Raw genomic sequence first — 230,686 nt, 5'->3', positions numbered from 1 at the left:
AGAGAATAGGTTTATAAATACAATGCTTTGCTAGGGTAAAATGTTGATATGAAAATCACTTCATCACTGATTTACTACGTTAAGAATTTCTATTACTTTAATAAAACCCATGCGTAAAACAAGCTCTACATTTCTCTGTTTACGCATGGGTTTGTTTATTTTATTGCTTTTTCTGCAAAGGAGTTATCCACAATTTTATCAAAAGGAGGTCTAGTTTTTATTAAATCGGACTTATAGTTTTCGATAATGTCCATTAATTTATTTAATTCATCTTCTTTTAATAATGGGTCTTTTGCAAAGGCATCTATTTCCTTATAGCGTTTAATAGAACTTACTAATATTTCTTTATCTGCAGAAGGGAAGAAGGATTTAACGGATTCTATAACTTCTTCATTGGAATGTTCATATATCCACTTTTGACCCTTATATATAGCTCTAGTAAAGGATTCTAAGTTATCAGGATTTTTATCCCTATAGGATTTGGTAGAGAAAAAAGAGGTATATGGGATATTTCCAGCTAGCTCTCCTATAGAAGCTACAACATATCCTGAATTATCTTTTTTTAGCATACTAGCAGTAGGTTCAAATAAGGTTACATAATCTTCAGTTCCACCTTTAAAAGCGCCTGCAGTTGCATGGAATGCTATATTAGTTATAATATCAACATCTTGAAATGGTGTTATACCTTTTTCCTTAAGTACGTATTCAAAGGTCATTTCAGGCATTCCACCAGGTCTACCACCTATTACTTTTTTTCCTTTTAAGTTTTGCCAATCAAAATCTTTTTCATCTTTCCTTCCAACTAGAAAAGAACCGTCTTTTTGAGTTAGTCCAGAAAATATTATAGGATAATCTTCTCTTTTTTGATTATAAATATAAATAACTTGTTCAGGACCACAAAGACCTACATCTACAGCACCACTTAAAACTTGTTGCATGGTTTTATCAGCACCTTATGCAAATACACAAGTAGGTATTTACAAATCTATCTCCTTTTTATAATACCACATGGAAGCAGTGAATTGGTGCCTATAAGATTAATTTCTAATATATTTTTTTCATCTGAGGTAGTCCATACTACGTTTTCAATTAGGCCCTTAACTAATATTCTTTTTTGTGTAATATCAACAAAGTCATAAAGTTTTTTAAAGTTTGATATATTAACCTCCATGTTGTTTAAAAATCTTTCTTCATCATCTTTTTCTTCCATTACAGAGTTTAATTCATGGAGCTTATAGTTTATATCATCATTTTCTTTTTTTAATCTCTCTAGCTCATTTTTAAGCATATCTACTATGTCATTATCATCAATTAGAGCTAGCTTTTTTATTACTCCCTGAATTATTTTTTTATTTTCAGATAAGGTTTTATTTAATTTATTTATTTCATCTGTTACATCATAATTTATTATATTTTTTTTATTCTTCTGATATATTTCTTTAAACATATCTATATTTAATTCCTTAAGGTAAGCAGCTACATAATCTTCTGCTTTATATGCATTCAACATTTTAGTACTACATCTAGTACTTGCTCTATTTTTTAGATTACACCTATAGTATCTTTCCATATACTTTGTTTTTTTATTATATCTACTCCAGGAGCTCATGCCAGAACCACATTCCCCACATATAACCATACCAGATAATAAAAATTTTTCTCCAGTACCAGAGCGAGGGGAAACTTTTGATTTATTATCTTTAATTATATCCTGACATTTTATCCATATATCAGAGGATATAACACCCTTATGTTTTCCTATAGCTACGATCCATTCATTAATAGGATTATCTTTTTTACCACCTTCTCTTTTATTGTATACCATTAATCCGTGGATTCCATCAGGGGTACCGTATACAGTGGCACCTTGTTTCTTAAACCATTCAAATATTTTATCATCACTTATACAATACACTGGATTTACAACTATTTGACGTGTAGTTTCCCTGGAGAATTCTCCACCATTTTTCCCTTTATATTTATTTTTACATAGATATGTGGCAACAGAAGAAAAGCCTTGTTTATTTAAGTACAGTTTATAGACTAATTTTACTATATTCATTTCATCTTTAACTTGAGTTAATTTATACATCTTTTTACCTTTACCATCTTCATTTGCATAGAGTATAGGCTCTGATTTATAACCTAATGGAGCAGTACCACCAAGCCAACGACCTGTTTTAGCTAACTCTAACATATTGTCTTTTATACGTTCTGCTATGGTTTCACGCTCAAGCTGTGCGAATACTGCTGCAATGTTCATCATTGCTCTGCCCATAGGAGAACTTGTGTCAAATTGCTCCTTTATGCTAATAAAATCTATATTATATTTTTGTAATTCTTCTATGGTATTAGAAAAGTCAGCAACATTTCTACTTATACGGTCCAGGCGATAACAAATAAGTACATTAAATTTTTTATTTTTAGCAGCCTTCATCATCTTTTTAAATTCGGGCCTGTTTACATCTTTTCCTGAAAAGCCTTCATCTTCATAAACTTTAATATCTTCTATATTACTAAAATTTCTTTTTAAGTATTCTCTGCACATCTGAACTTGATTTTCAACAGATTCTCCTTTTTCAGAGAATTTAGACTTTCTACTATAGATTGCAGCTATCATAGTTCATCCTCCTAATTTCGCTTTCACAATAAGTATATGCTTTAGAATCAATATTTATAAAATAGAGCTTTAACCTTATAAAGTCCTCAGTTACACAAAAAAACTCAGCAAGGTCATAGATTGTAGAAATATTATCTTGTATAGCTTGTACTAAAAAAGGAGTTGGAATAAGAAGATCTGTGGCCCATTTTAAAGCTAAGTTTTCTTTCTTAGTTATAAGAAGTTTCTCAATGTAAGAAAAACATTCAGCAGTAGTATCACCAAAGGTAGTGAAATGATGACCAATTTCTTCAGCAAGAATTGTTTTAAAAAGGGGAGCATTATTTATTATATTTCTATTAATACCTATTATAGGTGGAAGATTTTCTGCTTTATAATAGATTCCTTGAATATCCTTAGGTAGTTTCACATATTCTATTTGAATATTTTCTTTTTCTACTATATCGAAAAGTACATCAACGTTTACCATAATTATCACTCTTTCGTTAAGAATTTTATGGTATAATAATAACACAAATCGAACCTATGTTCTAGACGTGGATATATAAAATTAAAGATTTGGCTTTCAAAGCTTACTATAAATTTTAAATTTTATATGTTATTATAAAAGTATATATAGTAGAAAAAAAGAGGGGTTAGAATGATTTTACCATCCAAGCACATTAAAATATCTGGGTCATATTTAGGACTAGGAGCATTAATAATTTCTATTTTGAAGATGCCACAGACAGTAGATCAATGTTGGCAAAATTATAATAGTACATATGTTTATTCAAAAGAAATACAAAAAAAACATAGCTTTGATAATTTTATCCTTGCTATAGAATTATTGTATATTTTAGGGGTAGTTGATATAAACAATAAGGGGGAATTATATAATGTACATTACTAAGCTTGATGCGGATGATGATAGGTTTAGAACTATTAAATTTAAGCCTAATAGAATAAATATAATATTGGGAAAAAAAACAACGAATAAAAAAGGAAAAAGTGTTAATGGTGTTGGAAAAAGTCTTTCCTTAAAATTAATAGATTTTTGCTTAGGTTCAACTGTTTCTAAAGATTCTGATGAATCAGAATTACTGAAGTTAAAGGATTGGGAATTCTTTTTATATATTAATATAGATGGACAAGAAAAAAGAATAAAAAGGTCTATAAATGATAAAAATAAAATTTATTTTAATAACATTGAATTTAGAGATAAACAGTTTAATCAGTATATGGAAAATATATTATTTGATGTTTTAATAGATTCAAATCAAATAACGTATAGAAATTTAATATCTAGATTTCTAAGAATACCTAAGAGGGGATATATAGATTGGAATATATGCAAGAAAAAAGAAAATGATGATTCTGCTTTAATGTGTAATTCTTTTCTTATGGGTCTTGATGTTGAATTAGTTTTGAATAAGATACAGAATAAACAAAAAATAAATAAGCTACAAGGTAATAAAAAAATTATTGAGAATGATGAAACAATAAGAGAACTTATAAAGGGAACAGAAATAGGAGTCAATATAGATTCCCTAGAAAGGGATATCAAAAGTTTAGAGTTTAAAATAAGAAATTTTCAAATATCTGAAGAGTATAATTTAATAAAGGAAAGTTTAGAAAAATCTAAGTATCAAAAGCAAGAGATTATTAATGAGATAGTTATGAATAAGAAGATTTTAGAAAACATAGAAGAAAGTATAAAAATTAAAATTGATATAACTGCTGAAAGAGTCTTGAAGTTATATGAAGATGTCAAAGTTGTCTTTGAGGAGAGTATAGTTAAAAGTTTGAAGGAAGTATCTAATTTTCATGTTAAACTAATTGAAAATAGGCAAGATCGTTTAAAAAAGGATAGAAAAAAAATTTTACATACTATTGGAGAGTTGAATAAAGAATTAAGTATTATAAATAATAAGATAAATACTGAAATGGATTATTTAAAGGATAAAGCTAGCTTAGATGAATATGATGCATTGCGAGCTAAATTAACAGATATGAAATTAAGGCTACAGAAAATGAGGGAACATGAGCGTATTGTTAATGGTATAAATACAGAAATTAATTCTATAAAACTTAAAATGGCCAGTGAGGACATAGAAGCTTCTGAATACGTTGAAAAAAAGCCTTTACGAGATATTTCAAACAAGTTTAAAGAATTTATAGACTATATATATGAAGAGGAAAGGGTGTCAGGTGTTTTTTTAGAAAATAATACTGGAAGTAATAAGTTGAGATTTAATATTAAACCTGAAATAACTAGTGAGAAATCTGCAGGCATAAACAATGTTAAAATATTTTGTATGGATATGATAAACTTGTATAATAAAATAAATCATAGAGTAGAATTTATATACCATGATAGTACATTATTCAGTGAAATAGATCCTAGGCAAGTCTATAAGATGTTTAAGTTAGCAGAAAAAATATGTACTGATAAACACGTTCAATATATAGCAAATTTAAATTATGATATGTATGAGAAAGTTTTGGAATTTGCTAAGCTAAATGATGATCTAGAGTTTGTTGATTATATACAACAAGGTGTGGTTAAAGAATTATGTGATGACAATTTAGAAAATAAGCTATTAGGTATAGAAATATAAATGTATATTTTAAATTTAGTAAGACACAGAGTATTTTAACTTGTGTCTTACTTTTTGATTAGAATCTTAATTTATTATGATGGTTCTTCAAAAATATCACATGATTCAAAGTATTTTGACAAAATTATATAACAGTTGCTTATATAAAGCTGTTTATTAGCATTGTCTAGCTGTGAATAATCAAATGAATTATCTAAAATGTATTTAAATTGGCTATCTGAGTTATTTGGAAATTCTATTTTTGCTTTTTCATATAATTTTTGAAATTTTTCACATAATTCATTTTCAATATTATCTGAAAATGAATCCAGATAAGAATTTAATTTATCAACAGAATAATTAGCTACTGATAGATTCAATGTATAATAGGGACATAGACTATTGAAATTTAATTTTTCGTTAAAATCTGGGGCTATAAGCTTTTGAGGAAGTTGACTAGAATCTAAGTTTAGTAAGTGCTCTATAATTTTATACATTATGTTATTATCTAGTAATAGAGGATTTATTTCAGGGACCATGGCACCAGATATAGACATCTTATCATTTTCATCCAAAGAATCAAAGATTTTTAGAAGATCACTCCTATCGAAAGGTTTAAATTTAATATTAGGATACTCAATTTCTAAATTTTTGATAGCTTCAATTAAATCAGGAAAATTACCTCTTTTATTATTAAAAACGAAATTAAATTGTGTTATTGGCTCCCAATAGCCTTCTTTAGTTTTCATATATAAGCCTTCAAAGTCTTCATATAACTTTTTAATTGCATATTTCTGAATTGAAGCATCTGAGGTTCTACTGTCTTTGGGTGAATATGCTTGAAAAAATATTCCTTCACCTTTAATATAACCATCACATTTTCTATCACCGATCCTGCCTTGGCTTTCTATTTTTATAAAATTATCATACTTAGCATACATGACACTATAAAATTTTTGTTCAAATTCATCCCCATATGATTCTAAAAGTTGATTATCAAAAATTGTATGATAGAAATATGTTTCACTCTTCAATATGTAACCTCCGTTCTTATCAAAAAAATGTTAAGTTAATACTATTAATTATTGCTGTTTATTCATGATAACTTGGACATATTTTTAATAAATATATTAATAAAGTTATTTTGTAAAAGATTTAAATAGTCTAATTTATATTATTTAAAAAAAATAATTATGGGTTAACATAAATACTTATAAATATATTATATATAAGTATTTATTACAAATTTTGCACACATAGCTATAAAGAAAACTCAAACCAAATAAATTTGAGTAATTACAAAAAACCTTTTCTTTTATATTTAAATTTCCAACAGGAAAAGACACCTATATAAGTGTCTTAGTATATTTATTTAATTAGTTTAAAATGGTCTTTAATATCAAAAACATCTTCTTCTGTTTCACGAAGTTTATGTTTTATGAATTTAATATCTTTAGAAACTAAACCAAAACTATCTTTAGTTTCTGTACGAAATTCTGTAAGGTCAGCAGTTTGTTCATAAACAGAATTAACTTTACCCTTTATTTCTGTTATATCAGATTGAATCTGAGAAACTGAGGTTGTAAGATTTTCTAGTAAACTTATTATTTTTTCATCATTATTCACCTTAAGCACCTCCATTTTATAATTATAGCCTATTTTAAGATTATTTAATTTAAAATATAAGTTCAGTATTAAATTTTCCAAAGAAATATTTTTTTAATTCATCTAAAGTATCAAATAGTATACTTTTATCTCCATCTCTATAGTTATAAACATCAGTATATTTACATTTTCTTATAGAATAAACTTTTGAAAATGTTTTATTTTCTTCATTTTTATATTTAACTGTGCTCTTTTTTATTAATTCAAATTGAATTTTAGATTGTTCTACATTATCTTTAAGAATAATAAATAAAGAATTATCTTGAATATAGGCAAAATTTAATTCTTCATAGTCATATATTCCTTGAGAAAAGATACAGTTTTCACCTTGAAGATAATAAGAGTATAGTCTTTCAGGAGACATAAAACCAGTTAAATAAATTTTATCATCTTTAATATTAAGTATTCCACTGCCTAATTCTTCTATGTATTCTTGTAAAATCATTATTATTCCCCCTGTAATCTAAATCATATCTAAAAAACAAACTTCACTAAGGAATTTTATATCAAAGCCTTTATCTATAAGTTCAAGGGCCCTTTTTTCTTTTGTACTCATACCACTTTCATCAACTAGTGATAGATCCTGAATACCCACTACTAAGAAATTAGTAGTTCTACTTACACCACTTTTTATTATTCCCCCAAGATCTACAACTTTTTGCATTGCTAATTTTCTATCAATATTCTGTAAGTTGCCAGTAAAAACAAAGTTTTTATTATAGAAGGGATGAGTTTCATCAAAATCACACTTATCAGTTTTAATATCCTCAATTTTAACTCTATTAAATTTACTAACTCCTTTAGCAAAAAAATTCTTTTTAATTTCAAGATCTTTAAAAGAGTGAATTGGTACAGATCTATGAGTAGAAAGAAATGATTCTAAGTTTTTTCTTTTTACAGTTAATAATGAATTTATGACTACTTGAGCACAAGCTTCTGCATCACTTAATGCATTATGATGATTTAATTTAATATTAAATAAATCACATACATTTGATAAGGATTTATAATCTTTTGTAGGATAACCTAATTTACGAACTGCTCTTGCAGATATAGGAATACTACATACATATTCAAAGTTAGGAATAGGTATATTGTATTCTTCTAGACAACATTTTAAAACTGACATATCAAAAACTGCGTTATGTGCAATAACATAATCTGCTGATAATATGTAATCACTTATTTCATTCCATACATCACAAAATTTTGGCTTATCAGCAACTTCATCTGGTGTTATTCCATGTATATTAATATTACCTTGATCAAAGTTTAAGTCTGGTGGTTGTATAAGGTAGTATTTTGATTCTTTTATTGTTTCTTCTTCAACGAGTACTAATCCAAGTGAGCATGCACTATTATAAAATTTATTGGCCGTTTCAAAATCTATACATACAAAACTCATATAATTACCCCCATAATTACATTGGTTTATAATTTAATCTTTTTTCTTCCCATATTTATGTCTAACATACTCTTTAAAATCTTCTATCTCTTTTCTAGCTTCTTCAGGTAAATCATCATCATAACCATCATTTCTATGTAGAGCTATAGTGTCCTGAGATTTTTCTAAGATCTTATCAGCTGGCTCCTTAATATCTGTTTTCCCTAAAAGATAGTCTATAGATACATTAAAATAATTAGAAAGAATTATTAATTTATCATAATCTGGTTGTTTACCTTTAGTTTCATATCCAGCAATAGTTGGTCTTCCTACTTTAAGGATATCAGCTAATTCTTGCTGAGTAATATTTTTTTCATCTCTAAGTTGTTTCAGTTTATCTCCAAAGGTCATTATTACACCTCCTAATACAATTTTACCTATAAAGGTTTCGAAAATAAACTTTAGTGCTTATAATGAACAAAAAACAAAAATACTCTTGACAATGTTTCAATAAGGCACTATACTTAAATTAAGTTCCTAATAGACACAAAAGAGAGGTGATTAAATGAGAAGAATACTAAAAGAAAAAAGAGAGAAAATGAATTATACTCAAAAAGAAATTGCTCATAAGCTCAATATTAGTAGGGCAACTTATACTAATATTGAAAATGGGAATAGAAATCCATCATTTAATTTAGCTATGAGGATAAAAGAGGTTTTAAGTTATCAAAACGACAATATTTTTTTGAATGAATAGTGCCTAAAGGGAACAAAAAAATTTTATTAAGTATGTAAATAGCATATCTTAGTCTAGTCAGACATTAGCAGTATCTTAAACAGTTCTACGTTTAACTGCTACAAGTTGTATTAAATGAAAATATAGATTGAAGGTGCATAAATGAGGATAACAAAAAGACGTATAGAATTTAACTTTATATTTTTTAGAATCTGTATTGAGATTGAGGATGGTTTTCCTAAACAAATACACAGGTATGGGAAAGTTATCTATTTAAACAATAAACCATTTTGAAATTAATATTAAAGGAGCAGATAGAAATGAAAAAAAACGTAATAAAGCCTAAAGATCTACAACAAGGGCAGAAAAAAGTATATAACATTGCACCAGGAGCAGATATTGATCTAGATGGAATTTCTTTTAAAAAGGATCTAATTTCAAGGATAGAAATTACACTTGCAAGTGATGAAGAATACCTTTTTATATCAATTTACATGGGGAATTTATTTATTGCATGTAAATTAACTAAAAATGAAATTTCTATTACAGAGCATGGTGAACGTTTAATATTCATTACAACATCATAGTAACAGAAGCATAGAACCAGGAATATTTTAAATGTAGAAGGGAGGGGAGCTTATGAGTAGAGAAATTGAGGTTATTGTGAATTATCCAACAACCGAAGAAGGTAAACGAAAGCTAGATAAAAGTCAAGCTGAGGCAGTTTTAACTGTATTAAATCAACTTTTAACACCAGAGCAACTAGAAAAGCTAGTTAGTAGGTTGTAACCTTACACAAGATAAAAAAGTGGAGAACCACTTAAACTATTCTAAATTTGAAAACATTTTCTCAATATATGATATTCAATTTTAGAAAATGTGTTACTGGAGGAATTATAAATAAAAAAGATTTTGAGATTGCTAAGGAATGTGTATTTTGTAAGACATTCAACCAAGAAGCAGAGTGTGATCTTTTTAAGGATAGATGTTGGATGTGGCTACTTGGAGAATGTCCTGGATATGTAACTTATGAGGATGTTAGAAAAGAGAAATAGATTAGAAATTGTTTTCTTAATTCTATTATAAAGCATTAAGGATTTTTTACCATGAATTGTTTTTCAGATAGGAAGGTGAAGAAATGTATAAGATTGCAAGAAAAAAGGTTGGACTTAGCATTGAAGAGGCAGCATTTAAACTGAACGTGGCAAATAGAACATTGTCAAACTATGAATCAGGGGAAACAGTACCATCACCAGAGGTTGCTTTAGCAATGAGTAGAGAATATAAACAGCCATTTATAACTCAAATTTACTGTAAAGAATGTTGCGCTATAGGAAAGGCTTACAGTTATGAGGTACTTAATAATGTGAATTTAACAGTAGAAAGTGTTCTTATGAGCCTTCAACAGGAACTAGAAGAAGCTATAGAAGTTTTACCGGATTTGATTAGGCTTGTTAGAAATAAGAGGGTCAGAGAAGATTTTTCAGAAGAAGAATGGGACCAGGTAGTTAAATCACTTCATGAGTGGTTAGATCTAGAGCATAACATTGAGTGTTTAAAAATAGCTTTTAATAATTTTTCAGATGTAAGTCCGTTTATTCAGCAGCATAATTTGAAATGCGTTAATAGGCATTATGTGGATAAAAAAAGAGTGCTATTATAAGCACCCCAAAAAAAATTTAAAAAGTCGTATCTTAATTTTAACATTAAGGAGAGGTAATTTCAATATGAGTATTCAAAATAATAAAGAAAATAATCTTATAACTATAGAGTTTGCACAAAGAATGTACAAGTATGGGATTGCTTTAACCATTAGAAATAAAAAGGTTATTGCAACTTTAAATAAATAAGGGTAGATAAAATCTGCCCTTTTTAAGAACATAAATAAGGTTTATAGAGGAGGGGTATGCATGGCAGTTTTTAGACAAGTGCATATTAAGTTTTGGACTGATGTAATGGTTTTAGAGGAAATGACTCCAGAGGATAAATATTTTTATTTGTATCTTCTTACAAACCCACATACGAATCAAATAGGAGTTTATCAATTACCTAAAAAAATAATAGGTTTTGAACTTGGATATTCAATAGAAAGCGTTAATTCCTTAGTACAAAGGTTTGAGGATCATTACAAAATAATTAAATATAACAAAGAGACCAGGGAAATTGCATTATTAAATTGGGGTAAATATAACCTTAATAGAGGTGGAAAGCCCATGGAAGATCTAATAAAAAAAGAGCTAAAAGAGGTTAAGGATATATCTTTAGTTAAAGAAGTTATAAAGAAAATACAAAATGAAAGTATTAAGGAGTTTATTTATAAACTCTTAGATCATTGTGGTGAGGAAGTAGATGAGGTAGAGCAAGTAGAACCAGTAGATGAAGAAGAAAGTCTAAGTGAAGATGTACAACCAGAAGTATCAAATTCTATTGATAATATAATTGAAAGCTATATACCTGAAGAAGCTATAGGAGAAAGCAAATCTTCTTCAAAAAATATAGATAATACTCCAGTAAAAAATAATGATGAAAACCATATCAAAAATAATAAGCCTACTAAAGATAAGGGCATCTATTTTAGTATAATTCAATATTTAAACCAAATGGCAGGTACTCAGTTTAAACCTAATACTAAAAAAACACAGCAGCTGATTTCAGCACGATTAAAAGAAGGTTTTACACTAGAAGATTTTAAAATTGTTATAAATAAAAAAGTTAAAGAATGGACTAATACAGAGATGGACAAATACTTAAGACCAGAAACTTTATTTGGTACTAAATTTGAGGGATATTTAAATCAAAAAGAGATTATACGTATTAATAATACTAAGAATAAATCTGCTTTTTGTAACTATCCACAAAGAAAATATGATGGTTCAGATGGTGGTAAAACCTTAGCTGAAATAGAAGAAATATTAAATAGAAAACAAAAAATTTAGTGCTCTGTTTAACGATACGTTAACGTTACGTGGTACGTCTTGCCCACAATAAAAAGAATAATAAAAAGAAGAATAATAATAAAAAGAATAATAAAAATATATAGTCCTGCACCTAAATGAAATTTAGGTTAACTAGGGGAGTGAGAAGATGTGTAGTGAAAGCAATAGGGATTTAGTATTAAAAGCTAAGGAAGGAGATCTTGAAGCAAGAAATATGCTTATAGAAAACAATTTAGCTTTAATTACTAAAGTTGCTAAAGAAATAAAGACAAAAACTAATACCTTAATGGATCAAGAGGAATTAGTAGCTGAAGCAGCCTTAAATATAGATGCATGTATAAGAAATTATAATCCTAAGTATGAATTTAGTACTTACTTATGGCATAGCTCAAAGGGATACATGATGAAGGCTATATATAAATTTCAAAAAGAGCTGAATATGAGCTTAAAGAATAGGATTAAAATAGAATCCTTACAAGAGATAATTATAAATTTTGAATCTAAAGATATAACCTATGAAGACATATTAGGCGGTTATGTTGATACTGAAGATAGAGCAATTAAAAATTTAGAGATAAGAGATGTTTGGAGTAAATTAAACTTGCTATATCCAAGAGAGAAACAAGCTATAACCCTAAGATATATATGCGATATGACATATCAAGAAATAGGAGAACGTGAAGGATATTCTAGGGAAACAGCAAGGAAGCTTATAAATGCGGGTTTGGAAAAGGTTCGCAGTTATTTTTAGGAGGTAAACAATGGAATTAGATATAAAAATTAAAAGAATGCGTAAAGAGCTAGATAATTACGTTTTAAAGTATGGATTAAGTGACAATAGGACACTAACTAAAAGTCAAGAGTTAGACAAGCTTATAGCAATAAAACAAGTCCAATTATTCTAGTACAGGGAGGAGTGTTAAATTTGAGTAATAAGCATGAGTTTGAGTATAAGAATATGATTCAAAAGAAACTATTTGAAAGATTTGATAAAGAATATTATTCAAGAGAAGAAATAGCTGAAATTTTAGGAGTAAACATAAATACTGCAGAAGAAATTACAAATAGAATTACTTATCACGAAGGCAAGGGATATGAAAGGCTAGATATAGTTTTAATGTGTATGAATGGAGTTCTTTATGCAAGATAGAAAAATAGAATTTTGGATAGATGAAGCAGTGAGATTGTATTTTGAGGGATATGCTGTAAAAGTAGCTATAGAAAAGGCTAGAAGTATGCAGGTACATAAAGAACAGAAAAAATATAAAATTAAAAGGGGGTAAATGCAAATGGGTAAGAAAAAAGATATTTACCCAGAGTATATTAAGCCATTAGAAGGACAATTATCTGTATGGGATGTTTTAGAAAGAATAACTGAAAGTAATACTAAAATCCCTGAAAATAAAATATCAGAAAAGATATATGCTCCAGCTATAAATTACTACAATGCATCTCAAAAAAAGTGTATTGAAAAGTATGAGAAAATGCCAGAGTTAAACAGAATAATAAAATATTCTTTTGGAGCTATAGGAGCGGAATTAAAAGAAGGACATGAATATAAAACTGTATATATAAATTCCCAAGGTAAAGAGGAATTTATTATTCCAGATAAATCTTCTGTACTACCTAATGACAAAATAATTTTTTATAACAAAAGTTCAGAGTTTAACACAAACTCACTTCAGGAAGAAAGATTAAAAGAGATCAAGGAGAAAGCTGAAGCAGTTATAAGAAGAAAAGGTGATGAAAACATAATAGTGCAGCTTAAAGATAAGACCTTAAGCATAAATAAAAAAGGCTGGGTTCTAAAATTTATTAAAACAGAAATTGAAGATGAATCTAATACAAATATAAAAAAATCACATAAGGAAGGCTCTAATGATGAAATAAGCATTGGAGACGTAATAAGGTTCCAATATGATAAAGATGAGCTCTTAGAGGGGAAAGTAACTCACATTTATGGCCAAAGTAAAGAAAGCCTATGTGTAAGTTTTAATAAAGGAAATATAGCTATATGGAGAGGTTTAGTTAAAGAAATAATTAGCAAAGCTTAATGCTAAGGGAGGCGCCATGGAAAGAGATCTAGTTTTAGAAATAGAAAAACATAAATATAAAATTGCAGAAGAATTGGGCCAAGGGAAAGACATTATGATAAAAAAATCAAAGGACGGAATAAAGGTACAGGCACTTAAAGTTAAGGTTATTAAGTAAAATTGAGGAGGAATTAAATTGGGAACTTATAAAGTATCAATACCATTTACAGGTATAGCTTGCATAGAAGTTGAAGCAGAGAATGAAAAGGAAGCCATAAAAGAAGGATTTGAAAAAGTAGATTTTGATAGAGATTGTGAAGAGATAGAATTTCATACAAAAGTAGTTGAGGGTAATGTATTTTATGGATTATTAGATGAAGCTTATGCTGAAAGGAAGGTTGAATAATGGGTACAATTGAAAGAGGTATAGAGGATACAGGAATAGAAGTTGTTTTAACCAGTGTTATAAAAGATGAAGAACTAGAATTAAAAATATCTTCTTCATCAAATAATCATTGTTGGTTAATACTTGAAGATATAAATAATGAAGATGATTCAGAAGGTTATGTTGCAATACCAAAATCAATTGAGGGTATAGATAAAACTATTAAATTGCTTGAAAAAGCAAAACAAAAGTTCTTTAAATAGGTCACAATTTGTAGATATTGTGTACTATTTGAAAGGAGAAAGTATGGATATAAAGGTTGTTGAGAAAATAAAAAAACTCTTAGCTCTAAGTGAAAGCAATAATGAACATGAAGCTAAAGCTTCATTGCTTAAAGCTCAAGAATTACTTGCCAAGCACAAACTTTCTTTAAAGGAAGTTAAAGAATTTAAGATATACAATAATTCAATTAAAGAGAAAGTAAGTACAGTATCATTTACTAAGGCTAAATGGAAAGCTAAATTAGCCGGGGTAATAGCTGATAATTTTGGGTGCTACTATTATTTTAAAACAAGAAGGTCTCATACAATTGCATTTTTCGGAAGAGAAGAAGACACACTTGTATGCAATATAGTATTAGAGTATGCGGTAGACTGTATCAACAGCTCGGTAAGAAAATTAAGATATCAATATTCCAAAGATGGTCATAGCACTAAAGGGCTTGAAAATGACTATGCATTAGGATTTATTAAAGGTTTAAATTATATGTTTGAACAACAAAAAGCAAACCAGGAATGGGGACTTGTTCTTGTTAAGGATGCAGAAGTGGTTGAAGCACATGAAAATATAAATTTTAAACGTACAATAAGTACACGTACTAAATTTAAAGGGTATGCTGATGTATATTACAAAGGCTGTGAAGATGGTGAAATGTTTAGTATATCAGATAAAATTGCAGAAGGTGAAGTTAAGGAAGAGCCATTATTAGCTTCAGAAAATATAAGTAATTAGGTAATTTAAAATTTATGAGAATTTAAGGAGGCAATATCATGAATAGAATAAATTGGGATACTGTAATAGCAAGTATTGCTTTTTCTACTATTACAGTACAAATAATTATTAAAACAAATATAATATTCTTAAATAAGAAACTTTTAGAATTTAAACACGATATTATTGAAAGCTGCACAGATGGTGTAGCAGAGTTTATAAAAAAATTAAATTAAAATGTTAAGAAACACAAATATTAATGAAGGCTTGACCAAGATCAGTTATAGTTAAAACACCTTCTTTATCATTAACATAGGTGTAATTTGGAGCAATTGGTAATGTTTGATTTAGTTTTGTTACTAAATCACTATTAAGGATATCATTGTAATATGTTTTATCAACAAAGCTTCTATCGTAATCAGCTTTTACTAAATGTAATCTTATTAAATTGTCAATAGAAATAGAATATTGAATATAGTTGTTAATTGATATACCAAAAGAAGGAGAAAGAATGTGATAAACTCGATCAATTCCTGAGGAATCTTCCTTACTTATTTGCGAACGTAATTTTATAATTGGGTAGCTTGGTTTTGTAGATTGACCCATTATAGAAAATAATTTTAATAAATTTGCATCAAATGGAGAAAGTTGTTTGATGATTTCAACGAAGGATGGATGAACATTATCTTTTTCATCAACATTCATTGAATTAGCAAGTAAATTTGCATACATGTTTCTAAGTTCAATATTATTCATTGAATAAGAAATAGCTTGTAAAGCTGGAACTGCAACGTATGGTTCAGGGGGCACTATTTTTTCCGTAGAAACATTTTCTAGTTTTTTAGCAAGAAGTTTTTTAGTTTCTTCAATATTATATTCTTTGTTTAAAATCCAAATATCAAGTGGGGCCAAAACTGCGTTAATTACTCTTGGGATACGTCCTAGAAGTTTTCCACTCTCTTGAGCAGAAGGTTGTATTACATCATCATATAATTTTGGAGCTACTTCAAGAACTTTTTCAGTAGCTTCAGCAAATTTATCAACACTATTAAGCATAGCATCAACACCTTTCATATAAAATCATGAACAATAATTCATGTATTATTATGGTAGTACATGAAAGGGGAGGAAGTCAATAAAAATATGAAAATAGGAGAAATAATCAAAAAAGAAAGAAATAAGTATAATATTTCTAAGAGTCAATTAGCTAAAATTGTGGGCTGTACAACAAGATCAATTGATTATTGGGAAGCTGGTGAAAGAAATATAAGTCTTGAAAATGCAGATAAGATTTTTAGAGCATTAAATATGACAATTAATATAGGACTTAAAAGTAGTTTGAAGTAGTAATTATTCATAATATAAAGATATTGTTAATTGAGCAAATTTCATAATTTTTAATTGTTGATACAGCTAAATTTTTCTCAACACAAAAAGGAGATTCACCCCCAAATGTTGAATATATTAAGTACGACCAAAATAACCAACGAAAGGAGTGAACCTCACTTATGTATATTCAACAACAATGTTTATTATCCTTTGAGGAAATTATAAAATATCAACCAAAAACAAAATTAGAGATGATTCTTGCTCAATTAAATTTTACTAATATCTTAAATTTTTTATCTTCTAAAAGCGCTGTGCGCGGCCCGAAAGGGTGGGATTCTTTAACTTTGTTATATTCATTAATTGCAATGCAATTAGAGCAAATTAAAACAATAAAAAAATTAGTCGATAGACTTGAAACAGATCCTGTTTTTAGATATACCTGCGGTATTAATGTTTTGGATCGTGCACCTTCTGCTTCAACATTTAGCAGATTTTTAGATAAAATTTCTAGCTCTAATGAGCTTGAAAGAGACTTTGAATCTCTTATATTGAAAGCAAAGGAATTAAATATTATTGAAGGTACAAATATTGCCATAGATTCTACTAAGTTAAATGCTTATGAAAAATCCAAACCATCATCTAAACTTAAAAAGGATGGAGTCTCTCCTAACTGGGGAGCTAAAAATGATACAGATGGCAATAAAATAAAGTGGTTTGGATTTAAATTACACATACTTGCTGACTGCAAAAGTGAATTGCCATTAAGTATATTACTTAGCCCTGCTAGTTATAATGATGGAGATATGGCTTTACCACTAATAGCTAAATTCAAAAATACCTATGGTTCAACATTTAAATCAGTAAATTACATTATGGATTCAGGCTATGATTATAAAAAAGTCTATGATTACATCACTCATATTATTAAAGCTCAACCTATAATAGCATTAAATACTAGAGGAGCATATGCTCCTCCAGAAGGCATGAATGAAAATTTTCATCCAATATGTTCTCTTGGATATCCATTAACATATTGGGGAAAGGACGGAAACTATTTAAAGTTTAGATGTCCTCATGCAGTTAGTAAAGTAAACTGTCCGTACGGGATGAGTTGGTGTAGTAATTCTAACTATGGTTTATGCCATAAAGTAAATTATAAAAAAAATAACAGATTTTATAGTTATCCTTTAAGAGATTCAAAGGAATGGCAATATCTGTACAATAAAAGAAGCTCTGTTGAGAGATGTAACTCTCTCTTAAAGGAATATCTGAGTACTGATAATATCCGTTCCGCAGGAATACGTAAGGCTAAAATATTTGCTTTATTAAATTGTATTACATTAGTAGCAGGTACTATTGCAGTCAATCAGCCTCACGACTTAAAGAAAGTAGCATAAAATAACTTTCAAAAAATAATAAGTTATCCACAGGCACGGTAGTGCTTAGCTTTGCTATTATCTTTTTTAGTGTTTTTAGTAACTCATTTTCACAAATATTAAAAATCTAATTGTGCAATTTGCTCAATTAGAAGAATGGAGAAATTTAAAGTATTAAAAATAAAAAATAAGATTTAGAAAAAGCAATGAAGGTAAACTATCAATAGGGATAGTTAAAAGCTAAGAAGAGCTATGTGAAATAATTCATGTAGCTTTTTATTTTTATATAGATAAAAATGAAGTAGAAAGAAGGGTAAGAATATGAATAAAAAAGAAATAGTTATCACAATAATTGTAACAACTATTTATATAGGAATTTCGGAATTAATTGGTTATTTAGAAGCTTTAATACTTTATTTTATATTAGCAATAATTTATATCAAAAGTTTAAATTAGTATTCCATGCTCCTTACCTTTGAATTTAAATAAAGTAAGTAAAAGAAAATTATACCGTTAATAATCATAAATTTTACTAATTTAATTTTGCTAATCGTATTACTAAGAATAACAATAAGAAGGATACTGGAAAACATTTGAATAACACAACACCAGCCAAGTATTTCTTTAAGTTTATCTTTTCTACTCATGCGTTTAAATATTGAAAAGGAAGTTTGAGACGGATATCCTAAAGCTTGTTTTAATAATTCATAGTCAAGATTGACCTGATAACAGATTTTATAAAATAAAGATTGATAATCGCCATTAGAAGTTATTGCTTCTAAAAATGAATCATTTAAAGTATGTAATTATGGGAAAGCTAGTTCAAAGTTATTGGATAATATTATTTTAATTTCATTAGCATACTTTAATGCTGTATCTTTATTAATTCTTTTATTTAGATCATTATACAGAAGCTTATATATTGGGAGATAAACAGTTTTAAATTGTAAGTCTTTTATTTCAAGTTTACGAGGTCTATTAGCAGTGTATTTTGTAACAAAATATGTAGTAATAGCAGTTATTATAATACTTAAAATTTTAATAGCAGTATCGGCATTAATTTTTAAGTAGTCTAGCATCTAATCAGCTCCTTCTAAGAGTATTTTATCATAATATTTAATTGGTAAAAAGAAGGTGAATTTGATGCAAAACAATTAGGTGAACTATCAATAGGGATAGTTTAAAGCTAAGAAGAGCTATGTGAGATAATTCATGTAGCTTTTTATTTTTATATACATATAAGATGTTAGGAGGATGTTGGATGAATAATAAAAAGAGAATAGAAACTTTAGAGGATTGTCAAATAAAAGAGGCAGAGAAAAGAATTAAGTTGTATTATAAACAAAAAAATTGGATAGATAGTAATAAAAACAGGATAAAAAATATAGAAAAACAAATAAGTTCTATAGAAGATGATTTAAAAAATTGTAATATTAGAGTAGATCTTAAGGCTATAGATTATAGAAAAGATAATGTAAATGGTGGATTTTCTTCAGGAGGGATTGAGGAAAAAATTATAGGAGAAATAAATAAGATGGAAAGAGAAGTACTTCAATTATTAGCAGAAAAACTAGAATTACAAAAGCATAATAGGGAACTTCAAAGGGAAATAGATAAAATTGAATATAATCTAGATACATTAAATGAAGAATCTAAAAAGTTTATAGAATATAGATATAAAAATGAGAAAACATTAACCTGGATAGCTGTAGATATGTATCAAGGAACAGAGATAACTGCTAAAAGAGCTAAAAATAAAATATTAAAAAATATATACAAAATGTTAGTTTTTCAAAGGATAATTAACTTATGATACTAAAATGATACGAAAGTGATACTCTTATGATACTAAGTTGATACTTTATTAAAGAATAAATCAGTTATTATAGTATCATGAGTTCTTAAGACAACCTCCTTAAGATAAACTTAGAAAACACTTGGCTTACATTGTATAGGCTAAGTGTTTTTAATTTGGTGGCGGTGTGTAATTAACCCAATAGAATAAAAATTACTAGGAGTGATATAAATGCTTAAGCCACCAATAGCTCGTATGGGCGGAAAAAGTAAATTAAGAAAAACAATAATAGAAATGATACCAGAACATATTTGTTATGTTGAGTTATTCTTTGGAGCAGGATGGGTTTACTTTGGAAAAGAGTCTTCAAAAATAGAGGTTATAAATGATATAGACAAGGAATTAATAAACCTATTTAAAATCATTAAGTATCATGCTCCAGAAATAGAAAGACAACTAGAATATGAATTCTCAGGCAGAGATGTGTTTGAAGAATATAAAAATATTGAGATAGGAAACCTTACTGACATACATAGAGCAGTGAGGTTTTTATATTTAATATCTCAAAGTTTTGCAGGGAAAGGAAATAATTATGGTTATGGTACCACTACTAGACCTTCGCCACAAATATTTTATAAAGGAGTTCTAGGAGATATAAAAGGAAGGCTTAGAAATACTTATGTAGAAAATTTAAGTTTTGAAAAGGTTATTGAAAAGTATGATAGAAAACATAGCTTTTTCTTTGCAGATCCACCGTATTTTGAAACAACAGGGTATGGTAATGAGTTTGGAGAAAAAGAACATCTGTTATTAAGAGATAATCTTATAAATTTAAGAGGAAAGTTTTTATTAACTATAAATGACCATGAAAAGGTTAGAGAATGGTATAAAGGCTTTAAAATAAAAGAAGTTGAAGTTAATTATTCTGTATCTAAAGAACAGAAAGCAAGAGGAAAGTATAAAGAATTAATTATAACTAATTATTAAAAAGGATGTGAGGATATGCTAAGTATTTATACAAGTTATAAGTGCTGCACTTGTGGAAAAGAATTTGTACTATTATCAGAGGATTTAGGAAATATGAAAGGATACTTAGTGTGTCCTTATTGTAGTTCCAGGAAAGTTAAAAGAGAAAATATAGCTGATAATCTTAAGGAATGTATGAATGAGAGAAGCTATAGGAGAATTAATGGAGCTATTAGGCAGAAGTGAGTTTAATGGTTTTAATATTAAAAAATTCCTTTTAATGAGAGTTATATAGAAAAAGAACGAACGAAATATAAAGGGAAATCTTCTAATATGTAGAAATGGTTACATTAAGGAGGATGATATATATGGCTGATTATTATATTTATTCAGTTCATCAAGAAAATGATATAATAAAAACTGTAAAAACATGTACATTTTATATTTCAACTATCTTAACTAATAAAAAAGAAAAGACTAGAGAAGAAGTTGTTTACGATATTGATCAAGGAAATAAGACTATATATACTATTTATAAAAATAGTTCAGGAAAGTATGAACTTGGTGCAAAAGTGATAACAGAAACAATAGAAGGTAAAAAATACATTAAAACTAAGGCAAATGGTAAAAAGTGTGATAACCTTGATAATATTGAACAATACTAATTAATAAAAAAAGAGCTCATAATAGGGCTCTTTTTTAATGAAAACAGGTCAGATCAGATATAAATAAGATATAAAGGTGAGGTAATCTTGTATTATCATTTTAGTAGTTAGAAATATAAAGAAAAGCATATAATCATCGATAAATATATGAGGTGGTTTTATGAGAAAGATTTTTAAGATTTATAAGACTAACTATATTGATATATGTAGATTTAAATATGAATTTGAAAAGTTTGAACCTAGCATGACGCTATTAAGAGAAAATATTTTTAATTGGTTAGATAAAAAGAATGATAAAGAAATAGAGGATATAGAGACAATGATAAAGGTTGAGATAGTTGATATTAATGGGTTAAGTATAGCAATGTCGATATTACCTCTTTTAACTTTCATTTTAGGTATAATAGCAGCTTTATATGAAAAGAGTGGTATAACATATATTTTTTTAGGTGCTTTATTAGTTATACTTATTGTTTTAAGTATAGCTGTGATAAAATCTAATAATTATAATAAATATTATACTTTTTTACAAGAGATGATTAAAAGATATAAAGAAGAAAGAAAAGGCAAAAGCCTATCTTAAAGTTATTTTTATCAAATTAACAATAAAATATAAAAATGAAGGGATTATACTTATGGGGAGGAAATATGTAAATCAATTTATTGTTTATGTTATAGAAGTTATTTTAGTAGCTATTTTATTTGTTATAATTACAAGTTATTTTTGTAGAATTGAAAATTCATATGAAAATATTGAACGTTTTTTTACAGGAATTGTTGTATATCAAGGATTAGTATTTATATTTAATAAAAACTCTCTAGATGTTAAAAAAGATATGATTTTAGCATATAAAACATACTTAAGATATTGCAAATTATATTTAGAAACTAATTCAGATATTGTTTTAATCAATATAAAATCAACATTAGATTCCATGGAGTCAGAAAAAATATTTCTAAGTATAGAGTATAAGAAAGCATTAACAGCTGCTTATGAGTTGATTGTCAATAATAATATCCCTAATTTTGAAAAATTGCTTAAAATAGAGTGTGAAATTATTAAAGTAGAACATTTGAGCGAATTTCAAGACTTAAAATGGCAACAATCATTATTTTTAAAGCTTTTAAAGTAGAGCATAAGCAGAGATGAGATAGTGATATACAAGGTAAAATAAACCTTTTATAGAAATGTGAAGAAAGTGCTTGAAGGAATTTCAGTATTTTTTAGTATTAAATAAAGAGGCTTTCATAAGTAATTAATTTTACTTTAAGAAAGCCTCTTTTATATTAGGTAATGATGATTTATTATAGTTTTTAAAACTTTTCAATTATTATAATTCTTTATTGAATTTATAGGTAGACCTTGTATTAAGGTCTACTAAAACTAATGATTTTTTATATAAATAATCATTAGTTTTAAATTGAATAGTTTTATATCAATATAAATCATCATTACCCCTCCCTCAAAGTTTATATAGTATATTATATGTAATAGTACAGAAATGATGCATAAAACAAAGTAACTAATAGCATAAAAAACTTATTTAATTCAAATAAGGCTTAAATGCTTTATATTGTTTTATTTCTTTATTTAAGAGGATTTTAATTATTTAATTCTTTAATTTAGAAGTACGTATATATATAAATCAACTATATAAGCTATCTTTAGAGTAGTTTTAGAAAGTAAAAAAGTAAAGGTAACTAATAATTTGAAAGAAATTAACTTTAAAAAAGATATATAGTTACATTAATATGGTTTTTAGTAAAAAAATAATGCTAATTATGTAAGAAAGTTAGTGGAGTTATTATATTTCTTTAATCAACCTAATATTACAGCATTATATTTAAATAGCATTAGAAAAATGGAAAGGAGGGTAGCATCAAAGAAATATGAGAAAACAGACTGTTCAACCAATAAGAGATATAGAAACAGTATTAGATATATCTGATTATTTACAAGATAAAAATATAAGGGATTGTGTTTTATTTAATTTTGGAATTTATACAGGGTTTAGGATAAGTGATATATTAAAATTAAAAGTAAGGGATGTTAAAGAATTTTTAGAAACTAATACTATTGATATAGTTGAACAAAAAACCAATAAAGAAAGAATAATTGAATTAAACCCTGCTTTAAGAGAAATCTTAAAAGATTATATAGAGGGAAAGAGTGACTACGAATATCTTTTTCAATCTAGGAAAAAAACCTCAGGAATATATAAACCCATAACAAGGGAGCATGCAGGAAGAATATTAAAAAATGCAGGTAAGAAGTTTGGTATCCGAAGAATCAATACTCATACAATGAGAAAGACCTTTGGATATTTTTTATATAAACAAACAGGAGATATAGTACAGGTAAGGGAGGCACTTAATCATAGTGATATAAGTGTAACAAAAAGGTATATAGGATTAACAGAAAAGATGATTAATGATAGTATTGTAGCTTTGAACTTTGGAAGAAGAAAACGGAAATAAGTTTCTTTATAATCTTCAATGTCACAAATTTAGGTCACATTACATTCAATCATAAGAAAAAAATATCTACATTATATGTGCATAAAAAATTAATATCACAGTTTAATCTATTTGTGACATTCAAATAACCACTAATTGTAAAAACAGGATGGGATTTTTAGAATGTTAAGAGAGAAATTTGGAAGGAGATTTGTTGTGAATTTGGAAGAATTTCTTAATAAAATAAAAAGAGTTTTAAAAAAGATTACACAATCTTTAAATAAACTAATGGGTAGTATAGAGTTAAAGAAAAACAATACAAATGCAAAGGGGATACCAACTCAATGCACTAGATGTAGCTATATATATGTAAAATATAAAAATAATCTTAAATTATTTATTAAAAAAGGAAAAAAGTTGAATTTTATTAGAAATAATTGTTGATTTCTTCGAATTTGAGGAAATTTCAAAAAAATATTAGGTTCTCCCACGGAAGTAGGAGAGTTGCGGGTGCTCCGAACCCCGGGGCTTGTTCAGTTACAAAAAAATTTTTTAGAGCGTTTCCATTTCCATAGGGGGTGAAAATGTGAGTGAAAATACAACTAAAAAAATAGAAAGTATTGATTCTGTTACTATATCGAGTTCTGTACTTGCTGATTTATTTGGATTAACAGATAGAAGAATTAGACAATTAGCAGATGAAAAAATAATAGTTAGAGTTAAACGAGGGAGATATGATCTATCTTCTAGTGTTAGAAATTATATTGTACATTTGAAAACTAATAATGATTTAAAAGAAGATAAAACAGAAAAAGAAATTGATTATGATAAAGAACATGCACTTTTAGAACGAGCAAAACGTGAAAAGGCAGAATTAGAGCTTGCAGCTATGAGGGGGACAATGCATTTTTCAGGGGATGTTGAAAGAGTCATGAATGATATGCTTGCTAACTTTCGAAGTAAGGTTTTATCATTACCTACGAGAGTTGCACCAATACTGGTTGCTAGGGATGATGTAGGAGATATACAGGAATTGCTTCATAAAGAAATGCTAGAAGTACTTCAAGAATTAAGTAATTATGATCCTGAAAAGTTCTATAATGAAAAATATATTGAGATAGAAGAGGATGAAGTGGCAGGTGATACTAATGGCCAAGAAGCAACAGAAAGTGAAGATAAAAAGAAGGACAATTAAATTATTTGAAAATGTTGTTGGGGTATTAGCACCACCACCTGAACTTACAGTGTCTCAATGGGCAGACGAGTATAGAAGGCTAAGTCCTGAAAGCTCTGCAGAACCAGGTCAATGGAACACAGATAGAGCACCTTACCAAAGAGAAATAATGGATGCACTTTCTGATAAAGATACTGAAACTGTAATTGTTATGAGTTCAGCTCAAGTTGGGAAAACAGAATTAATAAATAATATCATAGGTTATTTTATAGATTATGATCCTGCACCTATAATGGTTTTAATGCCAACAATAGAGCTTGCAACTTCATATTCTAAAAAAAGGTTATCAACAATGATAAGAGATACACCAGCTTTAAAAGACAAGGTTAAAGATGCTAAAAGCAGAGATAGTGACAATACACTTCTTGAAAAGGGCTTTCCAGGGGGATATATAGCTATGGTTGGAGCAAATTCACCTACAGGTCTTTCAAGTAGACCAATACGTATTCTATTAGCTGATGAAGTTGATAGGTTTCCTCATAGTGCAGGTACAGAAGGTGATCCACTTAGTTTGGCCGAAAAAAGAACAAAAACCTTTTGGAATAGAAAAAAGTTCTTTGTATCTACACCTACAGAAAAGGGAATATCACGTATAGAAAAAGAGTTTGAAGGTAGTACAAAAGAAGAGTGGTGTGTACCTTGTCCAATGTGTGGAAAATATCAGCCTTATAAATGGAGTAAAATAAGATTTTCAGATATAACTATGGAATGTGAATTTTGCAAAGAAAGATTTACAGAATTTGAATGGAAAACATGTAAGGGAAAATGGATTGCAGAAAATCCAGAAGTAAAAAAAAGAGGGTTTCATCTGAATGCTTTAGCAAGTCCCTGGGAACGTTGGGGAAATATAATTGAAGATTTCAAAGAAGCTAAGAAAAAAGGTGTAGAAACACTTAAAACTTGGGTAAATACAACATTAGGAGAAACTTGGGAAGATAAAGATGGAGAATCCACAGATAAAGAAGTTCTTATAAAACGTAGAGAAAATTACGAATGTGAGGTACCTTCGCCAGTCTTAATTTTAACAGCAGGAGTAGACGTTCAAGATGATAGATTAGAAGTTGAAGTTGTTGGATGGGCAGAAGAAAAAGAATCATGGGGTATTCACTATAAGATATTTTATGGAGATCCTGGACAAAAGATAGTTTGGGATCAACTAGATGAATTTTTAAGTAAGCCTTTTTATTATAGAAATGGTGAAGGATTAGTTATTTCATGTACATGCATAGACTCAGGAGGGCATTATACTACTGAAGTTTATAAGTTCTGTAAAGAAAGAGAACATAGAAGGATATTTGCTATAAAAGGTGTTGGAGGCTATGGGAAAGCATTTATAGGTAAAGTAAGTAGAAACAATAGGGAAAGAGCTGCATTATTTCCTTTAGGAGTAGACACTGGGAAAGAAGCTATAATGTCACGATTAAAAATAGAGTTTCAGGGTCCTGGTTATTGCCATTTTCCGAGAGAACAGGAAAAGGGGTATAACGAGGATTTTTTTAATGGACTTACATCTGAAACCAAAAAAATTAAATATGTTAAAGGTGTTGCAAAGATAGAATGGAAAGTTAAATCAGGAGTTAGAAATGAACCTTTAGATTTGCGAAATTATGCAACAGCAGCAGTTGAAATATTAAATCCTGATTTTGAAACCTTAAGAGAACAAAACAAAAATGGTAATGTATTTGTTCAAAAGGCTAAGGTTATTAAGAATAAGAAGAGGAGAATAATCTCTAAAGGAGTGAAATAATGTATACGTTAGAAATTGCAGAAAAACATTTAAATGCTTGGCTAGAAGCAGAACTTGCTATAACAACAGGTGCACAAAGTTATTCTGTAGGGTCAAGAACAGTTACAAGGGCAGATTTAGGACAAGTAAGACAACAAATTAAATTTTGGAGTAATGAAATTTACAAATTAAAAAATATATCACAAAGAAAAGGAAGAAATAGAGTTTTAAGAGTAGTTCCTAGAGATTTATAGGAGGTCAGAATGAATTTAATAGATAAAACTATAAATATTTTTTCACCTGAAAAAGCTTTAAAAAGAGAATTAGCAAGAAAAAAGATAGATATTATTAATTCAGGTTATTCACATCATGGTGCCAGCAGAGTAAAAAAAAGTTTAATAGGGTGGATTAGTAGTGGAGGATCTACTAAAGAAGATATAGACGAAAATATTGATTTACTTAGGGAACGTTCAAGGGACTTATACATGGGTGCTCCATTAGCAACAGGTGCATTGAAGACTACTAGAACCAATGTAGTTGGTAGTGGGCTTAAGTTAAAATCACAAATTGATGCAGATTTTTTAGGATTAAGTGAAGAAGAGGCAGATAAATGGGAAACTGGTGTTGAAAGAGAGTTTTTATTATGGTCTGAAAGTAAAAATTGTGATATGCAACGTATGAATAATTTTTATGAGCTACAGCAATTGGCTTTTTTAAGTGCTTTAATGAGTGGGGACTGTTTTGCATCATTGCCTATGAATAAAAGACCTAATATGCCCTATGATCTAAGAATTAGCCTTATAGAAGCAGATAGAGTATGTACTCCTAGTAATAATTATAATAATAAGGATATTAGTGGGGGTGTAGAGTTCAATTCAGAAGGAGAATTAGTTGCATATTATATTTTAAATGTCCATCCCCTTTCTAATAACTTAGCAAAACAAAAAGACTGGGCACGAATAGAAGCCTTTGGTAAGGAAACAGGAAGACCTAATATTCTACACATAATGGAAGCTGAAAGACCAGGGCAGAGAAGAGGAGTTCCAATACTTTCACCAGTTATTGAAAGTCTAAAACAATTGTCACGTTATTCCGATGCAGAACTTATGGCTGCAGTTGTTTCAGGAATGTATACAGTATTCATTGAAAGTAAGAGCAATGATACAAGTTCACCTTTTGGAGAAGGGATTTCGGAAGAATTACAAGTAGATACAGAAGACGAAAATTCATATGAACTAGGAAATGGAGCCATCATTGCTTTAGGTGAAGGAGAAGAAATAAAGGAAGCTAATCCAGGAAGACCTAATACTGCTTTTGATGGCTTTGTAACGTCTATTTGTAGGCAAATAGGTGCTGCTTTAGAAATTCCTTATGAGGTACTAATGAAACACTTTACTTCTTCTTATTCAGCATCTAGAGCAGCATTACTTGAATCTTGGAAAATGTTTAAGATGAGAAGAAGTTGGCTTGCTAGTGATTTTTGTCAACCGATTTATGAAGAGTGGTTAGCTGAAGCAGTAGCAAAAGGAAGAATATATGCACCAGGATTCTTTGATGATCCACTTATAAAAAAAGCTTATTGCAGTGCTGAATGGAATGGACCAACACAGGGACAATTGGATCCATTAAAAGAAGTTGCAGCCGCAACTAAGAGAGTTGAAGAAGGCTTTTCAACTAGAGCAAAAGAAACTGTAGAGCTTACAGGTGGAGATTTTTATAAGAATAATAGGCAAAGAATTAAGGAAGAAAAAATGAGAAAAGAATTGTTAAATAAAATACAGTAAGGAGAGGGAGTATGAAAAAAATAAATGTTAAAGGCTTTATCATACCTCAAGAAGACAAATGGATGTATGATTGGTTTGATTACCCCTACACATGTGCAGAAGATGTAAATAATACATTGTTAGAAGCTAATGGAGATGATATAGAAGTACTGATTAATTCATATGGAGGGGCAGTACATGTAGGAAGTGAAATTTATACAAGTTTAAAAGATTATCCAGGTAATGTTACAGTTAAAATTGTAGGTTTGGCAGCTAGTGCTGCATCTGTAGTAGCAATGGGGGGCAACAAATGTTTAATGAGTCCAACAGCTCAAATGATGCTTCATAATGCAGCTACAGGAGCAAGTGGTGATTATAGAGTCATGGATAAAACAAGTAAAGTACTTCAAGTTACAAATAAATCTATTCTTAATGCTTATAAATTAAAAACAGGATTAAGCGAAGAAGATATAACAGCGTTCATGGATGAAGAAACATGGCTAACGGCTGAAAGAGCTAAGGAATTAAATTTTATTGATGAAATAATGTTTGAAAATGAACAAAAAGAAGAGGATATAGCACCAATACTTTATAATAGCTTACCAATTCCTAGTTTGAAAGCACTTGAAGAAATGAAACAGTGTGGAAGTGTAGCTAAATTTAAAGAACAGCTTATTAATAATAAAATGAAAATTGAAACTACTGGAAAAACAGTAGTTGAAAATAAATTAAATAAAATTTCAGAAGGAGGAAAACAAATGGATTTAAACACTTTAAAAAATGAACATAAAGAAATTTATGATGAAATTGTCTTAAATGCAACTAATGCAGAAAGGGAAAGAATTAAGGCTATAGAGGATTTAGCAATCCCAGGTAATGAAGATATAATCAATGCAGCTAAATTTGAAACAGGAATAACAGCAGAGGCATTAGCAATTCAAATAATAAAAAATGAAAAAAATAAAGGTAAAAATTATTTAGAAAATAGAGAAAAGGATATAGAGAACTCCAATGTTAATAAAGTTAGAGCTACAGATACGACTATGAAATCAGAAAAAGAAGAAATAAAAGATACAGCTGAAGGTATGGCTAATTTTATTAATCAAAGAAGGGTGATGTAGTTATGGCAAAAGAAAACTTATATAAAAAAGAAGGAGAGTATACTCCAGATAACCTTATAGCAGGTTTAAATGTACCGTGCTTAATCACTGGAGTAAAACTTAAAGAAGGTCAAGGGGTATTAAAGAGAGGAACTGTAATAGGTATTTTAAAAACAGGTGAAGCAGTTGCAGTTGATAAAAGCAAAGATGATGGAAGTAATATTCCCTATGGAATTTTAACAGATGATGTAGATACTACAGAATCTACAGGAGCAACAGTATATATATCAGGTTTATTCAATAAAAAGGCCTTACATTTTGGCGGTAAGGACGATAAAGCAAGCGATTATGAAAACAAGTTAAGAGAATTAGGTGTTTTCTTAAAAAATGTAATATAGGAGGATTTTAAAATGGCAAACATATATGAAACTAGAACAATGTTAGAGGCTTTAAATTTAATGAAACCAACAAGAACCTTTTTAAAAGATACTTTTTTCGGAGAGAAATCAACGAAATTAACTGAAAAAGTTGAAGTTGACGTTAAAAAAGGGAAGAGAAAAATGGCTCCTTTTGTGGCTCCGAGAGTTGGGGGAATTGTAATGCAGAGGGAAGGATTTAATACTAAATTAATTTCTACTCCTAAAATTGCTCCTGAAAGGATTTTAACTATAGATAATATAACTCAAAGAAGCATGGGAGAAAATATATATTCAGCTAAAACACCTGAAGAAAGGGCAAGAGAAGTGTTAGCAAATGATGTAATAGAATTAGATGGATATATAACAAGAAGAGAAGAATGGATGGCAAGAGAGCTTTTACTTCATGGGAAAATTGATATAAACGAAGAAACTGATAATGAGATTATTGAAAAGGAAATTGATTTCAATTTTACAAATAAAATTACTTTAAGTGGAGAAGATGTATGGAGCAGTGATAAATCAGATCCTATAGCAAAACTAAAAGAGTGGAAAAAGAGTATAGTAAAGAAAACAGGGCAGGCTCCAGATATTCTTATTTTAGCTGATGATGTTGTAGATGTATTTTTAAATCATCCTAAAGTTAAGTCTCAGTTTAATTTATTGAATATGAAATTTGGAGTAATAGAACCTTCTATTAAGATAGATGGGACTACTTTCTATGGTAAGTTACCAGAATTAGGTGTTGAAATTTATAGCTATGATGAATGGTTTTTAAATGATAAGGATGAGGAAGTAGCAATGATTCCTGATGGTAATGTTATTTTGGCATCAAGGAATTTAGGAAAGACTATATATGGTGCAGTAACTCAAATGGAGAAAGGGGAATTCATAACTTATGAAGGAGTTAGAGTTCCTAAGATATATTCTGATGAAAAAAATGAAACAAAGAATTTTAAAATTACATCAAGACCAGTACCTGTTCCAGATGATGTTGATAGCTGGTATGTAGGTAAGGTTTTATAAGATGTCTGTAAGGGCAAAATCCAATATAAACCACAATGGTAGTAAGTACTGTTGTGGTGATATTATTTTTGATATTACAAAAGAAGAAGCTAACAGGCTAGTTTCTTTAGATGTAGCAGAAATAATAGATGATAAATTTAAAACGAGTAAGAAGAAAATAGAACAGAATATAAAGCTATATAAACGTAATAAAAAACTTAAGGAGGAACAGGAATATAGTGTTTAAAGATGAAATAAAAAAAGACTTAAGTTTATTTACAAATTCAAATGAATTTGCTGAAATTCATATTATTAATCGCAGAAAAGTTCCTATAATTATTGATAATGACAGGTTACAGGAAAGGTCTAAAAAAGAGTATGATGGAATTATTATAGGAGATATTTTATATTTTGTAGCCCTAAAAGATTACGGTAATCAAGCTATTAAACCTGGAGAAGTTCAGTTATTTGATGGGAAGCCTTGTAACATAGTAGATGTACGATATGACATGGGAATGTATGAAGTAATTCTAAGTTTAAGAGGAAATTAATATGGCATCAAATGTTTTTATAGAAAATAAGTCTTTAGAAAAAGTTTCAATCAAGTTAGAGAAGTTTCCTAAGCAAATTCCAGGAGCAGCTGCAAGTGCTTTAAATAGAACCTTAACATTTACTGCAAGTCAAACAGATAAAGAAGTAAGAAATATTTATGATATAAAATCAAAAGAAGTTAAAAAAACTTTTAAGAAATATAAAGCAAGTAAGTCAAATTTATATGCTTATTTAGAATCTTCAGGGTGAACTATAGCTTTAAGTAAATTTCCTCATAAACCTAAAAACCCACCTAAAAGGCGAAGGAAAAATAGTGTACAAGTTAAAATTAAAAAAAGTGGTGGGTATAAAAAAATTAGTGTAAGTCCATCTGCTTTTGTTCAGACAATTAACGGTTCAACTAACATTTGGAAAAGAAAAGATAAGAGAAAATTTCCAGTAACAGTTTTAAGGACAATAGCAATTCCACAAATGATTAGAAATGAAGGTATAAAAGAAAAAGTACAAAAGTTAGCAGCGAAAAAATTGGAAGAAAGGACACAGCATGAAATAGAATGGGCTACTAAGAAGAAGGGATAGTATGCATGATGATTTAGTTTTAGAAATTCTTAAAGAATTTTTAATTATAAATGTGGCCACAAATATTAAGTTAAAGAAGCCACAAGATGACTTTAAAGTAGAGGATTATTATGATGATGATTCTACTATGCAAAATTATGAATTAGTAAATCCAGCAGTTTTTATTGGATGGATACCTCCAAAGAATAATTCTATAGGTGATTATGACGTGCCTTCTATTGTTGTTATGATGGATGAAGGGGAAGATGATGGAGAAGAAGCTTCTTTAAAGATTAGGCTTGGAATTACTACTTTTGATCCAGGAGAGCAATCTGATACTGATATAGTAGCAGATTATACAGGTTATAGAGATATATTAAACTTAATAACTAGAATAAGAATGGAGCTATCAAAAAAACTAGTAAGTAATTTAGAGATAGAAAAACCAATTAAGTGGGGAATGTATGAAGAACAACAATATCCTTATTGGTGCGGATGGATTACTTTTGAAGTTAAGATAAGCTCTTTAAATTTTTCAGAGGAACTTAATAAATATTTATAAAGGTGGTGTTTAAATGTCATATAAACATGGTGCATATGGTGAAATAATAGAAGGTACCCAACAAATAGAAAATTTAAATTATGGAACCATACCTTTTTATATTGGAACTGCTCCAGTACAAAGGGTAAGAAAAATTTTAAACTCAATTAATAAACCTATTATAATTGGAGATTTGGAAGAAGCAAAAGAAAAACTAGGATATTCTGACTTTGACGATTGGAAGGAATATAGCTTATCAGAAGTAATTTCAGCACATTTTAAAAATAGAATAAAGGCTATAGGACCTATAGTTGTTGTTAATGTTTTAAATCCGTCAGAACATTTTAAACAAGATAAGGAAAAAGTTATACTAACAAATAAAATAGGATATATCTCCAAAAGTGCTATACTAGAGAGCATAACTATTGAAAATTGTAAGATAAATGAGGATTTTAAAGTAGAGTATACAATTGAGGGAAAAGTTAAAATTACTGCTTTAACTGAAAAAGTTGCATCGCCAGTGGAGTGTAATTTTAATGTAGTTGATGTAAGTAAAATAACTGAAAAAGATATTATTGGAGGGTATGATCCTGATACAGATGAAAGAACTGGATTAAATAATATTCAGATTTGCTATGAAGAATTAGGAATTGTACCTTCTGTTCTATCTGCACCTGGGTGGAATCATATACCGGTTGTAGAAAAGGCATTAATTAATAATTCAACTAATATAGGTGGCCATTGGAGTGCAATTTGTGTTACGGATTTAGATCCTACATGTAAAAATATAGAGGAAGCAAGGGAATGGAAAGTAAAAAATAATTATGTAAATGACAATGAAAAAACTGTATGGCCTAAAGCTGAAATTCAGGGAAAAGAGATGTGGCTTTCTATTATAACCATAGTAAGAATGCAACAAACTGACTATAAAAATAAAGGTATTCCATATGAAAGCCCATCAAATAAAGAAATTGATATAAGTGGGCTTATTATCAATGGTAGTAAGAAAAAATTCAATCAAGTACAAGGAAATAAATTAAATGAAAAAGGAATAACAACAGCTATTTATAATGGTGGTAAGTGGGTATTATGGGGACCGCATATGGCGAATTATGAGTACACAATAACTCAAGATGATTTTTCTAAGATATTTGATGTTAATATAAGAACTAATATTTATTTATTAAATGATTTTCAACTTAGAAATGCAAGGCTAATAGATTCACCAATTGCTAGAAAAGACATAGATAGTATATTAAATACAGAGCAAATAAGATTAGATTCATTAAAAGCAGATGGTAAAATCTTATTTGGTAATATTTCATTTTTAGCAAAAGAAAATTCAATTAATGATTTAGTTCAAGGTGATTTTGTATTTAATACAGAGGTAACTAATACTCCACCAGGAAAATCTTTAATAAATAGAATACAGTATACTACTAAAGGTATAAATTCTTTACTAGGAGAGGATAAGTAATGCCTAAAATAAGCAATAAAACCATTAATTATTCTGTTTATGTGAACAATGATGGCAGAGTAAGTAAAATTGATGACACAACAGAAGTTAAGCTTCCAGAAGTTGAAATGTTAAGTGATACTATAAAGGGGTCTGGAATATTAGGAGAAGTAGATTTTCCAACTTTTCTTCAACCAGGAAGTATGGGACTAGAAATTAGTATGAGAACTTCAAATGAAAAGCTTGGAGACCTCATAGGCGCACACAGCCTTGAAATACGTTGGGTTACTGATGTCTTTGATACAAACAATATTAAAGTAGGAATTAATGCACATAAAGCATTTATTCAATGCATTAATAAGAAATTTGATGAAGGCAAGGTTGCTATGGGAGAAGCTCAAGAAGGTTCTTTAGAGTATGAGGTATTTGCATATAAAAGAACTATAAATGGCAAAGAGATTTTAAATATAGATAAGTTTAATGGCATATTCGCTATAAATGGCAAAAATTTATCTCAGGATATTCAAAATGCATTATAAAAATTATAAAAATTATAAAAATAACTTAAAAAGAGCTTTGAAATAGATTTTCAAGGCTCTTTAATTTTGGGAGGAATAAACATGTCAAAACAAAAATTAATGCTTACTAGGGAAACAGAAATAAACGGAAATAAGGTTAAAGAAATAGAATATGACCTGGATTCTTTAACAGGAGAAGCTATGGAAATTGCAATGAAGGAATTAGCAATTAATTCATATATACCTTCAGTACAAGAAGTAGATCCATTATTGCATGCACATCTTTTTGCACAATCTGCTAACTTAGATTATTTAGATATTAGGAGATTATCAATTAAAGATTATTCTAAAGCAACAACAACAGTAAGAAATTTTTTCGCACAAGACTTGATGGATTCACAGGGCAGGAGTTCATCAGAAGAGTAGTAGCTCAGATAACTATTCATACTTCAAACTCATATAAAGAATGTATGAAAATGAGCTTGGTGGATTTGATTAATTATTATGATGCCTTAGTTGAGGAATTTAGACTTCAACAAGAAGTAGAGGATAAAGGAGGCGGTAATAATAGGAGCTAAAAATATCGTAACTAATATAGTTATAGGTGGTAATATAAGCCCTTCATTACATTCAGCCTTCGGAACAGCTGCTAAGATGGCTCAAAAGACTTCAGGAATAATAAGCAAAGTAAATAGTAAGCTTTCAAAAGATGCTTCTAACATAGCTAGTAAAGTACCCAAAGAAACTTCTACAATTTCAACAGCCTTTTCAGGATTAACAGGTAAGATAGCAGCCTTTGCTTCTGCCATAGGAGCCGCAAAAGTAGGACATTTAATGATAAATCAAGCAGCAGATATGGAAGCCTATAGGAATACATTGAATGTTGTAATGAAGGATAGTAAGAAAGCTGGAAAAATGTTCGCCTGGGCCACTGATTTTGCAAATAAAACTCCTTTTGAAACTGATGATGTAGTTCAAGCTACTGTAAGGCTCCAATCCTATGGATTAGAAGCACAAAAACTTATACCAACTATAGGAGATATGGCATCTGTAATGAACACAGATTTAATGCAAGCAGTAGAAGCTGTTGCAGATGCACAGACTGGGGAGACAGAAAGATTAAAATCCTTTGGTATTACAAAAGACATGATAGCAGATCAGGGAAAGAAAATGGGATTTGAGGTTATAAATAAAAAAGGTCAAATAACTGATTTAAATAAATTTAATGCTGTACTTCAAAATGTAATGAAAACACGTTTTGGGGGAGGGATGGAAAAGCAAGCTAAAACATTTAAAGGGGCAATGTCTACAGTTTCAGGTGTTGCTAAAAATGCTTTAGCACAAATTGCAGGGGTAGCAGCTAATGGAGATATTATAAAAGGAAGTTTATTTGATTATCTTACTAAAGGTGCTATTAAGCTTGGGAATGTACTTCAGGATTTATCCGGAAGTGGAATATTAGCTTCTATAGGTTCTACTATAGGTAAAGGTCTTAATGTTGTAGTTGGAATAGGAGCAAAGGCCTTTTCATCAATTTATAAAATAATTGGTTCTTTAGGTAAAGGATCTTCTTTAATGCAGGCTTTTTTCCCTAATCCTTCTGAAATCAATGGAAAATTAAAAAAAATAATGGGACTTATTCAAATAGGGGTTTCTACTGCAAAAACAATAGGAAATAGTATGTTCTCAGTAATACAATCAATCATTACAAATGGCGGAAAATTAATAGAAAAAATAAGTCCTTATGTTTCACAGTTTGTAGTGAGTATAGGTGATGGATTACAAACAGTTCTACCATATGTATCAACAGCCTTTTCAAGTATTTGTAGTGGTATTGTAAAGCTTCAACCTATTATAGTAGAGCTAGTTGCTTTTATATCAAGCAAAGTATTTCCTATGTTAAGTCAGGTAGTTACGTTTATAAGTACTTATATACTTCCACCTATTTTAAGCTTTATCTCCAATGTTATACCATTTTTAGTACAAGCCATACAAACAATAGCTAGGGTATTTGAAGCTATCTTATTTGTTGTATTATCAAAGTTGGGAGCTAAAATTGCTTATATTGAGCAAATAGTTTTAGTAGCAGTAACTACAATTACTACTGTATTGCAAGGAATAATACAAGCAATAAGTGGGGTACTTCAATTTATAGAAGGAGTATTTACAGCTAACTGGAGTTCTGCATGGGAAGGAGTTGTAAATATCTTTGGAGGTATTTTTGGAGGTATTGTAGGACTTATTAAAGCCCCACTTAATGCTGTTATAGGATTAATTAATTCAGCTATAGGTGGAATTAATGCTATAAGCATAGATGTTCCAGATTGGGTTCCAGGACTTGGTGGTAAACACTTTGGAATGAATATTCCTCAAATTCCTATGCTTGCTAAGGGTGGATTCACTTCTATCCCTAGTATTTGTGGAGAAGCTGGACCAGAAGCAGTGATACCGTTAAAAAGAAATAATCCTAGAAGTATTCAATTATTAGCAGAAACATCTAGAAGGCTTGGACTAGGAAATTTAAAAGCAGACACATTATCTAGTAGAAAAGCTGAAAATCTATCGGGTTTTAAAACTTTAAAGAGTGCTGGTAATGATAAAAATAGTAATAAACATATAACTATAAATTATAGTCCTAAATTTGAGGGAGTGGATAAGCATACAAAAGAAGAAATTCAGGATCAAGAAAAATCAAGCTTTGAAGAATTTAAGGAATATATTAAAAGATTTTTAGATGAGGAGGATAGACTTCAATTTGAATAATAAGTACTTTGAATATACTACAGTAGAGGGTGATACTTTTGATAGTATTGCCCTTAAATTTTTAAATAATGAGTTTAAATCATCTGAAATAATGAAATTAAATCCTAATTATATAGATAAGATTGTTTTTCCAAGCAACATAAATTTAAAGATACCTGTAATTGAAGAAATCAAAAATAGTACATTGCCACCTTGGAAGAGGTGATTTAATTGGATTTTATATATAATGCAGTTAACATAATTAATGACGTACATCTAACTAAGGCAATAATAAATGATACAGCTGGAGGCATGGCTGATTCTATAGAATTAGAATTTTCAGATATAAAAAATGAATGGAGAAATTGGAGTGTTAAGAAAGGGGATACTGTACAACTTATTAAAGGAGAATTTAAGAGTGGCATTATGTTTGTAGATAGTTTTGGCTTAAGTAGTGGTAAATTTAAAATATATGCTAAATCTACACCACTTAAAGCTAAGGAATTAATTTGTAGGACATGGGAGAATATTAGTTTTATACAAATGGCCAGCGAATTAGCTTTAGTATTAGGTTTAAAACTTAAAACATATGGCATACAAGAATTTAGGTATAAAAGATTAGATCTATTAAACAGAACTCCCTTAGGTTATTTAAATGAAAGGTGTATATTAGAAGGATATGCATTAAAAGTTACTGATAACAAATTAGTAATTTTTAATGAAAGGGATATGGAGCAATCACAAACAATAAAAGAGTTTGATAGCACTGAGTTTGAAGGTGGGTATGAATTTAATACAAAGGGTAATAGTTTATATTCTAGTTGTATAGTTAAATGTTATTCCGAAGAAAATCAATTAATAGAGTATGAATTTAAGAGTAATGTCATAGGCCCTAAGTTAATTAAGGATATTAAAGTAGATAGCTTAGGAGAAGCTGAAAGATACTCTAAGAATTTATTAAGATATGAGAATAAGTTTGAAACAATAGGTTCTTTTACCATAAGACTAGATGATAAATTAGCCTCAGGAAATGTTATAAACATAAAATTAAATGATTTCTCAGGGAAGTATTTTATTTATGGAATAAGGCATGATCTTATAAATAATAAGTCTAGTTTAAAAGTTCGTAGAGTATTGGAGGGATATTAGTGAATAAAAAAGGAATTGTATCTTTTGTAAATAATGTAACTAGAAAAGCAAGAGTATTTTTCCCAGAGCTAGATAATAATATGACTTATGAAATCCCTATATCTAGAAATTTAGGTGAACTTAAAGTAGGAAATATAGTTATAGTAGCATTTTGGAAAGATAACTTAACAGATGGTGTAATTATAGGAGTGATATAAGATGGCTATAGCTGTTTTCGGTCCTATGAAATTTTCAGTAAGCTTAAGTAAAATATATACTTTTGATGAATTTTCATATTCATCATCTGTAAATGTAGAAGAACAGGAATTAGAAAATACAAAGCCTGCTATTTATGTAAAAGGATTAAATGCAGACACTTTTAGCTTTGAAATTAAATTACTAAAACAAAAAAATGTAAATGTAAGAGGGGAAATTATTAGTTGGCTTAATTTGCAGAATAGAAGAAAACCATATTTATTCATAGTAAATAACAGACCTTTTACATATTATAAGTTTCTACTTACCAATGTAGAAGTTCAAGATACAATGATAAATAATAAAGGAGAATTTCTAAAAGCCACTGTAAAAGTAACTTTTAAAGAGTATTTTAGAGCAGGTAAAAAACAAAAAGAAGGTTAGATATAATTATGGAATACACTTTTAATACAAAGTCATGTTTAAATTGGAATGCCAAAGGTAAAGAAAGAATAGTACAAAATGTATCTAATATATTAAATACGCATACTCATGAAGTAGCATACAATAGAAATTTGGGACGAGATTCTAGTAATATTGACCTTCCCATAGATATGTATGTGTCAAAGATTATAGAAGAAACTTTTGATTTAATAGAGGAAAATGAACCAAGAGCCTTAATTAAAGATATTGAATATTTAGGATTAGAAAACAATATTCCAATTTTAAAGGTGGTGATTGAAGTTGGAGATTAACTTTATAGAAACAGCTGCAGAAAACATTTATATGGATGTGATTTCTTCTTTTGAAAAAACCTATGGAGAAACATTATATCCAGGTGACGAGCGAAGAATTTTCTTACAACAAATAGTACCTATAATTGTTGCATGTAAAAATAATATAAATGATAGTGCTAAACAAAACCTATTAAGATATGCTAGGGATGAAATTCTAGATTGTATAGGTGAGGATTTCTTTAGTACGAAAAGGTTGCAAGCAACTAGAGCAACTTGCAAGGGGAAAATTAAACTAATTGAAGGACAAAATAAAGATATAATAGTTCCAGAAGGTACAAGAATTACACCTGATGGAACTATATTTTTTAGAGTTACAAAAAATATTATTATATCAGTAAATAAAGGTGAAGCAGAATGCATTTTAGAAGCAGTGGATATCGGAGAAGAATATAATAATTTTTTACCAGGACAAATAAAAAATATTGTAGATCCTATAGCATTTGTTGAAAGCATAGTGAATATAACAACTTCAGAAGGTGGAAGTGATATAGAAACAAATGAACGTTACAGGGAAAGATGTAGGTTAGCACCTGAAAGTTACAGCACAGCAGGACCAAGTGGTGCATATGAGTATTTTGCTAAAACTGCAAACTCTAATATTGTTGATGTAAAAATAATAAGTCCTAGTCCTGGAGTTATTAATATAATTCCATTATTGAAAAATGGAGAGATACCAGGAAAAGAGGTCTTGGATAATGTTTTAGATGTATGTAGTAAAAAAGATAGGAGACCCCTTACAGACAAGGTTGAAGTTAAAGCTCCTGAAATAGTTAAATATGATATTAATATTGAATATTATTTGGATATGCAACATGAAACAGAAGAGTTAAAGTTCAGGAAACTAATAGAAGGAGAAAAATTAGACTGTTCTGAAGGAGCTATAAGAGATTTTATTAATTGGCAACAAGAGCAATTGGGCAAAAGAATAAATCCTGATGAATTAAGATTTAGAATACAAAATGCAGTGGCATACAAGATTGGAGATGGAAAGGTATGTACAGCTATTAGAAGAATAGTTGTGAATACTCCCAATTTTAGAGAATTAAAAGAAACGGAAGTAGCTAAAGTAGGAGATATAACTGTAAAATATGGAGGACTTGAATAATGGATTTAAATAATATAAATTTATTAGATTTACAAACCTCACATATGAAGAATGATCCTACAACAATAGCTATGTGTGAAGCATTACAACCACATTTTAAAGGACTAAATGAAGAGTCTAAATTAGTTTTAATTTATTCTAGAATTGATCATTTAGATGAAAAAGTAATTGATGAATTAGCCTGGCAAATGCACGTAGACTTTTATGACTATAATTTGTCTATATCACAAAAAAGAGACTTAATAAAAAACTCTCTATATTGGCACAAAATAAAAGGTACACCTAAAGCAGTTCTAGATGTAGCTACATCAGTTTTTGGACGTACAACATTAGAAGAATGGTTTGAATATAATGACGAGCCATTCTTTTTTAAATTGAATGTAGAAGTTACAGAACAAGGAGCTTCTAAGGAAAACATAGAGAAGTTAGAAAAACTAGTGAATGCATATAAAAATGCACGTAGTTGGATTAGAAGTATAACTATATTCCTAACTGGTAAAGGAAAAATATACTTAGGTGCATGCATCACTTCTGGTGAAGAAATAACAGTATATCCTTGGAGCCCTAAGGATATAGAAAGTAAAGGAAGGGTAAATATAGCTACTGCACAAAGTTCAGGAGTAGAAAATGTAACTATATATCCGAAGTAAGGAGGGATTAACTTGGCAGAACAATTCTATACACTACTCACAAAAGTGGGAAAAGCTAAAATAGCTAATGCAAGTGCATTAGGGACAAAGTTAAACTTAGCAAAATTTCAGGTAGGAGATAGCAATGGAAGCTATTATAACCCAACAGAAGAACAAACAGATCTTAAGAATAAAGTGTGGGAAGGAGTTATAAGTAGTATAACAGTTGATGAAAATAATCCTAATTGGATAGTCTTACAAACAATTTTACCAGGTAATATAGGTGGCTTCATGATTCGTGAAGCTGGTGTTTTTGATAGTGAGGGAAACTTAATAGCTATAGGCAAATATCCTGAAACATATAAACCACAAAGTGCTGATGGCAGCACTAAAGATCTAGTTATAAAAATGATATTAGAAGTTTCTAATGCTTCTAGTGTAACTCTTAAGGTGGATCCTACAGTTATATTGGCCACTAAAAAAGATATAGAAATATTAGAAAATAAAATAAAGGATATAAAAATCCCTGTTGCTTCTGTAAATAATAAAACTGGTGCAGTAGAGTTGAGTGCTAGTGATGTTGGAGCATACAGTAAAACAGAAGTAGATAATAAATTTAAGGGTATAACTGTTCCAGTAACAAAAGTAAATGGGAAAACAGGAGATGTAGACCTTAAAGCAAGTGATATAAAAACATCTTCAGGAAAAACAATTGAAACATCTTTAGAAGAGAAAATGAATAAAAAAATAGTAGATGATTCTACTACAAAAAAATATGAATTAGGTATTAAAAATGGACTTTTATACTATAGGGAGGTGTTATAATGGCAGGTGAAATTTATATAGCAGATAAACCAACGTTAGACAGTGTAAAATCTAACGTTGACGTAATAAAACAAGATACTAATTTTATTAAAGCTCAATTTCCAATAAGTGGGGGGATTGATTGGAGTCAATATAAAAATGTAGAGGTTAGTAACAACCGTGATTATTATAATAATAACATTGTGTTTGAAATTAGTGGTGAAGGGTATATAAGAAATTTATTTATCGGTGGTAAAAAAGATTATTTTGATGTTGATATTTATATAGATGGAAGTTTGTATTTAAATGTTGCTGAATCAGATATTAGATATTTATTAATACGTGGCGTTTCACATATTGGTGATTTCTCTGATTCAACATGGTCTAAATCTAAGATTGCAGAGGGTAGTGTTCCTACGGTTAACATAGATAAATATATAGCACAACCAATATTTTTTAAAAAAAGCATAAAAGTATTAATAAAAAAAGGTTATCCTTCAATATTTTATTTTTTAGGAGGTATAAAATAATGAAACAATATATAGAAGGTGATTATCTTATAACGGAATACGAAAGTGGTGCAATAATTAAGGTGTTACAAGGTCAAGAACCTAAAGAAGTTATACCAGAACTGCCTAAAAACCCAATATTAGAATTACAAAAACAAGTAGATACATTAGGGCAAGAGTTGGCACAATCTAAAGTAGAAAATGTTAAGAAAGATAATATAATAAACACATTAGGACAGGAATTAGCACAAGTGAAAATACAATTAGCAGGAGGTAGATAATCATGAAATTTTGGAGTTTGGCATGGGAATATAAATGGTGTACTTTAGAACAATTAAAGATGGTAGTAAAGACAGAAGATAATAAATTTGGAGAAATTACAATAGAAGAGTATAAGCAGATAACTGGAATAGAATTTACACAATAGAACCAAATTATGATACAAGGTATTACACCTAAATAGTGAGGTGTAATTTTTATGTTTAAAAAAATATAGAGATATTTATATAAAGTTTGAACATTAAAGATAAAAATGTTAATATGAGATAAATATTTAATAAGGGGGGGGATCATTATAAAAAAATATATAACAGTTACGCATAGGGGGACAAATGAAAGTATTAGAAGAAAACAAGAGAATATGCTTTTAAATGCAGGGGTTATTAGACCTAATAGAATTTTATTAAAAGTGTTTAAAAATAATCAAGATAAATTTATAGAGTATTTAAAAAAAATCGAAGACAGTGAAAAAGTAGTTTGGGTTACCAAGGGAGAACCTAATTTTATTAATAGATATTTTTCAGGAATGAGTGGGAAAAGAGGAGAAGCAAGTGTTACTTTTGAAATAGAAGAAACTAGAGTAAGAAAGGCGAATGGACTTGGAAAGAGAATTTTTGGTGGAAAGTTATTGTTATGCTCTCAATTAGTTATAGAAGGAGATGTACAAATACCTAAAGATGCTAGATTTAAATTCAAAAATGATATTAAGTAAATGCTTGTTATATAATTTAGAAACAATAAAAAAGAAACTTGCCTAAGGCAGGTTCTTTTTTAGTATAATTTTGGAGGTGCAATATGGATGGAAGTATACAGCAAGAAATATTAGAAAGAATAGTACGAATTGAAACTAAAATAGATGGATATAACAGTACAAGGGAAAAAGCAGATATGGCTTGTACTAAAGCTATGCAAAATGAAAAAGATATAGCAGAAATTAAAGATAATCAAAAGTGGCTCTGGCGAACAATCGCTGGAGCTATTATTTTAGGCATTTTGGGTGCTTTAATAAAATTTAATTAGGAGGATTAAAATATGGAAAGAATATTAAGCAAAATAACAAGTGCCAGATGGTTGATAGCGGTCATTATGACTATGGTATTTGCCATATTAGCAATTAAAAACACTTTAAATACAGAGTTTATAACTATCTATACAATGGTTATAGCTTTTTATTTTTCTAAAGATAGAAAAGAGCAGGACAAATAGTTCTGTTCTTTTTTAAATCAAACTTTTAGGAGGTAAATTATTATGAATATTTCAGAATTACATTTAGCTTTAGATGCTGGACACTGCAAAACCGGTGCAGATACTGGTGCACAAGGATGCAATTTAAAAGAAGAAAATTTGACAAGAGAAGTTGCTAATCAAGTAAGTTTAAAAATACAAGCTCGTGGCGGTAAGATTACAATTTGTAATACAGATTATGCGACTGATATAGCTGCATCGTTATCATATAGATCTAGTACAGCTAATAAATCAAACGCTAATATATTTACATCAATTCACTTTAATCATAATGAAGGAAGACCAGGCACAGGAACTGAAATTTATACCACAGATGGAGTTAAGATGCCTGAAGCTGTTAGAGTATTAAATAACTTAATAGCTTTAGGATTTGAGGATAGAGGTATAAAAGATGGCTCTAGATTACATGTCATAAGGCGTACTAAAATGAAAGCAATGCTTATAGAAGTATGTTTTATAAATAATCCTAAGGACATTTCACTGTATAAAGCATTAGGTCCAGGTAAAATAGCAGATGCTATCGTTGCGGGTATATTAGGAGAGCCATTTAATGCAACAAAACCTATCAATTCGAATGAAATTAAAAAAACTCAACCCCGAAAACAGACTATTGATAAAGGTCGTACTTTATTAATTAAAAGATTACAACAAGAGATAAATTCTCAAGGATTCGGTTCATTATCAGTTGATGGTATTCCAGGAGAAAAAACTCTAGCAGCAGTTCCTATGTGTAAGAAAGGTGCTAAGGGAAATATAACAAAAATCATTCAAGAAATGCTAATAAACATGGGGTATATTAATTTTCTTTCTCCATATGGAGCGGATTGTGTATATGGTACAGGTACTGAAAATGCCGTAAAACATTTTCAAAAAACATATGGTTTATCTGTTGATGGTATAATGGGTCAAAAAACATGGCAAATGTTTTTTAAGAAATTAAATTGATAGTAAAAAATAAGATACGTATAAAAGAGGATTAGAGAAGGTTTTTAACTTCTTTAGTCCTTTTATATTACGAAACAAAAAGCATTTAACACAGGCTAAAATACAATATTTTATTAAATTAGAATGGCTATTAAGTTGTTTCGTTTTTATAATTAACAATATTCAACTTCCTATTATGTATATGTTTACAAATTGTTCAACTCTATGTATAATTTAGACATAATATTGTCAAAAGGGGGGAATTTTTATGGAACAATTAAATAGCGGAAATTCTCAATATGGAGATCTTAAATATTGTAAGCATTGTGGGGAGAAGATTCCAGCTGATGCAGTTATATGTACTAAATGTGGTAGGCAAGTGGAAGAACTTAAAACTAATCAACCTAACATAGTAATTAACAATGAGAATTCTAGTAGAAATGTTAATGCTAATGTAAATGCGAATATTAATGGTGGTAGGCATTTTGGTAATCCTAAAAGAAAAAGTACAGCCTTGTTATTATGTTTACTATTTGGCATTTTTGGGGCGCATAAATTTTATGAAGGAAAAATAATTAAAGGAATAATATATTTTTTTACGTTTGGATTATGTCTAGTAGGAGTAATATTAGATCTTCTTGCGTTACTATCTAAACCTTCTACTTATTATGTGTAGATATGCAATAAATGAAGAATATGGTTCTCAAAATATTTTATAAGTTTAGGGAAAATTCTAATAAGGTAGTCGGAGCTTAGGTTGCAGCTACCTTTTTTATTTTGTTTTCGAAAAGTTTTTATAAATTTCTCTTAAAATATACAAAGAGTATCAAATAGAAAGGGGATATTAAATATAGGATAAAGATTAACTTATAGCCTAATAATTAGGTTTAGTACAATACATATAATTATTTAATTGAACCTAAAAATATATAAAAAATTAAATGTAATTGGGGTGCATTATTGTGGAATTTAGTGTTAATGAATTATATGGATACTACACACGAAACCTAGGGATAAAAAGTATTTTAAAAACAAAAGAGAAAATAAAAGCAATGCTTATAAGTACAACTCTTGCAATAAGCTTTATACTTTTAATATTAAGCCTTATTTATACAAATAAAAGGATTGAGTATATTTTTGGGGGGGTAGCTATTTATATATTTGATTTGTATTTTATAGTAAAACTAAAAAATGGATTATTTACGAGAATACAAAAAGATAATCATATAAAAGCGAAGGGAATTGAAATAATTAAGACATACAGAAGAAAAAAGCTTATTAAATATATAGATGTTGAATATGGCATTAAAACATATAGTCAGAAAGTGTTATTAATAGAGATTTTAAAGGAAGAGGCTTCAAAACATAAAGTTGATAAGTTATGGTCTATAGGTATTTTGTTTACACTAGTACTTCCATTTTGGAACAATTTTATTAGGGACATTGAATATACCAAGGATAATATGATATTAGTTTTAATGTTAATTACTTATGTTGTAATGATTTTAACTATGTTCAAATCAACCGTAGGACGTGAGCTTTTGTTGTTATTAAATTTAAAAAGTAGGAGATATGAAGAAATTATATGTTTGATAAGAAAAGATTTAATTTATAATGAAGATAAGCCAAGAACATTTAATGGAACATTAACATTAAAAAAGAAATAACAAATAGATAAGATTATGTTTAGATATAATATATTAGGAGTTAAAAAGACAGATGCTCAAAACCAAGGGTATACACATTGTAAAGTTTGCAATCCATAAAAAAAGCCACCATAATTGGTGGTTTTTTTATCTGTCTTTTTGAATAGGTTGCATCAGCACCTTGTCCCGTAGATAGTTCAATTTTTAATCCTTCATTTTCAAAGAAGCCTTCATTTATGGCAACATACATTGGTGCATAGAAAATTGAACGTGCCACTTCGTTTACCTTTACTTCTTTTACTTTAGTTTTAGAAGAATTGTTTTGTGAACATGCAGTTAGGGAAAAGCTTATAATAAATATTAAAATAGAAGATAAAATCATTTTAAAACTTTTTTTCTTCATAAATAAATCTCCTTATAAAATTATTTTATAGTTTGCATATTTATAATATGAAGAATATGATTTAGATGTTAATTTTCTTTATAATATTGTAGTAATTAAGTAGATTTCGTACAATATGCGCATGAAAAATATTACAGAAAGTAAAAAATATATGTTATAATATGAAATAGAAATATAGATAAGTATGAACATGCTAAAAAGTTATATATATATTGTACTTGGCCTATTGATAAAGAATATGGAGGAGTAATTATAAAAGAAAAAACTTATACCAGGGGGAAATTTATGGGAACAGGTATTGTAATAAAAAAAGAATTAATATTAATGTTAAGCTTTATTATATGGTTATTATGTTTTATAGTAAAAATCATCAAGGAAAATAAAAAAATAGATTTTCAAACAGTTAAGAGTGCACTTTTAAAATTAGCTTTAATTGAGTATTTGACATTACTAATAGGGGTAACTTTGTTTCCTATTAGGATATCTAATATACCTAATGATATTACTCCAGTTATCAACTTGAACATAGTTAGTATATTTGATTATGGTTTTAATAAATATGCTTTTATAAATATTGCAGGCAATATTTTATTATTAGCTCCATTACCAATACTGTTATATTTTAATGGATATAATAAAAAAGTTAACAATCTAAAGCATGTTATACTTTTATGTTTTAGTGTTTCTCTATGTATTGAGATATTACAATATTTTGAATCATATTTTAAAATTTTATCTATCCCAAGAGCTACTGATATATTAGATTTAATTTGTAATACCCTAGGAGGAGTAGTGGGATATTTAGTTTTGAAAGTTTATAAGCATGTTTATAGTAAGTAACAACATAATTAAATATTAAAAATAAAAAAGTCACCAAATCGGTGGCTATTTTTATAATGTGTTTTTGTAAACGTCTTATCAGCACCTTGTCCCGCAGATAGTTCAATTTTTAATCCTTCCTTTTCAAAGAAGCCTTCATTTATGTCAACATACATTGGTGCATAGAAAATTGAACGTGTCACTTCGTTTACATTTACTTCTTTTACTTTAGTTTTAGAAGCATTGTTTTGTGAACATGCAGTTAGGGAAAAGATTATAATAAATATTAAAATAGAAGATAAACAGAGTTCTTAGTTTTAGGGGGGAGTCTTTAGTCCACTAAAGATTAAGAATTTTTTAACAGCAAAAAGACACCTACGTGAGTGTCTTAGTATATTTATTTAATTAGTTTAAAATGATCTTTAATATCAAACACGTCTTCTTCTGTTTCACGAAGTTTATGCTTTATAAATTTAATATCTTTAGAAACTAAACTAAAACTATCTTTAGTTTCTGTACGAAATTCTGTAAGGTCAGCAGTTTGCTCATAAACAGAATTAATTTTACCCTTTATTTCTGTTATATCCGATTGAATTTGAGAAACTGAGGCAGTGAGATTTTCTAGTAAACTTATTATCTTTTCATCAGAATTCATCTTAGCACCTCCATATTATAATTATAGCCTATTCTATCATTTAGTATTTATGCAATAAATTTAATAACTATATTATACAACAAACTCTTAGGAAAATGAATTGAAGAATGCTATCAGGTAAAATAGGTGTATTTATACAAATTAAATGCATGTTTAATATAAATACTGTGATTTAAATGTTAATTTTCTTTATAACATTGTATTAATTACGATTTTTGATAAAATATTATTAAGGGAATGTAGAAATTTATAAAATTATGTTCTAATAAAGGAGAAAAGGATGAGTATAGGGATTTTTTTAGGAACTTCCATAGTTGTAATAAATATATTTCTTGTTTTTGTTTTAATTTTTTTTGAGAGAAAAAATCCTACTACTACTTGGGCATGGCTTTTAGTAATTATGTTTTTGCCTGTTGTAGGATTTATAATCTATTTACTTTTTGGACAAAACTTAACTAGAGAAAAAATGTTTAGTCATAAACTTGTAAATGATAAGATAAAAAAAGAGTATTTTAATAAGGCGAGAAGAGATTATGAATATGATGAAGATACAGCTGAAAATATAGATATAATACAGCTGAATTTTAGAAATACTGGTGCCTTATATACTCAAAAAAATAAGGTGGATTTATTTTTTGAAGGGGCTAGTAAATTTAAAAAGTTATATGAAGAAATAGAAAAGGCAGAAAAGTTTATTCATGTAGAATATTATATCATACAAAAAGATAGTACAGGAAAGGAATTAATAAATAGGCTCACCAAAAAACTTAAAGAAGGTGTAGAGGTAAAGCTATTGTTCGATGGTATGGGATCCTATAAAATAAATAGTAAAAAACTTTTAAAGGAATTTTTAGAGGCTGGGGGAGAATATGCAGTTTTTTTCCCTAATATTCTTCCATATATTAATAAACGTATAAATTATAGAAATCATAGAAAGATAGTGGTTATAGATGGCAAAAAGGCTTTTGTAGGTGGGTTTAATGTAGGAGATGAATATTTAAGCAAAGATAAAAAAATAGGATATTGGAGAGATACTCATATTATGATAGGGGGAGAGGCTGTTAAGGATTTAGAAGAGAGATTCTTACTAGATTGGTCTTATGCCTCTGGGGAAGAAATAGATGATTTTAATAAATATATAAAAGAGAATAATGCTGCTAACAGTATTACTGGAATGCAAATAGTCTCTAGTGGTCCTGACCATAAGGAACCTTATATTAGAAATGTATACCTAAAAGTAATAAATAATGCAAAAAAATATGTATATTTGCAATCACCTTATTTTGTTCCAGATGAAACTATGTTAGACGCTATAAAATTATCAGCTTTATCTGGGGTAGATCTTAGAATAATGATACCAGGAATACCAGACCATAAGTTTATGGCTTGGGCTGCAAATTCATATATAGGAGAATTATTAGAAAGCGGTGTTAGGGTATATTTATATAATAGGGGCTTCCTCCACTGTAAGGTTATAGTATCTGATGATACTGTATGTAGTGTTGGAACAGCAAATATGGATATTAGAAGTTTTAGCTTAAACTTTGAAACTAATGCTGTAATATACAATACCTCCATTAGCGAAAAGATGAAAAATCAGTTTATAGAAGATATGGAGTTTTGTAAAGAGATAAAACTTGAGGATTTTAAAAATAGAAGTAGAACCACTAAAATTGCAGAATCCGTAGTTAGACTTCTTTCCCCAATATTATAAGTTAAGAAAACTTTATCAGGGAGGCACCTGTTCTTTTCTTAGATGAGAGTATTAGATCAGATAGTAATTGGATAAACAGAGGATAAAAATCAAGACATGTAGTTTAATTATCCTACATGTCTTAATTTCACTTCAATATTAAATTTTTATTAAAAAGATTTTATCTGCGTTAATACAAATATTTTCTTTAAAGTGAGAGTAAAAACATGGTCTAAAGCTAATAGACCTGTTTATGAATTCCATGTTTAATCTCTGTTAGGAAACATATAAGATCTACACAATTTATCAAATTTCATATTAATTAATATATTGTATATTAAGCCTCTGATTTCATAAGAAGAAGTATGTCCATCATTATTTCTAAGTTCTTTTAAAGTATTTTCTATATCACCAAGAATTATCTGTATATCTGATTCTGTTAAAATAAAATTAATGTCATTAGCTGAATTTTCTAAGCTTGTTCTAATTTTTTTTATATTAAAATCTTCAATATTCCCATGTTTCTTTTTAATTTTCACCATAGATCCCTCCAATTTATCAAAATATTATGAATATAGGTTTAATTATAACATGAATTATATAAATATTAAATAACCTTAAATTTATATTAATAAACTTTTCAATCTTACTAATATATTAAAGTGAAATTTTCTACAAGAACGATTTTCATATGAACATTTTCTCTAAGACAGTGAAAAGTTATAATCTTTTGTGATCGCATTATAGAGTTTATATTAAGAATTATAATTTATATAATTTTAATATTGACATATTGAAATTATGGTTTATAATTGTAAAGTATAAGTAAATATGAAAAGGCAATGATAAAGAGGAGTAAAAGTGTGAAATATTAAGAGAGGAAGATTCACTGGCTGTAAGGTCTTCTATAGGAAGCATTTTGAAGGTAGCTTTGGAGCTTTTCTGCTGAAATTGTATTAGGCAGAAACGGTATTATCGTTAAAAATTTTAAGAGCTTAAAATATAGATTTTTTGTATTTTAAGAATAAAGGTGGTAACGCGCGCTGTCGTCCTTTTTAGGATTACAGCGCTTTTTATTTTTTGCTAAGTTAGAATAAGATAATATGAGGGTCACTTCATCACTGCCTCACTAGGTTAAGAATTTCTTTTAAAATATATATTAAAAAATATGATAAAGATTAAATTTCAATAATAGTAATACACTTAAAGGAGGAAAAAATATGGATGAAAATAAAAATATAGCTAAAACCTATGATCCGAAAGAGTTTGAAGAGAGATTATATGCATGGTGGGAGGAGGAGAAATTTTTTACTCCAGTAGTGGATAAAAGTAAAAAACCTTATACAATTATAATGCCACCACCAAATATAACAGGTCAATTGCACTTAGGTCATGCTATTGACAATACTCTTCAAGATATTTTAATTAGAACAAAGAGAATGCAAGGATATAGTACTTTATGGTTACCAGGTGAAGACCATGCAAGTATTGCAACAGAGGTTAGGGTAGAAAAAGAGCTAATAAAAGAAGGACTAGACAAGAAAGAAATGGGCAGAGATGCCTTCTTAGATAGAGTTTGGCAATGGACAGATGAATATAGAAATAGAATAAGAGGACAAATTAAAAAAATAGGTTGTTCTGCAGATTTCTCAAGAGAGAGATTTACTATGGACGAAAACCTAAGTAAGGCTGTTAGAAAAGTTTTTGTTAAACTTTATGAAGAAGGATTAATTTATAAAGGTGATAGAATAACTAACTGGTGTCCTAAATGTATGACTGCTATTTCAGACGCAGAAATTGAGCATGAAGAAAAAGAAGGAAACTTCTGGCATATAAAATATCCAGTAGTAGGTTCAGATGAATACTTAGAAATAGCAACTACAAGACCAGAAACTATGCTTGGAGATACTGCTGTAGCTGTAAATCCAGAGGACTCACGATATGCTCATTTAGTTGGAAAGAAATTAATGTTACCACTTGTTAACAGGGAAATTCCTATAGTAGCTGATAGCTATGTAGATATGGAATTTGGAACAGGTGCAGTTAAAATAACACCAGCTCATGACCCTAATGACTATGGTGTAGGACAAAGACATAATCTTCCACAAATAGTTGTTATGAATGAAGATGGAACTATAAAAGAAGGCTATGGAAGATATTCTGGCATGGATAGATATGAAGCAAGAGTAGCCATGGTAGAAGACTTAAAAGAAGCGGGACTTTTAGTTCAAATAAGAAAACATGACCATAATGTTGGAACTCACGATAGATGTGGTACAGTAATTGAACCTATGCTTTCAAAACAATGGTATGTTAAAATGGAGCCACTAGCAGAGCCAGCTATACAGGTTGTTAAAGATAAAAAAATAAAATTTATTCCAGAAAGATTTGAAAAGACCTATTTTAACTGGATGGACAATATACAAGATTGGTGTATATCAAGACAATTATGGTGGGGACATAGAATTCCAGTTTGGTATTGTAAGGACTGCGATGAAATTATGGTATCTATGGAAGATCCGCATTGCTGTTCAAAGTGTGGAAGCAAGAATATAAAGCAAGAGGAAGATGTGCTAGATACTTGGTTTAGTTCTGCATTATGGCCTTTCTCAACTTTAGGATGGCCAGATGATACTGAGGACTTAAAATATTTTTATCCAACAGCAACTTTAGTTACAGGTCATGACATTATATTCTTCTGGGTTGCTAGAATGATATTCTCAGGACTTCATAATATGGGAGAAGTTCCTTTTGAAAATGTATTAATGCATGGACTTGTAAGAGATAGTCAAGGACGTAAGATGTCTAAGTCTTTAGGAAATGGAGTAGATCCTTTAGAGATTGTAGATAAATATGGAGCAGATGCCCTAAGATTCATGTTAGTTACAGGAAATTCCCCAGGAAATGATATAAGATTCTATGAGGAAAGAGTAGAATCAGCTAGAAATTTTGCTAATAAAATTTGGAATGCTTCTAGATTTGTTATGATGAATCTTGATAGTGAATTAATGGAGAAGTATAAAGATAGTAAGAATTATTCTATAGCAGATAAATGGATATTATCAAGAATAAATACTGTAGTTAAAGAGGTTACAGAAAACATAGAGAAGTTTGAAATAGGTATAGCATTACAAAAAATTTACGACTTTATGTGGAATGAATTCTGTGATTGGTACATTGAACTTGTAAAACCAGTATTCTTCTCTGAAGATGAAGAAGCTAAGGGAATTGCATACAATGTATTGTACACAGTTCTAACTACGGGATTACAATTATTACATCCAGTAATGCCATTTATTACTGAGGAAATATATACTCATTTAGATACAGAATATGAATCAATTACTATATCTAAATGGCCAGAATATAAAGAAGAACTAGAAGATTTAAAATCAGAAGAAAACATGAAATATATTATAGAAGCTATAAAAGCAATTAGAAATCTTAAGGCTGAGATGAATGTACCACCTTCTAGAAAAGCAAAACTTATGATATTAGCACATGAAGGGAAAAAAGCTTTTGAAGAGGGTAGAATTTACTTTGAAAAGTTAGCTTCTGCAAGTGAAGTTATCTTCTTAAATAGTAAACAAGAAGCACCTAAGGATGCTGTATCAGCGGTTACTAAGAGTGCGGAGATATATATGCCACTATTAGACCTTATAGATCTAGAACAAGAAATAGATAGATTAAATAAGGAAAAAGAAAAGTTAGAAAAAGAAATAGATAGGGTAGAGAAAAAATTATCTAATGAGAAATTTGTAAGTAAGGCACCAGAAGCTGTAGTACAAGAAGAAAAAGAAAAGGCAGAAAAATATAAGTCTATGTACAATACCGTTTTAGAAAGAATAGAATCTTTAAAAGCTTTATAAGAAGAATTCTACTTCAAAGGGAGTTTTTAAACTCCCTTTGAATAATTTGTCCTTTATTATAAGTTGCCCCGTTTTCTAACTTAAATATGCTTCTAGACCATAACTAATATTTTATTGCTTTGATTTTCTTAATTGTTTTCTCCATTCATATAGCACTGTTTCAGCTGCAGCTATAGTAGCATTTATACTTATATCATGTCTACTACCTCTTCCAAGCTGGTCATTACCTTGAACAATGTACATACTTTCTAAAAGAGATTCTAAACTTTCTATTGAGTAATTAGGATCCTCTTTCATGGTTTTAATAAAATCATTATAAGCGTTTTCAAATATTAAGTCATATTTTTCTTGGTCTAGATCTTTTTCTTTTTCTGTCATAGAAAATCACTCCTAATATAAAGACAAGATTTTATCCATTACTATCTCTTCTAATAAGTTTATCTCTTTTTCAAGGTTAAGAAAAAGAGTAGATAGGTCTCTGGATAAGGATTTCCACTAAAGGATAACTACTTCTAAGGAGTAAAACTCCTAAGAATTCTGTTAATAAGCTTTAATGGAAGTAAAAACTCTCTATAAAGCAAAGAACTCTGTTTATTAATCAATAAACTTTATCAATAACATAATACTACATAGATAAAAATTAATCAATTACTATTATATAAAAATTAATCAACATATCCAATCCACATATCAAATCAACATAGACTTTGAATAAAAAAAACTATTTGATATAATTAGGTAAGAAATATGGCATAAAGTTAGCGAGGGATTAAAATGAATTATAATGAAGCTATGAATTATCTTGAAAATACTGCAAAGTTTGGAATGAAGTTTGGACTTGAGAGAACGGAAAGAATTTTAGAAATCTTAGGTAATCCACATAAAAATATTAAAGCTATACATGTTGCAGGAACTAATGGAAAAGGTTCTACTACAGCTATGTTAAATCAAATTTTAATAGAGGCGGGATATAAGGTTGGTATGTATACATCACCTTATATAGAAGAGTTTGAGGAGAGAATTCAAATATCAAATTCATATATAAAAAAAGAGGAGTTTGCAGAAATTATTACAGAACTATCCACTGTAATAGATAAGGTTATAAAAGAAGGTTATGGTGAGCCAACATATTTTGAAATAGTAACCACATCAGCTTTTTTATATTTTTATAGAAAAAATGTAGATTTTGCTGTAATAGAAGTTGGATTAGGAGGAAGATTAGATTCAACCAATGTACTTTCCCCAATTCTAACTTTAATAACCTCTATAAGTTATGATCATATGGATATTCTAGGAGATACTTTAGAGAAAATAGCCTATGAAAAGGCTGGTATAATAAAAGAAAATATTCCTTTAATTCTTTATCCTCAATTGGAGGAAAGTGAAAGAGTTATAGAAAATAGATGTAAAGAGCTAAAGGCTCCTTTAATAAAAGTAAATAAGGATTCTGCAAGGTTTATAAAAGTTATTGAAGGAGATAATGTAAGACAACTTATATCTATAAAAGGCGAAGAAGAAAATTATGATATAGAATTAAATTTATTAGGTAAACATCAACTTTTAAATTGCTCCTTATGTATACAAGCTATAGAGGTCTTAAAAAAACAAGGAATTAATATAGAAAAGGAGCATATCTTAAAAGGGCTTAAAAAGGTTAAATGGCCAGGAAGACTAGAGATGATGAAAAGAGAGCCACTAGTAGTTATTGATGGAGCGCATAATATTGATGGAATAAAAAGCTTAAAAGAAAGTGTAGAAACGTATTTTAAATACAATAACATTATATTAATATTAGGCATACTAAAAGATAAGGAAGTTGACAATATGGTAGAAACCATAGCTCCTTTAGCTAAGCATGTAATTACAGTGACTCCTCATAGTGATAGGGCAAAATTATCTTTAGAATTAAAAGATATTGTAAAAAAATACAATAAAAATTGTTCTTATGAGGAAGAATATGAAAATGCTTATAAAAAAGCTTTACAACTAGCTTCAAAAGATGATTTAATTTTAATATCAGGCTCCTTATATATGATAGGAGATATGAGAAAAATAATTAAGCATAATAATTAAGCATAATAATAAGGATATTTTTTCTAATGTAGACTTATTTAAAATTAAAGACTTTGTAAGAGAAAAATGTTGATATGAAGTGATTTTCATATCAACATTTTTCTGTAATACAGTCCAATATTAAATTATTGATGTATTTCAGAGTATAATGGCAGATCTAATTACCTTTCCTTAACTCTTTAAGTGCACATGCCAATTGATCTGGGCAAGAAGTTCGTTTATTGCCACAGCGTATTCCTTCTAATTTATTAATTGCATCTTCAACAGTTAAGCCTTCTAAAAGCTTTGAAATACCTTGAAGATTACCGTTACACCCACCAATAAAGTTAACCTTTGCTATTTTATTATTATCTAACTCAAAATGTATCTCCCTTGCACATACTCCCTTTGGATAATAAGTATACATTTTATACTGTCACCCCTTTTTTAAAATTTACATATATTATTTTATATTACTCTATGCAGTATATCAATAAGAATTGAATTTTAAATTAATACTTTAAAAGTAGTATGTCATTACTAAAAATTAAACATAAATTAAAACTAGGGGGTGAAATAGTGAATATATATGTTTGTAACACCTTTTCAGATTATATATCAGAAATAGATATTAAAGAATTTAATGAAAATAAACGAATTAATCTTTCTACTCATAGTAGAATTGGTCCTCACGGTATTTCAAGGTTTAACCAACATATTATTACTGCAAATAATTATAGCAATGATATAACTATAATAAATTTAGAAGATTATTCTATAAGTTCTTTTTATATTGGTTCTAGATGTAATGATGTTAAAGTTTATGAAGATAAGGCTTATATAGTTTGTGGTGACTCTAATGATATGAAGATTTTCAATATTAAAGAAAAAATTATAGAACGGACAATCTTTTGTGGTAATTTTCCTCATAGTGTTGATATAGAACATAACTATAATATGATTTTAGTTTGTAACATGGGTGATGGTGTTTTAAATTTAATTGACTTAAAAGAAGAAAAGAGCATAAAGCATAGATCTATCGGTAGCTATCCCACAAAAGCAGTGTTTTCTAGTTGTGGAGAGAAAATTTTTGTTTGTGAGAGTTGTCTAGGTAGTAATAAAAATGGAAATATAAGAATATTAGATAAAAATCTTTGTGAGGTAAAAATTTTAAAGGTAGGAATAAATCCTGTAGATATATTCTGTGGGAAAGAGAATATATATGTTTCAAATATGGGGGAAGGAACTATAAGTATAATAGATGAGAAAGATTTTAAAGAGGTAGAAAGAATAAAAGTAGGAGGAATGCCAAGAGGAGTTATAGAGAAGGATAATTTTTTATATATAGGAGATTATTTTAATAGTAAATTAATTAGAATTTCACTAAAAGACTTAGAAAGTAAACATATATACATTGGGAAAGAGCCCAATAGTATGATATTAGTTTAAACATCACTGATTAGTGTTTTAATGACATTATCATATAATTGGGCAGAGTTTTCTTTCCATTTTGTGCAGAGGTCTCTTGCTTGTTTATTGTTAGGAACACTTAACTTTACTTCAATTAAAATGGACTCATTTTCATATGCTCCTAAAGTAACTATGAAATTATCTTTTCCTTCTATAGTATAATCTGATGTTATAGTTATTTGTTTTTTTATATTCTCCATGTGTTTATCTAAATATAGGGATACTTTATCTACTTTATCCTCAGAAATCCTACTGAAGAACATAGTTAAAACTTTTTCACCTTTGTCCGTAATACAAAGCCTTATTTTTTCGTCTTTTTCAATAGATTTAATAAATCCTGAAGAATTTAATTCCAATAAATATTGTTGCAAATTAAAATAATTTAAAAAATTATTTTCAAGAACAATTTCTGTTAGCTGAAGATTTGATATAGGAAGTTTAATCTCATTAATAATATATAAGAGTAATAACTTATTTTCAGCAAGTTCTAGTGTATCTTCCTTCATTATATCCCTCCCTTAATAGGAATTAATAAAAAAGATATTCTAATAAGTTTATATAATATACTTTTTCACTAATATTCTATCATACTAATTAAAAATATTGAATATAAATTTATTAATAATTAAAATGAGGAGGGGAAAATTACTTGATTAAATTGAAAAAAAAACATACTATATTTATAGGCATAGGTATTTGTGCAGCTTTAATTTTTTTAATATTTGTAAAATTTAACACTAAGGACATTACTTCAGTGTTCTCAAGTAATAAGAAGATACCTGTATACTGTGTAGATACAAAGAATAAGAAGGTAGCAATTTCCTTTGATATTAATTGGGGACCAGATAATACAGAAAAAATACTTGATACTTTAGATAAATATAAGATTAAGTCAAGTTTTTTTGTACTAGGGGGATGGGTGGAAAAATTTCCTGATAAGATAAAGCTTATACATGAAAGAGGACATGAAATAGGAAACCATTCAAATACACATGCAGATATGACCAAAATTTCTAAAGACAAGATAATAAATGAAATTGCTATAACTGATGCAAAGATAATGGGTATTACTGGTGAAAGAACAAAATTATTTAGATTTCCTTCAGGTGCCTATAATAATGATGCAGTAGAAGCTGTTGAAAGCACAAAACATATACCAATTCAATGGGATGTGGACAGTATTGATTGGAAGGAACATGGGGCAGATATTGAATATGATAGGGTAATAAAAAAAGTAAAACCAGGTTCTATAATATTATTTCATAATAATGCAAAGTATACACCAGAAAATTTAGATAGAATTATAAAAAAGTTAAAAGAAGATGGATATGAGATTGTACCAATATCTGAACTAATATATAAAGATAATTATTATATAGATAATACAGGGAAGCAGATTAAGAAGTAATTATGAAATTTATGTTAAACTAGTTTAATTATTATAAAATATAATAAGAAATAGGTTGAAAGTACAAGGTGATTTGTATTATAATGGAAACGTGCTTTAAAATATAGGTATAGATAACAAATATTATGAATTATGGTAAGGATATAATTCATAATAAGGTTATAAATTATAAAAAAACATAATATAAATAATTATAAGAAGTTAAAAAAACAAAGGGAAGAGGGGTTACAATGGATAATTTAATGAACAATAATAATATTTACTTAGAGGGGACAGTAATAACAGACTTAGAGTTTAGTCATGAAATGTATGGGGAAGGCTTCTATTCATTTTACATAGAAGTTTCAAGATTAAGTGATGCTAAAGACAAAATTAACATTACTATTTCAGAACGTCTTTTAACAACTTTTGATGTTAAAGTAGGAAGAGACATAATTGTAGAGGGGCAATTAAGATCTTATAATAAATATGTAGATGGGGCAAATAGATTAATACTTACCGTATTTGCTAGAGATATATATGAGTGTAAAGAAAAGAGTAAAAACCCTAACCAAATCTTCTTAAATGGATTTATATGTAAAAGTCCTATATATAGGAAAACACCATTTGGAAGAGAAATTGCAGATATGCTACTTGCTGTTAATAGAGCATATAATAAATCAGATTATATACCTACCATTGCTTGGGGAAGAAACTCAAGATTCTGTAAAGCCCTTGAAGTGGGAGATAACATAAGAATTTGGGGTAGACTACAGAGTAGGGAATATCAAAAGAAGTTAGGTGAAGATGTAATTGAAAAGGTAGCTTATGAAGTTTCAATATCTAAAATGGAATTAGTAGATAAGGAACTTGACTTAAGTGAAGAAGAGGAAACTTTAAACGATTCAGATAAAACTTCAGAAAAGGATGCTATATAATAAAAAAAGGGGAAATTCCCCTTTTTTTTATCTTAAGTCCTCTAGTAATTCAGTTTTGCCTTTTGTTTTATCGTCTACTGATTTAATTATTTTTGCAGGTGCACCAGCAACTACTACATTTTCAGGTACATCTGAAGTAACAATAGAGCCTGCAGCTACTACAGAATTCTTACCAACTTTTACACCTTCTAAAATAACAGCATTTGCTCCAATTACTACATTATCTCCAATTTCACACGGGGATTTGCTTGGTGGTTCTAAAACTCCAGCTATAACAGCTCCTGCACCTACATGGCATCTCTTACCGATTTTTGCTCTGGCACCTAATACAGCATTCATATCTATCATGGATTCGTCACCGATTTCAGAGCCTATGTTTATAACAGCTCCCATCATAACTACAACCTTTTTACCTATAGATACTTTATCACGAATTAGAGCACCAGGTTCTATACGAGCCTCTAATTTGCTTAAATCTAACAGTGGAATTGCTGAGTTTCTCCTGTCTATTTCTAATCTGTACTTTTCAATTTTTTCTTTATTATCTTCTATAAATTTCTCTATATCTTCATTTTCACCAAATAAAAGAAAAAAATTGTTTCCTCCAAAGGATTCTATATTTTCAAATGTACATCCTTCTAGGTTTCCTTGAATATAAGCCTTGCAAGGAGTAGATTTCTTAGCTTCTTTTATGTATCTTGCGATCTCATATGGGTCAGTTAAATTATAATTCATGGTAATACTCCCTTCCATAGATTTATTTACTTATTATTATTTTGACACAATAATAAAAAAATAAACAAAATAAACTATATATTATTTTACATCATTGTTAGTGGAGAGGGCAACATAAATATAAAAATTATTGAAAGAGATTAATTTTAAAGATACAATACATAGTATGAGAGTTATAATAAAGGGCAGAAATTAATAAAGGAAATATTTTAATATATAATACATGGTATGAGTGATTTTAAAAGGATTAAGGTGATATTATGGAAAGATTAGTTTGTAATAAGATAAAAGACATTGAGATTTCAGGAATAAGAAAATTTTATAATGAAGTTGTAAAGGTACCAGGGGCTATCTCTTTAACTTTAGGTGAACCAGATTTTAAGGTTCCAGAGGAAGTAAAATTAGCCATGATAAGAGCCATAGAGGAAGATAAAACAACATATACTCCTAATGCTGGTATATTAGAATTGAGAAGAGAAATTAAAAGTTATTTAAATAAAATGGATATATCCTATAATGAGGATGAAATATGTGTAACTGTTGGAGGAAGTGAAGGACTAAGCTCAACATTTTTATCTCTAGTAGAGGAAGGAGATAAGGTTTTAATTCCAAACCCAGCTTATCCAGCTTATGAAAGCTGTGTTAAGATTGCAGGAGGGGAAGTTGTCAATTATTATCTTAAAGAAGATTTTACTATAGATATAGAAGGATTAAAAACTATTATTGAAAAGGAAAACCCAAAAATATTAGTACTTTCCTTTCCTACAAATCCAACAGGAGCTATATTAGATAAAGAGAGCAGAAATGAACTTTATAATATAATTAAGGAAAGAGAAATTTTAGTTATATCAGATGAAATATATGCCTCTATATGCTATGAAAATCAGTATTTTTCATTGGCTCAGTATAAGGATATAAAGGAGAAAATAATATTAATTGGCGGGTTTTCTAAGATGTTTTCCATGACTGGTCTCAGGGTTGGATTTATTTGTACCCATAGCTCTTTGCTTAAGCATATAATGAAAGTTCATCAATACAATGTATCTTCAGCTAGCTCCGTATCTCAATGGGGAGCTTATGCAGGACTAAAGTATTCCCTTCATAGTTTAGAGTTAATGAGAGGTGAGTTTGAAAAAAGAAGAGATTTCCTATGCGATAAATTGAAAAGTATGGGCTTTGATGTGATTAAGCCTAAAGGGGCTTTTTATGTTTTTCCATCTATAAAGAATTATAGTAACAATAGCTTTGAATTTTGCAAATCCTTATTAAAGGAAGAAAAGGTAGCCATTATTCCAGGAAGTGCCTTTGGTAGTAAGGGAGAGGGGCATGTTAGAATATCTTATTCTTATTCTATACAGGAACTTAATGAAGCTCTTATTAGAATTGAAAGGTTTATAAACAAATAAGGTTTTTAGCTTTAGATAGAGTTTTCACTCTTATTTTGAATATAACAGCAATGTTGGATGGAATACTAATTGGTTAAAATAAATATATAATCATTTTCTATTAGACATGTAGTATTAATAGTATTAATATTATATATAGAGAATTATTTAAATCTTAGTTGTGTTAGATGAAAATTTGTAACACAGCCAAATCTTAATAATTTCAGATTATACGAGAGTGAGTGTGATCTTGGGTGTACAATTTTGATGAAATAGTAAAAAGAAAAGGAACTAATAGTGTAAAATGGGACACTATTAAGGAAACATTTAATAGAGAGGACTTAATACCTTTATGGGTTGCTGATATGGATTTTAGGTGTGGGTATTTTATTCAAGATGCAATAGAAAAGAAATTAAAAGAAGGTGTATTTGGGTATAGTTTTATACCAGAATCTTATTATGAAGCTATAATTGCATGGAACAAAAAACGACATAATATTGAATTAAAAAAGGAATGGATTTTATTTGCACCTACTGTGGTACAAGGTATACTTTTTTCCTTAAAGGCTATAACAGAAGAAGGTGATGAGGTTATATTACAAACTCCTGTCTATCATCGCTTTTTTGACATAGTTGAAAATTCAGGATGTAGATTAGTGGAAAATCCTCTTACATATAAAGAAGGGAAATATTATATGGATTTTGAGGACTTGGAAAATAAAATAACAGATAAGACAAAGGCTATTATATTATGTAGCCCACATAATCCAGTGGGAAGAGTATGGAGTAGTGACGAATTAAATAAACTGCATGAGATTTGCTTAAGACACAATGTAAATATAATTTCTGATGAAATTCATAGCGATCTTATTTTTAGAAAAAAAGAATATGTTTCCCTACTTAATATAAGTAAGGATATAAAGGAAAACTTTATAGTAGCTACAGCACCGACAAAGACCTTTAATTTAGCTGGATTTCAAGTTTCAAACTTAATTATACCTAATGATGAATTAAGGGAAAAAGTAAGTAGTGAACTAGAAAAACATTTTGTGTCTAAGCCTAATATATTTGCAACAACAGCCTTAGAATCAGCTTATAATGAGGGAGAAGAGTATTTAGAAGAGATGCTAGTTTATCTTGAGGATAATAAAGACTATGCCATAGAGTTTTTCAAAAAACATATTCCTGAAATAAAAGCTATAGAAAGTGAAGGAACTTATCTTTTATGGCTTGATTGTAGTAGCTTAAATTTAAGTCATAAGGAATTAGAAGAATTTTTTATAAAAGAATGTAGAATTGTTTTGAATTCTGGCACAATCTTTGGAAAATCAGGAAGTGGATTTATGAGAATGAACATAGGATGTTCTCGTGATTTGTTATCAAAGGCATTAAATAATATATATAGAGCTCTTAATAATATTTAACAAAAACCATGCAAGAATTGAGGAACAGAGTTCTTGCATGGTTTTATTGATAGTAAATTAATTAATATTTATTTTGTATTATTGAGATTATATTGAGATTATAATGTTAATAAATCATCCATATTATAAAGACCAGGATTTTTATTAGCTATAAACTCTGCAGCTTTAATAGCTCCTACAGCAAATACTTCTCTTGAAATAGCTTTATGTGTAAGCTCTATACATTCTCCGCTTCCTGCAAATATTACGGTGTGATCACCTACAATATTTCCACCTCTTATAGCGTGTATTCCAATGTCATTTTTTTCTCTTTTTTTATTACCTTCTCTTCCAAATACAAACTCTGTTTCTTGGTCTATAGAATTTTTTATAGTATTTGCAAGTAGTAATGCTGTTCCACTAGGGGAATCAACCTTTTGGTTATGGTGTTTTTCTATAATTTCTATATCGTAGTCATTAAATAGTTTTCCACTAATTTGCTTTAGAACATTATTAACTAAATTAACACCTATAGACATATTAGCAGATTGAAAAACTGCTACTTTAGAACTTAAGTCTAATATTTTTGCTTTTTCATCTTCAGAATATCCAGTAGTGCAAATTACAATAGGTATATTTTTAGATGAAGAATAGCTAATTAAACTAGGAAGAGTTGCAGGTCTTGAAAAGTCAATTATAACATCTGCATCTACATTACATTCCTCTATATTACTAAAGATAGGGTAATTGCAGTTGGTGATTTTATTTAAATCTATGCCTGCTACTATAGAGATATTTGGGGCTTTATCTGCACATTCACTTACCATTTTACCCATTTTTCCAGTACAGCCACTTAAAATAATTCTAACCATATGAGCCTCCTAAATTAAATTACAATTTTTTAGTTCTTTTTTTAGAATTTCTAAATTTTTCTCATCCATATCACATAGAGGAAGTCTTAAAGGGCCTACATTCATATTCATTAAATTTAAGGCAGTTTTAACTGGAATAGGATTAGTTTCTATAAACAATGCATTTGTCAAATCTAAGTAATCTAATTGAAGTTTTAATGCAGCCTCTGTTTTTCCATTAAGGTAGTTATAAACCATATTATGAACTTGCTTTGGGATTACATTAGCTAGTACGGAAATTACACCTATGCCTCCAAGGGATAATACAGGTATAATTTGATCGTCATTTCCAGAGTATATATCAATTTTATCTCCACATAGAGCCTTTATTTTAACAACTTGACTAATATCACCGCTAGCTTCTTTAACTGCAACTATATTTGAGCAGCTATTACTTAATTTAAAAATAGTTTGTGGAAGAATATTCATTCCAGTTCTTCCAGGTACATTATATAGAATTATAGGAATATTAACTTCACTAGCTATAGCTTCAAAGTGGTTTATTAATCCTTTTTGAGTAGTTTTATTATAGTAAGGTGTTATTAAAAGTAAACCATCAACTCCAATACTTTCAGCCCATTTGCTCATTTCTATAGAAGCCTTTGTGTCATTAGTTCCTGTACCTGCAATAACAGGTATTTTTTTATTAACTAAATCTACCACAAACTTTATGGTTTCTTTTCTTTCTTCCTTTGTCATAGTTGAAGCTTCACCAGTAGTACCACATACTATAATGGCATCAGTTGAAGAGCTTAAGTGCATGTTAACTAAATCCTCTAATTTGTTGAAGTCAACTCCATCATTATTAAATGGTGTTATTAGGGCAACCCCTGAACCTTTAAATATTGTCATAATACCTTCTCCTTTTTATTTTATAGTGGGGATTAATATTTCTGCTATTTGAACAGTATTTAAGGCAGCACCTTTTCTTATATTATCAGCAACTACCCACAGGTTAAGACCATTTTCTACACTGAAATCTCTTCTGATTCTTCCAATGTATACGGGATCAGTTCCAGCCGCTTTTATTGGCATTGGATACACTAAATTATCTGGGTCATCTTGAAGTTCTATACCCTTTGCATTTTTAAACAATTCAAAAACTTCATTTAAATCAAAATTAGATTTAAGTTCCACATTAATACTTTCACTATGTCCATGAACTACTGGTACCCTAACAGTTGTTGCAGTAACTTTTAAGCTAGAATCATGAAGGATTTTTTTACTCTCCTCAATCATTTTCATTTCTTCTTTAGTGTATCCATTGTCTAGAAACACATCAATTTGAGGTAACATATTTCCAGCAATGGCATAAGGGAACTTTTTAGGTTCTTCACCTTTATATCCATTTACTAAATCATTATATCCATCAACACCAGCACCGGAAACTGCTTGATATGTGGAGTAAATTACTCTTTTTATACCATATTTATCGTAAAGTGGTTTTAAGGCTACCATGGCTTGTATAGTAGAGCAATTAGGATTAGCTATGATACCCTTATGCCAATTAATATCTTCAGGATTAACCTCTGGAACTATTAGAGGTACTTCAGGATTCATTCTCCAAGCGCTACTATTGTCTACAACTACAGTTCCGTATTTAGTGAAAATAGGTGCGTATTCTAAGGAAGTATCCCCTCCAGCAGAAAATAAAGCCATATGAATTTTTTTGTTTTTAATATTATCTTCATGTAACTCTTCTACAGTGATCTCTTCTCCATTAAAACTTAAGGTTGTTCCAGCTGATTTTTTAGAAGAATAGAAATATATTTTATCTATAGGAAACTTTCTTTCTTCTAATATACTAGTTATTTGCCTTCCAACCATGCCTGTTGCACCAACAACTGCTACATTAAGTTTCATAAAATCCCTCCTAAATTAATTCTTATTTATATTATATAACTTAAGGTAGAAAATTTATATACTTTTTCTATAACAATATTATATGATTAAATCTTAAAATTGACAGACATTAAAATTGAAGTTTTATTATAAAATGAAAGTTTACAAAATAAAACCTTCAAAATTACAAACGAACTACTAAGGAGAAAGTTTAAATTTATATTAATATATATAAGTTTATAAAACAAGACAAAAGAAAGATAGTTGAAAAAATATTCATAAAATAAATGAAATAAGAAAAGGTTTTACAAAAATGATTTCTAAAGTCCTTGAAAAACCTCAAATTAAAACAAAGTGAAGATGAACTTTCAAAAAAACAATGGCATATATATTCATTTTAAGGTAATAATGCTCAAGGAAAAAAATAGTATGTATAGCTTAAAATCTATAAAGGAGAATAAGGAGAAGAGAAAGTAAGAAAATAGCTTATAACTTATATATAAATTAATTATTCAAACTTTAAGATAATTAAATTTTTTTAAATAAAAGTTTGACAATAAAAAAGAAAAGTGATATATTTTTAATAATACTTAATCAGTAAAGTTTTTAGAAAACTAAATATAGTAATATATTAAATTGCAATTTTAATATTAATAAGAGAAATAATTCAAGGTAATATGTATATACTAATAACAATTAAGAATGTTGCAAACACAATAAATCAATATTTTTAATAAGCTGAAAATTATGTTATTTTAAAGTTTAATGTTTTCTAAAAATGTATAATCCATAAATAATCAGTAAACAATATTTATAAGATTACTAAAGGCTTTTTATGTCGAAAGATGTAAAAGAACTAGTAAAAAATATAGTATTTATATAATCATAAAGGGGGAAGAAAGATGAAAAGTAAAAAATTACTATCAGCAGTTATGTCTGTTTCTCTTATAGCATCCACAGTGTTAGCTGGATGTGGTGGTGGAGCTAAATCAAACACAGGAAATACAGCTAGTGGAGATATAGACAAAAATCAATACTTAAATGTCTTTAGTTCAGAACCTAAATCTCTAGATGCATCTAAAGCATCTGATACCTATTCTTCTCAAGTGCTAAATGAAGTTATGGAAGGTTTAACAAGATTAGAACAAGAAAATGGAAAAGATGTTGTTAAAGCTGCAGGTGCAGAAAAGTGGGAGAGCAACGAAGACGGAACTGAATGGACGTTCCATTTAAGAGAGAATAAATGGTCTGATGGTAAACCAGTTACAGCTGAACAATATGTTTATGGAATCACAAGAACATTAAATAAAGACACAGCTTCTCCATATGCATTTTTATTATTCCCTATAAAAAATGCTGAAAAATACAATAGTGGCAAAGCTAAAATGGAAGATGTTGGAGTTAAAGCTGTAGATGAAAAAACTTTAAAAATAACTTTAGAAGGACCTTGTGCATACTTCTTAGATTTAACTTATTTTAAAGTTATGCATCCTCAAAGAAAAGATATAATAGAAAAATATGGTGATGAATATGGAACAAAGGCTGAAACATTAGTTTTCTGTGGACCATTTGTTCTTTCTCAATGGAGTCATAACAGTAAAATAGAGCTTACTAAAAATAAGGACTATTGGGATGCTAAATCAGTAAAACTTGAAAAAGTTACAATGAAAATCATAGATCAAGAACCATCAAGAATGAGTGAGTTATTAAATGGTTCAGTGGATATGGGGGGAGTAACTCATCCAGATTGGGTTAAGAAATTTAATGATACTGGCAAATTTAATGTTGTAAAAACTTATGATGGTTCAACTGTTTATAAGTTCTTTAACCAAAAAGATAAATATTTCAAAAACCCTAAAATAAGAAAAGCGTTTATATTAGCACAAGATAGAGAAGGAACAGCTAAGACATTATTTAGAGGATTAGCTACACCAGCTTATTCTTGGTGTCCACCTCAAGTTCAAATTGGTGGTGAAGAGTTTAGAACAGCAGTTCCTCAAGAACCTTTAAAGAAATTAAAAGATGAAAATAAAGATCCAAAAGCATTATTGATAGAAGGATTAAAAGAAATAGGTGAAAATCCAGATCCAGCAAAGATGTCACTTACAATTCTTCAATCAGGAACAGATGCTAGAGCAAAAGAGTTTGCTGAATTTGACCAACAAATGTTTAAAAATACATTAGGAGTACAAAGTAAAATTGAATATGTTCAATGGCCTGTATTCCAAAAGAGAACAGATGAAAAAGATTACCAAATGGCTGGAATGGCTTGGTCTGGAGACTACAATGATCCAATGACTTTCTTTGATATGTTTACTTCAGGAGCTGGAGTTGTTCCTACAGGATGGTCAAATAAAAAATATGATGAGCTTATAGATAAGGCAGCAGGAACTATGGATAAGAAGACAAGATTAGATGCATTTACAGAAGCGGAAAATATACTTTTATATGAAGATGGAGTAGTTTCTCCTACTATTTATAGAATGAGACAGACTTATACAAGAAAATATGTTAATAATGTAATGGTTCCTTTATTTGGTACTGTTGAATTTAAATACGCTTATACTAAAGGAAGATAATAAACAAAGTTCTTGGCTTTAGAGTGAGTTTTTACTCCAGCTAAAGCTTAGAAATTGTTATCCAGGGACGTAGCTGCTCTTTTCTCCCAATTCGAAGAAGAAGGGAGTATTAGAGCAGATAGTCATCGGATAAAACATAAAACGGCAGTACCTTTGGTGCTGCTTGTTTTATATAAAAATGGAGGGATCAAATTGGGTAAATTTATTCTTAAAAGACTGGGATATATGATTCTAACACTTTATGTAACAATCACTATAACTTTTTTCTTAGTTCATGCTATTCCTGGAGACCCTCTTGCAAATCTTGCAAGAAACTTACCGCCTCAAATAAAAGCTAATTATTATGCTAAGTATGGATTAGATAAGCCTGTTGTAACTCAATATGGTATGTTTATGAAAAACCTGGTATTACATGGGGATCTAGGTGCATCCTTAACATATCCAGGAAGATCTGTAGTTTCTACAATTAAAGAATATGCTCCTGTATCAGGAAGAATAGGTATTCAAGCTATTTTCATGGGATTTACTATAGGAATAATTTTAGGAATAATTGCAGCATTTAATAGAAATAAATTTCCAGACTATCTAGTGATGTTTTTAGCTATATTAGGAGTATCTATACCAAGTTTTGTGTTAGCAGCTAGCCTGCAGTTTGTATTCACAGTTAAGTGGCAAATACTACCTACAACTGGTTGGGGTGAATTTAAGCATACAATATTACCGACTATAGCTATGAGTTTTGGTTCTATTGCAACCTATGCGAGATATATGAGAGCCAACTGTCTTGATGTTTTAGGACAAGACTATATAATAACAGCGGAAGCTAAAGGCGTATCAAAGGTTGCCTTGGTTGTAAAACACGTTATTAGAAATGCTATACTTCCAGCTATAACTATATTAGGACCACAAATTGCTATGATATTTATAGGTTCTTTTATAATTGAAAGTATTTTCTCTGTACCAGGACTTGGACAATATTTTGTTAACTCTGTTACAGATAAAGATTACACTATGGTAATGGGCCAAACCATGTTTATGTCTTCATTATATATAGTAGCTTTAGTTGTTGTTGATATAGTTTATAGTTTAGTTGACCCAAGAATCAGATTATCAGGAGATTCTAAATAGTGATGAGGAGGGTTTGTCATGAGCGAAGTTACTAAAAATAATCCTAATATAACTAAAGATAGATTCAAGTTTGTTGAAAGAGACAAGGAAGGGTCTGAAAAGATACTAAGACCTAGTATGACTTATTGGCAAGATGCCTGGAGAAGGTTAAAACAAAATAAAGTTGCCATAACCGCATTAATTATATTAGCTGTTATATCAATTATGACCATAATAGGTCCTTGGATATCTGGAAAAGATTTTACTCAAAATCATAATGAGCTATTAAATATGAGTCCTTCTAAGGAGTATTGGTTTGGTACAGATAATTTAGGAAGAGATTTGTTTTCAAGGGTATGGATTGGAGGAAGAGTCTCTATAATAATAGGACTTATTGGTGCTTTAATTGATACTGTTCTTGGTTCTATATATGGAGGCATAGCTGGTTATTTTGGTGGTGCCATAGATGATATTATGATGAGAATATTGGAGATATTAATAAGTATTCCGTATTTAATTGTTGTAATTCTTATTTCTTTAATTTTTGGTAAAGGAATGTTTTCATTAATACTAGCTATGACCATTACAGGTTGGTGTGGTATGGCTAGACTTGTAAGAGGGCAAATCTTGCAAGTAAGGGAACAAGAATATGTTTTGGCAGCTAGTGCACTAGGTGCTAGTCCAGCTAGGATAATTAAGAAGCACTTATTACCTAATACCTTAGGAATAATGATTGTATCTATTACATTTGATATTCCTTCATTTATATTTGGAGAAGCATTCTTAAGTTTTATTGGACTTGGAATACAATCCCCAGATACAAGTTGGGGTTCTTTAGCATCAGCAGCACAGCCTAATATGATATTCTATCCCTACCAATTATTTTTCCCAGCAATAATGATAAGTTTAACTATGTTATCATTCCAGTTGCTTGGTGATGGATTAAGAGATGCTTTAGATCCAAAATTACGTCAGTAGAAGGGGTGAAGAATATGGATAAAATATTAGATGTTCAAAATTTAAGTGTGTCTTTCCACACTTATGCTGGAGAAGTTCAATCTGTAAGAGGGGTCAGTTTCCACTTAAATAAAGGAGAGACTTTAGCTATAGTTGGAGAGTCTGGCTGCGGAAAGACTGTAACTTCAAAAGCAATAATGAGGCTTATACCTCATCCACCAGGAGACATAAAAAAGGAATCTAAAATATTATTTGAGGGCAAAGATGTTATTGGTATGAATACTAAGGAATTGCGTGAACTAAGAGGTGCTGAAATATCAATGATATTCCAAGATCCTATGACTTCCTTAAATCCTACTATGACTGTTGGAAAACAAATAGCAGAGAGTTTAGTCATTCATAGAGGAATGAAGAAAAAAGAAGCTTTAGAAGAAGCAATTAAAATGTTAGGCTTGGTAGGAATACCTAATCCGGAAAAAAGAGCATCACAATATCCACATGAATTCTCAGGTGGTATGAGACAGAGAGCAATGATTGCTATAGCCCTTGCTTGTAATCCTAAGATTCTTATAGCAGATGAACCAACTACAGCACTAGATGTTACAATTCAAGCACAAATTATGGACCTTATAGCTGACCTTCAAAAGAAACTCGGTACAGCAGTCATATTAGTAACTCACGATTTAGGAGTAGTTGCTAGTGTTGCACATAGAATTCAAGTTATGTATGCAGGAGAGATTATAGAAAGAGGAACAAAGGAAGAGATATTCTATAATCCACAACATCCTTATACTTGGGCATTACTTCAATCAGTACCAAGATTAGATACTGAAAATAAAGAACACCTATATGCGTTAGGTGGAACTCCACCAGATTTAATAAAACCACCAGTTGGTTGCCCTTTTGCTGATAGATGTGAGTATTGTATGGATATATGTAGAGATGTTATGCCTGAAGTTACAGATATCTCTGAAACTCATAAAGTATCTTGTTGGTTAAAGCATCCATATGCCCCAAAGGTAGAGATTCCAGAAGCTATTAAGGCAGGGAGGGAATAGATATGTCCAAGGATTTAATTGAAGTTAAAAATTTAAAAAAGTATTTTAAAGTAGGCCCTAAAACCTTATTAAAAGCAGTTGATGACGTAAGTTTTACTATTAAAAAAGGTGAAACCTTAGGACTAGTTGGAGAATCAGGTTGTGGTAAAACAACCTGTGGAAGAACTGTAATGGGACTTTACGGTGCTACAGAGGGAGAAGTATTATTTGATGGAGTAAGCGTTCATGGATTAAATAAAAAAGAAAAGAAAGAATTCGCAAGAAGAGCTCAAATAATATTCCAAGACCCTTATGCATCTTTAAATCCAAGAATGACTGTAGGAGATATAATTGGTGAAGGAATTGATATTCACAATTTATATACAGGGCAAGAGAGAACAAATAAAATATATGAACTACTAAATTTAGTAGGATTAAATAAAGAACACGCATCTAGATTTCCACATGAATTCTCTGGAGGGCAAAGACAAAGAATAGGTATAGCAAGAGCACTTGCTATAGAACCAGAGTTTATAGTTTGTGATGAGCCAATATCCGCTCTAGACGTGTCCATACAAGCACAAGTAGTTAACCTACTTATAAAATTACAAAAGGAATTAGGATTAACTTATCTTTTTATAGCACACGATCTTTCCATGGTAAAACATATATCTGATAGAGTTGGTGTTATGTATGTTGGACACCTAGTAGAACTTGCGGGAAGTGAAGAATTGTATGCAGAGCCGATGCATCCATACACTAGAGCTTTACTTTCAGCAATACCAATTCCAGATCCAGAAGTTGAAAAGACTAAGACTAGAATAAAATTAGAAGGTGAAGTGCCAAGTCCGATTAATCCTAAGCCAGGATGTAGATTTGCAGGAAGATGTAAATATGCAAAACAAGAATGTTTTGAAGTTACACCTGAATTTAAAGAGGTAAAAAAAGATCATTTTGTAGCATGTCATTTATATTAAAATGGGGGAAACCCCATTTTTTATTGATTTTTAAAGTTAAAAGTTCATTAAATGCCTTGTAGAGAAAATAAAACATTAATAGTGGGCATAACTCTTATTACCTTTGTTTTAATATGTGACATTACTATATGTGTTTTATAAAAAAGTATGTATAATATTAATAATATCTTAGATTAGTTGTTACCTTTAGAATTTTCGTAAAATTACAATAACTTATTATCTTAATGATTAACTTATTAAATAAGTTAATTTACAATAAAATTAGGTACATAATAAAATAATTCAATCTAAGTTATACATATATTTAATAAAGTGTATTGTATAAATGTTCGTAATTTTAAATTGTAAAAATAAAAACTTGCAAAAAAAATTTTTTATTTTTTAACTTGTATTGAAATTATGTGCTTTTTCATTTAAAATATACATATAATTTAAAAAAGATAAAATTTTTTGTTAATTCAAAGTCTAATTTTAGAAAAGGTTCAAAAAGTAACATTGTTATTATAATCGTTTATATGAAAGGGGGAAATTGGTTTACTAAAAATTAATAATAAAAATAGTAATACATATATTTAATAATATAAACAAGTTTATATTATTTTTTTAAAATAATTAGAATACGTTTTCATTTAATTTAAAGTTATAAAATTATTAATTAAAATTAAAAAGTATTTTAAAAATATTTTAATTAATAATTAATATAAATCTTATTTAATTTATACAAAAATCTAGGGGGGAGTATTTAATGGCTAAATTTATTCTTAAGAGAATTGGATATGGAATTTTTACCACGTTTATAATTATTACGCTAACATTTTTCCTTATCCGATTAAAACCAGGTGACCCACTTGCAGAAGGGGCTAAGAATTTACCAAAAGAAGCTAAAGAGGCTTACAGGAAGAAACTCGGATTAGATCTTCCAGTACATCAACAATATTTTAGGTACATTAAAAAAATTGTTTTTGAATTTGACCTTGGAGAGTCTATGATCTATGAAGGAAGAAGTGTAGTAGATATTATTGCAAAACATGGACCAATTTCTGCATCTTATGGGGGTATTGCTATACTTATAGAAGTTTTATTTGGGGTAACATTAGGTATACTAGCAGCCTTTAATCGTGGCAAATGGATTGACCAGGCTGTGGGAGTTTTAGTTATCTTAGGTATTTGTGTGCCTAGTTTCGTCCTTGCAGCATTATTACAATATGTATTTTCAATTAAACTTAAACTAGTTCCTGTTTTTGGCTGGGGTAAATTTTCTAATATGATTTTACCAGCTATTTCAGTATCCTTTGGAGGTATGGCTAGTTACTGTAAATTCATGAGAAACAGTACCCTAAGTGTTATTGGTGAAGATTACATTGTAACAGCTAAGGCCAAAGGTGTTAGTAAGTTTAGCCTAGTTGTAAAACACGTTATTAGAAATGCTATTATTCCTATAATTACTTTTTTAGCACCTGCAATAATGGGAATATTTATGGGTGGATTTGTTGTTGAAAGAGTATTCTCAATACCAGGCTTAGGAGATAACTATATTTCAGCTATTAGTAGTAATGACTATACTATGATAATGGGATTAACTGTTTTCATATCAGTTACTTATATTATAGCTCTTATATTAGTTGATATTTTCTATGGAATTGCCGACCCAAGAATTAGAGTTGGAGAAAGTAAATAATAGGAGGGAAAACCATGGCAGAGTTAACAACAAATAAAAGTACAAATCTAGAACTTACTCCAGAGAAGTTCCAGATTGTAGGCATAGATAGAGATGAATCAGAAAAAATAATGAGACCTAGTTTAACCTATTTGCAAGATGCTTGGAGAAGACTTAAGAAAAATAAACTTGCTATTTTATCAGCGATTATACTTATAGCTATTATTTTATTTACCATAATTGTACCTATAGTTGGTAAAGATTATACAAAAATAGATACTTCAGTTAAAAATTTAAAACCAAGTGCAAAGTTTCTATTTGGAACAGATAACTTAGGGAGAGATTTATTTGCTAGGGTTGCTCAAGGTGGAAGAGTATCTATACTAATAGCAATAATCTGTACATTCTTAATGACTGTAATGGGATGTGCATATGGTGGAGTTTCAGGATATTATGGTGGATTAGTAGATGATATTATGATGAGATTTATAGAGATACTTGGAAGTTTACCAAACCTTGTTTTAACCATATTACTATCTCTTGTATTGGGTAGAGGAATGTTTTCTTTGGTATTAGCAATTTCATTAACCTCGTGGATAGGTACGGCTAGAATAGTAAGAGGTAAAATACTTCAACTTAAGGAACAAGAATTTGTTCTTGCAGCTCAATCACTAGGAGCTGGAGCTTCAAGAGTTATTGTAAAGCACTTACTTCCAAATACATTTGGACTTGTAATGGTTGATATCACTTTCTCAGTACCATCTTTTATATTCTATGAGGCTTTCTTAAGTTATATAGGACTAGGAATTGCATCACCAAATACAAGCTGGGGAGCATTAGCATCTGCTGCACAATCAAAAATTCAATTTTACCCTTACCAGTTGTTTTTCCCTTGCTTATTTATTAGCTTGGTAATGTTGTGCTTTAACCTATTTGGAGATGGTTTAAATGACGCATTAGATCCAAGATTACGTCAATAATGGGGGGAACAATAAATGGAAAAAATTTTGGAAGTTAAGAATTTAAGAGTATCTTTTCATACTTATGCAGGAGAAGTACAGGCAGTAAGGGGAGTGGATTTTTACTTAAGTAAAGGAGAAACCTTAGCTGTGGTTGGTGAATCAGGATGTGGAAAATCTGTTACATCTAAAGCTATAATGAGGCTTTTACCAACACCACCATCAGAAATAAAGGAAGGTTCAGAAATATTATTTGAAGGTAAAGATCTTTTAAAATTAAAAGAAAAAGAAATGAGACACTATAGAGGTGCTGAAATATCAATGATATTCCAAGATCCTATGACCTCGTTAAATCCAACTATGACTGTTGGAAAGCAAATAGCTGAAAGCTTAATTATTCATAGAGGAATGAACAAAAAACAAGCTCTTGAAGAGGCTGTAAGATTATTAGAACTTGTAAAGTTACCTAATGCAGCTAAGAGAGCAGCTCAATATCCGCATGAATTTTCAGGTGGTATGAGACAAAGGGCTATGATAGCTATAGCACTTGCTTGTAATCCTAAGATTCTTATAGCTGACGAACCCACTACAGCGCTAGACGTTACAATTCAAGCTCAGATTATGGATCTTATAGGCGATCTTCAAAAGAAACTTGGCACGGCAGTTATATTAGTAACTCATGACCTTGGAGTAGTTGCAGATGTTGCCCATAGAATTCAAGTTATGTATGCAGGACAAATTATAGAAAGAGGACTTACAAGTGAAATATTCTATAATCCTCAACATCCATACACATGGGCTTTACTTCAATCAGTACCAAGATTGGAAACTGAAAATAAAGAGACTTTATATGCATTAGGTGGTACTCCACCAGACTTGGTTAAACCACCAGTTGGATGTCCATTTGCAGCTAGATGTGAATATTGTATGCCTATTTGTAAAGAAGCATTACCAGAAGTTACAAGTATATCAGAAACTCACGAAGTTGCATGTTGGTTAAAACATCCAATGGCACCTAAAATAGAAACACCAAAAGTTTTAGTATCAGGAGGTGCAAAATAATGTCAGATAATAAGGTTTTAATTGATGTGAAAAACTTAAAAAAACATTTTAAAGTAGGGCCTAAAGCACTATTAAAAGCTGTTGATGGGGTTAATTTTCAAATAAGAAAAGGTGAAACCTTAGGACTAGTTGGAGAATCAGGTTGTGGTAAAACAACCTGTGGAAGAACTGTAATGGGACTTTACGATGCTACAGAGGGAGAAGTATTATTTGATGGAGTAAGCGTTCATGGATTAAATAAAAAAGAAAAGAAAGAATTCGCAAGAAGAGCTCAAATAATATTCCAAGACCCTTATGCATCTTTAAATCCAAGAATGACTGTAGGAGATATAATTGGTGAAGGAATTGATATTCACAATTTATATACAGGGCAAGAGAGAACAAATAAAATATATGAACTACTAAATTTAGTAGGATTAAATAAAGAACACGCATCTAGATTTCCACATGAATTCTCTGGAGGGCAAAGACAAAGAATAGGTATAGCAAGAGCACTTGCTATAGAACCAGAGTTTATAGTGTGTGATGAGCCAATATCCGCTCTAGACGTGTCGATACAAGCACAAGTAGTTAACCTACTTATAAAATTACAAAAGGAATTAGGATTAACTTATCTTTTTATAGCACACGATCTTTCCATGGTAAAACATATATCTGACAGAGTTGGTGTTATGTATGTTGGACATTTAGTGGAACTTGCAGGAAGTGAAGAGTTATATGCAGAACCAATGCATCCATATACTCAAGCTTTACTTTCAGCAATACCAATTCCAGATCCTGATGCTGTAAAGGCTAAAAAGAGAATCCCATTAGAAGGGGAAGTTCCAAGTCCAATCAATCCTAAACCAGGATGCAGATTTGCAGGAAGATGTAAATATGCAAAGGAAGAGTGTTTTGAAAAGACACCAGAACTAAGAGAAATTAAAAAAGATCACTTTGTAGCTTGTCATATTTTGTAATATATATGATATTATAAATATTGATTAAACTAGATTAAAAGTATAAAGTTCACTATTATTTTATATTAACTTTTATTTAATTTAATTGGGGAATACGTTAAGTTATTATTGATTTATTTTTAACTTTAAGTTATTCTATATTTAGGGGTAAGTTAATGGTTATGTGCCATTAACTTATTCCTATGCAATTAAAGTGGGGGCATACAAAATTTTACTTTCTATCTTAGAAAAGATATAAATTAATCCTATGGAAAACCTTTACTATAAGGTTATATCTATATTTTGAAAGGGGCAAAAAAATGAAAAGTAAAAAGCTTTTAGCTACTTTGTTAGCAGTTTCAATGATTTCTTCTGTTGCATTAGTAGGATGTGGTGGCAAGGAAGAGGGAAAAAATGAGCCAGGAAAAACAGAACAAAATAAGCAAGAAAAATCAGAAGAAAAAGATGCTGAACAATTCTTGAATTCTGCTGGTGGGGAGCCAACTTCATTAGATCCTGCTATGGTAAATGACGATACTTCAATGACACCACAAGGGTTATTATACGAAGGCTTAACAAGATTAACACCTCAAGAGGATGGAACAGGTAAATTAGAACCGGGTGTTGCAGAAAAATGGGATATTAGTAAAGATGGATTAATATATACCTTCCATCTTAGAAAAGATGCTAAATGGTCAGATGGACAACCTGTTACTGCTAAGGATTTTGAGTATTCATGGAAGAGACTATGTAATCCAAAAACAGGAGGAAAGTCTGCATTTATATTAAATAACATAATTAAAAATTCCTCTGAGGTAATAAAGGGTAAAAAACCAGTAGATGAATTGGGAGTTAAGGCAATTGATGATAATACTTTTGAAGTAACTCTTCAAGAACCATGTGGATACTTTATGGATTTAACATACTTCGGGGGGTTAAAACCTGTAAGAAAAGATATAATTGAGAAATACGGAAAACAATATGGGACTGAAGCTCAGTATGTTGTAGGTAATGGAGCATATTCTTTAAAAGAGTGGGTTCATAAGAATAAAATGACCTTTGAAAAAAATAACAACTACTGGGATAAGGATAAGATAAATCTTAAAACTGTAAACTGGAAGATAATTAAAGATTCAAATGCCAAACTTCAAGCATTCCAAAGTGGTGAAATTGATTCTATATTTGTTACTGAACCTGAATGGATAGAAAAGTTTAAACAAGATGAAAACAATGAATTTATAAATTCTCATGGTAACAATGTGGATTATTTACTTATGAATGTTGGAAAAAATAAGTTCTTAAAAAATGAAAAAGTAAGAAAAGCCCTTGCTATTTCCTTTAGCAGAGAAGATTTTGTTAAAGGAGTATGGAATGACCAAGCGGTTCCTATGTATGGGTATGTTACAGAAGGTTTAACTCTAGATGGAACTTCATATAAAAAGTTTGTGGATAATGATTTTATTAAGAAAATTGCTGAAGAAAACAAGGATCCTAAAAAACTATTACAACAAGGACTAAAAGAATTAGGATTACCTGAGGATACGTCAAAAGTAAGCTTTACATTACTTGCAAGAGGAACAGGGGAATCTGAAAAACAAGAAGCAGAATTTTTCCAACAAAAATGGCAGGAAAGTTTAGGGATTGATGTAAAGGTACAGCAAGTGGATTTTAACATAATGTATGATAGGGTTGAAAAAGGTGATTTTGATATGGCATTTAACGGTTGGTTTGCTGATTACAACGACCCAAGTGCCTTCTTAGATGCATTCCATTCAGGAATTGGACAATATAAGGCAGCTGGTTGGAAAAATGAAAAATATGATAAGAATGTAGAAAAGGCAAAGAAAACCTTAGATCCTAAAGAAAGAGCTAAATTATATGGAGAAGCTGAAGAAGAACTTGTTTATAAAGATACACTTATAATACCAGTAATGAGCACTAAGAATCCAAGATTTAGAAAAAAATATGTTAAGAACTTAAATACAACAGAATTTGGACGTGACGATTATAAAGGTGCTTATACAGCAGGTAGAACAAAATAAAATAATATATAATAACCTATAAGGGGTATGTATTAAATAGTGTAAGAAGAGGGGCTATAGATATTTTTATCTGTAGCTCTTTTTAAAAAAGATAAATACAGAATTTTTTAATATTTCTATAGACAGGGGAATATAATAGTCATATAATATATAAAAAGAAGTATAACTAGTAATATATAGAATTATTAAGGCGTATCTATAATTAAAATTTATATTATTTGAAATTTATGAAAACTTTATGTTGATTTATTTTGAAGTTTATTGTATTATATAATAAAACAAAATAAGTGGAATATTAATAATTTTCACAAAATTAAGGGAGTTTATAATTTTTATTATTTTATATATTGAAAGGGGAATACATCAATGAAAAGTAAAAAGCTTATGGCGACTTTATTGGCAGTAACTGTAGTTGCATCTTCTGCTTTAGTTGGATGTGGCGGAGGAAACAAGGAAGACCAAGTAAAAGATAATAACAAGAAACCAGATGTAGCAACAGAAGAAAAGGATGCACCTAAGGATGCAGAACAGTTCTTAAACGAGTATAGTGGTGAGCCTACAACATTAGATCCAGTAAAGGCTACAACTAATACAACTTGGGCTCCACAAGGGATGATTTATGAAGGATTAACAAGATATCAACCTCAACCAGATGGTACAGGAAAAATGGAGCCTGGAGTAGCAGAAAGCTGGGAAGCTAGTAGTGATGGTTTAAAATATACTTTTAAACTAAGAAAGGATTCTAAATGGCATGATGGCAAACCTGTTACAGCAAAGGATTTCGTTTATACTTGGCAAAGAGTAGTAGATCCAAAAACAGGCTCTGGATATGGTACAGTATTTAACGGTATTGTTAAAAATGCAACTGACATTGCAAATGGAAAGAAAAAACCAGAAGAATTAGGGGTAAAAGCTGTAGATGATAATACATTTGAAGTTGAACTTGAAAAACCATGTGCATTCTTCATGGAATTAACTTATTTCCCAGTTTTAAAACCTGTAAGAAAAGATATCGTTGAAAAATATGGTAAAGAGTATGGTTCAGATGCAAAATATATAATGGGAAATGGTGCTTATAAATTAACAGAGTGGGTTCATAAAAACAAATTAGTATTTGAAAAGAACAATGATTTCTGGGATGCAAAAAATAGATTTATAACGAAAGTTACATGGAAAAATATACCAGATGAAAATGCTAAAATGCAAGCATATCAAAATGGAGAAATAGATTCAGTATATACATCAGATGCCAATTGGGTAGAAAAGTTTAAATCAGAGGATACATCAAAGCATATAACTTCTCCTACTAATAGCGTAGAATATTTTATAGTAAATGCTAAAAATGAGTACTTAAAGAATGCTAAAGTTAGACAAGCTATAACTTTAGGGTTTGATAGGGAGGAATTCTGTAAGAATATTATAAATGGTGTTGGAATTCCAGCTTATGGATTAATTCCACCAACAATTTCAGTAGCAGAAGGAAAACCTTACACTTCTTTAGTTAAAAATGACTTTATAAAACAATTACAAGAAGAGCATAAGGACCCTAAAAAGTTATTACAAGAAGGCTTAAAAGAATTAGGAAAACCAGAAGATACATCTAAGGTACAAATTAGATTATATTCAAGAGGAACTAGGGAACAAGATAAAGAGGAAGCTGAATTCTTCCAACAACAATTTAAACAAAAACTTGGTATAGAACTTAAGGTTGAACAAATGGAATACGATATTATGTATGACAGAGTAGATAAAGGAAATTTTGACCTTGCTCTAGGTGGATGGTTTGCAGATTGGGATGACCCAAGTTCTTACTTAGACAACCATAACTCTGTAGATGGTTATTATAGAAAAACTGGTTGGGTGAATAAAGAATATGATGAGTTATCTAAGAAAGCAAAAAACACTAAAGATCCAAAAGAAAGAGCTGAGCTATATGGAAAAGCTGAAAAAATCTTATTACATGATGAATCAGCTATAATTCCAATATATATTGGTAAGAGATCAACATTTAGAAGAAACTATGTTAAGAATTCATTCGCAACGAACTTTGGATTTGGAGACCTTAAAGGTATTTATATTTCAGGAAGAAAAAAATAATATAATTTAATTTAAAAACTGGAGTAGCTAAAGCTATTCCAGTTTTTTTAGAATAAAATTGCCCTCTTTAGTAAAAAATATATATAAATAATATATTTTACGGAGGGATAGACATGGGAAAAACTCCCCTAAAAAAGGTTATTAAGTCTAAAATTAAAGCTAAAAAAGAACTAACGGAAATGGAAATGTTAAGAGAAAGGATTAAATATGAAATAGCTGAGGAACTAGGACTTAAAGATAAAGTAGATAAGTATGGTTGGTCAGGACTTACTGCAGAGGAAACAGGAAGGATTGGAGGAATAATGACAAAGAAAAAAAGAGAGCTGAAGATACCTAAAAATGATGATATAATATAAGGCTATTTACACTAGTAAATAGCCTTATATTAATATATTTCTATAAATACACTTGATAAAGAGGATTTTTATTTTATAATATAAATATAGTATAGACAAAGGGAGAAGGATAGATGGATAGTTATAGGGATTTATCTTCAGTTTATGATGAACTTATAAATCAAGATGTAGATTATAGGCTTTGGGCAGATTTTATATTAGAAAAATGCAGACAATACAATATTAATAAAGAATACTATTTAGACCTTGCTTGTGGAACAGGAAATTTAACTTTAAATTTATGTAAAGATTTTAAACATAGCTGGGCTGTGGATTTATCTCCTTATATGCTAAGTAAGGCAGAAGAAAAGTTAAGGGGAAAGAGGATAAAATTTATATGCCAAGATATATGTGAATTAAAATTAAATAATAAATTTAATCTAGCAACCTGTGCTCTAGATGGTACTAATTATATTTTAGAAGAAGAAGATTTATTAAGATTTTTGAAAAGTGTATATGAGCATTTAGAGCATGGAGGATTATTTATCTTCGATATAAATTCTTATTATAAGCTAACAGAAGTTATGGGTAATAATGTATATAATTATGATAATGAGGAAGTAGTGTACATATGGGAAAATTATCTTGAAGAAGACATATTGAACATGTATCTTACATTCTTTGTGAAAGAGGGAGAGGTATATAGGAGGTTTGATGAGCAGCATAGAGAAAGGGCTTATAAAACTGAGAATATAGAGAAACTTTTAGAAGAAGCAGGATTTACATTAAAAGAAAAACTTAATGGATATAGCAATTGCGAAGTTAAAATAAATAGTGAAAGAATATTATTTGTTGCGCAAAAATAGTTTATTTAGGAGGAAAAACATATGAGTGATAGATTAGTTAGAGGAACAGCAAAGGATGGACAGATTAGGGTAATAGGAGCTATTACTACTGATATAGTAAATGAAGCTGTAGAAATCCAAAATACAACTCCTACAGCTACAGCAGCCTTAGGTAGAATGCTTACTGCTGGTGTGTTAATGGGAGCTATGCAAAAGTCAGAAAAGGATAAACTTACTTTAAAGATGGATGGTGGAGGAGAAGCAAGAGGAATTATAGTTACTTCATATGCAAATGGAAATGTAAAAGGTTACATAGGGAATCCACAAGTAAACTTACCTGCTAATAGTAAAGGGGAATTAGATGTGGGTGGTGCTATAGGAAAGGATGGAGAACTTCTTGTTATAAGGGATATGGGACTTAAAGAACCTTATGTAGGAAGAGTTCCAATATATACAGGGGAAGTAGGAGATGATTTAGCGTACTACTTTACTGTATCTGAGCAAGTTCCATCAGCAGTGGCACTAGGTGTATTAGTAGATACAAATCTAAAGTCAAAGGCTGCAGGAGGATTTATAATTCAAATGATGCCTGGTGCCGATGAAATGTTAGCAGATATATTAATGTATAGATTAGAAGAAATTCCTTCTGTTACAGAGATGATATCCTCAGGTAAAACTATAGAAGAAATACTTCAATATGTTTTTGAAGACATGGATCTAAAATTACTAGACAGTAGTGTACCTAAATACTCTTGCGATTGCAGTAGGGAAAAGGTAGAAGGGGCTTTAATAAGTATAGGAAGAAAAGAACTAGAGGATATATATAAGGATAATAAAGATGAAGAGATAAAATGTCAATTTTGTGGTAAGCAATACTTATTTACATCTCAAGATATAAAGGATATATTAGATAGAGTTTAAAATATAAATAGAGTTTCTAGCCTCATAAGAAAGCCTTATTATTATGAGCTTTAGAACTCCGTATTCACAGGCATAACTGCTATAAAATCTGCTTTAAGAAGGAGTAGGGTTTAGAGTTGTGAGCCATGGGATAAATTGAAGGAATCTAAGGATTAAAAGAAGCTTAAGAGATTTAATAAACTTAAGCTTCTTTTTAAATTTTTTAGTAACAATAAGTTTGTTAGTACATACTATAGAATTATAAGAGTAATAATTAAATGGCGCCATAGCCAAGTGGTAAGGCAGAGGTCTGCAAAACCTTTATCCCCAGTTCAAATCTGGGTGGCGCCTCCAAGACCAGTGATTTTATCACTGGCTTTTTAAATCTCCTTATCCTAAGGTTATGCCCTGTAATACTCCCATCATTTATATAATTAAAATTAAGAGCAATTAATTCCTAGGATAAGGAGTTTCTATAAAGCTAAAACTTTCTTTATATAGAGAGAATGCTACCCCTATCAACTAACTTTCCATCTCTTAAAAATAAAGGTTCTACCTTATGCTCCTTTAAAAAGTTTAATACTTCCTTTCCATAAACATAATGTTCTAAACTCCCATAAAAGGCTAGAACTTTATCTTCAACTAAACCGCAAGTTCCACCTATAAAACCATAGTTTAATCCTTCTAGAATTATATCTCCAGGTGGAAGAAGCAGTACGTTAAAATTTTCTTTGCTCAAAATCTTTGCTATGGAAGTATCACTGGTTATTATGGACCTGCTATCTACTACTGCTATAGAACATTTTGTATATCCCTGTTTTACATGAATTAATTTCTTATGTCTATTTAAATCTAATAGCATTTTATCCGTAAAGTTTAGGTTATGAACAAAAATATTATCCAGGGTAAGTGCATTTAATATAATATCTTCAGGATAGGAACTACATAAAGAATTATTAGAATAAATTACATTAAATCCGTTTTCTTTAATACGACATAAAAAATCATAATTCATGTCCTTATGAACTAAAATATTCTTATAATCTATAATGTTCATTAATATATCAGGATGAGCGCTAATAGCTGTATAGAGGGATTCACAACTAGGAACTTTAAAAATTTTTTTCTTTAAATTTTTTAAATTATCTAGCTCTATGTTGTTAATTCTATTATCTACAAATAAAAAATTCAAAACCAATCACTCCTTATTAGAAAAATTATATCATAAAGCATGATAAAGATATTGTCGATAAATGAAGATATAATTTTGAATATACATAAAAAAAACACACATAATAAACTTAAAGGAGTGAGGTGACAATGTTAATAAGCACAATAGTTTATGACAACAGCTTAAAAGACTTTACAGAAGATATAGGAGCTATTAAAAATTATTTTGATGTCAAAGATATAAAACTAGGAATAAAAGAAGAAATAGTTAATAACAAATATTTTGTAAATATATATTGTAGTAATTATATTGAAAAAGATTTATATATTAAAAATAATTTTTATATATATTTAAGTATGGTATTATATGACTTCATTGTAGATGAGTTTTGTGAAAAAGATTTAGAAGATGAAATTAGGGATAGATATTTCTTTTTAAAAAATACTGAAATCGATTTTTTAATTAATAAGATAAAAAGTGTATTAAAATCCGAAAAAGTATCTATAAAATCTGAAGATGTATATTATATAAATATTAAAAATAGCATACTAAGAAATATCTCCTCTTGTATTGAAGAGAGTAATGAATTTAATATAAATGGATTTTTGAATTTTAGAAGTAGGGGAATAAAAGAAGAATTAACTTCTATTTCAGATTCAGTTATACAAAATTATATAAGTGAAAAAGAGTATAGGGAATTTATTAAGTTATTAAAATACTTTGTTGATGTACAAGAAAGTAAAATAGATGAGGTTAATATTATAGTTACAGATAGGGGTGAATATGTTTTAAAAGATAAAAAAGGAGAAGAAATTTTAAATGAATTTTTAAAAGATCTTGAAGAGGTAAAATTTACTGGAACTATTGGTATGGAGGATATAATAATAAGTGGACTTATTACTAATGTACCTAAAAGAATTGTAATTCACTGCAAGGAACACTTTGAATCTACAGAGTTTATAAATACTATAAAAGATGTGTTTATGGAGAGGGTAGCATTCTGTACAGGGTGTGAATTTTGTAAAATAAACAAGTATAGAGTAAAGTTATAAATTTTACTTGACAAAAAAGAAAAGTTGTAATAAACTTCATATAAAGAAAACTTAATAAGTTAAATGCGATGAAGAGGAAGAGTAAACAAATTGCTGTTCTCAGAGAGGAAAGACCATTGGCTGAAAGTCTTTCTGAATAAGTTTTGTTGAAAACCACCTCCGAGTATAGTATTGAATTTTTAGTAGATATTTACGCAGCCAGCGTTAAAGGTATATTTAAGTGGATAGGAGTTATTCCTATCAATTTGGGTGGAACCGCGAACAACTCGTCCCATGTTTTGGGATGAGTTTTTTTATATAAATTTTTAAATTATAAGAATTATTAATTAAGAAATATACTTATTTAGATAGTTAAGGAGGAGAAAGTATGGTTAAGATAACACTTAAAGATGGAAAAGTATTGGAAGTTCAAAAAGGAACAAAAGTAAGTGAAGTTGCAATGAAAATAAGTCCTGCTCTATATAAAAAATCCTTAGGTGCTTTGGTAAATGGAGAAAAGGCTGAATTAATGACAGAACTTAATGAGGATTGTACATTAGAAATATTGACTTTTGAAGATAAGGGTGGACAAAAGACTTTAAGACATACAGGAGCACATATTTTAGCTCAAGCAGTAAAAAGACTTTATCCAGAAGTTAAGCTTGCTATAGGGCCTGCTATAGACAATGGATTTTATTATGATTTTGATGCTCCATTTTCTTTTACACCTGAAATATTAGAAAAAATAGAAAAGGAAATGGAAAAGATAATTAAAGAAGATTTAAAATTAGAGAAGAGTGTACTTTCAAGAGAAGACGCAATAAAACTAATGAAGGAAAACGGGGAAGATTACAAAGTAGAGTTAATTGAAGATCTTCCAGAAGATGAAGTAATTTCACTTTATACACAAGGAGAATTTACTGATTTATGTGCAGGGCCTCATGTGCCAAGTACAAAAATAGTTAAAGCAGTAAAATTGCTATCTATTGCCGGTGCTTATTGGAGAGGCGATGAAAATAAAAAAATGCTTCAAAGAATTTATGGAACTGCATTTACTAAGAAAAGTGAATTAGAAGAGTATTTGAAGTTATTAGAGGAAGCTAAAAAAAGAGACCATAGAAAATTAGGAAAAGAATTAGATTTGTTTGGATTATTGGAAGAAGGACCAGGATTCCCATTCTTCTATCCAAAAGGAATGATATTAAGAAATGCATTAGAGGAATATTGGAGAGAAATGCATAATAAAGCTGGATATGAAGAAATTAAAACTCCAATTATCTTAAATGAACAATTATGGCATAGATCAGGACATTGGGATCACTATAAAGACAATATGTATTTTACAAAAATCGATAATGAGGACTATGCGGTAAAACCAATGAACTGTCCTGGATCTATTTTAGTTTATAAAAGTCAATTACACTCTTATAAAGAATTCCCTCTAAGACTTGCAGAACTTGGATTAGTTCATAGACATGAATTATCTGGTGCGCTTCATGGACTTATGAGAGTAAGATGTTTTACTCAAGATGATGCTCATATATTTATGACAAAGGAACAAATAAGAGAAGAAATTATAGGGGTTATGAAGCTTGTAGATGAATTCTATAAAGTTTTTGGATTTGATTACTTTGTGGAAGTTTCAACAAGACCTGATGATTCTATGGGAAGCGATGAAGATTGGGAGATCGCAACAAATAGCTTAATAGATGCACTAAAAACTATTAATAAGGATTATACAATTAACGAAGGTGACGGAGCTTTCTATGGTCCTAAAATAGACATACATCTTAAAGATTGCTTAGGAAGAACATGGCAATGTGCTACTATCCAATTAGATTTCCAAATGCCAGAGAGATTTGACTTAACATATATAGGAGCAGATGGAGAAAAGCATAGACCGGTAATGGTTCATAGAGTTATATTCGGAAGCATAGAAAGATTTATAGGCATATTAATTGAACATTTTGCAGGGGCATTCCCATTATGGCTTGCACCAGTACAAGTTAAAATTATGAATATAACAGATGCTCAAGAAAAATATGCACAAGAAGTTTATGAAAAATTAAAATCTCAAGGTATAAGAGCAGAATTAGATTTAAGAAACGAAAAAATAGGCTATAAAATAAGAGAAGCTCAGTTAAAGAAAGTTCCTTATATGCTTGTTCTAGGGAATAAAGAAATGGAAGAAGGAAAAGTTGCAGTAAGGGCTAGAAAAGAAGGGGATTTAGGAGCAATTACTGTAGAAGACTTCTTAAATAAAATTAAAGAAGAAATAAATACTAAAGCTCAATAAAAAAGCTTGACAAACATAATATATTAGATATATAATGTTTATGTTGTTAAAAATTAATACTTAAACAAAGTAGAAATTGTCGTTTCTCACCTAACAGCGGTGCTAGTTAGGTTAATCATTATTAGTTAATTCATTAGTAAAAAAATTACTTTTGTATATAATAGAGACGGCACTTGCCGTCTCTTATTTTATATTAAATTCTTAACCGGAGGTGGCTAATATAAATAAAAAGGAACAATTATTGAATGAAGAGATCAGAGAAAATGAAGTTAGGGTTGTATCTGATGAGGGAGAACAATTAGGCATAATGTCATCAAGAGAAGCTTTAACAATAGCTGAACAGAGGGAAAAAGATTTAGTTTTAATTTCCCCAGGTGCTAATCCACCTGTATGTAAAATAATGGACTATGGCAAATATGTATATGAACAAACTAAAAAATTAAAAGAAGCAAAAAAGAAGCAAAAAATTACTAGTATTAAAGAAGTTAGATTAAGTCCAACAATAGAAGATCATGATATTACAATAAAAGCTAACAATGCTAGAAAGTTTTTACTAGCTGAAGATAAAGTTAAAGTTACAGTTAGATTTAGGGGCAGAGAAGCTGATTATGCGCATATAGGTCAAAGAATATTAGAAGAATTTCATTCTAAGCTTGAAGACGTTTGTGTTATAGAAAAAAAGGCTAAATTAGAAGGAAGAAACATGATTTTAATTTTAGCTCCTAAAAAATAAATACTACGTTTAGTAAGGAGGAAACAAATATGCCAAAAATGAAAACTCATAGAGGGGCAGCAAAAAGATTTAAGAAAACAGGAACTGGAAAGTTAAAAAGAGCTAAAGCTTATAAAGGGCACTTATTAACATCAAAATCTCCAAAAACAAAGAGAAATTTAAGAAAATCTACATTAGTTTCTGATTCACAAGAAAAAGTAATGAAGAAATTATTACCATATCTATAATAGGTGTACTTAAGGAGGTAGTGAAATGGCAAGAGTTAAAAAAGCTGTAAATGCTCGTAAAAAACATAAAAAAGTATTAAAACTTGCAAAAGGGTATTATGGTTCAAGAAGTAAATTATTTACAACAGCTAATGAAACAGTAATTAGAGCGTTAAATAACGCTTTTATAGGTAGAAAATTAAAAAAGAGAGATTATAGAAAACTTTGGATAGCTAGAATAAATGCTGCAACAAGAATGAATGGAATGTCTTATTCAAGATTCATGAATGGTATAAAACTAGCAGAAATAGATATAAACAGAAAAATGCTTTCTGAAATAGCTATAAACGATCCTAAAGCTTTTGCAGAATTAGTAGAAGTTGCAAAAAAACAATTAGAATCTAAATAGTAATGTAAGGTGCAGCTGCGGCTGCATTTTTTGTATTTAAGCTTAGAATTAATAACAGCCATAATTAATAACAGTTATTATGATATCTTAAAACTACATTTAAGAAACCTATAATGTTAAAATAAAAATCATACAATAATGTTAAAATAAAAATTATATAATAAGGGATAATAATTAATACTAAGATTATAATAGCTTCTCTATATTTTCTTTAAAGAAAATAAGTTTTATAATCTATAAAGAGGGGAGTGAAATGTTCTGCGTTAGCTTACGCTATAATAATGTAGAGTTATTATAATGTATATTATAAAGTTGAATATACAACAAAATCTAAAGGGTTTTGTAGAGCTAAAATTATGAAATTAAATAATTTTTTAAATAAACATACAAAGTTGAAACCAGTACAGGTTCTTGCTATAGGATTTGGTTTTGTAATATTTGCAGGTGCACTGCTTTTAATGTTACCTATTTCATCAGCTCAGGGAAACTGGACCAATTTCGTTGATTGTTTGTTTACATCTACATCTGCAGTATGTGTTACTGGCCTTATAACCTTAGACACAGGAATTTATTGGAGTTATTTTGGTAAAACCGTAATTATAAGTTTAATTCAAATTGGTGGTTTAGGATTTATGTCCCTTGCAACTTTAGTGTTTTTATTATTAGGTAAAAAAATTACCCTTAAAGAAAGACTAGTAATGCAGGAGGCTATGAATTCTTTTTCACTTCAAGGGTTAGTAAAAATGTCAAAGTACGTTTTGTATTTTACATTTTCCATTGAAGGTATAGGAGCATTAATTTTATCTACTCAGTTTATTCCTAAGTTTGGTCTTAAAAAGGGAATTTATTATAGTATATTTCATGCTATATCTGCCTTTTGTAATGCAGGCTTTGACTTAATGGGCAATTTTAGTAGTTTAACAGCCTATTCTAATAATGCAGTTGTTATACTTACTATTGCTACCTTAATAGCAACTGGAGGACTAGGATTTTTTGTGTGGAGTGAGATTTATAATAGAAAGATGATTAGAAAGTTTTCTCTGCATACAAAATTAGCTATATATGTAACAGCATTTTTAATTGTAGGTGGATCAATTTTAATGTTTTTATTTGAAATGAACAATCCTGCAACTATAATGAATAAAGGCATTAAAGAAAAGGTTTTATCTTCAATTTTTGCTTCAGTATCCCCTAGAACAGCCGGATTTAACTCAATATCTACTTCAGATATGAGCCTGCCAGGTAGGTTTTTAACCATACTTCTTATGTTTATAGGAGGATCACCAGGTTCTACAGCAGGGGGAATAAAAACAACCACTGCTGGGCTTTTAATATACACTCTTATTTCAGTTATAAGAGGAAGAGAAGATACAGAAATAGGAGATAAGCGAATTTCTAAGGAAATTGTATACAAGGGAATAGTTATATTAACTATAAGTTTTCTATTAGTAGTAACTGTAACTATGATCTTAGCTATTACAGAAACTGGATTCACCTTAGAGGAAATACTCTATGAAACAGTATCTGCTTTTGCTACAGTAGGTCTTACTTTAGGTATAACTACAAAACTTAGTGTAATTGGAAAAATCATAATTGCAATTACCATGTATTTTGGAAGAGTGGGTCCATTAACTATAGTGCTTGCACTTACAAATAGAAATGGAAATAAGGGGAATATAAGATATCCTGAAGAAAAAATCTTAATTGGTTAAAGAGGTGTAGAATTATGGATAAAAAACAATATGTGGTTATAGGTTTGGGGAGATTTGGAACATCTGTGGCAGAGACTTTATATAATTTAGGGAATGATGTTCTTGTTATAGATATTGATGAAGAAAGTGTTCAAAATATATCAAATAATGTTACACATGCTATACAAGCAGATGCTACAGATGAAGTAGCTTTAAGAGAAGTAGGTGTAAGGAATTTTGACGTAGCTATTGTAAGTGTAGGTTCAGACATACAAGCTAGTATAATGGCAACAATTTTATTAAAAGAATTAGGAATTAAACAAGTAGTTGCAAAGGCAACTAATGCTATGCATGCAAAGGTTCTAAAAAAGATTGGGGCTAATAAAGTTGTATTCCCTGAAAAGGATATGGGTGTTAGAGTAGCTCATGGATTAGTATTTTCTAATATATTAGAGTATATAGAACTATCTCCTGATTATAGTATAGCTGAATTTATAAGCCCAGTAGAATGGAACGGTAAAAGTTTACAAGAGTTAAATATAAGAGGCGAGTTTGGAATAAATGTTGTAGCTATAAGAAGAGAATCGGAAGTTGACGTAACACCTTTCCCTACTGAAATAATAAATAAAGATGATGTAATTGTAGCCATTGGAAATGTTGAGGATTTAAAAAAGTTAGAAAATAGGATACAGTAGAAGGAGTTTTCTTGTGGAATTAGAATTTATTCAAAGTAAAAATAACTCTTTAATAAAAGAAATTAAAAAACTTAAAGAAAAAAAATATAGAGAAGAAAAAAACTGTTTTATAATAGAAGGACTTAGATTTACAGAAGAAGCTATAAATTCAACTTTTACCATGGAATATATGTTTTTTAGTGAAGATTTTTTAGAGCGAGAAGAGGGAATACAATTACTTAATAAAGTAAATAAAGAGACGAAAATATATAAGGTCACAAGAGAAATTTTTAAAACCTTATGTAGTACAGAAACACCTCAAGGGGTTCTTGCAGTAATTAAAAATAAAGCTATTAAGGTAGAAGAAAATCATGGTTTCTATGTCCTAGTAGATAAGGTTCAAGATCCAGGGAATTTAGGAACTATAATAAGAACAGCTCATGCTAGTGGTGCACTAGGTGTTATATTAACTAGAGGAACTGTAGATCTACATAATGAAAAAACATTAAGATCTACCATGGGATCTATATTTAAGGTTCCTATAATTAAAGATAATAATTTTGATTTTACTAAAAACTTAAAAGATCATGGATTTAAATTAATAAGCAGTTCCCTAGATACAGAAACAAATTTTTATAGCTTAAATTTAAAAGAGAATGTCATAATAGCAATAGGCAATGAGGGAAATGGAATAAGTAAGGAAGTTTATGAACTAAGCGACTTAAAAGCAAAACTTCCAATGCCAGGAGAATCTGAGTCATTAAATGTAGCAGTTGCAGCAGGTATAATGATTTATGAAATAGTAAGACAAAATGTATTTGAAAAATTTAAATAAAACATATATAATAAGTATTAAATTTAATAAATTAAAAGCTATGAAGGAGAGAGTAGGTATATAAGCCTTACAGGGAGAGTAGATCTTTGACTGAGAATTTACTTAAGATAACTTTTATATTGAAGTTCACTCTAGAGCAGTAATGATGAATTTAGTAGTCATTAACGGATATATATCCGTTATAAATACAGAGTGGGGGATATCACATTAAAAATAAACACTACAATATATTGTGCTAATTTTAAATTTTCAGGTCAATTATTGTATGTAAATTCTTTAGTGTGATAGCCTCAATTAGGGTGGTACCACGATAAAGTCGTCCCTGTTTTGGGGAAGGGCTTTATTTTTTTGCAATTAAGTTTCTTTAAATAAAAAAGGAGGATTAAAATGAAAGAAAAACTGGAATCAATAAAATCTTTAGCATTAGAAGAAATAGAAAAAGTTTGTTCTAAGGAAGAATTAGAAGAGCTTAGAGTAAAATTTCTAGGTAAAAAAGGAGAATTAACGAGCATATTAAGAGCAATGGGAGGACTTTCTAAAGAAGAGAGACCTGTAATAGGTAAGCTTGCCAATGAGGTTAGAGAGGAAATAGAAGGTAAATTATCAAAGGCTATAAAGGATATAAAAGATAAGGAAAAAGAAGAAAGATTAAAATCAGAAATAATTGATATATCTATGCCAGGCATAAAAAAAGAAATAGGAAGAAAGCATCCTTTAGAGTTAACTTTGGAGAAAATAACAGATATATTTTTATCTATGGGATTTTCAATTGAAGAGGGTCCAGAAGTTGAGTATGACTATTATAATTTTGAAGCATTAAATATTCCAAAGGACCATCCTGCAAGAGGAGAGCAAGATACTTTTTATATAAATGATAAATTAGTACTTAGAACTCAAACATCACCAATTCAAGTAAGGACTATGGAAAATCAAAAACCACCAATAAAAATCATAGCACCAGGTAAGGTTTATCGTTCAGATGCTGCTGATGCTACACATTCACCAATTTTCTACCAAATAGAAGGTCTTGTAATAGATAAAGGTATTACCTTTGCTGATTTAAAAGGTACCTTAGAATTATTTACAAAAAGAATGTTTGGAGAAAAAATGCAGACTAAATTTAGACCTCACCATTTCCCATTTACAGAACCTTCAGCAGAGGTTGATGCAACTTGTTTTGTATGTGGTGGAGAAGGTTGTAAGGTATGTAAAGGCAGTGGCTGGATAGAGTTATTAGGCTGCGGAATGGTTCACCCACAAGTGCTAAAAAATTGTGGCATTGATCCTACTATATATAGTGGATTTGCCTTTGGATTTGGTTTAGATAGAATGGTTATGCAAAACTACGAAATAGATGATATAAGACTTTTATACGAAAGTGATATGAGATTTTTAAATCAATTTTAAGAAGTATAAAATATAAATTTTTGCAGGAGGTTTGATTATGAAAGTACCTTTTAAATGGTTAAAAGATTATGTTAATATAGATATTTCTCCAAGAGAATTAGGAGATAGACTAACTTTAAGTGGTTCTCAATTAGAAGAGATAATTATATCAGGAGAAGAAATTCAAAAGGTTGTAACAGGTAAAATAGAAGAGATAACAAAACATCCTGAAGCAGATAGATTATCAATTTGTCAAGTTAATATAGGTGAAAAAGAAAATATTCAAATAGTTACAGCAGCAACTAATATGAAAGAGAAAGATATTATTCCAGTAGCCTTACATGGAGCAACTCTTCATGGAGGAATGAAAATCAAAAAAGGAAAACTTAGAGGAGAAGTTTCAAACGGAATGTTTTGTTCTGAAGAGGAACTTGGAATTGCTGATGGTAAGAAAATTGAAGGTTTAATGATTCTTCCTGAAGATACTGAACTAGGTAAGGATATAAAACAGGTTTTAGGCCTTGAAAGCGCAGTATTAGATTTTGAAATAACATCTAATAGACCAGATTGTCTAAGTATAATAGGTATGGCAAGAGAAACAGCTGCAACTTTAGGCACTATATATACTATGCCAGAGCTTAATTATACAGAGGATAACAGTGCAAAGGTTAGTGATGCAGTTTCAGTAGAAGTAAAGGATGAAGATTGTGCAAGATACATGGCAAAGTATATTAGGGATGTTAAAATAGGGCAATCCCCAGAGTGGATGCAAGAAAGGTTAATCGAAGCAGGCATAAGACCTGTAAATAACATAGTAGATATAACTAATTTTGTAATGGTAGAGCTTGGTCAGCCAATGCATGCTTTTGATAGAAGAGAAATTAAAACAGATAAAATAGTGGTTGAAAAGGCAAGTAACAATACTACACTTAAAACTTTAGATGAAGTAGAAAGAAAACTTGATGATACAATGCTTTGCATAAAAGATAGTGATAGAATAATCGGCATTGCAGGTATAATGGGAGGATTAGATTCAGAAATTAAAGAAGATACTTCTGAAATAATTTTAGAGTGTGCAAGTTTTAATCCTGTATCTATTAGAAAAACTTCTTCCAAGTTAGCCCTTAGAACAGATGCGTCTGGAAAGTTTGAAAAGGAATTAGATCCTAACAATGTAGAAGTTGCAATGGATAGAGCTTGTCACTTAATAGAAAAATTAGGTGTAGGAAAAGTTGTATCAGAAGTTATAGATATCTATGAAAATAAGAAAACAACACATACAGTGCAAGTTAATTCAAAATGGATAAATGAGTTTTTAGGAACTGAAATAAGCATAGAAGAAATGGCAAAAATTTTAAATAGTTTAGAATTAAATACAGAATTAAAGGGGGAGGATTTACTTATAGAAGCTCCTACCTTTAGATGTGATATAAATATAAAAGAGGATATTGCAGAAGAAATAGCAAGAATATATGGATATAATAATATAAAAGCAACAATTCCCCACTGTGAAACTTTAAAAGGTGGAAAAAGCCAAAAACAAAATTTTGATCAAAAGCTTAAAAATACTTTAATTTCTTTAGGATTAAATCAATCTATAAGTTATTCTTTTATAAGTCCTAAGGTATTTGATAAAATATTAATGGATAAAGATAATCCTCTTAGGGAAGCAGTTAAAATTAAAAATCCTTTAGGAGAAGATTTTAGCATAATGAGAACTACTACTATAGGATCTATGATGGATTCTCTAGGAAGAAACTATGCTAAAAACAATGATGTTGTAAGATTGTTTGAAGTAGGAAAGATATATATTAAAAATAGAGATGAAGATAAAATACCAGAAGAAAGAAATATATTAACTATTGGAATGTACGGTGAAACTGAGTACTTATATTTAAAGGGTATTATAGAAGAACTTTTAGGGATACTTTCAGTAGAAAAAGTTTCTTATAGAAGAGAGTCAGAAAACAAAAGTTTCCACCCTGGAAAGACTGCAGCTTTATTTATAAAAAATGAATATGCAGGTGTATTTGGTGAGGTTCATCCTGATGTTTGTGAAAATTATGAAGTGGATGCTAGGGCATATATTGCAGAATTAGATTTAGATGTAATATTTAAAAATCATAAAGAAGATAAGAAATATGTAGAGATACCAAAATATCCAGCAGTAACTAGAGATATAGCTATATTAGTTGATGAAGAAATATTAGTTCAAGAAATAGAGGATACTATAGTTAAAGCAGGTGGAAACATTTTAGAAAGCATAAAATTATTTGATGTTTATAAAGGAAAACAGGTTCCAGAAGGAAAGAAAAGTGTAGCTTATGCCTTAATCTATAGAACTCCAGAGAGAACTTTAAAAGATGAAGAAGTAAATAAAGTTCACGATAAAATAGTAAGAGCCCTAGAACATAAATTAGGTGCAGAATTAAGATAAACATTTAAAAATCAAGCACATCTATGCAAGGTATATAGATGTGCTTAATTTTTTATATTAATTTATAGTTTAACATAATGTATTTTTGTGTTAGAATATATGTTAATAATGCATATATGGGGTGTTTCTATGAACTATGTATCAGTTAAAATTGATGACTTTGAATACTCATTAAAAGGTATTGAAAAACCGGAATATTTATATAAAGTAGCAGGATATGTTGATGAAAAAGTTAAGGCAGTAAAGGAAAACAATCCTAAACTAGGTGCAAGTAATGCAGCTATTCTTGCTGCTATAAATGTGGTGGATGATCTTTTTAAATTTAAAATAGAACAAGAGGATTTAGAGAATAAGTTAAATAAAAAAGAAGAAGAATTTAATAAGATTTTAGAGAAATACAACGAAGTAATAAAAGAAAACTTAAATGTTATGGAAGAAAATTCAGGACTTAAAGAGGAATTAAAACTTATTAAGGAAGAATTAAGACTAATTAAGGAAGAAAATACTTCAATTAAAAAAGATAATACATCACTTAAAGAAGAAAATACAGTAATTAAGGAAGAAAATATAGCACTTAAAGAAGAAAATACAGTAATTAAAAATGAAAACACATCAATTAAAGAAGAAAATAAATCTATTAAAAATGAAACTACACTAATTAAAGAAGAAAATAGGTCAATTAAGGAAGAGAGAAATCAATTAGAAGAAGAACTTAATAAAGTAAAAATAGAAGCAAAAAACATTGAAAAAGAGAAAGAAAATTTAATAGAAAAATTAAATTTTAAAGAAGTTGAGCTAGAAGAACTTAGAGCTAAGTCTTCATTAGAGAGTAAAGAAGAGGTAGAAGCTCTTAAGTTAGAACTTGAAAGTTTAAAAGAGCAAAATCAGATTTTAGAAGACAGTGGAAAGAAATATTTACATCAAGTTAAAATGTTAAAAGAAAATAATAGAGAATTAAGATTTAATATGCAGACATATAAATATAAGGTTTTGGATATGGAAAAGAAATTACAAGAAAATCAAATTTATCTTGCTCGAGAAAAGTTGAAGAAAAATCCATTAAAAAATAATAAAATATAAGTTTAGAAGTACAGTTAAAACTGTGCTTTTATTTTATTGTATTTAAAATTGGTGTATAATAATTAGGAGTTCATTATAACATAAGATGTTTTAGGAGAGAAATATATATGAAAAAGATTGAGTTATTAGCACCAGCTGGAAGCATGGAAAGTTTAAAAGCTGCAGTTCAAAGTGGGGCAGATGCAGTATATTTAGGTGGAAGCAAGTTTTCAGCTAGGGCTTATGCTACAAATTTTAATGAAGAAAATATGAAAGATGCTATAGATTATTGTCATTTATACGGGGTAAAGGTATATGTCACTATAAACACTATTTTAAAAGAAGAGGAGATTTTGGAAGCTTTAGAATATGCCAATTATTTATACAATATAAATGTAGATGCGGTTATAATACAAGATTTGGGTCTTGCTTACTTAATAAAAAAATATGTAAAAGATTTAGAAATACATGCATCAACGCAAATGACTGTACATAATGCTGAGGGAGCTTTATTTTTAAAGGAAAAAGGTTTTAGTAGAATCGTACTTTCGAGGGAATTATCCATTGATGAAATAACTTATATATCTAAAGAAGTTGGAGTTGAGACTGAAGTATTTATTCATGGGGCATTATGCATATCCTATTCAGGTCAATGTCTTATGAGTAGTATAATAGGTGGTAGAAGTGGTAATAGGGGAAGATGTGCTCAGCCATGTAGATTGCCTTATAAGTTAATAAATAAAACTAATGGTATGGAAAAGGAAGGGTATATAATGAGCCCTAAAGACATATGTACCATAGAAAATATAGGCAATCTAATAGAATCAGAGACTTGTTCTTTAAAGATTGAAGGTAGAATGAAGAGACCTGAATATGTGGCAGGAGTAGTAAAAGCCTATAGAAAATCCATAGATAATTATTATAATAAATTAAGTTATGATAAAAAAGATGAGGATAAAAAAGTTCTTTCTCAATTATTTAATAGAGAAGGTTTTTCAAAAGCTTATTTATATGGCAATTGGGGAAAAGATATGATGGCATTTAATTTCCCTAAGAATATGGGACTTTATTTAGGTAAAGTTTTAAAAGATAAAACCATAATGTTAGAAGAGGATATAAGCATAAAAGATGGAATAAGAGTTGAAGAATCAGGATTTATAGTCTCTAATATTATTAAAGATGGCAATGAGGTTGTAAAGGCTAAAGCGGGAGATAGGGTGAAATTAAAACCATCTAAATATAAAACTGGTGATATATTATATAAAACTTCAGATAATGCACTTCTAGAGGATTTAAGCAGTTATTATAAAGAGATTCATAGAAAATATGAACTTAACTTAGAAGTCCTCTTTAAAGTAGGTAGCCCTATTTTATTAAGATGTGAATTTATGGGTAACAATTTTGAAGTTACTGGAGAGGTAGTTGAGGAGGCTTTAAACAAACCACTTAATAAAGAGAGAGTAATTAGTAGTTTAAATAAAACTGGAGACACTCCTTTCACAATAAAAGAGATAAGCTTTGTAGAATTTAATGATGGATTTTTAAGAATATCCAGCATAAATGATTGTAGACGTGAGCTTTTAGAAAAAATTCAACAGGGCATATTTAAAAAGAGTTTAAACTCCAATAAAATAAACTTAGATATAATAAAAGAAGAACATAAAAACAAGGGTGAAAAAGATAAAAATAAGGATGAAAAAGATAAAACTAAGTTGCCTAATGTTATGGTTTCTATAAACACCATGGACCAATATAGAGCATGTAGGGAATTAGGCTCTGAAAATATAGCTATTAGCATATTCAATAAGTTAAATAATTTAGATATTAATAAATTACAGGGGAATATTTACTTAAAGGTTCCTAATATTATTAAAGATAGAGAGTGGAACTATGTAGTTAGCACTATAGAAAAGTATATTTCTAAAATAGAGGGTATAATAACTGGTAATTTAGGAATTATAAATAAGTTTAAGGGAATTACAAAAATTTTAGGCGATTACAAAATAAATATGTTCAATTCTTTTTCCTATGAATTCTTAGAGGATTTAGACTTAATTTATATGAGTACAGAATTAAATAGAAAAGAAATTAGGAGTATAGCAAAAAATATAGGAAAAGATAATAAATTTGCTATGGTTTTATATGGTAGGTATGAGCTTATGGTAAGTGAATACTGTCCTATTGGAGCTTTCTATGGAGGAAAAACTATAAAGACAGCTTGTAATGAAAGTTGCAGGGAAGGTGAATTTTATCTTAAGGATAGAATTGGAGAAGAGTTTTTAATTAAGACAGATAAGTTTTGTAGAAGTTATGTATATAATAATGCTAGAACAAATTTAATAGATGTGAAAAATGAATTATATGATATGGGAATTAAAAGTTATAGAATAGATTTTATAGATGAGGATTATGAAGAAAGTAAAAAGGTTTTAAGTTACTTCTTAGGCAAAGAGGAAGAGCTACCTTCTTTTAATTATACTAAAGGCCATTATAAAAGAGGGGTAGAATAGGTAAAAATTATAAAGGTGGTTTTTATATGAATGAAAAGGGATTAAAGGTTTTAGAATTTAATAAAATAAAAGAAGAATTAAAAAGATATATACACACAGCTGCAGGAAAGGACTTATTAGAGCAGTTAGCACCTTATGATAACATTCATGAGGTAAGAGAACATTTAGAAGAAACAGAAGAGGCTGTAAGGCTAATAATGAAAAAGGGGAATCCTCCTTTTGAAGGATTGTATGATATAAGGGAAGATTTAATTAGAGTTGAAAAAGGAGCAAGTTTAAGAGCAGATGGATTAATAAAAGTAGCTCAAATGCTTAAAAGTTCTAGAAATTTTTTAGAGTATGTGAGCCACAAAGAGGAAGAGGACGGATACAAGGTTTTAGAAGATATATGTAGTGGTATAGTTCCTCTAAAAAGAATAGAAGATAAGATATTTAATGCCATAATAAGTGAAGAGGAAGTAAGTGATAGAGCCAGTGAAAAGCTCTACAATCTTAGAAAGACATTAAAAGAAAAAAATAGCTCCATAAAAGAAAGAGTAAACTCTATGGTTAGACAATACTCAAGTTATCTTCAAGAAAGCTTGTATACCATTAGAGGAGACAGATATGTAATACCTGTTAAATCTGAGAATAAGGGTCAAGTACCAGGAATAGTACACGATCAAAGTGCTTCAGGTTCTACTTTATTTATTGAGCCTATGGGACTTGTAAATTTAAATAATGATATAAGAGAGATAAAATTAAAAGAAAAGGCAGAAGTAGATAGAATTTTAGCAGAACTTTCAAGAGATGTATATAGCAATATAAAAATAGTTAAAAATAATGCTAACATAGTATATGAATTAGATTTTATATTTGGTAAGGCAAAATATGCAAATAGCATAGATGCAGTTAAACCTGTAGTAAATGAAGAGGGCATAATTGATATTATAGAGGGAAGACATCCACTTATACACATAGATGAGGTCGTAGCTAATAGCATATATTTAGGTAAGGATTTTACCTCTCTTATAATTACAGGGCCAAATACTGGAGGTAAGACTGTAACTTTAAAGACCTTAGGAATACTAGAGATTATGGCTTTAAGTGGTATGCTTATACCGGCAAGAGAAAACTCTATTGTAGGGTATTTTAAGGAGATATACGCAGATATAGGAGATGAACAAAGTATAGAGCAGAGCCTATCTACCTTCTCTTCACATATGACTAATATAGTTAAAATCATGGATAGGGCAGATGAACACTCTTTAGTATTGTTTGATGAGCTTGGAGCAGGTACTGATCCAACAGAGGGAGCAGCTTTAGCAGTAAGTATTTTAGAAGAACTTAGAAGTAGAAAATGTAAAATACTAGCTACAACTCACTATAGCGAAATAAAAGCTTATGCCTTAAAAACTGTTAATGTAGAAAATGCCTCCGTAGAATTTGATGTTGAGACCTTAAGACCTACATATAAACTTTTAATAGGGGTTCCTGGAAAATCTAATGCTTTTGAAATATCTAAACGTTTAGGACTTCAAGATTATATAATAACTTCAGCAAGAGAAAATATATCAGAGAGTAGTATGGAGTTTGAAAACTTAATACAAAGCCTTCAAGAAAAAAATATTTTAGCAGAAAAATATGCAAGAGAAGCAGCAGTTTTAAAAGAAGAAGCTAAAAGAATTAAGGAAAAGTATGAAGAAAAAGCATATAAGCTTGAAAATATTAGAGAAAAGGCTTTAGAAGAGGCTAAAATAGAAGCTAAGAGAGTTGTAAAAGAAGCTAAATTAGAAGTTGATGAGGTTTTAAAAGAAGTAAGGAAAATACAAACATCTTCTGACTTTAAAGATGCAAGACAAAGACTTGAAAGTGAAAGATCAAAGGTAAATTCTAGACTAGAAAAACTTGAAAATTTAACTGAAAAAGAAGTTGAAAAAGGAAACCTAAAAGAAGTAGAACTTGGGCAAGAAGTTATGCTAATTAGGTTAAATCAAAAGGTTACAGTTCTTACTAAACCAGATAAAAAGGGAGAGGTAATGGTTCAAGCAGGAATAATGAAAATAAATGTTAAACTAGATGAACTTAAATCCCTAGACAATAGGAGTATTAAAAAAGAAAATAGACAAAATACAAAGAGAGAAGCTAAATTAAGAATGAGTTCAGTATCAAGTTCTGTGGATTTAAGAGGGATGGATTCTGAAGAAGCCTTATTTACAGTAGATAAATATTTAGATGATGCTTATTTAGGTGGATTAGGTGAGGTTACTATAATCCATGGAAAAGGTACAGGAATATTAAGGAAATCAGTTCAAGATATGTTAAAGAGACATCCTCATGTAAAATCCTACAGACTAGGAGAGTATGGTGAAGGAGGAACAGGGGTTACCGTTGCTATACTAAAATAAGTGAAGTTTATACCATGACTATTAGCCCTAATTTCCCCACTTCTCTCAAAGTTGGAGAATTAGGGCAGTTATGTTTCAGCATAAGGATTTCCAATTTCCGCATTGGTGATTGGTACGAGTTTCCTTAAGGTGAGAACCCTGTTCTATGACTAAGGGTTCTAATACTCTCACATTATTAAAAGTGGTAGTAAGGACTGTTATGCCATAGATAAGTATTTCTAAGGAATGGTGATAGAAAATGATATTGGTTAGTGCTTGTTTATATGGTGTAAACTGCAAGTACAATGGAGAAAATAACTATTTAAAAGAACTTAAAGAAATTTTAAAAGAAGAAGAAGTTGTGCTAGTTTGTCCAGAGGAAATTGGTGGTATGAGTACACCAAGAGAACCAAGTGAGATAGTTAGAGGCACTGGAGAAGATGTATTGAAAGGAAGAGCAAAGGTAATATCAAAAAGTGGCAAAGATTGTTCAGAAAATTTTTTAAAAGGTGCCCATAAGACTCTAGAAATTGCTAAGAATAATAATTGTAAATTGGCAATTTTAAAAGCTAAAAGTCCCTCTTGTGGATATGGTGAAATATATGATGGGAATTTTAATGGAAATAAAATACTTGGTAATGGAGTAACAGCAGAATTGCTTATAAAAAATGGCATTAAAGTATTTACAGAGAAAAACATAAAGGAATTTTTAAAAGAATATAAAAAGAATATAAAAATTAATGATATAATATAGAATATATGTGATTATATAAAACCAAAATAGCTTCCGCTAAATGGTACATTATGAAGTAGGAAATAAACAAAACTTTTTAATTTATAGATTTTTATAGATTTTTTGTAACGGGGGTATATTATGAATTATAAAGAAATTTTAAAAGAGGCAAGAGAGAATCTCAATGGTAGTTGCAAGGTATGTAAGGTGTGTAATGGAGTTGCTTGTGAAGGAGAAGTTCCAGGAATGGGTGGCCTTTCTACAGCTTCCTCTTTTAAAGAAAATGTAGAAAGTCTTGCAAAAATTAAATTAAATATGAGAACAATACATGATGCTAAAGATCCTAGTATGGAAATAAAACTTTTTGGAAGGAACATGAGTCTTCCGGTTTTTGCAGCACCTGTATCAGGTACTACTTTAAATATGGGTGGGAAATTTACAGAGGAAGAGTATATATCTTGGATAATAGATGGCTGCCTACAATCAGGGGTTTATCCAATGGTAGGAGACACAGCAGTAGACTCTTTTTTAGTTACTAACTTAGAAGAGTTAAAAAAGAGAGAAGGAAGAGGTATTGCTTTTATAAAGCCTTGGGAAAATAGTAATGTAATAAGTAAAATTAAGCTTGCAGAAAAGGCTGGAGTTTTTGCTGTTGGAATGGATATAGATGCATGCGGACTTATAACCTTAGCATTACATGGAAAACCTGTTATGCCAAAAAATTTAGAGGAAATAAAAGAAATAGTTACTAGCACAAAGCTACCTTTTATTATAAAAGGTATAATGACAGCAGATGAAGCTAAACTAGCTATAAAAGCTGGGGCTAGTGCTATAGTAGTATCAAATCATGGAGGAAGGGTTTTAGATCATACACCAGGGGTAGCTGAGGTTTTACCTGAAATAGCTAAAGTGGCTAAGGGTAAGGTTAAGATTTTGGCTGATGGTGGTATAAGAACAGGGGTAGATGTGCTTAAAATGATAGCTTTAGGGGCCGATGCAGTTCTTATAGGAAGACCTTTTGTTTGGAGTTCTTTTGGTGGAGAAGTAGAGGGAGTAAAGGCATATTTAGATAAAATTAAGGGTGAGTTAAAGTCTGCCATGATTTTAACAGGATGCAATTCTATAAGTGATATAGATGAAAGAATAATTTATAAATCTAAATAAAAGTTTAATTAAATATTTTTAATAGATAAACTCCATTATAACTAATTAAAGGCTACACTTAGTTATAATATAAAATAGAGTTATATTAGGAGGACAAAGGATGGGATTCTATAAATTAGCTTCAAAAGAGGAACAAGAACAGTTAAAAAAGCACTCAAAATTTGGCGAAAAAATAAAAGTTTCATCTACCATAGAAGTAAAAGGAAAATTATACAGGGAAGCTATTTTCTATAAAAGATTCTTAGCCAATATATCAGGAGAGATTTCAGGGAGTATATTTTTTGATTCTAATTATAATAAAGTTGAAGATATAAATACTTTAAGAGAGTTAGTTAAATTATCATATTTTGCAGAGGTTTTATGTGATGATGAGAGTACCATTTGCTTGAATAGGGCACTAAAGGTAGAAGGTGATCTAAGAAAAGATGAACAAGATTTTCAGGATATGAAGAAAGCTTTTATTATTTTAAACAAAGAAAGTATATTAAAAGAGAGAGAAACAGTGGAACTTGAAAAAATAATAAAAGAATTTTACGCTCTTAGAAAAGAAACAAATGAGTCTATGAGAGCATTACTTTCTACTACTTCAGAGCTCCTAGAGTCAAAAGGTAAAATTGATGAGGCTTTTGTGGAAGAAATTTATGAATCTTACATGAGTGTTTTAGTGAATAACTTTATGAAAGTAAGACATCTTTTAACAGGAAAGCATCTTTACAATGAAATATATGATAAGCTAAAAAAATATAAGAAGAAATTAAAAGTAAAATTAAAATCAGATAATATGATATTGTTAAATAAATTAGAATACACAGTTTTGTATTATATTAAAATATTGAATACTTATGAATCTGTAATTTATATGAATAAGTCTCAGTATGAAAGACATCTTAAGAACATAGAGAAAGATAATATAGAAGGAAGACTTCAATCTTTAAGATAGATTAAGTTTCTATAAAATAAATACTTACTAAGTATAGTCCACAAAACCATGCATAAAAGGGAGCTTATCTCATTATTATGCATGGTTTTTATTATTTTTTACAGCAATTCTTAAGCTTCAGTAGAAATAAAATTATTTATGAAGTTTAATTTTCTAATTATTTCTGTCGCTGCCTGATTCCCTTTAGGGAAATATAAATTACCTATGAAGCTTAGCAATATCTTTATTAATCTATAACAACTTTTATATTTTCAACAGTTGGATCTTCCGTACCTTGAACATATAAACCAACTTTTTTAAGATCATCAACATATTTAATGATTTCTGTAGTTATTATTTCACCAGGGCATAAGACAGGTATTCCTGGAGGATAAGCCATTAAAAATTCCCCACTTACTCTATTTATGCTGTCAGCAAGTTTGATAGATTCCTTTATGCTATTAAAAGCTTCACGAGGATTCTTTATTTGTTCAGGAATTGGAGGTATATCTATAAAGTCAGATACAATTTTTCCTTTTCCATGGTATTCGGAACTAATTTCTTTTAATGCACTTATTAATTTATCAATTCCTTCCCTAGTATCTCCAAAAGAACCAACAGCTAATACACTATAGAAATCTGATAACTCCATTTGAATATGATATTTTTCTGATAAAATCATATCTAATTCATAGCCAGTAATTCCAAGATCTCTACAGGTAATTGTTATTTTAGTAGGATCAAAGGCATAGGCACCTGGTTTTCCTAAAACTTCTTCACCAAAACAGTAGAATCCAGGAATATTATTAATTTGGTATCGAGCATAATTTGCAAGATCTATAGTTTTATCTAAAAGTTCTTTTCCATGTATAGCAATTTGTCTTCTTGCACAATCCAAAGAAGCCATAATTATATAGGAAGGGGAAGTAGTTTGAAGTAAGCTTAAGATTTGTTTTACCCTACCTACATTAACTCTTTCAGATCTAACTTGGAGAAGAGAACTTTGAGTAAGAGATCCTATTATCTTATGGGTAGATTGAGCACATATATCAGCACCAGCTTCCATAGCACTTATTGGAAGTTTTTCGTTAAACTTTAGGTGAGGGCCGTGAGCCTCATCTACTATTAGGGGAATATTATACTTATGAACTATTTCAGCTATGGATTTTATATCGGTTGCAACTCCATAATAGGTTGGATTTATTATTAAAACAGCTTTAGCATCCGGATGAGCATCTAAAGTGGTTTTAACAGTTTCAGGAGTAACACCATGAGCAACGCCTAAATTCTTATCTAGCTCTGGTTGCATATAAACAGGAATTGCACCACTTAATATAATGCCCGCTGTAACAGATTTATGTACGTTTCTAGGTATAATTATTTTTTCACCTTCACCTACAACTGACATTATCATTGCTTGTATAGCACCAGAGGTTCCATGAATAGAGAAGAAAGCTGCATCTGAACCATAAGCATCTGCTGCTAATTCCTGGGCTTTTTTTATAGGCCCTGTTGGATGATGCAAGCTATCTACTAATTTAAAAACAGTTACATCTATTTTAAAAGCATTTTCTCCAATAAAATTTTTAAACACATCATCTACACCTACCCCTTTTTTATGACCTGGCACGTGAAAGGGAATAGTATCCCTATTAACATATTCCATTAAGGCATCAAATAAGGGAGTTTCCATTTGATTTAATTTATACACTGACAACACCCACCTTTTACTTTTAATAATACTTAGTATCTTCAATTTATGTTTTTTTATTATAATAATGAATAAAATTCCTTTTAGTTGTTAAGAATTTAAAATAGAAATTAATTCTTTTAGGAGGAATTATTGTGGAAAATTTAGTTATAAGAAAAAGAGAAAAGAAATGTAATAAATATGCAAAGAAAGAAAGAAGAGAAGGTAAAATTCCAGGAATACTTTATGGAAAAGCTATAAATAGTTTTATGTTTGAAGTAGGAGAAATAGAACTTAACAGAAGCATAAGAACACATGGGGAACATGGTATAATAGATGTAGTAGTTGAAGGAAAACCAACAAAGGTTTTAATAAAAGAAATCCAAAGAGAACCTGTTAATAATTCAATATTGCATGTGGATTTTGAAAATGTAAATTTGGATCAAAAAATAACTACAGAGGTTCCAATTAATTTTATAGGCGAAGGTGCAGTTACTAGTAAGGGGGGAATATTACAAAAAGAGAAAAATTCTATAAAAGTAGAGTGTAGAGCAGATGAGATACCTAAGAGTTTTAAAGTAGATTTATCTAAATTTGATACAGGAGACATATTTAGGATATCAGATTTAGAAGTATCAGAGGAACTATCTTTTGTAGAACCGATGGATTCAGTTATTGCTATGGTAACTCATAATAATTTTGCTTTAGACGAAAAAGAAGAAGAAGCAGAGGAAGAAAAATAAAATTCACTTTAAACCATGATTTAATAATTAGTAATAAAACTTAATTATACATTTAAAAGTACACTTTCTAAACTATAGAGGAATAAGGTTTAGAGAAGTGTGCTTTTTATATGAATAATCATATTTTCATATAAAAATATAGGATTTAAAATATTAAAATATGAAATATTATGGATGAATTTTATTCCATTGTATCCACTGGAACACTTCCTTTGAAGTCAAGAACTATGTTTATCATATTATTTAAAGTATCAAAAATCTTAATAATTCATATAAAGTATTATGTAATAATATTTTGGAGGAATTATATGAGTTGGAAAAAGAGGTACAGTGATTGGATGAATTCTAAATATATAGATTATAAGGTAAAGGAGAAATTAAAGAAGGTTAACCATGAAGAATTAGAAGACAGGTTTTCAAAAGAACTTAGTTTTGGCACCGGTGGAGTTAGGGGGCTAATGGGCTATGGAACCAACAGAATAAATGAGTATACTATAAAAATTATAACTCAAGGCTATTGTAATTACTTAAATAAAAATTTTAAAACAAATAGAAAGGTTGCTATAGCCTATGACACTAGAAATAATTCCAAATACTTTGCAGAAATAGCTGCAAAGGTCTTTGAAGGAAATAAAATAGAGGTTTTAACCTTTAAAGAGCCTACTCCTACACCTTTATTATCTTATACAATACCTAAATTAAATCTTATAGGAGGTATTGTTATAACAGCTTCCCATAATCCTAAAGAGTACAATGGATATAAGATATACAATGAATTTGGAGTACAAATAACAGAAGAAAGGGCTAAAGAAATAAAAAATTGCATTGAAGAAGTAAAGGATTTTAACAAAATAAAAGAAGTTAAAAACATAAACCAATATAATTTTATTGATGATGATATAATTAAAGAATATATAGAAGATGTAAAATCCCTAATTATAAATGAATATACTTTAAGATATGCACAAGAATTAAAAATTGTATACTCTCCTCTATATGGTGCTGGAAATAATATTGTTAAAAGAACTTTAGAAGAATGTGGATTTAAAAATTTAATTTTAATACAAAATCAGCCTAATGGAGATTTTCCAGGACTTCCTTATCCAAATCCAGAAGAAAAGGAAGCATATAAAATTCCTATATCAGTAGCTAAAAAAAATAATGCAGACTTAATCTTATTAACAGATCCAGATTGTGATAGAGCTGGTATAGCAGTAAAATGCAATGAGGAGTATAGGATTTTTACAGGAAATGAAATCGGAACTCTATTGCTATACTATATTCTAAATAACAATACTTTAGAGAGTGAAAAGAAGAAATACGTAATTAAAACTATTGTAACAACAGATTTAGTTAAAGAAATAATAGGAGAACATAAAGATATAGAGATAATTGAAACTTTAACTGGATTTAAATATATAGGGGAAAAAATTAAAGAAATTGAAAAAAACAAGGAAGAATTTATACTTGGATTTGAAGAGAGTTTAGGGTATTTAAGAGGGAATTTTGTTAAGGATAAGGATGGAGTAATTGCTGTTTTAAGTATAGCTGAAATGGTTTTATATTACCAAAAAAGAGGAAAAACCTTGATAGATGTGTTAGAAGAGGTTTATAATAAATATGGGTATTTTAGAGAAGAACTTTTATACTTAAATTTTAATGATTTAAAAGAAAATTATAAAATAAAAATTATAATGAAAAATTTCAGGGAAAATAAGCAAGAACTTTTTAAAGAATTTAAAGTAAAGTCACTAGAAGATTATAAAGTAGGTAAAAGGTATGATTATATTAATAATAAGGAAGAAACTTTAAGGTTACCTAAGGCTAATGTATTAAAGTTTATATTAGAAGATTCCTCATCCTTTGTAATACGTCCTTCAGGAACGGAACCGAAGCTAAAGGTGTATTTAGCTGCTAGGGGAAGTGGTACTATGGAGGCTGAGGCTAAATTAAGTCTTATAAAAAATAAAATATTAGAATTAATAGAAGATATGTTGTAAAATAGTATTTAAATTAAAGCTAATCTATAATTTATATAAAAATATAAGGCTGTATTAGATGAAAATGCTCATATGTGATTGTATAACCACCATATGGACAAAAATATCTAACAAAGCTAAATATAAAAGTAATAGATTAGCTTTTAAATAAATTACAATTTTAGAAAGGGATTAATATGGATATAAAATCAAAAGTAAGAGAAGAACTTTCAAAACTTTTATTTTTAGAATTAAAAAAGGGAAATTATTTAGGAGAATATTACATAAATAAAGAGATATATGTACCAATAAAAGCTACTTCAATTATAGGAGATATAAGTAAGGGTGGCAAAATGGACAAAGTTCCAATATCAGCTTTTATAGAAGGAATGACATATGTACTAGGTGCAGATAAAGAATTTAAATATAATGAGGACTATATAGAAATTTTAAATTCTATAGAAAACAGTGCTGATTTCATTAAAAATAGGGTTTTTAATGAGATAAAAGAAAAAAAATATGAAGAAGCTTATATTTTAATAAAAGGGCTTTTAAATATTGAAAAGTCAGAAGAGGTATATGATAAAACTTTTATTCTACTACAGCAATTAATTTCTCTGGATGAAGACTACATAGATGAAGAATTTGAGGTAATAGATGAAGGGAAAAAGCTACCTAATTATGCCAAACCTTATCTTTATGAAGCTATAGCACATAAAGATAAGAAGAATTTTGAAAAGGCACTAGTTTCCATACATACTTATTTAGAAATGGGAGGAAAAGAGACAAAAGAAATAACAGAACTTAAAGAATTCTTACTTAATATCAATCAATTTAATAAAGGAAAAGAGCTTACTATGGAAGAGCCAGAAGAAGCTTTGAAATGTTTACTTCCTTTAATAGATTATTATAGTGATAGCCCTAATATATACTATTATATAGCTGTAGCTTATAGAAATTTAGGGAATTTTGAAAAGGCTATATATTATTTAAATGAAGCATCATCTATAGATGATGCAGTTATAGAAGTTTTAAATGAATATGGAATAAATTATGCCAGTTTAGGAGAATTTAATAAGGCTATAAGTTTTTTTGAAAAGGCCTTTGAAGCAATAAAGAATGTAGAGATATGTACAAATATTGTTATGTGTTATCTTAATATTAAGGATTTAGAAAATGCAGAAAAATTTATGAAAGAAGCAATGAAATTAGATAAGGAAGATGAAGTTGTAAAAGAATTGCTAAATTATTTTCCTAATATAAATGATTAGACTTTGTTTGTATTTTGAAAGGAGAAATCACAATGAAAGTAAAGAAAGCCGTAATACCTGCAGCAGGATTGGGAACAAGGTTTTTGCCTGCAACTAAGGCTCAACCTAAGGAGATGCTTCCTATAGTTGATAAACCTACAATTCAGTACATAATTGAAGAGGCTGTTGCCTCTGGTATCGAACAAATTTTGATTATAACCGGAAGAAATAAGAAATCTATAGAAGATCATTTTGATAAGTCCTTTGAATTAGAGGAACAACTGAAAAGTAGTGGAAAAGAAGAATTATTAGATCTAGTTCAAGATATATCAAACATGGTTGATATTCATTATATAAGACAAAAGGAACCTAAAGGTTTAGGGCATGCAATTAATTGTGCTAGGATTTTTGTTGGAAATGAACCTTTTGCAGTATTGCTCGGAGATGATGTAGTAGATAGTAAAAAGCCATGTTTAAAACAACTTATGGAGTGTTATGAAGAGTTTAATACTAGTATTTTAGGTGTTCAAGAAGTACCAGAAAAAGATGTTTCTAAATATGGTATAATTAAAGGATGTCAGGTTAAAGATAGAGTATATAAAGTGGAAGATATGGTAGAAAAACCTCAAGCTAAAGAAGCACCATCCAATATAGCAATATTAGGAAGATATATTATAACTCCAGATATATTTGATATACTATCAGCTATAGAACCAGGAAAAAACAATGAAATACAATTAACAGATGCATTAAAAGTTTTAATGTCTAAAGAAAACATGTATGCTTATAATTTTGAAGGAAGACGATATGATGTAGGCGATAAATTAGGTTTTTTAGAAGCAACTGTGGAATTTGCTCTAAAAAATGAAAACCTTCAAGAAAATTTCATGAAATATTTACAATCTATAAAAACAAACCCTAAATTTTCGGATTTATATAAAAGTATATTAGAGGAAAAATAAAAATCCCTATATAGGGGTTTTTATTTTTGAAAGAACTTAAAAAAATAAGAACACAAATTGAATTTTATGTAAAAATAATCGTAAATAAAGTGGTTTATAAACAAAAAAAGTTGAATAATTTTTAAAATGATGTAAAATTAATAAGAAGATAAATATATAATATTTTAAAATGATTCAGCAAGGATGTGATAAAGGAATGAAAAAGGATAGATTGTTTATAGTGTATGATTCTATATTGGTTTTAGTTGCATTATACATCTCCTTAGGTTTGAGGTTTGATTTTAGAGTACCAACAGAGTACCTTCAGTTTTTTATATACTCTATAATTCCTGTTATTGGAATTACAGTATTTTTTAATTGGACATTTAAGCTGTATAAAAATATATGGAAATATGCTTCTATAGATGAATTGTTGTCTATTGTTTTTTCTGTATCTTTAGCTAATATTACTTTTATAATATATAGTTATTTAATTACATATAAACTTTTTGAAAGTGCATATAGAAGATTTCCATTAACAGTGTTGTTAATATTCTGGTCTCTAAGTATTGCATTACTTGGAGGGATTAGATTTTTAAATAGAATATTAAGTAGAAATGATAAATCAAGAGAATGTAAGTCTAAACTCATAAATTTACTTATTATAGGTGCTGGAGATGCAGGGGCTATGTTGATGAAAGAAATTCATAAGCATGGTGAACTTAAATATAATCTTATAGGATTTATAGATGATGATTATGATAAAAAGGGAAGGCATATAGGCGGTATAAAGGTTCTTGGAGGTAGAGAGGACATCATAGATATTTGTAATAAATATGATGTAGAAGAGATAATACTTGCAATGCCGTCTACAGATTTTTCTACAAAGACAGAAATAATTAATATATGTAAAAAAACAAATTGTAAGTTAAAAACCATCCCAGGTATATATGAAATTATTGAAGATAAGGTAAGTATTAAGCAAATAAGAGATGTAAATATAGAGGACTTACTTGGAAGAGAAGAGATTAAACTTAACAATGAAAATATAAAAAGATATATAGAAGATAAAACAGTGTTAGTTACTGGTGGTGGCGGTTCTATAGGATCGGAACTATGTAGGCAGATTATACGTTTCAATCCAAAAGAATTAATAATTCTTGATATTTATGAAAATGGTGTTTATGATTTACAAATGGAGCTTATTAGAGATTATCCTAAGTTAAATATTAAGGTGGTAATTGCATCAGTAAGAGAACTAGATAGATTAAGGAGTATATTTAAAGAATATAACCCTTGTGTAGTATTTCATGCAGCAGCCCATAAACATGTGCCTTTAATGGAAGGAAGTCCAGGAGAAGCTATTAAGAACAATATTGTAGGTACTTATAATGTAGCTAAATGCAGTGATGAATTTAATGTTAAAAAGTTCGTTATGATAAGTACAGACAAGGCTGTTAATCCTACAAATATAATGGGAGCTACTAAGAGGTTTTGTGAAATGATAATTCAAGCCTTTGATGGCATAAGTAAAACAGAATATGTTGCTGTTAGATTTGGAAATGTATTGGGAAGTAATGGGTCAGTAATACCACTATTTAAAAAGCAAATAGCAAAAGGTGGTCCAGTTACAGTTACTCATCCTGAAATCAATAGATTTTTCATGACCATACCAGAGGCAAGTCAATTAGTAATACAGGCTGGAGCTATGGCACAGGGTGGAGAAATATTTGTATTAGACATGGGTGAACCAGTTAAAATAGCAGATTTAGCTAAGGACTTAATTCAGCTTTCAGGGCTTAAACCAGATGAAGATATAAAAATAGAATATACAGGACTAAGACCAGGAGAAAAGTTATATGAAGAACTTTTAATGGATGAAAAGGCTCTTACATCTACAGAGCATAAAAAGATTTTTGTAGAAAAACCAAAAGAGTTTAAAATTGATGAAATAGAAAGTTCTATAAAGGATTTACTGCAAGCAGTTAAAACTGGAAATCCTGAAGAAGTATTTTGTAAAATGGAGGAAAAAGTTCCTACCTATAAAAGAAAGAAAAATACATAAAATAATAAATATAGTTTTCAAACTTAACTATTAGTACTATATTTTAGTATTAAATAGTGATAAAATACATGTGCTAATCAAAACATCTTTATATTTTAGGAGGCTAAATAATGTCAGAACTTAGAGAACAATTGTTAAAAAAGATAGAAAATAAGACTGCGAAGTTAGGAGTTGTAGGACTAGGATATGTAGGATTACCTCTTGCAGTAGAAAAATCAAAAGCTGGTTTTGAAGTAATAGGATTCGATGTTCAAGATGAAAAAGTTAAAATGGTTAATGAAGGTAAAAACTATATTGGAGATATAATTGATTCTGATTTAGAGGACTTAGTTAAAAAAGGAAAATTAAGAGCTACAACAGATTTTTCTTTTGTAGAAGAGGTGGATGCAGTTGCTATAGCAGTTCCAACTCCATTAGATAAATTTAAGCAACCAGATGTATCTTATGTTCAAAAATCTGCAGAAGATATTGCTAAATACTTACATAAAGGTATGCTTGTAGTATTAGAAAGTACTACATACCCTGGTACTACAGAAGAAATAGTAAAACCAATACTAGAACAAAGTGGATTAAAATGTGGTGTTGATTTCTTCTTAGCATTTTCACCAGAAAGGGTTGACCCAGGAAATAAACAATTTAAAACTAAAAATACTCCAAAGGTAGTAGGAGGATGTACTGAAGAGTGTACAGAAATTGCTGCAACACTTTATAAGAGTGTATTAGAAGGAGAAGTATTTACAGTATCTTCACCAGCAGTAGCAGAAATGGAGAAAATACTTGAAAATACATTTAGACATATAAATATAGGTTTAGTAAATGAAATGGCTATATTATGTAAAAAAATGGGTATAGATATTTGGGAAGTAATAGAAGCTGCAAAAACAAAACCTTATGGTTTTATGGCTTTTTATCCAGGACCAGGTCTTGGAGGACATTGTATACCACTAGATCCATTCTACTTAACTTATAAAGCAAGAGAATTTGATTATCATACAAGATTAATTGAAACTGCAGGAGAAATAAATGATTTCATGCCAGAATTTGTGGTAGAAAATTCTATGAAACTTTTAAATGAACATAAAAAAGCTCTTAATGGATCTAAGGTATTATTATTAGGTGTGGCTTATAAAAAGGATATCGACGATATGAGAGAATCACCAGCATTAAAAGTAATCGAGATATTAGAAAAAACTGGTGCAGAAGTAATAGTTAATGATCCATATGTGCCACATTTTAAACACTTAGGAAAAGAATATGTATCAGTAGACTATAAAGAAGCTATTAAAGAAGCGGATATAGTTATAGTAACAACAGATCATACAGATTATGATTATGAATTTGTAGTAGAAAATGCAAAAATAATCTATGATACAAGAAATGCTACAAAGGATGTAGTTAATAATAGAGAAAAAATTCATAAATTATAGTATAGAAAATATTAAATATTAAATATAAAGAATATCAGTATTTCTGGTATTCTTTATATTAAAAATGGGGTATAGAAGTGTCTCAATATAAGGAAAACATAATTAATAATTTTGCGGTTCAGGTCTTTAATGTGGTATTAAGTTTTATAATAAGTATCATAGTAAGTAGACAATTAGGACCTACAAACAAAGGAAATTTAACCTTTTTTATGTTGATAGCAGATTTATTTTGCAATTATGGACACCTTGGCGTAATAAATTCAACTACATATTTTCAAACTAGAAAAAATTACAATAGGCAATTTATATATAGGGTAAATCTGACTTATAATCTTTTTATATGGGGTATTACTACTATATGTTTTTTTTGTCTATATAAAAATAAAATTCTATTTGTGAATTATAGTAAATTTCTGTTTTTATGTTTTTTAGCATATACTCTTCTTACTCTATTAAAGGTATTTTTAAATACTATATATGTAGGTGATGAAAGAATAAAAGAAATGAATAGGTATTATGTTATAAGCTCCATAATATCCTCTTCATTAATCATTATAAACATAAAGAATATTAATTTAGAAACATATTTAATTATTAAAATAGTTGAGATGATTATTAATGATTTTCTTCTATTTATAAAATCAGGATATAAATATAAATTCACTTTAAAGATCAATATAATAATTGAGGAGATTAAATACGGAGTAAATCCATTATTAGCTAATCTTTGTATTTATCTTAATTACAAAGTAGACTTATTTCTAATAAAGTTTTTTGTAGGAAATACAGAACTGGGACTATACGCTTTAGCTGTATCTCTAGCAGAGCTTGTTTTAATTATACCTCAAGCTATATCCAATCCTATAACTGCTAGGCTGTATAACTTGCCTAAGGAATCTAAGGAAAGAAAAGAAATAGTTATAAGGACATTAAGATATGGATTTACATCCTGTATTATAATATCTTGTTTAGGCATAATGTGCATACCCTTAATACCTATTGTGTATAGCTTGAAATATAAGGGAAGTATGATAATAACTTTTATTTTATTTTTCAGTATACCCTTTGTTTCCATAGGGAAAATAACTATTCCTTATTTTTATTCAAGTGGAAATGTCAGTGCTATTAATAAGTTTTCATTTATATCTTTATTAATAAATACAGTATTAAATCTAATTTTAATACCTAAGTTTCATGGCATTGGAGCTGCTATAGCGTCGACATTTTCTTATTTAGCTTATGGAATTCAATATATAAATTTCTTTAAAAAAGAATTTAATGTAAGTTCAAAAGAGTTACTGTTAATAAATAGAAAAGATCTTACTTTAATAATAAAAGAGGCAAAAGAATTTTTAAAAATTTCCAGGAAAAAAAGATAATATATTATATATGTTTTAGATATGTGCTTTGTAAAAGTTTAATATAGATTAAATAAATTTTAGAAAGTTTGTAATATATAAATAGAGAAAAGGAAGTGTTTTTTATGTTAAAATTTGCAATAATAGGTTGTGGAAGAATATCATATAAGCATGTAGAGGCAATAGTTAGCAATAAAGAGGAAGCTGTTTTGGTTTCAGTTTGTGATGTTGTGGAAGAAAAAGCTATTGAAAAGAAAAATCAATATATAGAAGAAATGGGAAAAGAATATGAAGTAAGTGTTTATACAGATTATAAGGAAATGTTACAAAAAGAAGATATAGATGTAATTTGTATAGCAACAGAGAGTGGATATCATCCTGACATAGCTATTTACTGCATGGAGCATAAAAAGCATGTTATAGTAGAAAAACCTATGGCTCTTTCTATAGAAGATGCAGATAGAATGATTGCATGTTCAAAAGAAAATGGGGTGAAACTATGTGTAAGTCACCAAAATAGATTTAATAAGCCTATACAACAATTGAGAACTGCTGTAGAAAAAAATAGATTTGGCAGGGTTATTAATGGAACAGCAAGAATACTTTGGAATAGAAATATGGGATACTACACTCAAGCACCATGGAGAGGTACATGGGAACTAGATGGTGGAACTCTAATGAATCAATGTATACATAATATAGACTTACTTCAATGGATGATGGGTGGAGAAATAGATACAGTATACGCGCAATGTGATACTTTCTTAAGAGATATTGAAGCAGAGGATTTTGGAGCTATAATAATAAGATTTAAAAACGGAGCTATTGGTATAATAGAGGGAAGTGCTTGTGTATATCCAAAGAACTTAGAAGAGACTTTAAGTATATTTGGAGAAAGTGGAACAGTATGTATAGGTGGTCTTGCTGTAAATAAAATAGAAACTTGGAGATTTAAAGATGAGACTGAAGGGGAAGAAGCATCTATATTAGCTGCTCAAGAGGGAGATCCTGATACAGTTTATGGCTTTGGACATAATCCACTATTTAAAGATATGATAGATTCTATAAAAGAAAATAAAGAACCACTTGTATCTGGAGAAGAGGGCAAAAAGGGAATGGCTATTATATTAGCTGCATATAAATCAAGATTAACAGGAGAACCAGTTAAATTCCCACTAGAAAAGTTCTCAACTATGGAAATGGTTAATGTTAAAAAGATAAAAAAATAATATAGATGGAGAATTGTATATGGAAATGAATTATATATCAGAAAAAGCCTTGTTGGGTAAAAATGTTAAGATAGGTAAGTTTGCTGTTATAGAAGACTCAGTTACTATAGGTGAAAATTGCATAATAGGAAACAATGTTGTTATTCATAAAGGGACAACTATAGGAAACAATGTAAGAATAGATGATAATACTGTAGTTGGAAAAGAACCTATGAGATCTGTTAATAGTATATTTAAAGATGATAAAAGTTTTGAACCTTGTAATATAGGAGATGAATGCTTAATAGGGGCAGGAACTATAATTTATATAGGCGCTAATATAGGCAATAAAACTTTAATAGCAGATTTGGCAGTGGTGAGAGAAGATGTTGAAATTGGAGAAAAAACCATTATAGGTAAAGGTGCTACTATTGAAAATTTCTGCAAAGTAGGATCTAATTGCAAAATCCAAACTAATGTATATTTAACAGCTTACTCAGAGGTTGAAGATAATGTGTTTATTGCACCTTGCGTAATAACTTCTAATGATAATTATGCTGCAAGAAGTAAAGAAAGATTTAATCATTTTAAAGGAGTTACAATTAAAAAAGGTGGTAGAGTTGGTGCGGGGACAGTAATATTGCCAGGGAAAACTATTGAAGAAGATGGATTTGCAGCTGCAGGGTCTGTAGTAACTAAAGATGTAAAAAAGGGTACAATTGTTTTAGGAGTTCCTGCAAAATACTTTAAAGATGTTCCAGAAGATCAACTTCTTGAAAATCAATAGTTTTTATTGTAGATATTTTAGGAGTGAAGCTGATGAATAATAAGGGGAAAAGACTTTTAGTAGATATGTTACTATATGCACTAGGGGATTTTGGCTCTAAAATTATAAGTTTTCTATTAGTTCCGTTTTATACTAGATACTTATCCACAACTGAATTTGGTTCTATGGACTTAATTGGTACTACATTATCACTTGCAATTCCGATAATATCACTTCAACTTACTAGTGGTGTTTTCAGATATTTATTGGATGATAAATATGAAAAAGGTGAAATTGTATCCACAGGTATAAATTTTACTATTATTTCTTCAGTTATTAGTATGATTGCATTTATTATTATATATAAAGTGTTTAAACTAGAAATACCTTATATATGGGTGATTTTACTATATTTCTTACTTACTATGTTGAATAATATGGTAAAGCAGATTTTGAGAGGCATTGACAAGATAAAAGTCTATTCTATTACTGGAATAATGTCTACTTTAATATTCTGTATTTTAAATATATTTTTCATAGGGTATTTAGGTATGAGTTATGAAGGAATGATTTATGCTAACGTAATAACCTTATTAATAGTAACTTTAGCAATAATTTTCTGGGGAAAATTATTTCATTACTATGATTTAAAAGTTTTTAACAAAGACATTTTTAAGGAACTATTAATCTATTCTCTTCCTCTTATACCTAACACTATAAATTGGTGGGTAATGAATGCTTCTGATAGGTATCTATTGAAAATTTTCATAGGGGGAGGAGCCGTAGGTATATACTCCCTCTCCAATAAGTTTGCTTCCTTTTTATTTATGTTCAATAGCATATTTGATAGGGCGTGGCAAACATCAGCTATAGAGAATTATAACTCAGAAAATAGAGATGTATTTTTCACAAATGTCTTTAGTAGATTAATGAAGTTTCAAATTTTATTAGTATTAGGGTGTGTAATCTTTTTAAAACCATGTATGATGTTTCTAGTTGGGGCAGAATATAGAGATGCTTGGAAGTATGGAAATATTCTTTTTGTAGCAAATATGTTTTTAAGTTTTGGACTATTTTATGGTGTTGGTTATAATTGTGCAAAAAAAACTAAAGAAGCTTTTACTACTACTGTATATAGTGCTATTGTGAATATTGTAGTTAATATTTCCTTGATAAAATTTATTGGAATATATGCAGCAGCTATATCTACTTTAGTTGCATATCTTGCATTATGGATAAATAGGCTTTTTACTATTAAAAAATTCTTTGTGGTAAAGATAGACTATAGAGAATTTTTTAAAGGATTACTACTAATAATAATAGCTAATTTCATATCTTTTACTTTAAATGGAGCAAAATTGTTATTAGCAGATTTAGTGTTAATATTAGCTATAATATATATTTATAGAGATACTATATTGTATGTATTAAAGTCAGGGTTAAAATATGTAACTAAAGTTAAAGCTAACATTAGATAAGATTAAAATAGGATGAAAATAAGATTAAGATGAAATGGAGTGATATGTGTGATAGCAGTTTTAGGAGCAGGCAATGGGGGAATTGCCATTTCTACTTATTTAGAAGAAAAGGGCATAAAGACTACTGTGTGGAACAGGACAGAGGACCGAATAAAAAATATAGAAGATAACAATAACATAGTAGAAGTTACTAAGGTTGAAGAAAATTCAGTAAACAATATAAGAATAACGAAACTTACAAATGACATAGAATCAGCCATATGTAATGCTAAATATATTTTTGTAGTTACTCCAGGAAATGCACATATTGATATAGCTAAAATAGTAGCTCCATTCATAAGAGAAGACCAAGTTTTTATTTTAATGCCAGGTAGAACTTATGGAAGTTTAGTTTTTTCAGAAAAAATTAAAGAACTAAGAGGTTTTTGTCCAACCTGTATAGAAACTCAAACTATTTTACATGCTTGCAGAATAAATAAAAATAAATTATATATTCACGGATTAAAAGCTAAGGTTCTATATTCTCATTTCGATAAGTTAGAAAAAGAACATATAGATTATATTCAGTCTATAATTCCAGAATTCGTTTATGAAGAAGATTACTTTAAGGTAACTTTAAATAATATAGGTGCTTTGCTGCATCCTATTCCTACAATACTTAATTTAGCTAGAATTGAAAGTGGGAGTAAATTTAAATATTACACAGAAGGATTTTCTCCAACTGTAGTTAAATATATAGAGAATGTAGATGCTGAGAGAAAAATTGTTTGTGAGAAAATAGGATGCCAGTATATATCCCTACTAACATGGTTAAATAGAGAGTATGGGTCCAGTGGAGCTTCAGTCTATGAAAGCATAAATGAAATAGAAGCCTATAAGAACATAGCTTCTCCAGACACTATAGAACATAGATATATTTATGATGATATAAGTACGGGGCTTGTACCTATATATTATACGGGTAAAGAGTTTGGAATAGAGCTAAAATATATAAAGGCTGTAATAGATTTTGCTTCCCTATTAATGGACTATGATTTTATTAACTTAGGTAGGAGATTTAACAAGGAGATGCTATGCAAATGAACTTTATTCCAGTAATTTTTGGCGGTTATGTAAATGCCTACAGTATAGTTAGAACTTTTTATAATGAATATAAAATAAAATCTTTGGTTTGTGACCATGTAAAAAATATTTGTTACTATTCAGATCTTTGTGAGCACAAGCTAGTAAAAGATCCTAAGGTTTATGAAGAAGATTTTATAGAAGAAATTATAAAGTTAGGTCAGAATTTAAAGCAAAAAAATATAACTCCAATTATAATAACTACAAAAGATGAATGGTTAATTTCTCTAGTAAAACATAGAAGCGAGTTAGAAAAATATTATAAGTTCTCTTTTCCAGAATGGGATATAATAGAAAAACTAACTATTAAGGATAAGCTTTATAAATATTGTGATGAACTTGGAGTTAAATATCCAAAAACATTCTTATGTAATAAACATAACATAGAAGGAATTAAGAGCCATTTAAAGACTCCAATACTTGTTAAACCTACAGAAGTAGTAGAATTTATATCAGCTTTTCCTTCAGAAAAGAGGAATATGGTTTTTCAGGATTTTGAAGAACTGGAAAGTTACCTTACGGAAAAATTTGAGAATGGATATAAAAGCACTTTTATATTACAAGAATATATACCAGGTGGAATAGAAAATTTATATACCATTACTACTTATAGTAGTAAAAAGGATTGTGATTTAAAAGGGGTTTCTATTGGACATAAATTAACTCAATATCCTAAGGAAGCAGGAACCATAACTTCAGGCATGATATGCTATGAAAATAGATTAATAGAACCTACAAAAAAACTTTTAACAGTATGTAAGTATTATGGTATAACTAATGTAGAGTATAAATATGACCATAGAGATGATACTTTTAAATTAATTGAAGTAAATCCTAGACCAGGTATGTGGAACTATTCTTCATATTTAAGTGGAGTAAATTTATTTAAAATGATGGTGGATGATATGGTTTTAAATAAGGATTTACAGTATGTTGAAGGTAAGCAACAGTTATTGTGGACTGTAATACCTCTTAAAGAAGTAATTAAGAATATAGATAACATAGAAAAGAAAAAAGTTGTTAAAGAACTTATACAACATAATAAGGTTATAGATCCTAGAAAAAATAAAGGGGACTGCTTGAAATTTAAAATACATATAACTGAAAGTGATTTTAAAAGAAGGGTCTCAAAATTTTTAAAGAGGTGAGATAGGTGAAAAAGTTAATATCTGCAGCCATAGGAAGTTGTGTTCACGTAGCAGGAGCTTTTAAATTTACACAAATGGCTGATGCAGAAGGTTATGATACTACCTATATGGGAGCTGCGGTACCTTTAGAAAAGTTAATTAATGCTATAAAAGAAATTCAGCCGCATATAGTTTCTATAGGATATAGATTAAGTAAGGAATCTACAGAAAAGTTATTAAAAGACTTAGAGGGTATGTTAATAGAAAATAACTTATTAGAAGGGATTATTTATTCCTTCGGTGGTACCATAGAAACTGCAGAAGTTGCAAGAAAATTTTCCTTTATAAAGAAGGTTTTTGATGGTTCTGAAGAGCCAGAGGAAAGTATTTTATTTTTAAGAGATACTTACAATAAGGAAAAGTTGGGAGGAATGCCACCTCAAAGACTTAGGGAAAGACTAGAATACAAAAAACCATACCCGCTTTTCAGGCATCATATAGGACTAGGTACTTTGGAAGAAACAGAAGAAGGGATTAAGACTTTAGCAGATTCTAAACTACTAGATATTATTTCCCTAGCTCCAGATCAAAATTGTCAGCAATTTTACTTTAATCCTGAGGGAATGGATATTAGGCAAAATGGTGCAGGTGGAGCACCTATTCGAAAAGAAGAAGATTTAGTTCGTATGTATGAAGCTACAAGAAGAGGTAACTATCCTTTATTAAGATGTTATTCAGGAACTGAGCATCTATTAGAGTTTTCAAAGATATTAAAGAGAACCATAAATAATGCTTGGGCAGCTATTCCTCTAACTTGGTATTCTGAAATAGATAGAAGATCAGATAGAAAGCTTAAAGATGCCATGAGAGAAAATCAAGAGGCTATAAAGTGGAATGCTGAAAATGGTATTCCAGTTGAAATAAATGAGTCACATCAATGGGCTTTAAGGTTTGCACATGATGCCTTAGAAGTAGCTATGTCTTATATAGTAGCTTATAATGCAAAGGAATTAGGAGTTAAAGATTTTATAATGCAATATATGCTTAGTAATCCTCCAACTATATCCCCAGAAATGGATATAGCTAAAATGATGGCTAAGGTGGAACTACTTAAAGACTTAGAATCTGAAGACTTTAAGATTATTAGAATGGTAAGACCAGGCTTATTATCATATCCAGCGGATATGGATGCTGCAAAGGCCCAACTTGCTAATGAGATCTTCTATGGAACATATTTAGATCCAGATATAATACATGTGGTTTCTTATTGTGAAGCTGTGGATAGAGCTACTCCTAAGGAAATAATTGAATCTGTAAAAATAGCTAAACGATCATATTTAATAGCAAAGCAGGGTATTCCAGATTTTATGGCAGATAAGAGGGTTTATGACAGAAAAGAAACTTTAAAAGAAGAGGCTATGGAAATAATAAATAGTATTATTAAGATAGGTCAAGATTATGAAAATCCATTAATCCAACCTGAAGTTATTTCTAATGCAGTAAAATTAGGAATAATTGATGCTCCATGTTTAAAAGGATTTGGAGACTGCAAAGGTGCTGTAAATGTAAGAATTAAAGATGGATATCATGTCCTTGTAGATGATAAAGATAATGTGCTTACAGAAAAAGAAAGAATTAAGGGATTAGTAGGTAAATTATAATTTTATGGTATCTATAGACAAGAGGGTTAAATTATCTATAGATACCCTTTTAAAATATAACATGTATTTGTGAGGAGAATTCTATGATATATCTATATATCCAAAACAAAAATTACATTAATCAGATATCATATGTTTTTGAAACTATATTTTTAAATTTAGGTTTTGATTATAAAATATTAGACAAAACACAAAATATAAATATTAATACAGAAGATATATTAATAAGTTATTTAAAAGATAATGAAAGTAGCTATGATTTGCCTGAATTCAAATATAATATAAAAATAAAAGATAGCAATGGATTATTTAATTCTAATTCCTATATGAAGGAAACAGTGTTTGAAAATATTAAGGTTCAGAAGTTTGATATACATAATTACGGAGAGTTTATTTCTTTGTTTTCTAAAGAAGATACAATATATTTAAAAAGGACTTATGAAAATCATAGTTTGAGTTATGAAACGAATTTTGACTTTATATCAGATTCATTCTTTATACTTACAAGGATGGAAGAAGTAGTAAGCGCCTTAGAAGAAAGAGAAGATCCTCACAATAGATTTTCTGCGTTACAATCTCTTGCATATAAAAATGATTTTTTAGATAGACCTATAGTAAATGAATATGTGGAATTTTTATGGAATATAATAGATGAATTTAAACTGGGGTATCTTAGAAAAAATTGGTGGGGAAATAATAAATTTTCAGTTTGTTTAACTCATGATGTGGACATGGTATTTAAATATACATCTTTTAAAAAAGAAATAAGAAATTCTGCTAGATATTTATTAAAGGAAAAATCTCCTAATAAATTTTTAAGTAATTTAGGCTTATTCGTTAAAAGTAAGGTAAACTATAGTAATGATCCTTATTGGAACATAAAAGATATAATGGATTTAGAGCAGAAAAAAGGGTTTACATCAAGTTTTTATTTCATGAGTGGTGGAACTTCTAAGGTGGACAATTATTATAAGGTTTATGATGAACGAATAAAGAACCTTATAAGGTATGTGGAAGAAAACAATTTTGAAGCAGGATATCATGCAAGCTTCAATAGTTATAATGATATAGATTTGATGAAAGAAGAAAAGGAAATTTTAGATAAAATAATAAGGGAAAAACCCTATGGATGTAGGCAACATTATCTAAGGTTTCAAGCACCATATACATGGAGATTGCAAGAAGCAGTTAAACTAAATTATGATACAACTTTAGGATATGCTGATAGGGAAGGCTTTAGAGCAGGATATTGTTTTCCTTATAAGCCTTATGATTTATTAGAAAATAAAATAATAGATATATGGGAAATCCCTCTTATTGTAATGGATGTAACTTTGGCAGGAAGTAATTATAGTAATTTAAAACCCAAAGAGGGTATACTAAGAGTTAAGGAATTGATGTCTACAGTTGAGAACTATGGTGGGGTATTTACAATCTTATGGCACAATTCTTCCTTTGATGAGCTCAATCCACTTTGGAGACAATGGGCTTATGTATATGGTGAAATTTTAGAGTATATTGAGAAAAAGCCTTGTTCTGTTGCTAGTGGAAGAGGCATAATTAGAAATATAGAAAGTGTTAAAAAGAGAGTATATGAATATGAAGAAGTTATAGCAAAAACATTTTAATTTTTGTAATTGTATTTTATATGGAGGATTTTTTATGAGCGTAAAAATTGAATATATTGTAAATCTTATATTAATTACTGTATTTTTTACTTGGATGGACTTGGTGTTTAATTTCTCTATACCTGTTCATCAAATACTATTAGTGGTTTCATTACTTTTAAGTATAATTTATTTTATACAAAATAGAGAAGTTGCGGTTAAAAAAATTTTTTCTAATAGTAGATTAAATAAATTGATTTTTATCTTAATAAATATATATATACTTGTAGACATAATAAATATAGCTTATTCACCTGTAAAAAAATATGCTTTAATAAAGTATGTAGTAATTGGTCAAATGTATATACTTGCTTTAATTATGTACTTATTTATAGACAATGGAAGAGATTTAAATAAAGTATTTGTAGTTCTAGGTATAGGATCAATTATGATATCAGTATGTTCTATTTTGGCTTATTTTGGCTTAATAAATCTTATTGTACCTTTTTATGGAAGAATAGCTTTGATAAAGGATTATAATTTAGCTGCAACAGCAATTTTAACAGGAACCTTTGCGTTATCAATAGTTATAATTAAAAATATAGAAAGTTTAAGAAAAAGAATCATATTGTTCACTTTAACTTCTTTTCTTACAGTACCTATTATATATAATGGTGGTTCTAGAAGAGGAGTAATTCTATTACTTATAAGTTCTTTAGTTGTTATAGCATATTATTTTTGGAAGCTTTATATGGAAGAAAATTTGAATTTTAAAAGTGTTTTACCTATAATTATTTCAATTTCTGTAGTATTGGGAGTAAGTTTAGGATTAAATAATGTAGTAACAAATCTTTATAAAGATGGTGCTAATTTACCTGAAAATGTACAAAAATACGAGGATATACGTGAAGAGGCAGAACCATATAATGTTAACAATACGTACAAGACCATATATAAAGGAAGTGCCTTAAATAGTAGAAAAGTTATTTGGAATTTGGCATTTACAGAAATAAAGACATTTAAACTAAAAGATTATTTAATAGGAAGAGGTTCAGGATACTCTTCTTACATGTATGTAGATAAGTATAGCAGTAACATAGAAAAACTATATGGTAATAATAAAAAACCAAAATTGGGAGGAAGTCATCCTCATAATTTATTTTTAGTAGACCTTATAGATGGTGGTATAATTAGACTTGTAATTGAACTTTGCATATGGATTATAATATTAATACAATTAATAATTACATTTAAAATAAACAAGGGCTTATTTACCATAGAATTTTTAGCTTGGATGTGTATAGTATCTAATTGTTTAATTTCAGGAAGATATGGTTTTATATATTTTAAAGAGTTTTGGATTTTTGCTATTATAAATATGATAGTATTAAGAAACAGAGAAAGCTTAGAGGAAAATTTATAATAAAAGGAATGATAACAGTGAACTCTAAAAATTGTATTTTTCATGTGCCCTATAAAATAAATCATAAAGTTAAGTCAGGAACCAATATTAGACCAATAAAAATAATAGAAGGACTTAAAAATAATGAGTACAATGTAGAAGTTGTAGAGGGATATGGCAAGGAGAGAAAAAACTCCATAGAGAATATAAAAAGAAATATAAAAAATGGAGTAAAATACGATTTTTTATATAGTGAGAGTTCTACTATGCCAACATTGTTAACAGAAAAAAATCATTTGCCTAAATATCCTTTTTTAGATTTTGGATTTCTAAAATATTGTTCAAAGGAAAACATTCCAATTGGGCTTTTTTATAGAGATATTCATTGGAAATTTCCTCAATATAAAAATCAGGTTAATATTCTTAAACAAGTGATTTCTAAATTATTTTATGAATATGACCTTAAAAGATATAAAGAATTAGTAGATGTTTTATATTTGCCTTCAATGGAAATGTTTAAATATTTAAATTTGGATTTTACGGGTAAAATCGAAAATTTACCTCCAGGAAGCGATGAGAGTGAAGGTTATTGTATAAAGGAAAAAGAAAATAAGGATATAATTAAAATTTTTTATGTAGGTGGAATAAACGAAGAGCTATATAATTTGAAGTTACTTTTTGAAGTTGTAAATGAAAATAAAAATTTATATTTAACTGTTTGTTGTAGAGAAAATGAGTGGAAAGCCAATGAGAAAGAGTATAGTAAGTTCTTGAATAATAGGATAGAAATCATACATAAAGATGGGAAAGAAGTATATAACATAGCTAAGAATTTTGATATAATGAATTTATATATTAAACCCACTGGTTATTGGGAATTTGCTATGCCATTAAAATTGTTCACTTATATAGGATATAGAAAGCCAATATTGTCTGTAGAAGATACTGTGGCAGGAGATTTTGTCTCAAAGAAAAATATAGGATGGCAGTTAGGATATAATAAGGATAAACTATCAGAGTTTTTTTATAATATCTCTAAGAATGAAATAGCTGAAAAGGAACAAAATATAAGTAAAGTATTAGAAGAAAATACTTGGGATTGTCGAGCTCAAAAGATAATAGAGGATTTGAGTAAGTTATAGCATTATCCTTATGGAGGAGATTAAATGAAAATATGTTTTTTATCTGATGCAAATAGTATACACACTAAAAAACTTTGTGCTTTCTTTAAAGATAGAGGACATGAGGTATATGTGATTTCTTTAAATGAAGGGGTTATTCCAAATGTAAAGGTGTATTCTTTTGATGTAAGTTTAGATAAAATTAGAAATAAAAATAACCTTAAAAAGTTAGAATACTTAACCTATAGAAAAAAAGTAAAAAAGCTTATAAGGGAAATAAATCCAGATATAGTTCATGCACATTATGCTACTAGCTATGGATTTCTAGGAGCCCTAAGCAATTTTCATCCTTATGTTTTGTCTGTATGGGGAAGTGATGTCTTTGATTTTCCAAGAAAAACCATAATTAATAAAATACTACTTAAATACAATTTATCTAAAGCTGATAGAATACTATCAACTAGTAGTGTTATGGCGCAGGAAACTAGTTTATATACGGATAAGTCAATTTATGTAACTCCATTTGGGGTTGATATTGATATTTTTAAGCCAGAAAAAGAGGATCAAAAGTATAATAGGGATGAACTAGTAATAGGTACTATAAAAGCTTTAGAACCCAAGTATGGAATTGAATACTTAATAAGGGCTTTTGCTAAAGTTGCGGAAAAAAACTCTAAGGTTAGGTTAGAGATTGCAGGAAAAGGAAGTCAAAAAGAATATTTAGTTAATTTATGTAAAGAACTAAAGATAGAACATAAGGTTAAATTTTTAGGATTCTTAAATAGAGATGAGGTTGTAAAAACTTTCAATAATTTTGATATTGCGGTTTTTCCTTCAACTTTGGATAGTGAAAGTTTTGGAGTAGCAGCAGTAGAAGCACAATCTTGTGGTATTCCTGTTATAGTTTCAAATGTTGGTGGTTTACCAGAGGCTACATGCCCTAATATAAGTAGTTTATTAGTGGAGAAGGAAGATATAGATGATCTTAAAGTAGCCCTAGAAAAATTAGTAAATGATAAAGAGTTAAGAATAACTATGGGAACAGCAGGAAGAGAATTTGTTAAGGCAAATTATAATATAGAAAATAACTTTAATGAAATTAATAAAATTTACAATGACTTATTAAGTTAATAAAGGGAGATGCATTTATGAAGATTATCACTGTAGTTGGTGCTCGTCCACAATTTATTAAGGCAGCAGCAGTATCAAATGTAATAAGAAAAGAACACGAAGAAATACTTATACATACAGGGCAACATTATGATGAAAATATGTCAAAAATATTTTTTGAAGAACTTAAAATACCAAAACCTGATTATAATTTATGTGTTGGTTCTGGAGGTCATGGTGAACAGACAGGTAAAATGCTTATAGAACTTGAAAAGATTTATTTAAAGGAAAAACCTGATTTAATATTGGTTTATGGAGATACAAATTCTACCTTAGCAGGAGCTTTGTGTGCAAGTAAATTATTAATACCTGTAGCTCACGTTGAAGCTGGACTTAGAAGTTTTAATATGAGTATGCCAGAAGAACAAAATAGAATATTAACAGATCATATATCTAAGTTTTTATTTGTACCAACAGAAACAGCTGAGAACAACTTACAAAAAGAGGGCATAGCAAAAGGGGTTTACAATGTTGGGGATGTAATGTTTGATGCTGTATTGCATTTTAAAAAAATAGCTTCTGAAAAGGAATCTATACTAAATAAAATAGGTGTAGAAGAAAATAAATATATTTTAACTACTATTCATAGAGCTGAAAATACCAATGATATAAATAGATTAAAGAATATTATAGAAGCTTTAAATGAAAGTGGTAAAACCGTGGTTCTTCCACTGCATCCTAGAACTAAGAAGTACATGACAGATTACGGTTTAAATTTTAATGAAAATATTAAAATCATTGAACCAGTTGGATACTTGGATATGATAGCTTTAGAAATGCATGCAGAAAAAATTGTAACAGATAGCGGTGGGGTTCAAAAAGAAGCATTTTTTGCAAAGAAACCTTGTATTACTATGAGGGATGAAACAGAATGGGTAGAAACAGTTAAAAATGGTTGGAATGTAATAGTAGGAACTAATAAGGAAAAGATATTAGATTCCATAATTAATTTTATGCCTAAAAAAGAGCAAGAAGATATTTTTGGAGATGGGCATGCTTCTGAAAAAATACTATCTATAATAAATCAAGGTTTTTAGTTAATTGAGGTGAAATTATGAAAATATTATTTTTAACACAATATTGTCCACCAGAGGTTGGTGCACCACAAAATAGAATTTTTGAGTTTGCAAAACAGCTAAAAAAATTTGGACATGAAATAACTATATTAACAGCTATGCCTAACTATCCAAAGGGAGAGATATTTGAAGAATATAGAGGAAAGAAGTTAGTTAAAGAGGAGATAGACGGTATAAAGATTGTACGTACTAGTATTTATGCTACTAAAGAAAAATCCTTTACGAAAAGATTAAAAAATTATTTATCCTTTACGTTTTCTTCAGTATTTACAGGTTTAAAGCATATTGAAGAACAAGATGTCGTAATTACTGAATCACCACCACTGTTTTTAGGTTGGTCAGGGTATGTTATTGCAAAAAGAAAAAAAGCTAAGTTTGTTTTTAATGTTTCAGATTTATGGCCAGAGTCAGCTGTTAAACTAGGGGTTCTAAATAATAAGTTATTAATTAAAGCTTCTACGTGGCTTGAGGAATTTTCCTATAGAAAAGCAGCAGCAGTTACTGGGCAAACAAAAGGTATAGTTGATAATATTGTAAGCAGAGGCTTTGATAAAAATAAAGTTCATTTAATAACTAATGGAGTAGATACAGAATTCTTTAAAAAAGAAAACAGAGATGAGAAATTAAGAGAAGAGTGGGGCATAAAGGATAAGTTTGCAGTATGCTATGCTGGTATACATGGTTTAGCTCAAGGATTAGAAGTCATTATAGATGCAGCAGAATTATTAAAAGAAGAAAAAGATATACAGTTTGTATTTATAGGAGATGGACCAGAAAAGTCTAAGCTTATGGATATGGTAAAGGAAAAGGAATTAAATAATGTTTCCTTTCAACCAGTACAACTTAAACCTAATATGCCTAGAATAATAGCATCTATGGATGCTACTGTAGTTCCTTTAAAAAAATTGGATTTATTTAAAGGAGCATTGCCATCAAAAATGTTTGAAGCATTGTCATCTGAATTGCCTATAGTATTGGCTGTAGAAGGAGAAGCAGAAAAACTTATAAATGATGCTAGGGCTGGAATAACTGTTGAACCTGAAAATGCAAAAGAGATTGCAGATGCAGTTTTAAAACTACATAAGAATAAGGACTTAAAAGAAGAATTGGGACAAAACGGTAGAAAGTATGTTATAGAAAACTATTCAAGAGAGAGTATAACGAGAAAATTAGAAAAAATATTAAAAGAACTTTAATTAATGTTTTTAATGGGAGATAGTATAATGAGTTTATTAGAGTCTATATTAGTATATCTTATATATTTATATATAATCGTATTACCATTAGCTCCTAGCAAATTTAAAATAAAAGAAACAGTACCCTTAAATGGAGATATTATAATTTTATTTATAATATTAACTTATATTATAAATTTATTGGTAAATAAGAGATCAAGAGAGCGTTTTATAAAGGGGATAAAGGACTTTTTTAAGGATAAGTTCAGTATTTCAGTATTTATATGGATAGCTATTATGTTTATTTCCATAATTTATGCTAAAGATAAGAGGCTAGCTTTAAGTGAAAGTGTAAGATTTTTTACTTATGTAATTTTATTTTTTATCATAAAATATGAGGTTCATAGTAAAAACATACTTAATAGGATTTTAAATATAGTGACCCTAAGCTTATTTTTGGTAGATTTAATAGGAGTCTTTGAATACTTAAAAGGTATGGGAACAATTCAAAGTAGTGGTGCAAGCTCCTTTTTAAGAATAGCATCTACTTTAGAAAATTCTAATAACTTAGGTGCATTGTGTGTTCTTCTTATTTTTCCATACATAATGCTATGCATAAAAGAAAAAAACAAAAAAAAGAGAATAATCTATGGAACAGTTTCTTTTTTAACTTTTCTCAATATAATGTTATCTTTTTCTAGAAATGCATGGATAGGATTATTTTTAGGTGCTTTAGTTTTTGTAGTTACATATAATTTAAAGTTAATTTGGGGTGTTGGAGCCTTAGGAGGAATTTCTCTTTTATTCCCTCAAATAAGGAATAGGGTAAAAGATATAGGTAATATATCCCAAAATTTATCAAGGATAACCCTATGGAAAGTGGCTTTTCTTATGATAAAAGATCATCCTATTTTAGGGGTTGGAGCAGGAAATTATAGAACTTACTATGATCAGTATATTAATAAGGTAAAGTTCTTAGGCTATGGAGCCTACAGTAAGTTTCATCCTCATAATATATACATTAAAGCACAAGTTGAATTAGGTATAATAGGATTAGTAGCTCTAATATCTTATTTAATAATTCTTGTATTTAATGTTGCTAAATTTTATAATGAAGTGGAAAATTACCATTATAAGTATTTTTATAAAGGATTTCTGTCATCATTAATTGCATTTACGGCAATGAACTTTATAGATAATTTCTTTTCAGCACCTAAAGTCATAAGTTTTTTTTGGATTATAATTGCAGTAGCTAGTTCATATAAATACAATTCACAAAATATATAATTTGAGGAGGAAACCATGGAGAATAATTTGCCAACTATAGATGTGGAGAGAGACATTAAAGATAAAAAACTTCAGTTTATTATTAAGAGGTTTTTTGATATAATATTATCTTTAATAGGAATTGTAATTTTGTCTCCACTTTATATAATTTTATTTACAGCTATAAAAATAGATTCTAAAGGTCCTGCTCTTTTTAAGCAAGTAAGGGTAGGAAAAGATAAAGAAAATTTTACAATATATAAATTTAGAACTATGATAGTTGATGCTGAAAAAAAATCAGAATTAAAAATAGATCCTAAGAATCTTAATAATTTTGTATTTCAAAGTAGATCAGATAATAGGATTACAAAAGTAGGAGCCTTTTTAAGAAAAACTAGTTTAGATGAACTTCCTCAGTTATTTAATGTTTTAAAGGGAGAAATGAGTCTAGTAGGGCCAAGGCCTGAAATTCCTGATGTAGTTAGGTATTATCCTAAAGAATATGACCAAAGACTACTAGTATTACCAGGTATAACTGGTCTAGCTCAAGTTAGTGGACGAGGAGAAATTGAATTAGGAAAAACTGTTTCATACGATTTAAACTATATTAAGAATTTTTCCATACTCTATGATTTTAAAATATTAATTAGAACAGTAACCTCTGTATTAAAGAAAGAGGGAGCATACTAGTATAGTAAGCTATTAATTAAATATAAACAGAGTTATTAGCTTAAGAGGGAGTTTTTACTCCCTCTTAAGGTTAGAAGTCGTTATCCAGGGACGTAGCCGCTCTTTTCTCCTACTTTGAAAAAATGGGAGTACTAGAGCGGATAGTCATGGGATAAATTCATATGAGAACATTGTTTGTACATTGTTCTCTTTTAATATTATTACAAAAGGTGATTAAAATGTATAGCAAAATACTTTTTTATGATATATTCAAAGGTGATAAAAAAGAACTCTTAGATGAAATAGAAAAAAGAGATAAGGTAAATATAATATCAGGAAATCCTGAAATTTTATATTCTGGTCTCCAGGATAAAATGCTAAGAGATTGTTTTACCGATAAAACAGCTTTAATAATTCCTGATGGTGTAGGCACTGTTCTAGCATCTAAATTACTTAAGAATCCTGTTAAAGAAAAGTTAGCAGGTATAGAAGTAATGGAAACCATAGTAGAACAAGCAAGGGATAAAAATAAGGGTATATATTTAGTTGGAGCTAAAGAAGAAGTAGTTCAAAAGTGTGCAGAGAATTTAAAGGAAAAATATAAAGGATTAAACGTACTAGGATATCATAATGGCTATTTTGATTTAGAGGATTGTAATGAGATTTTACAAGACATTAAAGGTAAAAAACCCTATGCTCTTTTTGTTGCTATGGGATGTCCAAGACAGGAAAGATTTATATGGGATAATATTAATGAGTTTCCTTGTAAGGTTTTTATGGGAGTTGGAGGAAGTTTTGATATATTTTCAGGGAAATTAAATAGAGCACCTAAGATAATTATTAATTTAAAAATGGAATGGCTTTATAGAACTTTTAAGGAGCCATATAGGATTAAGAGATTAGCAGTGATACCTAAATTTATACTAAAGGTTTTATTTTACAAGCGTGGTAAAAAGAAAGGAAGTGTAGAAGATAAATAAAATACTTAGAAATTTATTTTCCTTAGGATTTTCTAATATTTTTGCACAGTTATTTGCTTTTTTATTTATAACTTACTACACTAGAACTTTAAGCAAAGACTTAGTTGGGGTAATAAATTTATCACAAGCTATATTAGTATATTTTACTATGATGACACTTTATGGTCTTCAAACTTATGGGACAAAAGAAGTTGCAAAAAACAAAGATGATAAAGGAAAGATACAATCCTTAGTAGGAAACATTATAGGGCTAAGGCTAATCATAGCTATGATTTCTTTTTTATTAATAATCTTAATAGCTATATTTGCCAATAAAGGAACAGTTTTTACATATGTGCTAATAATCTATGGTATTACTTTGTTTCCTATTGCCTTTAACATAGACTGGTTTTACTCTGGAATTTCAGAAATGCAATATAATGCTAGATACAATATAGTTAAGAGTATAATTCCAGTAATTATATTAGTTTTATTTTTAAATGGAGATGAGAAATTTTATATTATTCCCATAGGTACATTTATGGGGATGCTTATGGCTTCTATATATCATCTTATAGTGTATAGGAAAAAATCCTACGAACTTACTATAAAATTTAAACCACATAGTAATATTTATTATTTAAAAGCAGCATTTCCTTTCTTTCTATCAGGAATGTTGTCTATGATAAATTGTAATGTAGATACTATAATTATAGGATTTTTAAGGTCAGATAGTGAACTTGCACTATATTCTACTGGATATAAGATTATCTTTTTTTTAATAAGTCTTATAAGTATAATCTATATTCCAATTTTCCCTAATTTAATAAGTTATTATAGTAACAAGGAATTTGAAAAGCTTAAAGAATTATTATCATATTTAAGTAAGATAATAGTTATGATAGCTGTACCTATTTTTATTGGTTCTATAATGCTCTCAAAAGAAATAATAGTATTTCTATTTAAAGAGAGATATTTAGATTCTTATGTATCCTTTAATATATTATCTTTTTATATATTAATACTATTTTTCAGAGAAATATATGCTTATAGTTTAAATGCATGGGGAAAAGAAAAAGTATATCTTAAGATAGTTAGTATATCTTCCCTTTTAAATCTTATTTTAAATTTTATACTAATACCTAAGTTTGGAATTAATGCTGCAGCTATAACTACAGTTATATCTGAAATACTTAACTTTATTTTAATGAGGAAGGTTGCATCTAGTGAGATTAAAATAACATATAGCAAGTATTTTATAAAGATAATACCTTCAGTATTAGTAATGATACTTTTTATAAAGGTTTTTTCTCCTTTTCATGTTTTAATAAAAATAATAGGTACTATTATAGTTTATTTTATATCAATTTTAGTATTTAGATATATTTCTATAGAAGAGATCAAAAAAATAATTAGAAACAAGTAAAATAGGAGGAAGTAAAATGAAATATTGTGTATTATATCCTAATACTTGGAATGTGAATCTAGTAAAAGAAATGGGAATGATTCCGTATAAATTACATAAACTTTATGGCTTCGATGCAAAAATTGCATGTTATAAAAATGAAGAAAATTATTCTTATTTAGAAAAGGAAGTAAAGGGACTAAAAATTGATTTTATAAAAAAATACACTGGAAATTATACAATAGATGGTGTTATATATCTTTTAAAACATAGTAAAGAAATAGATATGTTACAAGTTTTTCATATAACTCTTTATTCTATGTGCTATGCCATGATTTATAAACTTTTAAATAAAAGAGGTAAAGTATACCTAAAGTTAGATTGTAGCCATAAGTTAATAGATAAATTAAATTCTTTAGGAAAGTTTAGAATGTTCCTTACTAACCTATATTTAAATAAAGCAGATTATATAAGTGTGGAGCAAAAAAAGCTATATCCTAAATTAAAAGATATATTGAAAAAACAAAGTCATAAAATAATAAATATTCCCAATGGAGTGGATTTTGATTATCTACAGCATGAAAATATAAAATATGATTTCAATCATAAAAAAAATATAATTTTAAATGTAGCAAGGGTAGGGGCAAAAGAAAAAAATACAAAAATGCTTTTAGAAGCTTTTTCAAAGATTAAAGATATAGAAAAGCTAGATTGGAAATTATATTTAGTAGGTCCTATAGAAGAAGAATTTAAACCATACATTAAAGAATTTTATGACAATAATCCTAATTTAAAAGATAAAGTAGTATTTAAAGAAGAGATAAGAGATAGAAGAGAACTATTTAAATTATACGGGGAGTCTAAAATATTTTCTCTTACTTCAGATTTTGAAAGTTTTGGTATTTCTTTTATAGAAGCTGCTGCTCTTGGAAATACTATAATTTCAACAGAGGTAGGTATAGCTGAAGAGATAACCAGTAAAGGTGGGGGAGATGTTGTTAAGCTTAATGATGTAGAAGGCTTAAAACAATGCTTTGAAAACTATATTTTTTTAAAGGATTTAAGTGAAAGTTGTGACCTCTCATATAAGGAGTGTAGGGAAAATTTTGATTGGGATAAGATTATACACAAGTTATATAGCGAGTTAAGTAAAAAGTAATAAATTTGTAAATAATATTAATTTAAAACGTGATATAATATTTTTGCATGGATAGCTTGTACAAAGAAATGATCACGTATGTAACTTTGGAGGAACTGGCATGAATCTTATATATAAAGATAAATTTTCATTAATATTAATTATTATATCAATATTAATGGGAATATTAAGTAGAAACTATGTAAACAATATATTGTTTATTTGTTGCTATGTATTTATGGTGTATAGAACGGATATTAAAGACAATTATGATAAATTATTTTATACCCTTATAATAGCGTCTATATTTGAATATACTTTATTTTTCCCATATATAGACAAGCTGCATTTTTTTCACATTTTATTATTGATGTTTACTGTAATAAATCTCTATAAGTTATATAAAAAAGAAATAAAAATCAATTTAGATAAAAAGATTTTTGGCTTTTATATTTTATGGTTTGTGTACATACTTATTAGTTCTATATGGGCTAATAATAAGTATTTATCAATTAAATTTATAATAATATATGCTATAGTATTTTTATTTATGATTAATATTATTTTATATGTTAACAATTATAAGAGATTAGAGAATTTAATAAGCACTATAGAGATAGTATTTATACTTTCATTAATTTTAGGGCTATTAGCCATAATGTTTAGAATACAACTACCTGTAAAACATTATTACGATGAATTTACACAGTATAAATTGTCTTCAAAGGTTATAGCAGAGGTTTCTAAAAGGCCTATAGCATTTTTCTATAATCCTAATAATTTTGGTAGTTTTATAACTATGTTTTTGCCTTTATTTATTTATAAGGCTATTACAAATTCACGTAGAAAAAGACTTAAGTATATTTTTTATAGTTTTTTTGCAGTAGGTATATTACTTTTAACTACATCTAGATTTAATATTGTTGCTTTAGTTGCTATGGTGGTTTTAGTAGTAGTTTATACTATCTCCAATTCAAAACATAGAAAAAAGGGTCTTATTTATTCATTATGCCTAATTATTATATTAAGTTTTATGCTAATATTGCCTGCAATTACAGGGAAAAATTTAGGATATATAAATAAGATTAAAAGTGTACAAGAATCTATTGTAGATATAAAAAATAATAATGCAATAGGCAAAAAAGGATCAGAAAATATAAGACTTACCCTTTATTATGATGTAATAAAAGGAGTTTTAGAAGAGAAAAATTTATTTGGTTTTGGTGTAGGAAATATCTCTGAGTACATAAAAGGACTAAATAATACCCATAAAACTTATAATCCTCATGGATGGTTTTTTGAAATATTAGGTGATTTCGGTGTGTGTATTTTTATTTTTTATGTAGTGTATCTTATATACATATTTAAAAGATTAAGTAATATAAAGAAATACAAAAACAGGGATATAGTTATGGCAGCTCGCTGCATAATATTGAGCTTGGTTGGTTTTATACTTGGAAGCTTTTCACCTAGTTCTATAACTTATTTTTTACCTCATTGGCTTTTGTTTGGAATAATTGTATCATTTTTAGAAATAAATGAATGTAGAGAGGTAGAGAAATGAAAGCATTAAAAAAAAGTATGATATTGAGTATTAGTTTAATATCAATTTTTACAATTTTAAGTAGGGCATTAGGACTATTAAGAGATATGTTTATAGCTTCAAGCTTTGGTGCTACTAGTGAACTAGATGTTTTTAATGCAGCCTCAAATATACCCATGATTTTATTTATGGCTATAGGAACTGCAATAACTACTACCTTCATTCCACTATATAATGAAAAGAGAAAAATTAGTAAAGAGGAAGGCATAAAGTTTACTAATAATGTGTTAAATGTATTTATAATAGGGTCATCAATTATAACTATAATATTTGTGGTTTTTAGTAAGCCGGCATCATCTTTTTTAAATCCAGGATTCAATGAAAATGAGATAATTAATACAGCTATGCTTACAAAAATATTATTACCAACTTTAATATTTAACTCTATTATATATATTTTTAATGGTCTTTTACAATCAGAAGGAAACTTTGCTGTTCCAGCAATGATTTCTCTTCCTCTTAATATGATTATAATTATATATTTATTGCTCTTTGGAAATAAACATGGCATATTAGGACTTACTCTAATAACTTTTATAGCAACAGCATGTCAAGTTTTACCACAGATTTATGCTATGAGAAAAGAAAATTATAAGTATAAATTTTTTATAGATTTAAAAGATCCTATGCTTATAAAAATGAGCGTAATGATATTACCAGTTATTTTAGGAACCAGTGTTCAACAGATAAATAGTTTTGTGGAAAGAGCTTTTGCAGGAGGATTTTCAGCAGGAAGTCTTTCTACATTAACATATTCTTATAGGGTTTTCATAATTTTTGTAGATATTTTTGCTGTGGCAATATCCACTGTAGTATATCCAATGATGTCAAAACAAAGTGCTAATAATAATATTAAAGAAATGAAAGAAACTTTAGTTAAGTATATATCAATATTAGTTGTATTCATAATACCTGTTACAGTTATGGTTATGATACATAGCAAGAGTATAATATTTATATTATTTGAAAGAGGAAGATTTACTAGGGAGTCTACCACATTAACTGCTGGGCTGCTTACATTTTATATAATAGGACTATTACCTTATGGAATAAGAGACTTTTTATGTAAAGCTTTTTATACTATAAAGGATACTAAAACACCTATGATTAATAGCGGATTTGCAATGTTTATAAATATAGTTTTGATTTTTATTTTACAAAGGCCTCTTGGCATAAATGGTATAGCCCTTGCTAATGCAATTTCAACATGCTTAGCATGTATGCTTCTATTTATAAGTTTAAATAGAAAATTAAAAAATATTAATAATAGGGAAATTATTATTTCTTTTTGTAAAACCATTGTTGCCTCTGTATTTATGGGATTTACAATTTTATTATCAAATAAATTTTTAAATATAGCATTAGATAGTACTTTTATTGTTCTTATTAAAATATCCCTTTCTTCGTTATTAGGAACTATAGTTTTTATAGTATCAGGTTATATATTAAATATTACTCAGATAAGAAATATTATTATGTATATAAATAATCGTAAAATATCAAAGTGAGGTATCATAATGAAAATATGCTACATAACTTCTCAAACTCCATATGGTAAAGGAGAACAATTTATATTACCTGAAATCAGGTTTATTAGGAAAAAAGGACATGGAGTAATAATAATTCCTGTAAGACCAGAAAAAGATTTGGCCTTAGGAAAAGAAGCTGAGGAAATGAAAAATATTACTCTAAGATATGATGTTTTAAACTTAAAAATATTTTTAAAAAGTTTAAAGGTTTTTATTATAAATCCTCTTAAGGTTTTAACTTTAGTTAGGGATATATTTATATATTCTAATGGGTTTAAAAAAATAATAAAGAATTTAGCAGTATTACCGAAAGGCCTATACATATCAGAGCAGTTAAAAGAAAGTGGTGTAGAACATATTCATTGTCACTGGATATCTACATCATCTACTATGGGGTATATAGCTTCAAAAATATCAAATATTCCTTTTAGCATTACTTCTCATAGGTGGGATATAGCAGAAAATAATATGTTAATCCCTAAGGCTAGAAATGCAAAGTTTATTAGAGTTATAGATGAACCTGGATACAGGGAGGTTATAGATTTAATAGGAGAGAAATATGGGCATAAATGTATAAAGGTACATGTAGGGGTAGATATAAAAGATATATGTAGAACAGAAAATCACAATAGAAAAAATAAAGAATTTACTATAGTTACAGCTGCCAATTTTGTGGAGAAAAAAGGGCATATATATTTAATACAGGCTTTAAATGAGGTTCGTAACAATGGGCATGAATTTAAAACCTTTCTTTATGGTGACGGGCCATTAGAAAATGAATTAAAGGAAAAAATAAGTGAATATAATTTAGATGATAAAATTATATTTGGTGGAAAGATAGCTCATGATTCCTTATTGAAGAAGTATTATAGTGGTGATATTGATTGCTTTATTTTACCTAGTATAGTGGCCTCAGATGGAGATAAAGAAGGAATTCCAGTATCTTTAATGGAGGCTATGGCAGCAAGAATTCCAGTTATTTCAACAAATACTGGAGGAATTTCAGAATTAGTAGATGGAACAACTGGTATTAATATAAATCAAAAGAATTATAAAGCTTTAGCAGAAGCTATTGAGAAGATTATAACAGATGATTCTTATAGAGCTACATTAATAGAAAATGGTGAAAAAAGAGTAAGGGATGAGTTTCATATTGATAAGGTTACAGATAAATTAATTGGATTATTTAAAGAGTAAAGTATTTAAGCAATAATAAATTTATTATTTAAGAAAACACTAAAAATGTTATTTAAAGTATAAAAACTAGGAGAGAATATAAATCCTAGTTTTTTTATGTTTTAGATTATTATATGAATTTTAATGAGTATTCTAAATAAATTTCGTTACTATATTGAAAATTTAGATTATAACGATTATTATATATATTGAGCAGGATTGTAAGGGGGCTTTAAAGACCTTAAGTTTTCATATAAAAATTTCCTTTAATGTGTTATATTAAATATGAATAAAAGCTTAAGGAGGTAAGAATATGCTTGAAACTAAAACGGTAAGGGAATATGTAGATCAATTAGGTTCTAGTGAACCAACTCCGGGAGGGGGGAGTGTAGCAGGATTGTGTGCTGCCTTAGGTAGTGCTTTAAATTGTATGGTCTTTAGCTTAACAGTGGACAAAAAAATTTACAAGGAATTACCTGAAGCAGAAAAAAACTTAGTGGATGAACACTACAGTAATAGTATGAAACTAAAAGATGAGTTCATGGAATTAATGAACAAGGATGCAGAAGTCTTTGGGAAGTTTATAGAAATATTTAAATTACCAAAGGATACAGAAGAAGAAAAGAAAATAAGAAATGATAAATTAGAAGAAGGATTTAAAGAGGCGTTACAAATACCTTTAAAAACTTTAGAAAAAAGTGAAGTTTTATACGAATATATTTTAACTGCAGCAAAGTATGGTAGCAAAGGAGTTATATCTGATGCAGCTGCAGCTGTTATTATGTTACATGCAGCCTTAGAGAGCTCAATTATTAATATTAAAATTAATCTTAAAGGCATAAAAGATCAAGAATTTAAAAATTTGATTTTAGAAAAGTGCTCTAAAATAGAAAGTTTAGTTACACCGAAAAAAGCAGAAATAATTAGAATTGTAGAAGAAAGAATGTAATTATATAATTAATAAAATTAACAAAAGAAAGTTAGCAGCACTTTAGAAAAATACAATATGTGGGGGATCCGTAATTATGGAGAATAAAAAATATAAAAAGGCAGTAGGTCTAGAAGGGTTTTTATGTATCATTTTCTTTTTTGGTTTCTTTATTTTTTTAGGCAGTAAAATGGGTGTTGTAAATATGTTTAATACCCTTATGAAAACAGGTCATGACTTAATACTTAATACAGTATTTTTCATAATGGCAATTGCAGTTATAGCAGGGGCGGTTGCATCAATTTTTTCAGAATTCGGAGTAATATCAATCGTTAACAGGATTTTATCACCATTAATGAAACCGCTATTTGATTTACCTGGTGTTGCAGCACTTGGAATTCTTACAACTTATTTATCTGATAATCCTGCAATAATAACCTTGGCCCATAATAAAGTGTTTTTAAGATACTTTAAGAAGTACCAAGTTCCTGCATTAACTAATTTAGGTACAGGCTTTGGAATGGGATTAGTACTTACAACCTTTATGATTGCTCAAAAGAGTCCTAATGGAGAAAACTTTATAGTTGCAGCCTTAATGGGGAATATAGGTGCCATAATTGGTAGTATAGTTAGTGTTAGATTAATGTTAAGAACAACTAAAAAAGAGTTTGGAACCGAAGAACCGGCCTTTGAAAGTGATGATACAGGAATAGATACTATAAAATACAGAGAAGTAAGAGAAGGCAGTGTTGGAGCTAGACTTCTAGAATCTGTATTAGAAGGTGGAAAATCTGGAGTGGAACTTGGTATGTCTATAATACCAGGAGTTGTTATAATCTGTACCTTAGTTTTAATGTTAACAAAAGGACCTTCACCAAGTGGAGAATATACAGGTGCTGCTTATGAAGGAGTAAGATTTTTCCCTTGGATAGGAGATAAGTTACAATTTATAATTAATCCTTTATTTGGATTTAAAAGTTCAGAAGCTATTGCATTTCCTATAACATCTTTAGGTGCTGTAGGTGCTGCAATGAGTCTTGTACCTCAATTTTTAGAGCAAAATTTAATTGGGGGAAATGAAATAGCTGTGTTTACTGCTATGGGAATGTGTTGGAGTGGATATTTAAGTACACACGTTGCTATGATGGACAGTTTAAAGTTTAGAAAACTTACAGGAAAAGCAATCCTAAGTCATACTGTAGGTGGGCTTGCAGCTGGAGTTTCGGCGCATTTACTATACATGTTAGTAACATTGTTTTAATAATTTATCTGATGACTAGCCGTTCCAATACTCCTATCGGACTCTGTGAAAGTTATTTCTACCAAATCGAAGATTTGGACCCTCTGCTTTTCTTCAAAGTGGGAGAAAAGAGCGGCTACGTCCCTGGATAAAGATAAAGGTAAGGTGATATTTGAAAGTAACCTTACTTTTTATGTTTTTTGTTATCTAGTAGAATTAGTTTTATTTTTATAGTATTATTTTAAAATGAATAAGTGTACATAAGGAGTATGAAAAGATATGAACTATTTCATAGAAGCTATAGGAGAGTTAGATGAAATATTAAAATTAGATAAAACGTATAAAGATGTAGCTTTACATAAATTTATGGAGGGTTTTGGTATAAAGAAAGATATAGGAGAGTTTTATTTCAGTAAAATTTTGAATGCAGATAAAAAAATAAAAGGAATAGTATATACACCCGAGGAAATATCAAATTATCTTATAAGAAGAACCGTAGAGGCTAAAGATGTTATAGAAAATCCCTTTATTAAGATATGTGATCCTTCTTGTGGAGTTGGTAACATTTTAGTGCCACTTTTTCATTACTTAAAAGAGATTTACTTAGAAAATATGGAATTTATAAATAAAAAAAATAATATGAATTTAACTATAGATATGATAGAGGATCACATAGTTAAAAACAATATTTTTGGATATGACATAGACAAAACTGCGATTCAAATTACTAAAATAAAACTTTTTAGGGAATCAGGTATTTATAATGAAAACATTATTTTAAAAGATTTTCTAGTTGAACCTTGTGAAAAGGTAGATTGTTATATTGGAAACCCTCCTTACATAGGTCATAAAGATGTAGAAAAAAAATATGTGGAAAACATAAGAACTATGTATAAAGAAGTATATAAAGATAAGAGTGACATACATTTTTGTTTTTTTAAGAAGTCCATAGACACTTTAAATATTAAAGGAAAAATAAGTTTTATAACTTCAAGATACTTCTTAGAAAGTAAAAGTGCCATAAATTTAAGAGAATATATAAGAGGAAATATTAGTATAAGGGAAATTATTGATTTCTATGGTGTAAGACCATTTAAGAATGTTGGTGTAGATCCTTGTATAATATTTTTAACTACTGAAAATATAGAAAATATTAAGGTAGTTAAACCAATGTCTAAAGTTTATAATAAGAGTTTTTTAAAATACTTTCATGATAATAGGTATGGTAAAGTTTTTTTTATTTCTAATGAGGACTTAGGAGGGGATTCTTGGTGTCTTTTAACTAAGGAAGAAAGAAATATAGTAAGAAAAATAGAAAAAAAATCAAGTTTAAGATTAAAAGATATTTGTAATAGTTATCAGGGAGTTATAACAGGATGTGATAAGGCTTTTATTTTAAATACAGAAGAGACTAAAGAGAATTTTATAGAGAGGGATATTATAAGACCATGGATTAAAAGTACTAATATAGATAAATACAATGTTTTAAGAGAAGATAAGTATATTATATACTCTAATCTTATAAGTGAAGAAAAAGAATATCCCAATGCCATAAAATATATAAGTACTGAAAAAGAAAGGCTAAAGAATCGTAGAGAAGTACTAAAGGGGTATAGGAAATGGTATGAATTGCAGTGGGGAAGAGACTGCAGTATATTTGAAAAACATAAAATTGTATTTCCATATAAGTCTAAAAATAATAGGTTTGCCTTGGATAAAGGAAGTTATTTTAGTGCTGATGTATATGCTTTAATCTTAAAAGAAGAATGTGAATATGATTATGATTTTATTTTAAAAGTTTTAAACTCTCCACTATATGAATTCTATTTTAAAACCTTTGCTAAAAAGTTAGGGGAAAATTTATATGAATATTATCCCAATACCCTAATGGAAATATTAATACCACCTAAAGATTTTACTATTATGGATGAAGAAGGGCTTTTTAGATATTTTTCAATTAGTGAAAGTGAAAAGGAAATTATATTTAGTTTTGTTAATATTTAAAAATAATAAAAAGTAGTGGATTTATATGGAAATTAGTGTTATAATTGTAATATAATCTTTAGATAAGGGGGATAAAAATGTTTTTAGAATTCCAAAACATTGATGATAAATTAGTGGTACATATGAGTGGAGAGTTAGATCATCATAGTGCTGAAGAGGTTAGGAATAAAATTGATGACAGACTTGATAGAAATAATATTAAAAAACTTATTTTAGATTTTAATAAGGTTACATTTATGGACAGTTCAGGTATAGGGGTTGTTATAGGAAGATATAAAAGACTTAATATGAAAAAAGGAAGTATAGCAGTAGTAAGGGTAAATAACCCTGTGAACAAAGTTTTTGAATTGTCTGGAATGTACAAGATAATTCAAAGCTACAATAAATTAGAAGATGCTTTAGAACACATGTAGTGGGGGGGATAAAAATGTATAAGAATATGATGAAACTAGAGTTCTTAAGCAAATCACAAAACGAAAGTTTTGCAAGGGTTACTGTTGCCGCTTTTGTATCTCAATTAGACCCTACCATTGAAGAACTTTCTGATGTAAAGACAGCAATATCAGAGGCTGTTACTAATTCTATTATACATGGATATGGTGATGAAGAAGGATTAATTAAAATTGAAGCTTTAATTGAGGGAAATGAACTGACAGTTAGCATTTCAGATAGTGGAAAAGGTATAGAAAATATAGATCTTGCTGTTCAACCTTTATACACTTCAAGACCCGATTTAGAGCGTTCAGGCATGGGATTTACAGTAATGGAAACCTTCATGGACAAGATGGAAGTTGTATCTAATAAAAGTGAAGGAACAACTATTATTCTTAAAAAAATATTTAAATCAGTAAGTTAGGTGGGTGTAATGGATAACAATGGTAACTTAAAAAATCTTAGTTATGAAGATAACCTAGAATTAATTGAAAGAGCTAAAAGTGGTGATAAATTAGCCTTAAATCAAATAAGTGAATTAAACTTTCCATTAGTAGCATCTATATGTAAAAAGTTTTTAAATAGAGGTTATGAATACGAAGATTTATTTCAAATAGGATGTATAGGGTTAGTTAAGGCTGTAAATAACTTTGATTCTAAGTTTAATGTAAAATTTTCAACCTATGCAGTGCCAATGATAATGGGAGAGATTAAAAGGTTTTTAAGAGATGATGGCATAATTAAGGTTAGTAGAAGTGTTAAAAATACGGCAAAACAATTACATTATGATAGAGAGAATTTAATAAGTAAATTGGGAAGAGAGCCTACTATAGAAGAACTTTCTAAGTTTTCTAATATAGAAAAGGAAGATATAATTTTTGCTTTAGAATCTGTTTCAGGCCCACAGTATTTATACGATACTATACATCAAGAAGATGGTGCACCTGTTCTTTTAATAGATAAATTAAGTGATAACTATGAAGAAAGTGATGATTTAATTGATAGAATAGCTTTAAAGGAACTTTTAAGCACCTTAGATTATAAGTCTAGACAAGTAATAATTTTAAGATATTTTAAAGATAAGACTCAAGTACAAGTGGCAAAAGTTTTGGGAATAAGCCAAGTACAAGTATCTAGAATTGAAAAGAAAGTATTGGAGCAAATGCGGGAGAAATTAAGTGGATAATAATTATGACATAAATTTACAGATATCAAAATGAGAACACTTTATGTTTATGATAAAAAACATAAAGTGTTCTTTTATTTTCATAATTTCTATAAAAAATAGAGTAAAAAAAAGTTTTTTGCAAAAACTAAGCTTAGATTTTAGAGAATTTATTAAGGAAGGTAGGTGAAAACCTGATTTATTATCAGGAAGCTATTGAAGAAAAAAGATAATAATAAAAAGGAAGAATTAAGAGATAAAAAGTTAAGAGAAGAGTTTCAGAAAATAAATGAAGAAAATAGACCTAAGCCTCCTATTGTATTACATTGTATAAGAGCATTTTGGGTAGGGGGTTTTATTTGTACCATAGGTGAAATGTTTAATAACATATACCTAGGCTTTGGTTTTAGTAAAGATGATGCAGGTGCTTTTGTTGCAATTACCATGGTGTTTTTAGGAGCTTTTTTAACAGGTATAGGAATATATGATAAAATTGCTGAATATGCTGGCGCAGGAACAGTAGTACCTATAACAGGATTCTCCAATGCTATTGTATCTCCTGCTATGGAGTTTAAGAAAGAAGGTTTTGTATTTGGAGTTGCTGCAAAGATGTTTACTATAGCAGGCCCTGTACTTGTATATGGTGTAGGTAGTTCTGTAATTGTAGGGCTTATCTATTACTTTTTCATTTTATAAAAAGTTAGGCTGTGTTATATGTGATTACGTAATAATAATATGAACAAAAATGTCTAACAAAGCCCGAAATTAAAAAGTTTATGAGGTGATAGCATTGTCTAAGAAAATTGGTAAACAGACCTTACTTATAGAGAGTAAACCTAGGATTATTTCTACTTATAATATAGTAGGTCCCATAGAAGGGCAAGGACCTTTAAAAGATTATTTTGATAGAATAATACAAGATGATTTAAATGGTCAAGATACCTTTGAAAAGGCAGAAAGTAGTCTTCTTTACGTGGCTGTTGAAGAAGCTATAAAAAGAGCAAATTTAAAAGATCCTGATATAGATTTTGTATTGGCAGGAGACCTTTTAAATCAACTTACAGCTTCAAATTTTGCTATAAGGGATATAGATATTCCCTTTATAGGACTATATGGTGCTTGTTCAACTATGGCTCTTTCATTAAGCATGGGAGCTATGCTTATGGATGGAGATTTTGCTAAAAATGTTGTTGCTGCAACTTCCTCTCATTTTTCTAGTGCGGAAAGACAATTTAGAACTCCATTAGAATATGGTTCACAAAAATCCCCAACTTCACAAAGAACAGTTACAGGATCTGGTGCTATGGTACTTGGAAAAAATGGAGATTATCCATATGTAACTCATGTAACCATAGGTAAAGTAAAGGATTATGGTGAAACAGATCCTAATAACATGGGAGCAGCTATGGCACCTGCTGCAGTGGATACAATTAAGCAACATCTTGAAGATACTAGTAGAAAAGCTTCAGATTATGATGTGATTTTAACAGGGGATTTAGGCAGTTTTGGAAAGGAATTAACTGAAAAGTTATTAATGCAGTATGGACATAATATAAGTAAAGTATATAAAGATTGTGGTGTTGAGATTTATGATTGTGAAAAACAAAATGTTCAATGTGGTGGAAGTGGATGTGGATGTTCAGCTGTAGTAACCACAGGATATATTTATAAAAACATGATTATGAGAAAAATAAAAAGGGTATTATTAGTGTCAACAGGGGCATTACTTAGTCCTACATCCTCTCTTCAAGGAGAAAGTATACCTGGAATAGCTCATGCAGTAGCAATTGAGATTGGAGGAGGAAAGTAATGAATTATATTATGGCATTCATAGTAGGAGGAATAATATGTGTAATAGCACAAATTCTAATGGATACAACGAAACTTACACCAGCTAGAATATTAGTAACTTTTGTTACATTAGGTGTAATACTAGGAGCCTTTGGCATATATGATAAAGTTGTAGCTATTGGTGGTGCTGGAGCTACGGTGCCTTTACCGGGCTTTGGAAATAGTTTAGCTAAAGGTGTAATAAAGGAAGTAGAGAAAAATGGACTTTTAGGTGTATTTACTGGTGGAATAAAAGGAACAGCTGGAGGTATTGCAGCAGCTATTGTATTTGGATATTTAATGGCAGTAATTTTTGAACCTAAAACTAAAAATTAAATTAGGGGCATAGGTAGTCTAATTAGACTTAGCTATGCCCCTAATTATAAAATTTATAAGACTAGTAATATTCCTATCACAATGCAAATTATTTTACACTATCTTGTATTTTATTCTTGTCCTACAGGGCTAGTTGTTCCTTGATCTGTAGTTTCTGTGGTATTATTGTTGTTATTGTTATCAATTAAATTATCTTTATCCTTATTTTTATCTTTATTCTTATCCTTATTTTTATCTTTATCTTTATCTTTATTTTTATCCTTGTCTTTATCCTTATCTTTAGTTTGCTCCTCTATAACTTGAAAACTACTATTATCATAATCCTTAGGCAAAACGTAAATTTGATCTGCTAAAGAAACAGAAGGTGAGTAGTCTCTTCGTATAAAGACTCTTTCCTCGACTCTTCTTGGATCACTATTAGGAGATGCCAAAGCATAAGCTCCATTAGCTTGTTTTACAACTTTAGCTATTACATGTATATTATCATAAGTAGTTGGTTCAGTACCTGCAATAAATAATTCATTATAAACTCTAGAACCACGAGGGTCTTTACGAGTAAGTTCTGTAGGAAGGGTACCAGAATCCATAGAAATTTCTACTTCATTAATATTATCAGGCTTAGGTAGAGTTTTATTTTGTAAACCTTTGTGGGCTTCATTCATTATAAGTCCCCAAAGTTTAGCTACATTTGAACTATACATGCCGCCTTCAATTTTAGACTTATCATCATTTCCAACCCATACAGCTGCAGAATAGTAAGGTGTTAATCCTGCAAACCAAAGATCTGTATTATAGGATGAAGTTCCTGTCTTACCTCTTACATCAATATCTCCAAATCTTGCAGCTGAACCTGTTCCACCAGGAGACACTGGACCTTTAAGTAAATCATACATAATATAAGCAGTTTGTGGAGAAACAACATTATTACTTTCTGTTTTGGTTTCCAATAGAATCCTACCAGTTCTATCAAATACTTTTGAGTATATTCTAGGTTTAGCCAGTTTACCGTTATTTCCAAAAACTCCATAGGCTGCAGATATAGTTAATGGATTAGTTCCATTAAATTGACCACTATCTAATTGTCCTAGTGCAAGTGCAGCTATACTTCCTTTGTCTTTTTCGTCTAATTGAAGTCCAAATTTTTCTCCATATAAAGCTGAGGTATTTAATCCTAATTCATGGGTTAATTTTACTGAGACTAAGTTAGAGGATACCTTCAAAGCTTGCCTTAAAGGCATATATCCCGCAAATCTTCTATTAGCATTTTTAGGTTCATATGGAGTGCCATTTGATCCATATGATTTAGCAATTTCCGTAGGCAAAGGAGAATCTTCTATTACAGTTCCAGCAGTAGCTATTTTGCTATCTATGGCCGGAGCAAAAACTGTTATAGGTTTAATTGCAGATCCAGGTGCTTTTAAGAATTTAGAGGAGGCAGCTCTATTATATGAAAGGGGACCTTGATCTCCTCTACCACCTATAATTACCCTAACTTCTCCAGTACGATAATCCATTATGGTTGCAGAAGCTTGTAACTTCGTCTGAATAGGATTTAAGTTGTTATATCTAGGAAATATATACTGCCATGAGCTAGATTTATCTTTACTAATATCATCATTTATTATATTTTGAACTTTATTTTGGAGTTCAGTATCCATTGTGGTGTGGATTTTTAGCCCTCCATAAGCAAAAAGGGAGGTAACTTCATTATCTGAATAATTATACTTTGATTTTAAATCCTTAATTACTTCTTCTATTACAGGTCTTGAAAACCATTCATAGTTCATTTTATTTTTAGTCTTATTATTGAAAGAATATTTTAACTGTGGTTTTATTGCTTCATTATATTCAGTTTTAGATATATAACCATTTTGCAACATTTTACCAAGAACTGCTTTAGTTCTTGGAGAGTTATGAACTTCTTTTTTATCAAAAGTATATTTAGCAGCACTATAAGATACAGATGGACTTTGTGCACAACTTGCAATAAAAGCACATTCTGTTAAGGTTAAATCTTTAAGTTCCTTATTAAAATATTGTTTTGCAGCAGACTTAATTCCATAGGCGGTACCACCAAGCGGAATAGTATTCATATATGTCTCTAAGATTTTTTCTTTTGAGAGTTTCTTTTCAAGTTCTGTAGCTAGATACATTTCTTGTACTTTTCTTTGTATACTTAATCTATTATTCAGTGACTGTTCTAAAAAGTATCTTTGTTTTATTAACTGCTGTGTTATAGTTGAACCACCTTGAAAATTTTTATTTCTAGTAATAACATTTTTAACGTTTGATAAGGTTGCTCCTATCAATCGTTTATAATCAATTCCACTATGTTTGAAGAATCTCTCATCTTCTATAGATACAAAGGCATCTCTTAGATTTTCAGGTATTTCTTTATACTCTGCAGGATCCCTTTTTTCAACTGTTAAATATTCGTCTATAAATTTTCCTTTATAGTCATAAAATTTTGTAGGTTCATTAAGAGAAGTTATCATATTAACATCTATTTCTGGTGCAGTTTTAGCCATTCCAAGCAAAATAGCACTTCCGATTACTCCTACTGTTAGGCATATAAGAAGCAAAGTTAATATGGTTATTTTAAATATTTTTCTTTTATGTTTAGGTTTTGTTTTTTTCATCGTTTTTTTACTTTGACTCATCTACTATCCTCCTTAATATTAAGGTGATTTAAAATCATTAACTTATTATATCATAAAAGGAGATTTTATTAAAAGTTAAATAGAATAATCTTTTATATAACATAATAAAAAATTTAAATAATAAAATATAGGAGAAGATTTTAAATTTTGGGAGGTTTTTATGAAGTTAAGAAAAAAAGATAAATTTATATTGTACATTATATGTATAATAGTTTTCTTTATATTATTTATCTATACTTTTGATAAAACAGTTTCACCTACAGTTTTAGCAGTATCTGAAGCGGAAATAAAACTTAAAGCTATTGAAAGTATAAATAATTGTATATTAGAAGAGATGGAATCAGGGTTTAAATATGACGATATAATTAAAATTGAAAAAGATGATCAAGGAAATATAGTTATGATGAGAGCAGATACTTTAAAGTTAAATAGGATGGCTACAGATATTTCATTAAAAAGTCAAAAAAAATTAAATGAGATTGGAGTTGTAGGAATAAAAATTCCATTAGGATACATAACTAAAAATAATATATTGTCCTATTTAGGACCGGATATTACTGTAAAAATGGAACCTTTAAGTCATGTAGAGACGACCTATTCTTCGCTATTTCAAAGTGCAGGAATAAATCAAACTAGTCATAAAATCTTTGTAAAGTTTAAAACAAAGGTAAGAATTATAATACCCTTAAATTCCATAGACACAGAAATTTACAGTGAGATGCCTATATCAGAGACTATAATAGTAGGAAAGATACCGGATTCTTCAATACAACTAGATTTAAGTGGATCAGGATATAAAAAATAATAAGAGGGATTTTTACCCTCTTGTTATTTTTCCTCCCAATTAAATATATAAGGAATATTTCTATAGTAATCTCCATAATTTAATCCATATCCAACTACAAACACATCAGGTATTTCAAAACAACAGTAATCTGGAGTAAGTTTTACTTTCCTTCTATCTGGCTTATCTAATAGAACGCATGTCTTAACAGATTTAGCACCTAGTTTTTTAATATGATTAACTACAAAATCCATAGTTATACCAGTGTCCATAATATCATCAACTATTAGAACATCCCATCCCTCAATATTATCGGGAACATCGTTTACAATTTTTACATTGCCAGAGGAGGATTCAGAATTTCCATAACTTGAAGTAGTCATGAAGCCTATTTTTGTTTTAAGATCTAAGGCCCTAACAAGGTCTGCTGTAAAAATAAAGCTTCCCCTTAAAAGTGATAAAACATACAAGTTTTTGCCCTTGTAATCTTCAGAAATAGTTTTTCCAACCTCACTTATCTTAATATCAATTTCATCTTTTCCTATGAGTACATTTATTTTTTTATCTTCCAATTGAACCCCACCTTTTATATATATTAAACCTCGTATATAACTTAAATGGACTAAATTTAATTTTTACATTATATATAGTTAAATATACTTCATAAGCCTTGTGATTTCAAGTGAAAATTTCATATTATAAATGAAATTCGGCTCATATGGGATGTGAATTTTGCATTATTTATAATATAAAGCTATCTAATACCTTATATACATAGAATCCAAATTCTATTTACAACAATTGTATTATAGTATAAAATTAAATAATAGTTGTAAATTAGGTATTTTATTAATATTTTTTAGGAATCCTTAAGATAAGGAGATGATTTTATGATTTATGGAAATATTGAAGGGGTAAAGGAGAGTACACTAAAAAACTTAGATGAAATTTATAATTTAACCATATTTAAAGATACTATTTTTACAGAAGAAATGGTAAATATATTAAAGGAAGTTACCTTAAAATTAAATAGAGAGATTAGTGTTGCTATAACTAGAAAAGGAAAGGTTATTTCTGTATCCTTAGGAGATAGTTCTAGTGTAGACCTACCTCTAATAGATATTAAGGAGAATAGGCTTTCAGGTGTTAGGATAATTCACACTCATCCTAATGGTAATCCTAAACTTTCTGCAATTGATATATCTGCATTAATAAAGCTAAAGTTAGATGCCATTGTGGCTATAGGAGTTGCTGAAAATAAAGAAGAAAAGGTTAATATAGGATATTGTGATATAGAGGATGACATCCTATGCCATGAAGAATTTGGACCTATGACAATAAGTGAAGTTATGAGTATAAGATTTTTAGATAAGGTTCAATTTATAGAAAAAGCAATTAAAGAAACAGAAATACAAGAGGAAACAGGAGAAAGAGCTGTATTAGTAGGTATAGAAAGTGAAGAAAGTCTTGAAGAATTAGAGGAATTAGCAAAAGCATGTAATTTAGAGAGTGTATATAAAGTATTCCAAAGACGTTCAAAAGCTGATAATGCTTTTTTTGTTGGTAGTGGAAAAGTTGAAGAAATATCAATGGTTCTTCAAGCATGCAGAGGAAATCTGGTGGTCTTTGATGAGGAACTTTCAGGTGCTCAGGTTAGAAACTTAGAAGACAATTTAGGAGTAAAGGTAATAGATAGAACTACTTTAATTCTAGAGATTTTTGCAAGAAGAGCTAGAAGTAGGGAAGCAAAACTTCAAGTAGAACTTGCCCAATTAAAATATAGAAGCAGTAGGTTAATAGGACTTGGAACGGTTTTATCTAGAACAGGTGGAGGAATAGGTACTAAAGGACCAGGAGAAAAGAAACTTGAAATAGATAGAAGAAGAATACGTGAGAGAATAACAGAACTTTCAAGAGAACTTGAAAAAATTAAAAATATAAGAGTAGTTCAAAGGGAAAAAAGGGTAAGGGGAAATCTGCCTAAAATTTCTCTTGTGGGTTATACCAATACAGGAAAATCTACCCTTAGAAATAAGCTTTGTGAAATTACTCCTGCACAAGAGAATATAAATAAAGAAAAGGTATTTGAAGCTAACATGCTTTTTGCAACCTTAGATACAACTACTAGGGCTATTTTACTACCTGATGGAAGGGTTTCTACCATATCCGATACAGTAGGATTTATAAGAAAACTTCCTCATGATTTGGTGGAATCTTTTAAGTCTACTCTTGAAGAAGTAGTAAATTCAGATTTATTATTACATGTGGTAGATGCATCTTCTCATAAGCTTTATGAGGAGATAGAAGCTGTAGAAGAAGTATTATCTGAATTAGGAGTAAATCCAAAAGAATGTATTTTAGTTTTAAATAAAATTGATAAGTTGGAAGAAGAAAAATTAGAGAGTCTAAAAGAGTTTTTAAATGAATATAAGTCTGTTTCTATATCAGCTAAAAGTGGAGAAAATATAGAATTACTTTTAGGGGTTATTTGTGAATCACTGCCTAATACACTAAAAGAAATAAGTTTTTTAATACCATATACTGAACAATGGTATGTATCTTTTATACACAGAAATGGAAAAGTATTAGAAGAATCTTATGAAGAAAATGGAACAAAGATAAAAGCTCTAATAGACAGTGAAACCTATAATAAATGTAAAGAATATGAACTTTAAAATCAGGAGGGATTTAAATGCCAAAAACTATCTTAGAATATCAAGGGGCCTTTACTAAAGCTACAGAGGAACTAAAGAAAAAAAACTCAGTAGTTGCTATTTTAGTTTTTGGTTCTGTAATAAACGGTGATATATGGGAAAAATCTGATATAGATATGATGGTTATAAGTAGCGAAGAACAAAAGGAAATTAGAAATATATATAGTGATTACAATGATATACCAGTACACATAAGGCTTATAAGTAAAAATGACTTAATAAGACTTTGTAGTGGAGATAATAAAGGACAACATATTCACCGACTGTTTTCTTCTTCAAAATTAATTTATTCAATCGATAAGGATATAGATAAATTATATGATGAAGATAGATTTTATAGTGATTTTCATAGAGAAAAATGGAATATTTCATTTCTAAGTAAACTATTAAAAAGTATATCAGAATGTAAAAAATATTTGTATATGGAATCTATATATAATGCCTATACTCTGTGTAATATTGTACTAAGAGATTATTCTAAGTTAATTGTAAATTTTTCTGGATATATTATAAATAGAGACATAGTAACTATGGCATTAAGTGTAGATGAAAGACTATGTGAGCAAGTAGATAAGTTTTTTAAAGATAAAAATGACTTAAGTATTACTATACAGGAATTTTTAGATTTTGTTGAAGAGAGAATAAGTTCAGATATAAAACTTTATGCCTCAATAGTTATTCAATATCTACAACAGAAAGAGTGTCATCTTAGTTCTAATGAAATTAGAGAAGGGTTATGTCTAAAGGATTATAATATAAATATGGAGGAAATTTTAACAAAACTTTATGAGTTAAAAATAATAAATAAAGCCAGAAGAGGCTATAAAGGTCTTAATGGTGAAATTTTAATTCATGAAAATGTATACTATATATAATTAGGAGATTATGGTGAATATATATGAATTGGAGTTTAAGGGACAAAAACCTAAATATTTGCAAGTTCAGAGACATATAAAAACACTTATAGAAGAGGGGGAATTAGGAGATGGAGATAAATTGCCTTCTATAAGGGAACTTAGCAAGTTATTGAATGTGAATAAGGATACAATAATAAGTGCCTATAAGAAATTAGAAGAAGAGGGGCATGCAGTTCAAAAAATAGGTAGTGGAACTTATGTTAAAAAGAGGGATACAGGAATTAATTTTAAAAAAGATTATTCTAATACAATTAAAAAAATAAACTACAAGGACAATAGGTCATATATAGATTTTGTAGGGGAAAAAACTCTTAATAATTACTTTCCTATAAAAAACTTTAAAAAAGTTTTAAATGAAGTTTTAGATAGGGATGGAGCATCTGCTTTCATATATAAAGAAGTCCTAGGTTATGAGGGACTTAGAGAAAGTATAAATAACTTTTTTTGGAATGGAGAAAAGGAAACAGATGAGATTTTAATCATATCAGGAGCACAACAAGGAATAGATGTAATATCTAAGGCAATAATTAATGTTAAGGATAATGTAATTGTAGAAAAACCTACATATAATGGAGCACTTTCTGTATTTAAATGGAGAAGGGCTAATATCCTAGAAGTACCTATGGAAAAGGACGGTATAGACTTAGAAGAATTTGAAAAAATACTAAAAAAGAATAAAATAAAATGTTTTTATACTATGAGTTATTTTCAAAATCCTACAGGTATTTCCTATAGCTTAGAAAAGAAAGAAAAAATATTAAATCTAGCTAATATATATGACTTTTATATTATTGAGGACGATTATTTGTCTGAGCTTATATATGATGATGAAATAAGATATAATAGTTTTAAAAGCCTAGATAAGCATGAGAGGGTAATCTATATTAAAAGTTTTTCTAAGATATTCCTTCCAGGTATAAGACTTGGATATTTAATGTGTCCACAAAAGTTTTTAGAAAACGTGATAAACTGTAAAATCAACACAGATATATCTACATCAAGCCTAATGCAAAGGGCTTTAGATTTATATATAAACAAAGGGTATTGGAAAACCCATATAGATGATTTAAGAGAAAATTATAAGGAAACTTATAATTTTTTAACTGAAATCTTAGATACAAATTTTAAAGATGAACTTAGCTTCTATCCTTCAAAGGGTGGACTTAGTCTATATTTAAAGTTAAAAAATACTAACTGTGTTGATTTATTTTATAAATGCAAAGAGAAAAATCTTATAATAACTCCAGGGGTCTTATTTTATAAAAATTATGCAGAAGGTCTTCCTTATTTTAAAATTGGTTTCTCTAATTTAACAAGAGAAGAGATTTTAAAAGGAACTGAGTTATTAAAAGATGCTTTAAAAACTAATAAATAAAGAGAGTGAGTATTTTTGAAAAAAGGTTTTTTAGATTTTAATTGGAACAATACAGATGAATTTTCTTCAGAAGAAATATCATATTATTTATTTTTAGAAGGGAAGTCTATAAATGCAATTGCAAAGATAAGAAAATTAGAAAGAGAAGAAATTCAATCTCATATTATAAGTGGTAAAATTAAATTTGGAATTTTATCTAAGGCAAAAAATGAAGAAGAGTTATTTAATTATCTTTGCACAGTAGCAAAAGAAGAGCGTATAAGAGTTTTAGATTCTATGGACAATATATTAAAAGAGAAACTTATGCATTACATAATTGAAAGATACAATCATATGGATTGGAAGCAGAAGGAAAAATCTATATGGTTAATAGGTGAGGCAAAATACGAAGGAGCCATAAGTATATTACTTAAGGCTTCTGTTCATAAGAATATAAATTTAAGAAGGCTTTCGGTATCAGCCTTAGGGAAGTTTGAGAATTTAAAAGGTGAAAGTGCTTTAATAAGAGCACTTGAAGATGAGAATTCCCAGGTTATTCAATATGCCATTAAGTCTCTTGAAAGAATAAAAAGTAATAGGGGAGTAGAAAAAGTAAAGAAAATTTTAAATTCTACAGACAAAAAATATTTAAAGGAAGCTTGTGAAAATTATTTAGAGTCTATAGAAGAAGTAAGAGGGAGAAAATAAGTTTAAGGGGGGGTAATCATGAGTTATTATACTATTAGAAATAGGGCAGTATCAGAATTTGATGAAAAAAAGTCTACTTTTATAGGACATGTAAATAGGGTTAATACAGAAGAAGAGGCTAAGGCTTTTATAGAGGAAATTAAAGAAAAGTATAAAGATGCAAGACACAATGTTTATGCATATATTATAGGTGAAAACATGGGTATACAGAGGTATAGTGATGATGGAGAACCTAAAGGAACTGGTGGGATCCCTGTATTAGAAGTTATTAAAAAGAATAATTTAACTGATACTGTTATTGTTGTAACAAGATATTTTGGAGGAATTTTACTTGGAGCTTCAGGACTTACTAGGGCATATTCTAAAGCAGCAGCAGAAGCTGTAAAAGAGGGACAAATAGTTGAAAAAGTCTTAGGCGCTAAGGTAAATATAGAAATAGAATACGATCTTTTAGGAAAGGTACAGCATAGTTTTCTTCAAAGTAATATTCATATAGAAGACATAGAATATTCAGATAAGGTTATATTAACTTTATTTTTAGAGTTAGATAAAATAGAAGAAGTAGAAAGAGAGATAATGAATATAACCTCAGGTAAAGGTATACTTTTAAGAGATGATTCTAAGCACTATTTTAAATTAGAACATAGGCTTTATGAAGAAGAGTAAACAGCTACCCTTGTAAAAATAATAATTAACATGTTATAATATTAAAAGATTTCAATTAAGGGTTATTTTCTAGGCAATAATTAAAAATATTATATTTTAATGAAATATAGTTATTAGTGCAAGGTTTCCTAGATTAAAATTTAAGCATACAAAAACTTAATATAAACTAAGTTTATTTTATAAATTGGAAGGAGAATAAGTATATGTCAGGACATTCAAAGTGGCATAATATACAGGCTAAAAAAGGTAAAGTAGATGCAAAAAGAGGTAAAATATTCACTAAAATAGGTAAAGAAATAGCTATTGCAGCTAAAACAGGTGGAGCTAACCCAGATGCAAATCCTAGGTTAAGAGATGTTATTGCAAAAGCAAAGGCTAATAATATGCCTAAAGATTCAATAGATAGGGCTATAAAAAAAGCTACAGGTGAACTTGCGGGAGTTGACTATGAGGAAATAGTATATGAAGGATATGGTCCATCAGGAATAGCTGTTTTAGTAGAAGTATTAACGGATAATAAAAACAGAAGTGCTGGTAATGTAAGACATGCTTTTTCAAAACATGGAGGAAATTTAGGTTCTACAGGATGTGTCTCCTTTATGTTCCAGAAAAAAGGTCAATTGGTTATAGAACGAACTAGTGAGCTTGATGAAGAAGAGTTAATGATGATGGCATTAGATGCTGGAGCTGAAGATTTTCAATCAGAGGAAGAAGTTTTCGTTATTACAACAGAACCAGAAGATTTTGGTGATGTTAGGGAAGCTTTAGAAGAAAATGGATTAGAATTCTTAGAAGCTGAACTTAAGAGTATCCCAGATACATATGCAGGAATAGATGAGGATACAGCAGGTAAATTTCAAAAGATGCTTGATGTGTTAGAAGAAGATGAGGATGTTCAAAACGTTTACCACAATGCTGAGTTCCCAGAGGGATGGGAAGAATAAATAAAGTTCAAGTAGAGTATTAGAGAAGATAGCCATAGGATAAAAAAACACTTTCAATATAGGTATAACTATATTGAAAGTGTTTTTTTATGCTCATTATTATTGTAAATATTAAAAATAACTTAAATAATGCGTAATCATTATATGAAGAAAAATATCTTACAAAGTATTTAATGAAAAAATTAATCAATTTAAACAAAAAATAATTAATAAAATATTAAAAAATATGGGATATATTATTGACCTATTTTAATATTGGTTGTATTATATATATAACATATTTAGTTCCTATATAGAAATATTTGATATTTTCTCAATATTCCAATAAAGGAGGGAGAAGTTATTATCTTTTAATTTAAAATTTAATTTATTAGGGGGATGACTATGAAAAAAAGGAATTTTTTATCTAAAAGGCTTATGGTAGCTGTTACTTTAGCTACAGTACTTGCGTTTAACACAGTAGTTCCAGTTTATGCATCTTTAGAAAGCAATAATGGAGCACAAGCTGTTTTAGGTCAACAAGAGGAGAGTAGGAATTATACTCTAGCAGATTTAAGAAGGTTAAGTTATTATGATTTAGTAGATTTACTTGTAAAAACAGACGTATATAACTTGACAGATTTATTTCAGTACAGCGAAGATGCAAGACAGTTTTATGGTGATAAAACTCGTATGTCCTTTTTAATGGACGAGATACAAAGAAGAGGAAGTCAATATACAGATATAGATTCAAAGGGAATTCCAACACTAATAGAAGTTGTTAGAGCAGGATTTTATCAAGGTTTTTATCATAAAGAATTAGAAGAGTTAAATAAAAGAGAGTTTAGAGAAAGGGCTATACCAGCTGTATTATCCATACAAAGAAATCCTAATTTTGTATTAGGTACAGAAGTTCAAGATAAAATAGTATCTTCTACAGGACTTTTTGTATGGAATGGGGCATCTAATCCAGAAGTAATTAACAATTTTACTCCAATTTTAAAACAATACACTAAAAATATGAATATATTTGTTAATGATAATGCTAAAGGAACAGCTTTATTTAATGTTTTAGGTGGTCCAAGCTATGATATTTCAACTTATATAAGTACTACAAAAAAGAGTCCGGAAGAAACTCAATGGTATAGAAAAATAGATGGATTTATTAATGAAGTAAAAAATATAGCATTTATTGGTGAAGTAAATGAAAAGAATTCTTGGATTATTGATAATGGAATTTATCATATAGCAAGTTTAGGTAAGTTGCATAGCAATTCTAAAATTGGAATAGAGACTCTAACACAAACTATGAAAATGTACCCATATCTTAGCCAACAACATTTGCAATCAGCAGAGCAAATCAGAAGAAATTATAACGGAATAGATGCTGCAGGTAATAAAATAGATATGGAGAAGTTAAAGGAAGAAGGAAAGGCTAAATATTGTCCAAAAACTTATACTTTTGATAATGGCAAGGTAATAATCAAGGCTGGAGATAGAGTAGAAGAAGAAAAAATAAAAAGACTTTATTGGGCTTCAAAAGAAGTAAATTCCCAGTTCTTTAGAGTAATGGGAAGAGATAATCCATTAGAAGCGGGTAATCCAGATGAAATATTAACCATGGTTATTTACAATAGCCCAGATGAATACACTTTAAATAGTGTTCTTTATGGATATGAGACTAATAATGGTGGAATGTATATTGAAGGAAAAGGAACTTTCTTTACGTATGAAAGAACTCCAGAAGAAAGTACTTATACCCTAGAAGAGTTATTTAGACATGAATATACTCACTATCTACAAGGAAGATATGCTGTTCCGGGACAATGGGGAGATACAGAATTATATAAAAACGATAGATTAACTTGGTACGAAGAAGGTGGGGCAGAACTTTTTGCAGGCTCTACAAGAACTTCTGGGGTATTACCAAGAAAAAGTATTATAAATAATATTCGTACTACAACAAGGAATAACAGATATAAGGTTTCTGATACAGTTAATTCTAAGTATGCAAGTGGATTTGAATTCTATAATTATGCATGTGTTTTTGTAGATTATATGTATAATAAAGATATCACTACATTAGATAAAATCAATAACATTGTTAAAAGTAACGATGTTAAAGCATATGATGATTACATGAAGGAGTTAAGTTCTAATTATTCATTAAATGATAGATATCAAGACCATATGCAAAAATTAATAGATGATTATGATAACTTAACTGTACCACTTGTTTCAGATGACTATTTAATAAGACATGCTTATAAAAATCCTAATGAAATTTATTCAGAAATAACGAATGTTGCTAAATTAAAAGATGTTAAGACTGAAATAAATAAGTCACAATTCTTTAAAACTTTTACTTTGCGTGGAAAATATTCAGCTGGAACTTCAAAGGGGAAAATAGAAGATTACAAGCAAATGGATAAACTAACAAATGAGTTCTTGAAGAAATTAGATGCTTATTCTTGGAGTGGGTATAAGACAGTTACTGCTTATTTCACTAATTACAAAGTAGATGCATCAAATAATGTGACTTATGATGTGGCATTCCATGGATATATGCCAGATGAAAATGATTCTACAAATTCACTGCCATATGGTAAGATAAATGGACCTTATAATGGAACACAAAATACTAAGATAAAATTCTCAAGTGAAGGCTCTTTTGATCCAGATGGTAAAATTGTATCTTATGAATGGGATTTTGGTGATGGAAACAAGAGTAAGGATGAGAATCCAGAACATTCATATGCTAAAGTTGGAACTTATAACGTAACTTTAAAAGTTACAGATGATAAGGGTGGATATTCTATATCTAAAACTACAGTTGGAGTAAAAGATTTATCAGAAAATCAATTACCAGTTGTATATATGGAAGTTCCTACTACAGCATATGTAGATAAGGAAGTTACTTTCTATGGAAAAGGAACTTATGACCCAGATGGTTCAGTTGCAGGTTACCAATGGGATTTTGGTGATGGAAGTGATGTGAGTTATGTTCAAAATCCAACACATTTATATAGGAAAAAGGGGGAATATACTGTTACACTCAAAGTAATGGATAATAGTGGACAAATGACAGAAAAAACTAAAAAAATAGTAGTAACAGACCCTGTATATCCTATTAATCGTGAAACGGAACCAAATGATTCTAAAGAAATGGCTAATGGACCTATATTACCAGGTGTTTCAGTAAATGGTACATTAGATAATACTGACTATAGTGATTTCTTCTACTTTGATGTAATAACTCCAGGAGAAGTAAAAATTGATATAGCTAAATTGGGTTACGGAGGAGCTACTTGGGTAGTATATGATGAAAATAATAATGCAGTAGCTTATGCAACAGAAGATGGTTATAATTTAAAAGGAAGTTTTAAGGCTCAAAAATCAGGAAAATATTATATACACTTATATATGTACAGTGGACAATATATGCCATATAGAATTAATGTAAGTGGTTCTGTAGGAAGATAAGGATTAATTAATAGTCAAAGGATAACCTTAATATTTAAGGATATCCTTTGATTAATTTTTTGACTACAATTATATTTCTTTGCTATAATAACTCTGACTTTATTAAATTTAATTAAGAACTGAAAATAAAATTTTGGAGGAGTATTATGATACTTTCAGGAAAAGAAATTAAAAATAGATTAAATAAAGATATATTTATAGAACCATTTAATGAAAAACAATTAAATCCTAATAGTTATAATTTAAAACTGCATAATGAATTATTGGTTTACGATGAGAATGTGTTAGATATGAAAAAGGAAAATAAAGCAAGTAAGATTATTATACCTGAGGAAGGTTTACTTTTGGAACCAGGGAAATTATATCTAGGAAGTACTGTTGAATACACTAAGACTGATAAAGTAGTGCCTATGCTAGAAGGGAGATCTTCTGTTGGAAGATTAGGACTTTTTATACACATAACTGCTGGATTTGGTGATGTGGGATTTTCAGGATATTGGACCTTAGAAATTTTTTGCGTTCAGCCAATAATAATATATCCTAATGTAGAAATATGTCAAATCTATTATCATGATATTAATGGTGAATATAGTAAGTATAACAGTGGAAAGTACCAAAACAATGAAGGGATTCAACCAAGTTTGCTATTTAAGGATTTTAAAAAATAAAAGTTGAATAGAATTACATAAATTGGACATAATACACAATAAAAGGAGTGATATTATGTCTAAAAATAAAAAATTACTTATATTAATGCCTTTATTTTTTATGGCTATGTTTTTAGTGACTTACGGAATAGTAACTATTAAAAATAATAAAAATCAAAAAGTCTCTACAAATAAAAATGAAGAATTAAGGGAAGTTAAAGAGAAGATAGGAATTGATAATTCTTCAAATTCTATTAAAATTATATATGAGAGTGTATATTCTAAACCTGAAGGAAGTAATAACATAGCTGTTGACGAATATATAGAAAAATTTAGTAAAGATAAAGAAGTAATTGGAGATATGACTAAAGAACAAGTTGTAGCTGCCTTCAAAAAAGATGATTATAGCTTAAAAGATATAAAGAAGAATCAAATAATATTTTCAAGGTCCCTTGATAAGTATAAATATTCACCTAACAAGTATGTAATTGGAATTAAGGATGGATATGTAGCTATATTTAAAGTTAACAAAGATGGAAATCTTGCCATAGAGTCACCACAGGATATAACTGATATTAATATAAAAGACCTTCCAGAAGGTGATGTTGAACTTTTAAATAAGGGAGACAAAATTTATGAATTTAATTCTAAGGAAGAGGCAATAGAAGGCTTAGAAGGAATATTTAGAACATAAGATGCCCAACTAAGGGTGTCTTTTCTTTTTTATACACAATTCTAAGCTTCAAAGGGAGCCTTTACTCTCACTGAAGCCCATAAATACTTACGCAAGTATTTATGAACTATAATATGGTTGTTTTGAATAAGATGTGAATATTAATTTTTATTTCTATGTATGGATTATATATCAATAATTATTGAATTAGAATCCTATAAATGATAAAGTATAATATAGTCCTTTATTTTTGAGGTGATATTATATGTATGAATATATTAAAGGTGTTTATATGGGAATAAGCAAGGAATGTATAGTTGTAGACAATAATGGCATTGGATACAAGATATACTCATCAGGATATACCATGGCTAATATGCCAGGTATTGGTGAAGAGGTTATGCTTTATTTAACGCAAATTATTAGACAAGATTTCATTGGTCTCTATGGCTTTTCATCAAAAAAGGAGTTAGAACTTTTTAACCAGTTACTTACGGTAAATGGTGTTGGTGCTAAGGCTTCTCTATCTCTACTTTCTATAACTAATGTAGAAAACTTAAAAAAATCTATAGTTTTAGAAGAAGATAAGGTTTTGACTAAGGCTCCAGGCATAGGTAAAAAAATTGCTGGAAGAATAATCTTAGAGCTTAAGGATAAATTGGATATAGAATTAGATGAAGAAATGGATTTACAGGAAAGAGAGAGTAAGATTAGCGCAAAAACTCTAGAGGAAGCTAAGGAAGCATTAATAGCTTTAGGATATTCAGAAAAAGAATCTGAAAAGGCTTTAAGTGAGATAGATTCCAAAACAAATTTAGAAGATATAATAAAAGAATGTTTAAAATACTTAATGAATTAGGATGAGGTGAAGTTTAATGGAGAATCGAATTATAACATCTTCCTTAATGGATGAAGATTTAAATAATGAATTTTCTTTACGACCTCAAAGATTAAATGAATATATAGGACAAAATAAAGTAAAAAGTAACCTAAACATTTTTATAAAAGCTGCTAAGAAAAGAGATGAATCCCTTGATCACACGCTATTATACGGACCTCCTGGACTTGGAAAGACAACTATGGCAAATATTATAGCAAAAGAAATGGGAGGAGATTTAAAAGTAACATCAGGACCAGCTATTGAAAGAGCTGGAGATTTAGCTGCTATATTAACAAGTTTAAAAGATAAAGACGTATTATTCATAGATGAAATACATAGGCTTTCTCGTTCTGTAGAAGAAATTCTTTATCCTGCTATGGAAGACTATGCCTTAGATATTATAATAGGAAAAGGGGCACAAGCAAAATCCATAAGAATAGATTTACCGCAATTCACCTTAATAGGAGCTACCACTAGATTAGGACTATTAACTTCTCCTCTTAGGGATAGATTTGGAGTACTTTGTGCTATGGAATTTTATGAAGAAGAAGAACTTATGGAGATAATCATTCGTTCTGCAAAAATTTTAGGTGCTTCCATAAATAAAAAAGCTGCTCTTCTTCTAGCGAGGAGATCTAGGGGAACACCTAGAGTAGCTAATAGGATTTTAAAAAGAGTTAGAGATTATTGTGATGTCCTAGAGTGTGATACCATTGATGAGAATTTAGTATTAAAATCTACAGAACTTTTAGGTATTGATCATGAGGGATTCGATTCTGTAGATAACAAGATATTAGAAGCTCTAATAAATAATTTTAATGGTGGACCAGTTGGAGTTGAAACCCTAGCTTATTTTATTGGGGAGGAAACCAGTACTTTAGAGGATGTTTATGAGCCATACCTACTTCAAAAAGGATTTCTACTTAGAACTCCAAGGGGAAGGGTGGCAGGTGATAGAGCTTATAAACATTTAAAATTAGACAAAAGAAAAGATGATAATTTAGGAGAACAAAATAGTTTTTTATAGATGAAATTAATAAAGAAGGTGTGAATTTTGAGAGTAAAAGATTTTAATTTTAATTTACCAGAAGATTATATAGCACAGCATCCCTTACAAAAAAGAGATAATTCTCGCTTAATGGTTTTAGATAAAAACACTGGAGAAATAGAACATAAGATTTTCAAAGATATATTAGAATATTTAAATCCGGGAGATTGCCTTGTTTTAAATAATACAAGGGTCCTACCTGCAAGACTTATAGGTCATAAAGAAGGAACTATGGGGAGAATGGAATTCTTGCTTTTAAAGAGAAAAGACAAAAATCAATGGGAAACCTTGGTGAAACCTGGTAAAAGAGCAAAAATAGGATCTAAGTTTGTTTTTGGTAATGGAGAATTAAAGGCAGAAGTAGTAGGTATGGGCGAAGATGGGAGTAGAATTGTAGAATTTGAATATGAAGGTATATTTGAAGAGGTATTAGATAAATTAGGAGAAATGCCACTTCCACCATACATAACTGAAAAATTAGAAGAAAAGGAAAGATATCAAACAGTTTATTCTAAGGAACCGGGCTCAGCAGCAGCACCTACAGCAGGCTTACATTTTACAGAGGAATTGCTAAAAGAAATTAAGAATAAAGGAGTAAATGTAGCTTTTCTTACACTTCATGTGGGTCTTGGTACCTTTAGACCTGTAAAAGCAGAAACCATAGAGGAACATCATATGCACTCTGAATATTATCAAATGAGTTCAGAAACTGCAGATATAATAAACAAAACTAAAGAAAATGGAGGAAGGGTTATTGCTGTTGGAACCACTTCTTGCAGAACTATTGAGAGTATAGCTGATGAACATGGAAAAGTTAGGGAATGTTCAGGGTGGACTGATATTTTCATTTATCCTGGATATAAATTCAAGGTATTAGATGCATTGATTACTAATTTCCATTTACCAGAATCTACATTAATAATGCTAGTTAGTGCCCTTGCAGGAAAAGAGCATGTAATGAATGCTTATAATGTAGCAGTAGAAGAAAAGTATAGGTTTTTTAGCTTTGGAGATGCTATGTTTATAAAATAGTTAGGTTTTATTATTAATAATATGATATGGATGATAAAATTTGCATATATAATATTTTAAAGATAGTTAAGATATAAATTATTATATTTAAATTTTAATATTTAACATTAGATAAGGAAGTGATTAGTTGGGAGAATACAAATTACTTAAAAAAGTGGATAAAATAAGAAGAGGAGAATTTAAAACTGTACATGGTACTATACAGACACCTGTATTTATGAATGTAGGAACACTAGCTGCTATTAAGGGAGCGGTATCCTCCATGGATCTTAAAGAAATAGGATGTCAAGTGGAACTTTCAAATACATATCATCTACACTTAAGACCAGGAGATAAAGTTGTAAGAGAGATGGGTGGACTTCATGAATTTATGAATTGGGATAGACCAATTTTAACAGATTCAGGTGGTTTTCAGGTATTTTCTTTATCTGCTAATAGAAGGATAGCAGAAGAAGGGGTTTATTTTAACTCTCATATAGATGGGAAAAAAATATTCATGGGTCCAGAAGAAAGCATGCAAATTCAGAGTAATTTAGGATCCACTATTGCCATGGCTTTTGATGAGTGTATACCAAATCCATCCTCTAGAGAGTATGTAGAAAACTCAGTGGCAAGAACTACTAGATGGCTTGAAAGATGTAAAGTTGAGATGGATAGACTAAACTCTTTAGAAAATACAGTAAACAAAAGTCAAATGCTCTTTGGTATAAATCAAGGAGGAACTTATGAGGATATAAGAATAGAACATGCTAAAACCATATCTAAAATGGATTTAGATGGATATGCCATTGGAGGTTTAGCAGTTGGAGAAACTCATGAAGAGATGTATAGGATTATTGATGCTGTAGTACCTTATCTTCCACAGGAAAAACCTATTTATTTAATGGGGGTAGGAATACCAAGTAATATACTTGAAGCAGTGGAAAGAGGAGTAGACTTTTTTGACTGTGTACTTCCAGCTAGAAATGGAAGACATGGGCATGTATTTACAAAGTATGGCAAAATAAATCTTATGAATGCAAAATTTGAACTTGATAAAAAACCTATAGATGAGGGTTGTCAATGTCCTACATGTAGGTATTATACAAGAGCATACATAAGACATTTATTTAAAGCAAAAGAGATGCTTGCCATGAGATTGTGTGTTCTGCATAACTTGTATTTTTATAATAAACTTATGGAAGACATTAGAAAAGCAATAGATGGTGATTATTTCTATGAGTTTAAGGCAGAAAAACTTAGAGAATGGAATGGAAGAGCTTAAATTTAAAGGTTCTTTACATATAAATAAATTAAGTTAAAGGAGTGGTTGTGTATGCCAGCAGGATTAGGTAGTTTTTTACCCTTAATAATTGCTTTTGGATTATTTTACGCCATAGTATTTATTCCAGAAAATAAAAGAAAAAAGAAATACGAGCAAATGCTTAGAGATTTGAAAGTTAATGATGATATTTTAAGTAAGGGTGGAATAATGGGAAGAGTTATAAGCATCGAAGATGAATATATAATTCTCGAAACAGGTCCAAATAGGGCAAGAATAAAACTTCATAAGAATGGTATTTCTTCAGTGTTATTCTCTAGGGAGGAAGAGGAAGAGTACAAAGAAGTTAAGGAAAGTAATAAAGAAATTAAGGAAAACAACAAAGAAACTAAAGAAAATAACAAGGAAGAAAAATAAATTTAAGTAATAAAAAACCTCTCTTTTGCATAATTAATATTAATTAGCAAAGGGGAGGTTTTTTTATGAGGGCAAGGAATAAGTATTCAAGCATAGGACTAGGAGTACTAAGAGCTACTATATTAACCATAGTTTTTTTGATTTTTTATACCTTGATTACTTCTTTAAGTTCTAGAGGTATGGAGAATAGTGAATTAGGCATAGGTTTTTTATTTATTACAGTAATAAGTGTTCTATATGGAGCTGCATATGCTGCAAGGAGTGCAGGTGAAAAGGGGTGGTTTGTAGGAATGATGGTTGGATTAATATATATACTATTAATTTATTTAGTTTCTATAATATCAGGAAGAGAAAGTTCCCTTGAACTTAAAGATATTTTTAGAATATTGCTTTGCATTTTTGCAGGTACTTTGTCTGGAATGCTTGGAATTAATCTGTAGTAGGGACTTTATTTATTCATATGTTTATGTTATAATCAGTTAGAAAAAGATTGAATGGAGGAGTATGCATGAAACACATAAAGGTTCTAAACAAATCAAACCTAAAAAATAGCGTAAAAAAACCAGGATGTAAAGAATGCGCAAACTCATGCCAATCTGCATGTAAAACATCTTGTACAGTAGCTAACTTAGCTTGTGAAAACTAATAAGATATTTTGCTAAATGGCATAGCAGTAACTTAAAGTTACTGCTTTAAATTTACTTAGACTTAAATTTAACTAGGAGGAAAAAGCAATGGCATTAATTCATAAATTTAAACAAGGCGATGATTACTTTGTAATAGATATAAACTCAGGCTCACTTCATAAGATTGATGAGCTAGTTTTTGATCTTTTAGATGACGAAAAGTTAAAAGAAAAAGAAGAATTATTATGTACATATAAAGATAAATATTCCAAAAATGATATGGAAGAAGCTTATGCTGAAATAAAGGAACTTATAAAGGAAGAGTATCTTTATACAAAAGATTTATATGAAGATATAGCTTTAAAAACTGGGAATGGTCAAGCTTTTATAAAAGCATTATGCTTAAACATAATTCATGATTGTAATTTAAGATGTAAATATTGTTTTGCAGATGAAGGAGAGTATCATGGATGTAGACAGAGGATGTCTAGTGAAGTGGGTAAAAAAGCTATAGATTATGTAATTAAACATTCTGGACCTAGAAAAAATATAGAAGTAGATTTATTTGGTGGCGAGCCTATAATGGCTATGGATACAATTAAAGAAATAGTAGACTATGCAAGAGAACAGGAAAAAATATACAATAAGAATATAAGATTTACTATGACAACGAACTGTACTTTATTAAATGATGAAATCATGGAATATTTAAATGAGAATATGGTAAATATTATATTGAGTATTGATGGAAGAAAAGAAGTAAATGACAAGGTTAGAATTAGGTTTGATGGAACTGGAACTTATGATGCAATTATTCCAAAGATAAAAAGAATGATAGAAAAAAGAGATAAGGATAAAACTCACTATGTAAGAGGTACTTTTACAAGAGAAAACCTTGATTTTTATGAAGATATTAAGCACTTAGCAGATCTTGGCTTTAAAGAGATTTCTGTAGAACCAGTTGTATTACCAGATGAACATGAATTATCTTTAAGGGAAGAGGATCTACCAATTATTTTTGAACAATATGATAAATTATATAATGAAATGTGTAGAAGATATGAAAATGGTGAAGAGTTTAATTTTTATCATTTTAATGTAGATTTAAATGGTGGACCTTGTGTATATAAGAGAATTTCAGGATGTGGTGCAGGACATGAATATGTAGCAGTAACTCCTGAAGGGGACATATATCCTTGTCACCAATTTGTTGGTAATGAAGAATTTAAATTAGGAACTATATATGAGGATGATTTTGACAGGGAATTAAGTAGTGAATTCCAAAAAGCTCATATTTACAATAAACCTAAATGTAAGGAATGTTGGGCAAGATTTTTCTGTAGCGGAGGATGTCAAGCTAATAATTATAATTTTAATGGAGATATGCATATACCATATGAAATTGGATGTGCAATGCAAAAAAAGAGAATTGAATGTGCTATAGCTTTAAAAGCTAAGAAGATGGAAAAGTAGTTTATATTACCTATTATTGACTATTATTTTACATAGTAATATAATAAAAACAATACAGTAAAAAAGCATATAGTCGACAAAGGAGGATAAAAATGAAAAAGGGCAAAAGTACGGGGATTTTTGTACTATGTATAGTCCTAATAGGAGTTTTTGCGTACATAGGGTATTTCGGTCTTGAATTATTTGGTTATAAAGTTCTACCTTTTTCCAAAACCATAAACAGAGGTTTAGACCTTCAAGGTGGAATTTCTGTAGTTGAGGAAATTCAAGCAGATAAGGTAACTCCAGAAGACATGGCGAGGGAAATTGAATTTATCAATATGAGGGTAAACAAACTTGGGGTTGCAGAAACAGAAGTTAAACAAGAAGGGGAAAAAAGAATTAGAATTGAAGTTCCAGGAATTTTTGATTCTAAGAGTGTTATGGACCTTATAGGGAAAACTGGGGAATTAAAGTTTATAGGACCAGACAAAAAAGTTGTTCTTACTGGAAAAGATGTTAAGAATGCTATAGCAGGCTTAAATGAAAGAAATGAACCAGAAGTAAGACTAGAATTAAATGCTGAAGGAACCAAAAAGTTTGCTGAAGCAACTCAAAAATTTTTAAATCAAAATATATCTATTCATATGGATGAAGAAGAGTTAACTAGTCCGCTAGTTCAAAGTGTTATTACAGATGGTTCTGCAGTTATAACAGGAAGTAAATCCCTAGAAGAGGCTAAAAAGACGGCAGATATAATAAAATCAGGTGCATTACCACTTCCAATAAAACCTGTTTCTTTTAAAACAGTAGGGGCAACACTAGGTTCTAGTGTTATGCCAAACACTAAGAAAGCTGCTTTTATTGGTATAGCTCTAGTCTTAATTTTCATGGCTGCACTATATAGAATTCCAGGTATTATGGCAGATATTGCACTAATGGTATTTATGTTACTAGATCTATTAGCTTTTTCACTTGCAGATGTAACTTTAACATTATCAGGTATAGCAGGATTTTTACTCACTATAGGAATGGCAGTGGATGCTAATGTGCTTATTTTTGAGAGGATTAAAGAAGAATTAAAAACAGGTAAATCTATAAGATCTTCTGTTGAAGCAGGATTTAACATGGCAATGTCTTCAATATTAGATTCTAATATAACTACAATTATAGCAGCTTTAATATTATATGCAGTTGGTACAGGGTCTGTCAAAGGATTTGCTCTTACCTTAATGATGGGTATAATAATCAGTATATTCACAGCATTAGTAGTTACTAGATTTTTACTTAACTTAGCTTTAAATATGGGATTAATAAGTAAACCTTCTCATTTTGGCGTAAAAAAGGGGGTAGAGTAAAATGTTTAAAATAGTTGAAAAAACTAAGCTCTGGTTTACTCTTTCTCTTACAGTAATTATAATTGGAATGTTTATTTTTATAACTAAGGGATTAAATTATGGTATAGATTTTACAGGTGGTACTCTTTTAGATATAGATATGAACAAGACTGTTACAGTAGAAGATAAAAAAGAATTAGATACCATTTTAAAATCATATACTGATAAGTATTCCTTAAGAGATATAAATAATAAAAAAGAAATTGAAATAATAATACAAAGCGGTGCTGTTAAGGATGAAAAAATAGCAGAGCTTAAAAAAGAAATAAAAGGAAAATTTAAATTAGGTGATAAGTACTTAGTTTCAGAAGAAAATATAGGTGGATCTGTAGGAAGTGAGCTTACTAAAAAAGCTTGGGGTGCTATAGGGGTTGCTTTTTTAGCAATGCTTATATATATAGCATTTAGATTTGAAGTTAAGTTTGGTATAGCAGCTATATTAGCATTAATCCATGATATATTAATAACCCTAAGTGTCTATGCTATTTTTAGAGTAAAGGTAAATTCTCCTTTTATAGCAGCCATACTTACTATTTTAGGATACTCTATTAATGATACTATTGTTGTATTTGATAGAATAAGGGAAAACAGGAAGAAACTTGGTAGAATAGAATTAAATGAACTTGTAAATAAAAGTATAAATCAAACAATAACAAGGTCTATAAATACTTCATTATCTACATTAATTACTATTTTAGCTCTTTTAATTTTAGTTCCTTCTATTAGAGAATTTACATTACCTTTAACTATAGGTATTGTAGCAGGAACATATTCATCTATATTTATAGCAAGTCCTGTATGGGTATTGTTGAGTAAGAGAGATAAAAAACCAAAAACAGCTAAAGCTTAAAAATTATTATCTAGGGACGTAGCCTTTTTTCTTCTATTTTAAATAAGATGGAAGTATTAGAACGGCTATTCATGGGATAGATCGTATAAGAAACTAAATTTTAATAAACCTCAAAAATTTAATTATTTCTTGAGGTTTATTATTTTGTTTAAAAATAATTGTAAAATCTACAATTTTACATTATAATATATATGTTTTCTCTAATAATTCGGGGGATTGATTATGTTGAAACATAAAATTATAAATGAAAATAAGATTTTTCGGGAATCTTTTTCCCAAATAAAACTTAATAATTATTATCCCTTTCTTCTAAACAATATGCAATCAATACTCCAAAGAGTAGTTAGAGCTATTAATAATAGAGAAAAGATAGTTATTTTTGGATATTATGATGTAGAAAGTATAACTAGTGTGTCTACTTTACTTTTAACCCTTAGATATCTAAAAGCAGATGTGGAGTATTTTATACCTGGAGAGGTAGAGAGGGCTAAAATGTTAACGGAGAAAGATATAAAGGAACATATTGAGTTTTTAGGTACTAAACTAGTAATATCCTTAGGATGTTTCGTTAACTCTGATATAGAAGATAATCTATGTGAAAGCTTAGGCATAGACGTCATAACTTTAAGCAGTGATATATGTTATAAAGAGAATGAGTACATATTAAGCCCTAAAGGCAAAGATTCCAAATATCCATTTAAAGAACTCAGTTGTTCTGGAGTTACATATAAGTTAGTTCAATCTTTATCTCATTATTACAAGACTAACAAGTTTAATAAATACATAGACTTAATTAGCTTAGGTACATTAGCTAGTGAAAAGAAGATCACAGGAGAAAACAAATACATAGTAGATCAAGGTATTGAGCAAATCAAAAAAAGTAATAATTATGGAATAAGGGCTCTTATTAAAATTCATAAGATAAATAGTATAAACATAAAATCTGTTCAAAAATTAGTTTCTACCATTATACCTAAGGTTAATCCTATAGGAAATATGGACAATGCAAAAATAATAGTGGAACTTTTTACTACGGAAGATAAAGATAAGGCTGAGCAGATTTCAAAGTATTTATATAAGGAGAGAATAATAAGATAAGTATGAGTCGCTTCATTGTATAAATAAATTTTCTTATATATAATAAAGGTGTAAGTGAATTAGATGGAAAATAAGAATCATTTATGTAATAAATCAATTGTATATTTTTAAAGGGAGGAATAAAGTTGCATTTAAAGGATAAAATAAGAATAATAGAAGACTTTCCGAAAAAAGGTATAAGTTTTAAAGATGTTACTCCGTTATTAAGCGATTCCGAAAGTTATAGAGAGTGTATAAAGTTATTTTGCGATCAGCTAAAAGATTTAGACGTTGATTTAATTTTAGGACCTGAAGCAAGAGGCTTTTTATTTGGAACCTCCGTTGCTTATGAGCTAGGAGTTGGTTTTGTACCAGTTAGAAAAGAAGGAAAGCTTCCTTCTGAAACAGAAATCATAGAGTATGAGCTTGAATATGGAACTGATAAACTTGAAATTCATAAAGATGCCATAAAAAAAGGACAAAAAGTAGCTATAGTTGATGATCTTTTAGCGACCGGTGGTACAGTAGAAGCTATAATTAAACTTATAGAAAAAATGGGTGGAGAAGTTGTGAGTTTAAATTTTGTAGTTGAACTTACAGATTTAAATGCTAGGGAAAGATTAAATGGATACAATGTAACTTCTTTAGTAAAATATAATATATAATTTTAATTAAATATACATTTTGTGTCTAAATATATGTAATTAAAATTGCATAAAACTGCTCAATATTATATAATTAATGTAAAAAACGGCTGGTTAATCAACCAGTCGTTTAATTTAGGAGAGTATTACCAATGATTGAGAAATTGTTAAAAAAGATAGATGAAAATTCCTATAACGTTGATAAAGAAATAGTTTTTAAAGCATATAATATAGCACGAGAAGCTCATAAGGATCAAATGAGGGAATCAGGAGAACCTTATATCATTCATCCTATTGAAGTTGCATGTATTTTAGCGGAACTAGGCATGGACACTAGTACTATAACTGCAGGTATTTTGCACGATGTCATAGAAGATACAGATTACTCTTATGATGATATTAAAGAAATTTTTAACGAGGAAATTGCCAATTTAGTAGAAGGTGTAACTAAGTTAGGCAAGATAAAATATAAATCCAAAGAAGAGCAACAAGCAGATAATGTTAGAAAAATGCTTTTAGCTATGGCAAGAGATATAAGGGTTATTTTAATAAAACTTGCAGATAGGCTCCATAATATGAGGACATTAAAGTATATGCCAATATTTAAGCAAAAAGAAAAGGCAAAGGAAACCCTTGATATATATGCACCCTTAGCTCATAGACTTGGAATATCAAAAATAAAATGGGAATTAGAGGATTTAGCTTTAAGATATATTAATCCCAATCTATACTACGAGCTTGTGAAAGAAATAGCACAAAAAAGGGCAGAACGTGAAGCATATATAAGTCATATCATTGAAGATCTATCACAAAAGTTAGTTAGTGCTGGAATAACTTCTGAAATAGAGGGCAGACCAAAACATTTTTACAGTATTTACAACAAGATGAAAAGTAAAAATAAAAATCTAGATCAAATCTTTGATCTAACAGCAGTTAGAATATTAGTTAATACAGTAGTAGACTGTTATTCTACATTAGGTATAGTCCATACCTTATATAAACCAATGCCAGGTAGATTTAAAGATTATATAGCTATGCCAAAACCTAACATGTATCAATCACTTCATTCTACGGTTATAGGTCCTAAAGGAAAGCCTTTTGAGATTCAAATTAGAACTTACGATATGCACAAAACTGCAGAATATGGTATAGCTGCTCACTGGAAGTATAAAGAAGGTGAAAATGGCAAAGAAGATGATTTAGAGTCAAGATTGTATTGGCTTAGAGATATATTGGAGTGGGAAGGGGAAACCTCTGATCCAGAAGAGTTTATGGAAGCTTTTAAAATAGATTTGTTTTCAGATGAAGTTTTTGTATTTACTCCAAAAGGGAAAGTTATAAGCTTACCAAGAAATTCAACACCCCTAGATTTTGCGTACAGAATTCATACGGATATAGGGAATCATTGTATTGGAAGCAAGGTAAATGGAAAAATTGTATCTTTAGACTATAAACTTCAAACTGGGGAAATAGTAGAGGTTATAACTTCACCAAGTAGTAAAGGACCAAATATAGATTGGCTTTCTATTGCAAATAGTAATCATGCAAAGAGTAAAATTAAATCTTTTTTTAATAAATTAAAGAGAGAAGAGAATATAGAAAAAGGTAAGGAAGTACTAGAAAAGGAAGCTAAAAAACAAGGATGTAATTTTGGTGATATAGCTTATGGAGAGAAATTAGATAAGATATATAAGAGATATAATTTAAGAACCTTGGAGGATTTATATTCTTTTTCAGGTGCTGGTCTCATAGCTCCTTCTAATATTGTATCAAGATTATTAGAAGATAGGAAAAAGGAAGAGGTATTAAAAGAAACTTTAGAAAATAATATTAAAAACAAAAAAAACACTGAAAAACAAGATAAGGATAGTATGCCAGAGTTAGTATTAAAGGATACTAATAATTTGATGGCTAGATTTGCTAAATGTTGTAACCCAGTACCAGGTGATGCTATAATAGGTTATGTTACAAAAGGAAGAGGAATTTCAGTTCATAGAAGAGATTGTAGAAATGTAGAAAATTTAATTAGAGAAGAAAAAGAAAAAATAATAGAAATAACTTGGGAAAACATAAAAGGATCAGAATTTACCTGCGAGTTAACTATAAAATGTAGGGACAGAGCGGGAATGCTTGCTGATGCAGTTCAACTTTTAACGCAAACTAAAATCCATATGTGCTCCATAAATGGAACTAGTCGCGATGATGGCTCAGCAGTAATAAATTTAAAAGTAAAGATAAAAAGTATTGAAACTTTAAAAGAACTTATAAAAAAACTTAGAAAACTTGAAGGTGTCTTAGAAGTAAGCAGAGTAAATGGTTAATATGGAGGAAATTTTATGAGAGCAGTAGTACAAAAGGTTACATCTTCTAAAGTAGTAGTAGAAGATAAAATTGTTGGACAGATAAAGGAAGGATACAATGTACTTTTAGGTATATCAAAAGAAGATACCTTAGAAGATGCAATATATCTTAGGGATAAAATAGTTAATTTAAGAGTTTTTGAAGATGAAGAAGGGAAATTAAATAAATCCTTATTAGATGTTAAGGGAGAGCTTTTAATAATTTCACAGTTCACTCTTTATGGAGATTGTAGAAAAGGAAGAAGACCTAACTTTATGCAAGCTCTAGGTGGAGAAGAAGCTAAAATACTTTATGAAAAATTTATTGAACTATGCAAAGAAAACATTTCAACTGTAGAAAGTGGAGTATTCGGTGCTGATATGGAAGTGAGCATTGAAAATTCAGGACCGGTTACAATTTTATTAGATAGTAAAAAGAACTTTTAAATTGTAGGGGAGGTTGTTTGTATGATGGAAATTAAAAGAGTAGTTGCAGGTATTTATGGGGCAAATTGTTATATTATTATGGATAGCAAAACTAAGGAAGCCTTGGTTTTAGATCCAGGTGGGGATGTAGATGATATTTTAAATGGTATTACAGAATTAGGTGCTAAAGTAAAATATATATTTCTAACCCATGGTCATGTAGATCATACTTCTGGGGTAGAAATATTAAAAAACTTAGTTAAAGCACCAATTGCTATAAATGAAAGGGATAGTGAACTAATAAACAAGGGAGCTCATCTATATGGTCCACTTTTAGAAGGAAAAGAGCCAGAGTATTACCTTAAAGAAGGGGATGCTTTTAAAATTGGAGATATAGAAGTTACATGTATAGAGACACCAGGACATACACCAGGAGGAATGAGTTTTATAGTTGAAGATTCAGTATTCACAGGTGATACCTTATTTTATGGTTCCATTGGAAGAACAGACTTAGAAGGTGGAAGTCAAGAGATAATTTTAAAGAGTATAAAAGAAAAATTATTAACACTATCTGATGATACTATAGTTTATCCAGGCCATGGAAGGCAAACAACAATTGAAAACGAAAAGTCTATAAATCCATTTATAAAGTCAATTTTATAGAATTAGGAGTATTATTTACATGAAAGAGTTTTCAAAAGACCAAATAATTGATAAATCTCAGCTAAGAATAAAATTAAATGATTTACAATATAGATATGATGTTTATCAAATGATAAATATCTTTCTTCCTTTTAAAGATATATTATTTGTTGAGGATGGAGAAGCTGATTTTGAATTTATTATAGATGAGGATGAGGTTCTAATAAATTCTCAAATAATAAATAAATCTTATAAAGTACACAAGAAATATAAGTTTAAAGATGAAATTAAAAAAGGTATTTTCCTATACTTTGAAGAGATTACAGGGAAGTTTATGCCTTGGGGAACAAGAATAGGCATAAGACCTTCTAAAATAGCTATGAGCATGTTAATGGAAGGAAAAAAAGATGAGGAAATTATAGAGTATTTTAAAGAAACCTCTCTTACTGATTTTGAAAAAGCTAAGCTTTGTATAGAGGTGGCAAAACGAGAAATTAAGTATATAAATCCTAATAAGAATAAAGTGAGCTTGTATATTAGCATGGCCTTTTGTCCTACTAGATGTTTATATTGTTCTTTTGCTTCAAACCCCATAGGTGGATTTAAAAAGGACATAGTAGAAGAATATTTAGGAGCCTTAAGAAAAGAAATAAGCACAATATCTCAGTATTTAAAAGAAAAGAACATAAGTATTCATACTATATACTTTGGAGGGGGAACACCTACAGCTATAGATGAGGAACAGTTTCATAGTTTAATGAACCATATATATGACAATTTCATATTAGGTTTTGAGCCAGAAGAATTTACGGTTGAGTGTGGAAGGCCAGATAGTATTACCTATAAAAAGCTAGAAAGTATGAAGAAATATGGAGTTACAAGAATAAGCATAAATCCACAAACTATGAATGATGAAACCTTAAAATTAATTGGAAGAAATCATAGTTATTCCGATATAATAGAAGTTTTTAAATTAGCTAGAACTATGGGCTTTGATGATATTAATATGGATGTAATAGTTGGGCTTCCAGGAGAAAAAACAGCTCATGTTAGAAAAACCTGTGAATATATAAGAGAGTTAAAACCAGATAGTTTTACTGTTCATGGATTATCCGTAAAAAGGGCATCAAGATTATATGAAAATATAATAAATAATATTAAATATGAAATTGCCACACAAGATGAATTAAATTTGATGTTTAAAGAGACTTCTAATTTAGCTAAGGATTTAGATATCAAACCATACTATATGTATAGACAAAAGAACATGGTAGGCAACATGGAAAATGTGGGATATAGTAAGCAGGGAAAAGAGTCTATATACAACATTGAAATGATGGAAGATAAAGAGACTATAGTGGCTGTAGGAGCCGATGCTGTTACAAAGGTTGTATACTTAGAAAATGGTAAAATAGAAAGATGTGGAAATGTTAAGGATGTTTATGACTATATAAAGAGAATAGATGAAATGATCGAGAAAAAAATAAACTTATTAGAAACACTTTATTATAATGCAGATTAGATAGGAGGAATGGAAATGGTAACTAAGGCGCCAAAAGGAACAAAAGATTTATTACCAAATGAATCTTATAAATGGATATATTTAGAAAACGCATTGCGTAATATTTCAGAAACATATGGATTTAGAGAAATTAGAACTCCTATGTTTGAATCTACGGAACTTTTCGAAAGAGGAGTAGGAGAGACAACAGATGTGGTTCAAAAGGAAATGTATACCTTTGAAGATAAAGGTGGAAGAAGTATAACATTAAAGCCAGAGGGAACTGCACCAGTAGCTAGAGCTTTTATTGAAAACAGTCTTTATGCAGATGCTCAACCTACAAAGATGTATTATTTTACAGATGCATTTAGATATGAAAAAATGCAAAAGGGAAGACTTAGACAATTTCATCAATTTGGTATAGAGGTTTTTGCTTCTAAAGAGGCATCAGTAGATGCAGAGGGAATTTCACTTGCTATGAGAGCATTAAAGGAACTTGGACTAAATAATTTAGCTTTAAACATAAATAGTTTAGGATGTCCAAAGTGTAGAGCTAAGTTTAATGATGCTCTTCAAGAATATTTAAAAGAGAATTATGAAGAGTTATGTACTACTTGTAAAACAAGATTTGAAAAAAACCCTATGAGAATATTAGATTGTAAAGAAAAAACATGCAAAGAAATAGGAAAAGGTGCTCCTATAATTTTAGATTATATATGCGAAGAATGTAGTGAGCATTTTCAAGAGTTAAAGAGTTATCTAGATGCCTTAGAAATACAATATAATGTAGATCCATATATAGTTAGGGGATTAGATTATTATACAAAGACTGTATTTGAAATAATAAATAATTCTGATGGATTAACCATATGTGGAGGAGGAAGATACGACGGACTTATAGAAGAAATTGGAGGACAGAGTATACCTGCTTTTGGATTTGGTATGGGTATGGAGAGACTTTTAATAGTATTAGAAGAGTCAGGAATGGAAATTCCGAAACCAAACTATATGGACTTATATGTAGGTTCTATGGGGGAAGCGGCTAGGATATTTTCTTTAAAACTTGTAAATAGCTTAAGAGAACAAGGGATTAAATGTGACTGTGATCATATGAATAGAAGTGTAAAGGCCCAAATGAAATTTGCAAACAAGATAGACAGTAGATTTTCAATTGTTATAGGAGAGTTAGAGTTAGAAGAAAAGAAGGCAAGATTAAAGAGAATGAGTGATGGAGAGCAATTTGATATTTCTCTAGATTCAATAGAAGAAATAGCAGAATTAATAAAGGTGAAATAAAAAAAACTTACCAATAAGTATAAAAAGATGTATAATGATTTATAGAAAATAATGAAAGGATGAAGGACATGGGTGAACAGCTTTTAGGTTTAAAAAGGACCATGATGTGTGGCGACACCAGAGAAACCAATGTAGGGCAAAAGATGACTTTCATGGGTTGGGTTCAAAGAAAAAGAAATTTAGGATCTTTAGTATTTATAGATCTTAGAGATAGAACAGGATTAATGCAGGTAGTTTTTGGAGAAGAGATAAATAAGGAAGCATTTAATAAAGCGGATGGTGTTAAGCCAGAGTACTGCATTACAGTAACTGGAGAAGTAGTATTAAGAGAGTCTGCAAATGAAAACTTACCAACAGGAAAGGTAGAACTTAAAGCTAAGAGTATAAAGATACTTTCAGAATCAGAAACACCACCTATCTACATAAAAGAAAATTTAGATGCTGCTGAAAATATAAGATTAAAATATAGATATTTAGATCTTAGAAGACCAGATATGCAAAGAAATATTATGTTAAGACATAAAACTACAAAGATTATTAGGGATTTTCTAGATGAAAATAAATTTTTAGAAATAGAAACTCCTATGCTTACTAAAAGCACACCAGAAGGAGCAAGAGATTATCTAGTTCCTAGTAGAAATTATAAAGGAAGATTCTATGCATTACCCCAATCACCACAAATATTTAAGCAATTACTTATGGTGTCAGGCTATGATAGATACTTTCAAATAGTTAAGTGCTTTAGAGATGAAGATTTAAGAGCTAATCGACAACCAGAATTTACTCAAGTAGATATTGAGATGTCCTTTGTAGAAGAAGACGACGTTATTAATGTAAATGAACAATTAATTAAAAAAGTATTTAAGGAAGTTTTAAACTATGATGTAAAGCTTCCAATCGAAAGAATGCCTTATAGTGAAGCTATGGATAGATTTGGATCAGATAAACCTGATTTAAGATTTGGCATGGAAATTAAAAATATTTCAGAAGTAGTTAAAGCTTCAGAATTTGCAGTGTTTAAAAATGCCATAGAAAATGGCGGTTCAGTTAGAGCTATTGTAGTTCCAAATTCAGCTGATATGGGAAGAAAACAAATAGATAAGTTAACTGACTTTGTAAAGACATATAAGGCAAAAGGCCTTGCATGGATAGCTATAAAAGATAATGAAATAAAATCACCAATAGCTAAATTCTTTAAAGAAGAAGAGTTAAATGAAATTATTTCAAAATTAGATGCTAAAGTAGGAGATTTAATTTTAATAGTTGCAGATAAAGATGAGGTTGTATTACAATCTCTAGGGGCATTGAGACTTGAAATGGCAAAGACATTAGAAATATTAAAAGATAATAAAGAGTTTAGATTTGTTTGGATTACAGAATTCCCATTATTAGAATATGATGAAGAAGAAAATAGATATGTGGCAAAACACCATCCATTTACAAGTCCTAAGGATGAAGATCTAGAGCTTTTAGAAAGCGACCCAGGAAAAGTTAGGGCTAAGGCATATGATATAGTTTTAAATGGGGAAGAAATAGGTGGAGGAAGCATAAGAATTCACGATGCTAATATTCAAGAGAGAATGTTTAGTGCACTAGGTTTCACTAAGGAAAGTGCTTGGGAAAGATTTGGCTTCTTATTAGAGGCATTTAAATATGGACCACCACCACATGGGGGAATGGCATATGGCTTAGATAGGCTTATAATGTTCCTTGCAAATACTGAAAACATAAAAGATGTTATAGCATTCCCTAAAAATCAAAATGCTTTCTGTCCTATGTCAGAAGCACCGAATTTGGTTGATGAAAAACAATTAAAAGAATTAGGTATTTCCATAGAAGAGTAAATTCTACATAAAAAGGAGCTTACACTAGATAAGCTCCTTTTTATGAAATAATATATGTACAAAAATATATTACTTAATTAGTCATTCTTTAATTGTGTTAAACAAGATTGGCAGATGTTTTTACCTTTATAGTTTATAACATCTCTTGCATTTCCACAGAATATACAAGAAGGATTGTATTTCTTTAATATGATATGTTCACCTTCTACGAATATTTCTAGAGAATCTTTAATTTCAATGTCTAAAGTCCTTCTTAATTCTATTGGAATTACTATTCTCCCTAACTCGTCAATCTTTCTAACAATACCTGTTGATTTCATTAGAAAACCTCCTCTACAAAGTTCGACTTTTTATGACTAAATCATAGCATTTATAACATTAAAAGTCAACCTATTTTTTTATAAAAAATATTAACTTTTTGTAGTTAATACTTAAACAAATAATTAATTGTTGAATAGGAATTAATAGGTTTATAAGTAAATTAACTTATGAATTTAGGATTTAAGGTAAATTTAAGATTAATATAAGAGAAATATAAGTTATGAATGGTATTATTATATAATAGAATATTATAAGTTTTTTAAATTGGAATTGGAGTTGAATTTATGAGTGAAAAAATAAAATGTTTTTTACCGAATATATTTACTTTAGGCAACTTATCTTGTGGAGTAATCTCCCTTCTTATGACATATGAAGGGGCCTATAAATATGCTTGCTTATTTATAATTTTGGCTGCATTATTAGATAGATATGATGGAAGAATAGCAAGGGCCTTAAATGTATGTAATGATATTGGAAAAGAATTAGATTCTCTTGCAGATTTAATATCTTTTGGTGTTGCACCTTCTTTATTAGTATTTAACATGAATAACTTCGGAAGTTTAGGAATTATAGGATATATATCATTAATAATTTTTCCGGTTGCAGGGGCATATAGGTTAGCAAAGTACAATATAACAGATTTTGCGGGAGTATTTACAGGGATTCCAATTACTTGTGCAGGAATGTCTCTCGCAGTTTATTCTTTATTTGATATTAATAGAGTATTAAACGTAGGAATTACCTTAATAATTGTTTTATTATTATCTTATTTAATGGTTAGTAGATGGAAGTTTAAAAAAGTATAATAAAACTCCGTATATTTGAATAAATATTAGCTAAGTGATATAATCAATTGGACTATAGCTTCATTTGTATTAAATAGGGAGTGAGCTTATGCCTGGTAATTTAAATGAATTAAATAATAAAAACCATAAGAAAAAAGATATTTTAATAAGATTAAGAAAAATTGAAGGACAGGTTAAGGGAATTGAAAAGATGGTATCAGAAGATTTACCTTGTAGGGATATATTAGTTCAAGTAGCAGCAGTAAGATCTGCTATGAACAAGGTAGGTGCCATAGTACTTGAAAACTATGCTAATAAATGCATAGTTGAAGACACTCAAAATCTAGATGAAAAAAAGTTAGATGAATTAATTAAAACTCTTATAATGTTTACAAAATAAAGATCAACTAGGTATGTTGATCTTTATTTTGTATTTAAAGTTTTCTTAGATTTTTTAGTAGGAATAAAATTAATATTTAAGAATTTTTTTTGTTTTAAAATCCTAGCAATGGTAGAAACTAAAATTATTCCTATAGCAATAGTACCAGCATCATAAAGGGTTTTTAGTCCATGAGCAACGGCTTTATCTATATTGCCTTGTACGGCCTCAAAAGTTGTATAATACATACCACTTCCAGGAACAAGAGGGATCATAGAGGCAATTACAAATACTGTAACAGGTTGTTTTAGTATTCTAGCCATGATTTCAGAATATATACTAATAACTATAGTTGCTATAAAAATAGCATTGTTATTAGAACTTACCCCCATAAGTGGAATTAATTCGTAAACAAACCAACCAACAGCTCCACCAATAGAAGCTGCAAAGAGACTTTTACCACGTATGTTAAATAATACACAAAATCCTAAGGATCCAAGAAATGCATAAGTTAAATCTAGTAGTAACTTAATCATATTTAAAGACCTCCAAAAAAAGATATCCAAAAATTAAAACCAACACCAGTACCTAAGGCTATAGCAATAGCATTTAGAAAAGCTTCAATGGTTCTGGATATTCCCGAAACTAAATCTCCTGCAATAATATCTCTTATGGCATTTGTTATAGAAATTCCAGGTAGTAGTAGCATTATAGAACCTATTATAATTTTATCTTCATTAGCTCCTAATCCATATTTAACAGCTATTATAGCAAATATAGAAGCTAAAAAGCCAGAAAATGCATTTATAAAGAATGTGTTAACCTCAATTTTAGAAAGATAAATACCAAGGTAATTTAAAAGAAAGCCTACAATAAAAGATACTAAAAAATCCCTAAATCCTCCACCAAATAGTACACAAAATGCACCAGAAGCCAATGCAGTAAAAAATGCTTTAGTGTGTTGAGCATAATTTGGAGAATTATCTATGTCATTTAACATGGTTTTAAGTTTAGATATAGGAATTTGTCCACTACCAATTTTCCTAGAAAGGTCATTAATCATGGAGACTTTACTTAAATTAACTGTCCTAGAATTTATCCTTTTAATTAAAGAAATAGTTTCATCATTGTCGTCTGTTATGGAAATCATTATTCCAGTAGGGGTTACAAAACTTTCCGTGTTTTTATAGTTATAAGCTTTACATACAATATTAATAGTTTGCTCTACCCTATAGGTTTCTCCCCCATTTTCTAAGATGATTTGTCCCATTCTACATGCAATATTTATTAGTTCATAGATTTCTTTTTTGTTTTTATCCACAATTAAATCCTCCTCTCATTTATCCATGACTATCCGCTCTAATACCTTCATTTTATTCAAAGTGGAAGTAAAGATTCCCCATAAAACTAAAAACTCTCTTTATTCCATGACTATCCGTTCTAATACTCCATCTTCCTCAAAGAGGGGTAAACTCCCTCTGAAACAAGAACTCTGTTTATAACTATTATAATATATAATAAATATATAAGAACACCTATATATTTATTATTTTTGATTTTTTTATAAATCCACTTTATCTCGTGATTATCAACACTAACACCCTATATTATTCAAAGTGGTAGAAAAGGGCTTATATGTACCTAAAAATCGCTTTATGTATTGCCTTAAAAAAGGAATCCTATTTTAAGGATTCCAATTTTAAATTTACTTCATTATTTAAATAATTCTGGGTGAATTATTTTTGTAAGGTCCTCTAATCCATCTACCAACCTTGGACTAGGAATATCTAAATTATTATTGTCGATTTCAAATACTTTATTTTCCTTTACAGCTTTTAAAGATTTATATGAGGGATTACTCATAAATCCTTTTTTACTATCCATGTGTTTAGATACTATTATTATATCAGGATTATTTGCAATAATCTTTTCTTTTGTATATTTCCATCCCTTAGCATCCTTGGCTATATTATCTGCACCAGCTAGGTTTATTAGTTCATTTATAAAAGTATCACCAGTAGCTGTATAATCACCAGCTTCACCATAAGATATTACATAATATACTTTTGGTTTTTGTGTGTTTTTAGTTTTATTAGAAATGGAGGTTACTTTATCCTTCATATCTTTAATTACTTCATCTGATTTATCCTTAGCATTTAAGGTATCTCCAAAAAGATTTATATTTTTATATACATCTTCAAAGCCCATGGTATTTTCTAAGACATTAAGAACCTTAATGTTGGCATCTTGAAGTTTTTTTATAATTCCTGGCTTTGTAAGTGATGTTGAAAAAACCACATCTGGTTTTAGTGATATAATCTTTTCTACATTAGGTTCGTCAAGCTTACCTATAGATTCAATTTTAGTTGCTTCTTTAGGATAATTACAATAATCAGTTCTTCCTACCAAAAGATTTCCACGTCCTAAAGCGAAGATAGTTTCAGTTGCACTAGGAGCTAAGGAGACTACTCTAGTAGGTTCTTTTTCTAGAGTTATTTCTTTTCCTAGAAAATCTTTTATCTTTTTTGGATAACTTTTATTTGTATCTTTAGTTTCTATAGATTTATTTTCACTAGACTCCTTACCCTTATTAGATGTATTGCCACAAGCAGAAAAAGATAGGATCATGGTTATACATAAAAATAAGTAGAGTACTTTATTAAGTTTTTTCATAGATTACACCTCTTTATATTTTTTTATAGTATTCCATAAAATAGTATAAGTTATACCAATAACCTAATACATGATAACTAAACAAAATATAAAAGTCAATACAACTAATATAAAGTTATTTTATCCCATGACTATCAACCCTAATACTCCCACTTTCTTTAAGTTGAGGGTATTAGAGTGGATACGTATCTGATAATTATTTCTAAGGGTGTAATCAAATGAAACTTTAATCAATTATTTAAAATACAAATTAAAATAAGAAAATTTTAAGATTACTTTAAATGTCTATTAAGTTTTTTAAATATATGGTATACATATGTCTAAGTTCATCCATTTTTTCTTCTAGTTCTATTTGAAGTTCTGAGACTTTTTCAAGATCATTTTTATCGATGGCCTCTCTAATCATAGAAAAAAGGCTTATATTAGTATAAGAGTCTTTCATTAGATAATACCTTAAATTATTTATTTTTTGAAAGTTAGCTAGATCCAAATCCAAAGCTTTATCTATAGAGTGAACCATTTTATATTGTCTAATTTCATTTGTATATTCATTTAGTATCCTATTTTGTATTTCTGTAAGCCATCTTGTTTGAGCTCCTAATTTAAAGCTATTTATAAGTTTATTATTAAATACATTGCCTCTTTTAAGAAAGTTTACTTTATCATCACAATCTAAATTTTTAATATTTTCATATACAGTTTTTGGGGCTTTTCCAAAGAAAATTTCCCTTTCTTCCTCGGTAAAGTCTTCAAAAATGTTTTCTTCACTTCTATATGCTCTAGAATGCTCTAAATATTCAGCAGTATCTCCAGGCTTTTTAGATAACTCTTTTAAAAGATCATCTTCAGTTTTATTACAAGTTATTGCGTATTCAATACCCTCTATCATTGAAAGGTATAGAGTTGATACAGCTAGATATGTGTTTGTATGGGGGTTTGGTGATCTTAATTCAAACCTTGTAGCATAAGGATTTTCCATATCACGAATTAAAGCAATTAGTATAGTCCTATTTCTTGAAGGGACATGGATACTATGACCAAGAGAAGTTACTATACATACTGGAGCTTCAAAACCTGGTTTTAGCCTTTTTAAAGAGTCATTAGTAGAAGATACAAAAGGGTTTATTCCTTCATAATTTTTAAGTATTCCCATTAAGGCTCCATAACCTATTATACTTAAGAAATGTTCTTTTGTAGCTGTAAATAGGTTTATTATATTACCATTTGTAAGTTCTACTGCAACACCTACATGGACGTGTTCACCACTTCCTGCTACATCATTAATAGGTTTTGCAAGAAATATAACATCAAGACCATTTTGTCTGAAGGTTTCTTTAACTAGATTTCTTATAAAAATCTCATTATCACAAGCTTGCAGTGCATCAGAATATTTCCAATCTATTTCTAACTGTTCCATAATATGAGTAAAAGTTCCACTTTGGTCTAATTGAGCTTTTACCCCTCCAACTTCTTTATGAGCCATTTCTGGTTCTAGACCATAGGACTCCATTAAAAGTAAACATTGTTCAAGAGAGGTTCTAACAGCACCTTTTGTACGGGTCCAGTATTGTTCTTTAAGTACTTGTGAAGTAGTAAGTTCCTCAGTATGAGCCTTGTCGTTAGGAGTTTTAACCCAAAATTCTAGTTCTGTGGCTACTGTAAATTTTAAATCTTTTACTTCTTCAAAATTAAATTTATGATCTTTGCAAATATGAGGATTATCTTTTAGTAGTTTTAATAAATCTTCTTTAAATAAAGACATGGAATTCTTTAGAATATGTCTTGAATCCACTGGTTTATTATCATGAAATAGGAAACATGGAATTTTTAAAGTTCCTATTGGAAGATTAGTTGAGCTATCTATATTTTCATAATTATAGTCTATAAACCATGTGCAGTCTAAGTCAGCTATCATATCTAGTTTTGCGTTATTTAAAGAAGCTATACCAGGTAAAACAACAGAGGAACCGTCTGTTTGAACAGCACTTTTATATAGAAATTTGTTTAAATCCTCAATAAATACACTTATGGGGATTCTTTCATCTGTATCATTACCAGATAAATCTATACCCATAAATGATACAAATTTTATTTCACTATGAGATAATAGTATTTCCTTTAATTCTTTTATAGAATGTTTTTCTTTAGGAATAGTATAAAGTAGTTTATTCAATATTTTCTCCTCCTTTAGATTTATAAATAGGATTGTTAGTTTCAGGTGGAGTTTTAACTCTATCCGAAGCTTATATACAATTATCCAGGCTACTAAGTATCTTTTGGTAATTCTAAGCCATAGTAGGTTTAGAATAAATAGACAGTGGATAAAGTGAATATTTTAAAGCTAAATATTTCATTTTATAAAATAATTAAAAGTTTATTATAATAAAAATAAAATGTCAATACAATAATGTGTTATTATAAAATAATAGAAAAAATACTCGAATATTGTAAAACAAATAAATGAAATTTACTTGTTTTTAAGATATAATTATATACAACTTAAAAGAAATATTTATATATGTTATTATTACAATAGATATAATTTATTATTACAAATAGATAAGGTTTAGAGGAGGCAAATATGATTAAAGGAATATTATTTGATTTAGATGGTACACTATTGGATACAAATGAGCTTATAATAAATTCCTTTCAACATACATTTAAAGAGTTTTTAGGGCTTTGTGTAGAAAGAGAAGAAATACTAGGCTTTTTTGGAGAACCATTATATGTAACAATGAAGAGGTATGGAGGAGACAAATGGAGTGAACTGACTAAGTTTTATATGGAATATAATATGAGAGTTCATGATGTGTATACAAGACATATCGATGGGTCACTAGAGGGGGTTAAATTATTTAAGGAAAAGGGGTACAAGCTAGCTGTAGTAACTTCTAAAAGAAGAGAAGCTGCAATAAAAGGCTTAGAGTTTAGTGAAATGCTTAAATATATGGATGTTATAGTTACACCAGAAGACACAGAACTACATAAACCAAATCCTGATCCTATATATAAAGCTTGTGATATTTTAAAATTACAGCCTAGTGAGTGTATAATGGTAGGTGATAGTTCTTATGATATTTTATGTGGAAAAAATGCTGGCACAAAAACTGCACTTGTAAGTTATTCAATGCTTAATAGGGAAGAATTATTAAAACTAAAACCGGAATATTATATAAAAAGTATAAAAGAATTATACCAAAAAATACAGTGATTATATAAAAAACTAAACATATATTAAATTTAGTTGCAAATTAATTTCAAAAAAAATCATATAAATAAAAAATAACTTATAAATAGACATTTTACCTCTATTTTCATTGCTTTCTAATTAAAAAATATGATATTATGATAATAAACGATAGTATTTATATTAAAGTAAAATAATAGCTAAATCACTCGAATTTTGATGAAAAAACATGTAAAAATAATACAAAAAATGCTTGACGTTCCTGTAACAAAAAGGTATATTTTAGTTAAATATACTGTTAGGGATGTGAAGGGATGGAAAAGTTTATAGACAATATTGTTTTTATTTATGATAAAAATTTAAATTTAAGCGACAGGGATAAGGCTATTTTGAAATACGGAGTAACTATTGCTATAAGTACTATCTCAGGTTATATTGGAAGTTTAGCTTTAGCATATCTTTTAGGAAATTTTTTCTCTGTGCTAATTCTCATACTTTCTATGACTTTATATAGAGGATTATCAGGTGGTGCACATTGTAGCACAATGATTAGATGTACTATATTTAGTAGTATATTAGTAAATTTAATTTGTATAGTTTCAAAATATATATTAGGATTAAATTTTACCCAGTGTATATATTTTATAATGGAATTTATGATACTTTTATATTCAATTTGGGCTTTATACAATTATGCACCAGCAGATACTGAAGAAAAACCTATTAACAATAGAGAAAAAAGAGAAAAACTTAAAAAATTATCTTTTGTTTATATTATAATTTGGTATTGCTTCAACATTTTTTGGTTTTACATAAGAAAAAACGTAAATGAAATTTCCTTTCATATATCCATGGGGATACTATGGCAAACCTTCTCTATTACTCCATTAGGATATAAGTTTTTAAATGTTATTGACAAGCTATTTAGCTTGATTAATATAAAAAACAATGTAAGGGGGAACTAATATGTTCAAGAAATTTTTAGAATTTACAAAAGCATTATTTGATTCAATTGCGTTTTCTAATGCAAAAGCAGCATGCAATTATATTGCATACCAACCAAAAATGCCAAAAGATTTAGAAGACTAATCTTTAAGCCTTACTAAAGATTAAATACCGATAAACAAAAGATAAACTCTATGAGGTGAAAAGAAAATGCTTTTAAAAGCTTTTGGATACATTTTCCAGAGTTTCTTGATGACAACTGTTGGATATAGCATAATTGGCATACATATTAAACTCAAAGAACTTATTAAGATAATTTTACTAAACACATTAAATATAGCAATTATAAGATATATGTATAGTATTTTAAATTTAAAAAATGGTTCCCATGTAATTATAATAGCAATTATATATACTTTAGTCTGTAAACTTGTATTAAAAAAGTCTTTAATAATAGCTACCATATCAAGTTTAATATCTTTTTCATTAATAATTATTCAAGAACTTATAGTTTTGTTTCCCATGATCCATATATTTAAAGTGGATTTAGACAAGTTATTAAGTGCTGGTGATATTATTTCTTTATTAATAGTAATAGCATCAAATTCACTGTTAATTATTTTATTTGTAATATTTTCTATTTCTAAGCATAATATAGTAAATTTAGACCAATATAAGGTTAGAAAATAGGTGTACATATGAGGTCATATAAGAAAATTTATTTTTTAATAATCGTAGTGTTAGTTGAAAACTTTTTAATATTTTTCACTTTAAGTAGTGTATTTTTAATGGATAAAAAAAATATACCAATAAAAAATGCTAAAAGTATGATTTTAATTATAGTTGGCCTTGCTATAATAGCAAGTTATACTCTGGGAGGAATTTTAAATCTTATAAAATTAAACAACGAAAGTGTAAAAAAGCTAAGTTCCTCTGAAGAGGTTATTGATGCTTTAAGGTTACAAAAACATGATTTTAAGAATCATCTAAGTGTTATATTAGGTTTATTGCACATGAATGAAATAAATAAAGCTAGAGAATATATATATGATATAAATGGCAGAATAGATGAGGCTTTTTCTATTAGCAAGTTAAATAATGTTGAGTTTGCAGCTATACTTCATACAAAAGTGGCTATTGCTGAATCTAAAGGTATAGAGGTGGAGCTAGACATAGAATGTGGATTAGATCATATGTATATTAATAATATAGATCTTTGTAGAATTTTTTTTAATCTTATGGACAACGCTTGTTATGAACTAGAAAAATGCAAGGAAGAAAAACGAATTCTTTCTATAGAAATTAGGGAGTTTGAGGACAAAGTAATTTTATGTATTACTAATTCATATCCCATTATCTCTGAGAAAATTAAAGAAAAGCTTTTCAATAAGGGATTTTCAACTAAAGATGGGGATGGTAGGGGTTATGGATTAACTATAGTAAAAGATTTAGTTAATAAGCATAGTGGAGAAATTAATGTAGAGAGCTATGAAGGTGTTGGAACTATCTTTACTGTATTTCTTCCAAGAAAGATATAATGAAAGATATATATTAATATACTATGAATAAAACTATGCATAAAAGGTGTTTGGTTTTCCGCTTATGTATAGTTTTATTATTATTTAGGATTACTATGTATTATGGAATAGATTTTATTTAATCATATTAACTCCAAATTTTATTTAGAAAGTTATCTCTTCCTGATTTTTCTCTATCCTCTTTGTACTCATTTGGATTATTAGCAGGAAAATTTTGATGATAATCTTCAGCTAGATAAAAATTTTTAAGAGGAAGTAGTTTTGTTACTATGGGCTTAGAAAATTTATTTGATTTTTTTAGATCAAGTATAGAGTTTTCAGCCATAATTTTTTCCTCGTCACTTTCATAAAAGATAGCTGTTTTATATGAAGATCCCCTATCTTGAAATTGCCCTCCATCATCTGTAGGATCTATTTGTCTCCAAAACATAGATAATAATTCTTTATAAGGAGTAATAGAACTATCGTATACTACCATAGCTGTCTCATAATGACCTGTCTTTTGAGATTTTACCTCTTCATAAGTTGGCTGTTTTGTGTTCCCACCAGAATAACCCACTTTAACATCAATAACTCCTTCTAAAAGGTAGAAGCAATCTACCATACACCAAAAACATCCACCTGCAAAATAGGCAGTTTTTATATTTTTATTATGCATACTTAATTCCCCCTTTAATCTACTTAAATATAGTTTATATTGTTTTATATATATTGTAAATCTATGTTTTGAATTTAGGAACGTTGACAGAATTTTTAACAAATGTTAAAATTCAATTAACCGGTTTAGTTCATAAAACAAATGAGGTGAAAATTTTGAGTAAAGTATGTGTAATTGGAAGTATAAATATGGATTTAGTTTTAAACACTAAGAATTTACCAAAAAAAGGTGAGACTATATTAGTAAAAGATATTATCAAAATTCCAGGGGGAAAGGGTGCAAATCAAGCAGTAGCTGCTAGTAGATTAGGTTGCCAAGTTAGCTTTGTTGGCGCAGTTGGAAAAGATGAAAATGGACAAATTCTTCTGGAATCTATGGAGAAAGATGGAGTAAGATTAGAAGATATTAACATAATGGAAGGTACATCTACAGGAGTAGCTATAATAACTGTTGATAGGGATGGAAACAATACTATATGTGTTGTATCTGGTGCAAACATGGAACTTAATTTAGAAGACGTAGAAAAATCAAAGTCATCCATAGAAAATAGTGATGTAGTTATAACTCAATTAGAGACCCCAATAGAGATAGGGGAAAAGGCATTTAAAATAGCAAAGGAATTTAATAAGATTACTATTTTAAATCCAGCACCAGCAATGGAAATTAAGGGTGAAATTCTAAAATACACAGATATAATTATACCTAATGAAACAGAAGCTTTTGAGTTAACAGGGGTAGAAATTACAGATTTAGAAAAAGCTAGAGAGTCAGCAGAGGTATTTTTAAATAAAGGAGTTAAGTTTGTAGTAATTACCTTAGGAAGCAGAGGTGCTGCTATTATTTCTAAAGAGCATAGCATGATTGTACCAGCTTTTAAAGTTAAAGCTATAGATACTACTGCAGCTGGAGATTCTTTTATAGGGGCTATGTCTAGTAAACTAGGACAGTTAAGAGAGCTAAATTTTGAGAATATAATTGAAGCTGTAACCTTAGGCAATAAAGTTTCATCTATAACTGTAACTAGAGAAGGGGCACAGAGTTCTATACCAACTTTAGCTGAAGTAAGGGATGCTTATGGAGAAGTTTAATATAAATGAATAAGGTTACAATGAAAGATATAGCTCTAATGGCTGGCGTTTCAAAAGCTACAGTTTCAATGGTAATTAACAATAAGGATGAAAGTATAAGCACAGATACAAAAGAAAAGGTACTTAAGATATGCAGGGAAATGAATTATGTACCAAATTCTATTGCCAGAAGTTTAAGCACTAAAAAGACTCAAACCATAGGAATAATAGTACCTGATATTACCAACCCCTTCTTTTCTGAAATTTGTAGGGCTATAGAAGATGCTGCTAGTGATAGAAAATATAATATTTTTCTTTGTAATACAGATAATAAAGCTTTAAAAGAAAAAGAATATTTAGAATTATTAATAAGTAAACTTGTAGATGGAGTAATTTTAATATCTCATAGTAATAATAATGATTCCATAAAGTTCTTTAAAAATAATAATATTCCTTTTGTAGTCTTAGATAGATATATGAAAAGTTCTGAAGATTATTATGGTGTATTTTGCAATGAAGAGAAGGGCATAAAAGAAGCTATAGAATATCTTTACTATAAAAAAAATAGGAGAAAAATAGCCTTTGTAACGGGAAATATGAGCCTTGAAATTTCTAGGAGAAGGTTAGGTAGATTTAAGGAAGAAGTTAAAAAGCTTAATATTTATAATGAAAACATAATAAAGCAAGGAGATTTTACACTAGAGTCAGGAATAAAAGCCACAGGGGAACTTATAAAATCAGGTCATGCTTTTGATGGAATATTATATAGTAATGATTTAATGGCCTTTGGAGGTAACTAACAGTTACAAATAAGTTATAAAAAGTTATAACTTACTGTAAAGTTTTATAACTTTTAACTTAGAAAATTGTTGACAGCCTCCCATGTTCGTAAAGAGCATGGAGTGATGTATGAAATACATCCAAAATCCTTTGAATTGCTGGAAACCCCTAAAGCTAACTAAACTACAACGTAAGGATGAAATAAGCCTAAGCGTGATAGTTACGAAAGTAGAAAAAATTAGTTAGATGGCATAAGGTTAAATCCTAAGTGCACTGACCTAAGCTTTAAAACCACTAGGTTGTGATAATGGGCAATCAGCAGGTAAGCCTCGAAAAGGGGAAACTTCAACGACTATCCCGTGATGGGAGTACACTACAAGCCATTGGTAGTGGAAGTGGAGGACACCATTAGGTGATGATATAGTCTACGCTCATATGAAAGTATGAGAAGTTCATAAGTTTTACAAGACTTTGAGAACTGCTTAGTACTAGCGACACTAAGTGAATGAGGCATAAAACTTGTAAGGAGTTATAAATATATAAAATTATTAGTAATCTTTTTAAATTACCTCAATTCCATTATATCCTTTAATAATTAGGAAATAATAATAATGGAAGGGAGGTGAAAATTTGATAAAGGCAATAAAAATAAGATTAAAGCCCACTAATGAACAAGAAATATTAATGTTTAAATCCGTAGGATGCGCAAGGTTTGCTTACAACTGGGGACTTTCAAAATGGGAGAAAACTTTATATTAACCCTAGATGCTATTTTGACGGAAAGTATTGGTATTTAACATTAGGATTTGAGCACAACGAAAATCAAGTTGAGTTAGATAAGGATTTATCTATTGGAATTGATTTAGGAGTATCTAATTTAGCCATAGTGAATTCTTTAGATAAACCAATAAAAAATATTAATAAGTCTGTAAAAATTAGAAAGCCTAAAAAGAAATTAAAAAGATTACAAAGACAAGTATCAAGAAAATATGAAGCAAATAAAAAAGAGAAGAAATTTATCTTGGTAATTATAAAATAGCATAATTGGTGTTTACAAAAATTATGCTATATGTACCCTGCGTTGTGGGGGAATTTAAGTCCTTGGAGAATCACACCAAACTAGAGTAGAATAAATTATTTAAAATAGGATTCTATGAACAGGAAATGTTATTTAGTAATGAATAACACAAGTAAAATTTATATATTTATAACTTTTTATAAGTTTTATGCAACGGTATTAAGACTTTAATTAAGTCTGGTATAAGTATACCTAAGGAAGTAAATGTAATTGGATATGATAATATAAATATTTCTAGCATGTTTGAACCTGAGTTAACTACTGTGTCACAACCAATTTATCAAATTGGAAAAGAATCCTGTCATATGTTAATAGATATGATAGAAGGAATTACAATTAAGTGTAAACAAGTAATTTTGGATACAGAACTAATAATTAGGAACACATAAATAATTAAAAACTTGCTGATATTTGATTAAGTAACCATTATATCAACATTCTATCTAACAATGTCAATAATAAAAGCTTCAGCGGGAGTAAAAACTCTCTCTGAAGCTTTTATATATTTATTTAGTGGATTCTAAGTCACACTTTGAAAATTCTAAGTTAAGAGAAGCATCTGGATCAACAGAAGCCTCTAAACCATTAGGTACAGGTTTTCCTATAAACTTAAGAACAAGAAATACTATAATTAAACATATAGGTAAAGTTAAATAAATAGGCATACCTAAACCTGATGGAATATATCCAAATAACACTGAAATAGCACCTACTACTAAAGCATAAGGAAGTTGAGTGCTAACATGGTCTAGGTGATCACAACTAGAACCCATAGAAGATAAAATGGTTGTATCTGAAATAGGAGAACAATGATCTCCAAATATACTTCCAGTTAGTATGGCACTAATACATAGCACAACGTAATTGTGATCTGCATTTAAAGCATATGATAGAGGTATGGTAAGGGGCATTAGTATACCCATAGTTCCATAAGAAGTTCCTGTTGCAAAAGATATTATAGCAGATAATATAAAAACTATACTAGGAAGTATAAAAGTAGGCATTTTAGTCTTAGAAAGAATAGATACTAAGTAAGGGGCAGTACCTAATTCCTTTATTATACTACTTAAAGACCAAGCAAGAAGTAATATAACTCCTGTGATTATTAAAGATTTCATTCCTTCTATCCAAGTTTCAATTGCCTCGCCTAAAGTAAATATTTTTTGAGTACATCCCATAATCATAGCTACAATACTTGAAAATAATGCAGAGGAAAAAAGTACTATACTAGCATCTGATTGTCCAAAAGTTGCTTGAATAGCTGAAAAAGACGTTGGAGCAGTCTTAAGTAAATTTATATATTCTTTATTATCTCCAGACATTATAGCATTATAACCATTAAAATAAAATCCAATAAAAGAACTTATAATTAAAACTAGGATAGGAGTTATAGCATTCCAAATGCTAAGCTTAATTCCTTCCTTAGGCTCCATACTTTTATCCTCTGAAGAAAGAGGGCTTGATCCTGGTCTCAAAGTTTCCCCAGTAGTTCTAGCTCTATATTCACTTTTATACATAGGACCAAATTCCCTTAGTAATATAGCTGAAATAACTATAAATGCAAGGATTAAAATATTGTAAAATCTATAAGGAATAGTTTGAATAAATATATTATAAGAGTTCTCCTTAACTCCTATAGCTGAAAAACCATCTTTTATTAAACTAAGTTCATATCCTATCCAAGTAGATATAACTGCTATACCAGAAATAGGGGCAGCTGTGGAATCTACAATAAACGATAACTTTTCTCTTGAAACTTTCATGTTATCACATACAGGTCTCATAATAGGACCTACGATTAAAGAGTTAGCATAGTCATCGAAAAATACTAAAATTCCTAAAAGCCAAGTTACTATTTGAGTACTTCTTGGTGTTTTTGCTTTTTTTGCAAGGGCTTCTGCTACGGCTTTTGTTCCACCCATTTTAGAGATAAGAGATATAAGCCCACCAATTGTTAAACATTGAAGTATAATACCTGCATTCCAAGGATCAGCTAAAGAATTAAGCAAATAATGAACAATCATAGTAAATGAATTAATTATTGCAGGGAATATGTTAAACCCATTAAGACTTAATAAAAAACCACCTACAAGTAATCCAAGGAAAAGAGAAATTACAACATTTTTAAATATAAAAGCTAAAACAATAGCTATTATTGGTGGTAATAGAGTGAGAAAACCGAATTTTTGTGCATTTACTTCAGGTTTACTTAGTTCACTAGCTAAAACTAGACTTGAATTTAACAAGTTAAAGAAGCAAAGTGATAAAGCAAAAATAAAAAAACTTTTTGATGAATTTTTAATGGAATTTTTCATGAAAGATTCCTCCTCTTTTTAGTTAGTGGAAGGTTAAGAGGAAGTGATTTTAGGGGATAAAAAAACAAAAGCCCTAGGAGAAATCCTAGGGCTTATTTCACAAATTTAAATAGATATAAAGTTAAATTTATACTAATAAATTAATATGAATAAGTTTTAGGATAGCTCTTCACAAATTAATTATGATATTTGTGACAGTCTTACACATATTTTATGTAAAACCAGCTATACAATCTCAAAGCATTGATTGTACACTTCGGCCATAGTTCCTTTCATACTACTTCATTGTGCTTACCTCCATAGTATTACTCATAAATACGGCGCCTCTATCATCAACCGTCCACTATATTTACTTTTAATATGTTTACCATTATACTAATATTAAACTACTAAGTCAAGGAACTTTTTAGAAATTTAAAAAACATAGAAACGAACTTTTAGTTTAAATATTTAAAATAAACATAATATAAGATAACATGAACTTTATATTAAGCAACAAAACCATATGAATTAAATTATTATAGTATAGTATGACAAGAGGCTGTATATCTTGTACATTAAATAAACAGGGGTGATATTATGAGTATTAATGAACTATTTGAGTACAAAAATTGGGTTGTAGTTGGAGATGTGAATAATGAAACTAAATATGCCTATAGGATTTTAAATGCTTTAAAAAATGAAAAGTATAATGTAGTTGGAGTAAATCCTAGAGGAAATGGGGAAGAGTCATTTATTTCCCTTAAAGCAGTAAATTACAAAATTGAAGTTATAGATTTATGTATAAATCCAAAGTCAGGAATTGAAATAATGAAGGAAGCACATGAAATGGGAATTAAAAATGTTTTAATTCAACCAGGTGCAGGAAGTGAAGAAATATTAAATTACTGCAAAGAAAATTGTATTAATGCCTTTGAAGGATGTGTTTTAAGACAACTTGGATATTAGAAATTGTATTAACTCCAAAGGGAAAACCTCTTTGGAGTTAATATTATAATTTAAGATGTTTAATAAATAGATTAAACATCTTATTATGAAAAAGATCGCCTATTTATTATGAGAAAGCTTTGAATGTTTAGTGAATTTATCACCATTTGAATCAATTTTAACACCATTTTCTATTCCAACATCAGCACCATCCCTTGGAAACATCTTTCTAAGTTCAGCGTTACTCTTTTCCTTTGTTTTCATATGGTTTTTATTATTATGCATATTAAAACCTCCTTAAAAAATCATATTTCAATATTAATTTAACCAAGAGAATAATAAAGTATTAGAACAAAAAAATGAAACATTGTAAAGTATATATATAATATGGTAAAGTATTTAAAACTAGATAAATAAAGTGAAGACCAGCTAGTAATAGTCAATAGTTTTTTTAAAAAAGTAAAAACTGATTAAAGGTATAGCAAAGCTAACTATTGTAAATATACGAACAATAGCTTGAATTCGCTGTTAAGGTTTTAGCCGACTAGGCTGCTGTTTTTAATTGATTTTGTAGATACATCTTCTCATGTATTTTAGAATCTCTAATTTCATAAGGTTTCTGATTTTTTAGAACTGAGAATATGTATTTGATTAGTTTGTTCATCACAGCACCTAAAGCTACTTTTTTCTTTTTACCTTTAAGATTTTCTTTGTAGTATTTAAGCAAAACTTCATTGAACTTCATTGATAGGTTCACCATTTTTATTGGTTCTTACGGATGCTAATGCGGCAGCATATAAGGCACGGCGTCCAATCCTGGTACCACGCTTAGACATTCTATTTTTATCACTGTTGAACTTGCCTGATTGACTAACAGAAGGATCGATACCAAAATACGCAATTAAATGCTTAGGCTTAAGAAAACCGTTGATATTACCGATTTCACTCATTATGGTTATTGCAGTCAATTCACCAATACCAGGTATTGAATATATCAATTGCATGTTTTTCACAAATGTTTCTGAGAGCCTATGGCTTTTTATAAATGAGTGTATTTCCTTCAGTAAATTTTCAAGTTGAGTTTCTAGAGTTTCTATCAATGAAATTGTATTGGTGATTTTTATAAATAAGCTAGATGATTTTATGCCGATATAGAGTGCTTCTTGGGCAATAGAAATCAGTTTTTCATAAAGGTTTTCACCATAGATTAGTCCTTTTCTTGAGTTACGAGAAATAATTTCTATCAAAGTATCTCTATCTTCATCAAGAATGGCTTGTGGACTACTATATTGCTTGAGTATAGTCAAAGAAGTTTTACACGTAATATTTGAAAATACGGAATTATATCCAGGAAAAATAACCCTTAAGTCAGTAGATAATTTTTTCTTATAAGTAGATTTGGTATCTGTTAATTTATAGTAGTCTCTACAGAGAGATTTCAAGGTATAAATTTCAACATCGAATGCAGAAGAGCATTTAACAGATTGAAATTTGCCTATTGTAGCGATGGATATTGCATCACGTTTATCATTTTTTACTTTTCTTATTCCACTATTTTTGTTACTATTAGTAATGAGTGGATTAAAGATAAATGTTTCGAACTTATCTTTAAGAAAGTGGAAAAGAGTAAGGTGATAAACACCAGTAGATTCCATGAAAATGCCGGTTTTCATGTTAAACTCTTTTTCCGCTTTTTTTATTTGATCTACTAGGTAATCAAAACCATCTCTATTATGATTAATCTTAAAAGGCTTCTTAAAAATTTCACCGTCAGGTGCTAAAATAGCCACTACTGAAAAATCTGCTGACACATCAATTCCTACTGTTGGTCTATAAAAAAATTTACTCATGTTTATTATCTCCTTTATTTTTGAGATAGAATAAATATTCCATTTCTATCAGTGATTCTATAACCTTGTTTGTGACACGGGTAATTCCTAAAAGGAAACCCAACCAGCTAAACATAGAGTTCTCACTGATGGAATGATACGCTAATTCACGGGTATAAATGACTCGATAGAGCCACTTCCCAGGGGGAAACCATCTATCTTCTATTCAGGAGATATTATATCAAAAAATTTAACGGTATAGGTTTCAATTTAGATTTAATAGAAAACTTAATTTAGATATGAAATGAACGCCCTATCGGGCAAAATAATTAGAACAATAATAAAAAAGATTTGTTGTAATGTTCGTTAGAATAATAGATAGTTTTCTATTGAATGTTATGACTACATTATACAAGGGGGAAGTAACTTTGAAAGATTTAGTGTTGAATTCAAAACTAGAAAATATAAATCCATATAAAGCAGATGAAACTAAATATGGAGTAAAATTAAATGCAAATGAAGGCTTTGATATTATAGGGAAATATTTATTAAATGAAGTTCAAAAGGAGATTTTAGCTATAGATTTTAATAGATATCCTTCATCTAGTTGTATAGAATTACGCAGACTTTATTCAAGTTATTCAGGGGTTTCTTTTGAAGAGGTTATGGTAGGTAATGGTTCAGATGAATTAATTCAAATTATAACAAATAGTTTATTAAGTAAAGGTGACACATTATTAACCTTAAATCCGGATTTTGGCATGTATAATCTTTATGGAAATATAATTGAAGCACGAGTTATTAAATATGAATTGGAAGAGCAGGAGATTTCCTTTGATGTAGAACATTTAATAAATTTTGCAAAGAAAAATAAGGTGAAATTATTTATTTTTTCTAATCCTAATAATCCTACATCAAAGGTTATAGAAGAAGAGGATATAATTAAAATCATAGAGAACTTAAAAAACACCGTTATTGTAGTAGATGAGGCATACTTTGAGTTTTATGGCAAAACCTTAGTTAATTATATAAATGAATATGAAAATTTAATAATACTTAGAACCCTCTCAAAAGCTTTTGGACTAGCTTCCCTAAGAATTGGTTTTTTAATAAGTAACAAAAAGTTAATAGAAAATATTAAAAAAGTAAAAGCACCTTTTAATGTAAATTCCATTTCTCAAAAAATTGGAGAAGTAGCCCTAAAAAATACTGAATTAATGAAAGAAAGTGTAAACTTATTGATTTCTTTAAAAGAAAGCTTTAGGAAAGAATTAAAACAAATGGAAAAAGACTTTGGAGGAGAGCTTTTTAAAGTATATCCTTCCTATGCAAACTTTTTCTATATTAAAGCAGTTTCAGCAAAGGAAATAGCATCTAAACTTAAAGAAAACAGTATTAGTGTTAGTGAATTTTATGGAGAATTTCTAAGAGTAACTGTGGGGTCAGAAGAAGAAAATAGGGCTTTTACAGAAACTTTAAAGCTTATATTAAATAATTTATACAATGGTAGTATTACAGCGGATAGTCATCGTATAAAATTTCTTGTTGACAAAAATTAAATATATGTTAAAATACTAAAGTGTCATAAGAAATTTAGGGGTATAGCTCAATTGGTAGAGTAGCGGTCTCCAAAACCGTTGGTTCCGGGTTCAAGTCCTCGTGCCCCTGCCAGAGAAGTTACTGTGAGTATAACAGTAATATTTTAAAAGTTGGTAAGTGTTTACCAGCTTTTTTTATTTTTTATTATTATATTTTTATGTAAGTTTGGATAACAGGGATAAATGGATAAAGATTTCTAAGCTTAAGAGGAGTAAAGATTTCCTCTTAATCTTAGAAATCTGTTTATTGAAGGGGAGAAAAAAATAATATTAATTATAGTATAATAGTTATAAAGTAGTTATAAAAGAATAGGGGATAGATTTTGATGCTTACAAATATAATTATGGATACTGATAAATTAAAAAAAATAATAACAAATTTTTATGGCATTTATGAACCTTTTGATTGCAAGTTTATTCGCAGAAGTTTTAATGATCATTATTTAATACAGACTAAAAATCATAAATATATTTTAAGAGTATATTTAAACAATAAATATTATATTTATGATAAAAATGATTTCAAATTTGAGTTAGATTTGCTTTCGTTTCTTGCTTCAAAAAATGTACCTGTATCTTCTTCACTTAGAAATAAAGAGGGCTTATTTTTAAGTGAATTTTTATATAATAAAGAAAAAAGATTTATAGCAATGTTTTCATTTGCAGAAGGAGAACAGATCAATACTTCATTGGATAGTAATTTAGCATTGTGCTTTGGAGAAAATATTGCAAACTTACATAAAGTATCAAATGAATTTAAAAGTAAGCATTATAGATATAAGATAGATCTTAATTATCTTATAATTGAACCAATTGAAATGCTGAAACAATATTGCAGTAAACATAAATTTGAGAGTCTTAACTTTTTTATGCCTTATGCAAAATATTTATATAGAGAGTTACAAGAATTACCTGTTAATAGTGATGCATATGGTATAATACATGGCGATTTAAATCCTTCTAATATACATTTAGATTATAAGGGAAATCTAACAATATTCGATTTTGATCACTGTGCATATGGTTGGAGGATACATGATTTGGCTGTTATAAAACTTTGTTATGATGAAAATACATATGAAGCAATACTAGATGGATACACTTCTAAAATAAGTTTATCTAAAACAGAAGAACGATTAATTGAGTTATATGCAAAAACCTTGATTATAAGGAAATATAAAGATGTTTTAAGTATATTGAAAATAAGTGATAATGATATAAGTGAAAAATTTGATGAAAGAGAATTCATTAGTAGTGCTATTGATACATTACATAATTTAATGAAAGGATAGTGGGTTTTTCTTTTAAAATAAAAAGTTAGTAGATTATATTATGTACTAACTTTTTTTATACTTTTAATAAATATAACATTACAAATAAGGATAAAATTATAGTTATATTATGTTTTATTATACGAAAATTAAAAAAGTATATTTAAATTTCATGGGGATAATAATATAACTAAGGCAATAATATAATTAGGACATTAATCATAAAAAATGAGCTTTAAGGAAAATTTAAGGTAAATTTAAGAGTATACATTGATTAAATTTAATATTTATATGCTATTATTATACTAATAAAAACTTGTTAACATTTATTAGTATTAAGATTTTAGATAGGAGGTTGTTATTTCATGAAGATATTAATAACAACTGATACGTACTTTCCAATGGTAAATGGTGTTGTTATTTCTACGTACAATTTATATAAAGAACTTAAGAATTTAGGACATGATGTTAGAGTATTAACCCTTTCTGAACGTCACAAATCAAGAGTTGAGGGTGACGTATATTATATTAGGTCTGCAGGGCTTAAAATATATCCAGGAGCTAGAATAGGTAGTCCATTCTTTAATTCAATTACAGATGAAATTCTAGAATGGAAACCGGATATAATACACTCTCAAACAGAATTTACCACAATGGTTTTATCACGAATTATATCAAAGAAATTAAACATTCCTCAGATACATACATACCATACTATGTATGAGGATTATTTGCATTATGTACTTGGAGGAAAGCTTATTAGCAAAAGTACTGCAGCAAAGGTAACATCTGCTTTATTAAACCCTTTAGAAGGTGTAATAACTCCAACTAAAAAAGTAAGTGAGACTTTAAAATCCTATGGTATTACTACTAATATTTCTATTATTCCTACAGGAATAGATGTAGAGAAATTTGGTACTAAGGTTTCACAAGAAGAGATAGATGGTTTATTAGAGAAACATGGAATACCTAAAACAGGTAAAAAGATTATATATGTTGGAAGAATAGCAGAAGAAAAAAACATAGAAGAGGTAATTAGTTTTTATAGTAAGGTATGTAAAACCAGGGACATTAGTTTAATTATAGTAGGTGGAGGACCATATTTAGAAGTACTAAAAGACTTAGTTAAATCTTTAAATATAGAAGAGAGAGTATTCTTTACAGGAATGGTAGAGAGCTCTGATGTATATAAGTACTATAAACTAGGAGATTTATTTGCTACAGCTTCAACTAGTGAAACACAGGGATTAACATATATAGAGGCTTTAGCTAGTGGGCTTCCAATACTATGTAGATGGGATCAGTGTGTTGAGGGGTTAGTTATAAATGGATACAATGGTTATACCTATAATAATGAAGAAGAGTTTGTAGAATATATAGATAAAATTTTCTATAAAGAAGAAGGATTAATCGAATTAAAAGAAAATAGTGTAATTAAAGCTGAGGAATATTCAAGTAAAAATTTTGGCTTGAATGTAGAAAAACTTTATAAGAAGGTTTTGCAACAGGTAAAGGAAGAAAAATTAGTAGTTTGAAATTTTTTAAGGCATTATTTTTAAAGAACACTTATTTATATTTATAGTATAAAGAATTTTCAATAGAATAATTTGAAAATTCTATGCTATGGTATAAAATGGTGTTCTTTTTTGTCGAAAAATTTTATATTTATTTTTTTATTGTAAATAATAAGTTTATCAGTATAGTTTAAAATATCATTTAAATAACATTAGATTTATTAGTAAAAAGGTTTATCTATTAATGGATAAGTACATTTTAATTTCCTACATGTTAAAAAGAAGATATATTTATATAAGTATATTTAGCAGCTAAAGGAAGGAGGTGAAAAATTGAAGCGGTGGGAACTAAAGTTCAGCATAATTTTACTTTGTTTATGTCTAGTATTTTCAGTTATATTATATAGACAACAAGATGAAATTAAAGTTCTTAAAGATAGAGAAAATAAAGCACAACTTAATTCAGAAAAATTAGATCGAAAGAAATATAGTGAGGAACAAGAATTAAAAAAATTAGATAAAACATACAAAGAGCTAAAGTAATTTATATAAAGGTGTGATTACCAATGAGGAAAAACTTAGTTAGGGTTTTACTAATAATTGCAATTATACTTCAATCATTTTTAGTATATAGTATTTTTGATAATAGAGCTAGAATATATGCCCTAAGAGAGAGTATACAATTAGAAGAAGAAAATAATGAAAAGCTTAAAAAGGACCTAGATAAGATCTCTAAAAATAAGAGGAAATTAAAAGATGAAATTGAAAAAGAAAAGCTTAAAAAAAAGAAAATAGAAGAAGAAAAAAAATCAAGACTAAGAGAAGAGAATTCTAATAATAAAAAAATAGTTTATTTAACCTTCGATGATGGACCTTCCAGTAACACTAGTAAGATTTTAGATATATTAAAGGAAAATAATATTAATGCTACGTTTTTTGTTAATGGTTCTAACACAGAATATTGTAAGGCTATTTATAAAAGAATAACCAATGAAGGAAATGCTATAGGAAACCATACTTATTCACATAATTACAGATATATATATAGAAATAAAGAAAACTTTATAAAGGATTTTTATAAACTTCAAAATCTAATTAAAGAAACCACTGGAGTTGAACCTAATATTTTAAGATTTCCAGGAGGAAGTAATAATACAGTAAGCCATAATTATGGTGGGAAAAAAATAATGAAAGAACTTACACGACATATGGATGAAAAAAACTATGCATACTTTGATTGGAACGTAGATTCTACAGATGCATCTGTACCCCTTCAAGATAAGGATAAAATAGTAGATTCCGTACTTAATAATAGTATCAATTTAAATAAGGCTATAGTTCTTATGCATGATAGTGGTAGAAAAAATACAACTGTAGAAGCGCTGCCAGAAATAATAAAAGAATTAAAATCAATGGGATATGAATTTAGGACTTTAAGTCCTTCAGAATTTAGAGTGGTATTTTAATAATACGTGATTACGCAACCATCATATGGATAAAATTGTCTAATAAATCTTAATATAAAATAGACTAAATATTATAAAGGAAGTGAAAATTAATGGACATAACGGAACTTTATAAGGAAATTGATAGGGAAATTCTGCATAGTGATAAACCTTCTTTATATATAAATAAAATTAAGGAAGAACTTAAAAAATCACAGTACCCTTTGAAATTTATAGGGGAATTAGAAAACATAGAGCAAGAACCTAAGTATCATCCTGAAGGAAATGTTTTTAATCATACTATGGAAGTTTTAGATCTAGCAGCAGGAAAAAAAGAGGAAAGTGAAGATAAAAGAGCCTTTATGTGGGGAGCATTGCTTCATGATATTGGGAAGATAAAAGCCACTAAAGTAAGAAAAGGAAAAATAACTGCTTATAATCATGAAAAAATAGGTTCAGAGATGGCTGAAGAATTTTTAGGGTTTTTTAATGAGGATAAGGATTTTATAAAGAAAGTAAAAGCTATAATTAGATGGCATATGGAACCCTTATTTGTAATAAAAGATTTACCTTTTAAAGATATAGAAACTATGAAAAAAGAGGTTAATCCAAAGGAGATATATTTACTATCACTTTGCGATAGAATGGGGAGAGGACCTTTAACAGAGGAACAGAAAAAGGAGATTGAAAGTGGATTAAATAAGTTTTTAGATATATGTATGGATAACAATATGTAGAATATCAAGTTAAAGAGAAATATATCATGTGCAAAGTCCATTTTAAAAGTAAAGTTACTATTGAATTTAAATTTGATCAATTTAGAGTGTCGACCTATATATTGTTTTTGTATTATGTATTAAATTTTATATAAATATATAAAAGATAAAAATAACAAGAGCTATATTTAACTGAGGGCTCTTGTTATTTTTTATTAGTTAATAATTATTTTTCTATCTTTAACTTTCTTGCTAATATAATTATTAACTTTTAAGAATTAATAATTATCCTAAAAAAGCTTTACAATTAATGGAGCTAAGAACACTGTTAACAAGCCAGATATAGCGATAGCTAGTCCACCCATAGCACCTTCTGTTTCCCCTAACTCTAAAGCTTTTGCAGTTCCCATGGCGTGAGATGCAGTTCCCAGTGATATACCAACTGCAATTTTATTTTTAATTTTGCACATATTGCAGATTAGAGGACCTATAATTGATCCTAATATACCAGTAATAATTATAGCTGCAACAGTAATAGCAGTATTTGCACCAAGTTGTTTTGAAACTTCCATTCCTATAGGAGTTGTTATGGATTTTGGCACTAAAGAAAACATAAGCTCTTTATCAATTTTAAATAATTTACTTAAAACTATAATGCAAATTATACCTATTGAAGTACCCGTTGTTATTCCAATGAATATAGGAACTATATGTTTTTTTAAAAGTTCAAGTTTTTTATAAAGGGGTACTGCCAATATAACCGTAGCAGGACCTAATAAAAATGAAATGTATTTTCCACCAATATTATAAGACTCTAAGCTTATATTTGTTAATTTTAAAAATGTAATAACCAAAGCTATACCAATTAATAGGGGGTTAAATAAGGGATTTTTAGTTTTTTTAAATAAGAAGCATCCTATTTCAAAGGCTATTAGAGAAATAGTAATACCGAAAATAGGATTATTAATTATGGAATTCACTTTTACTCCTCCTCATGAAAAGTTCAATAGTTAGTCCAGTCACAACAATAACTACAATGGTAGACACAATGATTATTGCGCCAAAGCTAACTAAGTTTTTTCTAATAGTATCAAAACAAGTTATAAGCCCTACACCTGCAGGAATAAATAAAAAGGGTAGATGTTCTAAAAGTAAGTTGCTAGTTTTTTCAATCATATTAAGCTTTACAATGCCAGTACAAAGTGCTAGTAAAAGTAAAAGCATACCTATAACATTACTTGGTACTGAAAGATTAAAAAGAAGTTTAACTAATTCTCCTAGGATGCAAAAGGAAAAAATAATTGCTAATTCTCTTAAATATTTCAAGTGCTCACCTCTTTCAAATTGATTATTTCCAAAGTAATTATAATATAGTATTAGAAAAAATCAAGTTAGGATTACTTAAATGAATTATACATAGATAAGGGTTTCTAAGTATCCACGGGAGTAAAAACTCCCTATGAAGCTTAGAAACCCCTTTATTTTAATTTTACATTTCTATTATAGTATTCAGCATGATCATATAATTCTAGCGTATAAGTTTCATTCATGTAAGGTGAAGAAACTATAAAATCTGATGTGGCTTTATTTGTTCCACAAGGTATATTATAAAGTGTTGCTATTCTAAGAAGTGCCCTTACATCAGGATCGTGTGGCTGAGACTCTAATGGATCCCAAAAGAATATTAGGATATCAAGGCCGAAATCTACTATGGTAGCACCTAGTTGTTGGTCTCCACCTAAAGGACCACTTTTAAAAGATTTTATAGGTAAGCCTGTTTCTTTAGCAATTATACTTCCAGTGGTTCCAGTTGCAAAAAGATTATGTTCAGATAAAATTTCCTTATTATCATTAACCCATTCTAGTAATTCTTTTTTCTTGTTATCATGAGCAACTAAGGCTATATTTTTTCTAATAGGAACTTCTCTAAATTCTTTTTTCATAATTTTTACCTCCTAAAAACTTATGTTAGTGTAAAGTCTTTACACTGTGAAACTTATAGTGATAATTTACTATACTATAAGACTTATTATAAAACAAATTTCAATGTGATAAAATATAAATATAATATTATTATAAAAATATACTATAAAATAATAGAAAATGTAATATAATAAATATAAGGACTATAAAGGAGGAATTATTTTGGACTCAAAAAATAATGAATTATATTTAATTAAGAAAAATAAGAAGTTTGGATACATAGATTGCACTGGTAAAATAATAATTGAACCAAGGTTTAATTTTGGAGAGCAATTTCAAAATGATTTTGCGGTAGTATCTTTTGAAGAAAAATATGGTGTTATAAATAAAGAAGGGGAATATATTATAAAGCCAAGCTTTGAACATTTAGAATTTATATATAAAGATTTGGTTTCTTATATGAGTGAGGGTAAAAAGGGTGTTATTAATATTAAGGGAGAAATTTTATGTAATAATATATATGATGATATAAGAAGTTTTAGTGAGGGTTTTTGTGCTGTTAAAAAAGCATACAATTGGGGGTATATAAATGAAAAAGGAGAGGAAATTATAAAACCTTCCTTTATGGATGCTTATGATTTTAATGAGGAAGTGGCATTGGTTCAGGTAGGAGGAAAATTAGGATATATAGATAGGTCAGGAAATATGATTATTTCACCTATATATGATTATGCAGGTAATTTCAGTGAAGGTTTGGCACCTATTGCCATAGGTAGTAAATATGGATATATAGATAAATCAGGTGAGGTAAAAATAAAAGGGAAGTTTTATACAGCTAGAGAATTTAGTGAGGGGCTTGCTGCAGTTGAAATTAATCATAAAATGGGATATATAAATAAAAATGGGGAAGTGGTTATAGATTTAATTTTTGATTCAGCAGAAGATTTTATAGATGGAAGAGCAGTTGTATGTAAAGATGACAAGTATGGTTATATAGATAGAGAAGGAAAAGTAATAATAAACTTAAAGTATGATGATGTAGACTATATTTCAGAAGAGGTTCTAGGGGTTATGAATGGAGAGCACTGGGGATATATAGATATGGAAGAAAACTCTATTGTAGAACCTAAATTTGACGAGGTCTTTAGTTTTTTTAGTTCTTTAGGAGAAGTTCAATTAGGAACTAAAATTGGGTATGTAGATAAGAAGGGAAAATATATTTGGGAACTTCAAAAATAAATGTAGACAAATATGTTAAATTGTAATATTATATAGTATGATATTGTAATAGTTATATAATAGAGGCTATGAAAAAGGAAAGTAAAATAAATGGAGTTTACAGAGAGAAAATCTTTTAGCTGAGAGGATTTTTAAATAGAAGTTTATTTGAAGTGCACTTTGGAGTTATGTACCGAAATTTAGTAGGCTACATCGGCAGTATCCGTTATAATACTAGGGCATAGGAAGTGTCTTAAAAGGCTTTGATTTAATTGGAGTGGAATAATGAAGGGAACTTCATCTCTAAAGAGATGAGGTTTTTTATTTTATAAAATAAAAAAAGGGGGGGTGTACAGATGTTTAAAACTTTAATGTATGATTTAGAAAATGTTTTAAAAAAAGATCCGGCGGCTAGAAATAAATTAGAAGTGTTTTTGTTATATCCTTCAATTCATGCTTTAATAATATATAGAATAACTCACCTTCTATATAACAAAAAATTATTTTTCTTATCTAGACTTTTATCTCAAATAGCTAGGCTTTTAACGGGCATTGAAATTCATCCTGGTGCGAAGATAGGAAAAGGCTTTTTTGTAGATCATGGTATGGGAGTTGTAATTGGAGAGACCACTGAGATAGGTGATAATGTTACTCTATATCAAGGAGTTACACTTGGAGGAACTGGGAAGGATCACGGAAAAAGGCACCCAACCCTAAAGGATGATGTTATAGTTGGAAGTGGGGCCAAGGTTTTAGGGCCTATAACCTTGGGAAAAGGTGTAAAAATTGGTGCAAATGCCGTAGTGTTAAAAGATGTTCCAGATGAGGCAACAGCAGTAGGCATACCTGCTAGAATAATATTAAAGAAGTAAATATAAAATAAGAGAGTAAGTATAAAATAAAAGAAATAAACACAAAATAAATCTAATAAATAGGTATAAAATAAAAAGTTGCTTGAAGTCTCTAAAAAGATTTCAAGTAACTTTTTATTTTTAATCTCTTTTGTTTTTAGTATTTCTTGATGTCCTAGATTTTTTCTTTTTTTGAACTGAATATCCAAATTTACCTTCTGAAACTTTAGGAAGTGTATAGTATTCACCGTGACAATAGGAAAGAAGTCTTGCATTTTCATAGTGTATTTTTCCATTAGAGTCTTTAAGGGAGCTATCCACATGTATACCAACTATATTAGCTATAAACATGTCATGAGAACCTAAAGGAATAATATTATGAACCTTACACTCAATATTTATAGGACAACTTTCAATATATGGTACTAGAACGTTTTTACTTTCTCCTAGAGGAAGATTAAATTTTTCAATTTTATCTATATCCCTTCCGGAACGAACTCCACAGAAATCCACTATTTTTGCAAGGGATTTACTAGGTAAGTTTACCACAAATTCTCCAGTAGATTTAATATAATCATAAGATAATCTTTCAGGGCGTATAGAGACGGAAAGCATAGGAGGTTTTGTACACACAATACCAATCCATGCTGCTGTAAACACATTTACTTTATTATTATATTTTGAAGTTATTAGGGTTACAGGAAGGGGGTCTAACATAGTACTTCCTTTAAAAAATTCTTTAGTCATATAAACATCCTTTCTATTTTATAACATGTTAATATTATCTAGGGAATGAAGTATTTCATTTATTTTATCCATATGATATTTAAATACAACTTCCAAATTTTCATCTTTATAACTAGAAATATCTTTATAGGGTATACTAGCTAAATCATTTATTTTTTCGTAAGTTTCCTTAGGCATACTTACTTTATTTTTTATATTTTCAACTATTCTAAGATGGATATATAGTTTATAAAATAGTTCAATGCCCTCTTCATATCTTTTAAGGCTTAAATTATCACTAGGACCTTTATATTCCTCTTCATAAGCTGATATAGATTCTTCTAAGGCTTTTATATGTTTATATAATATAGATAAGTTTTCTCTATTAGGTTTATAAAAATCCTCTCCACAAAGTAAGATTAAATCTTTATGTATTTTGCTACTAGAATCATATATTTGCTTTCTTAAATTAGGTGGAGATACAAAGTAATTAACTAATACGGCCACCATGATTCCAAAAAGGGTTTCCAAAAGTCTGTTTATGCTATAGGTTATTGGACTTCCACCCTTTAAGTTTACTGATATGGCAATAAACACCACACAAGCAATGGAGATGGATTTCTTATAACCCAAAATGTGACAAAGGTATATGGTAAGAGAGATTCCTATAGCTATTAAAATTGGATTCCCTGGTAGAATTAATGAAAACACCATTCCAATTAAAGCACCTATAGTAGTGCCTATTACTCTATTTTTCCCTGTTTTAAAAGAATTATATATGGTTTTTTCCATAGTTATTATGGCAGCAATACAGGCATAGAATGGGAAGCTAATATTAAAAAATCTAAGGGATATAATGCAGATAAATACTGCTATAGATGTTTTTATATTTCTCATTCCTATTTTTTTCATAAAAATAACTCCTTTCTGTCATATAATTATAACTTATAAATAGAGATAATTTCCACATATCAAGAGAAATTAAAGTATAAAACCTTACTTTTTTAAAGAACTTAGAGTTTAAAAAATTTTTAAGGTTATAATATAGTGATTTATAAGTATTTTTATTGAAATAAATATAGCCTGTTTTGTATAGAGTATATTTTAATTGATATATTGATATATTGAAATAAAGACTAAAATATGATAGAATACAACTATAATGACTTGTTCATTATTAGTATTTTTATTTTTTGGAGGATTTTTTATATGAAAATAGGTATTGTTAAATGGTTTAACGCAGAAAAAGGATTTGGATTCATATCAGTAGAAGGAGAAAAAGACGTATTCGTTCATTTCTCAGCTATACAAGGAGATGGATTTAAAGCTTTAGAAGAAGGTCAAAAGGTTGAATTCGAAGTAGTTGAAGGTGAAAGAGGACCTCAAGCTGCTAACGTTACGAAGTTATAATCTTTATATAGATTTATACAGGCTTCGAAGGTAGTTCTAAAGAGTCACTAAAAGCATAAGCTTTTGGTGACTTTTTAATTTTGCAAAATTATATATAAAATATTGTCTTAAGGGAAAAATAATAATCTAAAGAGAGTTACTAGTTTTCAGTGGGTTTTTATTCTTACTGAAGCTTAAAAATTCTTATACAGGGACCATATCATGGGATAAACTTATAAGCCTTAGGAGGACGCTATGATATATTTTAATAGTGCCATATATAAATTTATTATTATAAATGCAGTAATAGCTCTTATTATAGTTATTTTAGAGAGAAGAAGGCCAGAGAAAACTATAGCTTGGTTATTAATATTTATACTCTTTCCTCCCTTGGGATTAATATTATATATATTTTTAGGAAGGAATTGGAAGAAAAATAAACTAAGGGATGATAATTTTGATTTCTCAGAAGAATTAATGATGGCATATAAAAAGGCAATTCCTGAAAATAAATATTTAGAACTTATGACACTGCTACAAAATAGCAGTAGTTCACCAGTGTTTTATAAAAATAAAGTAGAGGTTTTTAATAATGGAAAAGAAAAATTTGAATCATTAAAAAGAGAACTTTTAAAGGCTGAACACCATATTCATCTTGAATATTATATTTTTAAAAGCGATAATATAGGTAAGGAAATAATAAATATACTAGAAAAAAAAGCTAGAGAAGGAGTAGAAGTTAGACTTATATTAGATAAGGTAGGGTCTATAAAGTTTAAAAAAAGGTATGTAGAAAAGTTAAGGAAAGCTGGGGCAGATGTGGTTTTTTATACTTACTTTTTAGCTCCCATATTAAGATTTATAAATACACAAATAAATTATAGAAATCATAGAAAAATAGTTATAATAGATGGAAAGATAGGATTTATAGGAGGCATAAATATAGGGGATGAATATTTAGGAAAAGGTAAACTAGGATTTTGGAGAGATACACATCTTATGATAGAAGGAGATTGTGTACTAGGACTTCAAGCTGTATTTATCCATGATTTTTGTAGGATAAAAAAAATTTTAAAAAAGGATTTTGGTTATAAGGGTTATGTAGAAGATTATTTTCAAGAGTTTAATGGTAATGGCAGTATATTGCAAATAGCAAAATCAGGGCCAGATTCTGAAAATCCTTCTATAATGCAGACTTTGGTTATGATGATAGGAAGGGCTAAAAAGCATATCTATATAACAACACCATATTTTATACCTACGGAAAGTATAATGACAGCACTTAAAATAGCTGCCCTAGGTGGAATAGATATAAAAATAATATTTCCTGGGAAGTATGATCATTTCCATGTTTATTATGCTTCTAGGACCTATCTTGCTGAACTTATAAGCTATGGAGTTGAAATATACTTTTATGATAAGAATTCATTTATTCACTCAAAAGTAATAACCATAGACGGAGAAATAAGCATGGTAGGTACTGCCAATATGGATGTTAGGAGCTTTGAATTAAATTATGAAATAAATACAGTTATATACGATGTGGAAACTACTTTTAAATTAGAAAAAGCTTTTTTGGAAGATATAAAAAAAAGTGTTATATTAGATAAGGAATACTTTGAAAATACAAATTTAATTATAAAATTTTTAGAAGCCATAGCAAGAATGTTTTCAAATTTATTATAATGGGGTGAAGTTTATGTTTGATACACATATACACACAGAAGTTTCAACTGATTCTAAGATGAAGCTTCTGGATGCTTTAAAATCGGCAAAAGAAAAAGGAGTTTCCTTAATACTTACAGAACATATGGATATTCAAGGGCCCATAGAAGAATATGGGCATTTCACTTTTGATTCAGAGGAATATTTTAAAAAGTATGATGGATTTAGAGGGGATAATTTACTATTAGGTATGGAAATGGGCATGAGGCCTGAATTTTTAAAGGAAAATAAGAGGGAAGAAGAAAAGTCACCTTTTGATTATGTTATAGGTTCTGTCCATGTAGTTAATACTATAGATATATTTAGAGAAGAATTTTATGCAGAAAGAACAAAAAAAGATGCCTATGAAGAATATTTAGAATATATGCTTAGGTGCTTAAAGCAGTATGATTTTATAGATTCACTGGGACATATAGATTATATTTGTAGGTATGCTACATATGAAGATCCAGAAATCTATTATGAAGAGTTTAGTGATTATATAGATGAGATTTTAAAAGTTTTAATAGAAAAAGAAAAGGCAATGGAACTTAACACAAGAAGGCTTTCCACAGATAAAGCTAGAGAAAGCTTAATTAATATTTACAAAAGATACAAGGACTTAGGTGGAAATTATATAACCATAGGATCAGATTCTCATAAAGAATCAGCCATAGCCATGAATTTTAACTATGCTTTAGAAATAGTTGAAAAATGTAATTTAAAACAAGTTTATTTTAAAAATAGGAAAATAGAGTATGATAAATAAAAACTATTATTATATGATAAAGATTGCCTTGAATTATAACTAATATAATAGTATTATAAAATAAAAAGATACAAAAGATAAGATATATTATTAAACCATACTTAATTATATAGAGGTGATTAAATGAAAATTTATACAAAAACCGGTGATAAAGGAACAACATCAAATCTTTTAGGAGAAAGATTATCTAAAGCAGATATAAACATGGAACTTCAAGGACAAATAGATGAAATTAATTCAGGTGTTGGATATTTAAGAAGTTTATTAAAAAATCTTAGTTTTACACCTAAGGTTGCTCATACTGATGAAGTATTAAAGGAAATTCAATATAACACTTATAAAATAGGCATAGATATTTCATCTAGATTTAGTAAAAAACATATATCGCAATCTCATGTAGATGCCCTAGAGCAAGAAATAGATAGAATGGTAAATCAAATGCCACCAATAAAAAGTTTTATATATTATAGTGGTAGTAAAGAAGGAACTTATGCTCATGTTATAAGATCCACTACAAGAAGAGCTGAACGTACTTTTGTTAAAGCTCTAGGTGATATGGAATATCCAGCGGATTATCAGTATATAAATAGATTATCTGACTACTTCCATACTTTAGCTAGATATTTCAATTTCCTACAAGGAATCGAAGATGAACCTATGATATTAAGAGATTAAATATATAATAAAAAGGGGGCATTTAAAAGGGGTGAATTTTGTAGAGAATTTAGAAGAAGGAATGAAATGGCTTCACACTCAAGGAGCTTTCTTAACTGTTAAAAGTGGTGAAGAGATAAATACCATGACCATAAGTTGGGGTACAATAGGATTCCAATGGGGTAGACCAGTATTTATGGCATTAGTAAGAAAGTCTAGACACACTTATGAACTTATAGAAAAAGCTAAGGATTTTACAGTAAGCATACCACTTGGTGAAGCGTTAAAGGATTCTTTAAAATATTGTGGGACAAAATCTGGGAGAGACGTTGATAAAATAAAGGAGTGTAACCTTACTTTAAAAGAAAGTAATAAAGTAGCTACTCCTATAATTTCTGATGCAGAACTTCATTATGAGTGTAAAATATTAAGTAATCAACCTATAATACCAAACTTATTATGTGATGAAGTTAAAACATCCATTTACTCAGATAATGATTACCATACTTTATATTTTGGAGAAATAGTAGACACTTATATTAATAAATAGAGTTAAAAAAGCTTATTAGTTATATTATAAATACTAATAAGCTTTTTTTGTTTATAGAAAATCAAAATAAATGAAAAAAATTATCAATTAGTCTTGACAAGAATATATAAGTGAGATAGAATGTATTCAAGAGATAATTATTATTAAATAATAATCCCAATTCTAAATACAATCAAAAACATATTAATAACTATAAAATATTATTAAAGTATAGTTATAATAATTTAGATATAATTAGGAATAATTATAAATGTAAAAGAAAATAGGAGGTATGAAGTATGGAAAGATTAGTAGGTAAAGTAGCACCAGAATTTAAAATGCAAGCTGTAACTGGAGACGGAAAGGAATTTAAAGAAGTTAAGCTTGAAGATTATAAAGGAAAATGGTTGGTGATGTTCTTTTATCCATTAGATTTTACTTTTGTATGTCCAACAGAAATCACAGGTTTTAGTAAGAAATTTGAGGAGTTCCAAAAAGAAGGTGCTGAGTTATTAGCTGTAAGTTGTGATAGCCAATACTCACATCAAGCTTGGATTAAAGATGGTTTAGGAGAAATAAAATTCCCTATAGCTTCTGATATAATAAAATCAACAGCTAAAAACTATGGAATATTAATTGAAGAAGAAGGAATTTCTTTAAGAGGATTATTTATCATAGATCCAGAAGGTGTTGTAAGATACTCAGTAGTTCATGATTTAAACGTAGGAAGAAGTGTAGATGAAACATTACGTGTATTAAGAGCACTTAAAACTGGTGGACTTTGCCCAATAGACTGGGAAGAAGGTCAAGAATTATTATAATAAATATAAATTTAAAATAAGATATAAACTATTTTAAACTTAGCTGTGCTAGAGATTTTCATCTAACACAGCCTAAGGTTTTAATATAAAAAGTGCAGAGATTTCTGCACTTTTTATTTTTAAATAATGTTTTTTTATATTAGAAGTTATCACATAAAAGTTCAAAGAAGTCCTTTGGATGAGCACAAGCAGGACATTTTTCAGGTGCTTTATCTCCTTCAAAGATAAATCCACAATTGGAACATTTCCACATAACCTTTTCATCTTTTTGGAATACCTTATTATTTTCTATGTTAGATAATAACTTTTTATATCTCTCTTCATGGTGTTTTTCAACTGAAGCTATATGTCTAAATACAGCAGCTATTTCTTTAAAGCCTTCTTCTTCAGCCACATCAGCAAAGGCAGGGTATAATATAGACCATTCTTCATTTTCTCCATTAGCAGCAGATTTTAAGTTATCTATGGTATCTCCATAAGTAACAGGATAAGCAGCTTGAATTTCTATAGCCTCATGTTTAAAGTCTTCAGCTAAAAATTTAAAAAACCTTTTTGCGTGTTCTTTTTCATTTTCAGCTGTTTCTAGGAATATGTTTTGGATTTGAACATAACCTTCTTTTCTAGCTACAGAAGCATAATAAGTATATCTGTTTCTAGCTTGAGATTCTCCTGCAAAAGCCTTTAATAAGTTTTCAGCAGTTTTTGTTCCTTTTAGTGACTTCATAGCAATACCTCCCAAGAATATAATTTTTTTATTACATTAATAGTATAACAAAAATAGATACATATATCAAAAAAACTATAATTAGGTTCTAAATGAAGGACTCTGGTTATTTTTTATACTTTTCTAAGTATGCTTTATTAATTCTCACTTCTTTTAAAGGTTTATCCTTAGTATCAGTTTTTGTTGTAGCTATTTTATCTACCACATCCATACCACTTATAACATAACCAAAAACTGTATGTCTATAATCTAGATGTGGAGTACCTCCAACTTCTTCATATTTTTTTATAACTTCTTCTGGAAATGCATCTCCATCTAAATTTTTCATTTGATCAATTAATGAAGATTCAACTTGCTTTTTTTGAACTATAAAAAATTGACTTCCATTGGTCATAGGGCCTGCATTTGCCATGGAAAGAGCCCCTCTAAAGTTATGTAAATTTCTAGAGAATTCATCTTCAAAAGGTTTATTCCAAATACTCTCACCACCACGACCGGTAGCAGTAGGATCTCCACTTTGAATCATAAAATCATTTATTACCCTATGAAAGGTTATTCCATCGTAGTATTTCTTTTCTATAAGCTTTTTGAAATTTTCTACAGTTTTTGGAGCTTCCTTTGGGAAAAGCCTTAGCTTTATAGTTCCCATGGTAGTATCAAAAACTGCAATTTCTTCTCCAGGTTTTAATTCAGAGTATTGAATTAAGTTAACCTTTGGAGCTTTTGGTTCTTCAGGCTTATTTTCTCCTTGATTATTTTCATTTGTTTGGGTTTTAGAAGTTTCATTGCTTTGTGTAGGGGTTTTAGACTCTTCTTTTGGAGTGCTTTTTCCTGCACAGGATATTAAAGATATGGACATTAACAAAACTAGTATGGTTAAAAATGATTTCTTTCTCATATTATCCTCCTTGTTAAACTAAGTTTATTATAGCAAAATAATTATATCATATATAAATTTGAATTTAAGATGAATTTTTAAACAATAAACTATTAAATACTTATGTACAAATAAAATATTCAAATTACACATTTAAAAATACAAATAAAATCTAAAAGTTTCAGAAAATTTGAAAAAGTGTTGCAAAGTAACTTGAATTATCATATAATAGACTAAAATATATTTATAGAAAAATATAATAGTACTATAGGGGGGAACTTTTAATGAATGCATTAATGGACTCTTTAATGAATGTAGTAAAAACATTGAATCAATACCTATGGAATTATGTTTTAATATTTTTGCTTTGTGGTACAGGAATATTTTTTACTTTTAAACTTAAGTTCATTCAAGTAAGAAAATTTAAACAAGCTTTTAAGAACACTTTTGGCGGGTTATCCTTTGGTAAAAAAGCTGGAAATGATGGAATGTCTTCATTTCAAGCCTTAGCAACAGCTATATCAGCTCAAGTTGGTACAGGAAACCTAGCAGGTGCAGCTACAGCAATAGCAGCAGGAGGGCCAGGAGCTATATTTTGGATGTGGGTAAGCGCTTTCTTTGGTATGGCAACTATATTTGCAGAGGCTACTTTAGCTCAAACTTATAAGGAAGTTAAAGACGGAGAGGTTACTGGAGGACCTGCATATTATATTAAAAATGGTCTGAAAAGTAATGGCCTTGCTATATTTTTCGCTGTAAGTATTATTGTGGCTCTTGGATTTGTAGGAAATATGGTACAAGCTAACTCCATAGGAGATGCCTTTAATACTGCATTTAATATAAATCCTTTTATAGTAGGAGGCATTCTTGCGGTTTTAGCAGGATTTATATTCATAGGTGGTATATCTAGAATAGCTTCTTTTGCTGAAATGATTGTTCCTATTATGGCTGTATTCTATATAGTAGGGAGCTTATTTATTATAGTAAAAAATTACACAAATATATTACCAGCTTTTGAAATGATATTTGTAGGAGCTTTTAATCCTAAAGCTGTTGCAGGTGGAGTTATAGGTGTAACTATAAAACAAGCTGTTAGATACGGAGTCTCAAGGGGGTTGTTCTCAAATGAGGCTGGTATGGGTTCTACACCACATGCTCATGCCGTAGCTAGGGTTAAACACCCATGCGATCAAGGGCTAGTAGCTATTGTTGGAGTTTTTATTGATACCTTTGTAATCTTAAGTATAACAGCTTTAGTTATTTTAACAACTGGTGTATTAGATGGTAAGACAACAGGTATAGCCTTAACTCAAAAGGCATTTACGGTAGGTATGGGAAGTTTTGGAGAGAAATTTATAGCTATTTCTTTATTCTTCTTTGCTTTCTCAACTATAATAGGATGGTATTTCTTTGGAGAATCTAATGTAAAGTTCTTATTTGGTAAAAAGGCTTTAAATGTATATAGAGTATTAGTAATGGTGTTTATATTCTTAGGTTGTGGAGTAAAAGTTGATTTAGTTTGGGAGTTAGCAGACTTCTTTAATGGAATAATGGTAATTCCAAACTTAATAGCAGTTATCGGACTATCTATGATAGTTAAAGATAAATTAAAAGACTATGAAGAGCTTAAATAATTTGTAGTTGAAAAAATAAGCAAACCCCAAAATAACAAACCAATAACAGAATAAGGGTGTAAATTTTCACCTTTGTTCCCCCAAAAAGAGCGTTGAATTTCAATGCTCTTTTTATTATGTCTAAAATTATTTATAAGCTTCATTAGTAATTAAAATGTTTTTTAAAACTTAAAAATCTATTTATATTCAAATAATTATAAATTTTTAGTAAACACTCTTTAAATTTACTCCAATATATACTATAATTAAAATATCGAACGATAAAAAATAAAAACGAAAAAATATTCGTGATTATTTCGTTATTTAAGGGGGATTAAAATGTATCCAAATGTTTATAGGGCTTTTGTAGAAAAAAAACCGAACTTTAATGTGGAGGCACAAAAGCTTCTTCAAGACTTAAGAGAAAATTTAGGTATAAAGAGCATAGAGGATATAAGAGTAATTAACAGATATGATGTTTTTGGGGTGGAGCATAAAGAGTTTAAAAAAATAACAAAATACATATTAAGTGAGCCTAATGTTGATAATGTATTTGAAGAAGAAATAGATAATTTAGGGAATAGATATTTTGCAGTAGAATATTTGCCTGGGCAATATGATCAAAGAGCTGACTCTGCAGAACAATGTACTAGTATTATTCTACAAGGAAAAAATTCTGTTATAAAAAATGCTAAGCTTATATCTATACATGGTGAAATTTCAGAGGAAGAGTTTATAAGAATAAAAAATTATTATATTAATAAGGTGGATTCTAGGGAAGCAACTTTAGAAAAACCTAAAAAATATGAAGTGGAATTAGATATAAATAATAAGGTTGAAAACTTACATGGTTTTAATGACTTAAATGTAGATGAGCTTAAAGATTTTATAAAAGAAAAGAATCTAGCTATGAGTTTTGAAGATATAAAATTAGTACAAGCATATTTTAAGAGAGAAAAAAGGGTGCCAACTATTACAGAAATAAAGGTTATAGACACATATTGGTCAGATCATTGCAGACATACAACTTTTAACACTGTAATAGAAGAAGTAGAATTTGAAGAAGGAGATTATAACACTCCAATAAAAGAAACCTATGAAGAGTATTTACAGCTTAGAGATAAGCTATATAAAAATAAACATAAAGAAAAGTGCTTAATGGATATGGCTATAATAGGTATGAAAAAATTAAGAGCTGAGGGTAAACTTCAGGATTTAGATAAGTCAGATGAGATAAATGCATGTAGTATAGTGATTCCTGTTGAAGTTAATGGTAGAGAAGAAGATTGGCTTTTAATGTTTAAAAATGAAACCCATAATCACCCTACAGAAATAGAACCTTTTGGTGGGGCTTCCACATGCCTTGGAGGTGCTATAAGAGACCCATTATCAGGAAGAAGTTATGTATATCAAGCTATGCGTGTTACAGGAGCAGCTGATCCAAGGACTCCAATAGCTAATACATTAAAGGGGAAATTACCTCAAAGTAAAATAACAAAGGAAGCTGCAAGAGGGTATAGTAGTTATGGAAATCAAATAGGTCTTGCTACTGGACAGGTGTCTGAAGTTTATGATGAGGATTTTATAGCAAAGAGAATGGAAGTAGGAGCAGTTATAGGAGCAGCGCCTTTTAAAAATGTGAAGAGAGAAAAGCCAGTACCTGGGGATTTAGTAATACTACTTGGAGGTAAAACTGGTAGAGATGGCTGCGGTGGAGCTTCAGGATCTTCAAAAGAACATGATGAAAAATCTATACTAACTTGTGGAGCTGAGGTTCAAAAGGGAAATGCTCCTACAGAAAGAAAAATACAAAGACTTTTTAGAGACAATAAAGTAACAACTATGATAAAAAAATGTAATGACTTTGGCGCAGGTGGAGTTTCTGTTGCTATAGGAGAACTTGCTGAAGGTTTATTTATAGATTTAGATAAAGTTCCTAAAAAATATGAAGGTTTAGATGGAACAGAACTTGCTATATCAGAATCACAAGAAAGAATGGCTGTAGTAGTAAGTGAAGAGGATGCAGAAAGATTTATAGGCTATGCAGAAAAAGAAAATTTAGAAGCTACAGTAGTTGCAGAAGTTACAGAAGAGAAAAGAGTTGTTATGAAGTGGAAAGATCAGGTTATTTTAGACTTATGTAGAGAATTTTTAGATACTAATGGAGCAAAACAGTTTACAAAAATAAAGGTATCTGCACCACATAAGGAAAGTTATTTCAATAAGAGAAGAGAAATCTTTAGAAATAAAAGCTTAAGAGAAGGATTTTTAGAAAACTTAAGAGATTTAAATGTATGCTCACAAAAAGGATTAGTAGAGATGTTTGATAGCACTGTTGGTGCAGGAACAGTATTTATGCCTTTTGGAGGAAAATATCAATTAACACCAAACGAAGCCATGGCAGCAAAAATTCCAGTTTTAAATGGAGATACCTCAACAGCTTCTTTAATGTCCTATGGGTATAATCCTAAAATAGGTAAATGGAGTCCTTTCCATGGAGCTATGTGTGCAGTAATTGAGTCTGTAGCTAAAATAGTTGCAAGTGGAGGAGACTACAGAAAAATAAGACTTTCTTTTCAAGAGTATTTTGAAAAGCTAGGAGAAGATCCAGAGAAATGGGGAAAACCATTTTCAGCATTGTTAGGAGGACTTTATGTACAAGATAAACTTGAGATAGCAGCCATAGGTGGGAAGGATAGTATGTCAGGAACCTTTAAAGATATAAACGTTCCACCAACCTTAATTTCCTTTGCTGTTACCTATGCTAATATTCATGAGGTCATTACCCCAGAATTTAAAAAAGAAAACAGCCATGTTGTACTATTCAAAAGTAATTTTGATGAAAAGGGAGTTCCTTCTTTTGAAACCTTGAAAGATAATTTTAAATTTATAAACAAGATGATAAAAAAGGGAGAAATAATATCAGCATCTTCAGTTAAATATGGTGGTTTAGCTGAAATCATAGCTAAAATGTGTTTTGGAAATAAAGTAGGATTTAAATTCAAGGATTCTTACAATAAAGAAGAAATCTTTAGTAGTGAATATGGTGCTATTTTAGCAGAGTTTAAAGGTGATATAAGCATATTAGAAAAATCAAAGGAAATCTCTTATGAAGTTATAGGAAATACAGTAAAAGAACAAGAGATAATATTAGATAATAAGGAAAAAGTCCTTATAGATGAGGCTATAAAAGCATGGTATAGTCCGTTAGAAAGTACATTTAAAACAAATTATACCGAAGAAAACGACCTTTTAAAACTTCACATAGATGAACCTGAGTTTATAGGAAAAGCATATAACAAAAAAAGTAACCTACTAATTAAAGATGTAAGACCTAAGGTTTTAATTCCTGTATTCCCTGGTACTAACTGTGAATATGACTGTATGAGAGCTTTTGAAGAAGCGGGCGGGGATACGGAGCTATTTGTATTCAATAATATGAATGAAAATAAAATAAAGGAATCCATAGTGGAGATCACAAGGCTTATAAAAGAAAGCCAAATCGTAATGATTCCAGGAGGATTTAGTGCAGGGGATGAACCTGATGGTTCTGGTAAGTTTATAGCAACAGTATTTAGAAATGAAAGTATAAAGGAAGCTATACGCGAACTTTTAAATGTGAGAGATGGGTTAATCTTAGGAATTTGTAATGGATTCCAGGCTTTAATTAAACTAGGCTTAGTTCCATATGGTGATATTGTGGATATAAAAGAAGAGGCTCCAACTCTAACTTTTAATGCCATAGGAAGACATATATCCTGTATTACAAATACAAAAGTAGTATCTACAAAATCTCCTTGGTTTAGTTTGGTTAATGAAGGTGATGTACACAAAATGCCTTTATCACATGGTGAGGGAAGATTCTATGCTACAGAAGATATGGTTTTAGATTTATTTGCAAAAGGACAAGTTGCAACTCAGTATGTGGACTTAGAGGGAAAACCAACCTACGATATTAGATACAACCCTAATGGCTCTGTAATGGCTATTGAAGGTATTACAAGCCCAGATGGAAGGGTACTTGGAAAAATGGGACACTCCGAAAGAATAGGAAATGGTTTATATAAAAATGTAATTGGAGATTATGATCAAAAGTTATTTAAATCAGGAATTGAATACTTCAAATAATAGGGCTAAAGATCTTAAATCTTTGACTATTAGGAATTATGATGGATTAAATTTAATCCCCATCATAAATTCTAAGATGGGGATTTTCACACTATATCCAAATTTAACTTAGTTTAAGGGGGAAAATATTTATGAAGGTTGCAATAATTTTCGGCAGTAAATCTGACACAGAAGTTATGAAAAATGCGGCAAAAGCATTAAAAGAATTCAATGTGGAATATAAAGCATTTGTACTTTCAGCACACAGAGTTCCAGAAAGATTAGAGGAAGTTTTAAAAGAATTAGAAAATGAGGGCTTTGAATGTATTATAGCAGGGGCAGGTCTTGCAGCTCATCTACCAGGGGTTATAGCATCTAAGACTGTACTTCCTGTAATAGGAGTTCCAATTAAGGCTGCTGTTGAAGGAATGGATGCCTTATTATCTATAGTTCAGATGCCTAAATCTATTCCAGTAGCTACAGTAGGTATAAATAATAGCTACAATGCTGGGATGCTTGCAGTAGAAATACTTTCAATTAAATATCCAGAACTTAAAGAAAGACTTTTAAATTTTAGAAAAGAAATGAAAGAAAACTTTATTAAAGAAAGTGAAAAAGGGGTTGAATTATAATGGAAAAATTAGAACAATTATATGAGGGCAAAGCTAAAAAAATATTTAAGACAGATGTAAAGGATGAAGTTATAGTTTATTACAAAGATGATGCTACAGCATTTAATGGAGAAAAAAAGGCTACTATAAATGAAAAGGGAATTTTAAATAATGCTATAACATCAATGATATTTGAATTATTACATGAAAAAGGGCTTAAGACTCATTTTATAAAAAAATTAAATGAGAGAGAACAACTTTGTAAGAAAGTAGATATAATTCCACTTGAGGTTATAGTAAGAAATGTAGCTGCAGGAAGCATGGCTAAAAGATATGGTATTACAGAAGGAACAGAGCTTAAAACTACGGTTTTAGAATTAAGCTATAAAAATGATGATTTAGGAGACCCATTAATGAATGACTATCATGCTGTTGCTATGGGGATTACAACTTTTGAGGAGTTAGAATACATATATTCACAGGCTTCAAAAGTAAATGAAATCTTAAAAGAATTTTTCTTAAAACAGGACATAAAACTAATAGATTTTAAATTAGAGTTTGGCAAAATAAATGGTGAAATAGTTTTAGCAGATGAAATATCTCCAGATACATGTAGATTTTGGGATGTGAATACAGGGGTAAAATTAGATAAGGATAGATTTAGAAGAGAGCTTGGAGATTTAGTAGAAGGCTATAAGGAAATATTAAATAGAATGCAAAAATAATTAGGAATCCTTATTCGGATATATATTAGCTCTAATACTGGAACTTTAAAGAAGTTTAGAGAATTAGAGCGGATAGTCATGGTATAGATATGTCATAGGAAGTTTAGACTTCCTATGACATATTAAACTAAAGAGAATATTACATAGCTTTCTATATTGGATTTAAAATTAATTTATGGGGGAGAAGTTCATGTTGAAAAATAAAGAATACGGGTGCAGTATATATGATGATGAGTTAGATGATAAGTTTCATGATGAGTGTGGAGTTTATGGTATATTTTCAAAGGATGAAAATTTAGATGTAGCAAGACTTACTTATTATGGTCTATATGCCCTTCAACATAGGGGACAAGAAAGTGCAGGTATTGTAACATCTTCTTGTAATGAAAAAGAGATGATGTGCCATAAGGGCATGGGTTTAGTGTCAGAAATTTTTAATGAAAATATATTAAATTCTATGAAAGGTAGATCAGCCATAGGGCATGTTAGGTATTCTACAGCAGGAGAAAGCTCTCTTAAAAATGCACAGCCAGTTTTAGGGAGATTTAAACTTGGAGATATTGCCATGGCCCATAATGGAAACTTAGTTAATGCAGAAGTTATAAGAGAATTATTAGAGGATTGTGGTTGTGTTTTTCAAACTTCAATAGATTCAGAAGTCATATTAAATTTAATATCTAGAGGAGCTAAAAAGGGAATAGAAGATGCCGTTGTAGATACTGTACAAGCCATAAAAGGTTCTTATGGAATTGTGATCTTAACTAAAGATGAACTTATAGGTGTTCGTGATCCCCATGGTATTAGACCACTTTGCATAGGAAAAATTGGAGAAAGTTATGTTATAAGCTCTGAAAGTTGTGCCCTTGATACTACAGGTGCTGAATTTATAAGAGATGTGGAACCAGGAGAAATAATAATAATAAATAAAGAGGGAATAAAATCTATAAACTTTGCTGAAAAGAGTAAAAGAGCCACTTGTGCCTTTGAATATATTTATTTTGCAAGGCCAGATAGTGTTATAGATGGTATAAGTGTAAATAGTGCAAGAGTAGAAACTGGTAAGAAATTATTTGAAGAGGCACCAGTAGAAGCAGATGTAGTAATTGGAGTTCCAGATTCAGGAATCCCAGCAGCTATAGGATATTCTAGGGTCTCTGGAATACCATTTGATATGGGGCTTATTAAAAATAGATATGTAGGAAGAACTTTTATAAAACCTACTCAGGAACTCAGAGAGAGAGCAGTTACAGTTAAGCTTAATGCATTAAAAGAAGTGGTTCAAGGAAAGAGAGTGATTTTAATAGATGACTCTATTGTAAGGGGAACTACAAGTAAAAAAATAATACAAATTTTAAAAAATGCAGGTGCAAAGGAAGTTCACTTTAGAGTATCTTCACCAGTAGTTAATAGTTCTTGTTATTTTGGAATAGATACACCATATAGGAAGGATCTTATAGGTGCAAATAATGATATTGAAGCTATTAGAGAAGAAATTGGAGCAGATACCTTAGGATATTTAAGTATAGATGGATTACTTCAGTGTTTAAGTAAAGAATGTCACAATGAGTTAGGTTTTTGCCTAGGATGCTTTAATGGTATATATCCAATATCAGCACCAATAAAGTAGGCTGTTTCAGATAGAATGTTCATATGAAAGTCACTTCATCACTGATTCACTTAGATATATATAATTAGAAAGGGGATTGTTAAAATGGATTATAAACAAGCTGGGGTTAATATAGAAGAAGGATATAAGGCAGTAAAGTTAATAAAGGAATATACAGAAAAAACTTATACAAAGGGAGTTTTAAATAATATTGGAAGTTTTGCTGGGATGTTTGAACTTGGTAAAGGCTATGAGGAACCTGTACTTGTTTCAGGAACTGATGGTGTTGGAACTAAACTTGATATAGCTTTTAGATTAAAAAAATACAATACCATAGGAATAGATTGTGTTGCTATGTGTGTAAATGATATTTTATGTCATGGAGCAAAACCATTGTTTTTCCTTGATTATTTAGCTTGTGGAAAGCTAGAATCTGAGGTTGCAGCTGAAATAGTAAGTGGAGTATCGGAAGGATGTATTCAATCAGCATCAGCATTAATTGGAGGAGAAACTGCTGAAATGCCAGGTTTTTATAGAGACGGAGAATATGATCTTGCAGGATTTGCAGTAGGAATTGTAGATAAGAAAAATATAATCGATGGAAGTAAAATAGAAGAGGGAGATGCACTTATTGGAATAGCATCATCAGGAGTTCACAGTAATGGATATTCTCTTGTTAGAAAGGTATTTCCTGATCTTAATGAGGATTTTAACGGAAGACCAGTAGGGGAAGAACTTTTAACTCCAACTAAAATATATGTAAAACCTATATTAGAAGTTATGAAAAAACATGAAATAAGGGGTATGGCTCATGTTACAGGTGGAGGATTTTATGAGAATATTCCAAGGATGTTTAAAGGAGAATTCACAGCTGTTATAGAGAAAAATAGCTTTAAAGTTCCAGAAATATTTAAAAGAATAATGGAAAAAGGTGTAGATGAAAATCATATGTTTAATACCTTTAATATGGGTATAGGTTTTGTATTATGTGTTAAAAAAGAGGAAGTAGAAGGTGTTAAAAACTTACTTGAAACTCTAGGA

237 protein-coding genes, 2 tRNA genes, 2 pseudogenes, 1 riboswitch and 3 other annotated features (2 of these 245 only partly in view) are annotated in these 230,686 nt (G+C 29.1%); of the genes and pseudogenes, 201 read left to right on the top strand and 40 right to left on the bottom strand.

What is annotated here, in order from left to right; translation table 11 throughout:
- A protein-coding gene (locus FNZ64_RS01460; protein ID WP_142413108.1) for a 2-hydroxyacyl-CoA dehydratase crosses the window boundary here: on the top strand, positions 1-9 show its 3' portion. Its footprint begins 4,299 nt before the window's first position; the window shows 9 of its 4,308 coding nt (coding positions 4,300-4,308); the start codon falls outside the window, past its left edge; it ends in the stop codon at positions 7-9.
- A 146-nt stretch (positions 10-155) separates the two neighbouring features.
- Here FNZ64_RS01460 and FNZ64_RS01455 read toward each other — a convergent pair whose 3' ends face one another.
- From FNZ64_RS01455 to FNZ64_RS01445, 3 genes are read right to left on the bottom strand one after another with little or no spacing between them, the layout of a single operon-like run.
- On the bottom strand, positions 156-938 hold the full coding sequence (locus FNZ64_RS01455; protein ID WP_142413107.1) for an ABC transporter substrate-binding protein: 783 nt from the start codon (positions 936-938) through the stop codon (positions 156-158).
- A 47-nt stretch (positions 939-985) separates the two neighbouring features.
- Positions 986-2,620: a recombinase family protein gene (locus FNZ64_RS01450; RefSeq protein ID WP_142413106.1), complete on the bottom strand. Its 1,635-nt coding sequence runs from the start codon at positions 2,618-2,620 to the stop codon at positions 986-988.
- Positions 2,601-3,089 carry an ImmA/IrrE family metallo-endopeptidase gene (locus FNZ64_RS01445; protein WP_142413105.1) on the bottom strand — a complete coding sequence of 163 codons (489 nt, stop codon included), beginning with the start codon at positions 3,087-3,089 and terminating at the stop codon, positions 2,601-2,603. The genes FNZ64_RS01450 and FNZ64_RS01445 overlap by 20 nt, the downstream gene beginning before the upstream one ends.
- Positions 3,090-3,260: 171 nt before the next feature.
- Here FNZ64_RS01445 and FNZ64_RS01440 point away from each other — a divergent pair, with 171 nt between their 5' ends.
- Both FNZ64_RS01440 and FNZ64_RS01435 read left to right on the top strand, forming a co-directional pair.
- A complete protein-coding gene (locus FNZ64_RS01440; RefSeq protein ID WP_142413104.1) occupies positions 3,261-3,512 on the top strand; it encodes an ABC-three component system middle component 6 in 252 nt (83 codons plus the stop codon).
- Positions 3,499-5,220 (top strand): DUF2326 domain-containing protein, encoded by a 1,722-nt coding sequence (locus FNZ64_RS01435; RefSeq protein WP_142413103.1) that lies wholly within the window; start codon positions 3,499-3,501, stop codon positions 5,218-5,220. Before FNZ64_RS01440 ends, FNZ64_RS01435 begins: the two co-directional genes overlap by 14 nt.
- 74 nt (positions 5,221-5,294) lie before the next feature.
- Here the strand turns inward: FNZ64_RS01435 and FNZ64_RS01430 are convergent, their stop codons facing one another.
- The 5 genes from FNZ64_RS01430 to FNZ64_RS01410 all read right to left on the bottom strand — a co-directional run bounded on the left by FNZ64_RS01430 (position 5,295) and on the right by FNZ64_RS01410 (position 8,659).
- Entirely contained in the window at positions 5,295-6,233 is a 939-nt protein-coding gene (locus FNZ64_RS01430; protein ID WP_142413102.1) for an ABC-three component system protein, read from the bottom strand.
- A 334-nt stretch (positions 6,234-6,567) separates the two neighbouring features.
- Positions 6,568-6,825, bottom strand: coding sequence for a hypothetical protein (locus FNZ64_RS01425; RefSeq protein ID WP_142413101.1), 258 nt, complete (start codon positions 6,823-6,825; stop codon positions 6,568-6,570).
- A gap of 49 nt (positions 6,826-6,874) precedes the next feature.
- The gene (locus tag FNZ64_RS01420; protein ID WP_142413100.1) at positions 6,875-7,309 is read right to left on the bottom strand and encodes a hypothetical protein; all 435 of its coding nucleotides are present in this window, start codon (positions 7,307-7,309) and stop codon (positions 6,875-6,877) included.
- A gap of 18 nt (positions 7,310-7,327) precedes the next feature.
- Positions 7,328-8,269, bottom strand: a complete 942-nt coding sequence (locus FNZ64_RS01415; protein WP_142413099.1) for an exonuclease domain-containing protein — start codon at positions 8,267-8,269, stop codon at positions 7,328-7,330.
- A 33-nt stretch (positions 8,270-8,302) separates the two neighbouring features.
- On the bottom strand, positions 8,303-8,659 hold the full coding sequence (locus FNZ64_RS01410; protein ID WP_142413098.1) for a helix-turn-helix domain-containing protein: 357 nt from the start codon (positions 8,657-8,659) through the stop codon (positions 8,303-8,305).
- A 154-nt stretch (positions 8,660-8,813) separates the two neighbouring features.
- Here FNZ64_RS01410 and FNZ64_RS01405 point away from each other — a divergent pair, with 154 nt between their 5' ends.
- The 17 genes from FNZ64_RS01405 (at position 8,814) to FNZ64_RS14570 (ending at position 15,564) form a co-directional block, all read left to right on the top strand.
- Positions 8,814-9,005 (top strand): helix-turn-helix transcriptional regulator, encoded by a 192-nt coding sequence (locus tag FNZ64_RS01405; RefSeq protein ID WP_142413097.1) that lies wholly within the window; start codon positions 8,814-8,816, stop codon positions 9,003-9,005.
- 299 nt (positions 9,006-9,304) lie between these two features.
- The gene (locus tag FNZ64_RS01400) at positions 9,305-9,571 is read left to right on the top strand and encodes a hypothetical protein (RefSeq protein WP_142413096.1); all 267 of its coding nucleotides are present in this window, start codon (positions 9,305-9,307) and stop codon (positions 9,569-9,571) included.
- Positions 9,572-9,623: 52 nt separating this feature from the next.
- The gene (locus tag FNZ64_RS14585; RefSeq protein ID WP_185903643.1) at positions 9,624-9,773 is read left to right on the top strand and encodes a hypothetical protein; all 150 of its coding nucleotides are present in this window, start codon (positions 9,624-9,626) and stop codon (positions 9,771-9,773) included.
- 68 nt (positions 9,774-9,841) lie between these two features.
- Positions 9,842-10,039 (top strand): hypothetical protein, encoded by a 198-nt coding sequence (locus tag FNZ64_RS01395; protein WP_185903642.1) that lies wholly within the window; start codon positions 9,842-9,844, stop codon positions 10,037-10,039.
- A gap of 83 nt (positions 10,040-10,122) precedes the next feature.
- A complete protein-coding gene (locus tag FNZ64_RS01390; protein WP_142413094.1) occupies positions 10,123-10,647 on the top strand; it encodes a helix-turn-helix domain-containing protein in 525 nt (174 codons plus the stop codon).
- Between the two features lie 64 nt (positions 10,648-10,711).
- Positions 10,712-10,834, top strand: a complete 123-nt coding sequence (locus FNZ64_RS14990) for a hypothetical protein (RefSeq protein WP_279233252.1) — start codon at positions 10,712-10,714, stop codon at positions 10,832-10,834.
- Positions 10,835-10,894: 60 nt separating this feature from the next.
- On the top strand, positions 10,895-11,920 hold the full coding sequence (locus FNZ64_RS01385; RefSeq protein WP_142413093.1) for a conserved phage C-terminal domain-containing protein: 1,026 nt from the start codon (positions 10,895-10,897) through the stop codon (positions 11,918-11,920).
- 148 nt (positions 11,921-12,068) lie between these two features.
- Positions 12,069-12,671, top strand: coding sequence for a sigma-70 family RNA polymerase sigma factor (locus FNZ64_RS01380; RefSeq protein WP_142413092.1), 603 nt, complete (start codon positions 12,069-12,071; stop codon positions 12,669-12,671).
- Between the two features lie 10 nt (positions 12,672-12,681).
- Positions 12,682-12,825, top strand: coding sequence for an aspartyl-phosphate phosphatase Spo0E family protein (locus FNZ64_RS01375; RefSeq protein ID WP_142413091.1), 144 nt, complete (start codon positions 12,682-12,684; stop codon positions 12,823-12,825).
- Positions 12,826-12,845: 20 nt separating this feature from the next.
- Entirely contained in the window at positions 12,846-13,070 is a 225-nt protein-coding gene (locus FNZ64_RS01370; protein ID WP_142413090.1) for a hypothetical protein, read from the top strand.
- Complete coding sequence (locus tag FNZ64_RS14580; protein WP_185903641.1) at positions 13,060-13,203, top strand: hypothetical protein; 144 nt, start codon at positions 13,060-13,062, stop codon at positions 13,201-13,203. The genes FNZ64_RS01370 and FNZ64_RS14580 overlap by 11 nt, the downstream gene beginning before the upstream one ends.
- Positions 13,204-13,209: 6 nt before the next feature.
- Positions 13,210-13,974 carry a hypothetical protein gene (locus tag FNZ64_RS01365; protein ID WP_142413089.1) on the top strand — a complete coding sequence of 255 codons (765 nt, stop codon included), beginning with the start codon at positions 13,210-13,212 and terminating at the stop codon, positions 13,972-13,974.
- 16 nt (positions 13,975-13,990) lie between these two features.
- A complete protein-coding gene (locus FNZ64_RS14575; RefSeq protein ID WP_185903640.1) occupies positions 13,991-14,131 on the top strand; it encodes a hypothetical protein in 141 nt (46 codons plus the stop codon).
- A gap of 18 nt (positions 14,132-14,149) precedes the next feature.
- Positions 14,150-14,359 (top strand): hypothetical protein, encoded by a 210-nt coding sequence (locus tag FNZ64_RS01360; protein ID WP_142413088.1) that lies wholly within the window; start codon positions 14,150-14,152, stop codon positions 14,357-14,359.
- Complete coding sequence (locus tag FNZ64_RS01355; RefSeq protein WP_142413087.1) at positions 14,359-14,601, top strand: hypothetical protein; 243 nt, start codon at positions 14,359-14,361, stop codon at positions 14,599-14,601. The genes FNZ64_RS01360 and FNZ64_RS01355 overlap by 1 nt, the downstream gene beginning before the upstream one ends.
- Positions 14,602-14,644: 43 nt before the next feature.
- Complete coding sequence (locus FNZ64_RS01350; protein WP_142413086.1) at positions 14,645-15,349, top strand: DUF2786 domain-containing protein; 705 nt, start codon at positions 14,645-14,647, stop codon at positions 15,347-15,349.
- 38 nt (positions 15,350-15,387) lie between these two features.
- Positions 15,388-15,564: a hypothetical protein gene (locus FNZ64_RS14570; protein ID WP_185903639.1), complete on the top strand. Its 177-nt coding sequence runs from the start codon at positions 15,388-15,390 to the stop codon at positions 15,562-15,564.
- 4 nt (positions 15,565-15,568) lie between these two features.
- On the opposite strand, the gene FNZ64_RS01345 is transcribed toward FNZ64_RS14570, so the two are convergent.
- Positions 15,569-16,402, bottom strand: a complete 834-nt coding sequence (locus tag FNZ64_RS01345) for a DUF4393 domain-containing protein (protein ID WP_142413085.1) — start codon at positions 16,400-16,402, stop codon at positions 15,569-15,571.
- A 69-nt stretch (positions 16,403-16,471) separates the two neighbouring features.
- Between FNZ64_RS01345 and FNZ64_RS01340 the strand changes: the two genes are divergently transcribed.
- From FNZ64_RS01340 to FNZ64_RS14985, 3 genes are all read left to right on the top strand, one after another.
- Entirely contained in the window at positions 16,472-16,675 is a 204-nt protein-coding gene (locus tag FNZ64_RS01340) for a helix-turn-helix transcriptional regulator (protein WP_142413084.1), read from the top strand.
- Between the two features lie 161 nt (positions 16,676-16,836).
- A complete protein-coding gene (locus FNZ64_RS01335) occupies positions 16,837-18,054 on the top strand; it encodes a transposase (RefSeq protein WP_142413083.1) in 1,218 nt (405 codons plus the stop codon).
- 300 nt (positions 18,055-18,354) lie between these two features.
- A complete protein-coding gene (locus FNZ64_RS14985; protein ID WP_279233251.1) occupies positions 18,355-18,489 on the top strand; it encodes a hypothetical protein in 135 nt (44 codons plus the stop codon).
- A 350-nt stretch (positions 18,490-18,839) separates the two neighbouring features.
- Here FNZ64_RS14985 and FNZ64_RS01330 read toward each other — a convergent pair whose 3' ends face one another.
- A complete protein-coding gene (locus FNZ64_RS01330) occupies positions 18,840-19,112 on the bottom strand; it encodes a hypothetical protein (protein ID WP_142413082.1) in 273 nt (90 codons plus the stop codon).
- Between the two features lie 182 nt (positions 19,113-19,294).
- On the opposite strand from FNZ64_RS01330, the gene FNZ64_RS01325 reads away from it, so the two are divergent.
- From FNZ64_RS01325 to FNZ64_RS01130, 40 genes are all read left to right on the top strand, one after another.
- Positions 19,295-19,846 carry a coiled-coil domain-containing protein gene (locus FNZ64_RS01325; protein WP_142413081.1) on the top strand — a complete coding sequence of 184 codons (552 nt, stop codon included), beginning with the start codon at positions 19,295-19,297 and terminating at the stop codon, positions 19,844-19,846.
- A gap of 213 nt (positions 19,847-20,059) precedes the next feature.
- Positions 20,060-20,815 carry a DNA adenine methylase gene (locus tag FNZ64_RS01320; RefSeq protein ID WP_142413080.1) on the top strand — a complete coding sequence of 252 codons (756 nt, stop codon included), beginning with the start codon at positions 20,060-20,062 and terminating at the stop codon, positions 20,813-20,815.
- A 15-nt stretch (positions 20,816-20,830) separates the two neighbouring features.
- Positions 20,831-21,040: a hypothetical protein gene (locus FNZ64_RS01315; RefSeq protein WP_142413079.1), complete on the top strand. Its 210-nt coding sequence runs from the start codon at positions 20,831-20,833 to the stop codon at positions 21,038-21,040.
- Positions 21,041-21,162: 122 nt separating this feature from the next.
- Entirely contained in the window at positions 21,163-21,459 is a 297-nt protein-coding gene (locus FNZ64_RS01310; protein WP_185903638.1) for a DUF3892 domain-containing protein, read from the top strand.
- A gap of 160 nt (positions 21,460-21,619) precedes the next feature.
- Complete coding sequence (locus FNZ64_RS01305) at positions 21,620-22,042, top strand: hypothetical protein (protein ID WP_142413077.1); 423 nt, start codon at positions 21,620-21,622, stop codon at positions 22,040-22,042.
- Between the two features lie 52 nt (positions 22,043-22,094).
- Positions 22,095-22,592, top strand: a complete 498-nt coding sequence (locus FNZ64_RS01300; RefSeq protein ID WP_142413076.1) for a hypothetical protein — start codon at positions 22,095-22,097, stop codon at positions 22,590-22,592.
- A 757-nt stretch (positions 22,593-23,349) separates the two neighbouring features.
- Positions 23,350-23,937 carry a tyrosine-type recombinase/integrase gene (locus tag FNZ64_RS01295; RefSeq protein WP_142413075.1) on the top strand — a complete coding sequence of 196 codons (588 nt, stop codon included), beginning with the start codon at positions 23,350-23,352 and terminating at the stop codon, positions 23,935-23,937.
- A 195-nt stretch (positions 23,938-24,132) separates the two neighbouring features.
- Positions 24,133-24,360 (top strand): hypothetical protein, encoded by a 228-nt coding sequence (locus tag FNZ64_RS01290; RefSeq protein WP_142413074.1) that lies wholly within the window; start codon positions 24,133-24,135, stop codon positions 24,358-24,360.
- Between the two features lie 142 nt (positions 24,361-24,502).
- Positions 24,503-25,111 (top strand): hypothetical protein, encoded by a 609-nt coding sequence (locus tag FNZ64_RS01285; RefSeq protein ID WP_142413073.1) that lies wholly within the window; start codon positions 24,503-24,505, stop codon positions 25,109-25,111.
- On the top strand, positions 25,086-26,897 hold the full coding sequence (locus FNZ64_RS01280; RefSeq protein WP_243129170.1) for a phage terminase large subunit family protein: 1,812 nt from the start codon (positions 25,086-25,088) through the stop codon (positions 26,895-26,897). Before FNZ64_RS01285 ends, FNZ64_RS01280 begins: the two co-directional genes overlap by 26 nt.
- A complete protein-coding gene (locus FNZ64_RS01275; protein ID WP_142413071.1) occupies positions 26,897-27,130 on the top strand; it encodes a DUF6148 family protein in 234 nt (77 codons plus the stop codon). The genes FNZ64_RS01280 and FNZ64_RS01275 overlap by 1 nt, the downstream gene beginning before the upstream one ends.
- 9 nt (positions 27,131-27,139) lie before the next feature.
- Positions 27,140-28,660, top strand: a complete 1,521-nt coding sequence (locus FNZ64_RS01270) for a phage portal protein (protein ID WP_142413070.1) — start codon at positions 27,140-27,142, stop codon at positions 28,658-28,660.
- An 11-nt stretch (positions 28,661-28,671) separates the two neighbouring features.
- Positions 28,672-29,760, top strand: coding sequence for a head maturation protease, ClpP-related (locus FNZ64_RS01265; RefSeq protein WP_142413069.1), 1,089 nt, complete (start codon positions 28,672-28,674; stop codon positions 29,758-29,760).
- A 2-nt stretch (positions 29,761-29,762) separates the two neighbouring features.
- Complete coding sequence (locus FNZ64_RS01260) at positions 29,763-30,137, top strand: head decoration protein (RefSeq protein WP_142413068.1); 375 nt, start codon at positions 29,763-29,765, stop codon at positions 30,135-30,137.
- Between the two features lie 12 nt (positions 30,138-30,149).
- On the top strand, positions 30,150-31,181 hold the full coding sequence (locus tag FNZ64_RS01255) for a major capsid protein (protein ID WP_142413067.1): 1,032 nt from the start codon (positions 30,150-30,152) through the stop codon (positions 31,179-31,181).
- A 1-nt stretch (position 31,182) separates the two neighbouring features.
- Entirely contained in the window at positions 31,183-31,407 is a 225-nt protein-coding gene (locus tag FNZ64_RS01250; protein WP_142413066.1) for a hypothetical protein, read from the top strand.
- Positions 31,400-31,711, top strand: a complete 312-nt coding sequence (locus FNZ64_RS01245; RefSeq protein ID WP_243129169.1) for a hypothetical protein — start codon at positions 31,400-31,402, stop codon at positions 31,709-31,711. Before FNZ64_RS01250 ends, FNZ64_RS01245 begins: the two co-directional genes overlap by 8 nt.
- A gap of 1 nt (position 31,712) precedes the next feature.
- A complete protein-coding gene (locus FNZ64_RS01240) occupies positions 31,713-31,961 on the top strand; it encodes a phage tail protein (RefSeq protein WP_142413064.1) in 249 nt (82 codons plus the stop codon).
- Positions 31,962-32,292: 331 nt separating this feature from the next.
- Entirely contained in the window at positions 32,293-32,832 is a 540-nt protein-coding gene (locus tag FNZ64_RS01235) for a hypothetical protein (protein ID WP_142413063.1), read from the top strand.
- A gap of 13 nt (positions 32,833-32,845) precedes the next feature.
- Positions 32,846-34,288, top strand: coding sequence for a phage tail sheath protein (locus tag FNZ64_RS01230; protein ID WP_142413062.1), 1,443 nt, complete (start codon positions 32,846-32,848; stop codon positions 34,286-34,288).
- A complete protein-coding gene (locus FNZ64_RS01225; RefSeq protein WP_142413061.1) occupies positions 34,288-34,806 on the top strand; it encodes a phage major tail tube protein in 519 nt (172 codons plus the stop codon). The genes FNZ64_RS01230 and FNZ64_RS01225 overlap by 1 nt, the downstream gene beginning before the upstream one ends.
- Before the next feature lie 81 nt (positions 34,807-34,887).
- Positions 34,888-35,211, top strand: coding sequence for a phage tail assembly protein (locus tag FNZ64_RS01220; protein ID WP_142413060.1), 324 nt, complete (start codon positions 34,888-34,890; stop codon positions 35,209-35,211).
- Between the two features lie 228 nt (positions 35,212-35,439).
- Positions 35,440-37,548, top strand: coding sequence for a hypothetical protein (locus tag FNZ64_RS01215; protein WP_142413059.1), 2,109 nt, complete (start codon positions 35,440-35,442; stop codon positions 37,546-37,548).
- Positions 37,541-37,753 carry a tail protein X gene (locus FNZ64_RS01210; RefSeq protein ID WP_243129168.1) on the top strand — a complete coding sequence of 71 codons (213 nt, stop codon included), beginning with the start codon at positions 37,541-37,543 and terminating at the stop codon, positions 37,751-37,753. Before FNZ64_RS01215 ends, FNZ64_RS01210 begins: the two co-directional genes overlap by 8 nt.
- Before the next feature lie 5 nt (positions 37,754-37,758).
- Positions 37,759-38,676, top strand: coding sequence for a phage late control D family protein (locus FNZ64_RS01205; protein WP_142413057.1), 918 nt, complete (start codon positions 37,759-37,761; stop codon positions 38,674-38,676).
- Positions 38,676-38,873, top strand: a complete 198-nt coding sequence (locus FNZ64_RS01200) for a hypothetical protein (RefSeq protein WP_142413056.1) — start codon at positions 38,676-38,678, stop codon at positions 38,871-38,873. The genes FNZ64_RS01205 and FNZ64_RS01200 overlap by 1 nt, the downstream gene beginning before the upstream one ends.
- Before the next feature lies 1 nt (position 38,874).
- Complete coding sequence (locus FNZ64_RS01195; RefSeq protein ID WP_142413055.1) at positions 38,875-39,294, top strand: phage tail protein; 420 nt, start codon at positions 38,875-38,877, stop codon at positions 39,292-39,294.
- 8 nt (positions 39,295-39,302) lie between these two features.
- Positions 39,303-39,605, top strand: coding sequence for a hypothetical protein (locus FNZ64_RS01190; RefSeq protein ID WP_142413054.1), 303 nt, complete (start codon positions 39,303-39,305; stop codon positions 39,603-39,605).
- Entirely contained in the window at positions 39,595-40,752 is a 1,158-nt protein-coding gene (locus tag FNZ64_RS01185; RefSeq protein WP_243129167.1) for a baseplate assembly protein, read from the top strand. The genes FNZ64_RS01190 and FNZ64_RS01185 overlap by 11 nt, the downstream gene beginning before the upstream one ends.
- The gene (locus FNZ64_RS01180) at positions 40,752-41,402 is read left to right on the top strand and encodes a phage tail protein I (protein ID WP_142413053.1); all 651 of its coding nucleotides are present in this window, start codon (positions 40,752-40,754) and stop codon (positions 41,400-41,402) included. Before FNZ64_RS01185 ends, FNZ64_RS01180 begins: the two co-directional genes overlap by 1 nt.
- 12 nt (positions 41,403-41,414) lie before the next feature.
- Positions 41,415-42,206, top strand: a complete 792-nt coding sequence (locus FNZ64_RS01175; RefSeq protein WP_142413052.1) for a phage tail protein — start codon at positions 41,415-41,417, stop codon at positions 42,204-42,206.
- Positions 42,206-42,715, top strand: a complete 510-nt coding sequence (locus FNZ64_RS01170; RefSeq protein ID WP_142413051.1) for a hypothetical protein — start codon at positions 42,206-42,208, stop codon at positions 42,713-42,715. The genes FNZ64_RS01175 and FNZ64_RS01170 overlap by 1 nt, the downstream gene beginning before the upstream one ends.
- On the top strand, positions 42,715-42,975 hold the full coding sequence (locus FNZ64_RS01165) for an XkdW family protein (protein ID WP_142413050.1): 261 nt from the start codon (positions 42,715-42,717) through the stop codon (positions 42,973-42,975). Before FNZ64_RS01170 ends, FNZ64_RS01165 begins: the two co-directional genes overlap by 1 nt.
- Before the next feature lie 2 nt (positions 42,976-42,977).
- Entirely contained in the window at positions 42,978-43,121 is a 144-nt protein-coding gene (locus FNZ64_RS01160; protein WP_142413049.1) for an XkdX family protein, read from the top strand.
- Between the two features lie 213 nt (positions 43,122-43,334).
- The gene (locus FNZ64_RS01155) at positions 43,335-43,685 is read left to right on the top strand and encodes a hypothetical protein (RefSeq protein ID WP_142413048.1); all 351 of its coding nucleotides are present in this window, start codon (positions 43,335-43,337) and stop codon (positions 43,683-43,685) included.
- An 83-nt stretch (positions 43,686-43,768) separates the two neighbouring features.
- Complete coding sequence (locus FNZ64_RS01150) at positions 43,769-43,993, top strand: hemolysin XhlA family protein (RefSeq protein ID WP_142413047.1); 225 nt, start codon at positions 43,769-43,771, stop codon at positions 43,991-43,993.
- A gap of 12 nt (positions 43,994-44,005) precedes the next feature.
- Positions 44,006-44,179, top strand: a complete 174-nt coding sequence (locus FNZ64_RS01145; protein WP_142413046.1) for a hypothetical protein — start codon at positions 44,006-44,008, stop codon at positions 44,177-44,179.
- 42 nt (positions 44,180-44,221) lie between these two features.
- Positions 44,222-45,163, top strand: coding sequence for an N-acetylmuramoyl-L-alanine amidase (locus tag FNZ64_RS01140; protein WP_142413045.1), 942 nt, complete (start codon positions 44,222-44,224; stop codon positions 45,161-45,163).
- Between the two features lie 247 nt (positions 45,164-45,410).
- Positions 45,411-45,818, top strand: a complete 408-nt coding sequence (locus FNZ64_RS01135; RefSeq protein ID WP_142413044.1) for a TM2 domain-containing protein — start codon at positions 45,411-45,413, stop codon at positions 45,816-45,818.
- 286 nt (positions 45,819-46,104) lie between these two features.
- Complete coding sequence (locus tag FNZ64_RS01130; RefSeq protein ID WP_142413043.1) at positions 46,105-46,809, top strand: hypothetical protein; 705 nt, start codon at positions 46,105-46,107, stop codon at positions 46,807-46,809.
- A 40-nt stretch (positions 46,810-46,849) separates the two neighbouring features.
- On the opposite strand, the gene FNZ64_RS01125 is transcribed toward FNZ64_RS01130, so the two are convergent.
- Positions 46,850-47,191: an ABC transporter substrate-binding protein gene (locus FNZ64_RS01125; RefSeq protein ID WP_142413042.1), complete on the bottom strand. Its 342-nt coding sequence runs from the start codon at positions 47,189-47,191 to the stop codon at positions 46,850-46,852.
- 285 nt (positions 47,192-47,476) lie between these two features.
- On the opposite strand from FNZ64_RS01125, the gene FNZ64_RS01120 reads away from it, so the two are divergent.
- Positions 47,477-48,031, top strand: coding sequence for a VanZ family protein (locus tag FNZ64_RS01120; RefSeq protein WP_142413041.1), 555 nt, complete (start codon positions 47,477-47,479; stop codon positions 48,029-48,031).
- A 376-nt stretch (positions 48,032-48,407) separates the two neighbouring features.
- Here FNZ64_RS01120 and FNZ64_RS01110 read toward each other — a convergent pair whose 3' ends face one another.
- The gene (locus tag FNZ64_RS01110) at positions 48,408-48,665 is read right to left on the bottom strand and encodes a hypothetical protein (RefSeq protein WP_142413040.1); all 258 of its coding nucleotides are present in this window, start codon (positions 48,663-48,665) and stop codon (positions 48,408-48,410) included.
- 280 nt (positions 48,666-48,945) lie between these two features.
- Here FNZ64_RS01110 and cls (FNZ64_RS01105) point away from each other — a divergent pair, with 280 nt between their 5' ends.
- Positions 48,946-50,379 (top strand): cardiolipin synthase, encoded by a 1,434-nt coding sequence (gene cls / locus FNZ64_RS01105; protein ID WP_142413039.1) that lies wholly within the window; start codon positions 48,946-48,948, stop codon positions 50,377-50,379.
- A 245-nt stretch (positions 50,380-50,624) separates the two neighbouring features.
- Here the strand turns inward: cls (FNZ64_RS01105) and FNZ64_RS01100 are convergent, their stop codons facing one another.
- Entirely contained in the window at positions 50,625-50,900 is a 276-nt protein-coding gene (locus tag FNZ64_RS01100; protein ID WP_142413038.1) for an ATP cone domain-containing protein, read from the bottom strand.
- A 291-nt stretch (positions 50,901-51,191) separates the two neighbouring features.
- Positions 51,192-51,415: a binding site (T-box leader), on the top strand.
- A 163-nt stretch (positions 51,416-51,578) separates the two neighbouring features.
- Between FNZ64_RS01100 and FNZ64_RS01095 the strand changes: the two genes are divergently transcribed.
- A complete protein-coding gene (locus FNZ64_RS01095) occupies positions 51,579-54,227 on the top strand; it encodes a valine--tRNA ligase (protein ID WP_142413037.1) in 2,649 nt (882 codons plus the stop codon).
- A gap of 111 nt (positions 54,228-54,338) precedes the next feature.
- Here FNZ64_RS01095 and FNZ64_RS01090 read toward each other — a convergent pair whose 3' ends face one another.
- Positions 54,339-54,605: a hypothetical protein gene (locus tag FNZ64_RS01090; RefSeq protein ID WP_142413036.1), complete on the bottom strand. Its 267-nt coding sequence runs from the start codon at positions 54,603-54,605 to the stop codon at positions 54,339-54,341.
- A gap of 396 nt (positions 54,606-55,001) precedes the next feature.
- On the opposite strand from FNZ64_RS01090, the gene FNZ64_RS01085 reads away from it, so the two are divergent.
- Positions 55,002-56,300, top strand: a complete 1,299-nt coding sequence (locus tag FNZ64_RS01085; protein ID WP_185903637.1) for a bifunctional folylpolyglutamate synthase/dihydrofolate synthase — start codon at positions 55,002-55,004, stop codon at positions 56,298-56,300.
- Positions 56,301-56,457: 157 nt separating this feature from the next.
- Here FNZ64_RS01085 and FNZ64_RS01080 read toward each other — a convergent pair whose 3' ends face one another.
- Positions 56,458-56,706, bottom strand: a complete 249-nt coding sequence (locus FNZ64_RS01080) for a TIGR03905 family TSCPD domain-containing protein (protein ID WP_142413034.1) — start codon at positions 56,704-56,706, stop codon at positions 56,458-56,460.
- Between the two features lie 152 nt (positions 56,707-56,858).
- On the opposite strand from FNZ64_RS01080, the gene FNZ64_RS01075 reads away from it, so the two are divergent.
- The gene (locus FNZ64_RS01075; RefSeq protein ID WP_142413033.1) at positions 56,859-57,728 is read left to right on the top strand and encodes a YncE family protein; all 870 of its coding nucleotides are present in this window, start codon (positions 56,859-56,861) and stop codon (positions 57,726-57,728) included.
- Here FNZ64_RS01075 and FNZ64_RS01070 read toward each other — a convergent pair.
- Entirely contained in the window at positions 57,725-58,255 is a 531-nt protein-coding gene (locus FNZ64_RS01070; RefSeq protein WP_142413032.1) for a DUF4364 family protein, read from the bottom strand. The two genes, FNZ64_RS01075 and FNZ64_RS01070, sit on opposite strands and share 4 nt — an antisense overlap.
- 143 nt (positions 58,256-58,398) lie before the next feature.
- Here FNZ64_RS01070 and pdaB point away from each other — a divergent pair, with 143 nt between their 5' ends.
- Both pdaB and FNZ64_RS01060 read left to right on the top strand, forming a co-directional pair.
- Positions 58,399-59,157, top strand: coding sequence for a polysaccharide deacetylase family sporulation protein PdaB (gene pdaB, locus FNZ64_RS01065; protein WP_142413031.1), 759 nt, complete (start codon positions 58,399-58,401; stop codon positions 59,155-59,157).
- Between the two features lie 230 nt (positions 59,158-59,387).
- Complete coding sequence (locus FNZ64_RS01060; protein ID WP_142413030.1) at positions 59,388-60,074, top strand: single-stranded DNA-binding protein; 687 nt, start codon at positions 59,388-59,390, stop codon at positions 60,072-60,074.
- A gap of 27 nt (positions 60,075-60,101) precedes the next feature.
- Here the strand turns inward: FNZ64_RS01060 and dapD are convergent, their stop codons facing one another.
- Positions 60,102-60,809 carry a 2,3,4,5-tetrahydropyridine-2,6-dicarboxylate N-acetyltransferase gene (gene dapD, locus FNZ64_RS01055; RefSeq protein WP_142413029.1) on the bottom strand — a complete coding sequence of 236 codons (708 nt, stop codon included), beginning with the start codon at positions 60,807-60,809 and terminating at the stop codon, positions 60,102-60,104.
- Between the two features lie 260 nt (positions 60,810-61,069).
- On the opposite strand from dapD, the gene FNZ64_RS01050 reads away from it, so the two are divergent.
- Together FNZ64_RS01050 and FNZ64_RS01045 are read left to right on the top strand one after the other, a co-directional pair.
- On the top strand, positions 61,070-62,215 hold the full coding sequence (locus tag FNZ64_RS01050) for a pyridoxal phosphate-dependent aminotransferase (RefSeq protein ID WP_142413028.1): 1,146 nt from the start codon (positions 61,070-61,072) through the stop codon (positions 62,213-62,215).
- A gap of 233 nt (positions 62,216-62,448) precedes the next feature.
- Positions 62,449-63,618 (top strand): MalY/PatB family protein, encoded by a 1,170-nt coding sequence (locus tag FNZ64_RS01045; RefSeq protein WP_142413027.1) that lies wholly within the window; start codon positions 62,449-62,451, stop codon positions 63,616-63,618.
- A gap of 98 nt (positions 63,619-63,716) precedes the next feature.
- Here FNZ64_RS01045 and dapB read toward each other — a convergent pair whose 3' ends face one another.
- Genes dapB through FNZ64_RS01030 form a run of 3 tightly spaced genes read right to left on the bottom strand, consistent with a single transcriptional unit; the run spans position 63,717 to position 66,371 of the window.
- A complete protein-coding gene (dapB, locus tag FNZ64_RS01040; RefSeq protein ID WP_142413026.1) occupies positions 63,717-64,469 on the bottom strand; it encodes a 4-hydroxy-tetrahydrodipicolinate reductase in 753 nt (250 codons plus the stop codon).
- A gap of 9 nt (positions 64,470-64,478) precedes the next feature.
- Positions 64,479-65,360 (bottom strand): 4-hydroxy-tetrahydrodipicolinate synthase, encoded by an 882-nt coding sequence (gene dapA / locus FNZ64_RS01035; protein ID WP_142413025.1) that lies wholly within the window; start codon positions 65,358-65,360, stop codon positions 64,479-64,481.
- Between the two features lie 15 nt (positions 65,361-65,375).
- Positions 65,376-66,371 (bottom strand): aspartate-semialdehyde dehydrogenase, encoded by a 996-nt coding sequence (locus FNZ64_RS01030; protein ID WP_142413024.1) that lies wholly within the window; start codon positions 66,369-66,371, stop codon positions 65,376-65,378.
- 881 nt (positions 66,372-67,252) lie between these two features.
- Here FNZ64_RS01030 and FNZ64_RS01025 point away from each other — a divergent pair.
- The 15 genes from FNZ64_RS01025 to FNZ64_RS00955 all read left to right on the top strand — a co-directional run bounded on the left by FNZ64_RS01025 (position 67,253) and on the right by FNZ64_RS00955 (position 84,196).
- Positions 67,253-68,929 (top strand): peptide ABC transporter substrate-binding protein, encoded by a 1,677-nt coding sequence (locus FNZ64_RS01025; protein WP_142413023.1) that lies wholly within the window; start codon positions 67,253-67,255, stop codon positions 68,927-68,929.
- 192 nt (positions 68,930-69,121) lie between these two features.
- Entirely contained in the window at positions 69,122-70,057 is a 936-nt protein-coding gene (locus FNZ64_RS01020) for an ABC transporter permease (RefSeq protein WP_142413022.1), read from the top strand.
- Between the two features lie 18 nt (positions 70,058-70,075).
- Positions 70,076-71,014: an ABC transporter permease gene (locus FNZ64_RS01015; protein ID WP_142413021.1), complete on the top strand. Its 939-nt coding sequence runs from the start codon at positions 70,076-70,078 to the stop codon at positions 71,012-71,014.
- 14 nt (positions 71,015-71,028) lie between these two features.
- Positions 71,029-72,051 carry an ABC transporter ATP-binding protein gene (locus FNZ64_RS01010; protein WP_142413020.1) on the top strand — a complete coding sequence of 341 codons (1,023 nt, stop codon included), beginning with the start codon at positions 71,029-71,031 and terminating at the stop codon, positions 72,049-72,051.
- Positions 72,052-72,053: 2 nt separating this feature from the next.
- Positions 72,054-73,007, top strand: a complete 954-nt coding sequence (locus FNZ64_RS01005; RefSeq protein ID WP_142413019.1) for an ABC transporter ATP-binding protein — start codon at positions 72,054-72,056, stop codon at positions 73,005-73,007.
- A 745-nt stretch (positions 73,008-73,752) separates the two neighbouring features.
- Positions 73,753-74,685 (top strand): ABC transporter permease, encoded by a 933-nt coding sequence (locus tag FNZ64_RS01000; protein WP_142413018.1) that lies wholly within the window; start codon positions 73,753-73,755, stop codon positions 74,683-74,685.
- 14 nt (positions 74,686-74,699) lie between these two features.
- Complete coding sequence (locus FNZ64_RS00995; protein ID WP_142413017.1) at positions 74,700-75,644, top strand: ABC transporter permease; 945 nt, start codon at positions 74,700-74,702, stop codon at positions 75,642-75,644.
- Positions 75,645-75,659: 15 nt separating this feature from the next.
- Complete coding sequence (locus tag FNZ64_RS00990) at positions 75,660-76,685, top strand: ABC transporter ATP-binding protein (RefSeq protein ID WP_142413016.1); 1,026 nt, start codon at positions 75,660-75,662, stop codon at positions 76,683-76,685.
- The gene (locus FNZ64_RS00985) at positions 76,685-77,644 is read left to right on the top strand and encodes an ABC transporter ATP-binding protein (protein ID WP_142413015.1); all 960 of its coding nucleotides are present in this window, start codon (positions 76,685-76,687) and stop codon (positions 77,642-77,644) included. Before FNZ64_RS00990 ends, FNZ64_RS00985 begins: the two co-directional genes overlap by 1 nt.
- 299 nt (positions 77,645-77,943) lie before the next feature.
- Positions 77,944-79,665, top strand: coding sequence for a peptide ABC transporter substrate-binding protein (locus tag FNZ64_RS00980; RefSeq protein ID WP_142413014.1), 1,722 nt, complete (start codon positions 77,944-77,946; stop codon positions 79,663-79,665).
- Between the two features lie 366 nt (positions 79,666-80,031).
- Complete coding sequence (locus FNZ64_RS00975) at positions 80,032-81,762, top strand: peptide ABC transporter substrate-binding protein (RefSeq protein WP_142413013.1); 1,731 nt, start codon at positions 80,032-80,034, stop codon at positions 81,760-81,762.
- A gap of 113 nt (positions 81,763-81,875) precedes the next feature.
- The gene (locus FNZ64_RS00970) at positions 81,876-82,118 is read left to right on the top strand and encodes an alpha/beta-type small acid-soluble spore protein (protein WP_142413012.1); all 243 of its coding nucleotides are present in this window, start codon (positions 81,876-81,878) and stop codon (positions 82,116-82,118) included.
- Between the two features lie 113 nt (positions 82,119-82,231).
- Positions 82,232-82,963: a class I SAM-dependent DNA methyltransferase gene (locus FNZ64_RS00965; RefSeq protein WP_142413011.1), complete on the top strand. Its 732-nt coding sequence runs from the start codon at positions 82,232-82,234 to the stop codon at positions 82,961-82,963.
- A gap of 21 nt (positions 82,964-82,984) precedes the next feature.
- Complete coding sequence (hslO, locus tag FNZ64_RS00960; RefSeq protein ID WP_142413010.1) at positions 82,985-83,863, top strand: Hsp33 family molecular chaperone HslO; 879 nt, start codon at positions 82,985-82,987, stop codon at positions 83,861-83,863.
- Between the two features lie 259 nt (positions 83,864-84,122).
- Positions 84,123-84,196 (top strand) — tRNA-Cys (locus FNZ64_RS00955).
- A 139-nt stretch (positions 84,197-84,335) separates the two neighbouring features.
- On the opposite strand, the gene FNZ64_RS00950 is transcribed toward FNZ64_RS00955, so the two are convergent.
- Entirely contained in the window at positions 84,336-85,034 is a 699-nt protein-coding gene (locus FNZ64_RS00950; RefSeq protein ID WP_142413009.1) for a DUF6873 family GME fold protein, read from the bottom strand.
- Between the two features lie 128 nt (positions 85,035-85,162).
- On the opposite strand from FNZ64_RS00950, the gene ytxC reads away from it, so the two are divergent.
- From ytxC to FNZ64_RS00870, 16 genes are all read left to right on the top strand, one after another.
- Positions 85,163-86,065, top strand: a complete 903-nt coding sequence (gene ytxC, locus FNZ64_RS00945; RefSeq protein ID WP_142413008.1) for a putative sporulation protein YtxC — start codon at positions 85,163-85,165, stop codon at positions 86,063-86,065.
- A gap of 59 nt (positions 86,066-86,124) precedes the next feature.
- Positions 86,125-86,342 (top strand) — a binding site (T-box leader).
- 90 nt (positions 86,343-86,432) lie between these two features.
- Positions 86,433-88,340: a threonine--tRNA ligase gene (gene thrS, locus FNZ64_RS00940; protein ID WP_142413007.1), complete on the top strand. Its 1,908-nt coding sequence runs from the start codon at positions 86,433-86,435 to the stop codon at positions 88,338-88,340.
- 220 nt (positions 88,341-88,560) lie between these two features.
- Entirely contained in the window at positions 88,561-89,073 is a 513-nt protein-coding gene (infC, locus tag FNZ64_RS00935) for a translation initiation factor IF-3 (protein ID WP_423244929.1), read from the top strand.
- 29 nt (positions 89,074-89,102) lie between these two features.
- Positions 89,103-89,300, top strand: coding sequence for a 50S ribosomal protein L35 (gene rpmI, locus FNZ64_RS00930; protein WP_142413005.1), 198 nt, complete (start codon positions 89,103-89,105; stop codon positions 89,298-89,300).
- A gap of 25 nt (positions 89,301-89,325) precedes the next feature.
- The gene (rplT, locus tag FNZ64_RS00925) at positions 89,326-89,688 is read left to right on the top strand and encodes a 50S ribosomal protein L20 (protein WP_142413004.1); all 363 of its coding nucleotides are present in this window, start codon (positions 89,326-89,328) and stop codon (positions 89,686-89,688) included.
- Between the two features lie 356 nt (positions 89,689-90,044).
- Positions 90,045-91,400 carry a TrkH family potassium uptake protein gene (locus FNZ64_RS00920; protein ID WP_142413003.1) on the top strand — a complete coding sequence of 452 codons (1,356 nt, stop codon included), beginning with the start codon at positions 90,045-90,047 and terminating at the stop codon, positions 91,398-91,400.
- Between the two features lie 14 nt (positions 91,401-91,414).
- On the top strand, positions 91,415-92,074 hold the full coding sequence (locus tag FNZ64_RS00915) for a potassium channel family protein (protein WP_142413002.1): 660 nt from the start codon (positions 91,415-91,417) through the stop codon (positions 92,072-92,074).
- A 13-nt stretch (positions 92,075-92,087) separates the two neighbouring features.
- Positions 92,088-92,888: a TrmH family RNA methyltransferase gene (locus FNZ64_RS00910; RefSeq protein ID WP_142413001.1), complete on the top strand. Its 801-nt coding sequence runs from the start codon at positions 92,088-92,090 to the stop codon at positions 92,886-92,888.
- Between the two features lie 31 nt (positions 92,889-92,919).
- Positions 92,920-93,215: a binding site (T-box leader), on the top strand.
- Between the two features lie 60 nt (positions 93,216-93,275).
- Positions 93,276-94,295: a phenylalanine--tRNA ligase subunit alpha gene (gene pheS, locus FNZ64_RS00905; RefSeq protein WP_142413000.1), complete on the top strand. Its 1,020-nt coding sequence runs from the start codon at positions 93,276-93,278 to the stop codon at positions 94,293-94,295.
- Between the two features lie 37 nt (positions 94,296-94,332).
- Positions 94,333-96,711, top strand: coding sequence for a phenylalanine--tRNA ligase subunit beta (gene pheT, locus FNZ64_RS00900; RefSeq protein WP_142412999.1), 2,379 nt, complete (start codon positions 94,333-94,335; stop codon positions 96,709-96,711).
- 129 nt (positions 96,712-96,840) lie between these two features.
- Positions 96,841-97,791 (top strand): cell division protein ZapA, encoded by a 951-nt coding sequence (locus FNZ64_RS00895; protein ID WP_185903636.1) that lies wholly within the window; start codon positions 96,841-96,843, stop codon positions 97,789-97,791.
- A 107-nt stretch (positions 97,792-97,898) separates the two neighbouring features.
- A complete protein-coding gene (locus tag FNZ64_RS00890) occupies positions 97,899-100,280 on the top strand; it encodes a U32 family peptidase (RefSeq protein ID WP_142412997.1) in 2,382 nt (793 codons plus the stop codon).
- A 26-nt stretch (positions 100,281-100,306) separates the two neighbouring features.
- On the top strand, positions 100,307-102,667 hold the full coding sequence (locus FNZ64_RS00885) for an endonuclease MutS2 (RefSeq protein ID WP_142412996.1): 2,361 nt from the start codon (positions 100,307-100,309) through the stop codon (positions 102,665-102,667).
- A gap of 238 nt (positions 102,668-102,905) precedes the next feature.
- Positions 102,906-103,400 (top strand): 2-thiouracil desulfurase family protein, encoded by a 495-nt coding sequence (locus FNZ64_RS00880; protein WP_142412995.1) that lies wholly within the window; start codon positions 102,906-102,908, stop codon positions 103,398-103,400.
- A gap of 120 nt (positions 103,401-103,520) precedes the next feature.
- Positions 103,521-104,543, top strand: a complete 1,023-nt coding sequence (locus FNZ64_RS00875; RefSeq protein ID WP_142412994.1) for an alpha-hydroxy-acid oxidizing protein — start codon at positions 103,521-103,523, stop codon at positions 104,541-104,543.
- Positions 104,544-104,643: 100 nt separating this feature from the next.
- On the top strand, positions 104,644-105,483 hold the full coding sequence (locus FNZ64_RS00870) for a hypothetical protein (RefSeq protein ID WP_142412993.1): 840 nt from the start codon (positions 104,644-104,646) through the stop codon (positions 105,481-105,483).
- A gap of 226 nt (positions 105,484-105,709) precedes the next feature.
- On the opposite strand, the gene FNZ64_RS00865 is transcribed toward FNZ64_RS00870, so the two are convergent.
- Complete coding sequence (locus tag FNZ64_RS00865) at positions 105,710-107,173, bottom strand: aminotransferase class I/II-fold pyridoxal phosphate-dependent enzyme (protein WP_142412992.1); 1,464 nt, start codon at positions 107,171-107,173, stop codon at positions 105,710-105,712.
- A gap of 134 nt (positions 107,174-107,307) precedes the next feature.
- On the opposite strand from FNZ64_RS00865, the gene FNZ64_RS00860 reads away from it, so the two are divergent.
- From FNZ64_RS00860 to spoVAE, 36 genes are all read left to right on the top strand, one after another.
- Entirely contained in the window at positions 107,308-107,895 is a 588-nt protein-coding gene (locus FNZ64_RS00860; RefSeq protein WP_142412991.1) for a 50S ribosomal protein L25, read from the top strand.
- 308 nt (positions 107,896-108,203) lie between these two features.
- Positions 108,204-109,895, top strand: a complete 1,692-nt coding sequence (locus FNZ64_RS00855) for a phospho-sugar mutase (protein ID WP_185903635.1) — start codon at positions 108,204-108,206, stop codon at positions 109,893-109,895.
- A 176-nt stretch (positions 109,896-110,071) separates the two neighbouring features.
- Positions 110,072-111,145 (top strand): tetratricopeptide repeat protein, encoded by a 1,074-nt coding sequence (locus FNZ64_RS00850; RefSeq protein WP_142412989.1) that lies wholly within the window; start codon positions 110,072-110,074, stop codon positions 111,143-111,145.
- A gap of 32 nt (positions 111,146-111,177) precedes the next feature.
- The gene (gene galU, locus FNZ64_RS00845) at positions 111,178-112,086 is read left to right on the top strand and encodes a UTP--glucose-1-phosphate uridylyltransferase GalU (protein ID WP_142412988.1); all 909 of its coding nucleotides are present in this window, start codon (positions 111,178-111,180) and stop codon (positions 112,084-112,086) included.
- A gap of 196 nt (positions 112,087-112,282) precedes the next feature.
- A complete protein-coding gene (locus FNZ64_RS00840; protein ID WP_142412987.1) occupies positions 112,283-114,130 on the top strand; it encodes a polysaccharide biosynthesis protein in 1,848 nt (615 codons plus the stop codon).
- 110 nt (positions 114,131-114,240) lie between these two features.
- A complete protein-coding gene (locus tag FNZ64_RS00835) occupies positions 114,241-115,557 on the top strand; it encodes a nucleotide sugar dehydrogenase (RefSeq protein ID WP_142412986.1) in 1,317 nt (438 codons plus the stop codon).
- A gap of 77 nt (positions 115,558-115,634) precedes the next feature.
- Entirely contained in the window at positions 115,635-116,936 is a 1,302-nt protein-coding gene (locus FNZ64_RS00830; protein ID WP_142412985.1) for a lipopolysaccharide biosynthesis protein, read from the top strand.
- Positions 116,937-117,040: 104 nt separating this feature from the next.
- Entirely contained in the window at positions 117,041-118,144 is a 1,104-nt protein-coding gene (locus FNZ64_RS00825; RefSeq protein ID WP_142412984.1) for a Gfo/Idh/MocA family protein, read from the top strand.
- A 19-nt stretch (positions 118,145-118,163) separates the two neighbouring features.
- Positions 118,164-118,910, top strand: a complete 747-nt coding sequence (locus FNZ64_RS00820) for an acyltransferase (protein ID WP_142412983.1) — start codon at positions 118,164-118,166, stop codon at positions 118,908-118,910.
- Positions 118,911-118,942: 32 nt separating this feature from the next.
- Positions 118,943-120,367 (top strand): lipopolysaccharide biosynthesis protein, encoded by a 1,425-nt coding sequence (locus FNZ64_RS00815; protein ID WP_142412982.1) that lies wholly within the window; start codon positions 118,943-118,945, stop codon positions 120,365-120,367.
- A gap of 48 nt (positions 120,368-120,415) precedes the next feature.
- On the top strand, positions 120,416-121,450 hold the full coding sequence (locus tag FNZ64_RS00810; RefSeq protein ID WP_185903634.1) for an NAD/NADP octopine/nopaline dehydrogenase family protein: 1,035 nt from the start codon (positions 120,416-120,418) through the stop codon (positions 121,448-121,450).
- Complete coding sequence (locus tag FNZ64_RS00805) at positions 121,441-122,637, top strand: carboxylate--amine ligase (protein ID WP_142412980.1); 1,197 nt, start codon at positions 121,441-121,443, stop codon at positions 122,635-122,637. Before FNZ64_RS00810 ends, FNZ64_RS00805 begins: the two co-directional genes overlap by 10 nt.
- A 5-nt stretch (positions 122,638-122,642) precedes the next feature.
- A complete protein-coding gene (locus FNZ64_RS00800) occupies positions 122,643-124,277 on the top strand; it encodes a cobalamin B12-binding domain-containing protein (RefSeq protein ID WP_142412979.1) in 1,635 nt (544 codons plus the stop codon).
- 83 nt (positions 124,278-124,360) lie between these two features.
- On the top strand, positions 124,361-125,905 hold the full coding sequence (locus FNZ64_RS00795; protein ID WP_142412978.1) for a polysaccharide deacetylase family protein: 1,545 nt from the start codon (positions 124,361-124,363) through the stop codon (positions 125,903-125,905).
- A 34-nt stretch (positions 125,906-125,939) separates the two neighbouring features.
- Positions 125,940-127,307 (top strand): O-antigen ligase family protein, encoded by a 1,368-nt coding sequence (locus FNZ64_RS00790; RefSeq protein ID WP_142412977.1) that lies wholly within the window; start codon positions 125,940-125,942, stop codon positions 127,305-127,307.
- Between the two features lie 17 nt (positions 127,308-127,324).
- Positions 127,325-128,428 (top strand): glycosyltransferase family 1 protein, encoded by a 1,104-nt coding sequence (locus tag FNZ64_RS00785; RefSeq protein ID WP_142412976.1) that lies wholly within the window; start codon positions 127,325-127,327, stop codon positions 128,426-128,428.
- Between the two features lie 24 nt (positions 128,429-128,452).
- Positions 128,453-129,538: a glycosyltransferase gene (locus tag FNZ64_RS00780; RefSeq protein WP_142412975.1), complete on the top strand. Its 1,086-nt coding sequence runs from the start codon at positions 128,453-128,455 to the stop codon at positions 129,536-129,538.
- 17 nt (positions 129,539-129,555) lie between these two features.
- Complete coding sequence (wecB, locus tag FNZ64_RS00775) at positions 129,556-130,614, top strand: non-hydrolyzing UDP-N-acetylglucosamine 2-epimerase (RefSeq protein ID WP_142412974.1); 1,059 nt, start codon at positions 129,556-129,558, stop codon at positions 130,612-130,614.
- A gap of 17 nt (positions 130,615-130,631) precedes the next feature.
- The gene (locus FNZ64_RS00770; protein WP_142412973.1) at positions 130,632-131,849 is read left to right on the top strand and encodes a glycosyltransferase family 4 protein; all 1,218 of its coding nucleotides are present in this window, start codon (positions 130,632-130,634) and stop codon (positions 131,847-131,849) included.
- A 27-nt stretch (positions 131,850-131,876) separates the two neighbouring features.
- On the top strand, positions 131,877-133,115 hold the full coding sequence (locus FNZ64_RS00765; RefSeq protein ID WP_142412972.1) for an O-antigen ligase family protein: 1,239 nt from the start codon (positions 131,877-131,879) through the stop codon (positions 133,113-133,115).
- Between the two features lie 15 nt (positions 133,116-133,130).
- On the top strand, positions 133,131-133,784 hold the full coding sequence (locus FNZ64_RS00760) for an exopolysaccharide biosynthesis polyprenyl glycosylphosphotransferase (RefSeq protein WP_142412971.1): 654 nt from the start codon (positions 133,131-133,133) through the stop codon (positions 133,782-133,784).
- A gap of 218 nt (positions 133,785-134,002) precedes the next feature.
- Positions 134,003-134,743, top strand: a complete 741-nt coding sequence (locus FNZ64_RS00755) for a WecB/TagA/CpsF family glycosyltransferase (protein WP_243129166.1) — start codon at positions 134,003-134,005, stop codon at positions 134,741-134,743.
- Positions 134,736-136,148, top strand: a complete 1,413-nt coding sequence (locus FNZ64_RS00750; protein ID WP_341472621.1) for a flippase — start codon at positions 134,736-134,738, stop codon at positions 136,146-136,148. Before FNZ64_RS00755 ends, FNZ64_RS00750 begins: the two co-directional genes overlap by 8 nt.
- Positions 136,149-136,164: 16 nt before the next feature.
- The gene (locus FNZ64_RS00745) at positions 136,165-137,286 is read left to right on the top strand and encodes a glycosyltransferase family 4 protein (RefSeq protein ID WP_142412970.1); all 1,122 of its coding nucleotides are present in this window, start codon (positions 136,165-136,167) and stop codon (positions 137,284-137,286) included.
- A 100-nt stretch (positions 137,287-137,386) separates the two neighbouring features.
- Complete coding sequence (locus tag FNZ64_RS00740; RefSeq protein WP_142412969.1) at positions 137,387-138,829, top strand: O-antigen ligase family protein; 1,443 nt, start codon at positions 137,387-137,389, stop codon at positions 138,827-138,829.
- Positions 138,826-140,376, top strand: coding sequence for a murein biosynthesis integral membrane protein MurJ (murJ, locus tag FNZ64_RS00735; protein ID WP_142412968.1), 1,551 nt, complete (start codon positions 138,826-138,828; stop codon positions 140,374-140,376). The genes FNZ64_RS00740 and murJ overlap by 4 nt, the downstream gene beginning before the upstream one ends.
- Positions 140,377-140,385: 9 nt before the next feature.
- Positions 140,386-141,594: a glycosyltransferase family 4 protein gene (locus FNZ64_RS00730; protein WP_142412967.1), complete on the top strand. Its 1,209-nt coding sequence runs from the start codon at positions 140,386-140,388 to the stop codon at positions 141,592-141,594.
- 292 nt (positions 141,595-141,886) lie between these two features.
- Positions 141,887-142,522, top strand: coding sequence for a cyclodeaminase/cyclohydrolase family protein (locus FNZ64_RS00725; RefSeq protein WP_142412966.1), 636 nt, complete (start codon positions 141,887-141,889; stop codon positions 142,520-142,522).
- Between the two features lie 76 nt (positions 142,523-142,598).
- Positions 142,599-143,762, top strand: a complete 1,164-nt coding sequence (locus FNZ64_RS00720) for a CD0519/CD1768 family membrane protein (protein WP_185903633.1) — start codon at positions 142,599-142,601, stop codon at positions 143,760-143,762.
- A 258-nt stretch (positions 143,763-144,020) separates the two neighbouring features.
- Positions 144,021-145,745 carry an Eco57I restriction-modification methylase domain-containing protein gene (locus FNZ64_RS00710; protein WP_142412963.1) on the top strand — a complete coding sequence of 575 codons (1,725 nt, stop codon included), beginning with the start codon at positions 144,021-144,023 and terminating at the stop codon, positions 145,743-145,745.
- 77 nt (positions 145,746-145,822) lie between these two features.
- Positions 145,823-146,158 carry an anti-sigma F factor antagonist gene (spoIIAA, locus tag FNZ64_RS00705; protein WP_142412962.1) on the top strand — a complete coding sequence of 112 codons (336 nt, stop codon included), beginning with the start codon at positions 145,823-145,825 and terminating at the stop codon, positions 146,156-146,158.
- A 14-nt stretch (positions 146,159-146,172) separates the two neighbouring features.
- Positions 146,173-146,601, top strand: coding sequence for an anti-sigma F factor (gene spoIIAB, locus FNZ64_RS00700; RefSeq protein WP_142412961.1), 429 nt, complete (start codon positions 146,173-146,175; stop codon positions 146,599-146,601).
- A gap of 9 nt (positions 146,602-146,610) precedes the next feature.
- A complete protein-coding gene (gene sigF, locus FNZ64_RS00695) occupies positions 146,611-147,363 on the top strand; it encodes an RNA polymerase sporulation sigma factor SigF (RefSeq protein WP_142412960.1) in 753 nt (250 codons plus the stop codon).
- Positions 147,364-147,558: 195 nt separating this feature from the next.
- Positions 147,559-148,038 carry a stage V sporulation protein AC gene (gene spoVAC, locus FNZ64_RS00690; protein WP_142412959.1) on the top strand — a complete coding sequence of 160 codons (480 nt, stop codon included), beginning with the start codon at positions 147,559-147,561 and terminating at the stop codon, positions 148,036-148,038.
- Positions 148,039-148,132: 94 nt separating this feature from the next.
- Complete coding sequence (gene spoVAD / locus FNZ64_RS00685) at positions 148,133-149,152, top strand: stage V sporulation protein AD (protein WP_142412958.1); 1,020 nt, start codon at positions 148,133-148,135, stop codon at positions 149,150-149,152.
- The gene (spoVAE, locus tag FNZ64_RS00680) at positions 149,152-149,508 is read left to right on the top strand and encodes a stage V sporulation protein AE (protein WP_142412957.1); all 357 of its coding nucleotides are present in this window, start codon (positions 149,152-149,154) and stop codon (positions 149,506-149,508) included. Before spoVAD ends, spoVAE begins: the two co-directional genes overlap by 1 nt.
- A gap of 110 nt (positions 149,509-149,618) precedes the next feature.
- Here spoVAE and FNZ64_RS00675 read toward each other — a convergent pair whose 3' ends face one another.
- Complete coding sequence (locus FNZ64_RS00675; RefSeq protein ID WP_142412956.1) at positions 149,619-152,168, bottom strand: transglycosylase domain-containing protein; 2,550 nt, start codon at positions 152,166-152,168, stop codon at positions 149,619-149,621.
- 160 nt (positions 152,169-152,328) lie between these two features.
- Here FNZ64_RS00675 and yunB point away from each other — a divergent pair, with 160 nt between their 5' ends.
- Positions 152,329-152,973, top strand: coding sequence for a sporulation protein YunB (yunB, locus tag FNZ64_RS00670; RefSeq protein WP_142412955.1), 645 nt, complete (start codon positions 152,329-152,331; stop codon positions 152,971-152,973).
- A gap of 23 nt (positions 152,974-152,996) precedes the next feature.
- On the opposite strand, the gene hpt is transcribed toward yunB, so the two are convergent.
- Positions 152,997-153,524, bottom strand: coding sequence for a hypoxanthine phosphoribosyltransferase (gene hpt, locus FNZ64_RS00665; protein ID WP_142412954.1), 528 nt, complete (start codon positions 153,522-153,524; stop codon positions 152,997-152,999).
- A gap of 318 nt (positions 153,525-153,842) precedes the next feature.
- Here hpt and hflX point away from each other — a divergent pair, with 318 nt between their 5' ends.
- The 27 genes from hflX (at position 153,843) to aspS (ending at position 183,769) form a co-directional block, all read left to right on the top strand.
- Entirely contained in the window at positions 153,843-155,627 is a 1,785-nt protein-coding gene (gene hflX, locus FNZ64_RS00660; RefSeq protein WP_142412953.1) for a GTPase HflX, read from the top strand.
- Positions 155,628-155,644: 17 nt separating this feature from the next.
- A complete protein-coding gene (locus FNZ64_RS00655) occupies positions 155,645-156,541 on the top strand; it encodes a nucleotidyltransferase domain-containing protein (protein ID WP_142412952.1) in 897 nt (298 codons plus the stop codon).
- Positions 156,542-156,551: 10 nt separating this feature from the next.
- Positions 156,552-157,958, top strand: a complete 1,407-nt coding sequence (gene pdxR, locus FNZ64_RS00650; RefSeq protein WP_142412951.1) for a MocR-like pyridoxine biosynthesis transcription factor PdxR — start codon at positions 156,552-156,554, stop codon at positions 157,956-157,958.
- Positions 157,959-157,973: 15 nt separating this feature from the next.
- Complete coding sequence (locus FNZ64_RS00645) at positions 157,974-158,645, top strand: HEAT repeat domain-containing protein (protein WP_142412950.1); 672 nt, start codon at positions 157,974-157,976, stop codon at positions 158,643-158,645.
- A gap of 18 nt (positions 158,646-158,663) precedes the next feature.
- Positions 158,664-159,311, top strand: coding sequence for a YigZ family protein (locus FNZ64_RS00640; RefSeq protein ID WP_142412949.1), 648 nt, complete (start codon positions 158,664-158,666; stop codon positions 159,309-159,311).
- 203 nt (positions 159,312-159,514) lie between these two features.
- Positions 159,515-160,255: a YebC/PmpR family DNA-binding transcriptional regulator gene (locus tag FNZ64_RS00635; protein ID WP_142412948.1), complete on the top strand. Its 741-nt coding sequence runs from the start codon at positions 159,515-159,517 to the stop codon at positions 160,253-160,255.
- 384 nt (positions 160,256-160,639) lie between these two features.
- Entirely contained in the window at positions 160,640-163,717 is a 3,078-nt protein-coding gene (locus tag FNZ64_RS00630; protein ID WP_185903632.1) for a collagenase, read from the top strand.
- Positions 163,718-163,863: 146 nt separating this feature from the next.
- The gene (gene dcd, locus FNZ64_RS00625) at positions 163,864-164,385 is read left to right on the top strand and encodes a dCTP deaminase (RefSeq protein ID WP_142412946.1); all 522 of its coding nucleotides are present in this window, start codon (positions 163,864-163,866) and stop codon (positions 164,383-164,385) included.
- A 55-nt stretch (positions 164,386-164,440) separates the two neighbouring features.
- A complete protein-coding gene (locus FNZ64_RS00620; RefSeq protein WP_142412945.1) occupies positions 164,441-165,058 on the top strand; it encodes a hypothetical protein in 618 nt (205 codons plus the stop codon).
- Positions 165,059-165,302: 244 nt separating this feature from the next.
- The gene (gene ruvA, locus FNZ64_RS00615) at positions 165,303-165,896 is read left to right on the top strand and encodes a Holliday junction branch migration protein RuvA (RefSeq protein WP_142412944.1); all 594 of its coding nucleotides are present in this window, start codon (positions 165,303-165,305) and stop codon (positions 165,894-165,896) included.
- Between the two features lie 16 nt (positions 165,897-165,912).
- The gene (gene ruvB, locus FNZ64_RS00610; protein ID WP_142412943.1) at positions 165,913-166,944 is read left to right on the top strand and encodes a Holliday junction branch migration DNA helicase RuvB; all 1,032 of its coding nucleotides are present in this window, start codon (positions 165,913-165,915) and stop codon (positions 166,942-166,944) included.
- A 27-nt stretch (positions 166,945-166,971) separates the two neighbouring features.
- Positions 166,972-167,997 (top strand): tRNA preQ1(34) S-adenosylmethionine ribosyltransferase-isomerase QueA, encoded by a 1,026-nt coding sequence (queA, locus tag FNZ64_RS00605; RefSeq protein WP_142412942.1) that lies wholly within the window; start codon positions 166,972-166,974, stop codon positions 167,995-167,997.
- Between the two features lie 127 nt (positions 167,998-168,124).
- Positions 168,125-169,261 (top strand): tRNA guanosine(34) transglycosylase Tgt, encoded by a 1,137-nt coding sequence (gene tgt, locus FNZ64_RS00600; RefSeq protein ID WP_142412941.1) that lies wholly within the window; start codon positions 168,125-168,127, stop codon positions 169,259-169,261.
- A gap of 51 nt (positions 169,262-169,312) precedes the next feature.
- Complete coding sequence (yajC, locus tag FNZ64_RS00595; protein WP_142412940.1) at positions 169,313-169,675, top strand: preprotein translocase subunit YajC; 363 nt, start codon at positions 169,313-169,315, stop codon at positions 169,673-169,675.
- Positions 169,676-169,740: 65 nt separating this feature from the next.
- Entirely contained in the window at positions 169,741-170,115 is a 375-nt protein-coding gene (locus FNZ64_RS00590; RefSeq protein ID WP_142412939.1) for a TIGR04086 family membrane protein, read from the top strand.
- A gap of 68 nt (positions 170,116-170,183) precedes the next feature.
- Complete coding sequence (gene scfA, locus FNZ64_RS00585) at positions 170,184-170,321, top strand: six-cysteine ranthipeptide SCIFF (protein WP_111943489.1); 138 nt, start codon at positions 170,184-170,186, stop codon at positions 170,319-170,321.
- Between the two features lie 88 nt (positions 170,322-170,409).
- Entirely contained in the window at positions 170,410-171,774 is a 1,365-nt protein-coding gene (gene scfB / locus FNZ64_RS00580; protein WP_142412938.1) for a thioether cross-link-forming SCIFF peptide maturase, read from the top strand.
- A gap of 92 nt (positions 171,775-171,866) precedes the next feature.
- Positions 171,867-173,111, top strand: a complete 1,245-nt coding sequence (secD, locus tag FNZ64_RS00575; protein WP_142412937.1) for a protein translocase subunit SecD — start codon at positions 171,867-171,869, stop codon at positions 173,109-173,111.
- Between the two features lies 1 nt (position 173,112).
- Positions 173,113-174,000: a protein translocase subunit SecF gene (secF, locus tag FNZ64_RS00570; RefSeq protein ID WP_142412936.1), complete on the top strand. Its 888-nt coding sequence runs from the start codon at positions 173,113-173,115 to the stop codon at positions 173,998-174,000.
- 222 nt (positions 174,001-174,222) lie between these two features.
- The gene (locus tag FNZ64_RS00565; protein WP_142412935.1) at positions 174,223-175,098 is read left to right on the top strand and encodes a DHH family phosphoesterase; all 876 of its coding nucleotides are present in this window, start codon (positions 174,223-174,225) and stop codon (positions 175,096-175,098) included.
- 125 nt (positions 175,099-175,223) lie between these two features.
- A complete protein-coding gene (locus tag FNZ64_RS00560; RefSeq protein WP_142412934.1) occupies positions 175,224-175,742 on the top strand; it encodes an adenine phosphoribosyltransferase in 519 nt (172 codons plus the stop codon).
- A 131-nt stretch (positions 175,743-175,873) separates the two neighbouring features.
- Positions 175,874-178,042, top strand: a complete 2,169-nt coding sequence (locus tag FNZ64_RS00555; RefSeq protein WP_142412933.1) for a RelA/SpoT family protein — start codon at positions 175,874-175,876, stop codon at positions 178,040-178,042.
- Positions 178,043-178,057: 15 nt separating this feature from the next.
- The gene (dtd, locus tag FNZ64_RS00550) at positions 178,058-178,507 is read left to right on the top strand and encodes a D-aminoacyl-tRNA deacylase (RefSeq protein WP_142412932.1); all 450 of its coding nucleotides are present in this window, start codon (positions 178,058-178,060) and stop codon (positions 178,505-178,507) included.
- Positions 178,508-178,528: 21 nt separating this feature from the next.
- A complete protein-coding gene (locus FNZ64_RS00545; RefSeq protein WP_341472617.1) occupies positions 178,529-179,149 on the top strand; it encodes an MBL fold metallo-hydrolase in 621 nt (206 codons plus the stop codon).
- Between the two features lie 19 nt (positions 179,150-179,168).
- Positions 179,169-180,650, top strand: coding sequence for a coproporphyrinogen III oxidase (locus FNZ64_RS00540; protein ID WP_142412931.1), 1,482 nt, complete (start codon positions 179,169-179,171; stop codon positions 180,648-180,650).
- A gap of 15 nt (positions 180,651-180,665) precedes the next feature.
- On the top strand, positions 180,666-181,925 hold the full coding sequence (hisS, locus tag FNZ64_RS00535) for a histidine--tRNA ligase (protein WP_142412930.1): 1,260 nt from the start codon (positions 180,666-180,668) through the stop codon (positions 181,923-181,925).
- Positions 181,926-181,993: 68 nt separating this feature from the next.
- On the top strand, positions 181,994-183,769 hold the full coding sequence (gene aspS / locus FNZ64_RS00530; protein WP_142412929.1) for an aspartate--tRNA ligase: 1,776 nt from the start codon (positions 181,994-181,996) through the stop codon (positions 183,767-183,769).
- Positions 183,770-183,846: 77 nt separating this feature from the next.
- On the opposite strand, the gene FNZ64_RS00525 is transcribed toward aspS, so the two are convergent.
- Positions 183,847-184,089, bottom strand: coding sequence for an AbrB/MazE/SpoVT family DNA-binding domain-containing protein (locus FNZ64_RS00525; protein ID WP_142412928.1), 243 nt, complete (start codon positions 184,087-184,089; stop codon positions 183,847-183,849).
- 285 nt (positions 184,090-184,374) lie between these two features.
- On the opposite strand from FNZ64_RS00525, the gene pssA reads away from it, so the two are divergent.
- Positions 184,375-184,896 carry a CDP-diacylglycerol--serine O-phosphatidyltransferase gene (gene pssA / locus FNZ64_RS00520; protein ID WP_142412927.1) on the top strand — a complete coding sequence of 174 codons (522 nt, stop codon included), beginning with the start codon at positions 184,375-184,377 and terminating at the stop codon, positions 184,894-184,896.
- A gap of 88 nt (positions 184,897-184,984) precedes the next feature.
- Positions 184,985-185,275, top strand: coding sequence for a metal-sensitive transcriptional regulator (locus tag FNZ64_RS00515; RefSeq protein ID WP_142412926.1), 291 nt, complete (start codon positions 184,985-184,987; stop codon positions 185,273-185,275).
- Between the two features lie 23 nt (positions 185,276-185,298).
- Here the strand turns inward: FNZ64_RS00515 and FNZ64_RS00510 are convergent, their stop codons facing one another.
- From FNZ64_RS00510 to FNZ64_RS00495, 4 genes are all read right to left on the bottom strand, one after another.
- Complete coding sequence (locus FNZ64_RS00510) at positions 185,299-185,790, bottom strand: threonine/serine exporter family protein (protein ID WP_142412925.1); 492 nt, start codon at positions 185,788-185,790, stop codon at positions 185,299-185,301.
- Between the two features lie 2 nt (positions 185,791-185,792).
- Entirely contained in the window at positions 185,793-186,575 is a 783-nt protein-coding gene (locus FNZ64_RS00505) for a threonine/serine exporter family protein (RefSeq protein ID WP_243129165.1), read from the bottom strand.
- Between the two features lie 392 nt (positions 186,576-186,967).
- The gene (locus FNZ64_RS00500) at positions 186,968-187,927 is read right to left on the bottom strand and encodes an ABC transporter substrate-binding protein (protein ID WP_142412924.1); all 960 of its coding nucleotides are present in this window, start codon (positions 187,925-187,927) and stop codon (positions 186,968-186,970) included.
- Positions 187,928-188,204: 277 nt separating this feature from the next.
- Positions 188,205-190,103, bottom strand: coding sequence for a type I glutamate--ammonia ligase (locus tag FNZ64_RS00495; protein WP_142412923.1), 1,899 nt, complete (start codon positions 190,101-190,103; stop codon positions 188,205-188,207).
- A gap of 405 nt (positions 190,104-190,508) precedes the next feature.
- On the opposite strand from FNZ64_RS00495, the gene ppaX reads away from it, so the two are divergent.
- The 5 genes from ppaX (at position 190,509) to FNZ64_RS00470 (ending at position 193,600) form a co-directional block, all read left to right on the top strand.
- Positions 190,509-191,141 carry a pyrophosphatase PpaX gene (gene ppaX / locus FNZ64_RS00490; RefSeq protein WP_142412922.1) on the top strand — a complete coding sequence of 211 codons (633 nt, stop codon included), beginning with the start codon at positions 190,509-190,511 and terminating at the stop codon, positions 191,139-191,141.
- Positions 191,142-191,431: 290 nt separating this feature from the next.
- Positions 191,432-192,082, top strand: coding sequence for an accessory gene regulator ArgB-like protein (locus tag FNZ64_RS00485; RefSeq protein ID WP_142412921.1), 651 nt, complete (start codon positions 191,432-191,434; stop codon positions 192,080-192,082).
- A 1-nt stretch (position 192,083) separates the two neighbouring features.
- Complete coding sequence (locus tag FNZ64_RS00480) at positions 192,084-192,206, top strand: cyclic lactone autoinducer peptide (protein ID WP_142412920.1); 123 nt, start codon at positions 192,084-192,086, stop codon at positions 192,204-192,206.
- Between the two features lie 66 nt (positions 192,207-192,272).
- On the top strand, positions 192,273-192,752 hold the full coding sequence (locus FNZ64_RS00475) for a hypothetical protein (protein ID WP_142412919.1): 480 nt from the start codon (positions 192,273-192,275) through the stop codon (positions 192,750-192,752).
- Between the two features lie 98 nt (positions 192,753-192,850).
- Entirely contained in the window at positions 192,851-193,600 is a 750-nt protein-coding gene (locus FNZ64_RS00470; protein ID WP_185903631.1) for a sensor histidine kinase, read from the top strand.
- A 127-nt stretch (positions 193,601-193,727) separates the two neighbouring features.
- Here FNZ64_RS00470 and msrA read toward each other — a convergent pair whose 3' ends face one another.
- Positions 193,728-194,258, bottom strand: coding sequence for a peptide-methionine (S)-S-oxide reductase MsrA (msrA, locus tag FNZ64_RS00465; RefSeq protein ID WP_185903630.1), 531 nt, complete (start codon positions 194,256-194,258; stop codon positions 193,728-193,730).
- Positions 194,259-194,413: 155 nt separating this feature from the next.
- On the opposite strand from msrA, the gene rbsK reads away from it, so the two are divergent.
- From rbsK to FNZ64_RS00445, 5 genes and pseudogenes are all read left to right on the top strand, one after another.
- On the top strand, positions 194,414-195,346 hold the full coding sequence (gene rbsK, locus FNZ64_RS00460; protein WP_142412917.1) for a ribokinase: 933 nt from the start codon (positions 194,414-194,416) through the stop codon (positions 195,344-195,346).
- A gap of 5 nt (positions 195,347-195,351) precedes the next feature.
- Positions 195,352-196,125, top strand: coding sequence for a LacI family DNA-binding transcriptional regulator (locus FNZ64_RS00455; protein ID WP_142412916.1), 774 nt, complete (start codon positions 195,352-195,354; stop codon positions 196,123-196,125).
- 664 nt (positions 196,126-196,789) lie between these two features.
- A complete protein-coding gene (locus FNZ64_RS15185; protein ID WP_479723884.1) occupies positions 196,790-196,864 on the top strand; it encodes a helix-turn-helix domain-containing protein in 75 nt (24 codons plus the stop codon).
- Positions 196,857-197,126: pseudogene (locus tag FNZ64_RS00450) on the top strand (RNA-guided endonuclease InsQ/TnpB family protein); the annotation flags it as partial. The gene FNZ64_RS15185 and the pseudogene FNZ64_RS00450, both read left to right, overlap by 8 nt.
- A 215-nt stretch (positions 197,127-197,341) precedes the next feature.
- Positions 197,342-197,572 (top strand): substrate-binding domain-containing protein, encoded by a 231-nt coding sequence (locus FNZ64_RS00445; protein WP_142412915.1) that lies wholly within the window; start codon positions 197,342-197,344, stop codon positions 197,570-197,572.
- A 117-nt stretch (positions 197,573-197,689) separates the two neighbouring features.
- On the opposite strand, the gene FNZ64_RS00440 is transcribed toward FNZ64_RS00445, so the two are convergent.
- Entirely contained in the window at positions 197,690-199,498 is a 1,809-nt protein-coding gene (locus FNZ64_RS00440) for a Na+/H+ antiporter NhaC family protein (protein ID WP_142412914.1), read from the bottom strand.
- A gap of 154 nt (positions 199,499-199,652) precedes the next feature.
- A riboswitch (Lysine riboswitch) is annotated at positions 199,653-199,835 on the bottom strand.
- 242 nt (positions 199,836-200,077) lie between these two features.
- Here FNZ64_RS00440 and FNZ64_RS00435 point away from each other — a divergent pair.
- Positions 200,078-200,446 carry a CoA-binding protein gene (locus FNZ64_RS00435; protein ID WP_142412913.1) on the top strand — a complete coding sequence of 123 codons (369 nt, stop codon included), beginning with the start codon at positions 200,078-200,080 and terminating at the stop codon, positions 200,444-200,446.
- Between the two features lie 99 nt (positions 200,447-200,545).
- Here the strand turns inward: FNZ64_RS00435 and FNZ64_RS14565 are convergent, their stop codons facing one another.
- Both FNZ64_RS14565 and FNZ64_RS00430 read right to left on the bottom strand, forming a co-directional pair.
- On the bottom strand, positions 200,546-200,710 hold the full coding sequence (locus FNZ64_RS14565) for a hypothetical protein (protein WP_185903629.1): 165 nt from the start codon (positions 200,708-200,710) through the stop codon (positions 200,546-200,548).
- Positions 200,711-200,969: 259 nt separating this feature from the next.
- A pseudogene (locus FNZ64_RS00430) lies at positions 200,970-202,275 on the bottom strand (IS110 family RNA-guided transposase).
- 407 nt (positions 202,276-202,682) lie between these two features.
- On the opposite strand from FNZ64_RS00430, the gene hisC reads away from it, so the two are divergent.
- The 7 genes from hisC to FNZ64_RS00395 all read left to right on the top strand — a co-directional run bounded on the left by hisC (position 202,683) and on the right by FNZ64_RS00395 (position 208,819).
- Positions 202,683-203,813: a histidinol-phosphate transaminase gene (hisC, locus tag FNZ64_RS00425; protein ID WP_185903628.1), complete on the top strand. Its 1,131-nt coding sequence runs from the start codon at positions 202,683-202,685 to the stop codon at positions 203,811-203,813.
- Positions 203,814-203,849: 36 nt separating this feature from the next.
- Positions 203,850-203,925: transfer RNA gene (locus tag FNZ64_RS00420), tRNA-Trp, on the top strand.
- 253 nt (positions 203,926-204,178) lie between these two features.
- Entirely contained in the window at positions 204,179-205,144 is a 966-nt protein-coding gene (locus tag FNZ64_RS00415) for a phosphotransferase (RefSeq protein WP_243129191.1), read from the top strand.
- A gap of 344 nt (positions 205,145-205,488) precedes the next feature.
- Positions 205,489-206,658 (top strand): glycosyltransferase family 4 protein, encoded by a 1,170-nt coding sequence (locus tag FNZ64_RS00410; protein ID WP_142412910.1) that lies wholly within the window; start codon positions 205,489-205,491, stop codon positions 206,656-206,658.
- Positions 206,659-206,970: 312 nt separating this feature from the next.
- On the top strand, positions 206,971-207,180 hold the full coding sequence (locus FNZ64_RS00405) for a hypothetical protein (protein ID WP_142412909.1): 210 nt from the start codon (positions 206,971-206,973) through the stop codon (positions 207,178-207,180).
- A 23-nt stretch (positions 207,181-207,203) separates the two neighbouring features.
- On the top strand, positions 207,204-208,103 hold the full coding sequence (locus FNZ64_RS00400) for a polysaccharide deacetylase family protein (protein ID WP_142412908.1): 900 nt from the start codon (positions 207,204-207,206) through the stop codon (positions 208,101-208,103).
- 92 nt (positions 208,104-208,195) lie between these two features.
- Positions 208,196-208,819, top strand: a complete 624-nt coding sequence (locus FNZ64_RS00395) for an HDIG domain-containing metalloprotein (RefSeq protein WP_142412907.1) — start codon at positions 208,196-208,198, stop codon at positions 208,817-208,819.
- A 269-nt stretch (positions 208,820-209,088) separates the two neighbouring features.
- On the opposite strand, the gene FNZ64_RS00390 is transcribed toward FNZ64_RS00395, so the two are convergent.
- From FNZ64_RS00390 to FNZ64_RS00380, 3 genes are all read right to left on the bottom strand, one after another.
- Positions 209,089-209,778 carry an LrgB family protein gene (locus FNZ64_RS00390; RefSeq protein ID WP_142412906.1) on the bottom strand — a complete coding sequence of 230 codons (690 nt, stop codon included), beginning with the start codon at positions 209,776-209,778 and terminating at the stop codon, positions 209,089-209,091.
- On the bottom strand, positions 209,762-210,124 hold the full coding sequence (locus FNZ64_RS00385) for a CidA/LrgA family protein (protein WP_142412905.1): 363 nt from the start codon (positions 210,122-210,124) through the stop codon (positions 209,762-209,764). Before FNZ64_RS00385 ends, FNZ64_RS00390 begins: the two co-directional genes overlap by 17 nt.
- A gap of 152 nt (positions 210,125-210,276) precedes the next feature.
- Positions 210,277-210,741, bottom strand: coding sequence for a methylglyoxal synthase (locus FNZ64_RS00380; RefSeq protein ID WP_142412904.1), 465 nt, complete (start codon positions 210,739-210,741; stop codon positions 210,277-210,279).
- Positions 210,742-210,943: 202 nt separating this feature from the next.
- Here FNZ64_RS00380 and FNZ64_RS00375 point away from each other — a divergent pair, with 202 nt between their 5' ends.
- Together FNZ64_RS00375 and epsC are read left to right on the top strand one after the other, a co-directional pair.
- Positions 210,944-211,960 (top strand): WG repeat-containing protein, encoded by a 1,017-nt coding sequence (locus tag FNZ64_RS00375; protein ID WP_142412903.1) that lies wholly within the window; start codon positions 210,944-210,946, stop codon positions 211,958-211,960.
- Positions 211,961-212,295: 335 nt separating this feature from the next.
- Positions 212,296-212,811, top strand: coding sequence for a serine O-acetyltransferase EpsC (epsC, locus tag FNZ64_RS00370; RefSeq protein ID WP_142412902.1), 516 nt, complete (start codon positions 212,296-212,298; stop codon positions 212,809-212,811).
- A 120-nt stretch (positions 212,812-212,931) separates the two neighbouring features.
- Here epsC and FNZ64_RS00365 read toward each other — a convergent pair whose 3' ends face one another.
- Both FNZ64_RS00365 and FNZ64_RS00360 read right to left on the bottom strand, forming a co-directional pair.
- Positions 212,932-213,537 (bottom strand): flavin reductase family protein, encoded by a 606-nt coding sequence (locus FNZ64_RS00365; protein ID WP_142412901.1) that lies wholly within the window; start codon positions 213,535-213,537, stop codon positions 212,932-212,934.
- A gap of 18 nt (positions 213,538-213,555) precedes the next feature.
- Positions 213,556-214,428: an FUSC family protein gene (locus FNZ64_RS00360; RefSeq protein ID WP_142412900.1), complete on the bottom strand. Its 873-nt coding sequence runs from the start codon at positions 214,426-214,428 to the stop codon at positions 213,556-213,558.
- 297 nt (positions 214,429-214,725) lie between these two features.
- Here FNZ64_RS00360 and FNZ64_RS00355 point away from each other — a divergent pair, with 297 nt between their 5' ends.
- The 6 genes from FNZ64_RS00355 (at position 214,726) to FNZ64_RS00330 (ending at position 219,382) form a co-directional block, all read left to right on the top strand.
- On the top strand, positions 214,726-214,926 hold the full coding sequence (locus FNZ64_RS00355; protein WP_142412899.1) for a cold-shock protein: 201 nt from the start codon (positions 214,726-214,728) through the stop codon (positions 214,924-214,926).
- A 237-nt stretch (positions 214,927-215,163) separates the two neighbouring features.
- Entirely contained in the window at positions 215,164-216,591 is a 1,428-nt protein-coding gene (cls, locus tag FNZ64_RS00350; RefSeq protein WP_423244928.1) for a cardiolipin synthase, read from the top strand.
- Between the two features lie 13 nt (positions 216,592-216,604).
- Positions 216,605-217,378, top strand: a complete 774-nt coding sequence (locus FNZ64_RS00345) for a histidinol phosphate phosphatase (RefSeq protein ID WP_142412897.1) — start codon at positions 216,605-216,607, stop codon at positions 217,376-217,378.
- A gap of 123 nt (positions 217,379-217,501) precedes the next feature.
- Complete coding sequence (locus tag FNZ64_RS00340; protein WP_142412896.1) at positions 217,502-218,053, top strand: cob(I)yrinic acid a,c-diamide adenosyltransferase; 552 nt, start codon at positions 217,502-217,504, stop codon at positions 218,051-218,053.
- 61 nt (positions 218,054-218,114) lie between these two features.
- Positions 218,115-218,582, top strand: coding sequence for a flavin reductase family protein (locus FNZ64_RS00335; RefSeq protein WP_142413763.1), 468 nt, complete (start codon positions 218,115-218,117; stop codon positions 218,580-218,582).
- Positions 218,583-218,860: 278 nt separating this feature from the next.
- Positions 218,861-219,382, top strand: a complete 522-nt coding sequence (locus FNZ64_RS00330; RefSeq protein WP_142412895.1) for a peroxiredoxin — start codon at positions 218,861-218,863, stop codon at positions 219,380-219,382.
- Positions 219,383-219,521: 139 nt separating this feature from the next.
- On the opposite strand, the gene rbr is transcribed toward FNZ64_RS00330, so the two are convergent.
- Together rbr and FNZ64_RS00320 are read right to left on the bottom strand one after the other, a co-directional pair.
- A complete protein-coding gene (gene rbr / locus FNZ64_RS00325; RefSeq protein WP_142412894.1) occupies positions 219,522-220,106 on the bottom strand; it encodes a rubrerythrin in 585 nt (194 codons plus the stop codon).
- A gap of 106 nt (positions 220,107-220,212) precedes the next feature.
- Positions 220,213-221,004 (bottom strand): peptidylprolyl isomerase, encoded by a 792-nt coding sequence (locus FNZ64_RS00320; RefSeq protein WP_142412893.1) that lies wholly within the window; start codon positions 221,002-221,004, stop codon positions 220,213-220,215.
- Between the two features lie 275 nt (positions 221,005-221,279).
- Between FNZ64_RS00320 and FNZ64_RS00315 the strand changes: the two genes are divergently transcribed.
- The 6 genes from FNZ64_RS00315 to purM all read left to right on the top strand — a co-directional run.
- On the top strand, positions 221,280-222,617 hold the full coding sequence (locus FNZ64_RS00315; RefSeq protein WP_142413762.1) for an alanine/glycine:cation symporter family protein: 1,338 nt from the start codon (positions 221,280-221,282) through the stop codon (positions 222,615-222,617).
- Between the two features lie 318 nt (positions 222,618-222,935).
- Positions 222,936-226,724, top strand: a complete 3,789-nt coding sequence (locus FNZ64_RS00310) for a phosphoribosylformylglycinamidine synthase (protein ID WP_142412892.1) — start codon at positions 222,936-222,938, stop codon at positions 226,722-226,724.
- A 131-nt stretch (positions 226,725-226,855) separates the two neighbouring features.
- Positions 226,856-227,335 (top strand): 5-(carboxyamino)imidazole ribonucleotide mutase, encoded by a 480-nt coding sequence (gene purE, locus FNZ64_RS00305; protein WP_142412891.1) that lies wholly within the window; start codon positions 226,856-226,858, stop codon positions 227,333-227,335.
- Positions 227,335-228,039, top strand: coding sequence for a phosphoribosylaminoimidazolesuccinocarboxamide synthase (purC, locus tag FNZ64_RS00300; RefSeq protein ID WP_142412890.1), 705 nt, complete (start codon positions 227,335-227,337; stop codon positions 228,037-228,039). Before purE ends, purC begins: the two co-directional genes overlap by 1 nt.
- Before the next feature lie 190 nt (positions 228,040-228,229).
- Positions 228,230-229,666, top strand: coding sequence for an amidophosphoribosyltransferase (purF, locus tag FNZ64_RS00295; RefSeq protein ID WP_142412889.1), 1,437 nt, complete (start codon positions 228,230-228,232; stop codon positions 229,664-229,666).
- Between the two features lie 84 nt (positions 229,667-229,750).
- A protein-coding gene (gene purM / locus FNZ64_RS00290; RefSeq protein WP_142412888.1) for a phosphoribosylformylglycinamidine cyclo-ligase crosses the window boundary here: on the top strand, positions 229,751-230,686 show its 5' portion. It continues 60 nt past the right edge of the window; only the first 936 of its 996 coding nucleotides appear in the window; the start codon lies at positions 229,751-229,753; the stop codon falls past the right edge of the window.

It is taken from the genome of Hathewaya massiliensis (assembly GCF_902143515.1).
Classification (GTDB): Bacteria; Bacillota; Clostridia; order Clostridiales; family Clostridiaceae; genus Hathewaya; species Hathewaya massiliensis.
This window is presented reverse-complemented; position numbering and strand designations above follow the sequence as displayed.

Bases quoted from the DNA above. Each gene is read 5' to 3' on its own strand.
- FNZ64_RS01330 (WP_142413082.1), bottom strand. From the start codon at position 19,112: ATGCTAGACTACTTAAAAATTAATGCCGATACTGCTATTAAAATTTTA.
- FNZ64_RS00915 (WP_142413002.1), top strand. From the start codon at position 91,415: ATGGATAAAAAACAATATGTGGTTATAGGTTTGGGGAGATTTGGAACA.
- FNZ64_RS00440 (WP_142412914.1), bottom strand. From the start codon at position 199,498: ATGAAAAATTCCATTAAAAATTCATCAAAAAGTTTTTTTATTTTTGCT.
- FNZ64_RS00630 (WP_185903632.1), top strand. From the start codon at position 160,640: ATGAAAAAAAGGAATTTTTTATCTAAAAGGCTTATGGTAGCTGTTACT.
- FNZ64_RS01160 (WP_142413049.1), top strand. From the start codon at position 42,978: ATGAAATTTTGGAGTTTGGCATGGGAATATAAATGGTGTACTTTAGAA.
- FNZ64_RS01100 (WP_142413038.1), bottom strand. From the start codon at position 50,900: ATGGTGAAAATTAAAAAGAAACATGGGAATATTGAAGATTTTAATATA.
- FNZ64_RS01445 (WP_142413105.1), bottom strand. From the start codon at position 3,089: ATGGTAAACGTTGATGTACTTTTCGATATAGTAGAAAAAGAAAATATT.
- FNZ64_RS01195 (WP_142413055.1), top strand. From the start codon at position 38,875: ATGGCTATAGCTGTTTTCGGTCCTATGAAATTTTCAGTAAGCTTAAGT.
- FNZ64_RS00340 (WP_142412896.1), top strand. From the start codon at position 217,502: ATGAAAATTTATACAAAAACCGGTGATAAAGGAACAACATCAAATCTT.
- wecB (WP_142412974.1), top strand. From the start codon at position 129,556: ATGAAGATTATCACTGTAGTTGGTGCTCGTCCACAATTTATTAAGGCA.
- FNZ64_RS01435 (WP_142413103.1), top strand. From the start codon at position 3,499: ATGTACATTACTAAGCTTGATGCGGATGATGATAGGTTTAGAACTATT.
- FNZ64_RS00525 (WP_142412928.1), bottom strand. From the start codon at position 184,089: ATGAAATCAACAGGTATTGTTAGAAAGATTGACGAGTTAGGGAGAATA.
- dapA (WP_142413025.1), bottom strand. From the start codon at position 65,360: ATGACAATATTTAAAGGTTCAGGGGTTGCCCTAATAACACCATTTAAT.
- FNZ64_RS00410 (WP_142412910.1), top strand. From the start codon at position 205,489: ATGAAGATATTAATAACAACTGATACGTACTTTCCAATGGTAAATGGT.
- cls (WP_142413039.1), top strand. From the start codon at position 48,946: ATGAGTATAGGGATTTTTTTAGGAACTTCCATAGTTGTAATAAATATA.
- FNZ64_RS01080 (WP_142413034.1), bottom strand. From the start codon at position 56,706: ATGTATACTTATTATCCAAAGGGAGTATGTGCAAGGGAGATACATTTT.
- FNZ64_RS00980 (WP_142413014.1), top strand. From the start codon at position 77,944: ATGAAAAGTAAAAAGCTTTTAGCTACTTTGTTAGCAGTTTCAATGATT.
- FNZ64_RS01120 (WP_142413041.1), top strand. From the start codon at position 47,477: ATGGGAACAGGTATTGTAATAAAAAAAGAATTAATATTAATGTTAAGC.
- FNZ64_RS01010 (WP_142413020.1), top strand. From the start codon at position 71,029: ATGGATAAAATATTAGATGTTCAAAATTTAAGTGTGTCTTTCCACACT.
- FNZ64_RS00485 (WP_142412921.1), top strand. From the start codon at position 191,432: ATGGAAAAGTTTATAGACAATATTGTTTTTATTTATGATAAAAATTTA.
- FNZ64_RS01450 (WP_142413106.1), bottom strand. From the start codon at position 2,620: ATGATAGCTGCAATCTATAGTAGAAAGTCTAAATTCTCTGAAAAAGGA.
- FNZ64_RS01190 (WP_142413054.1), top strand. From the start codon at position 39,303: ATGGAATACACTTTTAATACAAAGTCATGTTTAAATTGGAATGCCAAA.
- FNZ64_RS01000 (WP_142413018.1), top strand. From the start codon at position 73,753: ATGGCTAAATTTATTCTTAAGAGAATTGGATATGGAATTTTTACCACG.
- spoIIAB (WP_142412961.1), top strand. From the start codon at position 146,173: ATGTATAAGAATATGATGAAACTAGAGTTCTTAAGCAAATCACAAAAC.
- FNZ64_RS00885 (WP_142412996.1), top strand. From the start codon at position 100,307: ATGAATGAAAAGGGATTAAAGGTTTTAGAATTTAATAAAATAAAAGAA.
- FNZ64_RS01180 (WP_142413053.1), top strand. From the start codon at position 40,752: ATGGATTTAAATAATATAAATTTATTAGATTTACAAACCTCACATATG.
- FNZ64_RS01405 (WP_142413097.1), top strand. From the start codon at position 8,814: ATGAGAAGAATACTAAAAGAAAAAAGAGAGAAAATGAATTATACTCAA.
- FNZ64_RS01325 (WP_142413081.1), top strand. From the start codon at position 19,295: ATGAATAATAAAAAGAGAATAGAAACTTTAGAGGATTGTCAAATAAAA.
- msrA (WP_185903630.1), bottom strand. From the start codon at position 194,258: ATGCATAATAAAAATATAAAAACTGCCTATTTTGCAGGTGGATGTTTT.
- FNZ64_RS01060 (WP_142413030.1), top strand. From the start codon at position 59,388: ATGGATAATTTAATGAACAATAATAATATTTACTTAGAGGGGACAGTA.
- FNZ64_RS01070 (WP_142413032.1), bottom strand. From the start codon at position 58,255: ATGAAGGAAGATACACTAGAACTTGCTGAAAATAAGTTATTACTCTTA.
- FNZ64_RS00975 (WP_142413013.1), top strand. From the start codon at position 80,032: ATGAAAAGTAAAAAGCTTATGGCGACTTTATTGGCAGTAACTGTAGTT.
- FNZ64_RS00855 (WP_185903635.1), top strand. From the start codon at position 108,204: ATGAGTTGGAAAAAGAGGTACAGTGATTGGATGAATTCTAAATATATA.
- purE (WP_142412891.1), top strand. From the start codon at position 226,856: ATGAAGGTTGCAATAATTTTCGGCAGTAAATCTGACACAGAAGTTATG.
- FNZ64_RS00745 (WP_142412970.1), top strand. From the start codon at position 136,165: ATGAAATATTGTGTATTATATCCTAATACTTGGAATGTGAATCTAGTA.
- FNZ64_RS00360 (WP_142412900.1), bottom strand. From the start codon at position 214,428: ATGAAAAAAATAGGAATGAGAAATATAAAAACATCTATAGCAGTATTT.
- FNZ64_RS00795 (WP_142412978.1), top strand. From the start codon at position 124,361: ATGATATATCTATATATCCAAAACAAAAATTACATTAATCAGATATCA.
- FNZ64_RS14585 (WP_185903643.1), top strand. From the start codon at position 9,624: ATGAGTAGAGAAATTGAGGTTATTGTGAATTATCCAACAACCGAAGAA.
- FNZ64_RS01310 (WP_185903638.1), top strand. From the start codon at position 21,163: ATGGCTGATTATTATATTTATTCAGTTCATCAAGAAAATGATATAATA.
- rpmI (WP_142413005.1), top strand. From the start codon at position 89,103: ATGCCAAAAATGAAAACTCATAGAGGGGCAGCAAAAAGATTTAAGAAA.
- FNZ64_RS00725 (WP_142412966.1), top strand. From the start codon at position 141,887: ATGCTTGAAACTAAAACGGTAAGGGAATATGTAGATCAATTAGGTTCT.
- purC (WP_142412890.1), top strand. From the start codon at position 227,335: ATGGAAAAATTAGAACAATTATATGAGGGCAAAGCTAAAAAAATATTT.
- FNZ64_RS14575 (WP_185903640.1), top strand. From the start codon at position 13,991: ATGGAAAGAGATCTAGTTTTAGAAATAGAAAAACATAAATATAAAATT.
- FNZ64_RS01395 (WP_185903642.1), top strand. From the start codon at position 9,842: ATGATATTCAATTTTAGAAAATGTGTTACTGGAGGAATTATAAATAAA.
- FNZ64_RS00730 (WP_142412967.1), top strand. From the start codon at position 140,386: ATGAAAATATGCTACATAACTTCTCAAACTCCATATGGTAAAGGAGAA.
- FNZ64_RS01265 (WP_142413069.1), top strand. From the start codon at position 28,672: ATGAAAAAAATAAATGTTAAAGGCTTTATCATACCTCAAGAAGACAAA.
- ruvB (WP_142412943.1), top strand. From the start codon at position 165,913: ATGGAGAATCGAATTATAACATCTTCCTTAATGGATGAAGATTTAAAT.
- FNZ64_RS00435 (WP_142412913.1), top strand. From the start codon at position 200,078: ATGAGTATTAATGAACTATTTGAGTACAAAAATTGGGTTGTAGTTGGA.
- FNZ64_RS00655 (WP_142412952.1), top strand. From the start codon at position 155,645: ATGCCAAAAACTATCTTAGAATATCAAGGGGCCTTTACTAAAGCTACA.
- FNZ64_RS00835 (WP_142412986.1), top strand. From the start codon at position 114,241: ATGTCAGAACTTAGAGAACAATTGTTAAAAAAGATAGAAAATAAGACT.
- FNZ64_RS01235 (WP_142413063.1), top strand. From the start codon at position 32,293: ATGCATGATGATTTAGTTTTAGAAATTCTTAAAGAATTTTTAATTATA.
- FNZ64_RS01305 (WP_142413077.1), top strand. From the start codon at position 21,620: ATGAGAAAGATTTTTAAGATTTATAAGACTAACTATATTGATATATGT.
- FNZ64_RS01225 (WP_142413061.1), top strand. From the start codon at position 34,288: ATGCCTAAAATAAGCAATAAAACCATTAATTATTCTGTTTATGTGAAC.
- FNZ64_RS01410 (WP_142413098.1), bottom strand. From the start codon at position 8,659: ATGACCTTTGGAGATAAACTGAAACAACTTAGAGATGAAAAAAATATT.
- FNZ64_RS01135 (WP_142413044.1), top strand. From the start codon at position 45,411: ATGGAACAATTAAATAGCGGAAATTCTCAATATGGAGATCTTAAATAT.
- FNZ64_RS00675 (WP_142412956.1), bottom strand. From the start codon at position 152,168: ATGAGTCAAAGTAAAAAAACGATGAAAAAAACAAAACCTAAACATAAA.
- FNZ64_RS01030 (WP_142413024.1), bottom strand. From the start codon at position 66,371: ATGAAACTTAATGTAGCAGTTGTTGGTGCAACAGGCATGGTTGGAAGG.
- FNZ64_RS01420 (WP_142413100.1), bottom strand. From the start codon at position 7,309: ATGATTTTACAAGAATACATAGAAGAATTAGGCAGTGGAATACTTAAT.
- FNZ64_RS00510 (WP_142412925.1), bottom strand. From the start codon at position 185,790: ATGATTAAGTTACTACTAGATTTAACTTATGCATTTCTTGGATCCTTA.
- FNZ64_RS00765 (WP_142412972.1), top strand. From the start codon at position 131,877: ATGAGTTTATTAGAGTCTATATTAGTATATCTTATATATTTATATATA.
- FNZ64_RS01165 (WP_142413050.1), top strand. From the start codon at position 42,715: ATGAAACAATATATAGAAGGTGATTATCTTATAACGGAATACGAAAGT.
- FNZ64_RS01140 (WP_142413045.1), top strand. From the start codon at position 44,222: ATGAATATTTCAGAATTACATTTAGCTTTAGATGCTGGACACTGCAAA.
- FNZ64_RS01315 (WP_142413079.1), top strand. From the start codon at position 20,831: ATGCTAAGTATTTATACAAGTTATAAGTGCTGCACTTGTGGAAAAGAA.
- FNZ64_RS01355 (WP_142413087.1), top strand. From the start codon at position 14,359: ATGGGTACAATTGAAAGAGGTATAGAGGATACAGGAATAGAAGTTGTT.
- FNZ64_RS00770 (WP_142412973.1), top strand. From the start codon at position 130,632: ATGAAAATATTATTTTTAACACAATATTGTCCACCAGAGGTTGGTGCA.
- FNZ64_RS01250 (WP_142413066.1), top strand. From the start codon at position 31,183: ATGTCTGTAAGGGCAAAATCCAATATAAACCACAATGGTAGTAAGTAC.
- FNZ64_RS00355 (WP_142412899.1), top strand. From the start codon at position 214,726: ATGAAAATAGGTATTGTTAAATGGTTTAACGCAGAAAAAGGATTTGGA.
- FNZ64_RS00480 (WP_142412920.1), top strand. From the start codon at position 192,084: ATGTTCAAGAAATTTTTAGAATTTACAAAAGCATTATTTGATTCAATT.
- FNZ64_RS01375 (WP_142413091.1), top strand. From the start codon at position 12,682: ATGGAATTAGATATAAAAATTAAAAGAATGCGTAAAGAGCTAGATAAT.
- FNZ64_RS00335 (WP_142413763.1), top strand. From the start codon at position 218,115: ATGAAATGGCTTCACACTCAAGGAGCTTTCTTAACTGTTAAAAGTGGT.
- FNZ64_RS00815 (WP_142412982.1), top strand. From the start codon at position 118,943: ATGAATAATAAGGGGAAAAGACTTTTAGTAGATATGTTACTATATGCA.
- FNZ64_RS00710 (WP_142412963.1), top strand. From the start codon at position 144,021: ATGAACTATTTCATAGAAGCTATAGGAGAGTTAGATGAAATATTAAAA.
- FNZ64_RS01240 (WP_142413064.1), top strand. From the start codon at position 31,713: ATGGCATCAAATGTTTTTATAGAAAATAAGTCTTTAGAAAAAGTTTCA.
- FNZ64_RS00400 (WP_142412908.1), top strand. From the start codon at position 207,204: ATGAGGAAAAACTTAGTTAGGGTTTTACTAATAATTGCAATTATACTT.
- FNZ64_RS00825 (WP_142412984.1), top strand. From the start codon at position 117,041: ATGTTAAAATTTGCAATAATAGGTTGTGGAAGAATATCATATAAGCAT.
- FNZ64_RS01090 (WP_142413036.1), bottom strand. From the start codon at position 54,605: ATGACAGAAAAAGAAAAAGATCTAGACCAAGAAAAATATGACTTAATA.
- ytxC (WP_142413008.1), top strand. From the start codon at position 85,163: ATGTTAATAAGCACAATAGTTTATGACAACAGCTTAAAAGACTTTACA.
- FNZ64_RS01385 (WP_142413093.1), top strand. From the start codon at position 10,895: ATGGCAGTTTTTAGACAAGTGCATATTAAGTTTTGGACTGATGTAATG.
- FNZ64_RS00515 (WP_142412926.1), top strand. From the start codon at position 184,985: ATGCCTGGTAATTTAAATGAATTAAATAATAAAAACCATAAGAAAAAA.
- hisS (WP_142412930.1), top strand. From the start codon at position 180,666: ATGGTAACTAAGGCGCCAAAAGGAACAAAAGATTTATTACCAAATGAA.
- FNZ64_RS01300 (WP_142413076.1), top strand. From the start codon at position 22,095: ATGGGGAGGAAATATGTAAATCAATTTATTGTTTATGTTATAGAAGTT.
- FNZ64_RS00965 (WP_142413011.1), top strand. From the start codon at position 82,232: ATGGATAGTTATAGGGATTTATCTTCAGTTTATGATGAACTTATAAAT.
- FNZ64_RS01335 (WP_142413083.1), top strand. From the start codon at position 16,837: ATGTATATTCAACAACAATGTTTATTATCCTTTGAGGAAATTATAAAA.
- murJ (WP_142412968.1), top strand. From the start codon at position 138,826: ATGAAAGCATTAAAAAAAAGTATGATATTGAGTATTAGTTTAATATCA.
- FNZ64_RS01380 (WP_142413092.1), top strand. From the start codon at position 12,069: ATGTGTAGTGAAAGCAATAGGGATTTAGTATTAAAAGCTAAGGAAGGA.
- pheS (WP_142413000.1), top strand. From the start codon at position 93,276: ATGAAAGAAAAACTGGAATCAATAAAATCTTTAGCATTAGAAGAAATA.
- FNZ64_RS00880 (WP_142412995.1), top strand. From the start codon at position 102,906: ATGATATTGGTTAGTGCTTGTTTATATGGTGTAAACTGCAAGTACAAT.
- FNZ64_RS01150 (WP_142413047.1), top strand. From the start codon at position 43,769: ATGGATGGAAGTATACAGCAAGAAATATTAGAAAGAATAGTACGAATT.
- FNZ64_RS01275 (WP_142413071.1), top strand. From the start codon at position 26,897: ATGTATACGTTAGAAATTGCAGAAAAACATTTAAATGCTTGGCTAGAA.
- galU (WP_142412988.1), top strand. From the start codon at position 111,178: ATGAAAGTAAAGAAAGCCGTAATACCTGCAGCAGGATTGGGAACAAGG.
- FNZ64_RS00365 (WP_142412901.1), bottom strand. From the start codon at position 213,537: ATGACTAAAGAATTTTTTAAAGGAAGTACTATGTTAGACCCCCTTCCT.
- FNZ64_RS00920 (WP_142413003.1), top strand. From the start codon at position 90,045: ATGAAATTAAATAATTTTTTAAATAAACATACAAAGTTGAAACCAGTA.
- FNZ64_RS00720 (WP_185903633.1), top strand. From the start codon at position 142,599: ATGGAGAATAAAAAATATAAAAAGGCAGTAGGTCTAGAAGGGTTTTTA.
- FNZ64_RS00820 (WP_142412983.1), top strand. From the start codon at position 118,164: ATGGAAATGAATTATATATCAGAAAAAGCCTTGTTGGGTAAAAATGTT.
- FNZ64_RS01110 (WP_142413040.1), bottom strand. From the start codon at position 48,665: ATGAATTCTGATGAAAAGATAATAAGTTTACTAGAAAATCTCACTGCC.
- FNZ64_RS00565 (WP_142412935.1), top strand. From the start codon at position 174,223: ATGTTGAAACATAAAATTATAAATGAAAATAAGATTTTTCGGGAATCT.
- FNZ64_RS14565 (WP_185903629.1), bottom strand. From the start codon at position 200,710: ATGCATAATAATAAAAACCATATGAAAACAAAGGAAAAGAGTAACGCT.
- FNZ64_RS00760 (WP_142412971.1), top strand. From the start codon at position 133,131: ATGGAGAATAATTTGCCAACTATAGATGTGGAGAGAGACATTAAAGAT.
- hslO (WP_142413010.1), top strand. From the start codon at position 82,985: ATGAGTGATAGATTAGTTAGAGGAACAGCAAAGGATGGACAGATTAGG.
- epsC (WP_142412902.1), top strand. From the start codon at position 212,296: ATGTTTAAAACTTTAATGTATGATTTAGAAAATGTTTTAAAAAAAGAT.
- FNZ64_RS00890 (WP_142412997.1), top strand. From the start codon at position 97,899: ATGAAAAAGATTGAGTTATTAGCACCAGCTGGAAGCATGGAAAGTTTA.
- FNZ64_RS01400 (WP_142413096.1), top strand. From the start codon at position 9,305: ATGAAAAAAAACGTAATAAAGCCTAAAGATCTACAACAAGGGCAGAAA.
- pdxR (WP_142412951.1), top strand. From the start codon at position 156,552: ATGGTGAATATATATGAATTGGAGTTTAAGGGACAAAAACCTAAATAT.
- FNZ64_RS00395 (WP_142412907.1), top strand. From the start codon at position 208,196: ATGGACATAACGGAACTTTATAAGGAAATTGATAGGGAAATTCTGCAT.
- FNZ64_RS00555 (WP_142412933.1), top strand. From the start codon at position 175,874: ATGATTGAGAAATTGTTAAAAAAGATAGATGAAAATTCCTATAACGTT.
- FNZ64_RS01270 (WP_142413070.1), top strand. From the start codon at position 27,140: ATGAATTTAATAGATAAAACTATAAATATTTTTTCACCTGAAAAAGCT.
- FNZ64_RS00995 (WP_142413017.1), top strand. From the start codon at position 74,700: ATGGCAGAGTTAACAACAAATAAAAGTACAAATCTAGAACTTACTCCA.
- FNZ64_RS00545 (WP_341472617.1), top strand. From the start codon at position 178,529: ATGATGGAAATTAAAAGAGTAGTTGCAGGTATTTATGGGGCAAATTGT.
- FNZ64_RS01215 (WP_142413059.1), top strand. From the start codon at position 35,440: ATGGCTCAAAAGACTTCAGGAATAATAAGCAAAGTAAATAGTAAGCTT.
- dcd (WP_142412946.1), top strand. From the start codon at position 163,864: ATGATACTTTCAGGAAAAGAAATTAAAAATAGATTAAATAAAGATATA.
- pheT (WP_142412999.1), top strand. From the start codon at position 94,333: ATGAAAGTACCTTTTAAATGGTTAAAAGATTATGTTAATATAGATATT.
- FNZ64_RS00840 (WP_142412987.1), top strand. From the start codon at position 112,283: ATGAAAAAGGATAGATTGTTTATAGTGTATGATTCTATATTGGTTTTA.
- FNZ64_RS01415 (WP_142413099.1), bottom strand. From the start codon at position 8,269: ATGAGTTTTGTATGTATAGATTTTGAAACGGCCAATAAATTTTATAAT.
- FNZ64_RS00805 (WP_142412980.1), top strand. From the start codon at position 121,441: ATGCAAATGAACTTTATTCCAGTAATTTTTGGCGGTTATGTAAATGCC.
- purF (WP_142412889.1), top strand. From the start codon at position 228,230: ATGTTGAAAAATAAAGAATACGGGTGCAGTATATATGATGATGAGTTA.
- FNZ64_RS01025 (WP_142413023.1), top strand. From the start codon at position 67,253: ATGAAAAGTAAAAAATTACTATCAGCAGTTATGTCTGTTTCTCTTATA.
- FNZ64_RS00640 (WP_142412949.1), top strand. From the start codon at position 158,664: ATGAGTTATTATACTATTAGAAATAGGGCAGTATCAGAATTTGATGAA.
- FNZ64_RS00875 (WP_142412994.1), top strand. From the start codon at position 103,521: ATGAATTATAAAGAAATTTTAAAAGAGGCAAGAGAGAATCTCAATGGT.
- FNZ64_RS14990 (WP_279233252.1), top strand. From the start codon at position 10,712: ATGAGTATTCAAAATAATAAAGAAAATAATCTTATAACTATAGAGTTT.
- FNZ64_RS00330 (WP_142412895.1), top strand. From the start codon at position 218,861: ATGGAAAGATTAGTAGGTAAAGTAGCACCAGAATTTAAAATGCAAGCT.
- FNZ64_RS01255 (WP_142413067.1), top strand. From the start codon at position 30,150: ATGGCAAACATATATGAAACTAGAACAATGTTAGAGGCTTTAAATTTA.
- FNZ64_RS00455 (WP_142412916.1), top strand. From the start codon at position 195,352: ATGAATAAGGTTACAATGAAAGATATAGCTCTAATGGCTGGCGTTTCA.
- thrS (WP_142413007.1), top strand. From the start codon at position 86,433: ATGGTTAAGATAACACTTAAAGATGGAAAAGTATTGGAAGTTCAAAAA.
- FNZ64_RS01125 (WP_142413042.1), bottom strand. From the start codon at position 47,191: ATGAAGAAAAAAAGTTTTAAAATGATTTTATCTTCTATTTTAATATTT.
- FNZ64_RS00970 (WP_142413012.1), top strand. From the start codon at position 81,876: ATGGGAAAAACTCCCCTAAAAAAGGTTATTAAGTCTAAAATTAAAGCT.
- FNZ64_RS00870 (WP_142412993.1), top strand. From the start codon at position 104,644: ATGGGATTCTATAAATTAGCTTCAAAAGAGGAACAAGAACAGTTAAAA.
- FNZ64_RS01365 (WP_142413089.1), top strand. From the start codon at position 13,210: ATGGGTAAGAAAAAAGATATTTACCCAGAGTATATTAAGCCATTAGAA.
- FNZ64_RS00540 (WP_142412931.1), top strand. From the start codon at position 179,169: ATGAAAGAGTTTTCAAAAGACCAAATAATTGATAAATCTCAGCTAAGA.
- FNZ64_RS00790 (WP_142412977.1), top strand. From the start codon at position 125,940: ATGAGCGTAAAAATTGAATATATTGTAAATCTTATATTAATTACTGTA.
- FNZ64_RS01440 (WP_142413104.1), top strand. From the start codon at position 3,261: ATGATTTTACCATCCAAGCACATTAAAATATCTGGGTCATATTTAGGA.
- FNZ64_RS00620 (WP_142412945.1), top strand. From the start codon at position 164,441: ATGTCTAAAAATAAAAAATTACTTATATTAATGCCTTTATTTTTTATG.
- FNZ64_RS01230 (WP_142413062.1), top strand. From the start codon at position 32,846: ATGTCATATAAACATGGTGCATATGGTGAAATAATAGAAGGTACCCAA.
- pssA (WP_142412927.1), top strand. From the start codon at position 184,375: ATGAGTGAAAAAATAAAATGTTTTTTACCGAATATATTTACTTTAGGC.
- yunB (WP_142412955.1), top strand. From the start codon at position 152,329: ATGAAGTTAAGAAAAAAAGATAAATTTATATTGTACATTATATGTATA.
- FNZ64_RS01350 (WP_142413086.1), top strand. From the start codon at position 14,645: ATGGATATAAAGGTTGTTGAGAAAATAAAAAAACTCTTAGCTCTAAGT.
- spoVAE (WP_142412957.1), top strand. From the start codon at position 149,152: ATGAATTATATTATGGCATTCATAGTAGGAGGAATAATATGTGTAATA.
- FNZ64_RS14985 (WP_279233251.1), top strand. From the start codon at position 18,355: ATGAATAAAAAAGAAATAGTTATCACAATAATTGTAACAACTATTTAT.
- dapD (WP_142413029.1), bottom strand. From the start codon at position 60,809: ATGAATTATAATTTAACTGACCCATATGAGATCGCAAGATACATAAAA.
- rplT (WP_142413004.1), top strand. From the start codon at position 89,326: ATGGCAAGAGTTAAAAAAGCTGTAAATGCTCGTAAAAAACATAAAAAA.
- dapB (WP_142413026.1), bottom strand. From the start codon at position 64,469: ATGGTTAGAATTATTTTAAGTGGCTGTACTGGAAAAATGGGTAAAATG.
- FNZ64_RS01170 (WP_142413051.1), top strand. From the start codon at position 42,206: ATGGCAGGTGAAATTTATATAGCAGATAAACCAACGTTAGACAGTGTA.
- FNZ64_RS01220 (WP_142413060.1), top strand. From the start codon at position 34,888: ATGTCAAAACAAAAATTAATGCTTACTAGGGAAACAGAAATAAACGGA.
- hflX (WP_142412953.1), top strand. From the start codon at position 153,843: ATGATTTATGGAAATATTGAAGGGGTAAAGGAGAGTACACTAAAAAAC.
- FNZ64_RS00315 (WP_142413762.1), top strand. From the start codon at position 221,280: ATGGACTCTTTAATGAATGTAGTAAAAACATTGAATCAATACCTATGG.
- aspS (WP_142412929.1), top strand. From the start codon at position 181,994: ATGGGTGAACAGCTTTTAGGTTTAAAAAGGACCATGATGTGTGGCGAC.
- FNZ64_RS01345 (WP_142413085.1), bottom strand. From the start codon at position 16,402: ATGAAAGGTGTTGATGCTATGCTTAATAGTGTTGATAAATTTGCTGAA.
- FNZ64_RS01005 (WP_142413019.1), top strand. From the start codon at position 72,054: ATGTCCAAGGATTTAATTGAAGTTAAAAATTTAAAAAAGTATTTTAAA.
- FNZ64_RS01320 (WP_142413080.1), top strand. From the start codon at position 20,060: ATGCTTAAGCCACCAATAGCTCGTATGGGCGGAAAAAGTAAATTAAGA.
- FNZ64_RS14570 (WP_185903639.1), top strand. From the start codon at position 15,388: ATGAATAGAATAAATTGGGATACTGTAATAGCAAGTATTGCTTTTTCT.
- FNZ64_RS00470 (WP_185903631.1), top strand. From the start codon at position 192,851: ATGGATAAAAAAAATATACCAATAAAAAATGCTAAAAGTATGATTTTA.
- spoIIAA (WP_142412962.1), top strand. From the start codon at position 145,823: ATGTTTTTAGAATTCCAAAACATTGATGATAAATTAGTGGTACATATG.
- FNZ64_RS01340 (WP_142413084.1), top strand. From the start codon at position 16,472: ATGAAAATAGGAGAAATAATCAAAAAAGAAAGAAATAAGTATAATATT.
- secF (WP_142412936.1), top strand. From the start codon at position 173,113: ATGTTTAAAATAGTTGAAAAAACTAAGCTCTGGTTTACTCTTTCTCTT.
- scfA (WP_111943489.1), top strand. From the start codon at position 170,184: ATGAAACACATAAAGGTTCTAAACAAATCAAACCTAAAAAATAGCGTA.
- dtd (WP_142412932.1), top strand. From the start codon at position 178,058: ATGAGAGCAGTAGTACAAAAGGTTACATCTTCTAAAGTAGTAGTAGAA.
- secD (WP_142412937.1), top strand. From the start codon at position 171,867: ATGAAAAAGGGCAAAAGTACGGGGATTTTTGTACTATGTATAGTCCTA.
- FNZ64_RS00345 (WP_142412897.1), top strand. From the start codon at position 216,605: ATGTTTGATACACATATACACACAGAAGTTTCAACTGATTCTAAGATG.
- FNZ64_RS00850 (WP_142412989.1), top strand. From the start codon at position 110,072: ATGGATATAAAATCAAAAGTAAGAGAAGAACTTTCAAAACTTTTATTT.
- FNZ64_RS01455 (WP_142413107.1), bottom strand. From the start codon at position 938: ATGCAACAAGTTTTAAGTGGTGCTGTAGATGTAGGTCTTTGTGGTCCT.
- FNZ64_RS01260 (WP_142413068.1), top strand. From the start codon at position 29,763: ATGGCAAAAGAAAACTTATATAAAAAAGAAGGAGAGTATACTCCAGAT.
- FNZ64_RS01015 (WP_142413021.1), top strand. From the start codon at position 70,076: ATGAGCGAAGTTACTAAAAATAATCCTAATATAACTAAAGATAGATTC.
- FNZ64_RS00895 (WP_185903636.1), top strand. From the start codon at position 96,841: ATGAACTATGTATCAGTTAAAATTGATGACTTTGAATACTCATTAAAA.
- FNZ64_RS00985 (WP_142413015.1), top strand. From the start codon at position 76,685: ATGTCAGATAATAAGGTTTTAATTGATGTGAAAAACTTAAAAAAACAT.
- FNZ64_RS00755 (WP_243129166.1), top strand. From the start codon at position 134,003: ATGTATAGCAAAATACTTTTTTATGATATATTCAAAGGTGATAAAAAA.
- FNZ64_RS00590 (WP_142412939.1), top strand. From the start codon at position 169,741: ATGAGGGCAAGGAATAAGTATTCAAGCATAGGACTAGGAGTACTAAGA.
- FNZ64_RS00475 (WP_142412919.1), top strand. From the start codon at position 192,273: ATGCTTTTAAAAGCTTTTGGATACATTTTCCAGAGTTTCTTGATGACA.
- ppaX (WP_142412922.1), top strand. From the start codon at position 190,509: ATGATTAAAGGAATATTATTTGATTTAGATGGTACACTATTGGATACA.
- yajC (WP_142412940.1), top strand. From the start codon at position 169,313: ATGCCAGCAGGATTAGGTAGTTTTTTACCCTTAATAATTGCTTTTGGA.
- FNZ64_RS01085 (WP_185903637.1), top strand. From the start codon at position 55,002: ATGAATTATAATGAAGCTATGAATTATCTTGAAAATACTGCAAAGTTT.
- FNZ64_RS01145 (WP_142413046.1), top strand. From the start codon at position 44,006: ATGGAAAGAATATTAAGCAAAATAACAAGTGCCAGATGGTTGATAGCG.
- FNZ64_RS00780 (WP_142412975.1), top strand. From the start codon at position 128,453: ATGAAAATATGTTTTTTATCTGATGCAAATAGTATACACACTAAAAAA.
- FNZ64_RS01095 (WP_142413037.1), top strand. From the start codon at position 51,579: ATGGATGAAAATAAAAATATAGCTAAAACCTATGATCCGAAAGAGTTT.
- FNZ64_RS00415 (WP_243129191.1), top strand. From the start codon at position 204,179: ATGCTTACAAATATAATTATGGATACTGATAAATTAAAAAAAATAATA.
- FNZ64_RS01295 (WP_142413075.1), top strand. From the start codon at position 23,350: ATGAGAAAACAGACTGTTCAACCAATAAGAGATATAGAAACAGTATTA.
- FNZ64_RS00635 (WP_142412948.1), top strand. From the start codon at position 159,515: ATGTCAGGACATTCAAAGTGGCATAATATACAGGCTAAAAAAGGTAAA.
- scfB (WP_142412938.1), top strand. From the start codon at position 170,410: ATGGCATTAATTCATAAATTTAAACAAGGCGATGATTACTTTGTAATA.
- FNZ64_RS00740 (WP_142412969.1), top strand. From the start codon at position 137,387: ATGAATCTTATATATAAAGATAAATTTTCATTAATATTAATTATTATA.
- FNZ64_RS00990 (WP_142413016.1), top strand. From the start codon at position 75,660: ATGGAAAAAATTTTGGAAGTTAAGAATTTAAGAGTATCTTTTCATACT.
- FNZ64_RS00310 (WP_142412892.1), top strand. From the start codon at position 222,936: ATGTATCCAAATGTTTATAGGGCTTTTGTAGAAAAAAAACCGAACTTT.
- FNZ64_RS01050 (WP_142413028.1), top strand. From the start codon at position 61,070: ATGGAAAGATTAGTTTGTAATAAGATAAAAGACATTGAGATTTCAGGA.
- ruvA (WP_142412944.1), top strand. From the start codon at position 165,303: ATGTATGAATATATTAAAGGTGTTTATATGGGAATAAGCAAGGAATGT.
- FNZ64_RS00380 (WP_142412904.1), bottom strand. From the start codon at position 210,741: ATGAAAAAAGAATTTAGAGAAGTTCCTATTAGAAAAAATATAGCCTTA.
- sigF (WP_142412960.1), top strand. From the start codon at position 146,611: ATGGATAACAATGGTAACTTAAAAAATCTTAGTTATGAAGATAACCTA.
- FNZ64_RS14580 (WP_185903641.1), top strand. From the start codon at position 13,060: ATGCAAGATAGAAAAATAGAATTTTGGATAGATGAAGCAGTGAGATTG.
- FNZ64_RS00320 (WP_142412893.1), bottom strand. From the start codon at position 221,004: ATGAGAAAGAAATCATTTTTAACCATACTAGTTTTGTTAATGTCCATA.
- rbr (WP_142412894.1), bottom strand. From the start codon at position 220,106: ATGAAGTCACTAAAAGGAACAAAAACTGCTGAAAACTTATTAAAGGCT.
- FNZ64_RS01155 (WP_142413048.1), top strand. From the start codon at position 43,335: ATGCTTTTAAATGCAGGGGTTATTAGACCTAATAGAATTTTATTAAAA.
- FNZ64_RS00500 (WP_142412924.1), bottom strand. From the start codon at position 187,927: ATGAAAAAACTTAATAAAGTACTCTACTTATTTTTATGTATAACCATG.
- FNZ64_RS01390 (WP_142413094.1), top strand. From the start codon at position 10,123: ATGTATAAGATTGCAAGAAAAAAGGTTGGACTTAGCATTGAAGAGGCA.